The organism is Thermonema sp., from assembly GCF_026003375.1.
Lineage (GTDB): Bacteria > Bacteroidota > Bacteroidia > Cytophagales > Thermonemataceae > Thermonema > Thermonema rossianum.
In genome coordinates this window covers 57672-288357 of record NZ_BPHD01000001.1, presented here as the reverse complement: position 1 = coordinate 288357, position 230686 = coordinate 57672, and the positions used below count along the sequence as shown (strand labels likewise).

The 230686-nt window shown below is 48.9% G+C and carries 197 protein-coding genes, 3 tRNA genes, 1 pseudogene and 1 CRISPR repeat array (2 of these 202 only partly in view); of the genes and pseudogenes, 84 read left to right on the top strand and 117 right to left on the bottom strand.

Features of this window, described 5'->3' with window-relative positions:
* The 5 genes in view from scpA to QVE43_RS01260 are tightly spaced (at most 44 nt apart) and all read right to left on the bottom strand, a layout consistent with a single transcriptional unit that may run on beyond the window.
* Positions 1–1037, bottom strand: partial view of a methylmalonyl-CoA mutase gene (gene scpA / locus QVE43_RS01280; RefSeq protein ID WP_288003935.1) — the 5' end (the start) only. Its footprint begins 1120 nt before the window's first position; the window shows 1037 of its 2157 coding nt (coding positions 1–1037); it begins with the start codon at positions 1035–1037; its stop codon lies off the left edge, out of view.
* 44 nt (positions 1038–1081) lie between these two features.
* Positions 1082–1768: a nitroreductase family protein gene (locus tag QVE43_RS01275; RefSeq protein WP_288003933.1), complete on the bottom strand. Its 687-nt coding sequence runs from the start codon at positions 1766–1768 to the stop codon at positions 1082–1084.
* A gap of 27 nt (positions 1769–1795) precedes the next feature.
* Complete coding sequence (locus QVE43_RS01270) at positions 1796–2833, bottom strand: response regulator (protein WP_288003931.1); 1038 nt, start codon at positions 2831–2833, stop codon at positions 1796–1798.
* On the bottom strand, positions 2830–4020 hold the full coding sequence (locus tag QVE43_RS01265; RefSeq protein ID WP_288003929.1) for an ATP-binding protein: 1191 nt from the start codon (positions 4018–4020) through the stop codon (positions 2830–2832). The genes QVE43_RS01270 and QVE43_RS01265 overlap by 4 nt, the downstream gene beginning before the upstream one ends.
* Before the next feature lie 22 nt (positions 4021–4042).
* Positions 4043–5179 carry a PAS domain S-box protein gene (locus QVE43_RS01260; protein WP_288003928.1) on the bottom strand — a complete coding sequence of 379 codons (1137 nt, stop codon included), beginning with the start codon at positions 5177–5179 and terminating at the stop codon, positions 4043–4045.
* Between the two features lie 245 nt (positions 5180–5424).
* Between QVE43_RS01260 and QVE43_RS01255 the strand changes: the two genes are divergently transcribed.
* The gene (locus tag QVE43_RS01255) at positions 5425–6135 is read left to right on the top strand and encodes a YceI family protein (RefSeq protein WP_288003926.1); all 711 of its coding nucleotides are present in this window, start codon (positions 5425–5427) and stop codon (positions 6133–6135) included.
* Positions 6136–6251: 116 nt separating this feature from the next.
* Here QVE43_RS01255 and QVE43_RS01250 read toward each other — a convergent pair whose 3' ends face one another.
* The 6 genes from QVE43_RS01250 to hisB all read right to left on the bottom strand — a co-directional run bounded on the left by QVE43_RS01250 (position 6252) and on the right by hisB (position 10325).
* Positions 6252–6461: a hypothetical protein gene (locus QVE43_RS01250; RefSeq protein WP_038029624.1), complete on the bottom strand. Its 210-nt coding sequence runs from the start codon at positions 6459–6461 to the stop codon at positions 6252–6254.
* Between the two features lie 48 nt (positions 6462–6509).
* A complete protein-coding gene (locus QVE43_RS01245; RefSeq protein ID WP_288003924.1) occupies positions 6510–6971 on the bottom strand; it encodes a hypothetical protein in 462 nt (153 codons plus the stop codon).
* A gap of 24 nt (positions 6972–6995) precedes the next feature.
* Positions 6996–7445: a hypothetical protein gene (locus QVE43_RS01240; protein WP_288003923.1), complete on the bottom strand. Its 450-nt coding sequence runs from the start codon at positions 7443–7445 to the stop codon at positions 6996–6998.
* A gap of 65 nt (positions 7446–7510) precedes the next feature.
* Entirely contained in the window at positions 7511–8050 is a 540-nt protein-coding gene (locus QVE43_RS01235) for an RNA polymerase sigma factor (RefSeq protein ID WP_288003922.1), read from the bottom strand.
* A 107-nt stretch (positions 8051–8157) separates the two neighbouring features.
* Positions 8158–9114 carry a transketolase family protein gene (locus QVE43_RS01230; RefSeq protein ID WP_288003921.1) on the bottom strand — a complete coding sequence of 319 codons (957 nt, stop codon included), beginning with the start codon at positions 9112–9114 and terminating at the stop codon, positions 8158–8160.
* A 56-nt stretch (positions 9115–9170) separates the two neighbouring features.
* Positions 9171–10325, bottom strand: coding sequence for a bifunctional histidinol-phosphatase/imidazoleglycerol-phosphate dehydratase HisB (gene hisB, locus QVE43_RS01225; protein WP_288003920.1), 1155 nt, complete (start codon positions 10323–10325; stop codon positions 9171–9173).
* A gap of 217 nt (positions 10326–10542) precedes the next feature.
* Here hisB and QVE43_RS01220 point away from each other — a divergent pair, with 217 nt between their 5' ends.
* Both QVE43_RS01220 and QVE43_RS01215 read left to right on the top strand, forming a co-directional pair.
* Positions 10543–12222, top strand: a complete 1680-nt coding sequence (locus QVE43_RS01220; RefSeq protein ID WP_288003919.1) for a DEAD/DEAH box helicase — start codon at positions 10543–10545, stop codon at positions 12220–12222.
* Between the two features lie 205 nt (positions 12223–12427).
* Positions 12428–14863, top strand: coding sequence for a TonB-dependent receptor domain-containing protein (locus QVE43_RS01215; protein WP_288003918.1), 2436 nt, complete (start codon positions 12428–12430; stop codon positions 14861–14863).
* A 118-nt stretch (positions 14864–14981) separates the two neighbouring features.
* On the opposite strand, the gene QVE43_RS01210 is transcribed toward QVE43_RS01215, so the two are convergent.
* Both QVE43_RS01210 and QVE43_RS01205 read right to left on the bottom strand, forming a co-directional pair.
* Positions 14982–15218, bottom strand: a complete 237-nt coding sequence (locus QVE43_RS01210; RefSeq protein ID WP_288003917.1) for a hypothetical protein — start codon at positions 15216–15218, stop codon at positions 14982–14984.
* Positions 15219–15265: 47 nt separating this feature from the next.
* Positions 15266–15499 (bottom strand): hypothetical protein, encoded by a 234-nt coding sequence (locus tag QVE43_RS01205; protein ID WP_288003916.1) that lies wholly within the window; start codon positions 15497–15499, stop codon positions 15266–15268.
* Positions 15500–15693: 194 nt separating this feature from the next.
* Here QVE43_RS01205 and tyrS point away from each other — a divergent pair, with 194 nt between their 5' ends.
* Genes tyrS through QVE43_RS01190 form a run of 3 tightly spaced genes read left to right on the top strand, consistent with a single transcriptional unit; the run spans position 15694 to position 18945 of the window.
* Positions 15694–16986: a tyrosine--tRNA ligase gene (tyrS, locus tag QVE43_RS01200; protein WP_288003915.1), complete on the top strand. Its 1293-nt coding sequence runs from the start codon at positions 15694–15696 to the stop codon at positions 16984–16986.
* 46 nt (positions 16987–17032) lie between these two features.
* Complete coding sequence (locus tag QVE43_RS01195) at positions 17033–18043, top strand: NAD(P)H-dependent glycerol-3-phosphate dehydrogenase (RefSeq protein ID WP_288003914.1); 1011 nt, start codon at positions 17033–17035, stop codon at positions 18041–18043.
* Between the two features lie 2 nt (positions 18044–18045).
* On the top strand, positions 18046–18945 hold the full coding sequence (locus QVE43_RS01190) for a DUF72 domain-containing protein (RefSeq protein WP_288003913.1): 900 nt from the start codon (positions 18046–18048) through the stop codon (positions 18943–18945).
* Here the strand turns inward: QVE43_RS01190 and QVE43_RS01185 are convergent.
* Positions 18937–19338, bottom strand: a complete 402-nt coding sequence (locus QVE43_RS01185) for a hypothetical protein (protein ID WP_157630041.1) — start codon at positions 19336–19338, stop codon at positions 18937–18939. The two genes, QVE43_RS01190 and QVE43_RS01185, sit on opposite strands and share 9 nt — an antisense overlap.
* 112 nt (positions 19339–19450) lie before the next feature.
* Between QVE43_RS01185 and QVE43_RS01180 the strand changes: the two genes are divergently transcribed.
* The 3 genes from QVE43_RS01180 to QVE43_RS01170 are packed head-to-tail and all read left to right on the top strand — an operon-like array spanning position 19451 to position 27938.
* Positions 19451–23644 (top strand): CHAT domain-containing protein, encoded by a 4194-nt coding sequence (locus QVE43_RS01180; protein ID WP_288003912.1) that lies wholly within the window; start codon positions 19451–19453, stop codon positions 23642–23644.
* A 40-nt stretch (positions 23645–23684) separates the two neighbouring features.
* Positions 23685–25712, top strand: coding sequence for an OmpA family protein (locus QVE43_RS01175; protein ID WP_288003911.1), 2028 nt, complete (start codon positions 23685–23687; stop codon positions 25710–25712).
* 21 nt (positions 25713–25733) lie between these two features.
* A complete protein-coding gene (locus QVE43_RS01170) occupies positions 25734–27938 on the top strand; it encodes a hypothetical protein (RefSeq protein ID WP_288003910.1) in 2205 nt (734 codons plus the stop codon).
* 295 nt (positions 27939–28233) lie between these two features.
* Here the strand turns inward: QVE43_RS01170 and QVE43_RS01165 are convergent, their stop codons facing one another.
* The 3 genes from QVE43_RS01165 to QVE43_RS01155 all read right to left on the bottom strand — a co-directional run bounded on the left by QVE43_RS01165 (position 28234) and on the right by QVE43_RS01155 (position 31102).
* Entirely contained in the window at positions 28234–28710 is a 477-nt protein-coding gene (locus tag QVE43_RS01165) for a nucleoside deaminase (RefSeq protein ID WP_288003909.1), read from the bottom strand.
* An 87-nt stretch (positions 28711–28797) separates the two neighbouring features.
* On the bottom strand, positions 28798–30483 hold the full coding sequence (locus QVE43_RS01160) for an AMP-binding protein (protein WP_288003908.1): 1686 nt from the start codon (positions 30481–30483) through the stop codon (positions 28798–28800).
* A 202-nt stretch (positions 30484–30685) separates the two neighbouring features.
* Complete coding sequence (locus QVE43_RS01155; protein WP_157630040.1) at positions 30686–31102, bottom strand: hypothetical protein; 417 nt, start codon at positions 31100–31102, stop codon at positions 30686–30688.
* Positions 31103–31147: 45 nt separating this feature from the next.
* Between QVE43_RS01155 and pgeF the strand changes: the two genes are divergently transcribed.
* The 3 genes from pgeF to QVE43_RS01140 all read left to right on the top strand — a co-directional run bounded on the left by pgeF (position 31148) and on the right by QVE43_RS01140 (position 35902).
* Positions 31148–31930, top strand: coding sequence for a peptidoglycan editing factor PgeF (gene pgeF / locus QVE43_RS01150; protein WP_288003907.1), 783 nt, complete (start codon positions 31148–31150; stop codon positions 31928–31930).
* Positions 31931–31947: 17 nt separating this feature from the next.
* Positions 31948–32937: an isoaspartyl peptidase/L-asparaginase family protein gene (locus QVE43_RS01145; RefSeq protein ID WP_288003906.1), complete on the top strand. Its 990-nt coding sequence runs from the start codon at positions 31948–31950 to the stop codon at positions 32935–32937.
* A gap of 454 nt (positions 32938–33391) precedes the next feature.
* Complete coding sequence (locus QVE43_RS01140) at positions 33392–35902, top strand: hypothetical protein (RefSeq protein ID WP_288003905.1); 2511 nt, start codon at positions 33392–33394, stop codon at positions 35900–35902.
* A gap of 408 nt (positions 35903–36310) precedes the next feature.
* On the opposite strand, the gene QVE43_RS01135 is transcribed toward QVE43_RS01140, so the two are convergent.
* From QVE43_RS01135 to QVE43_RS01120, 4 genes are all read right to left on the bottom strand, one after another.
* The gene (locus QVE43_RS01135) at positions 36311–36922 is read right to left on the bottom strand and encodes a hypothetical protein (protein ID WP_288003904.1); all 612 of its coding nucleotides are present in this window, start codon (positions 36920–36922) and stop codon (positions 36311–36313) included.
* The gene (locus QVE43_RS01130; RefSeq protein ID WP_288003903.1) at positions 36915–39023 is read right to left on the bottom strand and encodes a carboxypeptidase regulatory-like domain-containing protein; all 2109 of its coding nucleotides are present in this window, start codon (positions 39021–39023) and stop codon (positions 36915–36917) included. The genes QVE43_RS01135 and QVE43_RS01130 overlap by 8 nt, the downstream gene beginning before the upstream one ends.
* A gap of 70 nt (positions 39024–39093) precedes the next feature.
* Entirely contained in the window at positions 39094–39843 is a 750-nt protein-coding gene (locus QVE43_RS01125) for a GLPGLI family protein (protein WP_288003902.1), read from the bottom strand.
* A 95-nt stretch (positions 39844–39938) separates the two neighbouring features.
* A complete protein-coding gene (locus QVE43_RS01120; RefSeq protein WP_288003901.1) occupies positions 39939–40187 on the bottom strand; it encodes a hypothetical protein in 249 nt (82 codons plus the stop codon).
* A gap of 502 nt (positions 40188–40689) precedes the next feature.
* On the opposite strand from QVE43_RS01120, the gene QVE43_RS01115 reads away from it, so the two are divergent.
* From QVE43_RS01115 to QVE43_RS01095, 5 genes are all read left to right on the top strand, one after another.
* On the top strand, positions 40690–41664 hold the full coding sequence (locus QVE43_RS01115; protein WP_288003900.1) for a glycosyltransferase family 2 protein: 975 nt from the start codon (positions 40690–40692) through the stop codon (positions 41662–41664).
* A complete protein-coding gene (locus QVE43_RS01110; RefSeq protein WP_288003899.1) occupies positions 41621–42355 on the top strand; it encodes an N-acetyltransferase in 735 nt (244 codons plus the stop codon). Before QVE43_RS01115 ends, QVE43_RS01110 begins: the two co-directional genes overlap by 44 nt.
* Positions 42356–42438: 83 nt before the next feature.
* Positions 42439–45855 (top strand): type IX secretion system sortase PorU, encoded by a 3417-nt coding sequence (porU, locus tag QVE43_RS01105; protein ID WP_288003898.1) that lies wholly within the window; start codon positions 42439–42441, stop codon positions 45853–45855.
* Positions 45856–45918: 63 nt separating this feature from the next.
* Positions 45919–47103, top strand: a complete 1185-nt coding sequence (porV, locus tag QVE43_RS01100) for a type IX secretion system outer membrane channel protein PorV (RefSeq protein WP_288003897.1) — start codon at positions 45919–45921, stop codon at positions 47101–47103.
* Positions 47104–47346: 243 nt separating this feature from the next.
* The gene (locus QVE43_RS01095; protein ID WP_288003896.1) at positions 47347–47577 is read left to right on the top strand and encodes a hypothetical protein; all 231 of its coding nucleotides are present in this window, start codon (positions 47347–47349) and stop codon (positions 47575–47577) included.
* A gap of 183 nt (positions 47578–47760) precedes the next feature.
* On the opposite strand, the gene QVE43_RS01090 is transcribed toward QVE43_RS01095, so the two are convergent.
* On the bottom strand, positions 47761–49452 hold the full coding sequence (locus QVE43_RS01090; protein WP_288003895.1) for a S8 family peptidase: 1692 nt from the start codon (positions 49450–49452) through the stop codon (positions 47761–47763).
* A gap of 217 nt (positions 49453–49669) precedes the next feature.
* On the opposite strand from QVE43_RS01090, the gene QVE43_RS01085 reads away from it, so the two are divergent.
* The 7 genes from QVE43_RS01085 (at position 49670) to QVE43_RS01055 (ending at position 58732) form a co-directional block, all read left to right on the top strand.
* A complete protein-coding gene (locus QVE43_RS01085) occupies positions 49670–50029 on the top strand; it encodes a CZB domain-containing protein (protein ID WP_288003894.1) in 360 nt (119 codons plus the stop codon).
* Positions 50030–50051: 22 nt separating this feature from the next.
* Entirely contained in the window at positions 50052–51443 is a 1392-nt protein-coding gene (locus tag QVE43_RS01080; protein WP_288003893.1) for a sensor histidine kinase, read from the top strand.
* A gap of 32 nt (positions 51444–51475) precedes the next feature.
* Entirely contained in the window at positions 51476–52009 is a 534-nt protein-coding gene (locus QVE43_RS01075; RefSeq protein ID WP_288003891.1) for a heme NO-binding domain-containing protein, read from the top strand.
* A gap of 18 nt (positions 52010–52027) precedes the next feature.
* The gene (locus tag QVE43_RS01070; RefSeq protein WP_288003887.1) at positions 52028–53284 is read left to right on the top strand and encodes a response regulator; all 1257 of its coding nucleotides are present in this window, start codon (positions 52028–52030) and stop codon (positions 53282–53284) included.
* 310 nt (positions 53285–53594) lie between these two features.
* On the top strand, positions 53595–54557 hold the full coding sequence (locus tag QVE43_RS01065) for an L-threonylcarbamoyladenylate synthase (protein ID WP_288003885.1): 963 nt from the start codon (positions 53595–53597) through the stop codon (positions 54555–54557).
* A gap of 202 nt (positions 54558–54759) precedes the next feature.
* Positions 54760–57714, top strand: coding sequence for a hypothetical protein (locus QVE43_RS01060; RefSeq protein ID WP_288003884.1), 2955 nt, complete (start codon positions 54760–54762; stop codon positions 57712–57714).
* Positions 57715–57727: 13 nt separating this feature from the next.
* Positions 57728–58732, top strand: a complete 1005-nt coding sequence (locus QVE43_RS01055; protein ID WP_288003883.1) for a mechanosensitive ion channel family protein — start codon at positions 57728–57730, stop codon at positions 58730–58732.
* 360 nt (positions 58733–59092) lie between these two features.
* Here QVE43_RS01055 and QVE43_RS01050 read toward each other — a convergent pair whose 3' ends face one another.
* From QVE43_RS01050 to QVE43_RS01025, 6 genes are all read right to left on the bottom strand, one after another.
* Positions 59093–61831 carry a hypothetical protein gene (locus tag QVE43_RS01050; protein WP_288003882.1) on the bottom strand — a complete coding sequence of 913 codons (2739 nt, stop codon included), beginning with the start codon at positions 61829–61831 and terminating at the stop codon, positions 59093–59095.
* A gap of 269 nt (positions 61832–62100) precedes the next feature.
* Positions 62101–62949: a GLPGLI family protein gene (locus QVE43_RS01045; protein ID WP_288003881.1), complete on the bottom strand. Its 849-nt coding sequence runs from the start codon at positions 62947–62949 to the stop codon at positions 62101–62103.
* Between the two features lie 162 nt (positions 62950–63111).
* Complete coding sequence (locus QVE43_RS01040) at positions 63112–63432, bottom strand: hypothetical protein (protein ID WP_038029551.1); 321 nt, start codon at positions 63430–63432, stop codon at positions 63112–63114.
* Positions 63433–63919: 487 nt separating this feature from the next.
* The gene (locus QVE43_RS01035) at positions 63920–64816 is read right to left on the bottom strand and encodes a GLPGLI family protein (RefSeq protein ID WP_288003880.1); all 897 of its coding nucleotides are present in this window, start codon (positions 64814–64816) and stop codon (positions 63920–63922) included.
* 21 nt (positions 64817–64837) lie between these two features.
* Positions 64838–65053, bottom strand: a complete 216-nt coding sequence (locus QVE43_RS01030; RefSeq protein ID WP_038032586.1) for a hypothetical protein — start codon at positions 65051–65053, stop codon at positions 64838–64840.
* A gap of 415 nt (positions 65054–65468) precedes the next feature.
* Entirely contained in the window at positions 65469–66377 is a 909-nt protein-coding gene (locus QVE43_RS01025) for a cation diffusion facilitator family transporter (RefSeq protein WP_288003879.1), read from the bottom strand.
* A gap of 70 nt (positions 66378–66447) precedes the next feature.
* Between QVE43_RS01025 and trmB the strand changes: the two genes are divergently transcribed.
* Positions 66448–67122: a tRNA (guanosine(46)-N7)-methyltransferase TrmB gene (gene trmB / locus QVE43_RS01020; protein ID WP_038032596.1), complete on the top strand. Its 675-nt coding sequence runs from the start codon at positions 66448–66450 to the stop codon at positions 67120–67122.
* A 40-nt stretch (positions 67123–67162) separates the two neighbouring features.
* On the opposite strand, the gene QVE43_RS01015 is transcribed toward trmB, so the two are convergent.
* The 15 genes from QVE43_RS01015 to QVE43_RS00945 all read right to left on the bottom strand — a co-directional run bounded on the left by QVE43_RS01015 (position 67163) and on the right by QVE43_RS00945 (position 81554).
* A complete protein-coding gene (locus QVE43_RS01015; RefSeq protein ID WP_288003878.1) occupies positions 67163–69199 on the bottom strand; it encodes a TonB-dependent siderophore receptor in 2037 nt (678 codons plus the stop codon).
* Positions 69200–69292: 93 nt separating this feature from the next.
* Positions 69293–70918: a GAF domain-containing protein gene (locus QVE43_RS01010; RefSeq protein ID WP_288003877.1), complete on the bottom strand. Its 1626-nt coding sequence runs from the start codon at positions 70916–70918 to the stop codon at positions 69293–69295.
* 85 nt (positions 70919–71003) lie between these two features.
* Complete coding sequence (locus tag QVE43_RS01005; protein ID WP_288003876.1) at positions 71004–72317, bottom strand: deoxyribodipyrimidine photo-lyase; 1314 nt, start codon at positions 72315–72317, stop codon at positions 71004–71006.
* 122 nt (positions 72318–72439) lie between these two features.
* On the bottom strand, positions 72440–72658 hold the full coding sequence (locus tag QVE43_RS01000; protein WP_038032574.1) for a hypothetical protein: 219 nt from the start codon (positions 72656–72658) through the stop codon (positions 72440–72442).
* A 63-nt stretch (positions 72659–72721) separates the two neighbouring features.
* Entirely contained in the window at positions 72722–72955 is a 234-nt protein-coding gene (locus tag QVE43_RS00995) for a hypothetical protein (RefSeq protein ID WP_288003875.1), read from the bottom strand.
* Positions 72956–73156: 201 nt separating this feature from the next.
* Positions 73157–73798, bottom strand: a complete 642-nt coding sequence (locus tag QVE43_RS00990) for a hypothetical protein (protein ID WP_288003874.1) — start codon at positions 73796–73798, stop codon at positions 73157–73159.
* Entirely contained in the window at positions 73788–74201 is a 414-nt protein-coding gene (locus QVE43_RS00985; RefSeq protein ID WP_038032570.1) for a hypothetical protein, read from the bottom strand. Before QVE43_RS00985 ends, QVE43_RS00990 begins: the two co-directional genes overlap by 11 nt.
* Before the next feature lie 103 nt (positions 74202–74304).
* Positions 74305–74547 (bottom strand): OST-HTH/LOTUS domain-containing protein, encoded by a 243-nt coding sequence (locus tag QVE43_RS00980; RefSeq protein ID WP_157630153.1) that lies wholly within the window; start codon positions 74545–74547, stop codon positions 74305–74307.
* 85 nt (positions 74548–74632) lie between these two features.
* Positions 74633–75904, bottom strand: coding sequence for a Fe-S cluster assembly protein SufD (gene sufD, locus QVE43_RS00975; protein ID WP_288003873.1), 1272 nt, complete (start codon positions 75902–75904; stop codon positions 74633–74635).
* 17 nt (positions 75905–75921) lie between these two features.
* The gene (gene sufC / locus QVE43_RS00970) at positions 75922–76686 is read right to left on the bottom strand and encodes a Fe-S cluster assembly ATPase SufC (protein ID WP_038032566.1); all 765 of its coding nucleotides are present in this window, start codon (positions 76684–76686) and stop codon (positions 75922–75924) included.
* Positions 76687–76757: 71 nt separating this feature from the next.
* Complete coding sequence (gene sufB, locus QVE43_RS00965) at positions 76758–78215, bottom strand: Fe-S cluster assembly protein SufB (protein WP_288003872.1); 1458 nt, start codon at positions 78213–78215, stop codon at positions 76758–76760.
* A gap of 86 nt (positions 78216–78301) precedes the next feature.
* Positions 78302–78769, bottom strand: coding sequence for an Lrp/AsnC ligand binding domain-containing protein (locus tag QVE43_RS00960; protein ID WP_038032563.1), 468 nt, complete (start codon positions 78767–78769; stop codon positions 78302–78304).
* Positions 78770–79119: 350 nt separating this feature from the next.
* A complete protein-coding gene (locus tag QVE43_RS00955) occupies positions 79120–79362 on the bottom strand; it encodes a NifU family protein (RefSeq protein ID WP_038032560.1) in 243 nt (80 codons plus the stop codon).
* 57 nt (positions 79363–79419) lie between these two features.
* On the bottom strand, positions 79420–80496 hold the full coding sequence (locus tag QVE43_RS00950; protein ID WP_288003871.1) for an Mrp/NBP35 family ATP-binding protein: 1077 nt from the start codon (positions 80494–80496) through the stop codon (positions 79420–79422).
* Positions 80497–80570: 74 nt separating this feature from the next.
* Entirely contained in the window at positions 80571–81554 is a 984-nt protein-coding gene (locus QVE43_RS00945; protein WP_038032556.1) for a PhoH family protein, read from the bottom strand.
* A gap of 109 nt (positions 81555–81663) precedes the next feature.
* On the opposite strand from QVE43_RS00945, the gene QVE43_RS00940 reads away from it, so the two are divergent.
* Together QVE43_RS00940 and QVE43_RS00935 are read left to right on the top strand one after the other, a co-directional pair.
* Positions 81664–81960, top strand: coding sequence for a putative quinol monooxygenase (locus tag QVE43_RS00940; protein WP_288003870.1), 297 nt, complete (start codon positions 81664–81666; stop codon positions 81958–81960).
* A 167-nt stretch (positions 81961–82127) separates the two neighbouring features.
* Positions 82128–82211 (top strand) — tRNA-Leu (locus QVE43_RS00935).
* 471 nt (positions 82212–82682) lie between these two features.
* Here the strand turns inward: QVE43_RS00935 and QVE43_RS00930 are convergent.
* The 3 genes from QVE43_RS00930 to QVE43_RS00920 are packed head-to-tail and all read right to left on the bottom strand — an operon-like array spanning position 82683 to position 86110.
* The gene (locus tag QVE43_RS00930; RefSeq protein WP_288003869.1) at positions 82683–83999 is read right to left on the bottom strand and encodes a DUF1015 domain-containing protein; all 1317 of its coding nucleotides are present in this window, start codon (positions 83997–83999) and stop codon (positions 82683–82685) included.
* 51 nt (positions 84000–84050) lie between these two features.
* Positions 84051–85358 carry an anthranilate synthase component I family protein gene (locus QVE43_RS00925; protein ID WP_288003867.1) on the bottom strand — a complete coding sequence of 436 codons (1308 nt, stop codon included), beginning with the start codon at positions 85356–85358 and terminating at the stop codon, positions 84051–84053.
* On the bottom strand, positions 85355–86110 hold the full coding sequence (locus tag QVE43_RS00920) for a hypothetical protein (RefSeq protein WP_288003866.1): 756 nt from the start codon (positions 86108–86110) through the stop codon (positions 85355–85357). The genes QVE43_RS00925 and QVE43_RS00920 overlap by 4 nt, the downstream gene beginning before the upstream one ends.
* 117 nt (positions 86111–86227) lie before the next feature.
* Here QVE43_RS00920 and pyrE point away from each other — a divergent pair, with 117 nt between their 5' ends.
* Complete coding sequence (gene pyrE / locus QVE43_RS00915; protein WP_288003864.1) at positions 86228–86866, top strand: orotate phosphoribosyltransferase; 639 nt, start codon at positions 86228–86230, stop codon at positions 86864–86866.
* Here the strand turns inward: pyrE and QVE43_RS00910 are convergent.
* The 14 genes and pseudogenes from QVE43_RS00910 to QVE43_RS00845 form a co-directional block, all read right to left on the bottom strand.
* A complete protein-coding gene (locus QVE43_RS00910; RefSeq protein WP_288003862.1) occupies positions 86811–87953 on the bottom strand; it encodes a glycosyltransferase family protein in 1143 nt (380 codons plus the stop codon). The two genes, pyrE and QVE43_RS00910, sit on opposite strands and share 56 nt — an antisense overlap.
* Positions 87954–87958: 5 nt before the next feature.
* Positions 87959–88825 carry a UDP-2,3-diacylglucosamine diphosphatase gene (locus tag QVE43_RS00905; protein WP_288003860.1) on the bottom strand — a complete coding sequence of 289 codons (867 nt, stop codon included), beginning with the start codon at positions 88823–88825 and terminating at the stop codon, positions 87959–87961.
* 159 nt (positions 88826–88984) lie between these two features.
* Entirely contained in the window at positions 88985–90130 is a 1146-nt protein-coding gene (locus QVE43_RS00900) for a hypothetical protein (RefSeq protein ID WP_288003858.1), read from the bottom strand.
* 116 nt (positions 90131–90246) lie between these two features.
* Positions 90247–90486 carry a hypothetical protein gene (locus QVE43_RS00895; RefSeq protein ID WP_288003857.1) on the bottom strand — a complete coding sequence of 80 codons (240 nt, stop codon included), beginning with the start codon at positions 90484–90486 and terminating at the stop codon, positions 90247–90249.
* Positions 90487–90652: 166 nt separating this feature from the next.
* The gene (locus tag QVE43_RS00890) at positions 90653–91081 is read right to left on the bottom strand and encodes an OmpA family protein (RefSeq protein ID WP_288004798.1); all 429 of its coding nucleotides are present in this window, start codon (positions 91079–91081) and stop codon (positions 90653–90655) included.
* 544 nt (positions 91082–91625) lie between these two features.
* Positions 91626–92369, bottom strand: coding sequence for a hypothetical protein (locus QVE43_RS00885; RefSeq protein WP_288003855.1), 744 nt, complete (start codon positions 92367–92369; stop codon positions 91626–91628).
* 304 nt (positions 92370–92673) lie between these two features.
* Positions 92674–93117, bottom strand: coding sequence for a hypothetical protein (locus QVE43_RS00880; RefSeq protein ID WP_288003853.1), 444 nt, complete (start codon positions 93115–93117; stop codon positions 92674–92676).
* 8 nt (positions 93118–93125) lie between these two features.
* Complete coding sequence (locus QVE43_RS00875; RefSeq protein WP_288003851.1) at positions 93126–93431, bottom strand: hypothetical protein; 306 nt, start codon at positions 93429–93431, stop codon at positions 93126–93128.
* 40 nt (positions 93432–93471) lie between these two features.
* Positions 93472–94398 (bottom strand): hydrogen peroxide-inducible genes activator, encoded by a 927-nt coding sequence (locus QVE43_RS00870; protein ID WP_288003850.1) that lies wholly within the window; start codon positions 94396–94398, stop codon positions 93472–93474.
* Between the two features lie 114 nt (positions 94399–94512).
* Positions 94513–94929, bottom strand: coding sequence for a cytochrome c (locus tag QVE43_RS00865; RefSeq protein WP_288003848.1), 417 nt, complete (start codon positions 94927–94929; stop codon positions 94513–94515).
* Positions 94916–95572 carry an SCO family protein gene (locus tag QVE43_RS00860; RefSeq protein WP_038032327.1) on the bottom strand — a complete coding sequence of 219 codons (657 nt, stop codon included), beginning with the start codon at positions 95570–95572 and terminating at the stop codon, positions 94916–94918. Before QVE43_RS00860 ends, QVE43_RS00865 begins: the two co-directional genes overlap by 14 nt.
* Before the next feature lie 4 nt (positions 95573–95576).
* Positions 95577–96017 (bottom strand): hypothetical protein, encoded by a 441-nt coding sequence (locus QVE43_RS00855; RefSeq protein ID WP_288003845.1) that lies wholly within the window; start codon positions 96015–96017, stop codon positions 95577–95579.
* A gap of 139 nt (positions 96018–96156) precedes the next feature.
* A pseudogene (gene nhaC / locus QVE43_RS00850) lies at positions 96157–97645 on the bottom strand (Na+/H+ antiporter NhaC).
* Between the two features lie 79 nt (positions 97646–97724).
* Complete coding sequence (locus tag QVE43_RS00845) at positions 97725–98585, bottom strand: DUF58 domain-containing protein (RefSeq protein WP_288003844.1); 861 nt, start codon at positions 98583–98585, stop codon at positions 97725–97727.
* A gap of 43 nt (positions 98586–98628) precedes the next feature.
* Between QVE43_RS00845 and QVE43_RS00840 the strand changes: the two genes are divergently transcribed.
* From QVE43_RS00840 to QVE43_RS00815, 6 genes are all read left to right on the top strand, one after another.
* Positions 98629–99147 (top strand): DUF4296 domain-containing protein, encoded by a 519-nt coding sequence (locus QVE43_RS00840; RefSeq protein WP_288003842.1) that lies wholly within the window; start codon positions 98629–98631, stop codon positions 99145–99147.
* A gap of 58 nt (positions 99148–99205) precedes the next feature.
* Positions 99206–99940 carry a LytTR family DNA-binding domain-containing protein gene (locus QVE43_RS00835; RefSeq protein WP_288003840.1) on the top strand — a complete coding sequence of 245 codons (735 nt, stop codon included), beginning with the start codon at positions 99206–99208 and terminating at the stop codon, positions 99938–99940.
* 106 nt (positions 99941–100046) lie between these two features.
* The gene (locus QVE43_RS00830; RefSeq protein ID WP_288003838.1) at positions 100047–100697 is read left to right on the top strand and encodes a peptidoglycan-binding protein; all 651 of its coding nucleotides are present in this window, start codon (positions 100047–100049) and stop codon (positions 100695–100697) included.
* Positions 100690–101592 carry a hypothetical protein gene (locus QVE43_RS00825; protein ID WP_288003837.1) on the top strand — a complete coding sequence of 301 codons (903 nt, stop codon included), beginning with the start codon at positions 100690–100692 and terminating at the stop codon, positions 101590–101592. Before QVE43_RS00830 ends, QVE43_RS00825 begins: the two co-directional genes overlap by 8 nt.
* Entirely contained in the window at positions 101567–102028 is a 462-nt protein-coding gene (locus QVE43_RS00820) for a Rab family GTPase (protein ID WP_288003835.1), read from the top strand. The genes QVE43_RS00825 and QVE43_RS00820 overlap by 26 nt, the downstream gene beginning before the upstream one ends.
* Entirely contained in the window at positions 102006–103280 is a 1275-nt protein-coding gene (locus QVE43_RS00815) for a PP2C family protein-serine/threonine phosphatase (RefSeq protein ID WP_288003834.1), read from the top strand. The genes QVE43_RS00820 and QVE43_RS00815 overlap by 23 nt, the downstream gene beginning before the upstream one ends.
* Here the strand turns inward: QVE43_RS00815 and QVE43_RS00810 are convergent.
* The 3 genes from QVE43_RS00810 to QVE43_RS00800 form a co-directional block, all read right to left on the bottom strand.
* Positions 103260–104039, bottom strand: coding sequence for an alpha/beta fold hydrolase (locus QVE43_RS00810; RefSeq protein ID WP_288003832.1), 780 nt, complete (start codon positions 104037–104039; stop codon positions 103260–103262). The genes QVE43_RS00815 and QVE43_RS00810 overlap by 21 nt on opposite strands.
* A gap of 3 nt (positions 104040–104042) precedes the next feature.
* Complete coding sequence (thrS, locus tag QVE43_RS00805; protein ID WP_288003831.1) at positions 104043–106001, bottom strand: threonine--tRNA ligase; 1959 nt, start codon at positions 105999–106001, stop codon at positions 104043–104045.
* A 111-nt stretch (positions 106002–106112) separates the two neighbouring features.
* Complete coding sequence (locus tag QVE43_RS00800) at positions 106113–107297, bottom strand: lipopolysaccharide assembly protein LapB (protein ID WP_288003829.1); 1185 nt, start codon at positions 107295–107297, stop codon at positions 106113–106115.
* Between the two features lie 47 nt (positions 107298–107344).
* Between QVE43_RS00800 and QVE43_RS00795 the strand changes: the two genes are divergently transcribed.
* From QVE43_RS00795 to QVE43_RS00785, 3 genes are all read left to right on the top strand, one after another.
* Positions 107345–108556 (top strand): CaiB/BaiF CoA-transferase family protein, encoded by a 1212-nt coding sequence (locus QVE43_RS00795; protein WP_288003827.1) that lies wholly within the window; start codon positions 107345–107347, stop codon positions 108554–108556.
* Positions 108549–109040, top strand: coding sequence for an NUDIX domain-containing protein (locus tag QVE43_RS00790; RefSeq protein ID WP_288003826.1), 492 nt, complete (start codon positions 108549–108551; stop codon positions 109038–109040). The genes QVE43_RS00795 and QVE43_RS00790 overlap by 8 nt, the downstream gene beginning before the upstream one ends.
* A gap of 99 nt (positions 109041–109139) precedes the next feature.
* Positions 109140–109613, top strand: a complete 474-nt coding sequence (locus QVE43_RS00785; RefSeq protein ID WP_288003824.1) for a MerC domain-containing protein — start codon at positions 109140–109142, stop codon at positions 109611–109613.
* 731 nt (positions 109614–110344) lie between these two features.
* Here QVE43_RS00785 and QVE43_RS00780 read toward each other — a convergent pair.
* The 3 genes from QVE43_RS00780 to QVE43_RS00770 all read right to left on the bottom strand — a co-directional run bounded on the left by QVE43_RS00780 (position 110345) and on the right by QVE43_RS00770 (position 112428).
* Entirely contained in the window at positions 110345–111313 is a 969-nt protein-coding gene (locus tag QVE43_RS00780) for a D-2-hydroxyacid dehydrogenase (protein WP_288003822.1), read from the bottom strand.
* Between the two features lie 17 nt (positions 111314–111330).
* Positions 111331–111840, bottom strand: coding sequence for a 5-(carboxyamino)imidazole ribonucleotide mutase (gene purE, locus QVE43_RS00775; protein ID WP_288003820.1), 510 nt, complete (start codon positions 111838–111840; stop codon positions 111331–111333).
* Positions 111841–111945: 105 nt separating this feature from the next.
* Complete coding sequence (locus QVE43_RS00770) at positions 111946–112428, bottom strand: GNAT family N-acetyltransferase (RefSeq protein ID WP_288003819.1); 483 nt, start codon at positions 112426–112428, stop codon at positions 111946–111948.
* 167 nt (positions 112429–112595) lie between these two features.
* Here QVE43_RS00770 and rsmI point away from each other — a divergent pair, with 167 nt between their 5' ends.
* The 5 genes from rsmI to QVE43_RS00745 all read left to right on the top strand — a co-directional run bounded on the left by rsmI (position 112596) and on the right by QVE43_RS00745 (position 115771).
* Positions 112596–113321: a 16S rRNA (cytidine(1402)-2'-O)-methyltransferase gene (gene rsmI, locus QVE43_RS00765; RefSeq protein ID WP_288003817.1), complete on the top strand. Its 726-nt coding sequence runs from the start codon at positions 112596–112598 to the stop codon at positions 113319–113321.
* Between the two features lie 72 nt (positions 113322–113393).
* Positions 113394–114023: a CorA family divalent cation transporter gene (locus QVE43_RS00760; RefSeq protein WP_288003815.1), complete on the top strand. Its 630-nt coding sequence runs from the start codon at positions 113394–113396 to the stop codon at positions 114021–114023.
* Complete coding sequence (locus tag QVE43_RS00755; protein WP_308445300.1) at positions 113921–114352, top strand: CorA family divalent cation transporter; 432 nt, start codon at positions 113921–113923, stop codon at positions 114350–114352. Before QVE43_RS00760 ends, QVE43_RS00755 begins: the two co-directional genes overlap by 103 nt.
* Positions 114353–114593: 241 nt before the next feature.
* The gene (locus QVE43_RS00750; protein ID WP_288003813.1) at positions 114594–114908 is read left to right on the top strand and encodes a hypothetical protein; all 315 of its coding nucleotides are present in this window, start codon (positions 114594–114596) and stop codon (positions 114906–114908) included.
* Positions 114909–114946: 38 nt separating this feature from the next.
* Positions 114947–115771 (top strand): hypothetical protein, encoded by an 825-nt coding sequence (locus tag QVE43_RS00745; protein WP_288003811.1) that lies wholly within the window; start codon positions 114947–114949, stop codon positions 115769–115771.
* Positions 115772–115930: 159 nt separating this feature from the next.
* Here the strand turns inward: QVE43_RS00745 and QVE43_RS00740 are convergent, their stop codons facing one another.
* From QVE43_RS00740 to dut, 3 genes are all read right to left on the bottom strand, one after another.
* Positions 115931–117739 (bottom strand): acyl-CoA dehydrogenase, encoded by a 1809-nt coding sequence (locus QVE43_RS00740; protein WP_288003809.1) that lies wholly within the window; start codon positions 117737–117739, stop codon positions 115931–115933.
* 39 nt (positions 117740–117778) lie between these two features.
* Complete coding sequence (locus QVE43_RS00735; protein WP_288003807.1) at positions 117779–118432, bottom strand: oxidoreductase; 654 nt, start codon at positions 118430–118432, stop codon at positions 117779–117781.
* Positions 118433–118533: 101 nt separating this feature from the next.
* Complete coding sequence (gene dut / locus QVE43_RS00730) at positions 118534–118971, bottom strand: dUTP diphosphatase (protein ID WP_288003805.1); 438 nt, start codon at positions 118969–118971, stop codon at positions 118534–118536.
* Positions 118972–119120: 149 nt separating this feature from the next.
* Here dut and QVE43_RS00725 point away from each other — a divergent pair, with 149 nt between their 5' ends.
* Positions 119121–123056, top strand: a complete 3936-nt coding sequence (locus QVE43_RS00725) for a CHAT domain-containing protein (protein WP_288003804.1) — start codon at positions 119121–119123, stop codon at positions 123054–123056.
* Between the two features lie 18 nt (positions 123057–123074).
* Complete coding sequence (locus QVE43_RS00720) at positions 123075–124496, top strand: hypothetical protein (protein WP_288003802.1); 1422 nt, start codon at positions 123075–123077, stop codon at positions 124494–124496.
* 245 nt (positions 124497–124741) lie between these two features.
* Positions 124742–130594: direct repeats of the CRISPR family, unit length 30 nt; unit sequence CTTTTAATCGCACCAATGTGGAATTGAAAT.
* Positions 130595–130708: 114 nt separating this feature from the next.
* Here the strand turns inward: QVE43_RS00720 and QVE43_RS00715 are convergent.
* Positions 130709–132148 (bottom strand): POTRA domain-containing protein, encoded by a 1440-nt coding sequence (locus QVE43_RS00715; protein ID WP_288003800.1) that lies wholly within the window; start codon positions 132146–132148, stop codon positions 130709–130711.
* Between the two features lie 170 nt (positions 132149–132318).
* Here QVE43_RS00715 and QVE43_RS00710 point away from each other — a divergent pair, with 170 nt between their 5' ends.
* The gene (locus QVE43_RS00710) at positions 132319–133962 is read left to right on the top strand and encodes a PAS domain-containing protein (RefSeq protein WP_288003798.1); all 1644 of its coding nucleotides are present in this window, start codon (positions 132319–132321) and stop codon (positions 133960–133962) included.
* Positions 133963–133968: 6 nt separating this feature from the next.
* Here the strand turns inward: QVE43_RS00710 and QVE43_RS00705 are convergent, their stop codons facing one another.
* The gene (locus tag QVE43_RS00705; protein WP_038030826.1) at positions 133969–134607 is read right to left on the bottom strand and encodes a hypothetical protein; all 639 of its coding nucleotides are present in this window, start codon (positions 134605–134607) and stop codon (positions 133969–133971) included.
* Between the two features lie 187 nt (positions 134608–134794).
* Here QVE43_RS00705 and QVE43_RS00700 point away from each other — a divergent pair, with 187 nt between their 5' ends.
* From QVE43_RS00700 to lpxB, 4 genes are all read left to right on the top strand, one after another.
* Entirely contained in the window at positions 134795–135118 is a 324-nt protein-coding gene (locus QVE43_RS00700; protein WP_038030825.1) for a thioredoxin family protein, read from the top strand.
* Positions 135119–135120: 2 nt separating this feature from the next.
* Positions 135121–135363: a DUF6952 family protein gene (locus tag QVE43_RS00695; protein ID WP_038030824.1), complete on the top strand. Its 243-nt coding sequence runs from the start codon at positions 135121–135123 to the stop codon at positions 135361–135363.
* 97 nt (positions 135364–135460) lie between these two features.
* Positions 135461–136519 carry a YafY family protein gene (locus QVE43_RS00690; RefSeq protein WP_288003794.1) on the top strand — a complete coding sequence of 353 codons (1059 nt, stop codon included), beginning with the start codon at positions 135461–135463 and terminating at the stop codon, positions 136517–136519.
* Between the two features lie 61 nt (positions 136520–136580).
* Positions 136581–137690, top strand: a complete 1110-nt coding sequence (lpxB, locus tag QVE43_RS00685) for a lipid-A-disaccharide synthase (protein WP_288003792.1) — start codon at positions 136581–136583, stop codon at positions 137688–137690.
* A 473-nt stretch (positions 137691–138163) separates the two neighbouring features.
* Here lpxB and QVE43_RS00680 read toward each other — a convergent pair whose 3' ends face one another.
* The 4 genes from QVE43_RS00680 to QVE43_RS00665 form a co-directional block, all read right to left on the bottom strand.
* Entirely contained in the window at positions 138164–138580 is a 417-nt protein-coding gene (locus tag QVE43_RS00680; RefSeq protein WP_038030822.1) for a YbjN domain-containing protein, read from the bottom strand.
* Between the two features lie 126 nt (positions 138581–138706).
* The gene (locus QVE43_RS00675; protein WP_288003790.1) at positions 138707–141016 is read right to left on the bottom strand and encodes a patatin-like phospholipase family protein; all 2310 of its coding nucleotides are present in this window, start codon (positions 141014–141016) and stop codon (positions 138707–138709) included.
* A 51-nt stretch (positions 141017–141067) separates the two neighbouring features.
* Positions 141068–141511, bottom strand: a complete 444-nt coding sequence (locus QVE43_RS00670; protein ID WP_288003788.1) for a hypothetical protein — start codon at positions 141509–141511, stop codon at positions 141068–141070.
* A gap of 4 nt (positions 141512–141515) precedes the next feature.
* Positions 141516–142607, bottom strand: coding sequence for a TerC family protein (locus QVE43_RS00665; protein ID WP_288003786.1), 1092 nt, complete (start codon positions 142605–142607; stop codon positions 141516–141518).
* Between the two features lie 138 nt (positions 142608–142745).
* Between QVE43_RS00665 and QVE43_RS00660 the strand changes: the two genes are divergently transcribed.
* Positions 142746–143108, top strand: coding sequence for a Rieske 2Fe-2S domain-containing protein (locus QVE43_RS00660; RefSeq protein WP_288003784.1), 363 nt, complete (start codon positions 142746–142748; stop codon positions 143106–143108).
* A gap of 81 nt (positions 143109–143189) precedes the next feature.
* Here the strand turns inward: QVE43_RS00660 and QVE43_RS00655 are convergent.
* Together QVE43_RS00655 and QVE43_RS00650 are read right to left on the bottom strand one after the other, a co-directional pair.
* Positions 143190–143263 (bottom strand) — tRNA-Thr (locus QVE43_RS00655).
* Positions 143264–143369: 106 nt separating this feature from the next.
* Positions 143370–143702: a hypothetical protein gene (locus QVE43_RS00650; protein ID WP_288003782.1), complete on the bottom strand. Its 333-nt coding sequence runs from the start codon at positions 143700–143702 to the stop codon at positions 143370–143372.
* A 132-nt stretch (positions 143703–143834) separates the two neighbouring features.
* On the opposite strand from QVE43_RS00650, the gene QVE43_RS00645 reads away from it, so the two are divergent.
* The 4 genes from QVE43_RS00645 (at position 143835) to QVE43_RS00630 (ending at position 146218) form a co-directional block, all read left to right on the top strand.
* Positions 143835–144071, top strand: a complete 237-nt coding sequence (locus tag QVE43_RS00645) for a hypothetical protein (RefSeq protein WP_038030818.1) — start codon at positions 143835–143837, stop codon at positions 144069–144071.
* Complete coding sequence (locus QVE43_RS00640; protein ID WP_288003780.1) at positions 144052–144459, top strand: DUF983 domain-containing protein; 408 nt, start codon at positions 144052–144054, stop codon at positions 144457–144459. Before QVE43_RS00645 ends, QVE43_RS00640 begins: the two co-directional genes overlap by 20 nt.
* 42 nt (positions 144460–144501) lie before the next feature.
* A complete protein-coding gene (locus tag QVE43_RS00635; RefSeq protein ID WP_288003778.1) occupies positions 144502–145755 on the top strand; it encodes a 3-deoxy-D-manno-octulosonic acid transferase in 1254 nt (417 codons plus the stop codon).
* A gap of 127 nt (positions 145756–145882) precedes the next feature.
* Complete coding sequence (locus QVE43_RS00630; RefSeq protein WP_288003776.1) at positions 145883–146218, top strand: tRNA-binding protein; 336 nt, start codon at positions 145883–145885, stop codon at positions 146216–146218.
* A 106-nt stretch (positions 146219–146324) separates the two neighbouring features.
* On the opposite strand, the gene QVE43_RS00625 is transcribed toward QVE43_RS00630, so the two are convergent.
* Together QVE43_RS00625 and bamE are read right to left on the bottom strand one after the other, a co-directional pair.
* Positions 146325–146906 carry a tRNA-(ms[2]io[6]A)-hydroxylase gene (locus tag QVE43_RS00625; RefSeq protein WP_038030809.1) on the bottom strand — a complete coding sequence of 194 codons (582 nt, stop codon included), beginning with the start codon at positions 146904–146906 and terminating at the stop codon, positions 146325–146327.
* A 74-nt stretch (positions 146907–146980) separates the two neighbouring features.
* On the bottom strand, positions 146981–147379 hold the full coding sequence (bamE, locus tag QVE43_RS00620; protein ID WP_288003773.1) for an outer membrane protein assembly factor BamE: 399 nt from the start codon (positions 147377–147379) through the stop codon (positions 146981–146983).
* 149 nt (positions 147380–147528) lie between these two features.
* Here bamE and QVE43_RS00615 point away from each other — a divergent pair, with 149 nt between their 5' ends.
* The 7 genes from QVE43_RS00615 (at position 147529) to QVE43_RS00585 (ending at position 155328) form a co-directional block, all read left to right on the top strand.
* A complete protein-coding gene (locus QVE43_RS00615; protein WP_038030806.1) occupies positions 147529–148905 on the top strand; it encodes a Na(+)-translocating NADH-quinone reductase subunit A in 1377 nt (458 codons plus the stop codon).
* 6 nt (positions 148906–148911) lie between these two features.
* Positions 148912–150132 (top strand): NADH:ubiquinone reductase (Na(+)-transporting) subunit B, encoded by a 1221-nt coding sequence (locus QVE43_RS00610; protein ID WP_288003771.1) that lies wholly within the window; start codon positions 148912–148914, stop codon positions 150130–150132.
* The gene (gene nqrC / locus QVE43_RS00605; protein WP_038030801.1) at positions 150119–150847 is read left to right on the top strand and encodes an NADH:ubiquinone reductase (Na(+)-transporting) subunit C; all 729 of its coding nucleotides are present in this window, start codon (positions 150119–150121) and stop codon (positions 150845–150847) included. Before QVE43_RS00610 ends, nqrC begins: the two co-directional genes overlap by 14 nt.
* A gap of 4 nt (positions 150848–150851) precedes the next feature.
* On the top strand, positions 150852–151520 hold the full coding sequence (locus tag QVE43_RS00600; protein ID WP_051633212.1) for an NADH:ubiquinone reductase (Na(+)-transporting) subunit D: 669 nt from the start codon (positions 150852–150854) through the stop codon (positions 151518–151520).
* A gap of 16 nt (positions 151521–151536) precedes the next feature.
* Positions 151537–152145, top strand: coding sequence for an NADH:ubiquinone reductase (Na(+)-transporting) subunit E (nqrE, locus tag QVE43_RS00595; RefSeq protein ID WP_038030799.1), 609 nt, complete (start codon positions 151537–151539; stop codon positions 152143–152145).
* A 167-nt stretch (positions 152146–152312) separates the two neighbouring features.
* The gene (yidC, locus tag QVE43_RS00590) at positions 152313–154088 is read left to right on the top strand and encodes a membrane protein insertase YidC (protein ID WP_288003767.1); all 1776 of its coding nucleotides are present in this window, start codon (positions 152313–152315) and stop codon (positions 154086–154088) included.
* A gap of 85 nt (positions 154089–154173) precedes the next feature.
* Complete coding sequence (locus tag QVE43_RS00585; RefSeq protein WP_288003765.1) at positions 154174–155328, top strand: ABC transporter substrate-binding protein; 1155 nt, start codon at positions 154174–154176, stop codon at positions 155326–155328.
* Positions 155329–155392: 64 nt separating this feature from the next.
* On the opposite strand, the gene QVE43_RS00580 is transcribed toward QVE43_RS00585, so the two are convergent.
* Positions 155393–156202, bottom strand: a complete 810-nt coding sequence (locus tag QVE43_RS00580) for a hypothetical protein (RefSeq protein ID WP_288003763.1) — start codon at positions 156200–156202, stop codon at positions 155393–155395.
* A gap of 233 nt (positions 156203–156435) precedes the next feature.
* Entirely contained in the window at positions 156436–157656 is a 1221-nt protein-coding gene (locus tag QVE43_RS00575; protein ID WP_288003761.1) for an ABC transporter permease, read from the bottom strand.
* A gap of 160 nt (positions 157657–157816) precedes the next feature.
* Here QVE43_RS00575 and QVE43_RS00570 point away from each other — a divergent pair, with 160 nt between their 5' ends.
* On the top strand, positions 157817–159076 hold the full coding sequence (locus QVE43_RS00570) for an asparagine synthetase B (protein ID WP_288004794.1): 1260 nt from the start codon (positions 157817–157819) through the stop codon (positions 159074–159076).
* A gap of 5 nt (positions 159077–159081) precedes the next feature.
* On the opposite strand, the gene alr is transcribed toward QVE43_RS00570, so the two are convergent.
* The 4 genes from alr to QVE43_RS00550 form a co-directional block, all read right to left on the bottom strand.
* Complete coding sequence (alr, locus tag QVE43_RS00565; RefSeq protein WP_308445285.1) at positions 159082–160248, bottom strand: alanine racemase; 1167 nt, start codon at positions 160246–160248, stop codon at positions 159082–159084.
* Positions 160245–161387 (bottom strand): amidohydrolase, encoded by a 1143-nt coding sequence (locus QVE43_RS00560; RefSeq protein WP_288003759.1) that lies wholly within the window; start codon positions 161385–161387, stop codon positions 160245–160247. Before QVE43_RS00560 ends, alr begins: the two co-directional genes overlap by 4 nt.
* Complete coding sequence (locus QVE43_RS00555; RefSeq protein WP_288003757.1) at positions 161365–162834, bottom strand: sodium:solute symporter; 1470 nt, start codon at positions 162832–162834, stop codon at positions 161365–161367. Before QVE43_RS00555 ends, QVE43_RS00560 begins: the two co-directional genes overlap by 23 nt.
* Positions 162835–162926: 92 nt before the next feature.
* Positions 162927–163796 (bottom strand): universal stress protein, encoded by an 870-nt coding sequence (locus QVE43_RS00550; protein WP_288003755.1) that lies wholly within the window; start codon positions 163794–163796, stop codon positions 162927–162929.
* Positions 163797–163992: 196 nt separating this feature from the next.
* Between QVE43_RS00550 and QVE43_RS00545 the strand changes: the two genes are divergently transcribed.
* Positions 163993–164400 (top strand): hypothetical protein, encoded by a 408-nt coding sequence (locus QVE43_RS00545; protein ID WP_038030788.1) that lies wholly within the window; start codon positions 163993–163995, stop codon positions 164398–164400.
* A 51-nt stretch (positions 164401–164451) separates the two neighbouring features.
* Here QVE43_RS00545 and mscL read toward each other — a convergent pair whose 3' ends face one another.
* The 3 genes from mscL to QVE43_RS00530 all read right to left on the bottom strand — a co-directional run bounded on the left by mscL (position 164452) and on the right by QVE43_RS00530 (position 167214).
* Positions 164452–164847 (bottom strand): large-conductance mechanosensitive channel protein MscL, encoded by a 396-nt coding sequence (gene mscL, locus QVE43_RS00540; RefSeq protein WP_038030785.1) that lies wholly within the window; start codon positions 164845–164847, stop codon positions 164452–164454.
* 109 nt (positions 164848–164956) lie between these two features.
* The gene (locus QVE43_RS00535; RefSeq protein WP_288003752.1) at positions 164957–166288 is read right to left on the bottom strand and encodes an ABC transporter permease; all 1332 of its coding nucleotides are present in this window, start codon (positions 166286–166288) and stop codon (positions 164957–164959) included.
* Between the two features lie 26 nt (positions 166289–166314).
* Positions 166315–167214: an ABC transporter ATP-binding protein gene (locus QVE43_RS00530; RefSeq protein ID WP_288003750.1), complete on the bottom strand. Its 900-nt coding sequence runs from the start codon at positions 167212–167214 to the stop codon at positions 166315–166317.
* Positions 167215–167314: 100 nt separating this feature from the next.
* On the opposite strand from QVE43_RS00530, the gene QVE43_RS00525 reads away from it, so the two are divergent.
* From QVE43_RS00525 to QVE43_RS00515, 3 genes are read left to right on the top strand one after another with little or no spacing between them, the layout of a single operon-like run.
* Complete coding sequence (locus QVE43_RS00525) at positions 167315–168145, top strand: universal stress protein (RefSeq protein ID WP_288003748.1); 831 nt, start codon at positions 167315–167317, stop codon at positions 168143–168145.
* A gap of 44 nt (positions 168146–168189) precedes the next feature.
* Positions 168190–168921 (top strand): hypothetical protein, encoded by a 732-nt coding sequence (locus QVE43_RS00520; protein ID WP_288003746.1) that lies wholly within the window; start codon positions 168190–168192, stop codon positions 168919–168921.
* Positions 168875–170623, top strand: a complete 1749-nt coding sequence (locus QVE43_RS00515; RefSeq protein ID WP_288003744.1) for a S8 family serine peptidase — start codon at positions 168875–168877, stop codon at positions 170621–170623. Before QVE43_RS00520 ends, QVE43_RS00515 begins: the two co-directional genes overlap by 47 nt.
* 525 nt (positions 170624–171148) lie before the next feature.
* On the opposite strand, the gene QVE43_RS00510 is transcribed toward QVE43_RS00515, so the two are convergent.
* The 7 genes from QVE43_RS00510 to QVE43_RS00480 form a co-directional block, all read right to left on the bottom strand.
* Positions 171149–172585 (bottom strand): MBL fold metallo-hydrolase RNA specificity domain-containing protein, encoded by a 1437-nt coding sequence (locus QVE43_RS00510; protein ID WP_288003742.1) that lies wholly within the window; start codon positions 172583–172585, stop codon positions 171149–171151.
* A 272-nt stretch (positions 172586–172857) separates the two neighbouring features.
* Positions 172858–174777, bottom strand: coding sequence for an acetate--CoA ligase (acs, locus tag QVE43_RS00505; RefSeq protein ID WP_288003740.1), 1920 nt, complete (start codon positions 174775–174777; stop codon positions 172858–172860).
* Between the two features lie 107 nt (positions 174778–174884).
* Positions 174885–177518: a hypothetical protein gene (locus QVE43_RS00500; protein WP_288003738.1), complete on the bottom strand. Its 2634-nt coding sequence runs from the start codon at positions 177516–177518 to the stop codon at positions 174885–174887.
* A gap of 39 nt (positions 177519–177557) precedes the next feature.
* Complete coding sequence (locus QVE43_RS00495; RefSeq protein ID WP_288003737.1) at positions 177558–178091, bottom strand: GLPGLI family protein; 534 nt, start codon at positions 178089–178091, stop codon at positions 177558–177560.
* Positions 178072–178431, bottom strand: coding sequence for a hypothetical protein (locus tag QVE43_RS00490; RefSeq protein WP_288003735.1), 360 nt, complete (start codon positions 178429–178431; stop codon positions 178072–178074). The genes QVE43_RS00495 and QVE43_RS00490 overlap by 20 nt, the downstream gene beginning before the upstream one ends.
* Before the next feature lie 57 nt (positions 178432–178488).
* Positions 178489–179370: a GLPGLI family protein gene (locus QVE43_RS00485; protein WP_288003733.1), complete on the bottom strand. Its 882-nt coding sequence runs from the start codon at positions 179368–179370 to the stop codon at positions 178489–178491.
* Between the two features lie 404 nt (positions 179371–179774).
* A complete protein-coding gene (locus QVE43_RS00480) occupies positions 179775–180641 on the bottom strand; it encodes a hypothetical protein (RefSeq protein ID WP_288003731.1) in 867 nt (288 codons plus the stop codon).
* Positions 180642–180879: 238 nt separating this feature from the next.
* On the opposite strand from QVE43_RS00480, the gene QVE43_RS00475 reads away from it, so the two are divergent.
* The 5 genes from QVE43_RS00475 to QVE43_RS00455 all read left to right on the top strand — a co-directional run bounded on the left by QVE43_RS00475 (position 180880) and on the right by QVE43_RS00455 (position 187977).
* Positions 180880–182253, top strand: coding sequence for a cystathionine beta-synthase (locus tag QVE43_RS00475; RefSeq protein ID WP_288003730.1), 1374 nt, complete (start codon positions 180880–180882; stop codon positions 182251–182253).
* A gap of 373 nt (positions 182254–182626) precedes the next feature.
* Positions 182627–183166 (top strand): TRAP transporter small permease subunit, encoded by a 540-nt coding sequence (locus QVE43_RS00470; RefSeq protein ID WP_038030765.1) that lies wholly within the window; start codon positions 182627–182629, stop codon positions 183164–183166.
* 3 nt (positions 183167–183169) lie between these two features.
* On the top strand, positions 183170–184492 hold the full coding sequence (locus tag QVE43_RS00465; protein ID WP_038030763.1) for a TRAP transporter large permease subunit: 1323 nt from the start codon (positions 183170–183172) through the stop codon (positions 184490–184492).
* A gap of 12 nt (positions 184493–184504) precedes the next feature.
* Positions 184505–185656, top strand: a complete 1152-nt coding sequence (locus QVE43_RS00460; protein WP_288003727.1) for a TRAP transporter substrate-binding protein — start codon at positions 184505–184507, stop codon at positions 185654–185656.
* Between the two features lie 461 nt (positions 185657–186117).
* Positions 186118–187977: a T9SS type A sorting domain-containing protein gene (locus QVE43_RS00455; RefSeq protein WP_288003726.1), complete on the top strand. Its 1860-nt coding sequence runs from the start codon at positions 186118–186120 to the stop codon at positions 187975–187977.
* Between the two features lie 63 nt (positions 187978–188040).
* On the opposite strand, the gene QVE43_RS00450 is transcribed toward QVE43_RS00455, so the two are convergent.
* From QVE43_RS00450 to QVE43_RS00440, 3 genes are all read right to left on the bottom strand, one after another.
* On the bottom strand, positions 188041–189063 hold the full coding sequence (locus QVE43_RS00450) for a DUF1207 domain-containing protein (RefSeq protein ID WP_288003724.1): 1023 nt from the start codon (positions 189061–189063) through the stop codon (positions 188041–188043).
* A 467-nt stretch (positions 189064–189530) separates the two neighbouring features.
* On the bottom strand, positions 189531–191585 hold the full coding sequence (locus tag QVE43_RS00445; RefSeq protein WP_288003722.1) for a M13 family metallopeptidase: 2055 nt from the start codon (positions 191583–191585) through the stop codon (positions 189531–189533).
* Between the two features lie 121 nt (positions 191586–191706).
* Positions 191707–192198, bottom strand: a complete 492-nt coding sequence (locus QVE43_RS00440) for a TerD family protein (RefSeq protein WP_288003721.1) — start codon at positions 192196–192198, stop codon at positions 191707–191709.
* A gap of 177 nt (positions 192199–192375) precedes the next feature.
* Between QVE43_RS00440 and QVE43_RS00435 the strand changes: the two genes are divergently transcribed.
* Positions 192376–193767, top strand: a complete 1392-nt coding sequence (locus QVE43_RS00435) for a sodium:solute symporter family protein (RefSeq protein ID WP_288003719.1) — start codon at positions 192376–192378, stop codon at positions 193765–193767.
* A gap of 48 nt (positions 193768–193815) precedes the next feature.
* On the top strand, positions 193816–194367 hold the full coding sequence (locus tag QVE43_RS00430; protein ID WP_288003717.1) for a DinB family protein: 552 nt from the start codon (positions 193816–193818) through the stop codon (positions 194365–194367).
* Positions 194368–194396: 29 nt separating this feature from the next.
* On the opposite strand, the gene lptC is transcribed toward QVE43_RS00430, so the two are convergent.
* The 8 genes from lptC to QVE43_RS00390 are packed head-to-tail and all read right to left on the bottom strand — an operon-like array spanning position 194397 to position 202267.
* Complete coding sequence (lptC, locus tag QVE43_RS00425; protein WP_288003715.1) at positions 194397–194975, bottom strand: LPS export ABC transporter periplasmic protein LptC; 579 nt, start codon at positions 194973–194975, stop codon at positions 194397–194399.
* Between the two features lie 14 nt (positions 194976–194989).
* Entirely contained in the window at positions 194990–196309 is a 1320-nt protein-coding gene (locus QVE43_RS00420; RefSeq protein WP_288003713.1) for a hypothetical protein, read from the bottom strand.
* A 57-nt stretch (positions 196310–196366) separates the two neighbouring features.
* A complete protein-coding gene (locus QVE43_RS00415) occupies positions 196367–197629 on the bottom strand; it encodes a hypothetical protein (protein WP_288003711.1) in 1263 nt (420 codons plus the stop codon).
* On the bottom strand, positions 197610–198347 hold the full coding sequence (locus tag QVE43_RS00410) for a type III pantothenate kinase (RefSeq protein ID WP_288003709.1): 738 nt from the start codon (positions 198345–198347) through the stop codon (positions 197610–197612). Before QVE43_RS00410 ends, QVE43_RS00415 begins: the two co-directional genes overlap by 20 nt.
* The gene (locus tag QVE43_RS00405) at positions 198344–199495 is read right to left on the bottom strand and encodes a protein kinase (RefSeq protein ID WP_288003707.1); all 1152 of its coding nucleotides are present in this window, start codon (positions 199493–199495) and stop codon (positions 198344–198346) included. Before QVE43_RS00405 ends, QVE43_RS00410 begins: the two co-directional genes overlap by 4 nt.
* A 4-nt stretch (positions 199496–199499) precedes the next feature.
* Positions 199500–200537: a protein phosphatase 2C domain-containing protein gene (locus QVE43_RS00400; RefSeq protein ID WP_288003705.1), complete on the bottom strand. Its 1038-nt coding sequence runs from the start codon at positions 200535–200537 to the stop codon at positions 199500–199502.
* Positions 200534–201205: a vWA domain-containing protein gene (locus QVE43_RS00395; protein ID WP_038030728.1), complete on the bottom strand. Its 672-nt coding sequence runs from the start codon at positions 201203–201205 to the stop codon at positions 200534–200536. Before QVE43_RS00395 ends, QVE43_RS00400 begins: the two co-directional genes overlap by 4 nt.
* A 3-nt stretch (positions 201206–201208) precedes the next feature.
* On the bottom strand, positions 201209–202267 hold the full coding sequence (locus QVE43_RS00390) for a hypothetical protein (RefSeq protein WP_288003703.1): 1059 nt from the start codon (positions 202265–202267) through the stop codon (positions 201209–201211).
* 48 nt (positions 202268–202315) lie between these two features.
* Here QVE43_RS00390 and QVE43_RS00385 point away from each other — a divergent pair, with 48 nt between their 5' ends.
* Together QVE43_RS00385 and QVE43_RS00380 are read left to right on the top strand one after the other, a co-directional pair.
* Complete coding sequence (locus tag QVE43_RS00385) at positions 202316–203470, top strand: hypothetical protein (protein WP_288003701.1); 1155 nt, start codon at positions 202316–202318, stop codon at positions 203468–203470.
* Positions 203471–203641: 171 nt separating this feature from the next.
* Positions 203642–203715: transfer RNA gene (locus tag QVE43_RS00380), tRNA-Arg, on the top strand.
* 42 nt (positions 203716–203757) lie between these two features.
* Here the strand turns inward: QVE43_RS00380 and QVE43_RS00375 are convergent.
* Together QVE43_RS00375 and QVE43_RS00370 are read right to left on the bottom strand one after the other, a co-directional pair.
* Complete coding sequence (locus tag QVE43_RS00375; protein ID WP_288003699.1) at positions 203758–205338, bottom strand: GAF domain-containing SpoIIE family protein phosphatase; 1581 nt, start codon at positions 205336–205338, stop codon at positions 203758–203760.
* A 113-nt stretch (positions 205339–205451) separates the two neighbouring features.
* The gene (locus QVE43_RS00370; RefSeq protein ID WP_288003698.1) at positions 205452–205733 is read right to left on the bottom strand and encodes a hypothetical protein; all 282 of its coding nucleotides are present in this window, start codon (positions 205731–205733) and stop codon (positions 205452–205454) included.
* Between the two features lie 202 nt (positions 205734–205935).
* Here QVE43_RS00370 and greA point away from each other — a divergent pair, with 202 nt between their 5' ends.
* From greA to QVE43_RS00345, 5 genes are all read left to right on the top strand, one after another.
* Complete coding sequence (gene greA, locus QVE43_RS00365; protein WP_288003696.1) at positions 205936–206418, top strand: transcription elongation factor GreA; 483 nt, start codon at positions 205936–205938, stop codon at positions 206416–206418.
* A gap of 103 nt (positions 206419–206521) precedes the next feature.
* Positions 206522–206926 (top strand): HIT family protein, encoded by a 405-nt coding sequence (locus tag QVE43_RS00360; RefSeq protein WP_038030717.1) that lies wholly within the window; start codon positions 206522–206524, stop codon positions 206924–206926.
* Positions 206927–206928: 2 nt separating this feature from the next.
* The gene (locus QVE43_RS00355; RefSeq protein WP_288003693.1) at positions 206929–207903 is read left to right on the top strand and encodes an acetyl-CoA carboxylase carboxyltransferase subunit alpha; all 975 of its coding nucleotides are present in this window, start codon (positions 206929–206931) and stop codon (positions 207901–207903) included.
* 16 nt (positions 207904–207919) lie between these two features.
* Positions 207920–208759 (top strand): MBL fold metallo-hydrolase, encoded by an 840-nt coding sequence (locus QVE43_RS00350; protein ID WP_288003691.1) that lies wholly within the window; start codon positions 207920–207922, stop codon positions 208757–208759.
* Between the two features lie 59 nt (positions 208760–208818).
* On the top strand, positions 208819–209052 hold the full coding sequence (locus tag QVE43_RS00345; protein WP_038030713.1) for a hypothetical protein: 234 nt from the start codon (positions 208819–208821) through the stop codon (positions 209050–209052).
* On the opposite strand, the gene aroC is transcribed toward QVE43_RS00345, so the two are convergent.
* From aroC to QVE43_RS00330, 3 genes are all read right to left on the bottom strand, one after another.
* Complete coding sequence (aroC, locus tag QVE43_RS00340; RefSeq protein WP_288003689.1) at positions 209049–210128, bottom strand: chorismate synthase; 1080 nt, start codon at positions 210126–210128, stop codon at positions 209049–209051. The two genes, QVE43_RS00345 and aroC, sit on opposite strands and share 4 nt — an antisense overlap.
* 128 nt (positions 210129–210256) lie before the next feature.
* Positions 210257–212668, bottom strand: a complete 2412-nt coding sequence (locus QVE43_RS00335; protein WP_288003687.1) for a GEVED domain-containing protein — start codon at positions 212666–212668, stop codon at positions 210257–210259.
* 171 nt (positions 212669–212839) lie between these two features.
* Complete coding sequence (locus QVE43_RS00330) at positions 212840–214336, bottom strand: Do family serine endopeptidase (protein ID WP_288003685.1); 1497 nt, start codon at positions 214334–214336, stop codon at positions 212840–212842.
* A gap of 286 nt (positions 214337–214622) precedes the next feature.
* Here QVE43_RS00330 and hutH point away from each other — a divergent pair, with 286 nt between their 5' ends.
* The 4 genes from hutH (at position 214623) to QVE43_RS00310 (ending at position 221675) form a co-directional block, all read left to right on the top strand.
* Entirely contained in the window at positions 214623–216374 is a 1752-nt protein-coding gene (hutH, locus tag QVE43_RS00325) for a histidine ammonia-lyase (RefSeq protein WP_288003683.1), read from the top strand.
* A gap of 12 nt (positions 216375–216386) precedes the next feature.
* Entirely contained in the window at positions 216387–216959 is a 573-nt protein-coding gene (locus QVE43_RS00320) for a hypothetical protein (protein WP_288003681.1), read from the top strand.
* Between the two features lie 135 nt (positions 216960–217094).
* The gene (locus QVE43_RS00315; RefSeq protein WP_288003679.1) at positions 217095–221066 is read left to right on the top strand and encodes a hypothetical protein; all 3972 of its coding nucleotides are present in this window, start codon (positions 217095–217097) and stop codon (positions 221064–221066) included.
* A gap of 51 nt (positions 221067–221117) precedes the next feature.
* Complete coding sequence (locus QVE43_RS00310; RefSeq protein ID WP_288003678.1) at positions 221118–221675, top strand: hypothetical protein; 558 nt, start codon at positions 221118–221120, stop codon at positions 221673–221675.
* A gap of 38 nt (positions 221676–221713) precedes the next feature.
* On the opposite strand, the gene QVE43_RS00305 is transcribed toward QVE43_RS00310, so the two are convergent.
* The 6 genes from QVE43_RS00305 to QVE43_RS00280 form a co-directional block, all read right to left on the bottom strand.
* Positions 221714–222637 carry a DMT family transporter gene (locus tag QVE43_RS00305; RefSeq protein WP_288003676.1) on the bottom strand — a complete coding sequence of 308 codons (924 nt, stop codon included), beginning with the start codon at positions 222635–222637 and terminating at the stop codon, positions 221714–221716.
* A gap of 41 nt (positions 222638–222678) precedes the next feature.
* A complete protein-coding gene (locus tag QVE43_RS00300) occupies positions 222679–225990 on the bottom strand; it encodes a sensor histidine kinase (protein WP_288003674.1) in 3312 nt (1103 codons plus the stop codon).
* Positions 225991–226237: 247 nt separating this feature from the next.
* Entirely contained in the window at positions 226238–228163 is a 1926-nt protein-coding gene (locus tag QVE43_RS00295) for a M1 family metallopeptidase (RefSeq protein ID WP_288003673.1), read from the bottom strand.
* 238 nt (positions 228164–228401) lie between these two features.
* Positions 228402–229427 (bottom strand): phenylalanine--tRNA ligase subunit alpha, encoded by a 1026-nt coding sequence (pheS, locus tag QVE43_RS00290; RefSeq protein ID WP_038030857.1) that lies wholly within the window; start codon positions 229425–229427, stop codon positions 228402–228404.
* 102 nt (positions 229428–229529) lie between these two features.
* Positions 229530–230447, bottom strand: coding sequence for a TraB/GumN family protein (locus QVE43_RS00285; RefSeq protein WP_288003670.1), 918 nt, complete (start codon positions 230445–230447; stop codon positions 229530–229532).
* 10 nt (positions 230448–230457) lie between these two features.
* Positions 230458–230686, bottom strand: the 3' portion of a protein-coding gene (locus tag QVE43_RS00280) for a zinc-binding dehydrogenase (protein WP_288003668.1). The gene runs 767 nt beyond the window's last position; only the last 229 of its 996 coding nucleotides appear in the window; the start codon falls outside the window, past its right edge; its stop codon occupies positions 230458–230460.

Sequence of the window (230686 nt, the reverse complement as noted above, 5' to 3'; positions counted from 1 at the left end):
GCAGCCGCCAATGCTTCGATGCAGGTGCGCGCCACGTTGTTGAAAGGGTCTTGGGCGGTCAGGCTCCATCCCGACGTCTGGCAGTGTGTGCGCAAAGCCATTGATTTGGGGTTCTTGGGATTGAACTGCTTGACGATGGTTGCCCACAGCAAGCGCGCCGCGCGCATTTTGGCTATCTCCATGAAATGGTTCATGCCAATAGCCCAGAAGAAAGACAGACGCGGCGCGAAGTCGTCGATGTCCAGGCCTGCTTTCAAACCGGTGCGTATATATTCCAAGCCGTCGGCCAGGGTATAAGCCAGCTCGAGGTCGGCAGTGGCACCGGCTTCTTGCATATGGTAGCCACTGATACTGATGGAATTGAATTTGGGCATATACTTTGCCGTATAGGCAAAAATGTCGCCTATGATGCGCATGCTTTCAGCCGGCGGGTAGATGTAGGTATTGCGCACCATGAATTCTTTCAAGATGTCGTTTTGTATGGTGCCAGACAGTTTCTCTTGACTTACGCCCTGTTCCTCAGCCGCCACTATATAAAAAGCCATGACAGGCAACACCGCCCCATTCATGGTCATCGATACCGACATTTGGTCCAGGGGGATGCCGTCGAAAAGTATTTTCATGTCTTCGACGGTATCTATGGCCACGCCGGCTTTGCCCACATCGCCTACCACACGGGGGTGGTCTGAGTCATAACCCCGGTGGGTGGCCAGATCAAAAGCCACCGATAATCCTTTTTGCCCGGCAGCCAGGTTGCGCCGGTAAAAAGCATTCGACTCCTCGGCAGTAGAGAAGCCCGCATATTGACGGATGGTCCATGGACGTTGCACATACATGCTTGGATAAGGACCGCGCAAATAGGGCGGCGCCCCTGCAATGAAGTGCCGCGTGGGCAGCCCTTCTATGTCGGCAAGTGCATAAACCGATTTTATATGGATGCCTTCGGCTGTTTTCCATGCTTCGGCTGAAGGTGAAGAAACAGTTTCTTCATTCAAGAAATCCCAGTTCCAGGCTTCATCAGATAAAATACGCTCCATAACGGTCGGCTATTCGTTTTCGGACAAAGATACAATTTATCCTTCTAAGAGTACCAAACACAAATTTGGTCTAAGGGTTTGCGCTTGATGTCGGGCACATAGGTTTCATCGGCAGGGTAGCCCACGGGAATCAGCAAGAAAGGGCGCTCATTGTCGGGGCGTTCCAATAGCTTGCTCAAAAAGTTCATGGGGCTTGGTGTGTGGGTCAGTGCCACCAAACCGGCATGATGCAATGCCATGAGCAGCATGCCACAGGCCAATCCTACCGACTCGGTTACATAATAGTTTTGCCGTTTTACGCCTTCTTCATCCGGCTCATAAATGCGCTTAAAGACGACAATCAAATAAGGAGCCGTTTCCAGAAAAGGTTTTTGCCAGTCGGTGCCCAAGTGAGCCAGGTCTTGAAGCCAGGTTTCACTCATGCGCCCATGGTAGTTTTCATACTCTTCGCGCTCGGCGGCTTCGCGGATGGCTTTCTTGAGCATGGGGTTTTCCACCACACAGAAAGTCCAAGGCTGTTTGTTGGCTCCGGAAGGCGCCGTAGAAGCCGTACGGATGGCATATTCAATCACTTCGCGGGGTACAGGCCTGTCGGAAAAGTCGCGCACCGTACGGCGCCGGTTGGCCCATTCAAAAAATGCTTTTGCGCGCGCTTTCATTTCCTCGGGCGGATAGGTTTCTTTTTCATAGCGCACGAACCAGTAATCCCCTATTTTTTTTCGTTCGTTCATGTTCAAGCGATGGTTTCTTGTTGAATGCTATATGCGTAACAATTGCCCGGCTTGCAGCACACGAATGGTGTTGCCCTTCACTTCTATAAGGTTTTCCGATTTCAAGTCGGATAGCGTGCGGATAAGTGTTTCCTTGGCAATGCCTACAATGTTTGCCAGCTCTTCGCGGGAAAGATGCACTTCGGCATTGAAGTCGTCTTCTGCCAGCTTCACCAAGGCTTTGGCTACACGCCGGCGCACCGAATCGTATGCCATCTGAAGCAGGTTTTCTTCCTTTTCTTTCACTGCGCCGGCCAACATTTTTACCATGCGCACTGCCACGGCCGGGTTGCCGGATATGAGGTGCACGAAATCTTCTTTGGGGATGAGCAGCAGTTCCGTATCTTGCAGGGCTTCGGCCGTGTCGTTGTGTTTGTCGCCGGCCATCACGTCCAGGTATCCGAAGAAATCGCCGGGCTTGTAAACGGCCGTAATCAATTCTTTGCCTTCCGGATTGACGCGGAAGGTCTTCACCTCCCCTTCTTCTACCAAATACACAAAATGAGCGACTTCACCTTCCCAATAAATGCTCTCCTTTTTCTTATAGGTTTTGGTTTTATATTCTTCGGGACGCAGCAGGTCTATCCATTGTTTGGCATCTTGCGCAAAATTTTTCATGCCTTCGGCTGTATTGGCATAGTGCTTCTGCAGGATTTCTTGCTTGCGGAAGCGGGCTTCCACGGCTTCGAGCAGCTCACTTTCTTCGAAAGGTTTGGTCAAGTAGTCGTCTGCGCCCAGGCTCATGCCCTTGCGTATGTCGCTGCGCTCGGTTTTGGCTGTAAGAAAAATGAAAGGAATGGAAGCGGTCTCCGGTTTTTGTGCCAGTATTTTCAGGACACTGTAACCATCGAGCTCCGGCATCATGATGTCGCAAATAATCAAGTCGGGCAACAGACTTTGGGCTTTTTCCAAGCCTTCTTTTCCGTTGCGTGCTCCTTCGGCTTCATAGCCCGAGAGCGAAAGGATTTCTATGATATTCTCGCGAATATCTTCGTGGTCTTCTATTACGAGTATTTTTTTGCTCATAGACGTGGAATGGTTAAATAAAATACGGTTCCTTCGTTTTCGCGGCTTTGAAAGGCTATATCGCCGCCAATCAAATCTACATATTTTTTTACGATGTGTAAACCTAAACCGGTGCCCGATACGTTGGATGCATTGCCTGCCCGGAAAAAGCGGCTAAACACATATTTCTGCTCTTCCTGTGGAATGCCAATGCCGTAATCCCTTACTTCGATGCGCAGCTTTTCGCCTGCCGCGTCCACTTGCACTTGCAGCTCAACGTCTTTTTCGGAATACTTCAAGGCGTTGCTTAGCAAGTTGGTTAAGATGTTTTTCAATATGCGCTCGTCTTGTGTCCAAGCCAAAGTATCGCCGGGCATTTTGCAGACGATATGCTGGTTTTCTTTACATAAAGGGGTCAGCTCTTCGCGCAAGTCAGCAACCAAGGCTACGATGTCTATCGATTTGGGCTGTACGCTCTCTTTGCCTTCTTCTATTTTACTTAAAGAGAGAAACTCATTGAGAATGGCATTGAGGCTTTGCACCGACTTTTGGATACGTTGCACATGTTTAAGACGCTGCGGCTGCTGCTCGGTTTTGTCGTAGCGGGCAATCAATGAAGCCGAAGACAAGATGGCACTCAAAGGGGTGCGGAACTCGTGCGAAGCCATGGCCACAAAACGGGATTTCAGCTCGTTCAGTTCTTTTTCTTTTTCCAATGCCTGTTTTACCTGTTGGTAAGCTTCCCGCAGCTGCCGGGTGCGCTCCTCTACCCGCTTTTCGAGGTATTCGTTCAGTAGTTTGATTTCATACAGGTTTTTGGCATGCTGCATTGAATAACGCACGGCGCGCTCGAGTTGGTCGGCATCGAAGCGCCCTTTCACCAAGTAGTCAGCTGCACCGGCCAACATGGCTTGCTCGTCTATGGACGGGTCATTCTGCCCGGTAAGCAATATCAGGGGCTGAGTACAGCCTTCTTCCACGGCTTTGCGAATGAAGGTAAGGCCGTCGTGTACGCCCAAAAGGTAATCGACCAAATACACGTCATAGCTGCCACTTTTTACGGCTTCCCATGCCTGCTTGATGTCGGGCGTCCATTCCACGGTGTAGCGCGTGCCGCGAAAAGGGATATCTTCCACCACATCCCGCAGAATCAAATAATCTTCTTCGTCATCATCAATCAATAATATGCTTATTTGTTGCTCTATCATATCAAATGTGGTTGTTTTCGACTTATGCAGAAGGTTGTTTCCGTGGCAGGTGTATGACAAAAGTAGCCCCTTCGCCTTCCCGGGCACGTGCTTCGATGCGCCCCCCATGCTGCTCTACAATTTTTTTACAAATAGCCAAACCAATGCCTGTTCCCTCATGGTCATGGTGCAAGCGGCGAAAGATGACAAAGATTTTATCGGCAAACTGTTCATCGAAGCCTATGCCATTGTCGCTTACTTCTATTTTTATCCACTCTTTTCCTTCCTGCTCGCAGTAAGCAGCCCGGACACGTACATGTGGCGGCACGCCTTCTTTTTGAAATTTCAATGCGTTGCTCAATAAGTTCAAAAGCAGCTGATGCATCTGGCGCCTGCTTGCCTCAAAAGAAAGCTGCCCACCTTCTATTTCGACTGCCGCCCGGCGCTGTTCTATTTGCCATTCCAGGTCTGTAAGCACTTCTGCCATCACTTCGTCAAGAGAGAGTGTTTCATAAGGCTGGCGGCGTGTGGTAATTCTCGAAAACAGCAGCAGGTCTTCAATTAAACGCTGCATGCGCTCACCGGCATTCAACATGCGTTCCAGGTAATTGCGCCCTTGTTCTGAGAGCCTGTCCGCTTCTTTCTTCAATATGCGTTCACCAAAAGCCTGTATTTTGCGCAGAGGTTCTTGCAAATCATGTGATACGATGTAGGCAAAGCTTTCCAACTCCTGATTGCTTCGCTCCAAAGCTTTGGCATATTCCCGCACCTTTTGCTCGGCTGCCTTCTGTTCGCTCATGTCACGTACAATGCCGGTAAAGATACGGCGCCCATTCACCATGCCTTCTCCCACACTCAGAAAAAAGGGGAAAATGCTGCCATCTTTGCGCTGCCCCAACACTTCGCGCCCAATACCGATGATGCGTTTTTCGCCCGTGCGCAAATAACGCGCAATATACTCGTCATGTGCCGAACGATAAGGTTCCGGCATCAAAATGCTGATGTTCTTGCCTATGACTTCGCCGGGTTCGTAACCAAAGATGCGACTCGCCGAGTGGTTAAACGTTTCGATAATACCATGTTCGTCAATAGTAACAATACCATCTACCGCACTTTCTATAATCATCTGTAAGCGGGTCAATAATTCTTCCTGGCTTTGGTCGTCGTAGTAAGAAGACATGCGCAAAAGTGTTTTTTTATTTTCCGGGTCGCAGTAAAAAATTACATAAAAGTAGCATTCTTTTTACAAGCAGGCAGGGAATATAACGTTTTTCTTTTGGTAAATTAAAGCAGGCATAAGCCGGAGAAGAAAAAGACAGCAAAATAAACACAAAGCCAAACAACAATTCAATGTTGATACATTGATTTTGTTTTTTCATTTAAGCACTATATATTTGCATTGTAAACCTAAAAATAAAATAAGCGATGAAAAAGTTATTTTATGCACTTAGCATTGTAGCCATAAGCGGCTTGTTGTTCAGCTGCGAAAGCACTCCTGAAAGTGACAAAGCCGAAACCGGCGAAGCACAAGCCAAGACCGAAGAACAAGCCCAAGAAGAGGCACAGGCTGTTACCTATGCCGTAGATTTGGAAAACAGCCGGATCGATTGGATTGGCAGCAAAAAAATAGGAAGCCGCCACGAAGGTTTTCTCAAACTCAAAAGTGGTGAGCTGTACGTAAAAGGCAACGAAGTAGTAGGCGGCAAGTTCGTGGTAGACATGAACAGCCTGACAGTAACCGACCTGCCCGAAGGCAGCGAAGAAAACCAAAAGCTGACCGGCCATCTGAAAAGTGCCGATTTTTTTGAGGTAGAGACCTACCCGGAAGCCTCCTTTGAAATCACCGAAATCAAAGCATGGGACAACACCAAAGAGCGTGGCGAGGTAGATCCCAACTTTAGCATTGCCGACCCCACCCACGAAGTAAGCGGCAACTTGACCATCAAAGGGGTAACCAAAGGCGTGAGCTTCCCCGCCAAAATTACTGTTACCGACAATGGCGTGGAAGCCGTAGCTAAATTCAACATCAACCGCTACGATTGGAACATAAACTACGGCAAAGACCAAACCGTAGAAGATAAAATTATCAATCCCGAAATCAACTTAAGTATTACACTTAAAGCCAACAAGCAATAAGCGTCAGTTGTTTGGCATTGGGCATTGCCCCACGCACACAAAGTACCTTCTGCAGAAAGCTAAAAAGTCTCTGCAGAAGGTTTGTTTTTTCGGACGGAAGTTCTCACGGCTATTTCCTACTGCATTTGCTGCTGTTTTGAAAGCGCCCGTGCTGCCTTTACCAAGCCTTCCCGCTCTCTTTTATCTTTCTCCATAAAACTTTCCGGCATGGACAGCGCCCATTCGTACACTTGTTGATAGTACAGACTGCCTTTATAAGTCGAATTTCTCAACAATAAGCCAAAGGCAACTACTGTGGCAGCCCAACAAAAAAGCAGCTGCCACATATGACAACTGCTCCATTACAAAAGAAAAGGTGAGAGGTATTTTTGGACTCACCGCCGGCGCTCGCGCAACTCTTCCAACAACCAGCGGACAAACTCTTGCTCGGTCTTGTGCAGCTCAAACAGCTGCTCGGCTGTCAAATAAGACTTGAAGCGGCGATAATATTGCTCTTCCAGCTCTATTTCCCTTTTCTTGAGTGCCATATGCTGCTCTATGAAGGCATATAACTCGGCATCGGATGCCGTACGGCTCACACTTTCCGGCTTCAGGCGCCGGCGCTCCACGAGGAGCTGTTGACGAGCCCGCATGTATTCCTCATAGTCTTTCCAAAAACGCTCTTCTTGTTCGGGGCGCAAGCGTATGCGTGATTTGACAAACTCCTTGCGTGCTTCCACAATTTGCTGCCAACGGCCTCCGCCGGGTCCTTGGGCATGCGCGGGGGTGTTTATGCCTGCCAACAGCCAGTAAAAGACAGATATGATAAGGATACAAGCATTCAAAAGTCGATACATAGCCTACTGATTTTACTAATTTTTTTACAACTGCCGGGTCGATGACTCTATAGAATCATAGGTCGTTGGTTTGTGCTCTTCGGCCGGTAGCTGCCCGTCGTATTTCCATGTTTCTTGTTCTATTTCCAGCTCACCCATAATTTTCTCCCATTCATCTTCGGGCACTTCTTCAATCAAGCGCGACGAAGGCACCTCATGAGACAAATATTCTATCAATATTTGGTCATCTATGTTCTGAATCATGCGCTCATGCTTGGTGCTGTTGGGCGAGAACCAAAAGACCAAAGCGGCCAGCACCGCCACCGATACCGACACTGCCCAACGTGGCTGCATCAATACCCCTTGCAGCCTTGCATACCATGGGCGTCCTCTCTTTTTTGCCTCTATTCTGCGTTGTATGCGCTGCGGCAGCTCATCGAAGTAACCTTCCGGCACTTCAAAGAGGTTTTTTTTGCCTTCTTCATACCAACTCATCCTCTTTCTGTTTTTAAAGTACTTTTCTTTTTCAGTTTATTAGACACCTTTTGCATACGTAAGGTTTAATCTTCCTTTAAATATGCCTCTATTTTTTTGACTGCCCAGTGATAAGCCGCCTTCAAATTGCCCACCGTAGTACCCAACACTTCGGCTATTTCGTCATATTTCATGTCGTCGAAATATTTCATTTGAAACACAAGCCGTTGCTTTTCAGGCAGTCGAAGCATGGCTTTCTGGAGTTTGCGACTGATTTCATCGCCGCTGATGTAAGGGACGTTGTCCACCAGTTTCTCGAGCTGCTCTCCCACATTGATTAGGGGCAAGCCCCAACGGCGCTTTTTTTTGTCCAGAAAGCGCAGCGTTTCATTGGTGGCAATGCGGTAAATCCAGGTGTAAAGTTTGGCGTCTTCCCTGAACTTATCTATGTTTTGCCATACCTTCACGAAGGTTTCTTGCGTCAGGTCGTCGGCATCTTCGTGGCTGATGACCATCCGCCTGATATGATGATATACTTGCTTTTGATATTTGCGCACCAACAGCTGAAACCCATATTGCCGGCTCTCTTCTTTTTTTATCAGTGCTAAAAGCTCCTTATCTTCCATATAAGCACGGTTACTTCAAGGCAAAAAAAGACCTGTGACTACAGGTCTTTTTCATCTTGCTTATTAGACCCTGCCGGGCGGCAAAGGTTTAAGAGGCATGAACAAATTTATTTTTTTCTTTCAAGTACGCGCTTGGCTGCTTCCACCACATGGCGGGTCGAAAGACCATATTTTTCCATGAGCTCTTCGGGCTTGCCGCTTTCACCGAATGAGTCGTTGACAGCTACCATCTCCATAGGTGCCGGCAGCCTGCGTGCCAGCAGCTGCGCAATGCTGTCACCCAATCCGCCATTGCGTTGGTGCTCTTCGGCAGTGACCACCGCCCGTGTCTTGCTGACGGCATCCAGCACCGCCTCTTCATCCAGGGGCTTAATGGTGTGTATATTGATAACTTCTGCGGATATGCCCTCTTTTGCCAGATGCTCTGCGGCTTCTATTGATTTCCAGACCATGTGGCCGGTAGCAAAAATGGTCAGGTCGGTACCGGGCAGCAAATGCAGCGCTTTTCCTATAACAAAAGGCATGTCTTCGGGGATAAACACCGGCACTTTGGGGCGCCCAAAACGCAAATATACCGGACCGTAATGCTCGGCGATGGCAATGGTAGCCGCCTTGGTCTGATTGTAATCGCAAGGATTGATAACCACCATGCCGGGCAGCATCTTCATCATACCGATGTCTTCCAAGATTTGGTGGGTGGCCCCGTCTTCGCCCAAGGTGATGCCCGCATGCGAAGCACATATTTTCACATTTTTATGCGAGTAGGCAATAGACTGCCGGATTTGGTCGTAAACACGCCCGGTCGAGAAGTTGGCAAAGGTACCGGTATAAGGGATTTTGCCGGCGATGCTCAAGCCGGCAGCAATGCCCATCATGTTGGCTTCGGCAATGCCCACTTCAAAAAAGCGCCCGGGAAATGCTTTTTGGAAAGCGGTCATCTTAAGCGAGCCGGTGAGGTCTGCACATAAAGCAACTACCTCGGGGTTTTGCTTGCCTACTTCAAGCAAGCCGTCGCCAAAGCCCGAACGGGTGTCTTTGTGCCCAAGTATTTGAAAAGATGTCATAATGAGAGCTTATTTTTTATGGTTGTGTTGGTTTCACCCGGGCAAATATAAAGCTTTTAAAGAGTTCCCTTGGTAGAAGGCAAGCGGTCATCTATGATTTCTACCGCCATACGCATGGCACGTGCCCAAGCCTTGAACAAAGCCTCTATTTGATGATGGTCGTTTTCGCCTTCCACCCTCATATATAAGTTGCACTGCGCCGCATGGCAAAAAGAGGCAAAGAAGTGTTTGACCATTTCGGTAGGCATGCCCCCCACACGCTCCCGGTGCCATTGGGCATGAAAATTCAAATAAGGGCGCCCGGAAAAGTCAACAGCCACCTGCGCTATGGTCTCGTCCATAGGCAGCAAAAAATGCCCGTAGCGCCGGATGCCCCACTTCTTTCCGAGTGCCTGCACAAAAGCCTGCCCCAGCGCCAAGGCGGTGTCTTCTATGGTATGGTGCTCGTCTATTTCCAGGTCGCCTTTCACTTCCAGCTGCAAGCCAAAGGCTGCATGGCGCGCCACCTGGTGCAACATATGGTCAAAAAAAGGAATGCCCGTTTGAATAACAGCTTCCGTGGGGGTATCCAAATCCAGAGCAACCACTATATCCGTTTCATTGGTTTGGCGGTGTATCTGTGCCCGGCGGCTCTTGTGCATCAACACATAGTCCGCCAGCCGGTACCAGTCATTACAAATCAGACGCAAGCAAGGGTATTGCTTTTTCAGCGCCTCCTCTTCGGCTTTCCATTTGCGGTATTTTTCTTCCTCTGCCGTGTATAAGATAGCTTGGCACCCCAAATTGGCCGCCAGCTGCACATCGCTCAGGCGGTCGCCCACCACAAACGAAGCGGCGAGGTCATACTCCTCGCTTTCCATGTAATGGGTCAACAGACCTGTGCGGGGCTTGCGTGTGGGTGCGTTTTCGTGCTCGAAGGTGCGGTCAATATGCACATCGAAAAAACGAATACCTTCCTGCTCAAAGGTTTGCATCATTTTTTGATGGGCAGGCCAAAAAGTATCTTCCGGAAAGGATTGGGTGCCCAGCCCGTCTTGGTTGGTCACCATGACCAAGAGGTAATCGCTTTGTGTAACCACACGATGCAGGGCAGTGATGACTTTTGGCACAAACTGAAGCTTTTCGAGGCTGTCCACCTGAAAGTCTTCCGGGGGCTCCACAATCAAGGTGCCGTCGCGGTCAAGGAAAAGAATTTTTTTCTTGCTATTCATGCTCATAGCCGGTTTATTGTTTTTTTGCCAAAGCTAAAAAATATTTTTTTAGCCCGGAAAGCCATTTTTATTTGCAAATGCCGTTACGAATCCCTACCTTTGTGTTTTAAAACATTTTTTATAAATCTTGAATCATTCCAAGCCGTTGCATTCCTTATTTGTCGCTTGCTGTTGTCATAGGGGAAGACACCGGCAAGGAAGATAAGGAAAACAAAGTATGCAACAATCTCAAAACTTTCAAGCGCTTGGGCTATCCGAAGCGATATGCTCAGCGGTACGCGACATGGGGTATGAAACCCCTTCTGACATTCAATCGCAAACCATCCCCTTTTTATTATCAGGCAGAGATGTCATTGGACAAGCCCAAACGGGCACCGGTAAAACAGCTGCCTTTGCGATTCCATTACTCGAAAGCATCGACCCCGAATTGGTAGCGCCGCAAGCCGTAGTGCTTTGCCCTACGCGCGAATTGGCAGTGCAGGTAGAACAAGAAATATACAAGCTCAGCAAATACCAAAAAGGCATTTACAGCCTGGCAATTTACGGCGGCGAGTCTATCGACAAGCAAATAAGAGCCCTCAAAAAAGGGGTGCACGTCATTGTTGGCACGCCCGGCCGTATGATTGACCACTTGCACCGTGGCACCCTCAAACTGGACCACGTGCGCATGATAGTGTTGGACGAAGCCGACGAAATGCTCAATATGGGCTTCCGTGAGGATATAGAACATATCTTGCAGCGCATGCCCGAAGAGAAACAAACGGTCTTTTTCTCGGCAACCATGCCCCGCCCCATTATGGAGCTCACCAAACGCTATCAGCAAAACCCCGAAATCATCAAGATTGCCCGCAAAGAGCTCACCGTAGAGCGTATCGAGCAATATTATTGTGAGGTAAAAGAGCCGCTGAAACCGCAACTGATTGCCCGCTTTATTCAAGCCTATGGTTATGAACTAAGTGTCATCTTTTGCAACATGAAGCGTACCGCCGACGAGGTGGCCGACTCTCTTAACCGCTTAGGCATACGCGCCGAAGTCATCCATGGCGACCTCTCACAAGCACAGCGCGACAAGGTGATGCGCCAATTCCGCAATAGCAATTGCCAAGTGCTGGTTGCTACCGACGTGGCGGCGCGCGGTATCGATGTAGAGAACGTGGAGGCGGTCTTTAACTATGACCTGCCCTTGGATGAGGAGTACTATGTGCATCGCATCGGGCGAACCGGTAGAGCCGGAAGGCATGGCGTGGCCATCAACCTCGTGTCTTCACGCAAAGACCAATATCGCCTGCGCGACATTGAGCGCTACACCAAAGGCAAAATCAACAAAATAGACCCGCCCACCAGGCAGGATATCCTTGCATTTCACTTAAAGAAATTACAAGCTGAAATAGAAAACCTTCAAGCAGCGCAGCCTCATGATGAAATCAAAACGGCACTGCATGCGCTATACGAAGCAGGCATAAGTGCCGAAGAGGTAGCCATGGTGTTGTTGCAAAAACAATTGGGGCACCTGCTAAAAGAAGAACAAGAAGTAAGCTTCCGGCCGGAAAAGACGTCGTTTTCGTCCAATGGCTACAACCAAGACCTCACCCGCAAGAAGCGTAAAAGCCGCAACCGGGACAACGGTCCCATGACACGCCTCTTTTTAAGTGTAGGTAAAAAAGACAGAGTGCGCCCCAACGACATCGTAGGTGCCATTGCCGGCGAAACAGGTATTCCGGGCAAAAGCATCGGTGAGATTGAACTGCTCGATAACTTCTCGTTTGTGGAAGTGCCACAAGATGTTGCTCAGATGGTTGTGCGGGAGATGCAAAACCGCCAAATCAAAGGCAAACGGGTAAATATTGAAGTGTCAGAAGGCAGCAAGAAAAAACGACGCCCGCGCATCAAACAATAGCCCGGCTCTTTTAAAACATAAAAAACAAGACAAAGCCCTCCGGGGCTTTTCTTGCTTTAGAAAGTAAAAAATCACTTCCGGACATCCATAAATTTTGAGAAGGCATATATAAAAACAGCCTGCCGGCTCGTTATTACCATACAAAGCAAAAAAGTAAGAAAAAACTTTACTTCAGATTTATTGTCAAATACTAAAAAAGAACAAAGTGAAAAAGAGTATGTATGCACGGCTATTACTCATGATGGGCTTGATGCTGAGTGCATCGAGCCTGTGGGCACAAGGCAAGGTAAGCGGCAGAGTGGTAGACAGCGAAGGCAAGCCCCTCCCCTATGCTACCATTGTTGGTACCATTCCACAAGAAGCACAAGCTTTTACAGGCGCAACCAGTGATGAAGAAGGTTACTTCACGCTGGCTTTCCCCCGTAATGGGAAATATCAAATCACCATTGAATTCATTGGTTATCAAAGCTACAAGAAAACAATAGAAATTGCAGGCAAAGACATTCAGTTAGGCACCATCACTCTGCGGCAAGATGCGCAAGCACTCGAAGAGGTAGAAGTGGTTGCCGAAAAAGAAATGATGCAAACGGGGATTGGTACCCTTACCTATGAAGTCAGCAAAGATTTGGTCAATGCCGGCGGTTCGGCAACAGACGTGCTGCGCAATATCCCCTCGGTACAAGTCGATGAAAACGGGGCACTCAGTTTGCGCGGCAGCCAAAATGTTACCATTTTAATCAACGGCAAGCAGTCAGCCCTCACAGGCACCAGCCGCCAGGCGGTGCTCGAGCGCATTCCTGCCTCTTCCATCGAGCGCATCGAAGTCATTACCAACCCCTCGGCCCGTTATGATGCCGATGGTGGGGCGGGTATCATCAATATTATTTTGAAAAGACCCAAAGACAGAGGGCTCAATGGAACGGCACAGCTGAGCATTGGCAACTATGACCGCTACAATGCAGGTGTGGACCTCAACTACCAAACACCCAAGTGGAATATTTACGGCAGCCTCAATGGGAGCCAAGACACCCGCATTGGCAATATCACCGTGCGCCGCGAGAACTTCCTGCCGGGCACCACGCCCTTCCTGAATCAGGATTGGGATTTCTACCGTATACGCCGCTCGGGCACTGCCACCGCCGGTATAGAGCATTTTATCAATGACAAGCACTCTTTGCGCTTGGAAGGAGTATATGGGCTGGAAGACTCCTACCAAAACCGCACAGTCTATAACGCAAGCCTGGATGCCGACCGTCAGCTGACGGACTACTTCTACCGTTATTCATGGGAAGATGAAAACGAAAACAACTATGGCGTGTCGCTGAATTATGACTGGCGCATCAAGGGTAGCGACCACAGCCTTAGCGCCTATGCCTCGTATAACCAAAACTGGGAAACCGAAGGAAGTGATTTTGAAGAAAACTATTTCCTTGCCGATGGCAGCTCCAACGGCGAAGATTTTTTCCAACGCTCAAGCAACAACAACAACAACGGCATGTGGGTATTCCAAGTGGACTATAAGCGCCCCATTCAAAAAAATATGAAGTTAGAAGCCGGTGCCAAAAGTATTATCCGGGAAATCAACCGTGATTTTCTCTTGCAAGACCGCCTGAGCAATGAGTGGGTCACCAATACCGGCTTTAGTAATGAATTCCGTTATCAAGAGCAAGTGCATGCAGCCTATGGGTTGTGGGCTGCCAGGATGGGCAAATGGGAAATGGAAGCCGGCCTGCGTGTAGAGCAAACCTACACCGAGTCTAAATTATTGAACACAGGTGAAACCTTCCGCTTAGATTATTTCAACCTGTTCCCCAGTGCTGCGGTCGTTTATAACATAGACGACGCCAAGAAGGTAAAAGTTACCTACAGCCGTCGTATCAACCGCCCTTCATTTCGGGACTTGAACCCCTTCCGTAGCTTCAGCAACCCCTTGGTGCAAAGAAGCGGGAACCCCTTCTTACGTCCTGAACTTACCCATTCGGCAGAAATAGGCTACCAACAAGACTGGGATAAATTCAACATTACCGTCAATACGTTCTACAAATACACGCAAGATGTCATCCAAGGCGTGTTGGGTCAGCAAAAAGGCGATACGGTCGTTTACTTCCCTCAAAACATTGCTTCTTCGCAAAACTATGGCGGTGAGCTCATCTTGAACTTTCAACCCTCAAGCAAGCTGAACTGGAACATAAGCGGTTCGTATTACCGCCTCATCATCGACGGCAGCAACCTCGACGAATCGGTGCTCAATGATGCCTATGCCTGGGATGTGCGCACGATGCTTACCCTTTCGCTGCCCGGCGACTGGCGCCTGCAAGGCAACTTGTTTTACCGTTCCCCCTCGGCTACGGCACAGGGCACCCGCTTTGCTTTCTTTATGAATGGCATAGGCGTAAGCAAAAAAGTACTGCAGCAAAACGGCACCCTCAGCCTGAATGTGCGCGATATAGCTCAAAGCATGCGCTTCGGCAGTGAGCGCCGCACCGATGCTCTTTATAACTACTTCGAATTTAGAGGGAATACACGTACCATCATGTTCAGCTTCCAATACACCTTCGGCAAACAACTCAAACGCCGGCAGAACCGCAACCGGAATGGCGACTTCGACGGCGGTGATTTCGATGGCGGCGAGGGCATGTAATCGCATGGTTTAAAAAACAGAAAAGCTACCCCGCGAGGTAGCTTTTTTCATGGTGTCAAGCTTCAAAATGAGCCTTACATAAAGCCAAAGTTACTGCTTGAATACGCCACAGCCGGGGCTATGCCAACACTTCTTCTTCCGAAAACGTGCATTCATATAGTTTCTGCACGACTGTTTGTATATGCTGCCAGTCTTCCTCATCACACAGCAGCCCCTCAGAAGGCATGAAGAGTTCTTTTAAGCCTAAGGCATATTTTCTCATAAAATGGGGCGCCAGGTGCGTGGCTATGCGTTGCCATGCTACCGGTGACAGCTTTTGTTCACAAACTTCCTTGATTTTCACGATCTGTATCATCTTTCTTTCCCTTAGGTAAATCCTTTATTTTTCTATTTTCTTTTGCTTCAAGCCAAGTCATTGAGCGGTGCATCTGTTTTGTACAACTCCCGGATGGCGTCGCATATGGCAGCCAAGTCTTCTCCTTCCAAGTTCATGTCTGACGGTGGGTTTTGTAGTTCTTTAATGCTATAGCCTTTATCTCTAAGGCGGGCATAGGCCTGCAGAGCTATCCGCTGCCACGCCATCGGTGAAAGGTCGCGTTCGCACCACTGTTTTAGAAGAAGAAGATTGGCTTTCATGAATTTAATTTTGTTTAATTTCTAACATAAAGATACAAACAGCATTTTCTCAAAGACGCTGCTTTCTACAAAAGCACGCTTTGTAGCGATAAAAGACAACCGGCGCTCGACCAACGCTTTGCCTTTGCTTATTCGCTTTTTTAGGCACAATTCATTAGTTTTGGCACCCAAAGCATCCAAAAAACAAAGCAGCAATGAAAAAATCTTTTATTGAAGAGCTCAAGTGGCGCGGCATGTTGCACGATATGATGCCGGGCACCGAAGAGCAGCTGAATAAGGAGGTAACCACCGCCTACATAGGATTTGACCCCACCGCCCCCTCTTTGCATATAGGCAACCTGGCTACCATTATGCTCCTGAAGCATTTTCAGCTGGCAGGGCATAAGCCCATTGCTTTGGTGGGGGGTGCCACAGCCATGATAGGCGACCCCAGTGGAAAAAACGCCGAGCGTGCTTTCCTTTCCGAAGAAACCATCCGCTACAACGAACAGTGCATACAACAGCAGTTGGCTAAGTTTTTGGACTTTGACGCGGGCGAATGCTCGGCAGAGTTGTTGAACAACTACGACTGGTTCAAAGCAATCGGTTTCCTGCAGTTCCTGCGCGACGTGGGCAAGCACATCACCGTAAACTACATGATGGCTAAAGATTCGGTAAAAAACCGTATGGAAACAGGCATTTCTTATACGGAGTTTACTTACCAACTCATGCAAGGCTACGATTTCCTTTACCTGTATCAAAACAAAAACTGCAAATTGCAAATGGGCGGCTCCGACCAATGGGGCAACATCACTACCGGCACCGAGCTGATTCGACGCATTGCCGGCAGCGAAGCATATGCCCTCACCACCCCGCTCATCACCAAAGCCGATGGCACCAAGTTTGGGAAGTCCGAAGGGGGCGAAAACATATGGCTCGACCCCAAAATGACTTCGCCTTACAAGTTCTATCAGTTCTGGATCAACGTAAGCGACGAAGACGCCGAACGCTTAATCAAAGTGTTCAGCTTAAAAGAGCGTGAAGAAATCGAAGCTCTGATAGAGCAACATAGACAAGTGCCCCACTTGCGTGTGTTGCAAAACACCTTGGCCGAAGAGCTCACCGAGCGTATCCACTCACGCCAAGAGCTGGAAAAGGCACAAGCAGCCACTGAAATATTCTTTAAAAAAGATGCAGTGGAAGCCCTCAAAAAAATAGACGAGCAGACGCTGCTCGAGATATTCGAAGGGGTGCCGCAAGTAAGCATCAGCCGGGGCGAATACCAAGCTTGTGAAAGCATCACTGACCTGCTGTCCACGGTCACGCAGGGCAGCATTTTCAAGTCGAAATCCGAAGCCCGCAAAGCAATTCAAGCCAATAGCGTCAGCATAAACAAAGAAAAGGTAAGCGACCCACAGGCCAAGCCTCAGTTTGAACTGCTTCAAGGGCACTACCTGCTGGTGCAGCATGGTAAAAAGAAATACTACCTCGTTCGTGTCAACGACTAACACTTATGCCCCTGATTAGGGGCATTCACCCTATTTGAAAAGGCTTATGAGCACTACACAGAAGCAAGAAATCGCCGTTTTAGGTAGTGGGAGCTGGGCTACCGCCCTTGTGAAAATACTATCGGAAAACGAGCAGGCAGCCATTCACTGGTGGGTGCGCAACCCGGAAACAGCCGAACACATACGCACTTACCGGCACAACCCCGGCTATTTGAGCGATGTGGAAATCCGGCCGGAGCGAGTCGTACAAGTCAGCAGCTCGATACGGGAGGTGCTGGCACCGGCCCGCTGGGTGGTGGTGGCCATCCCCGCTGCCTTTGTTAAGGAAGCGCTTTCTTCTACCACCGCCGACGATTGGTCCTCAAAAAAAGTAGTGTCGGGGGTTAAGGGGGTCATTCCCGAAGACTACCTGCTGGTGACCCAATGGATAAGCCGGCAGTTTGAGCTTGCCGAAGAGAACATGGCTGTCATTGCCGGTCCCTGCCATGCCGAAGAGATAGCCTTGGAACGGCAGTCCTATCTGACGATTGCTTCGCTTAACTTCGCCATCAGCGAAGCCTTTGCCCGGTTGATGAACTGCCGTTATGTGAAAGCCACCCCCTTCGATGACCTCTACGGTGTGGAATATTGCGCCATCATGAAAAATATCATTGCCATTGGTTGTGGCATTGCCCATGGACTTGGATTTGGCGACAATTTTCAAGCCGTATTGGTAGTCAATGCCCTGCGTGAAATGAAGGCGCTCATCGATGCGGTTTACCCGCTACACCGTGAACTGACTCATACCGCCTATTTGGGCGATTTGCTGGTTACGGCTTATTCTCAATTTAGTCGCAACCGCACCTTTGGCAACATGATAGGCAGGGGGTATAGTGTAAAATCGGCACAGATGGAAATGAAAATGGTAGCCGAAGGTTATTATGCTGCCAAGGGTATTTATCAAATCAGCCGTAAGCACGGCGTGGTTTGCCCTATCATGAACGGGGTGTACAGAATACTGTATGAAGAAGTGCCGGCAAAGAAAGTGTTTGAAAAAATACGTGCAGAGCTGCAATAGGTATGGAGTTCGGTAAAGTAAGCGACATCAGTGGTATCGATTTTTCACTCCCCCCCGACCCTGCCTTTAACCGTTATTACCTGTCGAAGGCAGCCACAACCAAGCAAGCTACTCGTTGGTTTGTCGGCTGCCCCATCTGGGTACAAAAAGAGTGGGCAGGCAAATGGTATCCGCCCCAAACCCCTTCTCAGAAGTACTTATGGCATTATAGCCGCCAATTCAATACCATAGAGCTCAACAGCACCCACTATGCCTTGCCGGGCGGCACCACCGTTCAAAAATGGGTAGAACAAACACCCGGCAGCTTTCGTTTTTGCCCTAAGTTGCCCCAAAGCATCAGTCATCAGCTGGATGGTCCTTTTCTGAAAAAAGAAATAGAAGCTTTTGTTGCCTTTTGCGATGCTTTGGGCGAACGCTTAGGCACGCCCTTTATGCAGCTTCCCCCTGCTTTCACAACGCGGCAATCTACGTTTTTGCTTCGTTTTTTAGATAGTTACCCCTTCGATAAGCTACCCCTTTCCATAGAGTTCCGGCATGCTTCCTGGTTTAAGTACCTCTCACGAACAGCCGATAAGCTGCACAGTTATGGTGCCGGACTGGTGATTACAGACGTTGCCGGGCGGCGTGATGTGCTGCACATGGGCTTATGCAATGCCACAGCCATGATTCGCTTCGTAGGCAACGGGCTGCACCCCACCGATTACAGCCGCATAGACGAGTGGGTCGAGCGGTTGGCACATTGGCAAGCACAAGGGATAGAGCAAGTGTTTTTCTTCGTTCATGAACCGGACAATGTGCAGGCTCCCGACCTGGCAGCCTACCTCATCTGTCAGTTGAATCAAAAGCTTGGTTTGGATTTAAAAGTACCTCAACGCTTCGACATACAACAATCTCTATTTTAGCGCCCGGTACACATAACTTTCTTTGTCGATGCCTTCGCCTATGTGCAGAATCAGTGTTTTGCGGTTGGGCTTCTCTACTTCAAAACGCTGCTTCACGACTTTACCCATCGGGTCACGGGCTTCTATGATAAGGGCGGGCTTTTCCGGATGACGGTCCCAATACCAACGACTGGTCAGCACTTTGGCCTTCGGATTGTCCGGATATACCTGACATATGCCGCCTTCTGCAAACACCATCACATTCCCCAAACGCTTTGCCGCCATTTCTGCCTCTGTAATTACAATTTGGTGCATACGGATTTCTACCAAACGCCACTTGCCTATGACCGAAGGCTGTGAAAATGAAAACGCCGACACACAAACAGACAACAACAATACATACAATCCACGCATACGCTTTTCAATAATTTTGGTTTTTGGTTTATCCTGACGCAAAGAGTGTGCTAAAATGGTGCAATTTTTGTAAACTTACATGATATATGAAAAAACTTACACAAGAAAGCTTATGAAACGATTGGGGGTTGCCATCTTGTTTATATTGCTTCTCAGCCTGCCTTCCGAGGCGCAAGTATTGAGGCAATACTTAAAGCTAACGCAAAATATTGAAAAAAGCTACCGCATGGGCGACTATAAGCGTGCCCATGCATTGGCAGAAAAGAAACTAAGCCGTGCCAAAAGTGATATTCAAAGAGCTTGGTTCCAAGCCCTTCAAGCCCGCAACCTGGAAGCCTTGGCACGTTTCGAAGACATGCAAAAGGCCGTTGAAGAAAGCGGTAAAATATGGGAAAAAGCAAAAGACCAAGGCGACAGCTTTGCCTTGGGGCAACTATTGTTAACCCATACTTATCTTGAATATGGCAACTTCAGGCGTGCGCATCAGCTGTTGACAGCCATCGACAGCAGCCGCATTCAAGACCCTTTGGTGAAGACTTTTTACAAAGAAATGCAAGCATGGCTTCTGCTGGAAAGCCAAGAAGCTGCGCAAGCCTATGCATTGGCACAGGAAGCAGCCAAGGAGCGCCGCCAACAGGCAGAAGGCAGTGCCCGCAAGCTGTCAGGTCCGGAAAAGCGCTTTGTAAAACGGCAACTGGCACGCGACCTCACCCTGCAAGCACGCGCCCAAACCGTGTATGGCGATTACGAAAAAGCTGACTCGCTGCTGAAGACTTACAACCTCACAGTACGCCGCCTGGTGGGCGTTACCGACCCGGATTATGCCGCACACCTGATTGCCTTCGGCGAGAATTATGATGCACAGGAGAATTACGCCAAAGCCACCTCGTATTATAAGATGGCACAGCGTGCCCAGCTCTATTATGCTTTTGCTTTTAAGGAGTCAAGTAAAACCTATTTGCACCTGCTCGAAGGCATTGCACGCAACAGTGTAAAGCGGCGGCAACTGCGGTTCGTGCAAAATGCCAACATACGCGAGATGAAGCGCGTCGCAGAACAATATTACGGCAAGCAGTCCCCCTATTATTTCAGAGCACAAATCATTGAGATGGAGCGCGCCATCCGTGACCGACGCTTCAAACAAGCCGAAGCCATCCTGCTTAGCATCACCCAAAACGAAAAGCTTCCCAAAGATCATCCTATCTACGCCGACTTGCTGCGCGTATGGACGGAACTCTACGTGCAAAACGACGTGTCCATACAAAAAGCAGAGGAGCTGAACCAACGCTATTTGGAAGCCCAGCAGCAGCGCCTCATCCCCGGAACCTTTGCCTACCGCCTTGCCCAAGTTGATTGGGCCGGCTTCCACGTCAATTATGGCGAAGATTTTCTAAAAGCCAAAAATATATTTGAAAAAGAAGTGCCGGTAGAACTTTTCGAAGAGAAAATGTATTTTGGTCACTACCTCTCGCCTGCCTACCACCGCTTATATGCCGAATTCTTTTTACTCAACGACCGTTACGCACGTGCCAAAGCCCTCATGCAGCAGACCGTAGAGCAACTCAACCGGCGCTATGGCGAACGGCATATCAAAGTGGCACGCGCCAAACTGCTTTTTGCTGAAATACTGCAAGAAAACGGGGAGTTCAAACAAGCCGGTGAAGAAGCACAGGATGCCCTGCAAATCATAGAAAAGAATGGCGACCCCGAAAGCATCGACTATGCCCTGGCATTGATGCAAGTAGCCAAAGTATATGCCGCCATCAGCGACTACGGCAGAGCTACCCAGCTACTCAGCCAAGCCAATGCCACCATTACTGCCGTAGAGCGCCAAGCAGCCAAAAAGCAAAAAAAACAAGGCATTCCTACCGACTATACGGCACTCAAAGCCGGTTCTGTAGAAGAGCTTGCCGAGGTGTATGCCCGCATGGGCGAGTTTGAAAGCACCTTGCGGCTGCTTACAGACGTTCTGGACAAAAAAGAAAAAAAATACGGGGCAAACAGCCGCCGTCTCATCCGCCCCCATCAAGCCATGGCAAGCGTGCTCATCCTGCAAGGCAACTATACCGACGCACAAAAACATATTTACACAGCGCTCGATATTGCAGAAAAAAGCTACGGCAAGCAGTCACTCAAGTATGCCGATGTCCTTACACAACAAGCCAAGATACATATAGAATTGGGTGACATTGAAAAAGCCGAAGCCGAAGCCGAGCTGATTCGGCGCATACAAATAGACAAACTGGGCAAGCTGCATATTAAAATGGCCGATATATTGAGCGAAGCAGCCCTCATAGAGTATAGCCTGCACCCTGAACGCTATGCCGAAACCGAAGCCGTTTTAAAGGAAGCCATCGACTTGGCAGCAAGCACTTTCGACAAACAACACCCCACCTATGCCCAACTGATAAGCTCGCTTGCCGTTCTTTATAAAAACGAGCGCCGCTACGGCGATGCTGTCCGGCTCTTAAAGCAAGCCGAAGAAATTTACGGCAATAAGTTTGGTAAAAAACACCACCAAGTGGCTTATGTCAAAAGCCTATTGGGCGAAGTAAGCCTAAGCGAAGGGGCTTATGATGACGCCCGCGCCTATTTTCAAGAAGCAAGAGACATTTATGCCAGTGCCTTTGGCGAACAACACCCTGCCTATGTCCGTCAAATCAGTTATTTGGCGCGCCTGGCTTATATCAAAGGGCAAGTGGACTCGGCAGCCGCACTTTACCAACAGAGCCTGGACGGCTACCTCTTATTTATCGAGCGCTATTTCCCCAGCCTGAGCGAGCGCGAAAAAGCCAAATATTGGGCAAGCATACAGCCCCACTTCCAACTGTTCAAATCATTGGCTACAGGACGTCCTGCGGGCAGCCCCCTGCACGAAACCCTGCTCAACTATACTCTGACTACCAAAGCCATTCTGCTCAATGCCGGACAAAAAACCCGGCAACAGCTGACCCAAAGCCAAGACAGCACCTTGACAGCCCTTTACAACCAATGGGTAAGAAGAAAAGAACAGCTGGCAGCCCTGCTCAACTTGAGCAAAGAAGACCAACTACGCAGTGGAGTGAATGTACTGGTCCTGGAGTCGGAAATCAACCGGCTGGAGAAGCAGCTGTCCGAGCGCGCCGCCCTTTTCAATAAATTGAAAGTAGAAAAAGTCAATTGGCAACAAGTACAAAAACAACTACAGCCCGACGAGGCAGCCATTGAGCTCATCCGGGTGCAACACTTCGACCCACAGCAAAATGCATTTACCGATTCGGTTTATTATGTAGCCTACATCCTGCTGCCTGCAGGCAAGCGCCCTGTGCCGGTAATCTTTAAGGAAGGCAAGACACTCGAAAACCGCTACTACAACTATTACCGCAACGCCACCCGCTTCAAGCTGCGCGACCGCTTCTCTTATGAGCAATTCTGGCAGAATATCGAAGAGCGCCTGCCCGCCACGGTCAAACGTGTGTTTGTTTCGCCCGATGGCGTATATAATCAAATCAACATAGCTGCTTTTTACCGCCCGTTGAAGGACAACTATGTCTTCGATACCTACGACATACGCTATATCAGCAACAGTAAAGAGCTGCTGAAACGCAGTCCGGCGCCCATAGAGCAAAAAACCACTGCCGGGCAGGTGCTTATTGTGGGCAATCCGGATTTTGGCGGAGAAGTACCCCCATTACCCGGCGCCGAGCTGGAAGCCCGCCTCATTGCCCAACTGCTAAAGTCATTCAACTGGCCAATTCTCACGCTCTTGGGCGCCAATGCCACCGAGCAAAGCATTAAACAACTCAAGCAGCCACCACGCATCCTTCACTTTGCAACCCACGGTTTTTTTGCCCCCGGTAGTGACAACTATTCGGAAAATACCTCTTTTGAAAACCTGTTGGCCAATGACCCTATGCTGCGCTCCGGCCTGCTGCTCAAAGACGGGGGGCGCTTGCTTAACGAAGGCGCGGCCGCCATCAACACAGCCGACGGTGTGCTTACTGCTTATGAAGCACAAAACCTGCCCTTGGACAATACCCGTCTGGTAGTGCTTTCGGCCTGTGAAACGGGACTCGGTGACGTACAAATAGGCGAAGGCGTCTATGGACTGCAGCGCGCTTTCTTGGTGGCCGGTGCACGCAGCGTTGTCATGAGCCTTTTCAAGGTCAACGATGAAGCCACCCAAAAGCTTATGAGCTACTTTTATGAATCATATCTGAAAAATGGCAATACGCATCTTGCCTTCCGTCAGGCACAAGAGCGCTTGCGCAAAGAGTACCCACACCCTTACTATTGGGGAAGCTTCGTCATTACAGGTATTGAATAATATTCCGGTCTTGTATAAACACTAAAAACCATCTTGAAACATGAACAAGAACATTTATCTTTTTCTACTGTGTCTGCTGTGTCTGCCCGCATGGCTGCGAGCGCAAAAGCAACCGCTACCCCCACCCATCAATACAGCAGCCATAGAGTACGCCCCCACCGTAAGCGCCGATGGGCGGACCATGATTTTCGAAACCAACCGGAACAACGGCAAGTGGGAGCTGTATGTAAGCTATCTGCGTGACGGGCGCTGGACCAACCCCGAACCCATCGATTCGGTCAATATGTATGGAGGCGATACCGACCTCATCGGCGGACCTTCCATCAGTTACGATGGCAACACGCTCTACTTCTTTGCTTCTTTCAAAGACGGATACGGGCGTGAAGACATTTACTACAGCCGGCGCATTGGCGACCGGTGGAGTAAGCCTCAAAATATTGGTCCGGTCATCAACACGCCTGCTTACGAAGGCTTCCCTTGTATTTCTGCCGATGGCAAAACGCTCTACTTCATCCGGGAAAGCACCGGCGAAGATGGCGACATCCTCACCCGTGGCGATGCTATCTGCTACCGTATTTTCGCTGCCGAAAAGGGCAAAGACGGACAATGGCAAAAGCCTTACCCGCTGCCCATGCCTATCAACTTAGGCTGCGAAAAAGCCCCACGTATCATGTCCGACAATGTAACCCTCATATTTTCCTCTATAAGGGAGGGCGGCATCGGTGAGTTTGACCTCTACCTTTCACGACGTAACGAAGAAGGCGACTGGAGCAATCCTGTCTTAATGGACTTTGCCAGCACCCCCGAACGAGACCAGTTTGCCAGCGTATCGGCTTCGGGCGACTTGCTTTACTTCGTAACCAACAACGACATTTACACAGTACCCATTCCGCCAAAGTTCCGGCAGAACCGGAACATCACCATCCAAGGCTACATCCGCGATGGCGAAAGCAAGCAAGGCATCGGCGCCCATGTCAATGTATATGATGCGGAAACAACCGAACAGCTTATGCAGCTGGAAAACAACCCCTCTGATGGGCGTTATACCGTTGTGCTATCGGAAGGGAAACGCTACATCATAGAAGTGGAAAAGCAAGGATATACGGTCTATTTTTTTGAATTCGATCTGCGAAAGCTGGACAAATACCAAGAGTTTGAACGCGATATAGAGCTGTTCCGCACGGCAGACGTACATGTCAACGCCATTGACCGCCTCATCTACGAACCACTGAACGCCCAAATATTGGTAACCAAACAAGAGGGCGGACAACAAATAGCCCGGCAACAAACCGAAAATGGCAGAACCACCCTCAAGCTACCCATTGGCGCAAGCTACCGGCTCAAAGTAGAAGCCGGCAACTACATAGACACCAGCTTTGTCATTGATCTTAGCGGCAAAGTGCGCTACAATGTAGTGGAAAAGGATGCTGTTTTACGCCCGGAAACCAAAGAATATGAAATCATAGTCAAAGACCTCGAAACCGGCGAAGGCTTACCCTTTACGGTGGTGCTGGTCAACCGCAGCCGGAATGAAGTAATTACCTTGGACGAGAGCAGCAGCAACACCCCCGGTTATTACAAGGTACATATCCGCGAATCGGACGAGTACGAGCTGGAAGTACGCAACCCCGCGGGCTATGCCTTCTATTCAGATAAAAACCCGGTCATCAGTGCCAAAGATGCAGAAAGAAAGAAAGTCATTGAGCTGGCACCGCTGAAAATAGGCACCCGCTTGACACTCAACAATATTTATTTTGAGACCGGTTCGGCAGAGCTTTCCGATGCTTCGGAACGTGAACTGAAAAAGGTGATAGAACTGATGCAAAGAAACCCCACACTCAAAATAGAGCTGGCTGCCCATACCGACGACAAGGGTTCAGAAGCCTTCAACCAACGCCTGTCGCAAGCACGCGCACAAAGTGTGTTCAATTACCTTAAAAAATTTGGTATTCCCGAAGAGCGCATGGTACCTAAGGGCTACGGCGAATCACAGCCCGTAGTGCCCAATGACTCGGATGAAAACCGGGCAAAAAACAGACGGTGTGAGCTAATTGTCATCGGTATTTAAAAACTTTAAAACTGCGAAACTATGAAAGTAACATATAAACACTTATTATTTCTGTTCCTTTGGTGCATGGGCATGGCCCCCCTCTATGGGCAAAAAATCAAATACAGCCGCGACATTTACCCCTTAATACAGGAAGGAAATTACTTGCAAGCCTACCGCATGCTGCACATTTACCTTCAAAAAGAGCCCGATGCCATCAATGCCTACTATCAGTTGGCACGCATCAGCGAACAGCGCGCCAACCGCTTCGACCCGCTGCTTCAAGGGCATATCGTCATGCGCTATGCCGATAGTTGCATTTACTATTTCTCGGAGTTCGATAAGCGCCTTACCGAAAAAGAACTGCGCAAAAATGCAGAGTATTATGAGGATTTTTTCGATGAAGAGGACAAAGCCAGCGGAAAGCCCAAAATAGAAATAAACGAGGTAAAGCCTGTCATTGAGCAAAAAATAGCTCATTATCGCCGGCTCAAAGAAAACCTAAGCACCATCCTACGGCATTTTGGAAAAGCCGTAGAACACTACGACGCAAGCCTGCGTCTTTATAACGGCCTCACCGAACAGTATTATACCTACAAAGAGCTGCTTATACTGGCCGATGAAAACGTGATCGAGACACTCAACCGGCTGGCTTTGCACTATGACTCCACTGTTTATTACCTCGATCGCTACCGCCGGGCACTCGACCAATATCCGCTTGAAGGATACAACCAAAGATATACGGTGCGCCCTATTGTGGATTTCCGCATAGATGGCGTGGAGCCTTTCGTAGACTTTCTGCGCCCCGACATTCAACTGTGGAATTATGCACAGTGGGCAAGGCAAACCGTGGAAAATATTCAAAAAGAAATAAAACCACTCAAACAGTCGCTGGCGGCCGCCTTTAAAGAGGCCATACAAGCTGCCGACAACAAGCAAAGTTATGAAATAGATCGCCCACTGTTGCTGAAACTGAACCGCTATGATTACAACTCACTCATATCCAACTTGATAGAATATTATGCACACAAATCTGCCTATGCACAAGCAGAGCAAATTGCCAAGCTCGAAACCAATTTAGATGCACGCGAAGAAGCACAGCGATTCAGCGAACTGCTTTTCTATGGTGGAAAAGCCAAAGAAGCGCTATCTGCTTCATTGGCTGCAGCCAATGAAAAAAACTTTAAAAAGTATGAAACCATATTGAATAGCCGCTATACTTCACTCAACACCTTGCGCCAGGCCCTGTCACAAGAAGATGCCTGGATAAATCAAGAGGTACGCCGGCTGGAGACAGAGGTAAAAGACCAAATCAACCGTCTGCTGGAAAGCATGCCGGTCACTTCTTACGAAAATGTACCTTTGCCTACCACCCCCAACTGGCGCCCACTTGACGAGGTAAAAGAAGGCGAATGGGTCGTGGCTGAAAGCGTAAAAGACGGTGCAGGCAATTATTATCTCTGCGGCTTCCGTCGCGCAGCCAATGACCAACTGACCGGTTTCGTGGTAAAAATATCGGAAGGCAAGGTTGTATGGATGCACCAAGAAAAAGAAAGTGAAGCACAAACCTCCACTGCTTACACCTCACTGACCCTCACCGAAGACGGCTGCCTGGTAACCGCCGTTGCCTGCGCCACGGGTCCTTATAGCATACAAAAAGCTGCCATAGAACGATTTAGCAATGCAGGCAAGCGCATTGAAAAGGTCCCCCTTCCTTTTACTGACTGCCCGCGCTTTATTCGCTACAATGATGTTTTTGGCTATTGGACATTACTTGCCAAAGGGCAAGCCCTCTTCGACCCGGCTACCGCTAATGAAAAAGTTCTGCTCATAGAAGCCAAAGCAAGCAACGGGCAGCTTAACTGGCAACAGGAGTTTCGTCTTTTAGGCAATGTGGTGAACCTCGTACCGGTAGAACGTGGCTATGTGGTCATCGGCAATTTCAGCGAAATCAGCTTCCCCGATGGGGAAAAAGCAGTAAGCCGGGTCAATAATTTGGCACACCACACCAATGTGTTTGCCGTAAAGTACAGCTCCAAATTAGGCAATATCACCCGCCGTAACTACTACCCTTCCAAGCAACCATTGGCTGTTTATCAAGTTTATAAAGCCTCCGATAAGGCCATCCACTTATTGGGGAGCATGGGTACATGGAAATTTCAGACATTCCGCTTCAACCCCTCCGAAAGCCTGCACCTTATTATAGACAGCGAGCTTGATTTTTACTATCCCTTTCAAAAACCATAAAGCATAAAGCCATACACTCCCAAAAAAGACACCTTGCAAGGTGTCTTTTTTTATTTGCCGGGCTCTCTTGAAATGGAGAAAAAATAGATAGTTACTTTATTCTGATTTTACGTCTGTTACTCACCCGAACAGCCGACCCTTCGGCTAAAAACACCGAACAAGGCGCTTGACTGTTTAAAAAAGCAAATTCTTTTCCGTACACCTCTTTAAAATCAACATTTATCCGGTCCGGCACCTCATAGTTTGCCACGATCAACCGGCGCCATTCTGCCTTCAGAAGATCCATTTTTTAAACCTAATAAAGAGTTTTATCACCTTTCTTCTGCCATAGCTCGAATACCGGCAAACACAAATCCCGCCCTATTTGAAGCGTTTGCATCCGCTTTTTCGTGGCTTTTCCTTCCAATACGTCGTAAATAAAAGCATCATCAAAGCCGGCCTGTGCCGCGTCGTGCCGTGTGCAGGCATATATCAACACTTTTATTTTAGCCCAATAAGCCGCCGACAAGCACATGGGACAAGGCTCGCACGTGGCATATAAAATGCAGTCGGACAGATCAAAGCGTTTTAGTTTGGCAGCTGCCCGTCTTATAGCCACCACTTCGGCATGAGCCGTAGGGTCGTTGGTCTTCAGCACTTCATTATGAGCGAGGGCTATCAGTTCGCCCCCACATACAATGGCAGCGCCAAAAGGTCCTCCCTCATTTTGAAGCACCCCTTTTTGTGCTTCTTCTGCTGCCAATTGTAAGTAGTGCAAGTGTTTATCTTCCATGCTTATTTTTTTAAACCGTAAAAATAAAAAGAGGAAAAGGCAGCCTTAGCGAGCAGGCAACCTCTTCCCCATGCTTTCATACGTTCGTTAAGCAGAGCTGCCCGCTCTCTGCATTTCTTCCTCCTTGAGCTTGCGGCGCAAGATTTTACCTACGTTCGATTTGGGCAACTCATCGCGGAATTCAATGTATTTGGGCACCTTGTAGCCCGCCAGATTTTCTTTGCAGTAAGCCATCAACTCTTCTTCGGTAAGCGAAGGGTCTTTTTTCACCACAAATATTTTAACCCGCTCCGTAGATTGTGGGTCAGGCACCCCAATGGCAGCCACTTCCAGCACCTTGGGGTGCCCGGCTACCACCTCCTCCACTTCATTGGGATATACATTAAAGCCCGAAACCAAAATCATGTCTTTCTTGCGGTCTACAATGCGGAAGAAGCCGTCGGCATCCATGGCTCCTATGTCGCCGGTTTTAAACCAGCCGTCTTCGGTCATGACCTTGGCGGTCTCATCGGGGCGGTTCCAATAGCCTTTCATCACCTGCGGACCCTTCGCCCAGATTTCACCGGGCTCATCTATGCCGGCTTCCGTGCCGTCTTCTTTTACTATTTTCAACTCGGTGCTGGGCACGGGCAAGCCTATGGTGCCAATGCGGGCAGTGCCATCCAAGGGATTACAGGTAAGCACCGGCGACGTTTCGCTCAAACCATACCCTTCGGCTATGATGGTTCCGGTTACTTCTTTCCAGCGTTCGGCTACCGGCCGTTGCATGGCCATGCCACCGGCCACAATATATTTTGCACGGGAAAAGTCAACTTCCTTAAAGTCAGGATGGTTGAGCAGGGCATTGAAAAGCGTATTCAAGCCCGTCATTGTAGTAAACTTATGCTTTTTCAGCTCCTTGATAAAACCGGGGATATCCCGGGGATTGGCAATCAACACATTCTTTGCGCCTACACTGAACATCAGGAAACAGTTGACCGTCAGCGCAAAAACGTGATACAGAGGCAAAGGCGTAATGGCTATCTCCTTTCCTTCTTCAAGCCCCAGCATCCAAGCTTTGATCATCAGCAGGTTAGCTACCAGGTTGCGGTGGGTCAGCATGGCGCCTTTCGATACGCCTGTGGTGCCCCCAGTATATTGCAGCAATGCCAGCTCCTCATTGTTGATTTCAGGACGCACATACTGCACCTTTGCTCCCTTCGATAGCGCGTCCGGGAAAGAAACAGCCCCCGGAATGTGGAATTTGGGCACCATCTTCTTGATGTACTTCACCACGAAGTTGACCAAGAAGCGCTTGAAGCCCAGCATATCTCCTATTTCGGTGACTATCACATGCTTGATTTGTGTCTTGGGCAATATGTGCGCCAACTTGTCGGCAAAATTTGCCAAGATAATCACGGCTTTGACTTCGGCGTCATTGTATTGGTGCTCCATTTCCCGCTCGGTATAAAGCGGGTTCACATTGACGACCGTTAAGCCTGCGCGCAAAGCCCCAAACAAAGCCACCGGATATTGCATAACATTGGGCATCTGAATGCCGAACTTATCGCCCTTTTTCAGCCCCAAACTTTGCAAATAAGCTGCAAAGTGCTTCGACTTTTCTTCCAGCTCTTTGTAACTCATCACGCATCCCATGAACTCATAAGCCGGCAAGTCGGCAAACTTGCGGAAGCTTTCTTCAAGCATATCTACCAAAGAGCTGTATTGATCGGGATTGATTTCGTGGGGCACCCCCGCAGGGTAACTTTTAAACCATGGATAGTCGCTTTTCATAACCGTGTGTGTTTGGTTGTCTTATTCTTAAAAATAAGAGAAATTTGTTTTTTCAACAAAAAAATAAAACTTTTCAGGCAAGATAATGAAAATGCCGTAGATTGTTCTGCATTCAGAGCTTTTTTTTTATTATCCCTCTGAAAATCAGAGATAGAAACGAACACAGCAGCAACATAAAAGTCAATAACTTCTTATGATTGTGCTACTCTTTAGCATGTAATATTCGAAGCACATTCAAACAACGACGCCCCGGGGTTGCCTTCCACTCATATTGTATTTTATATTCAAATCCCTGCCCGTCGCCCCATTTCCCTTTTAGATACAACAGCAAGGAGTTGCCTTCCAACCACCATGCTCCGGAGTCCAACTGTACGGCCGGTGATTCACAAATGGCTACATGTCCGGGCACAGACAGATGCAAGCGGTGCCCCTCATCAAACACAAGCAAGAGATAGGCGCCTTCTTTTTTCGGCAGGGAATCTAAGCAAAAAGCCTCTTGTGTAAACCACGCCGACTCATGAAGCAGCCACTGCCCTTTCCAAAGAGTGCTCTGCGCCGCCGCTATGTGCCCATAACAACAAAGGCATATAACCCAATACCAACTTGCATTCCTTGTCACAATTGTTGAATTTAAAGGCTAATATAAGGAAAAGAAACACAGCTTATGCAGCGACATCCTGTCTTCATTGCGCCCTTTCAGTTTGACGAAAAGGTAAAGCACTTGATTAGCACGCGCACAGGCGGATACAGCCTGCCGCCTTATGCTTCTTTGAACTTGGGCATGCACGTCGGCGACCGGGCGGAGCATGTGCAAAAGAACCGGCAGATAGTAGCACAGCATTTGGATATTCCACCGGCTCACCTTTGTTTCATGCAGCAGGTGCACGGCCATACGGTAGCAGTCATTGACAAAGCAGGCGCGCCCCCACCCATAGCCGATGCCATGATAACCAACCGCCAAGGGATTGCCTTGTGTGTGCTTACGGCTGACTGTGTACCCCTGTTGCTGTATGCGCCCCAAGCAGCTGCCATAGGCGTCGTTCATGCCGGATGGCGTGGCTTGGCAGCGGGCATTATTCCCGAAAGCATCCGTCAGATGAAAAAGGCCTACGGTGTCTTGCCCAAGCAGCTGGTGGTTGGCATTGGTCCACATATTTCAGTACAATATTATGAAGTGGGTGAAGAAGTGGCGACGGCTCTTCAAGATGCCGTACCTGTTGCCTTTCGCTCTCAGGTATGTATACGAAAAAAAGAAAGCGGACGTTATCATGCTGACCTGCCGGCAGTAGCCAAAGCCCAACTCATGGCGGAAGGTATTCCGCCGGAAAACATTCAATCATATGCAGTATGCACCTATGAAGCCAAAGAACAGTTTTTCTCTGCCCGTCGCGAAGGCACAAAAAGCGGGCGTTTTGCCTCTGTCATCATGCTTGAACCTCATCGTTAATTAAAAACACAAAGCTTATGCGTACCTTTCTAACTCTTTTTCTGCAACTGTTTATCTTTTCTTTGTGCTATGGTCAATCGCCCATTGCCATCGTAGTGCACGGTGGTGCAGGCACCATCTCGCGTGACCGCATGACACCGGAGCTGGAGAAAGCTTACCGGCAAAAGCTCGAAGAAGCCCTCCGCAAAGGATACGGCATCTTGCAAAGTGGTGGCAGCAGCCTGGATGCGGTAGAAGCCACCATTCAAATACTGGAAGAATCGCCGCTGTTTAATGCCGGCCGCGGTGCTGTCTTCACCGATGCGGGCACCAACGAACTGGATGCCTCCATTATGGATGGCAAGACACTCAATGCCGGTGCCGTGGCAGGCGTGCGGCGCATCAAAAGCCCCATTCAAGCGGCCCGTGCCGTCATGGAACGCTCCCCCCATGTGATGCTGACGGGCGAAGGTGCAGAAGCTTTTGCCCGCTCTGTGGGCTTGGAAATGGTGGAACCGGACTATTTCAAAGATGAAAAACGCTACCAGCAGTACCTACGGGCAAAACAAAAAAGCGGCAAACAAAGCCTCGACTATGAAGAAATAGAAAAACATGGCACCGTGGGCTGCGTGGCACTGGACCAAGCCGGTAACTTGGCTGCGGGCACCTCTACCGGCGGCATGATGATGAAACGTTTCGGACGTGTGGGCGACTCGCCCATTATCGGTGCCGGCACTTATGCCGACAATGCAGCTTGTGGCGTTTCGGCTACCGGCTGGGGCGAGTACTTCATCCGTCTTGCCGTGGCCCACGATATTGTAGCCCTCATGAAATACAAAGGCATGAGTGTGCAGGAAGCAGCACAAACGGTCATAGACAAAGTAGGCAAGCTGGGCGGCGATGGCGGTGTCATTGCACTGGATCGCCAAGGCAACATAGCCATGCCCTTCAACACCAAAGGTATGTACCGGGGCTATGTGGACACCCAAGGTAACATAAAAGTCATGATTTACGACGATGAGCAATAAAAAACTTAATTAAGGCTGCCCACGGGCAGTCTTTTTTTGTGTTTTTATGCGTTTTTTTATTCTTTTTCAATTAGCGGAAAAGCAAAAAAGCATAGCTCCGAACACAAGTCTATTTTGCCGAAACAGACAAAAGTTTCAAAAATCAGGGGAATGTAATTTTGGCAAGACTAAAATGGAGTTTTTAAAAGAAACTATTACACCGGCAATTGACAGCCACTGCAAAGCTTATTTTCTTTTAAATAAGTCAAAAGTGTTTTTTTCTTTGAAAGAAAAAGACTCAAATACATTAAAATAAGCACAAACAAACAAACCAAAGCTTACATATTGTCGTAGGTGCTTATTTGACAATACATTTCCTTTTTTTCAAATTGTAGATTGAAACTATTCTTGCTCACGCTTTAATGTCATGGATATGCACTTCTCTTTACGGCAAAGAATATTAAGTCCTAAGATTATGAAACCACACTTTCTAACTGTTTGCTTGATTGTAGCACTTGGCCTTGTTCAGACTGTATGGGCACAAAGTGTTCCTCTCCATCACCGGCAGCAGTTTACCATTCGCTCCTTTCAGCTCAACAGCGAAGATGTGCATGAAGGAAAGCGTTTTATTAAAGCAACTTTTAATTGCTATTTCAAGTTTCCGGTAAAAGATTTAAGCAATTCGCGTTATAAGTTTTATGCCGTCATCAAGGAGGCTGCTTCCGGCAAGGAGCTGTACAATAACCCCAGAAATTACGTAGCGGCGCTTGCCACCGAGAGCTTTTCGAACCCGGGCAAAGCTTATGCCGAAGGGCTCATCTTGCGTGTCCCGCAAAGTGAGCTGAACCTGCCGGCCGGCAAGCACAATCTCATCTTTGAACTGCACGCCCGCACCGGTGAGTTCGACAACCCCAAAGACTTTGGAAGCATTCACCAAAGTCCGCTAAGCATAGAGATACAAGGCAATCGCTCGCTGGACTACACGGCTCAATCGTTTAGTTTCGATCACCTGCTGCTGCAGGCCGACGCCAAGAGTGGCACCAAAGGCTTCAATGTGCGCTTCAATCTCAAAGCCGCCCACCCACACGATGCCTTTGCGGCTCCCGACCGCCCGGCTGAAGCAGGTACTTTTTTTGTAGGGCTTATCATTAGCGACAGCAGCGGCAACACCGTATTTCAAACAACAGACGGCGAACGCTGGTACGAACGATGGGCTAAAATACAACCCATAGAAAATCCAAAGTTTGACCGGCAGCTTATAGAAGAAGTGGAGCTATTCGTGCCCTATGAGCACCTCAAGCTTACGCCCGGCAATCATCAAGTCAATATTCAGGTAGTTGTTTACAATTTCGACAGAAGCCACCGCTATGAAGCAGGCAGCCAATCGTTGATGGTGTTCAAGCCCAAGATGTATTCCTACCGCTCGCAGAAAATCAATTTTTCGCAGTTGTCCGTTATCGAAAAGCAAAAAAAACAAGGTTTAAACGGGCTGCTTGTGTCGGCACAAGGCACCTTCAACTACGGACATGAGGTCATAGAAGGCGCCGGCAACAAGCCTGCGTTGTCTTACTACTGTCTGTATGCCACCTTGGAAACAGAAGACGGACAAATTCTTTATGAACCCCGGCAAGCACCGGAATACTATTTCAACCAAGCGGCAAGCTATCATTACCTCATCACCAAGCCAAGCGAAGCCATGCTACACTTCTCCGGCGACTGGCTGATTCCTTACAAAGACATAGACCTGCCAAGCGGCAAACAAGAGGCATGGCTGGTGTTACACTTTACCGACCTGGAAGGAAAACTGCATAAGAAAAGTATTCACCGGCAAAAAATATCATTTGAACAGGCAGCACGCTACCGTGTACACATGCAACAAAGCCGGCTGGCACTGCGCCCCTACTCTGCATGGAGCAGCGAACGCCACAACATACCTGCTTACCCACAGTACATCAGAAAAAAAGCCCCCAATGTATTTGTGCAGGCATTGGTGGGAAAAGAAGTATTCGGACAAAGCGAGGTTTACCCCGAAGCAAGCGAAGTGCCCGCTCAAACCTTCACCACCTATGCAGCCGAAGGCGACTTGCTGCAATGGCAGCTATGGCATGCCGACCCCTCGCGGCAACATATGCTGCTCACTACCCACGAATGGACTGCCCAAAACAACCACAACGAGGTTAGTTTAAGCAAAGGCGTAGTGGAAAGCGGCAGTCTGCAAATAAAGAGCAGCCCCGCATTGGCTGTCATGGCGCGCAACATTGCCCTTACGCCAAGCCTTTATCAAGGCGTACAAGGCTATGAAGTAAGCGTAGTATTGCGCACCCGCAACTTCGATGAGTCGCAAACCCTTCTTTTTGTAGAATATTACGACAGCACCTTTGCCGCCAAAAAAGGTATCCCATACATTCACCTCATCAAAGGCAACGCCAACATTCATCCGGAAGGCTATCAATTAGAGGCGGGCACGGGCGAATGGAAGTTTTTCCTGCCGCTTTATGCAGTAGAAGAAGGCAAGCACATCAGAGTAGCCCTAAAAGACAAGGAGGCAGACTTCCTGCACGCCATGCTCAGCGTACCCTTGCCCCAAGAGCTGCCTGCCACCCAGCTGGTGCGTGTTCAGTTGGTTGACAGCCGCAAACAAAAGATAGAAAGCGTAGAGCATACCGTCTTGCGCTTTCACTACGAAATGCCCGACTTGGTGCTGGCAGATTGGGGCACCCGCCTGCGCTTCTATTTCCGCCTGCTCCATGAAGGCAAAGAAATAAACCATCTTATCACCCAAACCCAACCGGTGAGCGAAGCAGGCGAGTTTCGTCCTACCCTTGCCGACGGTTATTTTGAAATTTATATCCCGGCCGCACAGCTGTGCGAACTGAAACCGGCCACTTTGAGCATTGAATGGAAGAGCAACCTTCCCCACGAAAGCACCCAACTGCTGGAGATAGACAACGAAACAGTTTGCATGGAGCGCTTGGCGCAGTATTGAAAACAGCCAAGAAACACAACTAAGAAAAAGACCGGAATAGGTAATCCGGTCTTTTTTTATGAGTAAAGTTCCTTTTACCATCCCGGAAAGCATAAATAGCCTCATCCCCTTTCGAAGCTCATTCAGCATGAGATTTCTCGCTTACGCTCGAAATGACAAAGAAAGAACAAGAAGACCAAAAGGTGCTTCTGAAAAAGCAAAAAAACTCAAAGAGAACCCCATCCCTTCAAGCCAAATTTCCTTCTACTTTTTGTCATGTCGAACGAAGTGAGACATCCCGTCAAGCCAAGCCCGTTTGTGGCAAGAGACTTCCCGCAGCGCTCGAAAGGACAGAAAGTGAAGAGCCGGAAATAAAGCAAAAAGGAAGTGCCCATAGCGACATAAGGGGGCACCTCCCAAAACAAAGCCTTAAAACGTCCGTCTTATCCCTATTTTCACATAGCGCGGCAACACACGCCGGTAATTCGTGCTGATAAGCAAGGGGCTTATGTCCTGCATGACAAACTCACGGTTGTTTAAAAGGTTGCCTGCCGACAACTCCACCTGCCACTGCGGAGTGATATACTTCAATGCGGCGTTCAGCTCCCAAAAAGTGGCAGATTGGGCATCGTAGAAATAAACATAACGGCTGCTTACGGATGCCAACAGACGTTCCAATATCAGCTCATAGTCTGCACCCAAAGTAGAAGAAAACATACGCTGCACCGGCACACCTTCTATCAATTCATTGCGAAAAGCATAGTTCGACAGCTTGTTGTACCAAGTGAGCTTCCAGCGGCTGCGCATACCGCCATAGTGGGCATTCAGCTCCGTCATCCAGCGCACGGCATCGGAACGGTAGGTGCTGCTGTCGGCTCCGTTTATGTTTTCCTGCCCGTTTTGCAGAAAAGACTGCACGAATTCCAACTTTAATGCCGGGTCGAGGAAGTTTTTTGTCAGCTGTATCTCGCCCATCCAGTAGTCGGCAAGTTGTTGGGCATAGAGCTGCTCAATAAAAGGTACATTTTGCACTCTAAACAAAGGTGCGTTGCGTGTTTTGCCTCTTGCTACTGCCAGACAAAAAGTCCCAGCTACCTATCCACGACCTCGAGGCAGTGAAAGAAAACACCTGCCCTACCTGTGGCTCAAGCGGCAACTGACGGGTGCGAACAATGCTGCGGAAGTCTTCCAGTTCGTCACCGGGGGTCAAGGCTACAAGCGGGAAATCAAGCAGGCGGCGCGAAACAGAAGCGTTAAGCTCCATGAAGCGAGGTTGGCAGATAAGCAGCACTTCATACTCCAAGCGGCTTTTTACACGCATATGGTTACCGGGTAGCGAGGGATACCATTGGTGCGCCCATGCCCAAGTGTGACTCAACAGAAGACCGCCTGCCTGAAAATTATGTGTGAAAAATGGCTTTATCAGATACGATTGCAGACCTTCTATGCTTCCATCAAAAGCAGAAGGCGAGAGAGGGCTCCAGTTTTCGCCGGCATAGTAGCTTGCTTTTTTGTCTGCTGCCATATGGTTGAAATCCCAAGCGCCCCCCAGTCTGAAATCCCCCAAGGAAGCAGTAGTGTATTGCAGCAAAGCGGCGCTTTTCAAAGCATGCTGAAGGTAGCGGCGGCTCTGGCGAAAATGATTAATAAAATTGCCGTTGTCATCCTGCCAGTAAGTGGCATATGAAGAATCGTTGTGGAGGAGGCGGTTATCGATATCTTGCAGGCGGTACACATAACCTCCTTTGAGCTGTATAGCCCAGCGTTCGTTCAGCAAACGCTCATAAAAGACCGTAGGTAATAACGCCATACGTTGTTGCCGGCTGCGAAAGTCGTAATACAGACCGGAAGTGCTTTCTTCGTTTAAAGTATTGGGACGCACATCCCTATAGTCCACATTCAGCGCTACCCGGCTTTTGCTTTTTTCAGTATCCCGCTCCCAAAGCAGCTTACTCTTGTTTTGAAAGTCAAGTTGAAAGACTTTATTGCGCCACTCGTTGAAAGAGTTATTCCCTGCAAAATCCCAACGGGTATTGCTCTGTGTGGTCAGCTCATTGTGTTGATTAAAAGAAGCCACCGTCAGCTCTGAATGAGGCGAAAGCTGCCATTTGGTGCTGATGCCGGCAATGGTATTCGGGTTGCGCAGATAATCACGAAAGCCATAAAGGACAGCCGCATACCCTTCCCGGCGCTTCAATTCTTCAAAGTCTGCCGGCAAACTAAACAGCTCAGCCAAAGCATCGGTACCGATGCTACGCAAATCATAGATGGAGATTTCTGTGATTCCCACCGGCTCTTGCTCGGCAATCAGTTGGGCTGCAGCCTGCTTGCCTACATGCATCAGGTTGGCATAGCCACCCGCGGCAAGCTCCTCTGCCTGAAAGCTGCCCTCCGCGCCCAACCTGCCGAAAAAAGACTGCTTCACGTCTTCTTTCAGCTTCACATCCAAAACAAGCAACTCATTGCGGTCGAGCAAACTGTTTTTCAGCTTTTGATTTTTTTCATTGGTGCGCACTTCCACGCTTTCCACCTTCGATGGGTCAATGGAGCGCGTAACGGCTGCCGTCCCTACGTTCGATACCTCCTTGCCGTCCACCAATACTTTTTGAATCACCTTGCCATTATACTGAATGTCGCCGTTGGGCAGCACCACAAAACCGGGCATCTTGCGCAACACATCCTCCAGTGTTTGGTCGCCGGCTTGTTGCCAATGCTCTACGTTGTAGATGACGGTGTCTTGCTTGACAATAATGGGCGGCGCCTCCTGCACCACCACCTCGCCCAGCTCGAACTCCTGGGGCTCCAAGGCTGCCCGTATCACTACCGGTGCCGTATTCTCTTCTGCCAGCACCAATAATTGAGCATATTCCCGGTAGCTCAAATGACGTATCACCAAACGCAGCACCCGCACTTCGCCCCCATAAGAAAAAGCAAAGCGCCCCGCTTGGTCCGTGAGCGTGTAAGCAAGGGTTTGCTCGCCCTGCTGAGGCAACAACGACACCATAGCAACCGGCACAGGCTCGCCCGTTTGGGCATCCGTCACTCGCCCTTCTATGTGGTATTGTGCCCAAAGTGTAACAGGAAAGCCGCAAATGCCCGCCAATAAAAACCCCAAAAGCCGGTTAAGTATCTTCAACTCCATCTCTTTCCAAAGCTTTAAGGACCAACATAGAAACAAAGAAGCCCTGATAGCGGGCTTCCCGGCTTCGTTGTTATTTCTTCTTCTTTTTGGACTTTCCAATATACTTTTGGTAGAAGTTCCAGTAGTAAGCCTCTTGGATGGATGCCACACGCAAACCCTCCGTCAGGCTTTGACAAACAGCAGCAGGGAATGGTTGTTTTTCCACTTTTTTGGCTTCCAGCATGCGGTGAAGTTCACCGGAGGAGGGGTCCGGATATTCTATTTGCAGCACAGCACCGGGCAAGCCGGTAAAAAACAAATAACCGTCTTTAGCGGGAATGGCAGTAGTGTACCAAAAATGATACTCCGGAATGTCATCATAAGCCAGTAGCGGGTGGCGCTTTACTTCTGCTTTGGTAAGCACCGCCTCTTGGCAAGGGTATCCCAAGACTTCTTTTTTCCTGCCGGTAAACTCCCAGCGTAAGTCCATAAAGGGTTCTTTAGTATAAATCTTGGAAGAGTCTTTAAAAGCGCGCTCATAGGTTATCTCTTTTTTAAGATAATCGATACATACCTTCTGAAAGCTTTCCTTTTCGGTAACACGTGCCCTACCACCCTCTGCGCCTTCGGGGGTATAGACCCGTAGCGGTTTATATTCTTGAAATAAGTTCATTGCACCGGAAAAATAAGCATGCACTTCCGAAGGCTTACTAAAAAAATGGGGGGCGTAGCTGTACACGATATGCAAGCCTTCGGTGCTTCCCTTGTTAGTCTGCGCGGCAGCGTGGTAAGAGCTCAAGCAAACAAAACACAAAAGCAAGTAGTAGATACATTTTTTCATGATACCAAACATTTTGATTTTGTACTTTTATCTTTACAGAAGTTTCCGGATACCCTTACGGTGGGTATCCGGAGGGGGTTACTCACAATTTATGCTTACTCCAAAGATCCAGGACAGTTGCACAACCAGCACTCATAGACAGTGCCATCTTTTTTGGTTATTTTGCAATACACAGCCGGCCACTCCTCATTGGCAGCTTCCCCTTCTTTTAGCACTGCCTGTTCTTCTACGGTTACTTGCTGTTTTTCTTGCTTTTTCTCTTTCTCGTCACCTCCACCACCGTTATTGGCAATAATGGGTGAGGTAGCCACAAGAATCAGTAATGAAACCAGTACTTTTTTCATGACTCTCTAAGTTTTTAATGTTCAACATGATTTAGAAATGATTACCGGTACCGGGTCAATATCCAAACACCTCCCAACATACTAAGCCGGCATCGTATATCGAAAGATGCTCGAACATTGACAGCGCAAGTCTAAAAAAAAAAAAAAAAACACCACGCAAGTAATTTTGTAAAAAAAATCACACAAAATCAGGTACACACCGGGCAAGAACTTCAAACAACAAAAACAGCTTTTTTATCATCTCGAACAGAGCACAAACAACACCTGCCATTTCTCACAGAACGCAAGCGTAGTATGTCATTTCGAACCGAACGCAGTGAGGTGAGAAATCTCAATCTCATCGCAAGAAGCCACAAGAAGCAAAAAGAGACTTCCCGCTTGCGCTCGAAAGGACAGAAAATGATGCTCAAAATGACAAAGAGGAACACCTTTTTGCTCCGGTTGGTATATAAACTTTGCTTTTTTGTATCTTCGTTGCCCGACGAAAGCAGTTTATAACCCCATGGCATCCACTCCCACCTTGTCCATCGTAAGCCCGGTATTCGAAGCGGAAGGTGTGTTGCCGGCACTGCTGGAGCAGCTCCATGTGGTCATGGCGCGCATAGGCTGCCCGTTTGAAATCATCTTGATAGATGACGGCAGCAGCGACGGCTCATGGCCATACATGCAGGCACAAGCAAGCAAACACGCACACATCAAAGCCGTGCGCTTGAGTCGCAATTTCGGACAGCACCACGCCATCACAGCAGGCTTGGACATAGCCCGGGGCGAATGGGTGGTAGTCATGGACTGCGACCTGGAAGACCCACCCGAAGCCATTGCCTCGCTCTGGGAAGCAGCCATGGAAGGCAACTGCGACATGGTGCTTGCCCGGCGTGTACAACGGCGGCACGCTTTTTATAAGCAAGCCGGCGGGCGCTTGTTTTACCGCCTGCTCCATTGGCTCAGCGGGCGCCGCTACGACCCAAGCATTGCCAACTTTGGCATTTATCACCGCAAAGTGGTGGATACACTGCGCCGCATGCGCGAGCCCGTGCGTTTCTTTCCTGCCATGGTACAATGGACCGGCTTCAAAGCCAAAACCCTAGACATCAAACACCGGCAACGCCCCGACGGCCGCCACAGCACCTACGACCTGCGCAAGCTGCTGCGCCTGGCTGTGGATGTCATGCTGGCGCAGTCGGCGCGCCCTATGTGGCTGGTCATACAGCTGGGGTTGGGGCTGGCTGCCCTTGCTTTCTTGTTCAGCATCATCACCTTGGTTCGTTATTTTTTAGGATACATCACCGTGTTGGGTTATGCCAGCCTGATTATATCCATATGGTTTTTGGCGGGGGTGCTGCTCATGTGCATGGGCTTGCTGGGGCTTTACATAGGTAAAATATTCGAGGGCATTCAGGGGCGCCCTCTTTACGTCATTTCGGAAACTGTCAATGTACAAACCCACGAGCATAGAAATACTACACTGGGACAGTGATTTCTTCGGTTATCCGGTTGGAAAATATGTTTTCGAGCAAGCGGATGCCCTTACCTCCCATATTCCTGCGCTCATGGATGAAGCACGGCAAAAGCAAATCCGCTTGTTGTATGTATATACCCCCGTGCAAAGCGGTATTATTGAGCCCATGCAGGCGTCCGGTGGCTTGTGGACCGACCACAAAGTGCACCTCGTCTGTCCCTTGCAAGGACAAGCAAGCCCGGCAACTACCGGTGCAGCCTGTAGTATAAGTCAATATACACTGCCCCACGCTACAACCCGCCTGGAGGCACTCGCTTTGTTAAGCGGTGCACACTCCCGCTTTCGCCTGGACCCTCACTTCCGGAATCAGGAGTTTGAGCGGCTGTACCGCCACTGGATTGCACGCTGCCTGAAGTCTTCCGACACGAGCGTATGGATAGCCGGCACTCCTCAACACCCCACCGCCCTGCTGGCATTGCGCAGCACCCCCCCAACCGCTTACATAGAACTGATTGCGGTGGATTTGCCGGAGCGGGGCAAGGGCGTAGGGCGCTGCCTCATGCAACACGCCGCCCACAGAGCACGGCAGGCCGGCTGCCGCTTCCTGCGCCTCAACACCCAATATCACAACCGCCAAGCAATACAATTCTATGAAAAAGCAGGATTTCAAATAGAAAAGCAGAACTATGTATTTCATTTCTGGTTTTAAAACATGACGTCTTCTTTTGTTAAATTGACTTACTTCGCATATTATTTGTTGTATTCACACACGAAATGAAGCAAAACTAAAAGATGCTAAACAAGTTTAAATACCTTCTGTTGGTGCTGTTTTTAGGGACACTGCACCTTACCCATGCACAATTTGCTCCCTCTTCTGTACTGGCACAAGGCGAGTGGTGGAAGATAGGCATCATGCAACGGGGGCTTTACAAAATCACTTACAACGAACTGAAAGAAGCCGGCTTGCCGGTAGATGCCCTTGACCCGCGCAGCCTGCGTCTGTATGCACATGGCAGCGGCATGCTTCCGCAAGCCAACAGCGCTCCCCGCCCCGGTGATTTACAAGAAGTAGCCATACGTGTAGCAGGCGAAGAAGACGGCAAATTCGACCCCGGCGACTATATTCTTTTTTATGGCGAAGCCCCCTCCCGCCTCTATTACGACGACCAAGCCGGTGAACTGCGCTACGAGCAGCATCTTTATGACAAGTACAACTATTATTTCCTCACCCACTCGCAAGGCAACGGAAAGCGCATAACCGAAACCGCCGGTTCGAGTAGTAACGCCCAAACCCTGACCACCTATGATTATTTTTTGCACTATGAAAAAGACGCTCAGAACATACTGAAAAACGAATTTTCGGCAGGCTCGGGCAGGGAATGGTATGGCGAAATGTTTTTTGTCACCCGTACCTACAGTTGGGACTTCGAACTGCCCGACCTAAGCAGCGACCTGCAATTGCGCATAGTGGCTGCCGGCACCGCCACCACTGCCTCGGCACTCGATATTACCGCCAACGGACAAGCCATCGGCAAGCTTGCATTGCCTCCTGTCTCGGGCAGCAAATATGACTTCAAAGCCAAACAAGACACGGGCAACTATGTGGTGCCGCGCTCGCTTATCACCAACGACAAACTACAACTTTCGCTGTCGTACCCCAACAATGCCTTCAAGGCTTATTTAAATTATATTGAGCTGCGCGGCAAAAGATTAGCCCGCTTGTATGCTGCCGACGATACCCTTTTCTTTACCAACTTGCAAACCCTAAACAGCGGCAACTACCGTTTTGTGATAGAAGGTGCACAAAGCGATGCCAAAGTGTGGGACATCAGCAACCCCTTTGAAGTAAAGCAAATGGCTGCCGTCCGGCAAAACGCACAGCTGTCTTTTTTCTTTTCCGGGGGCGCCCCCCGTTTCTTCGTAGCATGGCAAGGCAGTCCATTTCTTACGGCGGCAAACATAGAAGCCATTGAAAAACAAAACCTTCATGCCCTGCCCACCCCTCAACTGTTGATTGTGGCATATCCCGACTTTCTGCCCGCTGCCGAAAAACTGGCCGAGCATCACCGCCAACACGACGGCATGAGCGTAGCTGTGGTAAGCATCCGGCAAGTATATCATGAGTTTTCGGGCGGCAAGCAGGACCCTACCGCGCTGCGCGACTTCGTGCGTATGCTCTATGAGCGAAGCCCCAACACCCTGCACTACCTGCTGTTGATGGGCGATGCCTCCTATGACTACCGCCACTTATTGGAAAACACACGTTCTCAAAGCCTGGTGCCTACTTACGAGTCGCGCCAATCCCTTCACCCGGTATATAGCTTTTCTTCGGATGACTACTTCGGCTTTTTGGAAAGCAATGAAGGCGAATGGAAAGAGAATTTTCTTTTTACCCCTGCCGATGAACATACGCTTGACATAGGCATAGGGCGCATTCCGTGCAACAGTCTGCAGGAAGCGCAAAACGTGGTGGACAAAATCATTGCCTACGCTACCGAAAACCGCTTCCTGGGCGACTGGCGGCAGCAGTTTGTGTTGGTAGGCGACGACGGCGACAACAACCAGCATCAGCGCGATGCCGACCAACTGGCTGCTTATTTGGAAAGCAACCACCCCGCCTATATTGCACACCGCCTGTTGCTCGATGCTTTCGAGCAGCAAAGCACGCCCTCAGGCGAAATATCGCCGGCCGCACGGCAAGAGCTGTACAGTCTCCTACAGCGGGGCAGTTTGTTGCTCAATTACAGCGGGCACGGCAGCGAGTTTGGCTGGACGCAAGAAGGCATACTCACCTACAACGACATACGGGACCGGTGGAACTGGCAAAACCACTACCCTTTCATGGTTACTGCCACTTGTGAATTTGGGCGCTACGATGACCCTTCGTTGCAGTCGGCTGCCGAAGAAGCCATCCTGCGTGCCGGGGGCGGTGCCATAGGCTTGCTGACCACCACAAGGCCCGTCTATGCCAGTACCAACTTCTTACTGAACCAGAAACTGTATGAAGCCCTCTTTACACCGGTAGATGGGGAGCTGCCCCGTTTGGGCGACCTGATGCGCATCACCAAAAACAACAGTCTGGCCGGCGTGGTGAACCGCAACTTCAGCCTGCTGGGCGACCCTGCCCTGCGACTTGCCTACCCGCGTTATCAAATCAACCTTACACGAATCAACGGCATGGATTATGCCACTGCCACACAGAACGAAGTATTATCGGCATTGGAAGAAGTGCATATGGAAGGCAGCATCACCGACGACAACGGGCAACCCCTCGCATTTGACGGCGAATTGAGCATACGTTTTTTCGATAAAGCCACTTCCCTGCAAACCAAAGGCTCGCAGGGCAACCCGCCCATGACTTATTACAGCTACGACAACCTGCTCTTTCAGGGCAAAGCAAGCGTTGTCAACGGGCAGTTCAGCTTTCGGTTTGTCTTACCCAAAGGCATACAATACTACGAAGGCTATGGCAAGCTGAGTTTGTATGCAGCCGACACACTTCGCAACATAGATGCCGGTGGTGGCACTGCCGGGCTGCGCGTGGGTGGCACGGCTTCCACTTATCCCGAAGACAACATGCCCCCCCGCATTGACTTATACATGAACGACTCTACCTTCCGCAATGGCGACATGGTACCCGCTTCTTCCGTGGTGTATGCCCGCTTCTACGACGAACACGGCATCAACCTGACAGGCAGCAGCCGCGGACAAGGCATTGTGCTCATACTCGATGACTCTCTCACCTTCCGGGCGGGCAACTACTATTTTGCCGACCGCGATGACTACACACGCGGCACTTTGCGCTACCCCCTCTCCGACTTGCCGCCGGGCGAACACAGCCTGCGCCTGCTGGCTTGGGATACATACATGAATCCCGCCGAAGCCAATATCCGTTTCGTTATCAGCGACAGCCAAAGTGTGCATATCCACACGGTGGAAACCTATCCTAACCCTTTCGGCAGCTCGCTCAGCTGGATGGTAGCCCACGATGTAGCCGGCGAAGCAGTGAATGCACAAATTGAGCTTATCAACAATATGGGGCAGAAAGCCGCCACCCTCACCGCTTATCATCCTCACGCCCCCCAAAGGTGGCGAATAGAAAGCGGCAATCTGTCGAATTTGCCAAATGGTTTGTATATTTACCGTCTTATATTACGTGCCCCGAAAGGAGAAGCCGTCTATTCAGGAAAAATCATAAAAAATGAATAAAGCCGCCTTTCTTTGCTTATGAAACACCTCTTTACTCAAGTGAAATCAAACAGGAAGAACTCGATGAAAAAACTGTGGATTAGCATTTTACTGACAGGCAGCAGCCTGTATGCCGGCTATGGGCAGGGCAGTCCGGCACCTGTCATCAGCGGACAGGACACCACCAAGCGCCCCATCACTACGGCCGTTCCCTTCGTGAACATAGCCCCCGATGCCCGCTCTGCCGGCATGGGCGATGCCGGCGTGGCGCTCATGGATGCCGATGCCAATGCGGCTTATTGGAACCCTGCCCGCATCGCTTTTGCCGAAAAACAAGCAGAAGTGTCACTCTCGTACTCTCCTTGGCTGCGCAAGCTGGTCAACGACATGTCGCTTACCTTCCTCTCGGGCTATTATAAGTGGGATGAACGCCAAGCCGTTGACCTTTCGTTGACCTATTTCGACCTGGGCGACATACAATTCACCGACCAGAACAACCAATCGCTGGGCGATTACCGCCCGCGTGAATTTGCCGTGCGGGCACACTATTCGGTACTGTTGTCCGAGTATTTCTCCATGGCAGTGGGCGGTTTCTTCATCCACTCGAATATTGCCGGCAACGTGAGTACTTCCCAAACAGGCCAAGCCAAGCCGGGCAATAGTGCCGGTGCCGATGTGGCTGCTTTCTACCGCCGCCAAGGGCTGAATGTAGGCAACCGGGAAGTGGACCTGGCCTTTGGTGTGAATATCAGCAACATAGGCGCCAAGATGTCTTATTCAGACGACAATGTGAAAGATTTCATTCCTACCAACTTGCGCATAGGCACGGCCATAGGCTTGCATTTGGACCCTTACAACAAGGTAACCTTCCTTATCGATGCCAACAAACTGCTGGTGCCTACGCCGCCTCAGGTGGACAGCCAAGGCAACATAGTAAAGGGGCAAGACCCGAGGGACTTAACACTCCTGCAAGGCATTTTCCGCTCTTTTGGCGACGCCCCGGGCGGCTTCAAGGAAGAGTTGCAAGAGTTTGTAGGCAATTTTGGCGTGGAATACAGCTATCAAGACCTCTTTTTTGCACGTGCCGGCTATGCTACCGAGCATAAAAACAAAGGCGACCGCAAGTATTTCTCCGTTGGCTTGGGGGCGCGCTATCAAGTATTTGGTATCGATGCAGCCTATTTGATTCCTACCCAGCGCAACCACCCCTTGGCAGAAACCTTGCGTTTTACTTTGCGCGTATCGTTCGACAAAAAAGAAGCTGATTAACACCTTAAAAAAAATTCATGCTGAAAGGGAGCTGCTTTGCCAGCTCCTTTTTTGCTTGAGCCTGCATGTATCTAAATTTCCCTCCCCGTTTTGAATGAAGCGAAGCGCTGCTTGTCATCTCGAACGAGCGAAGGAACGCACGAACCCACGTAGGAGGGAGAAATCTCATCACAGCCAAGCCAAACAAGAAAGCAAAAGAGATTTCTCGCTAGCGCTCGAAATGACAAAAGAGGAGAGTCCGAAATGACAAAGAAAGAGCACGAAAAAGTAAAAGGAGCCTTGAAAAAGCAACAAAAAGACGGCTTAAAGAAAGAGAGCCGACAATATGACAAAGAAAGGATGGCCCCACACATAGCGCTTAGCTTGTCATCTCGAACGAGCGAAGCGAGTGAGAGATCTCATCAAGCCAAGCCACAAGAAGCAAAAGAGATTTCTCGCTGCGCTCGAAATGACAAAAGGGAATGCCCGAAATGACAAAGAAAGAGCCCGAAAGCCCAAAGGGAAGACTCGAAAGCGTGAAGAGGAAGGTTTGAAAACATGAAAGAGAGAGCACCCGGAAGGACAAAGAGAACATAAAATGCCTGTTTCGCTTTAGCCTATCAAAGCAGGAAAGCCGGGCACCAACGCACCCGGCTTCCTGCTTTTTTTACCTAAGGTTTATTTACGTTTCTTGTTTTTTCTTTTCTTTTTATTCTTTTTCTTTTTACCCTTCCCTTGTGTCATCTCTTCTGCCAACTGCACCGCCTTGTAAGCATTCACGATACCGTCTGATATACACAATTCATCAAAAGATATCATGTCATTACGGCTGCCGGGTTTGTTCACCTCCATACCTTCATATTTCACCACCGACTGCATGATGATGTCTTTTACCTGCCGGGCTGTCAGCTCCGGATAGTAAGACATAATCAGCGCAGCCACCCCGGCAGTAGCGGGCGATGCCATGCTGGTGCCTTGCAGGTCTTCGTATTGGTTGTTGGGTACAGTAGAGTAAATGGCCACACCCGGCGCAAAAACATCTACAGTTTTGTCTCCGTAATTAGAAAATGACGCCACAAACTCTTTGGGGTCGTTTGCCCAAGAAGAAGCCCCTACTTCCAACCAGGCTTGCGCCTGTTGGTCATTGTTGCGTTCGTTACCAAAAAACTTGGTAGGGAAATTGGGCTCTACATCGGTATTTTTACCATCGTTGCCGGCTGCATGCACCAATAAAACACCTTTCGATTCGGCATAGCGAATGGCTTCATCTACCCACTCTTTGTGCGGCGAGTAAGCTTTGCCGAAGCTCATGTTGATAAGATGTGCCCCATTATCTACCGCATAGCGGATGCCCAAAGCCACGTCTTTGTCGCGCTCGTCGCCATCGGGTACCACACGCACCGGCATAATCAATACATTGTCAGCCACGCCGTCCATACCAATGCCGTTGCCGCGCACGGCAGCAATGATGCCGGCTACATGCGTACCATGAGTGGCGTCCGGTCCTTCCACATCGGCATTGCCATAAAAGCGGTCGTTGATGTCTTCGGGATTATCGCCTACAATGGTGCGCGGGTTGAAATCGGGGTTATAACCATACTTCATGAGCCCCTCGAAGTAGCTTTTATACTCCTCCAGGTCAGCTTCCGACAAACCACGCATTTGTGTGAGATATAAGTAAGTGGCTTTTTCTTCTTGCAGCTCGTCTTCTTCGAGTTCGTTGAGTACTTCGGGGGTCAGCTCCTCTACTTTCAGACGCTCTTTCAGCTTCTTACAAGCATCAGCAAAAGGCTCATAGATGCTCATAAATTGTTGATAGCGCTGTTTTGCCTCTGCATAAGCCTGCTCGTATGCTTTTTTTATCTCTAAATAATGGTCATAATCTTCTTTGTCTTTTCCGCTCAAGGTGGCAGGGTCAACCTCCTTAAAACGCTTGTTGTAAGCAGCATACAAGCGGGTAAGCTCATAAGTATCATGATACACGTTCTTTCCGTCCTTACCGCCTATGAAATTCCATCCGTGCACATCGTCGATATAGCCGTTTTTGTCATCGTCGATGCCATTGCCGGGGATTTCATCCTCATTGGTCCATATATGTCCCTGCAGGTCTTCATGTTCTATATCCACGCCCGAATCGATGACCGCCACAATGACCGTACGTCCTTTTTTGCCTTTCAGCAGTTCGGCATAGGCACGCTCCACGCTCATCCCCTTCACGCCGTCTTGCTCGTTGTCCAGGTTGAACCAGTTTTTTGGCGGCTCTTCTTGTTTTATTTGTGCTGCCGCCTTCATGGGCGGGTATGCCGACTGTGCTTGGGCAGCTGCTGCCAACAACAGGCTGATGCCCAATGTAGTTATGCCTTTTTTCATTGTTTTAAGTTTTTATTTGATTTTTTCTATCTTCTTGCAAAGATAGCTATTTTCATAACAAAACGACTCCACCGGTTTTTTAGTACACTCCTTTATTGACGTTGACACTTTTATCGTTTCACAATGGTTATTGGTCTTACATAGCATTTCTTTCGTCGAAAGAAACAAACTGTGAGAAGAAATATACATATTTTTAAACCGTAAAATATTTCAAACTATGCGCAACATAGACTTTTTAACAGCCAAAGCCAATCATATCAACTGGCGTATCAGGCTGCTCAACTACCTGGAAGGCAAAGAGAGCCTTAGCCATGAAGAAGTGCTCTCTCACACAGACTGCCGCCTCGGGAAATGGATTTACGCGCAAGGAATGGAAAAATACGGACAGCTGAAGGACATGCAGCAGCTGGAAGAAATACACAAGCAGCTGCACGAAGCCACTGCCAAGGTGGTGCTGCTCAAAGAGCAAGGCAAGAATGCCGAAGCCGGGGCAGAGTATGAAAAAATGAAGCAATTATCTGAAAAACTAATCCAAACACTCGAAGCACTTGACAAACAAGTAGAAGCATCGCTGTAAAAATAAACCCAAGACAAACAATATGAACAGATACACCAACCTGAGAAACACCTACAAAACAGCCCTGTATGTTATTGCCGGTCTGGTTCTTTTGGCGGAAGTCATTACCCAAGTCACTGTAAACGACCTGGAGGCCACCCTGCTGGCGCAAGGCATCGAGCCAAGCGATCAGCTTTACACTTTGCGCGTTGCCACCTACGGCGTAGGGCTCATGATACTGGCAGTGCTGCCCTTCTTGGCCTATGGCTTCTTTCGCCCGGTAGTTGACACCATCGAAAGACAAGTGGCGGAGATAGAGTCGCAAAACCGGCGTCTGAAAGAAAGCGAAGAGCAGATGCGCGAGCTGCTGGAGCAAACGCTTGCCCAAAGTGAAGAGTTACTCAAAACGCGGGAAGAACTGGAGTCTTTGTTGAAAAAAGAGCAAGAAAGCAAAAAGCTACTGGAGGAAAACGAGGAGCAGATGCGCGAGCTACTCATGCAAACACTCGAGCAAAGTGAGCAGCTGCTCAAAACCCGGGAAGAGCTGGAGCGGGCCCTGAAGGAAGAGCAAGAAACCAAGCAAAAGCTGGAAGTGCTGGTCAAACAGCTGCAAGAGGCGCAAACCAAACTTATTCAATCGGAAAAGATGGCATCTTTGGGTGTACTCACGGCCGGCATCGCCCATGAAATCAACAATCCCATCAACTTCGTGTACAATGGTATCGACACACTGCGTATGCTGCTGCAGGATATGTTTGAAGTAGTTGATGCTTACGAAGCCCTGCATCCGCTCAAAGCCGATTATCAACAACTGCTGGCTCAGCTTGAAAAGGTAGAAGCCCTGAAAGAAGAAATAGACTTCGAAGAAGTGAAAAAAGATATTCATGCGCTGGTGGGCGACATAGCCAAAGGCGCCAGCCGCACCATGGAAATAGTGAAAGGGCTGCGCACCTTCTCCCGCCTCGACGAAGAGGAGCGCAAAGTAGCCGACATCCACGAGGGCATCGACTCTACCCTCATTTTGCTGCAAAACAAATACAAAAACCGCATTGAAATCAAAAAGTATTACGACCCTGAGTTAAAACCATTTGCCCATTATCCCGGGCAGCTCAACCAGGTATTCATGAACCTGATAAGCAATGCCATTCAGGCAATTCCCGAAGAGCGCACCGACGGCAAAATAGAAATTTACACCGAAGACAAACAAGAAAACGTCGTCATTCGCATCAAAGACAACGGTGTGGGCATCCCCGAGGACAAGCTGCAGCGCATCTTCGAGCCCTTCTTTACTACCAAGCCCGTAGGTGTGGGCACCGGCTTGGGGCTGGCCATCGTGCATTCCATTATAGACAAACACGGCGGACAAATAGAAGTACACAGCGAAGTAGGCAAAGGAACCGAGTTTATCATTGTTCTGCCCAAGCATGAAGTGTGAAACAATCCAAGAAACCATAAAATTCTACTACGATGAAAGGAACTATTTTAACCTGCTTAGAAGAAACTATAGCAAAGAAATACGGACAAGCAAACTGGCAAGAGGTGCTTCGCCGCTGCGACCTGCCGGCAACCCACCACTTTGCATTGGAAATCGATAAAGACATAGACGAGCAACTCAGTGTACAGCTCTTTGTCAAAAGCGCTGAGGTATGTGGCGTATCACTCCAGCAAATCTTCGATGACTTTGGCGAATATTGGTGCCTGCATTACGCCCCCAAAGTGTATAAAGCGCTGTATATGGGCACTAAAAGCACCAAAGAGTTTATTACCAAGCTGGACTTCATTCACGACATCGTAACCAAGCGCATTCCCAATGCGCATCCACCCCGCTTTCAATACCGGTGGAAATCCGATAATGTCCTGCTGCTTCATTATCAATCAAGCCGTGGGCTGATAGACCTGCTTATCTCTTTAATCAAAGGCTTGGATAAGTATTTCAACAACCATACAAGCGTCGAAAAAATCGACAACGAACACCTTCGACTCACTTTTCACGAACAATAAAGAAGTTTTTAAAGAGCTATGCAAGAAGACAGAAACAAGCATAAAGACATCCATATTTTATACGTGGACGACGAAGAGAGCAACCTGCGTATTTTCAAAACTGCTTTCAAGCGTAAGTACACGGTGCATACGGCCACCTCAGCCCAGGAAGCCATCGACATTCTCAAAGAGCATCCGGTTCATATATTGATTACCGACTACAAGATGCCGCAAATGTCCGGCGTGGAGCTGCTCGAATACACCGTAGAGCGCTACCCCAACCTCATTCGCATGATATTAACCGGCTTTGCCGACATAGAAGCCATCGTGCGGGCAGTCAATAAAAGTGGCATTTATCAATACATCACCAAGCCATGGGACCGCGGCGAGCTGGAAATGATCATTGAAAAAGCCATTGAAACCTTGCGCCTGCGCGACGAACGCGAGCGCCTTATTGAGGAACTGCGCCAACTGAACGCCTCGCTCGAAGAGAAAGTGCGTGAGCGCACCGCCGAAGTAGAGCAGTTGCTTGAAAAGGTGCAAAGCAGCATACGCTATGCCCAACGCATACAGGAAGCTATGCTTCCTTCCAAGCAGGAATTGCAGGAAATCATTGGCGAGCATGTGCTTTTTTACCGCCCACGCGACATCGTATCGGGCGACTTCTACTGGGTAGCCCATAAAACAGAAAATGGGGAAGACAAAACCATTGTTGTGGTAGCCGACTGCACGGGACACGGTGTGCCCGGCGCCATGATGAGTATGGTGGGGATCAACCTAATTGCCCAGGCGGTGTACGACCGTGAAATTCATGCGCCCGGTCAAATTCTTTCTTTCATCAACCAAGGTATTATAGAAAGGCTGCGACAAGAAGAAACCGTTTCACGCGACGGCATGGACGCCGTAGCGCTATGCATCGATCGTAATAAACGTAAGATAAGCTTAGCCGGGGCGAAGCTGGGTGCCCTCATCATTCGAAGGGACGAGGTGGAAGTGTTAAAAGGCAGCCAACAAGCCATCGGTGGATATGAGCAGGAAGAAGCCTCTTTCGAAGAAATAAACCTGCCATATGAGCCCATGCATATTTACCTCTACACCGACGGCTTTCAAGACCAGTTTGGCGGTGAGTCGGGCAAGCGTTTCTACAGCAAAAACCTTGTTAACCTCATCGAAGAGATTTATCAGCAACCCTTTGCCATACAAGCGGAGCGCCTTGCCCACACTTTTGACGAATGGAAAGGCAGTCTTTCACAGGTAGATGATGTGACGGTGCTCGGCTTCCGCTTTGAGCCATAAAACGGACATGTAAACGAAAACAGGCTTTGCCTTTCAGTCTTTACGGCTTTGTCATTTTGGGCATCCTTGTTGTCATTTCGAGCGCAAGCGAGAAATCTCTTTTGCTTCTTGTGGCATGGTGTTACGAGATTGAGATTTCTCGCCTCACTACGTGAGATTCGAAATGACAAGTTACGTGAAACAAGAAGCCTATCTTTAAGCAGCATTCCCATAAAAACAAAGTATCCAACAATCCAAAGGCGCCTTATGCATAAGGCGCTCTTTTTTCATGCAAAATCCTGTATCTTTGCAGCGAACAAGAACTACATGCATGGCAGAGATAGGAACAGACATAGAGAAGGCACGTGCTTATTTGGAAGCCGGACAACTGGTAGCCATTCCTACCGAAACCGTCTATGGCTTGGCTGCCAATGCTCTCAATCCCGAAGCAGTGGCGCAAATATTTGCGGTAAAACAACGCCCTCATTTCGATCCGCTGATTGTGCACACCGACCGGCTCGAAAAAGCCATGCAATGGATAGCCGCCATTCCTGCCCCCTTGCAGCAGCTGGCCGAGGCTTTCATGCCCGGACCTTTGACTTTGGTTGTCCCCAAAAAAGACATAATACCCGACATTGTTACGGCCGGCTTGCCCACGGTAGGGCTGCGCATTCCTTCACACCCCCTCACGCGCCGCCTGCTGGCTTCGCTCAACTTTCCGGTAGCAGCGCCCAGTGCCAACCCTTTCGGCTATGTGAGTCCGACCAATGCCCGGCATGTAGAGGCACAATTAGGCGAACACATCCCCTATATTTTAGACGGTGGCAGCAGTCAAATTGGTTTGGAGTCAACCATCGTGGCGTGGAACGAAGAAGCGCAAAAACCCATTGTACTTCGTTTGGGCGGCATTCCTTTGGAAGAAATAGAAAAAGTAGCCGGCAAGGTGATGCTGCAAACCCACTCTTCGTCCAACCCCAAAGCCCCGGGCATGCTGTCGGCTCATTATGCCCCAAGAAAAAAGGTATTTCTTTCGCTGGAAGCCGCACTCAGGATATATAGTCCACAGGAGCTGGGCGCCATCGTATTCAAAGAACCGCTTGCCGTGCTGCCTGTAGAAAACCAACTTCTTCTATCGCCACAAGGCAATTACGCGGAGGCGGCTCAACGCCTGTTTGCTGCCTTGCGTGAAATAGAAGAGCTGCCTGTCAAGGCAGTGGTGGCACCCCTGCTGCCCGAAGAACACCTGGGGCGCGCTATCAATGACCGCTTACGCCGGGCAGCCGCTTCGGCATGAGTATCGAGTACAGCTTTATTAAATGAAAAGACCAAACAAGCAGTGTAAGAGACTATAATCCTTGCTGACTTCCATTCTATGTATTTTCATTTTTTATGTGGTGACTTTGTGTTCAACACACCGTCTTCACTCAAAAAACTTTTATTTTTTAAGAGTTTATTTCTCTTTTTGCCGAAGCCACCTTAACTAAAAGCAACAGCCTATGGATCAAGGCAATAAACATACCTCACAACTCAAACAAGCCGTCTCTGCTGCTCATGAGTATGCCTTCAAGACGTTGCACGACGAAATCGAAGCTCATGAACAATTTTTGAAACAAGTGCAACACTTGCTCCGGACTCCGGCACCCACCTACAAAGAGCTGCAAACGCAGAAAGAAGCCTTTGCCCGTTTGATACAACAAACAGAACGGCGGCTGAAGCGGCAACAGTTGTTTTTTTCCCGGGATCGGCAAGCTTATGTACAACGCGTGGAAAGTGTTCTTTTGACACTGCCCGAAATGGTAGAGCACACCCAAGCACGGGAGCGCTATTATGTGCAAGCAGGCGACCCCGCAATAGCTTACCTCATAAAACCACTCAAGCGCACCGGATGGCAGCTAAGCCGCTTGCCGCGACGCATTGCCAATTTGTTCCGCAAACAAAAACAAAGCATCGGCTATGGCCGTCAACGCACTGCCCTTCGTGGCATTGCTGCTCATGTGTGCCTCTACCAACTACCGCAGGCGCTCTTGCCCGTTTATGTGGAGTGGTTTCAGCTGATGAATCAACAGTTTGCCGCTGTCAAGCAATTGAGCATAGACAAAAGCAAGGCACTGTTTCCGCTCACCGGCGGCAATTCATCCGAAGACGTAGCGGCCCTCTTGGAAGCACTAAATGCCTTTGCCAAACGGCAAAGCGAATATATCACTCAAGAGCTGCTCCGGCAACACAGCACCCTCGCCGAAGATTTGTATGCCAAAGCAGGCACTTGGGAGCTGTCGAACCGGCGCTTCCGGACAGCAGCCCTCCGGCGAAAGCAACGCCGGCTGGATAAACGTTACCGCAAAGCACTCTTGCCCCACAACAGACTTGCCACTGCCCTGCTTTCCGACTGGCGCACACATGAGTCGCTCATTAAAATAAGCTGCGAAATAAAGCTTCAGGAAGCCCATTTGCTTGACCATTGGCAGGCGCTCCGGCAAGCCCTTGCCCAAACAAGCATAGAAGGCAGTTGCACGTTCATGCATGCGCTGGAGCAAGAAATCAGCACGCAGCAAACAACAAGCCCACAAGCTATCAACGAATGGCTTGTGCGCCTGCAAGCGGAAAGGCAACACATGGAATCGCGCCTCCGCCAATTGCTCGACACACACAAGCCCGGCGAACAACTCACTGCCTACGAACTGTATCTGGATGATTTCTTTAAAAAACAGACACTCTTTCGCCCCCTCATACCACAAATCAACTTCCGGCGGGGTATTGCCAAGAAAGTTAGTTTTGTGAATCTCAACCAACTGATACAACATGAAAGCCTGCCGGCCTACCGTAAAGCACTCAAAGAAGTCAAAACAGAGCTGGCACGCGCGCTTACCAAAGTAGAAAGCCGCCTGCTTCAAAACTGGGAGGCCGTGCTGTTCAACTTTCATACCGTTACCGAACGGCTACAAAACGAAAAAGAAGAAGTATCGGCAAAGGATGTACTGACGGGCGCTTTGCAGCGTGCCGCCGAGCAAATACGCCAAGCCGGCATGGATTTTCAACAGATAGTAGGGGCGGCACAAAACAAGCTGCAAGAAGCAGACAGGCGCTTCGTGGAACGCCTGCTGGAGATGGAGCAAATAGATCGCCTGCTGGGCTTGCAGTTGCGTATCCGCAAAGCCCAAGCCCGCGAGCGTCTGCGCCACTACCGCCAACAAGCATGGGATTTTCTTGTGCACCTGCCTGCCCATCTGCTGGCCGCTTGGCGAACCGGCAAAACCAAAGTCATCGAGTATTACCACAAAATAGCCATTCGCCTGGGGCTTTTAGACAACCCCCTCTTGCTGGAGATCCCCATTGCCGATTTTTTGGCAACCGCTTCGGCACGCGTACAGTCCCTGCCTTTCATCTATCGCAAATTGTTTGAGCCTCAGCCATTGGACAACTGGCGCTTTTACATACCACGCCCCGAGGCTGAACAGCAGGTGAAAAAAGCGTTTGAAAACTGGCAAAAAGGGGGCTTTGCTCCCATTGTGGTTACCGCCGAGGCAGGCAATGGTAAAACTACCTTTTTGAATTATGTAAAAGTGCATCTGCTGCCCGCAACATTACCGGTACATATCATTGACATTCAGCAGCGTATTGAGCACGAAATAGAGCTGGTTCATCTCTACAAGCAACATTTGGGCTTGTCGTTTGCCGAAGACACGCCCGAAGCCCTCTGCCAAGCTTTGCTGCAGCTTCCCCGCTGCTGTATCATTGTTGAAAATATGGAGTACTTGTTCACACGGCAAGTCGATGGTTTCTCGGTTATATTGCAACAGCTCAAAATCATGTCTCAAACCAACAGCAATGTTTTTTGGATTGGCTCTTGTCATCACTACAGTTGGCAATATTTACAAAAAACCAAGCAGGTCGATGATTTTCTGGCCTACCCGCCCATTCATCTGCATGCTTTCAAAAAAGAAGAAATCGAAAAGTTGATTCTCCAAAAACATCAAATTAGCGGCTATGAACTGCGTTACCAAAGTTCAGCAGTAGAAAAACAGAGTCGCAAGTTCCAAAATCTTGACTACGAAGCGCAACAAGCGCTGCTCAAAGATGAATTTTTTAAAGATCTTCAAAACATTATACAAGGGAATCTGCGCATAGCACAGCTGCTGTGGGTTAATGCCATCGAGCAGTTCGACGACCAAGCCATTTATATCACCTCGCTCAAAGGCATTCATTTTTCGTTTTTGAAAGAGCAGAGCATGCAAAAGCTTCTGGTCATGCGCGCTTTGTTGTTGCATGGGGCTGCCCATCGCGATACGCTTGCCCGCTGTTTGCGCCTGCCTGCCGGCGAAATCAACACTTTGCTGCTGCTACTGATGGATGACGGCATCGTATTGCAACGCCCCGACGGATACTATCACCTGCATCCCATCCTTTATCAAGCTATTGTTCAAGTTTTGAAAAGCCGCAATATCATTCATTAAAATGCGAAAGACCATGAAAATACGCGTATATTATCTTCCCTTCTTGTGGCTGCTGTGCATGCTGGTAGCCACTCCGCAAGCCCGTGCCCAACAAAGTCCTGCCCAAGACAGCTTGGCAGTGATACGTATCGAAGCGCAGCAAGTGCAGCTCCAGTTGCAAACGCCTGCAGTCACTCAAGAGAAAAAAGAAGCCAAGCAAACGGAAGAGGCATCCAAAGGCATTCAGAACCCGCCGCCGTTGCATAAAGTCTTTGCCTGGCATAAGATATTCTGGGCTATAGTTTTTGCGTTGGGCGGTTATTTCATCATCCGTTTTAGTTCTGCTTTGCTGGAACGCTTTGCCGAGCGGAACGCCCAATACCGCATACAAGTCAAAGGCTTGTTGCCCATCATCAAAATTTTCGGCTGGCTCACCGTGCTTTTCATCATCATAGAAGGTGTCTTTGCCCCTCCCATAGAAACCATTCTGACCATCTCGGCTTCGCTGGGCATTGCCGTTGGCTTCGCCTCACAAGATATTTTGCAAAATGTCTTTGGGGGCATTTTAATCCTTTTGGATGCTCCTTTCAAAGTAGGCGACAAAGTGGAAATAGGCGGGCAATACGGCGAAGTGGTAGAAATCGGCTTGCGCTCTACCCGCATTGTCACACCCGACGACTCTCTGGTGAGTGTTCCCAATGGCAAGCTTATGAATGAAGCCATCATCAACTCCAATGCAGGTGAACCCAACTGCCAAGTAGTTGCCGAACTCTTCCTGCCGCCCTACATAGACACCCAACTGGCGCGTAAAATAGCCACCGAAGTAGCGCAAACGTCGCAGTATATTTATCTGAACAAGCCCATTACCGTGCTTTTCTTTCATACGCTGAACCAACAGCGCCCTTATTTAAAGATGCGTTTGAAAGCTTATGTAATGGACATACGCTTTGAGTTCAACTTCAAAAGCGAAATGACGGAGCTCTTTTTGCAGGAAGCCCGCCGCCAAGGTCTCTTTTCCGATGCTGACCTGAAAGGGTAAAAAATGGGGGCAGAGACAGTAAGCAAAGCAATACGTCTCCGGCTGCTTCTGTTCTCTTGCCCCTCTTTTCTTTTCGTTTTATTTATTTTTCAACCTTCCCTCCTTCCCTCCTTTGTCATTTCGAGCGCAAGCGGGAAATCTCTTTTGCTTCTTGTGGATTGGTACGATAAGATTTAGATTTCTCACCTCACTGCGTTCGGTTCGAAATGACAAGCTATGCTTCGCTCGTTTGAGACAGCAGGCTGCGTGAGGTGAGAAATGACAGCTTATACTATTACTATGCTTTGTGCTTGCGCCCTGCTCTTTGAGGTCTTCTTTTATCACCCTGTGTCCCTTCTTGTCTTTTCGAGGTAGCGGGATTTAAAAGTTCCACTGTGTGCCTATGGTCACGTAAACGGGCATCACCCAATAAAGGGCGGAGCTGCTGCCTGTATCGCTCACACTACGAATTTCTATCCCGGAAAGGTTGGTCAGGTTGCGCCCCTCTATCCATACAGGAAACTTGCGTTTCGGGTGCCAGTAGCAGGTAGCTTCAAGGTCGATATAGTAGCTTCCGGGCGAGTCGTTAAACTGAAGCCAGTGTTGCTGCAATTCTACACGCAACCGCTTATCGAAAAAGTCGAAGTAAGTATCCAGCTGTAGATGGTGAATGAGGTTTTCGTTCCGGAAAGCACCGGTGCTTGCACTTCTTACCAGCGTGCGCGTTTGCCGACGGTCGGCAGATAAGCGATAATTGAAAAAGCCAAAGAAGGCAGAACGCAAAGCTGCCGACACACTCCATTGCTCACTCTGCCACCAGCGGTCATCTTCCGCAAGGCGGTTTCTGCCGGTCGTCTGGAAGTAATTCGCCTTAACAGCCAACCCCGCCAGCAAGAAATCCATATACCAAGCCGGTAAGTCTATACTTGTCTTCCATTGATAGCTGTCATCGAGCAACACGTGGTTGTATAGTGAAAGAACCGGTGAAGGCAGGAACTGTTGTGCATAGGTATGGTCTTGGTATTGTCCTCCCAAGGCTATTTTTAAGTGATAATGAGTTTCCAATTGCACATCACCGCCATAGCGGTTTACTACCCGGAAGGGGGCGCCTCCGGTGCGTACCGAACGAAACTCACGCATCCATAAAGGTGATGCCACGGTCGCTAAGTCCGGTGTAAAGCGTTCCCATTTTTGCGTGAGCATCAAGGTGGTTTTGCCCTTATTTTTGTTTTGTTTGCGACTCCGAAGGTCAATGTTATGGCTCATCGTCAGGCGTCCTGTGATGTTGGTATAGCGGGTACGAAAGGTATCGACCTGTGTTGCCTGCTCAAAGCCTGCCTGCAGTTGCCAAAATGTTTTCAGGCGCTTGCCTCCTGCCATCCATTCGGTCTGTGCCATCCATTGCTGTTTCTGCAAGCTGTACGGGGGGCTATAGCTCAAACTGTCGCCGGTTTGACGGTCGTCGTTCAAGAAATAGAGCCGGGGCACCAAACGCTGCGTGTGGCGGTTGTACCATATACCCAATTGGCGGCGGCTGTCTCTCCGTGCTGCTTTGAAGTGCCATAATATATTGCCTTCCATACGTTCTTCTTCGAGACGCAACTGCTGCCGCGCCCGGGACAAGGCTTCCGCTGTCTCCCGCCAAGCCCCATAGCGGTCGAAGATGCCGTCCACCCGCATTTCATCTACCATTTGCCCGCTTTGGTAGTAGAGGTTCATCTCCAAGCCATGGCGCTTGTGCAGACGCTTTGCCCATTTGAGGCTGTGTTCCTGCCCTTGGTGCTGCAAGAGCGAACGACGCGACAACGAGTCATTGGCTTGCCCGTCTATGAAGTACAGGTTGGAAAAGCGGTTGTCAAACTGGTGGCGGTTGAGCAGCGAGCGCCATTTGATGCTTGTGGTCGGTGAAAGCGTGTTTTCATACAAAAATCGCCCGGCTATGCTTCCCCTGTATTGGCGTATGTCGTCGCGGCTTTCGGTAGAAAAGCGGATGTCATTTGCCCGGAAATCGCTGCTGTAGGTGAACGGATACCCCAAATCGTTGTAATAACCAAAACCGGACAGAATCACCTTCGAGGAATCGTTGAGGTATTTCACCAAGCCTATGTTGTCGGATACCACGCTGCCGCCGGTTGTATTAGGGAAAATATAAGGGATGCTCATGCCGTAGAATTCGGTGGCACTTTGTGTAAAGGGTTGTTGCACATACAAGAAGTTGTCGCGGTAGTCGTAGCCCCCAAATTGGCTGCTTGCCGTCTCGCCCAAGCTATTGTGATGCAAGAGGTTAAAGTATTTGTCGTATTTTTTGCCGGCGCCTTCCTGAACGCCCCCCCGCCGTTGGCGTATATAAAACATTGAAGCGTTGATTTTGCGTCGCCAGTCGTTGCCTGCATGCGCTTGCACACTGCCCGTCCATGTATGAAGAAAGCGCTCGCTTATTTTCAGGTTTAGAATCAGTTTGTTTGAAGTAGTGATGCCCCGCAGTACCTCTTCCTCTTCGAAGCGGTCCACAAAATGAAATTCCTCAACCAAATCTGCCGATATGCTGTTGATAAGCTGTTCGTAATAGCTACCGGTGAGGTTGTCACCTTCCAGATACACGTTCTCCACCAGCTTACCGCGGTAATATATCTTGCCGGCTTCGACCTTCACATCAGGCAATTTGTTCAATACATCGGCAACGGTCAGCTCGGTGCTGTCGCGGTAGTCTTCGCTGCGAAAGATGGCACTGTCGCCCACGATTTTTACAGGATATTTTTCACCTTCCACAACCACTTCCTCCAGTTCATAGTTTTTAGGTTGCAGCCGGAGCTGCACAAAAAACTTGCCGTCCCAGCGAGCACGGTATTCTTCATAGCCCAGGCTCATCACCCAAAACCAGTAGCCGCCCTCTGCTTGTTGCTCAGCGGACATCTCAAAGTAGCCGTTTTCGTCCGATACGGTATAGGCATATTGCCTGGCACCGCTGCTGTCGCTCAAAAGCACATAAGCCCCTACTACCGGTTCGCGGGTAAGCGTGTCTATTACTTGCCCCTGTATCCTCACCTGCTGTGCATATGTGGGCATTGCCCCCCAAAAAAAGCATAGCAAGAGTAAAAAGACAGCGATATATTTTTTCATGTTAGTTTACTCTCTTTATATTTTGGCGCTCCTATCTACTAATGAGAGCGCCTTGGCTTCGACTTCTGTCTTACCAGCTTGCCGAATATAGCAAAAGAAAACATCGAAAGAGGTAGAGATGTAGAAATTATTTTCGCCTTACTTTCTTCTAAGCATAAGGAAAAAAGGCTTCCCCCTCTATTCTATATAAATTTATTGATTCTGCGGGTTAAGCTGCGACATACTTGCCGGCAGCCTTCCCAAAATACGTTCTCCACCTTTCAGTTTTTTTATTTGGGTATATAGTCAGCATAATCCTTCTCTCTATACATTTCTTTTACTTCTTCATCCGTTCTTACTGAGACATCTGCGCTCGAAGCCCCTATTGTCGCGATTAGTTTTCGTCGCCATTGCTTGATGCCCTCACCAAAAGCTTTCAAGTACGTTTCACGGTCTATGCAGTCATCTTTTGGTAAGCGGGGTACTTTGCCACTAAGCTGCTCATATTGCTTTTGTACTTCTTTGGTAGAACTGTAGGACTGGAACAGAAAGTTGACTTTTCTTTTGCTGTCATAAGCTTCGAGAATCAAACCGGGCAAGCCACGCAGCTTCCATGGACCATAAGGATAGGGCAATTCCGGGCAATACCAGGCCACATAGCGCCGCCCGCGAAAATCGCCCTCGGCTCTGTAGCATGTAAAGTTGGCTATCTTCTTTTTCTGATTTGGAAAAAGTTTCCAAGCTATTTTTAAAGCACTCTCTGGTTCACAATATGCGGGATAAGAAACAAACATAGTCCTTTCTTGCGAGACAGTGTCGAAATCAACCACATATTCACCTTCAAAAACCAACCATGTTTCTCTTTTCAGTTTCCCTTCCTCAATGTTGATATTGATATTAACATGCACATTATTATTGCCCGCTTCAATTTCCTTCCCCATTTTTTCTTGTACTTCTTCTAAGCCTTTATCCAACTCCTCTTCAATTAACTCATCGACGGTTTTGCCCTCTTTCACCTCATGATAAACCTGCCCCGAAGAATGTATCCACAAATCTGCATGCAGGGTGTTTAAATCAGTAGGCTCGGGGAAGGTATCGGCATTGTTCCACTTCATGTCTTCTACTACCAGATACTCCACATGTACAGTTTGTTGGGCAAAGAGATCACACGCCGGAATTAACAAAAATAGCATTACTAAACATCTCATCACCAAATTATATTTTTTATTATTACACGAATATTAATATTACTAATTTAGTAAAAAGCCCCCCTCTCAAAAGAGAGGGAGAAGGCAAGATACTTAGAATACATCAGCAAGTGACTTTTTAGCAGCTTTCAACCCGAGTAATGCACCGGCTGATGCACAGTCTCCTGCTTCTTCGCAGGTATCAGCAGTGCAACTAGCTGAAGAGGTAACTGTTACGGACTGTCCCAAAAGGGAAAACGTAGCTGAAAGCGTAACTGTCACTGTACAGCTTTCTTCTTCAGAGTACTTTTCTACAAAGCCGTACTCAACACTTGGAAGTGCTTTTATTTCCTCTTTCTCAGACAATACACTTGATGCCATACTGCCGGCGTTGACTGCCAACATCAAAATCAAAGAAAATAAAATCTTTTTCATGACTCTGCTTTTTTTAAGGTTACACATTTTTCAAACATATTCGTTTATTTGTAGGAGCTCCCGTAAACGAACATTGCAATAATAGTAATAATAATAGCACACAAGTAATTTTTTATTTTTTTTAAAAAATTGCATAATTTACTTTCCCTTCTTGCTTATGTTTATTGCCCTCTTCAAGCTTCTATTTAGCATTCCGGGGCTCCCCCTTGTCATTTAGCCCCCTCCTTTGCCATTTCGAGCGCATGCGGGAAATCTCTTTTGCTTCTTATGGCATCTAAAAGAAGCTGCCCTTGTTATTTCGTATCAAACACAGCTTGTTATCCCGAACGAGCGAAGCGAGCAAGAGACCTCAATTGAGCCATGCTACGGGCTTGTAAGCACGACAGGGCTTCTTTTTTGCTTAAATACTCCTCTCAAGAAGAAGTGCTTCGAAGCCACTATATAGCACAAAAGAGACAACAGCTGTCGTCTCTTTTGTGTACGCCTCTTACTTTGCTTTCAACACCTCCTTTACTATCTCATAGAATTGCTGTTCCCGATAGGGGTTGTAATCAAGCTCCCACTCCGCACCTCGCGAAAGGTCGCTGCGTGCCTCCCGTTGGGTCTGTTTCTTAAACCAATTTAGAAACTCCTCTTGGCTTACAAGCTCGACGGAAGGGCTTCCCATCCAAGCTTTAAAAGAAGCTATTTTTTGCTGTACTTCAGCCTGTGTCTTTTCGGAAGTATCTATTTTTTTAACTATAAAATTCACCTGATTCAGCTTATCGTGGGCCTCCAGAATCAAACCGGGTAAGCCGTGCAATTTCCATGGTCCGTAGGGATAGGGCAAGTCGGGACAATACCATACGATATAGTGCCGCCCGCGAAAGTCGCCCTCTGCTTTGTAGCACTTAAACCCCAAGATTTCTTTGGTTTCATTGGGATAAGGTTGCCAATTTATTTGAATCACCTCTTCGTATGCATATTGCCCATATTCATCTATACCCCTTCCTCTAGTAGTATCTACATCTATACATCTGCCTCCTTTTTGGAGGAAAATTCCTCTGCTTTCTGCAAGCTTGGTAAAATCATAGGACACCTCTATCTCTCGCTTTCCTTCCAGAACCTGCCTCTGTATTTCCTCACGCATTCGCTCCTTTTCTTTCTGCCGCCAGCTTTCATAATCCAGTCCGGGACGCACTTCCCAATAGAGACATTCCGAAGGAAGAATCCATGCAACTGCCTCCAAAGAGTTTTTGTTGGTGGCTCCGGGCAATTTCTTTTTATTTTTCCAAGCGGGCTCTTCTATGACCAGATACTCTACTTTTATGGGGGGCTGTGCCCGGAGCATTGCCGGCAGCACAGCTGTCACCCACATAAGAATACCCAAAGCAAGTTTTTTCATACACCTATCTTTTTTTGGTTTTTACTCCAGTATCTGTGAAGCACATGACGCCGCCTCACTGCAAGTAGAAGCTGTACATTTCGCCTTTTTTTTCTTTCCGTTTTCTTTCACTACAATTTTCACCGTACAAGTTCCTGCTGCTAACTCATGGCCTTCATTCGATGAATGCACTGCACTTTTCGAAACAAAAAATAATGCAAAAAAGGCAATGGCAGCAAAAAACAATTTCACCTTCATGACTCTGACTTTTTTAAGGTTACACATTTTTCAAACATGTCCGTTTATTGTAGGAGCTCCCGTAAACGAACAATGCAATAATAATAATAATAATAGCACACAAGTAATTTTTTATTTTTTTTAAAAAACCAAGCTCATCTTTTTTGCTTGCTTATGCTTCTTGTCCTCTTCAAACTTTTCCTTAGCGTTCCGGATTTCCTATTGTCATTCGAGCTTTTTTCCCCTTTGTCATTTCGAGCGTAAGCGGGAAATCTCTTTTACCTTTTGTGGCTTGGTACGGTGAGATTTCTCATCTCACTGCGTGAGATGAGAAATGACAGGCTATGCTTGATGCTTCGTTCAAAGAATGGCGGGCTTGAGTTGTGGAATGAAAAGCTTGGTTGTGCCCATACAAAACTTAGAGAAAGGGACAAGTTTATCCTCTTGGGTTTGCCAAACCGGTTTCACACCCCATGCCACACTCCTCTCCTTCTTGTTCTATTTCAAAAGTGGCATGCGCAATACCCAAATGGTCTAAACGATGCCGTAGCTCTTGTTTGAGAGTGCACAAACGCTCGCGGCTCAGTCCGGGTATCACCACCAAATGAACCGTCAAGATGTGGTATTGCCCGTCTAAAGACCAAATGTGCAGGTCATGCAGATTCAATACCTCATCCGGCGTTTTGAGCAGGTGCACGACTGCTTCGTAGTTTATTTCACGAGGCACGGCCTGCATCACCACCTTAATAGCCTCCAGCAGCTTGCGTACCGCGTTGTAGCATATCACCACCGAAAGCAGAAGCGACATGACGGGATCCACCCACGCCCATGCCTGCCAGTGCATAAGCAAAGCCCCAAGCAAAACCAACGCCCATCCTGCCACGTCTTCTATCAAATGCCATGTTACCACTTTTTCATTCAACGACTGCCCGTGACTTAGGCGGTACGCCGCCCAACCGTTGACCAAAACGCCCAGCACTGCCAAAGGTATCATGGAGGCAGTGTGGGGAAGCACCGGATGCTGCAGGCGCTCCACCGCGTGGATGATGATGGCTATGCTCCCGGAAAGCAATATGCAGGCACTCACTATAGCCCCAAAGACAGAATAACGCCCATAGCCATAGGAATAGCGGCTGTTGCCCTGCTTTCGAGACAAACGCTCAAAGTACCACGCCAACCCCAGCGCAATGGTATCGCCCAAATCATGCAAGGCATCGGACAAGATGGCAATGCTGCCGCTCCAATATCCGCCCCCAATCTCTATAATCGTGAAAACGGCATTCAACCAAAAGGCTGTGCGTATATTGTCATGGCTGCCGTGTGCATGATGGTGATGGTGCCCCATAGTAGCTTTACGCCTCCTGTTGATGGTTCAACAAATATATCTATTTTTGCAGGCAAAAAATCATATTGCTGTGGGAAAAAACAAATTAGCCCGTTTTAAAGAAAACGAAGAAAACCCCTTGGTTGTGCAGGCAGGCAAGCCTTTCTTTGAAAACTGCAAAGGCAAGTGGCGTAGCGACTTTTTCAAGAACGACAACCCCATATGCCTTGAGCTTGCCTGTGGACGTGGTGAGTATTCCGTGGGTTTGGGACGCCTCTTCCCTGACCGCAATTATATTGGCATTGATATCAAAGGGGCACGTTTATGGAAAGGGGCATCCATCGCCCGGCAAGAAGGGCTAAAAAACGTGGGCTTTTTACGCACCTTCATCCATGACCTGGATAAGTTTTTTGCACCGGATGAAGTAGATGAAATATGGCTGATTCACCCCGACCCTCGCCCCCGCAAACGCGACATACGGCGCCGCCTCACCAACCCGCGCTTTTTAGATATTTACCGGCGCATCATGAAAATTGACGGATGGGTAAAGCTAAAAACCGACAGTGCCTTGCTGTATGAATACACCCTCGAAGTGCTGAGCGAGTATCCTGTCCGTGACCTTGAACATACCGACGACCTGTATAACAGCCCCCTTTATGCAGAGCATTACGGCATACGTACCCGCTACGAAGAAGAGTTTACGGCGCAAGGGCACAAAATTCATTACATCAAATTCCGTTTTGCCGAAAAATCCCCTGCTGAATAAAAGTAGAAAGACGGGTGCTTGCCCGTCTTTTTCGTTGTGCCTACTGTTTAATGAAAGCATAGCGTAGCTTCACGACCCACTCGCGCGAAGGCGCGGGCGTAGGTGCCATGCCGCCTGCGTCGTAAGGTACCAGAAAAGCATAATTTGACCCCAAGAGGTCATACACACCGGCTCCCAACTCCAATCCTTTGACTATGTTCTTCACCCGCACATACAGGTTGAGCAACAGCACCGGGTCAAAGCGGCGCATGCGGTAGTCTGTGCCGTCGTAATAGTCGAAAGCATAGCGCTCACCCAGATACAAGTTGTTTACATGCACATTTACTTTTTCGCTCAGGGCATAATCCAACAAGAGCCCCAGGCGGTGTTGCGCAAATGCCTGCATGGCTGCCGGCACTTTTGTTGCGGGATTGGCAAAATACTCCGGCAATACGGGATACAACTTATCATTTTCTTTGCCTTTCGTAGTGTAAAAAGAGTAATTCAGAGACACCTTCAATTGTGATTGCACCCATTTAACTTCAGTTTCCAACCCCCGCGTTCCCAGTTTATCGCCGTTTTCATAGCCATATAAACCGCCGGTATAATACAAAGGCTTGTCAATGGTGATATCATACAGGTTTAAAGTCCAAAACAAAGAGCGCATCGGCTGATAGCCCACTTCTGCCTCCAATACGGTGGCATATTCCGGTTGCACCTCCGGGTTGGTAGAACAAATATTGGGTGCCCGGAAGGCACGTGACGCCAGCAACTTTGAATGAAACTTTGTTCCTACGAAAGTGAGTCCGGCTCTGGGCACGAAAGCATTGCCATAGCCGGTGTGGTAGTCGTCGCGCAAGCCCAAAGTAAAGGTCCAGCGGTTGCGTTGCCAAATGGCTTGCAAATAGCCCGTGTAGTTGTAATAAGTAACTTCTGGCAAACGCGAAGCGTTGTCAGGGCTGGGGATTTCCGTAGAAAGTGAAGGGTCCGGTTCATAATACAAGACCTTGGCATAATCTTGATAAACCTGCCCCCCGAAGGTGACGTCCCAGCCGTTTCTTTCCTCACCGCTTTGGAAATTGCTTTCCAAACCCAGCAGCGTACGGCGGGCGGTGCGGTTGCTCCATTCAAATACGGTGGGGTCGTTCGACACCCAAGGGTGCTGCCAAAGGTATTGGAAAAGCGGGCGCAACTGCCATCTTTCGGCAAGCTTCCAACGATATTGTGCCTGCAAGTGGTGATAGTCGGTCAGGTGGTCTGTATCGTCCGCCAAAGCTACTCCATAACCGTTACGATGCCGCAAATGATAACTGTCGTTCAGATAATTTAATTGAAAATCTCCCTTTTTAATACCTACAAAAATATTACGTGTTTGAATACGGGAATTATCCTCCATTTCGAATGTATTCCCCAATACATCACGATAGGTTTTATCGCTTCGCACCCCCTGCAAATAAGAGGCAGACAGCGACACGTCCCAGTCTCTTCCGAGGGGCTGCCCCCAAGAAAGCGTCAGACGGCTGCGACCGGGTGCTTCCTGCATTTGCCCGTGCATCAGGCTTGCTTCTGCCCCGTTCAAATCATGATCCACCGTTACAATATTGATAACGGCAAGCTCCGAAGTACCGCCGTAGATAGCCGAGCCGGGTCCCCGGATGATTTCTATGCGTTTGATTTGGTCCGGATTGAAGCGATGCCCAAAAAGCACATTGCCAAACAGCAGGTCGTTCATGGGGGTGCCGTTCAGAAATACCGAAGCCTTGCCCTCGAAAGCATAAATCCCCCGGATACCCAAGCCCACGCTTCCCTGCAGATCGCCCCCAAATTCAAAGCCCGGCACCAGACGCAAAATGTCGATCAGGTCACGCGCACCGCTGTTTCTGATTTCTTCCTGCGTGATAACACTCACCACGCCGGGGGTTTCGCGTATGCTCAATTCCTTTTTGGTGGCTACGCTTACGGGTATATCCATCAGCTCTTCAATAGAGAGTTGAAAGAGTTCATCGCCCAGGCGCTTGGGTTCTCCGTCTTGTTGTGCATAAAGGGAAAGACTCAATCCCATACTGCACACTACCGCCAACAGATGTCTTCTTTTCATGTACTTCCTGTTTTAGCCAAATCACTTATACCTAACTTGGCTAAAAGTAAGAATTAAAAAGTAAAAAATCAATATAGTTTCAAAAAAATTACATCACAAATGACGGTAGCGCTCCGGCTTGAGATCGTAACGGTCAAAGAAACCTTTGTCATCCAGGAAATGAGCTATCTTTTGTACGATTTCATCCAGACGGCTGCTGGCTTCTTTTAACAAAGGCAACCAAATGTTCAACTGTTCCGGGGTCTGATTTTCTTCTTGCTCCAGTATCTGAATGATGCCCAATATATTACACAAAGGACCACGCAGCAAATGCGCATTCACAAATGCATATTCTGCCAACTGTTTGTTTTGAACCTCCAGCTGGTGGGTTCGCTCCTGCACCAGCGCCTCCAGATTACGATTCATCGCAAGAATTTCTTCTTGTTGGCGTTTTAGCAGCGCGTTTTGCTCTTCTATTTCCTCTTTTTGTCTTTTGATTTCTTCCTGGAAGGCGCGTCGTTCGGCTGCATGCTGCACCATATCGAAGACGTCCACTACCGAGCGGGCAAACAGTACATCTTCGGCCTCCCACCCGCGGCGCTCATCTTGATTTTCAAAACAAAGCAAGCCATAGAGACGGTCTTCACGCACAATAGGCAGCCACATAAAAGAAACAATGCGGTGGCGCTGTAAATAATCCCGGAAAGCATCGTCGTCTTCTATGTCTATTTCCCGGATGCTTTCCACACACCAATGCTGCTCCACTATTAAACCGGAGAGACGGTCAACAACGCCCCGTAAAAGCACTTCTTCTTTTTCAAAAAGAACGCACCCCTTTTGCTCTTCATAAAAAGCCATAAGATGCAGCTTATGGTTGCGCTCATGCCATTTCCAAAGCGACAAGCGCGTGACACTGATTGTTTCGGCAGCAGTCAGCAGCAAATACTCGATGGACTCCCTCCACAAGCCCTCCCTTACAAACTTGTAGTGCGCCATTGTCCATAACACCTTGCTGTAAAAACGGATACGGCCACTGCGGCGCATTACCTCGTCATACTGTTTCTCAAGCAGCTCTTTTTGTTGCTCTATCTTTTTTTGCTGCATCGAAAAAGTCTGCTCTTGCTGTAAGATACGAGCCTTTAATCCCTCTACCTCATCGGTAAGTGATGCCACCCGCTGCAAAGCATCTGCTTCACTCTTTATAAAGCGCTCTTTCAACGCATCGACCCACGCAATCATGACATGAGAAGCAAAAATCAAAAGGGGCAAATAACTTTCACTCAAAAAAACTAAAATGGCAATCCAAGCTGCTGTTATGACAAGATGAAGCCGGCGCTTCTTCTTTTTATCGTCTATATACGGAAATAAAAAGTATACAAAAAAACAGGCTACCAAAGCATATATAGTGCTAAGTGCAACGCTTTGTTCCATGAAAAAGAAGCTCCCCCGGAGCATTTCTACTGACTGCCCCACCAATAGCAGCAAAATAATTACCGAAGACAACTTTACCCAATCATAGCGCAGCAAAATCAACAGCAGTATCCAGCCGGTTGTAAGGAATAAAAATAAAAAAGGCGGTGCAATGGCCGGCGCATACCAATAACTTACTCCGCGCAGTATAGAAACCACGATACCACAAACAACAACATACCACTGCAGGTCCAACAACTCTTGTTGCTCTTGCTGCAAGCGCACCCGGTGAAAAAATGCAAAAACAGGTTCCTCCTTTGTTTGCTGCATGGTTTTTTGCATTGTCATTTACACATAGGGAATTTTCATAAAGTCAACTCATTGAAATATAAAAATAATTGACACGAATGGCAAATTATGTTTGCCTAATATGCCGTTTATAAAAATCGATGGCACGCTCCCGTGCACTTGCATGCTCTACCACAGGCTTGGGATAGTCTTTGGTTTGCCATTCGGGCACCCAGCGGCTGACAAAGCGGTTGTCAGGGTCGAACTTTTTCTGTTGAGTCCATGGGTTGAAAATACGGAAATAAGGGGCGGCATCGCAACCCGTACCGGCTGCCCATTGCCAGCCTCCATTATTCGAAGAGAGCTCGTAGTCCAATAGCTTGCTTGCAAAATAGGCTTCACCCAGGCGCCAATCGATAAGCAAGTGCTTGCAAAGAAAAGAAGCCGTAAGCATGCGCAGACGGTTGTGCATATAACCGCTTGCATTGAGTTGACGCATACCGGCGTCCACCAGTGGATAGCCGGTAGTGCCTTCACACCAACGCCGGAAGAGTTCCTCATTTTGCTGCCAAGGAATGTGGTCATAAGCTTCTTTGAAGGCATGGGTAACGACCCGCGGATGATGCCATAAAATCATCATAAAAAACTCCCGCCAAATCAACTCATTCAAATAGGTAGCATTCCATGCTTGGGCTTTGCGCGCCAGCTCCCGTATGCTGACAGTACCAAAGCGCAGATGCACACCCAAGCGGCTTGTACCTTCATCGAGTGCGGGCAAATCACGCGTGTTATGATAATTGCGGATAATGTCTTCGCGAATTTCACAAGGGGGAAAAACAAAAGATTTTGCCCGGAACCCCATCGCCTCCAAAGAAGGCATGGGCAATTCTTCGCCCGGTTTCAAAAAAGAAGAAAAGTATTTTTCCGTGGGGTAAGACCTCAAATAAAAATCATTGAGCTGTGCCTTCCACTTGCGGGCATAGGGGGTAAAGACAGAATAAGGGGTGCCGTCGCTTTTCACTACCTCCGACTTCTCAAATATCACCTGGTCTTTGAATGTGTAAAAAGGGATATGGTGTGTTTTCAATAATTCCGCCACTTCATTGTCACGCTTGCGCGCATAGGGCTCATAGTCATGATTGGCATACACAGCTTCCACTTCGTAGGTATTTAAGATATGCTGCCAGGCTTGCCCGGCATAATCGTAAAGCACACATAAATCGCTGCCCAAGGCACGCAGTTGCCCTTTCAACTGCCTGAGCTGCTCATGAATGAATTGCACGCGTAAGTCGAACGGCTTTTGTAGGGCATCCAAAATATTACGGTCAAAAATAAAGACAGGCAATACCGCAGAATGTTTACGCAGTGCATGATACAAGGCTGCATGGTCGTACAGGCGCAAATCGCGGCGCAGCCAGCAAATAGCAAGTCTTTGTTTCATGTGCTTGTCGTTTGGTGAAGTTGTTAAAACAACCGTGTAGTGTAAAAAAAGTTAACGGGAAGCTTCACAAAAATGCTTCCCGTTTTCACACATGAACAAAACCCTAAAGAAAGAATGACTATCTAAACTTCCATGGTTTGCCCATACAATGAAGCAATTACTTCATTGATGCGCATCAAGTCTTCCTCATCAATGCGCATGTCGTCTTGCGGTTTGAAAAGAGCCGCAATACTCCATCCGTACTTTTCTTGGAAGTAGGGGCTCAACTGTGTGGCTACCCGTTGCCAAGCCATAGGACTCAGGTGCCCGGTGCACCACGTAACAATAGATTGAAGTTTCATTACCTGCTTTTTTATTTAAAATTTAAAATTGTCACTTATGCTTTACTTATTAATACCCACAAATCAAGACAACATGTCTGTTGGTATTTGCCTCTGATAAAGCACCCGCAGTGCCTCGTTCAACATGCGCACTTCTTCTCCCTCAAACTCATCGGTGGCATCCGGGCACTGCAAACGTTTCAGATCCCGGCCATGCCCTTTTAGGTCTCCGTACATGTGTACCACTATACGCTGCCACGCTACCGGTGATATATTGGCCCCACACCAAGCTTTTATCGTTTCAAGGCTAATTTTCATAACCCCTCCATATAAGTATAAAGTGTAAAAAATTCAATTTGTGATAGAGTTAGTGATGGCAAGCAATGCTTTGCTTAAAGGGGGAATGATATGCTTGATTTAGTGCGGTTAATGTTACAACGTTAAAGAGCAAGCAAAAGTTTACACAATATGTAATGATAATTTATATTTAGAATGATTCTTTACAAAAAGACTCCTTCCCTATTCTTTGTTTTCCAATATGCGTCGCATGCGCCGTAAGGTGCCATACATACCGGCAATCGCCATTTTTTTCTCTACATAAGCCGGCAAAGCCACCTGTACATCAGCCCCAAATATATATGTAATTTTTGAAATATACTGATTCTTACATTGTATGCTCCACTGCCCATAAGCATTTAATATAGGTACATATGCAGAGTTTTCGGAATAATAAGTTGCTTCCACCTGCTGAGTCACAAAAAAAATAGCAGGACTCTCTCTTTTTACAATATTTTTCATCACCAGCACTCTGTCTTTCCAGGGGAAAGGGAAATGGATAAAAGCACGGCTTATCCAAACGGAATCGCCCCAAGCGGTCAGTGTTTCCATTTGACGCACCTCATTGACCCACAGATGCCCGCGCGGGCTGTCCTGCAAAAAAGCCAACACCTTGTCGGGTGAAGTGCGCACTGTTACCTCCCCTTTTATGAGCAATAGTCCTCGTTGTGTATCATAAGCACTGTAGAGACGGATTGCCTCTTTTTCTTCTTCAAAAGAAAAAACCAACGGTGGTTCGATGGACTGCGCCGGAAGTAACCGGCCAAGCAAGCAGAGCCCAAGACAAAGCATCCATTTCCTTGCCATGCGCTCATTATAAAACATCTATTCCCTTGTTATGGCGCATGTATTGCTCCACATCGCGCAGGAAAGCATTCCGGTCAGCGGGTGCCATCATACGCAAAGGCACACGCACCCACAAACCTTGCGCTTTATCTACCACAAAAGTAACAGTATGTGCCGTAATGTCCACTTCCGTTACACGGTTCAAATCCAAGTCGTTCTTGGTAAGCAAGCCGGGGTTCACCCACATGCGGTCACCTTCCCACACGACCAAAGGGGCTGCATACAACCAAAAAGCATATACCAAAAACAAAACGGCCGTCATCCAAAAAACATCTGCTTGTGGGTGTTGTTGCGGATTCCAAACTCCCCATATCAATAAAGGAATGGCTATCAAAGTAATCAGGATAGAGCGTACGGGATTGCGTGCATATTTCTTGTTCATGAGGCTCATTCATTTTTAAAGGCTATATGAAAACAGACCCCACGGGAAAATACCCGTGGGGCAAAATTATGCTTTTACGAGAGAAAGAAATGCCCAAGGCATCTTATTTTTTCTTTAAGCGGGCATATACAGCAGGGGGCGAAATAGAAGTATCCAGTTTCAACTCTACCAGGTGCGGGTAATTGCTCACAAAACGCGACAGCTTGCCATATTGCACGCCCTTGCTTCGCAATACGCCTCCTACCTCTGCAAGATTTGCCCAGCCGTCGGCACGGGTGCACTGCATCACCGCCTCTTTGAGGATGCGTTCAATCTCAAGCGCTTTTTTTTCCGTTAGTTTTTCCATAGCTTTCATTGGTTTAAATTTTCATACGAGGTTGAAAAATAGCCCTTCAATTTAAGAAACTAACGTGAAAAGAGGCGTTCGAGTTTCAAGAAAAGCGCTCTTGAAGACGTGCAAGCAAATATTCTTTCAATGAATCGTTGCCTACATAGTCGAGCACTTCACCTGCAAATGCCTGTAGCAAAAGGGCTTTAGCCTGTGCTTTGGGGATACCACGCGCGCGCAAATAAAAGAGTGCATCTTCGTCGAGTTGCCCGATGGTAGCCCCATGCGAACACTTCACGTCATCTGCCCATATTTCCAGCTGCGGCTTGGTATTGATGCTTGCCTCCGGTGTGAGCAGAATGGTGCGGTTCGACTGAAAAGCATTGGTTTGCTGCGCATCGGGGCGCACATAGATTTTGCCGTTGAACACGCCCGCCGACTGCCCGTCATACACTCCTTTGTACAATTCGTTGCTTTGTGTTTTGGGGGCGATGTGGTCCACTACAGTATGGTGGTCGGCGTGGGCATTGCCACGCAGGTAGGTCAAGCCGTAAAAATGCGCTTCGGCATGGGTTCCTTTCAGGGCAGCACACAAGTCATGGCGCGCAACATGGCCGCCCAACACAAAAGTCACATTATAGTAGTTGGCATTTTGCTCTACATCTGCAAAGGTGCGCAGCACACGGCTGTGGTGGAAAGCTTCGGCTTCGGCAATATAGTGCTTCATGGAAGCATCTTTTGCCAGATAAGCTTCCGTGATGCAGTTGTGCAAACTGTGTATTGGACTGTCGCCGGTAAAAAAGTATGCACATTCAAGCTGCGCTCCTTCTTCCAAAAGAAAAAGGTGGCGTGTATTCTCCAGTGTGCTTTGTCCTTCTTCAAAGAAGACAGCCAAGGTTTGGGGCAGGGTTTGCCCACGCTTTACCCACACAAACAAACCGTCAGACCACAGGGCATTGTTCAGAAGCACGAAGTAATCGTCTTGCAGGTGGGTGTGCTTGGCAAAATAAGCCTGCAGCTTGTCTTGATGCTTTTCGAAGGCTTTTTTCAGGCTGCATACTATATAATTGGCGGTCTCGACTTCGGCCGGCTCTACCACTTGTCCGCCTGCCAGACGCACCTTCAAGGCGTCGCCCTGCCAATGGGGCGAGGGAGCGGCGGTCGTTTCACCGGCAGATTCGCCCAGCTTCTTCCAAACACTGCGAATATTGGTGTACTTCCACTCTTCATGACGGGTAGAAGGGACCTCTTGCTGCAACAGCTTTTGAAAAGCGGCTTCGCGGAACCCGGCAGTAGCGGGCATGCCGGCCGCCAGCTGTTGGTAGCGTTCGCTAAGTTGTCGAGAGATGAGTTCAGGTGTTATTTGCGTTGTCATAGTTTACTCAGGGTCAATTAAAATGAAGCGTTGGCATCTACTTCTTCTTTAATCCAGTCATATCCGCGCTCTTCGAGTTCAAGCGCCAACTCTTTGGTGCCGGATTTTACGATACGGCCCTTGTAAAGCACATGCACGTAATCGGGCTCTATATAGTTGAGCAAGCGTTGGTAGTGGGTTACCACAATAAAGGCGTTGTCTTTCGAACGCAACTTATTTACGCCTTCTGCCACAATGCGCAGGGCGTCGATATCCAAGCCGGAATCGGTTTCGTCAAGGATGGCCAGCTTGGGTTCGAGCATAGCCATTTGCAATATTTCGTTGCGCTTCTTCTCGCCACCGGAAAAGCCTTCGTTGAGCGATCGGTTCACCAAACTGCTGTCCATTTCAACGAGCTTCATCTTTTCTTTGAGCAGCTTCAGGAACTGCACGGCATCCAGTGGGTCGAGTCCCCGGTACTGGCGCACGGCGTTCACAGCCGTTTTCAAGAAGTTGGCAGTAGTAACGCCGGGAATCTCTACCGGGTATTGAAACGCCAAAAACACACCTTCACCGGCTCTTTCTTCGGGCTCTAATTCCAGCAGGTTCTTTCCCATGAAGAGCACCTCGCCTTCAGTTACTTCATAGTCTTCACGCCCGGCCAATACATTGGCCAATGTACTTTTGCCTGAGCCGTTGGGTCCCATGATGGCATGCACTTCCCCCGGCTTCACTTCCAAGTTCAATCCTTTCAGGATTTCCTTTTCTTCTACGCGCGCTTTCAGGTTTTTTATAGATAACATAGAGTATTCGATATTTTAAAATATTGGTTTGCTTCAATTATGAAAAAAGTAAACGTTTCGTAAAGACGGCATCAACCTACGCTGCCTTCCAAAGAGATAGCCAATAGTTTTTGTGCTTCTACGGCAAACTCCATAGGCAACTGTTTCAGCACTTCTTTTGCATAGCCGTTGACAATCAAAGCCACGGCCGTTTCGGGGTCTATGCCCCGCTGTTGACAATAAAACAGCTGGTCTTCGCCTATCTTCGAAGTGGTTGCCTCGTGTTCTACTATGGCAGTGTTGTTTTTCACCTCGATATAAGGGAAGGTATGCGCACCGCACTTGTCGCCAATGAGCAAAGAATCGCATTGAGAGAAGTTGCGGGCATTTTCCGCACGACGGTGCACCTGCACCAATCCACGATATGAGTTCTGGCTCTTACCTGCCGAAATACCTTTCGAAACGATGCGGCTGCGGGTGTTCTTGCCAATATGAATCATCTTGGTACCGGTGTCTGCCTGTTGGTAGTTGTTGGTTACGGCCACCGAATAGAACTCACCAACCGAGTTATCCCCTTTCAGAATCACCGAAGGGTATTTCCAAGTGATGGCAGAGCCGGTTTCTACTTGTGTCCAAGATATTTTCGAGTTCTTACCGGCACAGATGCCGCGCTTGGTTACGAAGTTGTAAATACCGCCTTTGCCGTCTTTATCGCCCGGGTACCAGTTCTGCACCGTAGAGTATTTTATTTCGGCATTGTCCAGGGCAATCAGCTCCACCACGGCGGCATGCAGCTGATTTTCATCGCGCATGGGGGCAGTGCACCCTTCCAGGTAGCTCACATAAGCCCCTTCTTCGGCGATGATGAGTGTACGCTCAAACTGCCCTGTGTTTTGCGCATTGATGCGGAAATAGGTAGAGAGCTCCATGGGACAGCGCACACCCTTGGGGATATATACAAAAGAGCCATCGCTGAATACTGCCGAGTTCAAAGCTGCGAAGAAATTATCGGAAACAGGCACTACGCTGCCCAAATACTTGCGCACCAGTTCGGGGTATTCTTGAATGGCTTCGCTAATAGGACAAAAGATAATGCCCAGCTCGGCCAGCTTTTCGCGGAAGGTGGTAATCACCGACACACTGTCCATGACAGCGTCCACTGCCACACCGGTCAGGCGCTTTTGCTCTTCGAGCGATATACCCAGCTTTTCAAAGGTGCGGCGCAGTTCGGGGTCCACCTCGTCAAGGCTTTTGGGGCGCTTTTTCTGCTTCGGCGCCGCATAATAAATAAGCTCCTGGTAATTGATGGGGGGATATTGAATATTAGCCCAATGATGAGGTTCTTCCATTTTCTGCCACTGCCGGAAGGCATTCAGTCGCCACTCCAGCATCCAATCGGGTTCATTCTTCTTTTTCGAAATAAAACGAATGATATCTTCATTTAAGCCCTTGGGGGCTGTGTCTATCTCTATATTGGTGGTAAAACCATACTTATAATCCGAATTGATGTGCTGCTGCAGAATGTCGTCGGTTGAATGAGGCTTACTCATAGCTTATCTTCTTATTTAGACTAATTTCAATCACTGCAAAATTAACAAAAATTCTCTGATAATGTTTCTTCTACGTTGAAAAAATCTTACTTATCGGGCAATAGATGCGGTCTATTAAAACGCTCTTCGAGCGATATGAGCGTTTCGGTACGCTGCACTCCCGGCAGTTTCTGTAAGCGGTCATGCAGGAAGGTACGCAGGTGCGCCGTGTCGCGGCAAATGGCTTTTAAAAAGATGCTGTAAGCCCCGGTAGTATAGTGCACCTCTACCACCTCGGGCATGGCTTGCAGGGCATCGGCCACGGTTTCGTAATAAGTGCTTTTTTCCAAAAAGATGCCTATGAAGCAGGTGATGTCGAAGCCCAACAGATGCTCGGCAACCTGCAGGCGGCTGCCCAAAATAATGCCTGCCTGCTTCATTTTCTTGATGCGCAGGTGCACCGTACCCGGCGAAACAAATACCTTCTCGGCTATTTCTTGATACGACAGGTCTGCATTCTGCAACAGCAAGTTCAAAATGGCACGGTCGGTGTCGTCTATTGAATATTCTCCCATTTTGGCAACTGTTTTTTACACAAAATTAAAAAACAATCATTAAATCAAGCTAAAAATTGAATAAAATCTATTCTTTTGAAATTTTAAACAAAAAACTTTCAACAAAAACAAAGTTTGTTATATATTTGCAACAAGCAAAAGAACAAAAATTGTAGGGTGATGAAACAGGCAGCCATGCCCGCCGGTCTCGCGGGTGGGGATAAGGGAAAAAGTCGGCTGTCCGGTACTTTCGGGCAGTCTGTGCCGTGACAGCCGCACCTAACCGCCCCGTGGAGGTTCGAATCCTCCCCCTACAGCAAAAAAGCGCCCCGTACAGGGCGCTTTTCGTTTTTGTTTCTGTTCAAAAGCACTCAATCGATGGGCACATTCACCGCTTCAATGGCTTTGATTTCGGGCACTGCTTTGCGAATAGCTTCCTCTACCCCGGCTTTAAAAGTCATGGAAGACATAGGGCAAGAGCTACAAGCGCCCAGTAACTCCAGCTTTACCACCAGGTCATCGGTTACTTCCACTACCCGTATGTTGCCCCCGTCCGTTTCCAGGTATGGGCGAATGTTGTCGAGTGCAGCTTCTATGCGTTCAAGAATAGACATAGGTTTGTCCGGATAAGTCGGTTACAAAGATAACAGTATTTTGCATGGTGCTGTTCCTTATGAAGTGGCGGCTTCTGCTTGCGCATTACGCACTGCCAACTGCTGTGCCAAAGTAGAGGCAATTTCGGCAAAAGCCTTGCCTACGGGGTGCTCTTCTTCAATGGCAATGGGTGTGCCGGCATCGCCCCCTTCGCGTAAGGCTTGCACCAAAGGCACCTCGCCCAGGAAAGGTATATCGAAGCGCTCTGCCAGCATTTTCCCTCCGTCTTTTCCAAATATATAATACTTGTTTTCAGGAAGCTCGGCAGGTGTAAAATAAGCCATGTTTTCAATCAAACCTAAAATAGGCACTTGTATTTGCGGCTGACGAAACATGGCTATTGCTTTGATGGCATCGGCAAGGGCTACCTTTTGGGGGGTGGTTACCACTACTGCCCCACTGAGCGGGATAGCCTGCACCAAAGTCAGATGAATATCACTGGTGCCGGGAGGCAAATCAACCAGCAGGTAGTCGAGCTCGTCCCAATACACATCGCCAAAGAACTGAATCAGGGCTTTGCTTGCCATGGGACCCCGCCATACGATGGCGCTTTCTTCGGGTGCCAAAAATCCCATGGAAATCACCTTTACGCCATGCGCCTGCACAGGAATGATATATTGCTTACCGTCGATATCTTGCACGGGCGGGTGCTCGCCTTCCACGCCAAACATGGTGGGAATAGAAGGTCCGAAGATGTCGGCATCTACAATCCCCACGCGCGCGCCGGCTTTAGCCAAGGCTACTGCCAAGTTGGCCGTAACGGTAGATTTTCCTACCCCTCCTTTGCCGGAAGCAATGGCAATCACGTTTTTCACGCCCTGAATCAAAGGGGCTTTAGCAGAGGGCGCCACCTCGGCAGTCATATGAATATCTATGCTGATGTCGTCGCCCAAGTCACGGCGCAGAGCCGCTTCACAATCACTTTTTATTTTTTCTTTCAAAGGACACGCCGGCGTTGTCAGCACCACGGTAAAGCGCACTTGCTTGCCCTCTATCTCGATGTCCCGAATCATATTGAGCGACACCAAATCCCCCTTTAAGTCAGGCTCGGGCACCGTGCTCAATGCTTGCAACACTTTTTCTTTTGTAATCATGGCTTCGGTCGAATATTTAAGGTGTTTTGTGTATTTTATTTTAAGAGGGCGCAATTTACAACAAAAACAACGTATTAGTTGTTTTCGCCGTCTTTGTGCTGTTTGCCCTCGTATTTTTCATAAGCTTTGATAATGGACTTGACCAGTTTATGCCGCACCACGTCTTGGGTGGTCAGCTCTACAAAGCCGATGCCTTTCACGCCCCGCAGGGCTTGCATCGCTTCCACCAAGCCGGAGCGTTGTTTCGACGGCAGGTCTATTTGCGAATGGTCGCCGGTTACAATCACTTTTGAATTGGGTCCCATACGGGTCAAAAACATTTTCATCTGCATGGGGGTGGTGTTTTGCGCCTCGTCCAGCAACACAAAAGCATCGTGCAGGGTGCGCCCCCGCATATATGCCAGCGGGGCAATTTCGATGACCCGGTTTTCCTCGTAAAATTTAAACTTCTCGGCGGGTATCATGTCGTCCAAGGCGTCGTAAATAGGGCGCAGATAAGGGTCCACCTTGTCTTTGAGGTCGCCGGGCAGGAAACCCAAATGTTCACCGGCTTCTACTGCCGGACGGGTAATGATAATCTTTTTGACCAATTTGTTTTTCAAAGCACGCACTGCCAATGCCACCGATATGTAGGTTTTACCGGTACCGGCCGGTCCCAAGGCAAACACCAAGTCATTTTCAAAAGACGCTTTCACCAGTTGCATTTGATTCAGCGTGCGCGGCTTGATGGGGGCTCCCTGCACACCATACAACAAGATTTCGTCGCGGTACTCCTCAAGCTCTTGCAGGCTGCGCTCATGGGCGCTGTCTTCCTGCAGCAGAGTTTGCACCTTGTCAACAGTCAGATGCCCATAGCGGTGGTAGTGCTCCAGAAGAGCCTGTATGATAGCATTGATTTTGATGATTTCAGGCGGGCGCCCCTGAATACGGATTTCATTGCCCCTTGAAATGATGCGGCTGGCAGGAAAAGCCGCTGCAATTTCTTTGATATTGGCGTTGCCTACGCCCAAAAAGTCAACCAAGGATACGTTTTCCAAAATAATTACTTTCTCTATCAAGCGCTCTCCTATTTTAGGTTTTGGAAATAAAAATATGAGTACACAAGCAAATTTATTCTTTATTTTTGATTCCCGGGAAATGGTTTAATCAGAAAACACGAAAAAAAGCATGATTGTTCGTATTGTCCGCATGAGCTTCGACGAAGCGTATATCGACACTTTTTTACAACTCTTCGAAACCTACAAAGCACATATCCGCACCTTTGACGGCTGTTTACACCTGGAGTTGCTACAGCAAAAAGATGCACCTTCTGTTTTTTTCACTTATAGCCACTGGCGCGACGAAGCGGCCCTGGAAGCCTATCGCCAATCGGAACTCTTTCGTAAAGTATGGGGCGAAACAAAGAAATACTTTAATGAACGCCCTCAGGCATGGAGCTTGGAACAGCGCCACTGTTTGCCATAGTGCCATGGAAGGGTTGTAAAAGCAGCAAAAAAATGTGTTTTTATCGCTCTGAAAACAAAACACTTGTCTTTTTTTGCAAAAAAATTTTTCAAAAAAGTTTTGCAGTTTTCAAAAGGCTGCCTAAATTTGCAACACCAATTCACGGAAAACCCAAGAACAAAACACAAACCCGGGTGGCGGAATTGGTAGACGCGCCAGACTCAAAATCTGGTGGTGGCAACACCGTGCGGGTTCGAGTCCCGCCTCGGGTACACAAAACCGGTGCAGGAAACACCGGTTTTTTTGTTTTTTCCCCTTTTGGCCTTCTTCCCATTTCAAACCTCCCCCCTTTTGTCATTTCGAGCGCAAGCGAGAAATTTCTTTTACTTCTTGTGGCTTGGTGTGATTAGGTTTGAGATTTCTCACTCGCTTCGCTCGTTCGAAATGACAAGAAGCTGAAAATGCGGCTTGGTTAGATAAGAATAAAGCTTCTCACTTCACTTATGCTTCGTTTAAGGTGACAAACTACGCACTGCCGAGCCTTCCCTTTTACCATTTCGAGCACACCCTTTTGTCATTTCGAGCGCAAGCGAGAAATCTATTTTACGTTTTGTGGCGTAGTTTCTTGATGAGATTTCTCACCTCACTACGTTCGGTTCGAAATGACACTCTACGCTGCGCTTCGTTCGAGATGACAACGCCCGGCTTACCTCCCCTTGAGGCAAGCAATGCCGGGGCTTTTTTTATGAAAACAAACGGTCGGCAAGGGCATTGAATTCGTCGTCGTGCACGCTGCCGAACAAAAAGCCACACACCACCTTCGGATAGAAGTAAGTGGATTTCTGCGGCAAAGTATAGCCGCTGTAGCACACCTCTTTGACGGTTTCTATGCTGATTTCGCGGTTGATGAGCGCCAGTTGTGCCTCCCCGCCGCGCACTTTATCGACGCACTCGCCCAAGCTGCGGGTATATTGTATGTTTTCGCTCTTCGCTTGTTCTTTGCCGGGAATACCCAAGGCGTTTTCTATGACCAAAGCATGCAGGACGGTCAAGTCCAGGCGTTTGATGAGGGCAGGAAAATCCCAAGGCACCAGCTCTTCCACCTTGGCGGTGAGTTCGGGCTTCAGACGGATTTTCAAATAGCGTCCGGGCAATATCACTCCAAAAGCCCAAGGTTTGCCCGTAATGACCTCCTGCAGGGTGTAAGGGTCAGCTACGGGTTTTATGGTGAAATAAGGTTCAAGCGCCACACAAAAACTTTGCAAGTCAAAGTTTTTTAAACCTGAAATAAGTCGATGTGTGGGCAGAATGCGGATATCATCGGCTTCGGTATTGGTGAAATACATCAGGTGGTAGTTGTAGGGCTCATGCCCGCTGTGGTGCGGGTTTTGGCGCATACGCTCTTTTCTGTATGCCAGAGAAGCCGAATAGCGGTGATGTCCATCGGCTAAAATAACCTGTTTGTCGCGCATGAGATCGATAAAACAACGGATGGCTTCGGCGTCATGAATGACCGCCAGCTTGTCCACTACACCTTGGTAGTCTTCGGTTTCATAAAGGGGCGCCTGCATGGCTTCATCCATGAGGGGCTCGAGGCGGTGCGACGGGTCGGTATAGAGCCCGTGGGTGGGTGCCACATTGAGGCGGGTGTGCCGCAGCATTTCCAAGCGGTCTTCTACCGACTGCGGTATGGTGTTTTCATGACGCAACACCACCCTTTCGTCCCAGTCATAAGCTTTGATATTGGCAATGAAGCCTTTGCGGCAGAAGGTCTTGTCGATGCCGGGCAACGAAAAGTATTGATAATACACGTAGATGGCAGGCACCATGTCGTGCACCAAAATGCCCTCTTGTTTCCATGATTCCAGCCGGCGGGCTACGTTTTCATAAGGGGGCACATCGCGGGGCACCGACAAATGGATGCTGTTGTAAGGGTTTTCGTACAGCATGCGGCGGTGCTCTTCGGTAATGACATCAAACAGCGGCGAGGTGTATTCTTCTATTTGCTTGCTAAAACGGGGGTGATAGCGCCATGCACGCAAGGGTTTTATTTCTGCCATAAACAACAAGACTTCTGATTTCAAAAATTAAGGCAGGCAATTTAAAAAATACTATACATATGCTTGCAACACTTCATGCATAGCACGGGCTTTGAGCAGGCACTCTGCCCACTCTTGTGCCGGCGAGGCATCGTAAGTAATGGCACTTCCTACCTGAAACGACAAGCGCTGCAGGCGGGCATTGTAAAAGATGGTACGAATCAATACGTTCCAGTCGAAATCGCCTTGGGGGGTCATGTAGCCCAAAGCGCCGGAATACCAGCCTCTTTTTTGTGTTTCGTACTGCTCTATAAGCTCCATTGCCCTGATTTTGGGGGCGCCGGTCATGCTGCCCATGGGAAAGGTGGCAGTTAAGCAATCGAGGAAAGAAGCTTCGGGGGGGAGTTCCACGCCTATGGTCGATACCATCTGATGCAGGCGCCGGAAGGTATAAATGCCGAAGAGCTCTTCTACCTCTACCGTGCCCAGTATGCCTACCCGTGCCAGGTCGTTGCGCACCAGGTCCACAATCATCATATTTTCGGCACGTTCTTTTTCGCTCTGCAAGAGGCGGCAGCGCGCTTGTTCGTCTTCCTGCGGTGTGTTTCCTCTTGGTGCGGTTCCTTTAATGGGCTGCGAAATCAAACGGCTGCCTTGGCGCTTCATGTAACGCTCGGGCGAGGCAGAAAGCACATAGTAATCGCCCAAGCGGGCAAAAGCCGCAAAGGGCATGGGCGAACGTTGATTCAGTGTTTCAAACAGTTTGAAAGGTGCATGCAAGCGGGCATCCTCTGCACGAAACTCAATGCAATAGTTCATTTCATAAATCTCGCCATTGCGTATTTCTTCGCGAATGGCTTCTACTGTCCGTCCATAATCTTGGCGGCTCACCGTGCTGTATATCCTGCCCACTTTGGCGGGGGGCATGTCGCCGGCAGGCAAAGAATGCTGCCGGGCACTTTGGCTCCAAAATGCTTCCGGGTCGCCACTTAAACAATACACTTTGTCGCCCCGCCGCTCGAAAACCCATTGCGGGCGGAAAAGGCAGAGGTCCGGCAATGACAAGAAGTCTTCGTTGTGGCTATGCAGGCGCTCGAAGGCATTTTTTACATCATAGGCAACAACACCAAACCACCATGCCCCGGCCAAGCGGCTTTTCAAGTCATGCAGTTGCCCGGCAGAAACACGCTCTATCAATATGGTTTCTACCGCGCCCACTGCCAACAGTGCCCGGAAACGACCATGAGGATAAGCCGGTGTTTCTGTTTCATTGGGGAAAGTGCAGAGGCTATATCCAAAACCATGGGCTGCCTGAAGCAAGTCCTGCCAAGCGTAATTGCAAAGCAATGGTTCTATTGAGGCGTCTCTTATATTGCTCATTGCTCCAGAGTTACAAACGGATACGATTCCCCATAGTGAACCACCCCAAGCGGACCAATCCAGTAGAAACGCAAGAAATAGAGCGCTCCGGGCTGCAGCCCATCAAAAACCACCTGATTGACTATGGGCGTAGCGTTTGCACAGGCGGTCAGGACATTACTACCCATTTGAAATTCTTGCCTGTCAAGGGCGTTTTGCAGGGTCACTTCACGCCGGCTGCCCAACAGTACTCCGTAGCGCACCCCTACCAAATCAGTGACATAATTGGTACAGGAATCGCCAAAGAAAAGCACCATATCAAAGCTTAGCGAGGTGGCTGTCAAATTGACATTATTCACAAAGCCAAAAGAAAGCACATAGGCTTCGGGCTCGCCCAATAAAAGCTCGCCCGAAGATTTCACTGCATAGGCACGGGCAACCATGGCTTTTTCTTCGGCATCGATGAGCGCAGCCACAGGAAAGTTTTTACTAAATAGCGCAGGCTCAACAAAGCTTCCTTGTGCCAAGCGCAGAACTGTATCGGGCGTAACGGCTGCCGGGTCGTTGTCGATACTCAGCAGGAAACCATACTCTACGATGGTATCGCCGGGGCTGACATCTACCAAAGCGCCCCGCAAACTGATATCCCGCGGGTTGGCACGCAATACCCGCAAAGTAGCCACCTTGGTAACCCGGTCAAAAGATACTTCACAGGCAAACAAACAAACAAGTAAGAGCGCAAAAATGCACAGTGTAACAGCTTTTTTTATCATAAGCGGTTTTGCAGAATTATTTTCCGAAGGCATACAAAGATACACCGTAAGGCAAAATAACACCGAAGCAAGTGCTTTTTTTAGTACTTTTGTCGCCAACGAGCAAAACACAAAAGCATGGATTCACAAACACTCTCGTCCCGCATTGCGGAGGAATTGTTGCGTATAGGTGCCGTTAAGATACGTCCGCATGAGCCCTTCCGGTGGAGTTCCGGTTGGCTGTCGCCCATTTATTGCGACAACCGCCTGACCCTCTCCTACCCTTCTTTGCGCAGCGAAATAAAAGAAGGACTGGTCAAGCTTATTCGCGAACACTTTGCTCAAGCAGAAGGCATTGCCGGCGTGGCTACTGCCGGCATTCCGCAAGGTGCCTTGGTAGCCGACGCGCTGAATTTGCCTTTTTGTTATGTGCGCTCCAAACCCAAGGAGCATGGCATGGGCAACCAAATTGAGGGACGTTTTGATGAAGGGCAAGCCATCGTGGTAGTTGAAGACCTCATTTCAACGGGGGGCAGCAGTCTGCAAGCAGTAGAAGCCTTGCGTGCTGCCGGCGCACATGTGTTGGGGGTTGTGGCCGTGGTAACCTACGGCTTTGAACATGCCCGTGAAGCCTTCGAGCAGGCCAAGGTACCCTACTATACACTGACCGATTACCGGCATATCATTGAGGCATACGGGCGCCATCAAGGCATGGATGAGGCTACCCGTGAGCTGCTGAACCGTTGGCGCCTGACACCGGACCGTTGGCAACCATAGAAGGCTGCCCGGCCACCTGTTCTAACAGGTGCAATAACTTTTGCCGCCCCCGTGCATGCCATGCACGGGTTTCTTCTATCCGTGCTTGATGTCTGGGCAAATAATCCAGAAGGCGCCCCAAGTCAAAGCTATTTGCCCAAATACCGGCGCCGGCACGCAAGGCATCGTGGGCATTGCATTGCTGCTCATATTGCCCGCGGATAGGCACCATCAGCACAGGCTTGCCCAGCACCATGGCTTCGCATACCGACTCAAAGCCGGCCGTGGTAGCCAAGGCACGGCATGAAGCCATCATTTTCAAGAAAAGAGCGCCGTCGAGTTGGTGCAGCGTAAGGTTGGGTTGGGGCGTGTAAGTTTTGGGCTCCCCCTTCCGGTCCCAGAAGCAGTGCACTTTTATATGAGGGTGTGCCCGCTGCCATTCGATGATTTCTTTTCCATAACCGGCATTGTTCACATAAGCCAAAATAAAGTCGCCGCCGCTTACCTGCAGCTCATAAAGCTCGGAGCGAAGCAAAGGAGCCACCACCTTTATCTTCCGGGTATCGGCATAGGCGTCGTCGAAAGAAAGGGCCAGCTGAAGCGAGGCCCCACGGGCAGTCATGCGCGTATTGAGGGTAAGCCCCAGGCGGTCGAGTCCCCAGTGCGGATGGCGAAAGTCCGGGTGCTCGAGCAAGTATTGATGCCCTATGCAAACCATAGGAACGCCCAAAGAACGGCGTCCATGCGCTATGCCGGCCAACAAATCATAAAAATTCACAATCAGGTCGGGACGGTAGTGCTTCACCCATTGCCGTATTTGACGGGCGCTGTGCAAAAAGCGGCCTGCTTGCCACAGGTTATGCGAAAAAGTAGCCCCCCAGGCAATACCTTTGTTTTCTTTGTCTTTTACGAAGTTGGGGCTGTCGAACTGATGCAGAGGTTCCGACAAGGCTTCGGTAAAAAAGGCAGGCAAGGTGCGCCCTTCTACCCTGCCCACTAAGACTGCCACCACTGAGTGACCGGCTTTCAGTAGCAGGCTGCGCAGGGCTAAGGCTTGTGTCATATGCCCCCTGCCTTCGCCTTGCACAACAAATAAGAAACGCGCCATGGTGGTTAAAACTTGGAGTTGGCAGTCATTTTATCCAGCCAGGTGGCCACATAAAAAGAGTCTATTTCGTCCAAGTCGTCGAGCTCATCCACACTTTCCTGCATTACCTCTTTTGCCATGCTTTTCTCATCGGCAAAGCGGTAAATTTGCCAATGCCCTTGCTCGTCTTCGGTAAGTGCAGTAAGCGACTCCACCCAATCGCCGGAGTTCATGTAGAGTATGCCGTCTATGGTGCGAATGGCTGCCTGGTGAATATGCCCGCAAATCACGCCGTCGCATCCCCTGCTTTTTGCCAAAGCAGCCAGCTGCTCTTCAAAGTCAGATATGTAGTTGACCGCGGTTTTTACTTTGCTTTTTATTTTTTGAGAAAGGGAATAATAGGGCAATCCCTGCTTGGCGCGGTAGTGGTTGTATTTTTTGTTGAGCCATAGTAAAAAAGAGTAGCCTATATCGCCCAACTTGGCAAGCCAGCGCAGGTTGGAGGTGATGGTGTCGAACACGTCGCCATGGGTGACATAGAAGCGGCGCCCGTGGCTTTCATACACATATTCGCGCAAAATAGACAGGTTTCCAATATGCAGGGGCAGGATTTGATCCAAGAAGTCATCGTGGTTGCCACGCAGGTAAATGACCTTGGTTTTATGCTTTTCAATCATGCGCAGCACAGCCTTGAAAAAGCGCGTATGTCGTTTATGCCAGCGTCCGTAGCGTTTCAACTGCCAGCCATCGATGATGTCACCGTTTAAAATCAGTGTTTCGCAACTACACTGTTTCAGAAAGCGCACCAAAGCTTTTGACTTAGAGCCCGAAGCCCCCAGGTGCACGTCTGAAATCACGATGGTTTTAAAGTGTTGCTTGGCAGGCTTTCCCATAACGAAGAACTCATTTGTTCAAAAGCAAAAGTAAAGTTGTCGTATCATCCCATCGTGAGAAAGCCTTTAGCATTTTGTTAAAAATAAAGACTTGATTGTTAAGAAATAAAAAAGACAGCTCCGGAGAGCTGCCTTTTTGTTTGTTCAAACGGCTTCGTATTATTCCAATGTGTACATCTTCAAAACACTGCGGTTTTTCTGTTCAGACTCTTCTGTAGGGGGCAGCAGGACCAATAAGCCGCCGGTGTGCAGCAGTGACACCGGCTTATCTATTTCCGAAGGCAAGTCCACATCCATGAGTAGCTGCTTGTCAGACAGACGGTAATATGCCAAACGGTAAGTCAAAGGCGGCAAGTCTGTTTTGGGGAAGCCCGGATGCTCTTGTATAAATTGTTGCAGCCTGTCCTTAGTGTACGCTTTACGGTAAATAAGCGCCAATGTATCTTTCCCTAACAGCTGCACATGCACGAAGCGGCTTGTCAGGTAAGGGTCAGCATCATCATTTATAACAAATTCAGGATTCCCTGTCTTATAAGTCTGCACAAAGAAGGCATCGAGCGGTAGTTGTTCTACTGCCACCTTTTGTTTGCTTTGCAAATCAAATATCACCAATAAAGGCTCGCCTACCGGCACAACATACAGATAGCGGTCGTTTCCGTCGAACAAATGCAAGCCGGCATTCCGGTAGTAGAGCTTTCCGCCTTTAAGCAAACTGCCCTCTTCAGGAAACGTCCCCAACCAATGGGTCTGCGCTGTGGACAGGTCATAAGCCCATATGTAAGGGCTGCTTTGCTGATACAGCTGCGGGTCACTCCACTTGCCCTGTGGCGGGTCGATGGCTATTATTTGCTGCCCTACGGTACGTGGCAACAGAAGCGGCGCGAAAGTTTGCCGCTTGCGCTCTATGGGTATGGAAGTTACAAAATCGCCTTTCCGGTAGTCATAGAGCAAGAGTTCTGAAATATTAGACACTGCCACTAAGGTGTCATTAAAGAAACCAATGTTTTGAAAAAGGAATTGATAGGCACCGGGTCCGTTGCCTTGCTTTTTAAAAGCATAGGTTTTCCGTTTCTCCAAATCAAACACGACGATGCTTTGAGCCCGGGGGTTTCTAAACAAAAGAAAACGCCCTGCCCGTTGATCTTCGGGCAACAAGTTAGATTCCTCAATCACATAAGTAGCAGCTGAACGCCATTTTAGCGTTTGTGCATGCTTCTGTTCCTTGCCTGCCGGTGCACTGCAAGAAAGAAAAAAGAGGCATAAAAAGAGATGGCTTACCACAGGAAAAGTAAAATGCTTCAGCATGACTTTATAATTTAGGTTATAGTAGTATTTTTAACGGTAGAGCTTATAGGTCAACTAAATGAAAAAACGAGAGCAAGACACCATATTCTTGCTCTCAGAGTACATGAATTAAGCAATTAAAACCCAAGTACAGGTGGCTCCTTGCCACCGCCATCATCAGAGCAGGGCACCACACAGGTGCTGGAGCCCAGACCAATACAGTAAACTATGCCGGTGCCTTCTTCTTTAATCCCGGCAATATCACAAAGTTGAATTTGTGAGTTGAGAGGTTGGGTGGTAGGCGAAAGCACTAACAACAAAATAAATGCTCCTGTGAGCATAAAAAAGCTGCGAGTAAGACTTTTAACATTTTTCATATGTGTTGTGGTTTTGGTTTGCCTTGCTATTGTAGCAAAAAAAAAAAAAAATCCAAATTTTTCTTCTACTTTTTTGTCCATCCCTGCAGCAATCATCAAACAAAACCTGAAAAGGCAGCTCCGGAGCTGCCTTTTCAGGTTTTTTGGTGCTTTTTATTTTTCTTTATTATTCCATAACGGGAATGTTTTCAGGTTGCTGCGAGCGAATTTCCGTATTATACCCTTTCAGCAGGTATTCGGCACGACGGTTCAATTGATGCGATTTCTTGTCGCACGCCTCACAATCGGCAACCGGCTTACGCTCCCCTGCCGGAACGGTGAGAATACGTTCTGCGGGCACACCCGCCTTTACCAAGAACTGTTTTGCTGCCTGGGCACGCTTTTCCGATAACCAATCGTTGTACTTGTCTGAAGCGCGCTTGTCTGTGTGGGTTTCTATTTGCACTTGAAACTCCGGATATTTTTTCATCAAAGCGGCCAGTTCTTCGAGGCGCCGGGCTGCTTCGGGCGTGATATCCCAACGGTTATAGGGATAGTAGGTGTTGTATATGATCACCTTGGGACGTAGCGCCACCGTCCGGTCATAAGCTTGCATGCCGGGCTCCTTCGCTATTTCAATGGTTTGCTCATACCTTTCATAATTGGGTGCCCCGGCTTTCAGCACATACGTGCCCGGATACAAACGCAAGGTATCGCCTGCATGCAAGGGGGTTTCTTTGGCGGTATTTTGCTCAATATAAGACAGTTGAGCCTGCGCAATAGGCTCGCCACTCCATGCGTCTATGACCTGCGGATGCATGACCACCAACACGGGTTTGTCGGTCAGTGAATGTTGCCCGTCTTTAACACGGAAGTAGTAAATATCGTCTCTTCCGGCGCCATAGGGGCGATTGCGCGAGCTGAAATAACCGGTCTTTTGCGAAGGGCGGTAAATGAAGCCAAAGTCATCCTGGCTGGTGTTGATGGGATATCCTAAGTTTACCGGCTCTTTAAAGCCACCGTTTCCGTCAGGTTCGCACACAAAGATATCCAGTCCGCCCAAACCGCCGTGCCCCGTAGAGGCGAAGTACAGGCGTCCTTCATCGTCAACAAAGGGGAAAGACTCACGCCCGGGGGTATTGATCACAGCCCCTAAGTTTTCAGGCTTTGACCAGCTGTTGCCTTCTTTCCGGCAGCGGTAAATGTCGGAAGCCCCATGCCCCCGGCATATCTGATGAGAAATACAGAGTATTTCCATCCGGCGATAGAGCGGGATGTGCCACAGAATACTCATCGCTGTTATAAGCAAACTCGCGCAAGTTGCTAAAGTTTCCGTTGGCGTCCACATCGGCAATAAATATTTTCAGTTTATTGATGCCATCATGGCTTTGCTTATACTTGCCATCGAAGTAGTTGTTAGGGGTAAAATACACCGTTTTTTCATCGCGGGTAAAGACCAACGGACCTTCATGGAAAGGAGAGTTTAGTTCGGCATGTAAAGGACGCACTTTGCCATTTTCAAAGAAATACAAGTCAAGAAAGGCCGTTCCATCCCATTTGAACTGCTTGCCGGAGCCGGTCACCTGCATAACACGATTAGAGCAAAACACAATGCCTTGCTTAAAGAATGCCGGTGAAAACTCGTCATACTCGGTATTAAAGTCCGCTGCTTTCAGCTCATATTTAGAGGAGTCTGCAAAGAAATAAGGCAGATGCTCATAAGCTTCTATGTAGCGTTGAGCGGAAGGGTCCTCAGAAGCTTCATAGTAGCGCCTGTACCACTCTTTGGCTGCCTCATATTGCTCTAAGGCAGAGAACGCTTCGGCATAAGCCAGCATATCTTCGGGCTCTCCCTCATATTTTTCGAAAAGACGGGCATACCACGCCGCTGCTTCCTGTGGCATATGCTGTTGTTTATAGCAATAGGCTATGCGACGGATCACCTCTTCGGATTGATTGCCGCTTTCATAAATCTGCAAGTAATCCTCAAGAGCTTCTTTATAATGGAAACTCTCGAACTTTTTGCTGCTTTTTTCTCTTTTCTGCTTTGGGCAAAAAGGGTCTGTCCGAATAGTAGCAGAAATAACAGCCCTATGACACTCATATATTTCTTCATGGTCATGGTCGGTGTGATTTAGGTTTTTTTAAAAGAAGCGAGGCGAAATAATCTTGTCTTTCTTGGTAGAGAACTGATAACGTAGCATCAATTCATGCGAACCGGTATTGTAGCGCCCCAGGTTGGAAAGTGTGTAGCCATAGGCAGCAGCAACTCCAAGTCTCCATCATTATTGAAATCGCCAATATTGATGCGCCCCCGAAAACGGTGGCTGCCAACGTCAACGAGCCACTGTCTTCGTTGGTGCCGTTTCCCAAATCCACCAAATACACCTCATTACCCACGATTAATTCCAGTCCGTCTGCTTCAGGACCAAAAGTACCCCCACCGGGCTTGGGGTCCCCGTTTTTAAAGATATCGAAAGCCAAAGGATAGGCATCTGCATTGTTTCCTGAAAGTCCTTCATGCTTACCGCTGTTTTTGGCGGCATCGAATGCAACCCAACGCTTACCGGTCAAAGCGTCGAAAATGGCATTGCCCACATATACCTCCGGAATGCCATCTTGGTTGAATTCTGCCAGCTGGGGACGCATCACTTGCGGTTCTACTGAAAAGGTCGAGTGCCGTACTCAAAGCGATGAATTTTACTGTCTGTACCGGCTACAAAAACATCGCCAAAGCCGTTTTTGTCCACACCGCCCAACGCTACCTGTGTGAAAGGGTGTGTTTTAGGACCGGTAAAGGCAAGCTTCAGTGTGCCATCCCTTCCGTTAAAGACATATACCTTACCATTGGCAGGATTCTTAACAAGCAATTCAGCTATCCTGTCGCCGTCCATATCCATCACAAAGCCCCCGAGGGCTGATTCAGGACTGCGCTTTTCGCTTAAGGACACACCATCCGAAGACAAACGAACACTTTTAAGCGACGAACGAACGCCGCCCGGTCACTCATCGCCACTCTACCTTACGGTATGCTTTGGCTTCCTTCAGGCTATCGGGCACCAAGCTGCGCAGCAAGGCATGAATAGAAGCCAACAACTGCTCTTTGATAAACGAACGGTGAACGATGAGGCTTACTTCCCGCACGGCATCGACCCCTTGAATAGGGCGCACAGGCGCGCCGGCTTCGTGCAACACACTCAGATAAGGTACCAAAGTATATCCCAAGCCTTCTTTGACCATATTTTTCAACGTTTCTATGCTTCCGGCCGACAACTCAAAAACAGCCGGCCTTTCACGATGCGCTTGCCCGCACAAACGCAAGGCTTGCTCCCTAAAACAGTGCCCTTCCTGCAACAAGAGCAGTCTTTGTTCTGCCAGGTCATCTAAAGTTATTTCTTTTTTTGCCAACAACAAACTATTGGCCGGCAAATAGAGCAAAAAAGGTTCATAGAACACAGGCACTTCCCGCAAGTCTGCTTCATTGAGGGGCGTTACTGCCAGTGCCCAATCCAGCTCGCCACTGCGCAGCCCTTCTATGATGCGTCCCGTGGTCATTTCCTGTATTTCGAAGAAGGCTTCCGGATAGCGGCTGCTCCACTCTTTCAAAAAACGAGGCAACAGGTAAGGCGCCAAGGTAGGAATGACCCCCACTCTGTAGTAGCCTTCCAGGCGATTACGCTCTTCGGACACCCATGCCCGCAGTTGACTCAACTCGTTCCAAATACGCTTGGCTTTTTCTACCACAATACGCCCGTGTTCGGTGGGTTCTATGGGACGTTTGCTGCGGTCAAATATCTGAAAACCGATTTCTTCTTCCAGCTTTTTCAGTTGCATGGTCAGAGTAGGCTGTGTAACGCAGCAAGCTTCGGCTGCCTTGGCAAAGTGGCGGTGCTCATCTAAGGCTACCAAATAGTGAATTTGTTGCAAATTCATAGCAATAAAATAATTTTTATTTATAGCAACAAACAAAATATAAACAAAAAAAATATCAAAAGCAGCCCATTGCGGACTGCTTTTGATTAACAAGGCTGGGGTTCACTTACGGCTTTATTCCTTACACTGCTGCAGGTCTTTTTTTATTTGCGCCGGGGAGCGGTCGGGCAAGTCGTTGTCCCAAGCTGTCAGCACATAATTTACGATGTTGGCTATTTCCACCTCCGACAGTTGCGGATTTGCCGGCATGGGTTGGTTGAATGTTTTGCCATTTACCACCACTTCGCCCTGCATGCCATAGCGGATAATGCAAGCTATGCGGCCGGGATGCTTCTGTACAAAATCGGAGGCATTCAGTGGTGGAATCAATTGGCGTAGGCCCTCGCCTTGGTCGCCGTGACAGCTTGCGCAATACCGGGTATAAAGCGCCTTGCCTTTATGCTCTCCGCTGAACACATACAAATTCAGTAAAAATAAAGCAACGAAGAGCAAAGGAATCAAGCTCCACCACCATATTTCATTTTTCATCATGGACAGAGGCGTTTTCTTTCAGCAACAGTTCAATGTCTTCTATCAGTTTTTTTGTGTCTTCCGGGTCAGTGCCATTGTACACGCCACGAATATGGCGTTGCCCATCTACCAGAATCAAAGCGCCACTGTGTATGTAACCACCGGGCGCCGCCGGGTCCTCGCCGGCAGTAACCATATAATATTCTGCAATATCATAAATATCTTCGCGCTTGCCCGTGACAAAATGCCACTTAGGTGCCGACACCCCCAGTTTTTCGGCATAGGCTTTTAAAACAGGCACCGAATCGTATTTGGTATCGATGCTGTGTGAGAGCAAAAGCACGCGCTCGTCGTCTTGAAAGTGCTCATATACTTTCAGCATTTCTGCCGACATTTTCGGGCAAATGGTTGGGCAGGTGGTAAAAAAGAAGTCAGCCACATATACTTTGCCTGCAAAATCTTTGTCCGTGATGGTTTGCCCTTCCTGATTGACAAACCGGAAAGGGGGAATTTGATGGTAAACGGTATCTACACCGCTGCCGTCTTCTTTGGCTACCACCTTCTTTTCACCCAGATAAGGCAAGCGGCGCTCTTCTTGTTTGCATGCCACGCATGCCAGCAAAAGTCCGGCTACCCAAAATGTTTTTTTCAAGCTGTATTTCATGCTTTTATTCCGGTTTGGTTTGTTTCAAAGAGTCCAAAAAAGCTTTGCTCTGTTCGATAGCTTCTTCCATTTGCAGCCCTACGCTCTTGATTTTTTCTTTTTCCTGCTCAAAAAACCGAAGCAGCTCCTCCTCAGAGGCGCCTTCCGGCTTGCGGTATTCGCGCATCCAGCGCATCATGGCTTCTTCGGCTTCATCAAGCGAGCGAGCATATACAGCCACCCGGCTACTGTCCACCCCCAAAGAATCGCGGCTGTGCAGCAGTTGTTTATGAAGCCGGTGAATTTCGCCCATGCGCACCATAATGCTGTCATGTAATTGCTCTACTTCCTGCCGGGCCACGTCTGCCCGGCTTTGTGTCTTTTCTGCTTCCTGTTGCTCATTGTTTGTTCCACAGGCAAAGAAAGCAGCTGCCAAGAATACGAATGCAATTTTTTTAAAAAACATAATCTTCCGGTTTGTTAACAAGACAAAACTATGAAAAGTTACAAGCCCGGCCAATGATGGTACTCTATTTTACAGGGCAAGGCTCTAAAAAAACAAAGACCGGCAACCTTACGGCTGCCGGTCCTTCGCAGCTTTTCCACTACCAGGTAATTTCTATGTCTTTGGCCACCGGTGATTCATCCTTTGCTTCTTCCAAACGACGTATTTTTATATTCAGAAAACCAAACAACATGGTCATCAGAGGGCTTAAAATACAGAAGAAAGCAAAAGGCGCATAGGTAAACGTGGCTACGCCCAGCACCGACGATTGTGTGGCCCCGCAAGTGTTCCAGGGTACCAGTACCGAAGTAACCGTGCCCGAGTCTTCCAAGGTGCGGCTCAGGTTTTCGGGTGCCAGGCCGCGCTTCCGGTAAGTGTCGGCAAACATACGCCCCGGCACAACTATAGACAAGTATTGGTCAGAGGCCGTAATGTTGAAAAAGATACAAGTGCCGGCCGTAGAGGCAATAAGCGCCCCGGTAGAATGCGCCAAACGTACAATACGCCGGGTGATGGACTCAAGCATACGGCTCGACTCCATGATTCCCCCAAATACCATAGCCGATAATATCAGCCAAATGGTGGGCAACATGCCGGCCATCCCTTTTGTGCTCAGCAGCTCTGTTACCACGGGCTCGGGTGTTTCTATTTGCATGCTTGTATAAATAGACTTCATCAGTACTTCATAATAGACTTTCCAAGAGTTGACGTCGCCCCCCAATTCCACTATCAATTGAGGTTGTGCCAACAGCGCCGCCAGTGCGCCCAATAAAGTACCCGCCAGCAGGGAAGGCAAAGCCGGTACCCCCCTTCACTATCATGAAAATAACAATCAGGGGCACCACCAGCAGGCTCCAGTGAATCCAAAACTTTGTTTCTATTGCTTGCAGAATATGGCTTACATCGACTGCTTGGTCTGCCACTTCCAGGTTGAAGCCCCAAATCAAAAAGATAATGAGTGTGATTGTGATGGAAGGAATGGTGGTGTAGGTCATGTAGCGAATGTGCGTAAACAAGTCGGTGCCGGCCACCGCCGGTGCCAGGTTGGTAGTGTCGGAAAGAGGCGACATCTTATCGCCAAAGTAAGCCCCGGAAATGATAGCCCCGGCAATAACGCCTTCTTCCAAGCCCAAGGCTTTGCCTATACCCAACAGGGCAATACCCACCGTGGCAATGGTGGACCAGGAGCTGCCGGTAGCCAGCGAAACCACTGCGCTGATAACACAAGCGGCAAATAAGAATATGGTCGGATTCAGGATTTTCAAGCCGTAATAAATCATGGTAGGCACCACCCCGCTAATCATCCAAGTGCCGGACAAGGAGCCAATGAGCAGCAGTATAAGGATAGCCCCCATCGAAGAGTCGATGCTTTTCAGGATGCCGGCCCGCATGACTTTCCACGACACCCCTTGTGTGCCGGCGAGCAAAGCAGCCACTGCCCCGGACAATATCAAAACAATTTGATTGGAACCGCTCAAACCATCATCACCAAAAATACTGATATTAACGCTCAGCAAGCCTATTAAAAAAAGGATGGGAAGCAAGGCGATGCTCAAAGGGGGAACAGGTGTAGGGTTTTGTTCATTCATCATTGGCATTTGATTTTGAAAAGCACATTTTTTAAGTAAAAATATTTGCAAAGGTAAAAATTTAGTCTGTAAAGTACTATCAAAGCTGAATAAACAACTGCGAGAGGGCGCGCTCATAAGGCCGTCCGGTATGCACATGAGCTATGCGGGCAGGTCCCCGCTTCACCAGGGCATCCAAGTGGCGGCAGCGCTGTTCAAAAAAGCGGCGGTATGCCTCCCGCTCCTGCTTTTTGTTGAAATACAAATATTGCCGGACGGGCGCTTCCAAGGCTTTGGCCGGTGCCACACCCACCGGGGGCAAGCTGTAGTGGCTCTCATCGAACAAGTGCACCAAATACAGTTCATGAAAGGAAAGCAAGGCACCCAAGTCGCGAAATTGCCGCAACGGATGAATAAAATCCGAAACAACAATAACAACCGAATGGCGGCGCAGGCGCCGGCAAGCCTGTTGCCAAGAGAAATAAGCATCCTCCTGTGCAGGGGCATAGCCCCACAACCTTTCGAGTGCAGCCATCAAGGCATGGTGCTTACGCAGCGCCGGGAAAACAGCCGGTGCGGTCGTCTGTGCCCCCAGCAAGGTAACCTCACAGCGCTCGCGCAGGCTCAGCCACATCAAGACAGCCGCAATCTCACGGGCTGTCTGCCACTTCTGCATTGACGGATAAGCCATGGAGGCGCTCATGTCCAAAAGGATATACACACTCAGCTCGCGCTCTTCCTTGTATTCCTTCAAAAACACCCCGTGCCCTTTGGCCGATGCCATCCAGTCTATATAACGCACATCGTCGCCATACTGATATTCGCGCAGGGCAGTAAACTCCAAGCCGCTGCCTTTAAAAAAAGACCGGTAGTTCCCTTTCAGCTCATTGAACACATTACGCCGGATGGATAACTCTATTTTTTTTATTTTCGCAACTATATGGTGAAGGTGCTCCTGCATCGTCTGCTTTTATTCAATTTTCAACAGATTTATCTTGTGCAAGATGCATAAAATCAAGCTTTTTTTTATATTGCAAGTTGGGATAATCGCCTTATCGGGCTGCAACACCCCCAAACAGTCTCAACAAAAAGCTTTTGAAGCTTTAGATGACACAAGCATGATACGTCTGCTCATAGACCTGCATACGCTCGATGCCACTGTGCCTTACCTGTTTTCGCGCCCCAACAACGACACCGCCAAAGCAGTTTTCAAGGCCTTGCGGGAAGAATTATTTGCCAAATATCACACCGACTCTGCTCATTTCTATCAAACCTATTACTACTATCTTGAACATGACATCAGCCATATCAATCAAATTTACAGTGCTGTCGTCGATTCTTTAAACCTGCGTGCCAACACCAAGCAATTTGATTTGTGGCAAATAGAAAAAGAAATTACACCCCAACAAAACACCTCTTCTGCTACCAAAGAACGCGAACCATCTGATAGTTTGTTGAGAAAGAAATTAGAAAAGATCAAAAAAAAGGCAATATCTATTCCTAAAGAAACCACTACCCGGTAGGGGCAGTATAACCACAATAATATCAAGCGTACATACACAAACTACACATACTTGAATTATGAAAAAGCTCAGTTGTATCATCGTAGACGACAATCCCGTAATGACTACCATACTGCGGGGATTTGCGGAAAAATCCGGTATAGTGGAATGTAAACAAGTTTTTAACAATCCACAAGAAGCCTACAGTTTCCTCAATGAGGAGGAGGTAGATATCATGTTTTTAGACATAGAAATGCCCCAGCTTTCAGGCATCGAGCTGCTCAAATCGCTCAAAAACCCACCGGCTACCATATTGGTAACAGCCAATCCCAACTTTGCCGTGGAAGCTTTTGAGCTGGATGCCGTCGATTACATTGTAAAACCCCCGGAGTTCCACCGCTTTTTGAAAGCACTCAACAAAGCACAGTCTTTTTTGAAAGGCATGCATGGCCACAAACCCAACGGGCAAAGCCAAGAGGAAGCGGCAGGCAATCAAGAGATTTTCGTAAAAATAGACCAGAAGTTAGTCAAAGTACGCCTAAACGACATCATGTACATAGAAGCCATGGCCGACTATGTGGTGATTCATACCACTACGGGACGGCAATTGGTGGTTTACTCCAGCATGAAAAATTTTGAAGCAGAGCTGGAAAAGCATGCCCCCGGCCGTTTTCGTCGCATCCATCGCTCCTACATTATAGACCGGGAAAAGGTAGAAGCCATAGAAGACAACAGTGTTGTCATCGGGAAGAAATACATTCCCATAGGGAAAACCTATCGTGAAGAGTTTCTCAACCAGCTCAACAAGCTATAAAAGCCTTATTCATTCAAAGAGCCGGACAATTCGTTTATCGAGTCGATGAGTCAATTCATCGACTTTTGTTATTATTGAGTAATCAATCACCTAATATTAAAGAAATATGAAGAAGGTTTTATTCCTATTAATTCTTATCATGTTGGGCACCATCGGATACAATCAATATCGACAACTTCGCAAATTCTCGCCTCCTAACCACTATGACTACGAGGCAAAGACCAAATCCATCGATGTCAATTATTATGACATGCAGGCTGTAGAGCGTTACTTTGAATTATGCTATGAAATAGGGCGATTTGCACGCCAAGCTTGGTATAACCACGGCATCGATGTGCGTTTTCCCGATGAAAGCAAGCCGCAGAGTGTACAAGCATCGCTCCACTACCGGCAACTGCTCAAAGAAGTCAAGCTACTGGAAGCACGCTTGATTCAATCCAAAGAACTAAAATCAAAAGGATTCGATAACCGCGCCATCCGTTATATAGAAGAAAACGGAATTGCCCCGCAACTTTACCATGCACATCGTTTGTTAAATGGAAAAACACTGCACCGTGGCGATGAAGGTGAGGCAGTTTGGTATATACAAAAACTGATTGCGAAACAATATAAGCCCATTCGCATCGATGGCATCTTCAGCCAAGAAACCGAGGACGCGGTCAAGGCACTACAAACCAAGTGGAATATGTACCCCTCGGGCATTGTGGATATGGACTTTGTGAATAAACTGCTACAAAACCACGACCGCAATGAATGAAGAACGCAAAGTAGATGTTTTCTTTAGCCTCTTTGAAGAAGTGATTGAGCGACAAAATGAGGCAGTCAAGCAAATGGTGTTTCAGGAACTCCGTTTGCTTAAAGAGAAGGAGCTGCCCAAGGTGTTGGAGCCCGTTGTTGACCAAAAAATAAAAAATATAGAACAGCGCTTGGCTGAGATGTCCGGCGCCAATGTGGCACAAGCCATCCGCCGGCAAATCAAAAACTCACAACACGAGATGGTGGACGCCCTCTACCCCATCATTGGCAAGCTGGTGCGCAAATACATACAAGTAGAGCTGGCGAAACTGTCCGAACAAATAGACAAACAGCTCAACGATACCTTCTCCTGGAGCAGCATCAAACGGGAGTTTTTATCTCTGTTTGGCATCAAGGAAAAAGATATATTATTGGCCAATGCCCAACGCCCGGTCATAGAAGAAGGCTTTATCATAGAACAAGATTCAGGCATACTGCTGGCACATTATACCCGCAACGACACCATCAATGAAGACATGATCGCCGGCATGCTCACAGCCATCAAAAGCTTTGTAAAAGATGCCTTTCATAAAGACAAAGGCGGCTTGAACGCCATTGAATATGGCGACACAACCATCATCATCAAAGATTCGGGCAGCTACTATTTGGCTGTGGTGGTATCGGGCACGGTAACCACGCAATACAAAGAACAAATGCTCGATTATCTGCTGGATTTCGAGCGAAGGCAGCTGAACCGCCCAAAAGAGGAAATCGATGACTTGCAGCTCAAAGAAGCCTTTATAGAACACTGCGAAAAATCGGACGACTACTTTTACAAGCTAAAAAACAAGTACCATGACATCGAAAAAAAACTACAGCAAAAAGGTCATTTTGATTGGAAATTTTGGCGTTGGTAAAACATCACTCGTACAACGCTACGTGCACTCGCGCTTTTCTGAACAATACCACACGACCCTGGGCGTAAAAGTGGACAGAAAAGTGGTAGAGTTCGATGACTGCATCTTGAATATGATGATATGGGACGTGGCCGGCGAAGTGCGCCAAGACAAGGTGCCTCCCTCCTATTACTTAGGCTCAAAGGGCGTCTTTTATGTTTTCGACATGACCCGCCCCTCTACCTATGAACACATAGAAGAAGACATTGCCTATGTAAAAAATATGCTTCCCGATGCGGTGTACATGCTGATTGGTAACAAAAAGGATCTGGTGGAGCAATCGCCTGTCCCGTGTGACTTTATGACCAGTGCCAAAACCGGGGAAAATGTAGAGGCTATGTTTCGCAGCATGGCACAAAAGTTATTAGAGCAAGATGGAAAGAAAATCAACATATAGTCTGTTGGAGCGCTTATTGAACCATAAAGACGGTAGCTATTACAGCAGTGGCATCTTGTTCAAGGCAGATGGCAGCATAGTAGAAGCCACCCCCGATCTGCAAGCAGCCTTGCGGGACAAGCACTCTATTTACGAGGCTGACCCGTTTATAGGCAGCCTGCAAAGTATTTTCGAACACATGGTACCCGAGGACGCCCCCGTCTTTTTCCCCCGTGTAGAGACCGCTCATTTCGGTAAGGAAAAAGGCGTCTATGATTACAGCTTCTACGCCAAACTAATTGACGGTCAACCCTATATACTCTGCACAATCAACGACACCTCTGACCAGAATTATTATTTGTTTAAAGTACAAAGCGAGAGAAATAAAGCCCTCATAGAAAAAGAGCTGCAGGAGCTGCAAAAAACGCGAAATCAACAGAAAGAGAATATCCGCAAAAAGATTGAAGAGATACAGCAGCAGAAAAATCTTGCAGAGGCAGAGAAGCGCAAAATCATAGAGAGCCTCAGTTATGCGCAGCGAATACAAGAAGCGCTCTTGCCTTCACAGGATGCCCTGCAGCAAATGCCTTTTCCTTTTTTTGTTTTCTGGCAGCCTTGCGACCTTATCAGCGGTGATTTTTACTACCTGCATTACAGCGAAGACTTCATTTACGTGATTTTGGGCGACTGCACCGGCCATGGTGTGCCCGGCGGCATTCTCACCAGCATAGGCATTATGGCACTGCGCCAAGCCCTGATTTTGCATCCCGACATTCCGCCGCATGAGCTTATCCGGCTCATTGATGAGAACATACATTCACTTTTCGACCACACCCAAAACAGCTCGCCCGACAAAGTGGTGCGCGACGGCATGGAGCTGGCAGTCTTGCGCATCCACCGCACCGAACAATATATTGAATATGCCGGTGCCGGCATCCCACTTTATTTGTTGCACGAAGGCAAGGTATCCGGTCATACCCCCCAACAAGCCGGCATCAACAACATCTTTAACAACGGAAAGGGATACAAAAGCGAGGTCATTCCCTATCAAAAAGGCGACGAAATCATTTTAAGCACCGACGGATATATAGACCAAATAGGCTTTGTATCCAACCGCAGGTTTAAACGAAGCCGCTTCATCAAGCTCGTTGAAAGGCTTGCCGGGAAGCCCTTCAACGAACACAAAGAGCATGTCAAAGAAGCCTTCTATCAATGGAAAGGCAACCAGGCACAAATCGATGATGTGCTGGTTTTAGGCATCCAACTCTTGTAAAAAACTTTTCAAGTGCTGCAGAAACTGCTCCGGCTGCTCGGCATGCAGCCAATGCCCTGCACCGGCTATATCGGCAATGCGTGCACGTGGAAAGTGCTGCTTAATCACAGGGATGTCCTCATCACGCACATAATCGGAGTTTAAGCCTCTGATGAAAAGCGCCGGCAAATCAGCCCTATAATTACCGGGCAAGCCCTCTACCACATTGGACAGCTGATTGGCTATAACTTTAAGGTTCATGCGCCAAGCATACCCTCCCTCTTCCGTACGATACAGGTTCTTCAAAAGGAACTGACGCACGCCCGTTTCCGGCACGTAGCGGCTCAGTATTTGGTCAGCTTCCCTGCGGCTTTTGATTGTCTCCACAGAAATAGCCAATAAGCCCTCTATGATGGTATCGTGATGAACCGGATAAGCGCGCGGCGCAATGTCGGCTACTACTATGGCACGTAGCAACTCCGGATAACGGCAAGCCAGCCACATGGTCACCTTGCCCCCCATGGAATGCCCCAGCACAATGGGGCGCTGCAGAGCGTGCTCTTCTATAAACGCCCGCACATCTTCGCTCATGGCTTCGTAGGTCCACTCTTCGCTGTGGGGTGAACGCCCGTGGTTGCGCAAGTCCGGCAGATAAATATGATAGTTACCTTCCTCTGCCAGGCGGCGTGCAATAGTCATCCAATTATCGCCGGAGCCAAACAGACCATGCAGAATCAAAAGGGGCGTGCCCGCCCCTACTTCTTGAAAATAAAGCTTCATGAGTTAGTCTGCGATTTTGGTTTCTTCCTTAAAGTGCTTGATAAAGTCTTCCAAGCTAAAGGTCCCCTTGTCGCCTTCACCGTGGCGGCGCACCGCTACATTCCCCTCCTCTGCTTCTTTTTCACCCACAATCAGCATGTAAGGGATTTTCTTCACTTCGGCATCGCGGATTTTGCGCCCTATTTTTTCGGCACGGTGGTCCACAAAGCCCCGGATATCTTCTTCCATCAGGCGGCTCATCACCTGATCGGCGTAGTCTGCATATTTGTCTGAAATAGGCAGCACAGCTACTTGCTCAGGTGCCAGCCAAAGCGGTAAGTTGCCGGCACAGTGCTCAAGCAATACAGCCACGAAGCGCTCCAGCGAGCCAAAGGGTGCCCGGTGAATCATCACGGGGCGGTAGCGTTGGTTATCGGCACCGATATACTCGAGCTCGAAGCGGGCAGGCAGCTGATAGTCCACCTGAATGGTTCCCAATTGCCACTTACGCCCCAGTGCATCGCTCACCATGAAATCGAGCTTGGGTCCATAGAAAGCAGCTTCGCCTTCCACAGTCACCGTATTGAGCCCTTTTTCTTGTGCCACCTCAATGATTTCGCGTTCGGCACGCTCCCAATCCTCGTCTTTGCCAAAGTATTTTTCTTTGTTGTTGGGGTCACGCAACGAAATTTGCGCGGTATATTCATCGAAGCCCAAGGCTTTGAACACATACAGCACGAGGTCAATCACTTTGGCGAATTCTTCTTTTACCTGATCGGGACGGCAAAATATGTGGGCGTCGTCTTGTGTGAAGCCACGCACGCGTGTCAAGCCGTGCAACTCGCCACTTTGCTCATAGCGATAGACTGTGCCAAACTCTGCCAAGCGCAAAGGCAGGTCACGATAAGAGCGCGGACGCGACTTGTAAATCTCGCAGTGGTGCGGGCAGTTCATGGGTTTGAGCAAATACTCCTCGTCTTCGGGGGTGCGAATTGGCTGGAAAGAGTCTTTGCCGTATTTCTCCCAGTGTCCCGAGGTTACATACAAGTCTTTCTTTCCGATGTGCGGGGTCACCACCTGTTGGTAGCCTGCTTTTACTTGTGCCCGCCGCAGGAAGTTCTCCAAGCGTTCGCGCAGCACCGCCCCCTTGGGCAGCCACAAGGGCAAGCCTGCCCCCACCTTGTCAGAGAAGGTAAAGAGCTCCAGCTCTTTGCCCAGCTTACGGTGGTCACGCTTTTTGGCTTCTTCGAGCTTATGCAAGTAATCTTTCAGTTCCGCCTCTTTCGGGAAAGTAATGCCATAGATGCGGGTAAGCTGCGGACGTTTTTCATCGCCACGCCAATAGGCACCGGCCACGTTGAGCAGCTTCACCGCTTTTATGAAGCCGGTATGTGGGATGTGCGGTCCCCGGCACAGGTCTATGAAGTTGCCCTGTTGATAGAAGGTAATTTCGCCATCGTTGAGTTCTTCAAGCAACTCCAGCTTATAAGGGTCGCCTTTTTTCTTGAAAAACTCAATGGCTTCCTGTTTGGACACTTCCTTGCGCACATAAGGATTTTTCTGACGTGCCAACTCCTTCATTTTAGCCTCAATCTTGGGCAGATCGTCTTCGGAAAGGCCACGTCCTTTCAGCGATTCCACTTCCGAGAGGTCCACGTCATAGTAAAAGCCTCCACGCTCGGAAGGAGGTCCTATGCCAAACTTCACGCCCGGATAAAGCGCTTCGAGCGCCTCAGCCAACAGGTGCGCCGAGGAATGCCAGAAAGCATATTTCCCTTCTTCGTCGTTCCAGGTAAGCAACCGTACTTGGGCATCTTTTTCGATGGGGCGTGTGGCATCCCATATCTCGCCATCGACCAAGGCAGCCAACACATTGCGGGCCAGCCCTTCGCTAATCGACCGGGCGATTTCCAAGCCGGTTACGCCTTTGGGGTATTCCCGCACACTCCCATCGGGCAGGGTGATTTTTATTTTTTCTTCCATTGCAGGATTTCCGTTTTCGTTTGTCTTTGGTTTGCAAAGCTAAAAATTTTATAAAAGAAGTCAGCAACAAAAGGAATACTACCCCTATCTGGGGAAATGGTAGCTTGTAGTTTAAGGAAGCGAATCTTTTTTCATGAGCGGCGTTCGAATGACCGGCTGCGGCACCTCCAAAGACGGCGGGGGCGGCACTGCCGGCATGGGCAACCCCTCGCTGCTTTCCGCTTCGCCGGCAGCAGAGTCTTGTGCAGGTGGCACCCAAGTACCGTCGCGCAGGCTGCGTGCATAGTATAAGTAGCTTTTCGCTTGCGTATCCGACGGATTCAATTCCGTTGCTTTTTCCAACCACTCCACCGCCTCCTCATACTTTTTCTCCTTGATGGCACAACGCCCCAGGTAAAAAGCTGTGCGTACAGGCAATTGGCCGTGGTCTGCCAGATAACGAAAATGCGCGCAAGCGTCTTCCCACGCATAGCGTAGAGCCAACTGCTCTGCTAACTGATAGCGTGCTGCCACGTGCAAGGGATTCAACTGCAAAGTTTTTTTATAGCACACCAAAGCACTATCTATCATGCCCTTACTAACCAAGCGTTGTGCATGATAGTACCAAATGGTATCGGAGCGGGGCACCCGGCGCAAAGCCACCTCCAGCAGGCTATCGGCCTGCGCTTTTTTATCCTGCATTTCCAATGCTTTTAACAAGGAATAATAAGGCGTTGCCTTGCGACTGTCATGTGCCAAGGCAGTACGCAATGCTTGCTCTGCTTCGGCAGGTGCTCCAAAGTGCACATACGCCTTTCCCAGAGCCAAGAAAACGGAAGCACTATAGGGCATGCGGCGACGTGCCTCCAAGAGCGCCTGCATGCAAGCGGCCGAATCACCTGCCACACGATAAGCCTCTCCCATATCCAGCCACAAAGCAGCATCGGCGTAGCCATGGCGGTGGGCATTTTCCAGCGCAAGGAGTGCTTCCCCTGCTTTTTTTTGTTGCAAGAGCAAATGACCACGCCAATACCATGCCCAAGCATAGGTAGAATCCAGGAGCAGTGCTTCTTCTACATAAGCAGCTGCTACAGGCACACGCCGGTTGTGCCATGCCCACTGTGCCAGCTTGGTATATACATAGGCAGAAGGCGCCTCTTCGGCTGCCTCTTCAAGTACTTCCTTCGCTTTTTCTCCTGTAACGGCTGCCTGTTCGGGCATCGGATAAATACGGTCATCACTTGCTTCATACCCACTGCAAGCCCCCAGGCTAAGGCAAGCAAACGATAAGACCGGCAAAAGGTAGCGCCACTTCATGAGTTTTTGTATTTTCAAGCAATGTTAAAGAAAAAATCCCATACGCCATGCCTCAAGCCCCTTTACAAGGAATACGCGTCATTGACTTAAGCCGTTTGTTGCCGGGCCCGTTGGCAACGCTCTTTTTGGCAGACCTGGGCGCCGAGGTCATCAAGGTAGAGCTGCCCCAACAACCCGACTACGTGCGCCATTACCCTCCTTTCTATACCACCGCCCAAGGCGACACTTTCTCTGCCAACTACCTCACACTCAACCACTCCAAAAAAAACATAGCCATCGACTACACGCGCCCCGAAGGACGTGAGCTGCTCGTAGAACTCATACGGACGGCCGACGTAGTGGTAGAACAGTTTCGTCCCGGCTATCTCGCACAATACGGTTTGGACTACAATACCCTCGCCGCCATGCATCCGGGATTGGTGTATGTCTCCATCTCCGGATTCGGGCAGCATGGTCCCTATGCCTCACGCGCGGGACACGACCTCAATTACATTGCTTATGCCGGCATTCTGGGCTTGCATACGCATCAAGGCAAGCCCCTGTTGCCCCCCATACAGATAGCCGACATAGCCGGGGGCAGCTATATGGCTGTCATGGGCACCCTGGCCGCTCTTTTGGCGCGGCATCGCAGCGGCAAAGGCGAGCACGTGGACGTATCTATGACCCAAGGCGCCCTTCCTATGCTGCACCTGCTGATGGCAGAGTATTGGGCAAATGGACAAGTACCCGAGCCCGAAAACATGCCGCTTTCGGGCGGTCTCATCAATTACGAGGTGTATCGTTGCAAAGACAGAAAATGGATTGCTTTTGCAGCTCTTGAACCCAAGTTCTGGATGCGCTTTTGCGAAGCCGTCGGCAAACCCGAATTGATGGGCTTAGGTCTGGAGCAAAACACTTCGCCCGAAAAGAAGGCAGCATGCAAAGCCCGGCTGGCTGCCCTGTTCGAAAGCAAAGAGCGGGACGAATGGTTGCGGCTCGATGCCGAACACGAGCTGCTCATCAGCCCGGTGTACCAACTCGATGAGCTGGAAAAAGACCCGCACCTGCAAGCCCGGCAAGCATTCGTGGAAATCCCTCACCCGGTATTGGGCAGCTACCGCAGCATTGCCCTGCCCATTGGCTTCAAAAATCATGTGCCGGCAGCCCCCACACCGGCACCCGCACTGGGCGCACACACCCGTGAGCTGCTGCACGCTTTGGGCATAGATGCCGCTAAAATAGAAGTATTACAAGAAAAAAAGGTGATTCGCTGTGTCTGAACTATCACAAGAAGTAGTAGATACTTTCGGCAACCGTCTGCGCGTGCGCTGTTGCGGATTGCTGTTTCATGATAACCGGCTGTTGCTCATACGCCATCGCATGGGCGAAGGGCGCTATTTATGGACACCGCCCGGCGGTGGCATGCTTTTCGGCGAAGCGGCAGGCGACTGCCTCAAACGGGAATTTGAAGAGGAATGTGGCTTGGCTGTCACCCCGCGGCGTTTCCTTTTTGTGCACGAGCTGCTGCTTCCGCCTTTGCATGGCATCGAGTTGTTTTTTGAAGTAACACCCGCACAAGCGCTTCCCCAAACCTTACAGCCGGGGCACGACCCGGAAGTAAGCACGCCCATCATAGATCAACTGGCTTTTTTCGATGACATGCAGCTCAGCCGGCTGCCTCATGAGCAGAGGCACCCCCTGCTGCGGCGCTTTTCCCTTCAACAAATCCCTGATCTACAAGGATATTTCATCACTTCCAACTGAAAGACTTGGGGCATTCTGCTTATTTTTGCAACTTTGTTGCAAAAATAATGGTTATTTAACCGTCGCGAACGGCATACTCAATACTTAACTGTCATCTTCATGCCTGTCTCTTCTTCTTCTACCTCCGGCACTCGTTGGGCTGACCGCTTGGGCATGCTCAATGCCCTGATTTGCCTGGTACACTGCCTGGCATTACCCCTGCTGGCCACCATAGGCAGCTTCAGCCATTTGCTGCTTGAAAGCATATGGCTGGACCTGGTTTTTATTGCCATCAGTTATTTTGCCGTGTGGCGTGTAGCCCGGAAGTCGCCGGCTTACACCCCTACCATACGCCGGCTCTGGTTATGGGCAAGTATTTTTGCCATAAGCCTGCTCATAGGGCACTCCGGATATCCTTTCTTCGAATACTTTTCTTATTTCGCCTCGGTGATGCTGGCATGGACGCACTTCAAGCGTTATCGTGAAACGGGCTGTTCAAACGATGGCGCCCCCATCGCCAAAATTGATTATCGTACTTCCGGGCAAAAGGCAGCACATGATGCTTTTCGCGAAAAGGAACAAGTTCTTTCATAGTATTGAAGCCTGCTGCCGATACCAAACAACTGGCATTTTCCAACAACAAACGCAAAGGGCGACTCCCCGCATAGTGCCAAGCACTCCCCAATGCAGGACAGGGACGGGGCGCCACGTAATACCAGCGCAGATGGGGCGCCCGTTGCCCGGCATAGGCAGCCAGACACTGCCACTCGTGATGGTTCCCTGTATGCAATACCACCCCATAAGGCTGCTCCGGCAAAGAGCAATCGCCTTCCGGCAAAGGGAAGTTTAAAGCCAGGGGTTGCCTTTCTACCTTCCAAGCGTCAAAGGTGGCTTTTTGTAACGGATGGCATTCCTCCAATAAATAAACCCCCTCCAAAGCAGGGGGCTTGCACGCGCAATGCCCCACGTAGCGCTCCCATTGCACATAACGGCTCACCAGCACCTTCGGCAGGTGCTCTATAAAAGGAAGCACCCGTAAAAGTTCGCCTTGTACCCCCCAAGGGAATACATCTATCCACAAGGTGCGGCAGGCAGTCAGCTGCAGCAGCTCCCGGAAATAACGGGCATAAGCATCTGCATCGTATGCCAAAGAAGGCGGCATATACACCACCTCTACATTAGCGGGGGGCACATACCCAAAGCGGTGATGGTTCGTTACCAAATAGACTCTGGCAACAGAGAATAAATGCTGTTCGATAATACGCAATGAACGATGCACATGCCCCCAGCCACCGCCTACCGCATAGTAAAGAATGCTATCATTTTCAGGCGTTGACCACATTTTTCGGCTTCCCTTCTATGAACGAACGCAGGTTGTCTGCCACTATAGCCAGCAAACGGCTGCGCGACTCGTGGCTACTCCATGCGTTGTGTGGTGTCACAATACAGTTGGGCAGCGTAAGCAGGGGATGACCGGGCGGCGGGGGCTCTTGTGCCAATACGTCCAATGCAGCTGCTTTGATACGGTTGTTGCTTAAGGCTTCGAACAAAGCCGCCTCATCAATAAGAGCTCCCCGGGCTGTATTGACCAGCACGGCCGTGGGCTTCATCAAAGACAAACGATGAGCATTGACCAGCTTTGTCGTTTCAGGTGTCAGGGGGCAATGCAGGCTCACTACATCACTGGTGGCAAAGAGCTCGTCCAAGGATACCCACCGTGCCCCTTTGCGTTGCACCTCCGCCTTGTCGGGATGGTATGCCACCACCCACATACCCAAAGCCCGTGCCATGCGCGCCACCTGATAACCAATATTGCCCAACCCTACAACCCCCAACTGTTTGCCTGCCAACTCCACGATGGGACGTTTCCAATAGCACCAACTGCTGCTCCACTCACCGTAATGTGTGCTTTCATGATGCAAAGGGATCTCGTTGCAAGCGGCCAGCATCAAAGCCAGTGTATGCTGCGCTACCGACATGGTGCCATAACCCGAAGCATTGGTTACTATGATGCCACGCTCGCGTGCGCACGCTATGTCCACATTGTTATAGCCACTGGCCAATAAACCTATGTATTTCAATTTGGGCAGCTGTTCAATGATTGAGCGGTCCAGCACCACCTTGTTGACCAGCAACACATCGGCAGCCGATGCCCGGGCAAGCACCTCTTCGGGGGCAGTATGCTCATACAAAGTCAAGTGCCCCAAAGCATGCAGTTCGGACCAGTCCAAATCGCCCACATCCAGCGGGCGGCTGTCCAACACCACAATTTCAAGTGTTTCTTCCTTTTTCATATTCACACACTCAAACCCTATACATCTCTTTCTTCATCCAAGTCCTGTTGCTGCCGGTATATCTTCTCCTTCAGCGCTTCTTTGAACTGTTCCAGCCGGCCGGCAAGTGTGTCATCGGAAGTAGCCAATATTTGAGCTGCCAAAATGCCGGCATTGCGCGCGCCGTCGAGTGCCACTGTAGCTACCGGCACACCTGCGGGCATCTGCAGGATAGACAAGACCGAATCCCAACCGTCTATGGAATTGCGCGATTTCACGGGCACGCCTATAACCGGCAAGGTGGTAAGCGAAGCCACCATACCGGGCAAGTGTGCGGCACCGCCTGCCCCGGCTATAATCACCCGTATGCCACGTGCCCGTGCCTGACGGGCATAATCAAACATGCGCTCGGGCGTGCGGTGTGCCGATACAATTTGCACTTCGTATGGCACTTGCATATCGTCCAAAAAGGCGGCTGCTTCTTTCATCACAGGCCAATCGGACTTGCTGCCCATGATAATCCCTACTTTTGGTGAAATATCTTTCATAAAATGAAACGGTTAACGATTGTAAAACTTTTGTTTTTGTCAATGGCACACTAAATCTGTTTGGTACTTCAAACCCTTTCAAACAAAGCAAGTGAGCCCCTTACTTTAAAGTCCTTTCAGATATTCCTCCACTTGCCCGGGTGTCATGCGGCAATTGATCCATTCGGCATCAAAAGTTACCGGCATGCGTTTGTAAAAGCGAATGGCCGGCTCGTTCCATTCCAGCACTTGCCAGGCTATCCGCCCCACACCTGCGGCCTGAGCCAAGCGCAAAGCCTCATCGAACAAACGTTTGCCAATTCCCTGTCCGCGTGCCGACTCTTTCACCACAATATCTTCTACATAGAACACGCGCCCTTTCCAGGTAGAATAAGGGAAACAGTACAACAAAATACCCACTACTTCTCCTTCTTGTTCTGCCACCAGGCAGCCGAAATAACCATTTGCGAAATCGTGTTTGAGCTGTTCCGGTGAATTGGTATGTTCATGCGCCGCCTTTTCATAGGCTGCCAGCTCGGCAATGAGTGCGTGCACGGCCGGCATGTCGTCGAGCACCGCTGCCCGTATTGTACAAGCATTTGATTCCATAAGCAAAAAGTTTTGGTTTCAAATCTACATATTTCAACAGGCTAACAAAAACCCCTTCCCTGCCTTTTTGCCTGAAAGAAGGGAAGTGCCCCTTTTCTTTACGCTGCTTTTCATCTAAGAAAGTCCTACCTTTGCAAAAATGATTGAAGACTTTAAGTAAACATAGTATGAGCAAGCATGAACCTACCGTCGCTCACCTCACCTTGGTACCCACCCCCATTGGCAACCTGCAGGATATGACCTTCCGGGCTGTCGATGTGCTCAGAAGTGTAGATACCATCCTTGCCGAAGACACACGCAATGCCCAAAAGCTACTCCGGCACTTCGACATACAACGCCCTCTGCAGAGCTACCATGCCCACAACGAGCACACCCAAGTCAATAAGTTGATTGCCCGCATGCAGCAGGGCGAACGCATGGCGCTTATATCCGACGCCGGCACACCGGCTATTTCAGACCCCGGCTTTTTGTTGGTGCGTGCTTGTGTGCAAGCGGGGCTGCAAGTAGAATGCCTGCCCGGCCCTACGGCCTTCGTCCCTGCCTTGGTGCAGTCAGGTCTTCCTTGCGACCGCTTCGTTTTCGAAGGCTTCCTGCCTCATAAGAAAGGGCGCCAAAGCCGCTTGCAAGAGTTGGCCGGCGAAACGCGCACCATCGTGCTCTACGAGTCGCCCCACCGCCTGCTCAAAACCCTGCAGCAGCTCAAAGAGCATTTCGGGGGTGAACGCCCCATAGCGGTCGTGCGCGAAATAAGCAAGCTGTTTGCAGAAACCATACGCGGCACCATCGATTCCGTCCTTGCTCATTATGCAAAAGGCGGCACCATCAAGGGCGAGTTTGTTTTGGTTATAGGGGGGCTTGAAAAAGAAAAGAACAAACAGGCCGCCATGTTATGATTACAATAAATTTCGTATTAACTTGCCGATGCCTTTGTTGCGCATGGTAGAACCTCTAAAACAAGCGGGGGTATGATTCGCGTTTTTTACCTCAATGAAGTACAAGAAATCAAATGGGTGAAACTGAACAATCCGGAAAATGAAATACAGGATTTTCAAAACGTCATTTGGATTGACCTGCAATCACCCAGCGAGCAGGAAAAGCGCATCGTAGAAGAGCTCTACGGCATAGAGTTTTTCACCCCACAAGAAGCCGCCGAAATCGAGAGCAGCTCGCGTTACTACGAAGACCAGCGTGTGATTGAAGCCAACAATACCTTTGTTGTGTATGAAAACAAATTCTATGTGGCGCGACAGGTGTCTTTTATCTTGAAAAGCGGCATTCTGTTTACTCTGCGCAACAACGATCTCAAAGCCTTTGCCGACGTGGTGCGCCGGCTCAAGGGGCTGCCGGCCGGATACATCACCCGCGGCACCCAAATATGGATGATGATTCTTGAAACACGTATCGACCTGGATGCCGACTTCATCGAATATCTCAGCCGGGTAACCAACATATCAGTAAGAAAATCATTCGTGACAAGGAATATCAGGAAGAAATTCTGCTCAAGCTCACCGAACTGCAAGAAAACACTATCCTCATCCGCGAAAGTATCATTGACAAGCAGCGGGTCGTGTCTTCTTTGCTCAAAAGTCTTATGATTCCCGACGAAGAAAAAGAGCGCTTGCGTATCGTGATTAAAGACATCAACTCACTGCTCCAGCATGCCGATTTTAGCTTTCAGCGTCTCGAATATCTGCAGAACACCTTCCTCGGTTTGGTCAACATAGAGCAGAACCATGTGATTAAGATATTCACTGTGGTAACGGTTGTCTTCCTGCCACCCACCTTGATTGCCAGTATTTACGGCATGAACTTTGACTACATGCCCGAGCTCAAATGGACCTACGGCTACCCCTTCTCTTTAGCACTCATGATTTTTTCTTCTGTTCTGTTCCTGTGGTATTTCAAGCGAAAGAAATGGCTATAAGCAAAGAATAAGCTAAAAACAAAGAAAAAAACAGTTTACAATTGGATGGGGCACCGATTTTGCTTATCTTATTTAAAACATAAGCAAAACGGTTTCTTGCCATGAAAACTCTTTTTCTTTCCCTTATCTTGTCGTTGGGCTTTTCTTTGGTACAAGCCCAAAACAACAATGCGGGCAGCAGCCGAGCCGAAACGCTGGCACAAAAGCTGTGTGACTGCATTACCCCAATTACTTCCAAGACATGCACCCTGCCATCCAGGCTTACTTGGATGACCTTACCGAACTGGGCGAAGCAGAAGCCGTGCGCCGTTTCAGTGAAAAAATACAAAAGCTGTCTGCCGAAGAGCAAGAAAGAGTGCAACAAGATGCGCAGCGTATGCAAGATGTAGGCAACGACCCGGCTTTCACCCGCTGTGCACAGTTGGTACAAAACGCCATTATGAATGATGAAGAAGCACTTGCATTTCAAAATTACATTATGAAAGCTCCGGCCTGTGCCCTCATGCGCACCTTCATGCTACTGGGACAAACTGCCGAAGAAGCCCAAGACGAATAATCTTTTAATCTTTTATAACCCTAACTTTTTCAAAAGGCATGAAAACGATTCCTTATTCCGTATCCATAGCAATTCTGCTTATGGCGTGGTTGTGGCAACCGCTGCAAGCCCAAAATATTGTTGCCCTGACCGATGAAGCCTGCGACTGTGTGGACAGCCAAGTAAAGCAATACCACCGTCTCATTGTTCAGTATATGTATGACTATGTGGATTTGGGGGAAGAGACTGCCACACGCAATCTAAAATCCCGCTATGCCGGCCTAAGTGCCGAAGAGCAGGAAAAAGTGCAAGCCGACATCAATACCTTGGATGGTAAAATAGGCAACATAGTCAGTGGCTGTTTAAGTAAAATCAAAAGCTTGGACCTCACCGAAGAGCAAACGGATGAATTGAAAGAGGAGCTGGCTGCCAATAAGCATTGCTACCCCTTGCTTTATTATATCGCTACCAATTCTGCCAATAAAGAAGAAGACACGCCGCCTGCCATCGATCCCAACCAAGAAGCCGGTGCCCTTGCCGAAGATATTTGCGACTGCGCCTATCAAAAAATAAATGCCCTGCATCCCATCGTGCAAGAGTTCCTTATCGAACTGATTGACTTGGAAGATAGCGACCATATTGTGGCCAATTACAACCGTCGCTACGAAGAACTCAGCCAAAAAGAACAACAGCAGGCATCCAATGACCTTGCCTACATAAAAAGTGCCGCGTTTAAAGACTATATTTATGGCTGTTTAAGCGTGGTAAGCCAGTTGGATGAAACCGCATACGATGCTCTTCTAAATGCCGTAAAAACAGAGCCTTACTGCAAGAAGATGCGCGGTGCCATCACAGTCATCAATATTGCACAAAACGACGATTAAGCCTTCCGGCAATCCTCACAAAAGCCGTGATGCAACTTTTGTGAGATGCCAAAAACAGGTATATCAGGCCGCACTCTACAAGCAGGCAAGAAACAGCAAGCGCCCTTGTCCAAACGACAAGGGCGCTTGTCATACATTACAAGAGGCGTAAACGGCCGCTTATATGATTACCTCTTTTTCTTCGGGAAGTGTCAGGAAGACTTCATCGGTAAGGCGCGTAGCCAGCCATTTGGTTTTGGGCAGTTCATAGTGGAAGAAGAAACGCATGGTATGCACCTTGCTTTCATAGAAGCGCTGCTCCTCTTCACCCAAGCCACCACTTACCAATTTTTGCTTGGCCACTACGGCCATCTTCAACCACAGCCAAGCCACCACAACCAAGCTTGCCATTTCCATAAACAACACGGCATCGGCCATGTAGCGCTCCACATCCCCGCTCATGGCGTAGCCCATCAGCTTTTGCAGCACTTGCTGCAGGCGTCCCATCTCTTTTTGCAAAAGCTCGGCATAGTGCTTCAAATCATCAAAGGTCATTGCCTGCTGCAAGGTTTGCGTGATTTCTTCGGTCAGCAGCATGGCAGCCTTTCCGTTTTTAGCCACGATTTTACGCCCCAGCAGGTCCAAAGACTGAATGCCGGTCGTGCCCTCATAAATGGTCGTAATACGTATGTCACGGTACATCTGCTCGAGCGGGAAGTCAGTAGTGTATCCGTACCCGCCCAATACCTGCACACCGGCACTTACCGACTGAATGCCATACTCCGAAGGATAGGTCTTCACGATGGGCGTCAGCAGGTCAAGCAGCAGCTGGTAACGCTCGCGCTCTTCGCCTTCGGTCACCTCTATCATATCGGCATAAAATGCCGCCTGCGCCGCCAGCATCAACGCGCCTTCACTTACAGCCTTTTGGAAGAGCAGCATGCGGCGCACGTCGGGATGGTTGATGATCAAGGTTTGGGGCGAAGTCTTTTGATTCTTTTCACTTAAGCGCCGTCCTTGCGGCCGCTCGTTGGCATACTTCAGCGATGCATGATAAGCCATAGACGCAATAGCCGCCGACATAATGCCCACCCCGATACGCGCTTCATTCATCATCTGGAACATGTATTTCAGGCCGTGGTGGGGCTCACCTACCAACCAGCCGTAGCAGTTGTCTTTATCGCCGGCCACGAAATGCACCGCCGGTGTACACTTCTGCCCCATCTTATGGTAAATGCCTGCAGTCACCACATCGTTATCGACCAACTGACCATTTTCAAGACGATACTTGGGCACAATAAACAAAGAGATACCTTTGGTGCCGGCCGGTGCCCCATCGATGCGTGCCAACATCAAATGCACCACATTTTCTGCCCCTTCGTAGTCTCCTGCCGAGATAAAAATTTTCTGCCCCTTGATTTTATACACACCTTCTTGGCCGGTAGACGTTGCCGAGCTTGTAATATCAGACAAAGAGCTGCCGGCCTGCGGCTCGGTCAAAGCCATGGTGCCCTGCCACTCGCCCGAAAGCATCTTGGGCAAATAAATGTCTTTCAGCTCCTGTTTGGCAAAATTCTTAATCAAACGGGCGGCACCGGTGGTCAATCCCACAAACATGGTAGCCCCGTTGTTGGCTGCCCCCTGCACATAATTCATGGCCATTTGCAAGAGTTGCGGCAGCTGCTGCCCGCCGTCTTCATAGGAAAAGGTGGCTCCAATCATGCCGGCTTCCCCCATGGCTTTCACATATTCCAATATGGCCGGATGCACCGTCACTTTGCCATCCACAAAATCCGACTCCTGCTTGTCCATCTCGCGGTAATTCGGATACAACAGGCGATCGGCTATCTGCTTGGCTGCCTCTATGACCATGTCAAACGAAGTGCGGTCGTGGTCTTTGTAATGCTCGTATTGCGTGAGTTGCTCTGCATTCAGAACATCGTATAAAACGAATTGCAGGCTTTTGAGATCTACATATTTTTCTTCCATGTCATTGAAATGTTTAATGATTGGTCGAAAGTTAGTACATCAGGAAGATAATTTCAATATTTGGTCGTTTTCAATAATAAATTTTCCCTTTTGGGCATTTTGCGCACAATGATACATAGCCCACGCTACCCGTTCGGCTTCTACGGGGCGGTACCGAAGCGGAATCAAAGGGCGAAAAAAAGACGACAGACGCGCGCTCAGCTGTTCTGCCGGGCGCGACTCATGGCGCTCGCCCAGCAGCAAAGAAGGGCGAAATATATAGAGACTGTCAAAGCCGATTTGTGCAAGCGCTTCTTCTACTTCCCCTTTCACCCGGTTGTAAAAGAAAACAGACTGTTTGTCTGCCCCCATGGCCGTCACCACAAAGAAACGCCGGCACCCCCGTTCATAAGCCCAGCGGGCAAAAGCAAGCACGTAGTCATAATCTACTTTACGAAAAGCGGTCTTTGAGCCGGCTTTTTTTATGGTGGTGCCCAGGCAACAAAAAGCTTCGTCCAAGGGGGCTTCGAGCGGTAGCGATTCGATTTGCTCCCAATCTACAATCAAAGGCGTGACGCCCCCGGGCAAAGTCACTTCGCGCCGCACCACCCCCCACACTTTGTCATAAGCATCGCTTTTGCCCAAGCGGTGGCAAAGATAAGTACCTATTAAGCCGGTAGCGCCGGCCACGGCTGCCTGTTTCTGCTTTGTCATGTGAAAATGATTTTGCGTTTTTCAATAAATAAAAAACCATGAAAACAGGCAAAAGATTGCCGGCAAGCTCTTTTTTTACGGAAACATTGCCAAGGCGGCGCTTACTTGATGCCGGTACTTCCGAAGCCACCTTCCCCCCTTTCGGTAAGCTCCAGCGCCTCCACCGGCTGCCATTCTACTTGTTCGTAGCGGGCAACCACCAACTGCGCCAAGCGCTCACCGTCTTCTATGGTATAAGGCTCATTGGACAGGTTCACGATGCCCAATTTGATTTCGCCGGTATAGTCCGAATCGAGCGTACCCACACAGTTGATAAGCGTAATGCCTTTTTTAATGGACAGCCCGCTGCGGGGACGTATCTGTCCTTCATAGCCGGCGGGCAACTGAATATACAAGCCGGTGGGAATGAGGGCACGCTCCAGTGGTTGCAAGGTAACGGGGGCGTCCAGGTTGGCGCGCAAGTCCATGCCGGCCGAACCTGCCGTAGCGTACGACGGCAATGCGTGTTTCGATTTGTTGACAATCTTTACTTTCAACATTCCTTTTTTTCGACAAAGCTAACGAAAACAAAGCAGCTTCACTAACTAAAGGAGAAAGGCATAAAAAGAGAAAGGTTTTTTCTTGTCAGCAGCTAAAGTAGCCTTCTCTTTTTGTATCTTCAGAAAAGAATGTAATTACACTCCCTATAATGAAACCTGCTCTCTTCTTTTTTATCCTGTGGCTGTGTGGCGCCACGCTCCCCTTCACAGCCCAAGCTCAAACATGGCAGGAAGCCTTCCAACAAGGATGGACACTTTACCAAGCGGAACGCTACCAAGAAGCAGTCCCTTTCTTGGAAAAAAGTTTACAATTGCTCGAAAAGGAAGCATCGCCCGATGCCACTGACTTGGCAGTTCTTACTTACCTCTTAGCCTCCGGTTATGAAAAAACGCAGCAAACCGGAAAGGCATTGCTCACTTACCAAAAAGCAAAAGAGCGGCTTTATCCCTTGCGGCATATGAGTGAAGACCTGCGCGGCATTTACCTGAACTGTTGCAGCAATATGGCTCTGCTGCTTATAGAAAAAGAGCCGGCAAGCTGTATTGCTCTCTGGCAAGAAGCTATTGACTTACTCAAAGAGACAAGCCCTCAAAGTCCTCAAGTTGCCGATTGGATGCACGCTCAAGGCATTGTTTATTACAATACCTTGAACAAGATTGCCGAAGCACGGCGCTGCTGGCAAGGGGCACTCGATGTTTATGGGCAACAGCTGCCGGCATACGCCTCCCCTTATGCCGACATCTTGTTGCTAATGGGGCAATCGTACGTGCAAACGGCAGAAGTTAAGCAAGCCCAAAGGTACTACGAACAGCTATACAAGACACTCCGGCTGCACATGACCCAGCAGGCCAATTACACGGAATACCTGAAAGAGATTTACACATTCTATAGAGACTATCTCTCTGATTATGCAGGTGCTCACAGTATAGCAGCCGAAGGGCTGCAGGCAGCTCAAAAGCTGCAAGGCAGCACTTCGGCCATGTATGCCGACTGGCTCACTCGCCGTGGTGTTTTGTTTTATCTGCAAGGGCAATACAAGCGTGCCGAAGCTGACTTGCGGCAATCCGTGAGCATATTGCAAGAGACGGAAGATGCCCTCCATCTTTACAGCGAAGCCATAGAAATGCTGGCACTGGTATTTGATGAACAAGGGCGCTTTGAAGAAGCCGAAGCGCTTTATCTAAAAAGTCTGGAAGCCGTAAGCCGCAGTCAAGGCAAGATGTCTTACTCTTACGCCCTTTCGTTGGGCAATACCGGCAAACATTATTTGCAACGGTATAAGTTGGTTCAATCCGAACGGTATTTAAAAGAATCAGCCCGTTTGTTTTCTCAGTTGGTCAACCTGTCTGACAGTAAATACAGAAGTGTTAAAAGTAATTTGGCAATTTTATACACTTGGAAAGGGGATTACCCGGCAGCCATCACGCTTTTGCAGGAAGTCATTGCGCACACCGACACTTCACAAGTAGAATATGCCTTTTACTTAAACCGCCTCACGGAAGCCGAATACGCACAAGGTAATCTGCAGGCGGCACTTGCACATGTTCAAGAAGCCCTACAACGGTTCCAAGTACATGATTTACCCTTATCGCATAGCGAATACTTTGCTGCCCGGTTGCTGCTGGCAGCCTGCTTGGGCAGCTTAGGGCATATACGACAAGCCGAAGCCATTTATCTCGAGCTGTTGCAACAAACAGAGCATAATACGGGCAAGCAGACACGCACATACTGGATGCTGCTCAATTACGTGGGCTTATTGTATTTCCACGAAGCGCAATTGAGCCGGGCAGAACACTACTTCATACAAGCTGTGCAAGCCGCAGAGGCCATATTTGGCAAGGAAAGCCTTGCCTATGCCCAAAGTGTGAATAATGTAGGCATGGTGCATGCGCAAAGAGGGAATTTGGCTGTAGCCGTTGAAAAGATTCGAAAAGCCCTCGCCATCTATCAAAGACAGGCAGGGATGCAACACCCCGAATACCTCACCCTGCTCAATAACTTAGGCTTGATTTACTCGAATGCGGATTTGCTTGAAGATGCCCAACAAGTGTTCATGCAAGCCCTGCGGCTGTCGGAAGAAGGCTTGGGCAAACAACATGCACTGACAAACCTGATTGCCGGCAACCTGGCACTCACCTATATGCGCCGGGGCATGTACGGCCCTGCCGAAGCGGTGTATAAAAGCTACCCTTTTGAGCAGCAGCAAGACCCCACACGCCTTAGTAAATACTACAATAACCTTTCGATGTTGTACGAGCAAAAGCAACAGCCCGATAGCGCCGTGGTTTTTGTTCGCCGGGCTGCCGGTGTCATCTCGGAGCGTTTAAGCAAATACACACAAGATTATGTATTATATCGAAACAATGAAGGGGCTTACTTATTTAAATTGCAGCAGTACGAAGCTGCTTTCCACGTATGGGCAGAAGCCGACCACATTCAACAACAAATTATAACCCATAATTTCATTGGGCTTTCTCAAAAAGAGAAAGAATATTATGTGCAAGCCCCCCGGATACAAGTAGAGCTCACTTATTCGCTTTTACTGCACCGGCCGCAACCACAAGTCATCGCCCGGCTCTTTGAGCAAAACACTTTTTGGAAATCATTACTCTTCTTTTCCAACACCCGCCTGCGTACGCTCGTTCAGCAAAGCCAAAACGCACAACTACGCCAAGCCTATGAGCGTCATCGCGAGCTGAGCCGTGCCCTCAACCAAGCCTATCAGATGAGTGAGCAACAAAGGAAAGCGGATAATACCGATTTAAAAACCTTGCAAAAGCAAACCGAAGAAAGCGAAAAAGCATTGAGCTCACTGGCGAAGCAGGCAGGCATACACACAGACCTCACCCCGCAAGCCGTCAGCTGGCAGCAAATTCAACAATCTTTAAAACCGGGCGAGGCCTACATCGACTTGGTGCGCTTCCGCTACTCTTTGTTGGAGGACAGCCTGTATTATGCGGCATTCATCATTACCCCCACTACCCGGCGTGCCCCTCAATTGATACTACTGCCCGGCAAAGAAGTAGAACGGCGCTACCTACCCTACTATCGCAACAGCATACGCCTCAAGCAAAAAGACAGACGGTCTTACCGGGGCATGATGCAAGCTTTCTTCGAGGCACTGCCCGAGGGTACCCACACCGTTTATTTTTCTGCCGACGGCGTGTATCATCTGGTCAACCCGGCCACTTTTTACCTGCCCGGTGAAGAGCGTTATCTTTCCGATAAATACAGACTTTACCCCGTAAGCAATGCGCAAAGCTTTATCAAACGAAACAAGCGCACCGACATGCAGGGCAAGGGCATCTATCTGTTTGGATACCCGGCTTATCAGCTTTCCGAAGACCCATCAAAACAAAACCCGGCGGCTACGCCCCTCACAGACAGCCTGTGGCACTCACAACGCTTTTTCAACACCGAAACCATGAGCGTCAGTCCGCTGCCCGGTACCCTCGAAGAAGTAAATTTTATTCATCAGTTACTTAACACACAAAATATTTTCTCCCGGCGATACACAGGAAGCGCAGCTTCGGAAAAGCAGCTCAAGCAAATCAAACAGCCTTTTATTCTACACATAGCCACACACGGTTTTTTCCTGCCCGTAGAGCAAATGCAGGCATTCCGCTTTATGCAGTGGGGCGATGCACCCGGGCAATCAATCACACAAAACCCGCTCTACCGTACAGGTTTGTTACTGGCAGGCGCCGAAAACACTTTGCGTGGCGACACCGGCGGCGAAGCAGAGAACGGTATCTTGTTTGCTGCCGAGGTGCAAGAGTTGCCCCTGCTCGGTTGCCAGCTGGTGGTCCTTTCTGCCTGCGAAACCGGCTTGGGCGAACTGCAAAACGGCGAAGGCGTCTATGGTCTGCAGCGGGCTTTTATGGAAGCCGGTGCCGAAGCCGTCATCATGAGTCTGTGGCGCGTCGATGACCAAGCCACCCAAAAGCTGATGCAATTGTTTTATTCTTTCTATATTCGGGAAAAGCAAGACAAAGCCGGTGCATTCCGGCGTGCCATACAGACGCTAAAAAAAGACTACCCCCACCCTTATTATTGGGGCGCCTTTGTGCTGATAGAAAACTAAAAAATGAGTCGTTGAACAATGGAAGCATTAAAAGACAAAGTAAAGACCTTGGAGAAGGTCATTGAAAAAAACAAACACCTGAGCCTCACCGATGCGGCCGCACAAAGCGGGCTGCCCCTCGACGATGCGCGCGAAGCCATGCAGGTACTCATGGAGCGTTATCATTGCCGCCTGCGCGTTACCCAAGGGGGCGACCTGATTTATGACTTCGGCAACAGCTTGCGCCGCCGCGATGAAAAAACATGGCAGGAGCGCCGGGACGAAATCAAAGCCGCCCTTTGGAAAGGATTTCAAGTGTTTTTCAAGGCTTGGATTGCCATTACCCTGGTGGTTTATTTTGTTTTTTTTGTGGTTCTGTTAATTACCGGCTTGCTGGCACTCTCATCTGCCAACCGCGATGACAAAGACCGCGGTCCGGACCTGTCCGGCGTCTTTTATATGATTGCCCGCCTCTTTCAAGAAATATGGATATGGAACACCCTGACCAGTACCACGGTCTATCGCCAGGACCCCTACGGCTTTCCATACAAAGAATACCAACCACGCACAGCCAAGATTGGCAAAACCAAAAAGAAGAGTTTCATTGCTTCGGTCTATGATTTTGTGTTTGGTCCGCCGCGCCCCAAAGAAGACCCACTCAACAACCCCAAAGAATTGGCTGCCTTTGCACGTCAAAATAAGGGAATAGTGGTGATACCCGAGGTAAAGGCACTGGCCGGCTGGAATGAAGACCAAGCCAATGATTTCTTGACTGAATGCCTGGTGCGCTACGACGGTCAAGCCCGCATTTCTGAAAATGGTGTGCTCTATGGCGACTTTGAAGAACTCACGCGCAGCGTATCGAAAGAAGGCGACCACCCCATCGTATGGTATTGGAACGAATACGAAGCCCCCTATTTGATGACCGGCAACAGCACCTGGCGCAATGTGGGCATCACTGCCATGAATTCGTTCAATCTGCTCTTTGCCGCCTTCTTTGCCTTTGCTTACAAGCCCGCCCCGGCAAGCAGTGGCTTTTGGGCACACGCCGACATCATTCTGGGCTGGGTGCCTTTTCTGTTCTCGGTGATATTCTTTGCCGTCCCCATCTTCCGTTCGTTCTGGGTAAGGCGCAAAGAAAAAGAGCGCCTGCGCAACAACGTGCGCAAGCTGGTCATGAAAAACATATTCACCAATATCAGCAGCGGCAACGACACTTTACCCGAAACACAGTTGCTCCATGACCCCAAAAACAGCATCAAGGTGCCACAGGCTACAGCCCGCGAGGTAATGAAAGAGCTGGTCATCGACTGGCATGGAGAAGCTGTGCCACAAAACGACGGCAGCCTGCTTTACCGTTTTGAACAGCCGGCTTTTGAGCTGAAAGAAGCCGCACGCCTGCGTGCCCTGCGCGGCGACAGCTTCGATGGCGGGGATACCTACATAGAACTAAATAATTGATTACCAATATATTCAACAAAAAAAGATCGTCAACCACCACCTTCCGGCAAGAAAAAGGTACAAATTCGCGACTACTTTTCTGAAAAAACAAAACACAAACAACTGATTATCAATAAACTAACAAAAGTCGTCGAAACCCGGGCAAAACTACACTACTCCCGATCGACGACTTTTTTCTTTTTCTTATCGAAAAAAAAGCCCCTTCCACTTGCCAATTTCCCCAATTTATTTTAGATTTCCCACGGCTTTTAATCGCACCAATGTGGAATTGAAATTGATACAGTTATGCGTAATGTAGAACAGTCTTTTAATCGCACCAATGTGGAATTGAAATTATCAAGCGTGCTAATGCAAGCTCGTCTTTTAATCGCACCAATGTGGAATTGAAATCTTAAATGACCTGTACAATCTTCAGGTACTTTTAATCGCACCAATGTGGAATTGAAATATTGTAGCAGCAAGTTGACGTAATTATAATGACTTTTAATCGCACCAATGTGGAATTGAAATATTGTCAAGCCGATTATGACTGCACCAAGTCTTTTAATCGCACCAATGTGGAATTGAAATTGAATAGCCGTACTCCTTGTCTGCAAGTGCTTTTAATCGCACCAATGTGGAATTGAAATGATTCATTGCTGCGTAATATGCAGCGTACCTTTTAATCGCACCAATGTGGAATTGAAATACTGTTCAAGCAAACTGCAAATCGTAATTCGACTTTTAATCGCACCAATGTGGAATTGAAATATTGACAAGCCGCTTGTAAACGTCTAACTTTTAATCGCACCAATGTGGAATTGAAATAAGTGCGGTGATTCTTAAGTAGATGCTTTTAATCGCACCAATGTGGAATTGAAATGTCAGACCGTCTAAATAACCGTAGCTCTTTTAATCGCACCAATGTGGAATTGAAATAATTGCGCAAGTCGTTGATGCGTACGACAGCTTTTAATCGCACCAATGTGGAATTGAAATACGACTCTTGTCATGAAACGTGCAACTTTTAATCGCACCAATGTGGAATTGAAATAGAGTACAAGCGTGCATCACATTGACTTTTAATCGCACCAATGTGGAATTGAAATAAGCTTTGAGCAGGCTCTTGGTCAAGTACTTTTAATCGCACCAATGTGGAATTGAAATTGCAACACGTGTCCTAGTACCAGTCGCTTTTAATCGCACCAATGTGGAATTGAAATGCTAAGTGCTTCTGTTTAGCGTACGCTCTTTTAATCGCACCAATGTGGAATTGAAATGCAAGTGCGCTTAGGCTCAATGCAACTTTTAATCGCACCAATGTGGAATTGAAATGATATGCCGGTCAAATACGTACGCTGATCTTTTAATCGCACCAATGTGGAATTGAAATGTGCTTGCGTTAGCAAGCTTACGAAACGACTTTTAATCGCACCAATGTGGAATTGAAATTAAACTGCTGAATGATTAACAGATCAACTTTTAATCGCACCAATGTGGAATTGAAATCTATCGAAACGTCTGCAAACCTAATTCGACAACTTTTAATCGCACCAATGTGGAATTGAAATACATGCGTTACTGTTATTAAAGCTATACACTTTTAATCGCACCAATGTGGAATTGAAATCGTTTAAACATAAGATTGACGCATAGCTTTTAATCGCACCAATGTGGAATTGAAATTACTAACTATGCATAAGTTCTAAACGTACTTTTAATCGCACCAATGTGGAATTGAAATGCTTCATGTGTCTTACATGCTTACGTCCTTTTAATCGCACCAATGTGGAATTGAAATCTAAGCGTCTTCAAGCGTTGATGCGTACTTTTAATCGCACCAATGTGGAATTGAAATCGTGCGAAGCTCATTATCGTCAAACCTACTTTTAATCGCACCAATGTGGAATTGAAATTACGCTTGTCGTAAGCATAACTGCTTTACTCTTTTAATCGCACCAATGTGGAATTGAAATTCGTACTATGTTGCGCCTGTTGCGAATGTCTTTTAATCGCACCAATGTGGAATTGAAATACTAGCCTTAAACGTGCTCAGAGAGCTGCTCCTTTTAATCGCACCAATGTGGAATTGAAATTTGATCAGAAGTCTTGATGAACCGTCATAGCTTTTAATCGCACCAATGTGGAATTGAAATCAAGAGTCTGGACAGTACAAGCTGCTCCACTTTTAATCGCACCAATGTGGAATTGAAATGAATGTACTTATTATTGAAGCGCTCATATTACGACTTTTAATCGCACCAATGTGGAATTGAAATGTTTGAGGCAACGTTCAAGATGTTACATAGCTTTTAATCGCACCAATGTGGAATTGAAATCGTCTAGTGCAACGATAAGCTGCTTCCGTAGCTTTTAATCGCACCAATGTGGAATTGAAATTGCACAGCATTGCTCGAAGCTCACCGACTGTCTTTTAATCGCACCAATGTGGAATTGAAATGTCTTAAAGTCTTCGAAGCTATGTAACTGAGCTTTTAATCGCACCAATGTGGAATTGAAATCTCGGAGCTGTCGATAATAGCTGCTTGTAACCTTTTAATCGCACCAATGTGGAATTGAAATATATGTATTCAAGGACGTCTTCACGATAGTCCTTTTAATCGCACCAATGTGGAATTGAAATCGTGGTTGCGAATCGAAGAGGACTTCAATCAGCTTTTAATCGCACCAATGTGGAATTGAAATAGTCCTAGAAGCGCTTGCCGATTGCTTATCGAAGCTTAGCCTTTTAATCGCACCAATGTGGAATTGAAATATTGCGTCTGCAACGAATACCCGAATTTCGTGAAGCCGCTTTTAATCGCACCAATGTGGAATTGAAATGGTAAGATACGCTGCTGGTCGTAGATATCGACGCTTTTAATCGCACCAATGTGGAATTGAAATTGTGTATAGGATTACAGATCGTCTTCATTACAGTTTCTTTTAATCGCACCAATGTGGAATTGAAATTGCAAATGCTCCGAGTTATTGTCGTAGCTTCTTTTAATCGCACCAATGTGGAATTGAAATGTTGCGGAGGTCTATTGCAATGAGGCAACTTTTAATCGCACCAATGTGGAATTGAAATGTGACTATTTAAAGCTATTCAGACTAAGTCTTTTAATCGCACCAATGTGGAATTGAAATGCAAGACACGTATGCAGCTTAAAGGCACTGCTTTTAATCGCACCAATGTGGAATTGAAATGTGTGAGTATTCTTCATACGTTGCAAAAGTCACTTTTAATCGCACCAATGTGGAATTGAAATCTCGAAATTAACCTGAAGCAAGTAGAAGATGCAGCTTTTAATCGCACCAATGTGGAATTGAAATGCTTATACATGACCGTACGTATTTTAGCGACAGCTTTTAATCGCACCAATGTGGAATTGAAATTGCATATGCCGGCTCAACGTATTAAACTATCGACTTTTAATCGCACCAATGTGGAATTGAAATTCATCGAAGTAATTGTTGTAATGTCTATTAGTTGCTTTTAATCGCACCAATGTGGAATTGAAATTGCAAGTGACCTGTGGTAATGCAGAACGTCTTTTAATCGCACCAATGTGGAATTGAAATTCGCAAGATGGTTGAAAATGAAGGTTGGATGTGCTTTTAATCGCACCAATGTGGAATTGAAATTGGCTGTATGCTGTTGCAAAAAAATTGCACAAAACTTTTAATCGCACCAATGTGGAATTGAAATGTAGTTTTTCGTCAAGATATCGAATCAGTGCCAGCCTTTTAATCGCACCAATGTGGAATTGAAATTTTAGTACTTTTACCTTTAACTTCATTCCATAAGCACTTTTAATCGCACCAATGTGGAATTGAAATACGTCTGTAAACTGCTTACGTCTGTCTGTAAAGATGCCTTTTAATCGCACCAATGTGGAATTGAAATTCCGAAACGATAAGTTATTACTGCCTGATGGCTGCGCTTTTAATCGCACCAATGTGGAATTGAAATAATATACTATGAACGACACACAAAAACAAGCCATTCCTTTTAATCGCACCAATGTGGAATTGAAATGCATTCGGAGCTCTTCGGCATGCCCTTTCTTGCTCTTCTTTTAATCGCACCAATGTGGAATTGAAATATTGTAAATGATTTGGTCTCCTACTACTTCGCGTAACTTTTAATCGCACCAATGTGGAATTGAAATAAAGGCGTTTGAGAAACAGGTGAAAAAGCTTGGTTCTTTTAATCGCACCAATGTGGAATTGAAATTCAAGGATATCGCCGTTGTAATACACGTTTGCCTTGCTTTTAATCGCACCAATGTGGAATTGAAATTTCTGATATCACATTAGTTGCATAGACAACCATTCTTTTAATCGCACCAATGTGGAATTGAAATGGAATCAGGCTGTAAAGGCTTGAATAACACATTACCCTTTTAATCGCACCAATGTGGAATTGAAATAAATAGAGAAGGTTTCAAATTTTGTTTACTCGCTTTCCCTTTTAATCGCACCAATGTGGAATTGAAATTTGGCTTGTACTAAGATGCGTCCGTCGTTCGTGTTTGTCTTTTAATCGCACCAATGTGGAATTGAAATACCGAGCTTGTTCGGATGCGTAAAACTCCTGCAAGCTTTTAATCGCACCAATGTGGAATTGAAATAAAACAATAGTGCTATGAAACCGAAAGCATACATGCTTTTAATCGCACCAATGTGGAATTGAAATCTTACGGTTTGGCAATACGCTAGCATCTGCTTTTAATCGCACCAATGTGGAATTGAAATTGATGTTGACATTGCTGCGTGCTTTGACATCTTTTAATCGCACCAATGTGGAATTGAAATGCTAACACCTACGCCAATCCTGACTTTTAATCGCACCAATGTGGAATTGAAATGCGCAGCTCTTGTTCAGCCGCCTTGTACAGCTTAGCTTTTAATCGCACCAATGTGGAATTGAAATTCCTGCACCGTAACCGCTATTAAAAAGGTTGAAACTTTTAATCGCACCAATGTGGAATTGAAATATTAACCGCTGCATCGCCTCGTCAAGCAGCGTGTCGCCTTTTAATCGCACCAATGTGGAATTGAAATAACTTTGCTTTTAAAGGTATAGGTGCTACGCGCCGCTTTTAATCGCACCAATGTGGAATTGAAATGCCAACTGGTTTACACGTGTAGCTCATAAGTTCGGCTTTTAATCGCACCAATGTGGAATTGAAATTAGGTCATCTCTATTTATTGACGCAATTTAGGTGTCTTTTAATCGCACCAATGTGGAATTGAAATATCGTCTCGTCGTAATACTTTTGCTCGCTCAAAACACTTTTAATCGCACCAATGTGGAATTGAAATGGACTGGATATGCATTGCCACGTGGTTGCAGAATGCTTTTAATCGCACCAATGTGGAATTGAAATGTTGGTGCCAGCAAAAAGGACAAAAACCGCGTTCTTTGGCTTTTAATCGCACCAATGTGGAATTGAAATATAACGAAAGAAAGTATTGAGTCCTTTTTGGCACCTTTTAATCGCACCAATGTGGAATTGAAATAAGGCAGGCTGCAAACTCAAAGACGTTCAAGCAGCTTTTAATCGCACCAATGTGGAATTGAAATACGAGTACGGCGAGGACGGATATGAGCTGTTTGAAACTTTTAATCGCACCAATGTGGAATTGAAATTTTATCAAAGGCGTAAAATACCTGCCGATCGACAACTTTTAATCGCACCAATGTGGAATTGAAATAATTAAGTATCTTTGTGAGCTCTCTAAAGCTTTTCTGCTTTTAATCGCACCAATGTGGAATTGAAATCTCAAGGTCTATGCTCTCTATACTGCTTATTTTTTCTTTTAATCGCACCAATGTGGAATTGAAATGTTTGGGGGGGTGGAGCTTTAGCCTAAATTTTCAATACTTTTAATCGCACCAATGTGGAATTGAAATTCGTAGAGGGTTTTGAAGACGTCGAACACGCCGCGCCTTTTAATCGCACCAATGTGGAATTGAAATCTTGGACGTGTCGAACTGTAAAGTTTTGCTAATTCTTTTAATCGCACCAATGTGGAATTGAAATGTGATATGACTTCTTCTTGTGTTTGCTTTTTCAAACCTTTTAATCGCACCAATGTGGAATTGAAATGGCTGTGTACTCTGTGCCCTCTGTGGTAAATCCTCTTAACCACCCCCAAAATTCTCTTAACACCCCCCATGCATGAATGCTCTCTGCGGTGAGTTCACTTGACCGTAGCAAGTTTCAGAAGGTACCACGGATATTAAAGAAGAAGCCGGTTTCGCCCAGGTTGTTACGTGCTATTTCGGCTTGCAGCACCACATTGTAGAAGGTAACGAAGTCGAAGCCTGCCCCATAGGCATAAAGCCAGCGGTTGGCCAGGCGGTTGTCTATGTAGAACAAGAGTTTGTCCGACACATAACTCTGGTCGAAAAACAGGCGCCCGTAAAGTGCCAGCGGGAAAGTGCGAAACTCTTCGAGGGGCATGAAACGCAAATAGGTCTTCCAATCGAAGAAACGGTACTTCAGTGTGCTTTTCAGCAAAAAGAAATGTTGTCCGTCCATCACGTAGCGCTGGAAGCCCCGTGGCAGCTCTTCGCCATAGCCCAAGCCGCGCGCCAGAGAATAAGGCTGGTCTTTGGTCCAAAAGAAACGCACGCTTCCCGACAGGTCCGCAAACCAGTTGCCTTTCAACTGCCAGTAGCGCTCATAAATGCCCTTTACGCTGAAGGCATCCACATCGCTGAAATTGCCGATGCCGTGTTTGGTGAGGCGAACGCCCCAACGCTCGCCCTGCAAAGGATACACGGCAATATCACGGCGGTCTTTCACCAAATCATATTGCAGCTCCCAATATTGCTGCAGGTTTTTGGTCGAGTCGGTAAAGTAGTCGGGATTGAGCAGCAGCACCGAATCGGCTACCCATTCCCTTTTGTAGCGCACGGTCAGGTAATGAAACAAATAAAAACCTTCGCGGCGGCGCAAGCGCACTTCCGAGTTCCAGCGCTCACGGTTGGTGCTCGTCGAGCGCCAATATACCAACTTGTTTTCCTGCGAAGTATAAGGTATGTCGCGGTTTTGCATCAACTGTGTGCGCAGCTCCATGCCATAACGCTTATGGCGGTCTATATAGGGAAACACATAGTAGAATTCATACTTACGCGTAAAGCCCTGTTGAAAGAGCAGCTCCAAACGCTCGTTGCGCCCCCGCAAGTTCTTTTGCACATACCGCATGCCGTAGTTGGTGCGGCTGAAATCGGCCTTGCGGTCATATAACCACTCATTGAAATTGCGGTCGGCCAGTTCAAAAATAAAGACCGGAAAGATATACCAGCGTTCTTTGAAACGATAATGTATATCCACAGCCTGAGCAGGCGCCGCCGAATCGGGCTCTATCCATGCTTCTACGGTCACAAACAAATCTGTATTGAACAGTTTATTCCGCTCACGCGTAAGCAGCTCCTGCCAGTGTGCCACGGGCAAAGTGTCGCCGGGCAGGAGTGCCAGTTCGCGCCGCAAAATCTCGTCTTTGGTTTTCTTGTTGCCTTCAAACACCACCCGGCGCACTATCCAAAAAGCCGAGTCACGGGCGGCGGCCGGCTCTGCCATCTGGCGGGAAAAGGCAGGACACAACACCATCAAACACAGCAGTCCCCAAATCCCTGAGATTATTTTTCGCTTCATTGTCATATCCGGTAAAGATAAAGATGGCTTTTGTTCCCGGTAGCCTGTTCAATCTTTTCACTTTCAACAAAATTCATACACATTGTTTGAAAAATACGCATTTATGGTATATATTTTGAATCTGTAAGAAGAGTAAACTCAAAAAACGGTTTCATGCCGGTATCATCACCATGCGGTGGCATTTTCATAGTATTTTACTAAAAATTATCGTATTGCTTTGCCTTCTGGGCGGCATTGCTTGGGCTGTCTATGACAACGAAACCTATATTGCCCTGCTGATAGCCTTGGCGCTCTTTGCCTTTGGGGGGGCTGCCATGCTCGACCACGCCATTTTGCGTCGCACCTACCGGAAAATATTACTGAGTCCTACTCCGCTGGTGCCGGCACTCCTGCGGCTTTTCGACACCCCCGCCCTGCTGCTCGACCGGAACCAAAAGGTAGTAGCCGCCAACGAAGGATTCCGGGCATGGGCAGCCCTGAGCAAACAAACCGAGCTCGAGGGGCAGCCGGTATGGTGTTTCCTGCCTGACCATGCACTTGCTCTATGGAAGAAAGGCTTACAGCAAGCCGGTGCCGGGCATGTGTTCGAAACAGGTGAAAACGAAGACAAGGAAGAGCTCAATCAGCTGATATGGTATTTTAAGCCCTTGACAATTGCAGCGGGGAAGCAATACATAGCCGTGTACAGCCGGCGGCCGGCCGTAAGTGCCCTGCTGCGGGAAATGAAAGAGCAGAATAAAGCTCTTCAAGCCAAAATAAAGGACCTGGAGTCAGCGCAGAATGAACTGCTCTTGGCCAAAGAAGACATTCAGGAACAGCAAGCCAACATACAGGCTTTGATTGACAACGCGCAGGATTTCATCTTTTCAGTCGATTTTCGTTACAAACTCATCAGTTACAACAAAGCTTTTTACGAATACATACGCAAAGAGTATGGCGTGGAACTCTCTGCGCATAGCACCTTGCTGAAACAGCTGCCGCGCGAATTTGTTGACTTTTGGCGTCCCTATATCGACAAAGTACTAAACGCCAGTTGTCATTTGAACATAGAACACGAGTTGCCGGGCGTCAAAAAAGAAAAGCGCTTTTACGAAGTGGCCTTCAACCCCATCATCAACAAGGAACAGGTAACCATTGGCGTGGCCGTCTTTGCCCGCGACATCAGCGAACGCAAGAAGCAGGAAATACAGCAAGCCCAGATGCTGCAAGAGCTGGAGGAGCAGGCGCAAAAGTTACGGGAAAAAGAAGAAGAGCTGCAAGCCCATATCAAAGAGTTGCAGCAAACCCATCACGAGCTCATCGAAGCCAACCGGCAACTGAGCGAAGAGGAAGCGTATGTGCGTGCAGTCATAGACAACGTGCAAGAAGGCATCGTGGTCATTGACCATGAGTTCAATATCACCTTGTTCAACCGCATAGCCCGGCAGTTTTTCCTGAGTGCCGGCCTGGCTATACACGAAGGCGTCTATTTCCTTTCTTTGGTGCCCCAAGAACAGCTTGGTCACTGGCGCAGGCTATGCCAAAAGGTATTGGCCGGGCAAAGCACCAAAACGCTGGAGCAATTCCAAGAGGGCATGCATGAGGTGCTCTTTTCGCCTATTCACTATCAAAACCAAATCATAGGGGCTTGTTTGCTTATCAAAGGCATCAGCACACAGTTGAGCGCACTGCTGCCCGATGAAGCAGAAATGCTGGCACGCATCCAAAAACAGAGCAGCGAGCTTGAGCTGCCCGATTCGCCCTTGAACAAAGAGCTGAAAAACTACAAGAAAAAAATAGAAGCCCTGAAGAAGCAAGTAAAGAGCGACGAATAAATGGTGTTAGTCCACTTCAATGGCTTCCAGTATGTCTGCCAGCTCATCAAAATCTTTCAAGCCGGGACGCAACTCATCGCTGCCGTGCAGGGCTATGCCTTTGAGCGGCACTTCCGATAACAACAATTGAATGTTGTCCGGCGTAATGCCATACCCCAACAAAATAGGATATTTCTCTGCCAGCTTTTTCAACTGCTGCATCTCTGCCACCGTCAGGCGGTCAACCTCCGACTCCAGCACAAACATCTTTACCAGCTTGTGGTACTTTTCCAACAAAGGCTCTATGGTAAACAAATTCATGTGGGCGTGCAGGTACAGGCGAAACAAGACAGGCAAGCCATGCACGTCGGTATTGATGGATATTTGACGCAGTTCTTCCAGCACGTCCTCCCGGTCTATTTGCAGACCATGCACCGGATAATCAGCCAACACTTTATTGATTTGCTTCAAGTCGTAATTGTGAAATTCACCGACAAACTCCACCCCTGCCAACCATCCGATAATTTCAAAATACTTCTCAGGCGATACGAAGTTGGGATTTTCGGCTTCCATACAAAAGCCCAACATATCTACCCCCATACCGGCACAATAGCGGGCATCACTCAGGTTGTTTACACTGACCTTCACAAAGGTTTTTAGTCCCATAAGAACAATTCTTTTTTGATATTTGTTAACTGCTCTGAACGTGCAAAAGCAAAGTTACATATTTTTATGGTATGATTGGCAAAAAGTAGTCACTTTATCAATTGTTTATTACACATTAAAAAAACACCGTTTTTTCCCGTAAATAGCTTTTAAACAAAAAAACAACCATACAAAAACAGATAAACCAATGGCAGTTATTACAAGCAATGATCAAAACTTTCAAGAGTTATTGTCGCAGCACCCCAAAGCGATTGCCAAGTTTTATGCCGGCTGGTGCGGCACCTGCCGCTTAATTGCCCCCAAATATCGCCGGCTTTCCGATGACGAACGTTTTGCAGGCATCGCATTTTTGGATATCAATGCCGAAGAGAGCCCCGAAGCACGCAAAGCGGCTCAAGTAAACAACCTTCCTACTTTTGCCATCTTCCATAATGGCGAGCTGGTAGAAAGCGTGGCTACCGGCAAAGAAGAAGGTATTGTGGCATTGTTGGAAAAACTAAAAAGTCTTTAAACATGAAAATACCTGCAATTAAAAAACTGGTACAGCAATACGACGAAGCCACTTTGGCAGCTGCCGAACAGGCTCTTGAGAATGGCGAAGCACTCAATATTGAAGTAGAAGGCGAAGACGAAGGCGAGCAGCTCACACACATCATTGCTGCCCGCTGGATTCTCGACAAAATGAACAAAGAAGGCATGGACTTCACCTCTGCCATGCGCGCCTATGCCCAAATGGTGCGCAACAGCATTTCCTAACCCCGGACCCGGTACATACGCCTTGTTTGACATCGGGCATACACATGCTCGATGTTTTTTTATTATCTTATGCCAAATCTTGGTGTCTTCATCGCCTATGGCAAACAAAAATCAACTGCTCCGTTATTTAATCATCGATGAGATGCTGCGCAACAGGCAGCGCCCTTATCCTTCGCGCGAGGAAATCATGCAAACCATAGAAGAGCGCACCGACCGCCCCTATTCGCTCTCTTCTTTTGAAAAGGACCTGCGCGTCATGCGTGAGCAATTCGGCGCCCCCATCGAGTATCACCACGAACGCAGGGGCTACTTCTATGGCGAAAAGCTAAAGAAGAGCGGCAAAGTGCTGTATGAAGAAGACCGCACGTACCGCCTGGCTGCCCTTTCGCTTTCCAAACAAGACCTGCAGTCCATCACCCTGATAGAAGGCCTCTTGGAAGGCTTCCGGCATCAACCCTTCTTTCATGCCTTTTCGCAAGCCATAGACAAGGTGCTCGATGCCGTGCAAATCAGCAAGCAAATCCCCACACGGCTCGACAACCGCCGCCTGAGCTTCATACAAACCGACGAGCCCGAGTTCGTGAAAGGGCGTGAGCTACTGGGCGAGCTGGCAGCCGCCATACAAAATCACCGGCAAGTGCAATTCGAGTACATGAAATTCAAGAGTGAAGAAAGCAGCCGTCGCACCCTGCATCCTCTTTTGCTCAAGTCGTTCAAAAACAGGTGGTACCTCGTAGGCTATGAAGAACGCAAGGGGCGCATCGCCACTTTTGGACTGGACAGAGTGCTGCCCGGCAGCCTGCGGCTGCTCGATGCCGAAGCCCTCGATGCCGAAAAACTGCAGTTCGACCCGGAAGAATATTACCGTTATTGTTATGGCGTAACCCGTAATCCGGAAGACAAGCCCAAGCGCGTATTGCTGGCTTGCACGCCCCTGCTGGGGAAGTACCTCGAAACACGCCCCCTACACCACACCCAACGCATCACGGAAAAAAACGAAGTCTTCTGGGAAATAGAATACCGCCTGATTATCAATCAAGAGCTTCTATACGAACTGCTGAGCATGTCGCCCGACGTGCAGGTACTTAAACCCAAAAAACTCAAAAGGGCGGTTGTCGAAACGCTGGAAAAAACCTTGTCACTTTACCGCCTGTAAGCCCATGCGTTTGGCACAGGCGCCCCTGCGTCTTATCTTTGCATGTCACAATGTGTTTGTTATGAAGTATTTTATCATTGCAGGCGAAAAATCGGGCGACCTGCATGCCTCGAACCTGATAAAAGAACTGCGCCTGATAGACCCGCAGGCTCACATACGGGCATGGGGGGGCGAATTGATGCAGGCTGCCGGCGCCGAACTGCTCCGGCACTACAACGACATGGCTTTCATGGGCTTCTGGGAAGTGGTCAAAAACCTGGCGACCATTCGCCGCTTCTTGAAGGAATGCAAACAGCAAATTCAAGACTTCCGGCCCGATGCCGTCATTTTGGTGGACTATGGCGGTTTCAATATGAAGGTGGCCGAGTTTTGCCGGCATGCCGGCTTTCGCACCTTCTATTACATCTCGCCCAAAGTATGGGCATGGAATACCCGGCGGGCGTATAAGATTAAACGTCTGATTGACCACATGTTTGTAATTTTCCCCTTTGAAAAGGATTTCTTTGCCCGCTTCGGCTATGAAGTAGATTATGTGGGCAATCCTATCATGGATGCCATCGCCGCTTATCAAAAAGATGAGCACTTTTTGGAAAGGCACCAATTAGACGCCACACGTCCCATCATTGCCCTTCTGCCCGGCAGCCGGCGCCAGGAACTCAAACTGCTGCTGCCCGAAATGATGGCGGTGAGCCGCCGGTTCCCTGCTTATCAGTTCGTGGTGGCCGGCATCAGCCATTTGCCCAAAGAGTGGTATGCCGCCTGCGAAAACACCCCCCAAGTGCGCATTGTGTATGATGCCACTTATGACTTGCTGTCGCATGCTCATGCAGCCATCGTCACTTCCGGCACGGCTACTTTGGAAACAGCCCTGTTCGGTGTGCCCGAAGTGGTGGTTTACAAAGCCGGTTGGCTCAATTACCGCATCGCCAAGGCAGTGGCCAAAGTCAATCATATTTCACTGGTCAACATAGTGATGGGGCGCGAGGTGGTGCCCGAACTCATACAGAAAGCATGCAAGCCCGACACCATCAGCCGGCACCTGCAACAAATTGTGGAAGGGCCAAGGCGTCAACAGATGCTCGACGATTACGCCGCCCTGCGCCGGCTGTTGGGCGAACCCGGCGCATCGAAGCGAACCGCCGCTCTTATTTGGCAATACTTGCACGAATAAAAGTAAATAGAAAGGCAATGCCGCTTCTTTGCAAGCCTTCACTTTGCGTTTCCTTTTGAGCACTTCGGATGTCTCCGTTTGTCATTTCGAGTGCAAACGGGGCTCTCTTTTTGCTGCTTGTGGTTTGATTGAGATCGCTCACTCGCTTCGCTCGTGCAAGATGACAAATGGGAAGGTTTTTGCTTTGTTGTCTCTTTTATGCCTTTCTTCTTCTTATCCTTTCGAGCCTTCTTCCTGTCCTTTCGAGCGTATACGAGAAATCTCTTCGCTTCTTGTGACTTGGTTTGATGAGACTTCTCACCTCACTGCGTGAGGTTCGAAATAACAAGCTGCACTTCGCTCCGCTCAACATGACAAAATGCGTGAGGTGGGACATGACCGGCCGGAATGAAGTGACCAAGAAGAAAAAGAAAAAAACGCCCCTCACCGCAAACTACGGCAAGGGGCATGCTCAAAAGCAGTGGCACTGTCGCTTATCTGCCGAAATACTTTTCGCGCAGCTTGTCATCGTAGAGGTCCGCGTAATACCCGATGCGCTCTATCATCGCCAATGCTTCGCTTTTATCCAAGCCTTCCGCCTCACGAATCATCTTGATGTAGGCGTAGTTGTCTTTTACAGAAAAGGCAACCCCATAAAGAGAATGGTTGATTTGCAACAACTCATGAAAGAACTGTTCGCGATTGGTGGGCGGCACCCCTACCACCGGTGCCAACAATTGAAAATAAATTTGTTTCGAACTTTCAGAGCGCCACAGGTCCACATATACCGAGGCGGAGCCACGCTTCAGGTTCCACTGCCCTTCCAGTTCGCCGCGCAACTGCACAGGGTCGAGCCCCAAATCACGGATGCAATCTTCGATGATCTTTGCGTAATAGTTGATATCTTCCATACAAAAGGTATTGTTTCTGTTTGCTTATTGTTTGCCTTCTTGCCATAAAAAAGCTTCTTCTAAAAAAAGACATTCTCAACAAATATGCAAGTGTGGCGGGAGGAAATGAGAAATTTTGTTTCAATCTTAGGGCATCAAACGTTGCTCGAGCCAACGCAAGGCAGCCTGGTTGCGCGTTTCATAGATGGTGCGCCAAATGCTTTCTTTCTCTTTGGCAGTCAGATGCCAGCTAAGCGCTGCCCGTTCTATCTTGATAATCTTTTCCGGATTCACCACCTGGCCACTTAAACGCCGCTCTATCTCTGCCATGTCTTTGGATATGGGCACATACTGAAACTCTACCTTATCGAAGGGGATATACTGCTCATACCACGCTTTGGCATATTCCAGCAGGTCGTCGTTCGATATGTCTTGAGTAAACATGTTGTCGGCATAAATGCTGCGTATGGGTGTAAATAAGCGCTCAAAAAGTGAAGGATTGATGGGCTTGGGCAAGGGCGAGTCTTTTTGGCTGTCCCGGATTGCCACAATCAGCACGCCCCCGGTGTTTTTCACTATCCAGTCACGAAACACATACAAAAAGCGCACGGCCGTGCTGATGCCATAATTGTCAATCAAACCGGCATCCATGATTTCTATGACCGGGTCGGTAGGGAGCTTCACATTGGGCGCAATGTAAGGGAAGGTGGCATTCATGCGCAGGGCACTTAAAAACCGCAAAGACTCACCGTCTTGCTTGTCGAGCAGACGCCGCAGTTCCACCCCCTTGATTTTGTTGTTACGGAAACGCTTTTCGAAAGGGCTCTGCACACACAAATAAGACATGGGCAAGGGCGAAATGTAGAGGCGCCGCCCGTCGTTGGCAATCATCGGCGAGAGCACAAACATAGGCACCAAAGCCAGCAACTCAGGCTCACGGTAGTCACACAGCGGCTTGTCCAGAATTCCCCCCGTGTTTTGGTTGAACTTCTCTTCCCAGGCATAGCCACGGTCTTTAAAATAGCGCTTGCCATGATACTCAAAAGGTTGAAAGCGCAAAAACATATCATTCACAAACCAGTTGAAAATAATAGGATTCAGATAATCACGTGCCAGGTTGTTGAAATAAGCCGTGGAGTAAATATTGACAGGCTCGCCCAAGAGACGGCGCAAGTAAAGCTCACGGAAATAGGCGCCTCCCACCATGCCCCCCGAAGCACCGGTCATCAAAACAGTATGGTCCATCAATGAGCCGTTCAAGGTGCTGTCTATATATTGCAGGCAGCGAAAAGACCACAGTGCTGCCCGCAGGCCGCCCCCGCTCATGCATACCACCACCAACTTAGGCTTGCTTCCCTTTGGGAATTTCTTGCGCCAGTTTTCCAAAGCAATCAAGGTATAGCGGTAATCATCCACATAAGCCGAATCGCTGTTGATTTCGCGCAGGCGCCCCAAATTATACGGTGCCGCCACTGTGTTGTAATTCAGCCCATAAGCCTGAAAAGGCAGGCTGAACACGCCCTGACGCACCAGCATTTCGGCTCCCACCAGCAGCAAAACAAAAGCCACGGTAGCCCAGCGGCGTATCCAAAAAGTAAAAGCCCCCAAAAACATGGTAAGGATGGTGAGCAGCAAAAAAAGGCTGGCGCCCGCCGGAATTTGAAAATAAGCGCTGTCGCTATAATTGCCCAGCAAAAGAATGAAAAGAAAAACCGTCGATTGAATGACAATGGAATTGAAGTGGTTTTGATCAAAGACCATCAACACCTCCCGGCGCGACACCGGCGCCCCCTCGGGCACGGGCTGCCAGCGCCGGCCGTCCCAGTAATAATCTACCCTGATTTTTTGCTTGCGAATCTCTTTGTAGCGCCCCATCAAGTTCATACGCACCAGCTGAAAGCGCCGCAGGCGCTCCCCCAAGCGTTCCGATATCTTAAAAATATCCTTGTTGGTAAGGAAGAAATAAAGGAAGAAGAGTGCACACATCAGCCCCACACCCAACAATAAACCGGCCAGCCGCAAGCCGATAAACTCTTGCGAAGCAAAAGCGCTGCTCTGCTGAAAGCGTACGAAAGAGAAAGTGTAAACCATCAGAAAAGCCAGAGGCAGCAGGCTGTTGTTGAGCGTAAACTTGAAAAAGGGGCGCCGGCTGTGGGCTATGAAAGAGAACTTCAGGCCATCGAGAATGTAGCAGGCAATATGATAGGACATGATAAAGCCGCCCAAGGCGATGCCCACAATAAACATGCTAAAGAAATCGACTCTGTTGAGGTATTCGGGCTCCAGAAGCAAATAAGGCAAGCCTATGTCCATACCGATGCTGCGGGTGACAATAGCTGTTAAAAAGCCCCAAATGGCCACCAGTGCTATCCTGCTGCGCAGCTGCAACAAAAACAACTGCACCGGCATGGAGTAAAACAAACGCGAAACCACCCACCGCTGCCACCATCGCCTCATTATACTTGCCAAACTATTTTGCATAAAAGCAGGGGGATTGGAGTTTCCTCATTATTGCCGGGATAGCACCTGCCGTTGTTTCTCGAGTGCTTCGCGCTCTTCTTTTTTCATAAAAATACGTTCGGTGCGCGGCTTATCGCCTACTTTCTCTACCTTATAAACCATGTACTTCGTATCGCCACGCCAAGGCAAACGAAAATATTTTTCCCGGTAATAGAGCTTCACCGGATAACCCTGCAGTGCCTGCAGGTCTTTCACCAAGCGCTTGTCATGCGGGCTTACCGAAAAACGCCATATGCCGGATACGTAGTTCGACACGCTGCCGTCGGTATTGTACCCGCCCAGGTTCAGCTCGCCTTCGTAGGTTTTAAACACATAGCCCTTGTGGCTGATTTTTACCAAAATGCCGGAGCGTGTGCCTACGCTGTAATTACCAAACAGCAGGTAAGCCCCAATCAAAGCCACGATGCCAAAAATAACTGCCACAATACGCATAGCCTTATTCTTTTTCCTTTACTTTTTCCGGAACGGTGCCGGCCGCTTCTTCTTTCTTAGGCGGGAAGAGCAAAGAAGCCGCAATGGATGTTCCCAAGATAATCAAAATGGCATAAAAAGAGTAGATGCGCTCAAAGCCGATGGCATCGAGCCAGGGTTCTGCCAGCAATTTGGCACCAATAAACGAGAGCAGAACAGCCAAACCGTATTTCAGATAGTGAAACAGGTTCATGATGTTGGCTAAAAAGAAAAACATGGAACGCAAGCCCAAAATGGCAAATATGTTCGAAAAGAAAACCACATAAGGGTCGCGGGTCACCCCAAAGATGGCAGGAATGGAGTCCACGGCAAATATCAGGTCGGTGAACTCTATAATCAACACCACCAAAAACAAAGGCGTGATAAAAAACTTGCCCTCTTTCTTCACAAAGAACCTGTCGCGCTCATAGCGCGGATATACCGAAAAGTATTTAGAAGCGAAGCGCACGACCGGGTGCTTCTGCGGGTCTATTTCTTCCTTTTCTTCCTTATTAAAGAACATTTTGATGCCCGTAAACAACAGGAAAGCCCCAAACAAATAGAGCACCCAATGCGCTTTGGCTATGAGCGCCGCCCCTACGAAGATGAAAATGAAACGCATGACCAACGCCCCCAAGATGCCCCAGAAAAGCACCTTTTTATAATAACGCTCTTTCACACGGAAGGATTTAAATATCAAGATTATCACAAAAATATTGTCTGCCGACAGGGAATATTCCAACAAATAGCCGGTAATGTATTCGAGCGCCATGTTTTTGCGGTAAGACGCCACCGTTTTTTCAAAATCTCCTTCATAAACAGTCACCGTATTGGAAGCATACTGCTCAATCACCCGCTTGATGTCTTCCATGCTTTGTATGCCGTGAATCATGTCGCCGTGGTAAAGCAGAAAGAAATAAAAGCCCACGGCAAAAGACACCCACACCGCACTCCAGATGGCAGCTTCCTTGAAGCTCACTTCATGCGATTTACGCGAAAAGACACCCAAGTCCAACAAGAGCATCAATAAAATAAAAACCGTGAAAGCACCGAAAAAGAGAGACTCGTTTCCAAACATAAATCTTTGTTATTTTGTGGCAAAACCCGGCACAAGCATTATCCTGCTTCCGGAAGAGTGCTAAGTAAAAAAAGTTTTTGCAAATTAACTAAAAATACAACACTTTTGGTTTTGTTGTTTTAGTACTACTGCCACTCTATGGATAGCAGCATACAATGGGTAGCCCTGCCTTTTGAAAGCGGGCAACTGCACGAGCAACTGCCCCCGGGCAAGCTGTGCCGTCTGCGCATCGGGCGTTTCTTCCTTTGCCTGGCACACACCCCCCAAGGCAAATTGTATGCCATTCAGGATGCCTGCCCCCACCGGGGAGCGCCCTTGCACCAAGGCAGGCTGAACGACTATGACGAAATTATTTGCCCCTTGCACGATTACCGCTTCGACCTGCGCAGCGGCAAACCGGCTGCCCATTATTTTGGCTGTTCCGATGCCCGGGTGTTCCCACTGCAATGGCAAGAGGGGCAATTGTATGTAGGATTGCCCGCCCGGCTTCTCGAGCAATAAAAAAGCGGAAGGCTATGGTCTTCCGCTTCTGTACTTTCTTCTGTTTTGTGGGCAAGCACCGCACAAGGGCATATCCTAATGAGCCACTTGGCGGATTCGAACCGCCGACCTACTGATTACGAATCAGTCGCTCTGACCACCTGAGCTAAAGTGGCTTGTTTGCAGGGCAAATTTATAATGCCTTTGTCTTTTTGTCAAGCCCTTTCGAAAAAGTCTGTGGAGCAAGCCAAGGTGCCCCCTCCACAGACTGTCCGGGCGCGCTTACTTACGCTTGCGCTTGAACAGGTACAACTTGCGCTCGTGGTCATATTGGCGCTTCACTACCTTTTTGAATTCATCCAACAAATGGATGACAGCTTTCAAAGGATCTTTGTCTTCTTTTGCCAGCAATACCTTTTTGCTTTTCATATCAAGCGAAGCGCTCACTTTGTAAGTGGAAGCCGAGTGGTCGAAGATAACTTCCAAAACCAAGTCTTTGTCGTAGCGCTTGAACAGGCGTTCAAAAAAGGTAACTTTCTTTTTACACACCCGCTCAATGCGGTCATGGTGTTGCTCTTCTACCTCTTTCAAGTTTTTGATAACCAATTCTACCATTGCTTTGTTGTTTAATTGTTCCGGATTGCAAAACTAATACAATTTGGCAAAAGTAAAGTGTATAAATTCGTAACTTGCCTCCTGAACCGCAACAAAAAACAAAGTGTTTAAATATAAAAATACTTTCATATCATGAAGCGCTTACTTATATTTGTAACAGCAAGCCTTTTTTCACCGGCTTTGGTGCAGGCACAATGTGCCATGTGCAAGGCTACGGTTGAAAGCAACGGCTCGCTCACGTCGGGCATCAATGCCGGCATTCTTTACATGATGGTGATTCCTTATTTGATGCTGGGCGTGCTGGGATTTATTTGGTACAAAAACTACAAGAAGTTTAAAGAAAAGCACCATGGACAATCAAAAGCATAGAAGTTACTGGCAGGGCATTGCGCAGCAGCGCTGCCCCCGCTGCCGCGAAGGGAAGTTGTTCAAATACCCGCCCTACTCTTTGAAGTTCACCGAAATGTATAAAGAATGCCCTCACTGCGGCATCCCTTATGAGCGTGAACCCGGCTTTTTCTATGGCGCCATGTATGTGTCCTATGCTTTTCAAGTAGCACTGTTCGTGACGGTACTGGTGGCGCTCAACATATTGATGGACGAGCCGCCCGTATGGGCTTACTTTGCCGGGGTGCTGGTGCCGCTGTTTGTGCTCTTCCCCCACTTCTTCCGCTATGCGCGCACGCTGTATCTTTATTTCTTTTCGGGCATTCAATACGATCCCGAAGCAGGCAAAAAAACCCAAGCATCGCAGTAAAATATGTATTTTTGGCGCTTGTGAACCCACAACAAGCGTTGCATGAAACATATTTACATCCTATTGTATAATGCGGTCTGGCGCCTTGCCGGGCTGCTTTTGCCCTTGCTTGCGCTTTTTCATGAAAAAATACGGCGTTTTGTAGAAGGGCGACGGGGAAAATGGGCAAAGCATTGGCGCGACTACAGCCGCCCCCTCGCCTGGTTTCATGTGTCTTCGCTGGGCGAGTTCGAACAAGCCCGCCCCCTGATGGAAGCCCTGCGCGCACACTACCCACATTATCAAATACTCCTCACTTTCTTTTCGCCTTCAGGATACGAGGTAAGGAAAGACTACGAAGGGGCAGACCATGTGGCTTACCTGCCCTACGATACCCCCAAAAACAGCCGCCTGTGGTATGATACCTACCGCCCCTCTATCGTGTTTTGGGCTAAATATGATTATTGGTATCACTTCATCACCGAAGCAAGCCGCCGCAAGTTACCTCTTATTTTATTTTCTGCACTTTTCCGCCCCGGACAAATCTTCTTCAAACCTTGGGGCGCACTTCACAAAGCAATGCTGCACGCCTTTACCCATATTTTTGTACAAGACAGCCGGTCAAAACAACTGCTGAAACAGCATTTGGGAATAGAAGCACAAGTGGCAGGCGACACCCGCTTCGACCGCGTATGTGCCATTGCCCGCCAACGCCGCCGCTTCCCCGAGATAGAGCGCTTCATCGACGGGCAACCCTGCTGGGTGGCAGGCAGCGCATGGAAAGAAGATATACAGGTTATGTTGCCTTGGCTGCGCTGCCAAGCCGGCAAACAAAAGGTCATCATTGCGCCCCATGACACCGGCGAAACCATGCTCAAAGAAATAGAGCAGTTGTTGCCCGTACCTTCAATACGCTACAGCCAATGGAAGGCACAGCCACAGGCAGCGCCGCAGGCGACCGTGCTGCTCATCGACTGTATAGGCATGCTGGCTTCTTTGTATGCTTATGGTAAGGTGGCTTTTGTAGGTGGGGCTTTCAAGCAAGGGCTCCACAACATACTGGAGTCCGCCGTGTATGGTATTCCCGTGCTGTTTGGCGCACCCCATTACCGCAAGTTCCGCGAAGCGCAAGAGCTCATAGCAGCAGGCGGTGCTTTTGCCGTGCCCGATGCCCGCGCCTTTGAAGCCTGCATGGAACGCTTGTTTGGCGACGAAGCTGCCTACCGCCAAGCCGCACAAGCTGCCCATGCCTACGTGCACCGACACCAAGGGGCTACCGCCCGCATTCTGCACTGCCTGAAGCCCCTGCTTGCCTGAAAAAGCAGTGCCCGCCTTGTTTTATTTTTTTGAGTTGTGTAGCTTTTGCCTGCTTCACACCCAAACCATGCACACTGTTCCTTTCGACGTAGGCTTTTCAAAACGTAGCACCCAAACCTTCGCAACAATGGATACAATTTCTTTCGAAGACTTTGCCAAGCTGGACTTGCGCGTAGGCACCATCACACGTGCCGAAGTGAACGCAGAAGCCCGCAAGCCTGCCTATAAATTATGGATAGATTTCGGGGAGCTGGGCGAGCGCCGCTCTTCTGCGCAAATCACGCGACGCTACCGCCCGGAAGAACTGATAGGGCGACAGGTCATTGCAGTGGTCAATTTTCCGCCTAAGCAAATTGCCCGTTTCATGAGCGAGTGCTTGGTTTTGGGTGTCATGGGCGAAGAAGGTGACGTAGTGCTTTTGCGTCCCGACTTCCCGGTAAAAAACGGCTTACGCATAGGATAGTCTTTTTTCAAGAGATGCAAAGCAGTACTTTTCGAGTAAAAAAAGAAAAAGGCAGCCGGAATACTGCCTTTTAAAAAAAAATATGGTATTGCCCTTGTGCGAGGCATCAATGCACACGGTCGCCACGCAGTTCCAGGCTTTTCATTATTTCGGCTTCGGCTTCCAGCATCTCCTGCAGGCGCTGCTTCACCTCTGCTTCCGGGTTGTATTCCTTTGCCAGATTCACAAAATTCACATAGTGGTTGGCTTCCGACACCATCAGTTCATAGTAGAACTTACGCAGCCCGGGGTCAGAGAGCTTTTCCGAAAGCAAACGGAAGCGCTCGCAGCTGCGTGCTTCAATGAGGGCATTCACCAGAAGCTGGTCCATCAGACGGCGTTCACGCCCCCCGCCCTTGCGGATAAGCTCATGCAGGCGCACCACGTACTCGTCGCGGCGCTGGGGTCCCAGCTTGATGCCACGCTTGCGCATCTCTTCCAACACACGCTCGAAATGTGCCCACTCTTCGGCCACCACGGGCGTGAGCACCTCCACTATCTTCTCCTTGTCCGGGTAGTTCACAATCAAGCTGATGCAAGAAGAAGCTGCCTTTTGCTCGCAATAGGCGTGGTCAATCAGAATTTCTTCTATGCTTTTTTCGGCGATGTTCACCCAACGGGGGTCGGTCGGTAGTTTCAATCCCAACATAAAGCCTTGTTTTTGATGCAAAGATAAGAAAAAAGGGCTTGCCGGGCAGCACTTCGAAAACGGCGGCGCCCGCCTCAATGCAAGATGACCGCTTCGTTGACTTTGTCGAGCGAAGAGAAGCGCAGCTCGAGACGTCTGCCCTGCTTGGTGGTCGTTTCGTCACACTGCCCGCCTTTTTCAAGGTAATAAATGTAAAAATACTGCCCCCGCCGGTAGAGGCGCACGCCGTCGGGCTTGCCCAACAAACGCTTGACCTGTTCGGGGCGCAAGCCCTCGAGCTTATCGACTTGTTTGGCGAGGGCTGTCTCGAAAGCGAGGCGCCGGTTTTGGCAGCCTTTGGGGTCCTGCACCCAGGCGGTGCGGTCGAAGCCCTCAAGGTGGGGCAGCTCCATGCGGCAGGCTACACTTCCTGCCCAAACAAAAAGCATGCACAGTATTTTTATGACAGAGAGCAAGCGAAGGTTTCCATGCATATTTTCGCAATTTTTATTTTAAAAGCACAAAATAAAGCAAAGTGTTGGATATGGGGCTGAATAAAATGCCGTATGGGTTTTATTTAATAAAAAAAGGCTTAATTTTGCGATGCTTTGAATTCAAACTGTAACCTTGATAAATAGCGACTATGTCCAAGACAATTAAGCTCAAACAAGGGTTTGATATACGGCTGAAAGGGAAGGCGGGCGATAAGCTCGTGCAAGACATTTCGGCCGATGTGTATGCTCTGAAGCCCACCGACTTCCATCACATCACCAGACCCAAAGTGCTGGTAAAAGAAGGCGAGCGTGTAAAAGCGGGCACACCCATTTTCTTCGATAAGAAGAACCCCACGGTGATGCTGGCAGCCCCCGTAAGCGGTGAGGTCATTGAAGTGAAGCGCGGTGAACGCCGTTTCCCGCTCGAAATCAAGATTCTTGCCGATAAGACGCTCGAGTACGAGCAGTATCCCACCTACAAGCTCGATGAAATAGGCAAGCTCAACCGCCGGGAGGTGATTGACCTCATGGCCAAGAGCGGGGTGTGGGCCAATATCATAGAGCGCCCCTTCGGCTTGATTGCCCATCCCGAGCATACGCCCAAAGCCATCTTTATTTCCGGCTTCGACACGGCACCGCTGGCGCCTGATTACGACATGCTGCTGCAAGGCGAAGAGGCTGCCTTGCAAGCCGGCATCGAAGCCCTGCGCAAACTCACCGACGGCAAGGTATATCTGAGCCTGCCGGCAAAGAATCCTTCGAAAGTATTGAGCGGCTTGCAAGGGGTGGAAATCAACTACTTCGAAGGCAAACACCCGGCCGGCAATGTAGGAGTGCATATCCATCATTTGGCGCCCATAGCCAAAGGCGAATATGTATGGACGGTGCATCCGCACGGGGTAGCGCAAATCGGAAAGCTTTTCTTAAAAGGTATTTACGACGCTACTACCATCTTTGCTTTGACGGGCTCGGAAGTAGCCGCCCCCCAATATTATAAGACGTATCGCGGCGCGCAACTGCGTCCTTTCCTGCAAGGCAATCTCACCCGTGACGAGCACGAAGTGCGTATCATTTCGGGCAATGTGCTCACCGGTGAGAAGGTAAGCCTCGACGGTTTCTTGGGCTTTTATCATCATCAAGTGACCGTCATTCCCGAAGGCAACTACTATGATTTCATGGGCTGGATACTGCCCACCTCCAAAACCTCCCGCTCGTTGAGCTTCCACCGCGGCTTGGGCATGTTGTCTGCCCTCTTCCCCAAAAAAGAGTATGTGCTGGACACCAACTATCACGGCGAGGAGCGCCCCTTTGTACAAACGGGCATCTATGAGCAGGTGTTGCCCATGGATATTTACGTGGAATTCCTGCTGAAAGCTTGCCTCGCCAATGACCTGGACAACATGGAAGCACTGGGGATTTATGAAGTCATAGAGGAAGACATTGCCTTGTGTGAGTTCATCGACCCCTCGAAACAAAAAATGCAGAAGACTTTACGTGACGGAATTGAAACCTTATTAAATAGCTAATAAACTATGATGTGGCTAAGAAAAAAGCTTGATCAAATCAAGCCTCTCTTTGAGAAAGACGGTAAGTTTGCCTCTTTGCATCCCGTCTTTGACGCCTTCGAGACCTTCCTGTTTGTGCCTAACCACACGACCGACCCGCGCCATGAGGTGCATGTGCGCGATGCCATGGACCTCAAACGCATGATGGTCACGGTCATCGTAGCCTTGATACCCTGCTTGCTCTTCGGCATGTGGAACGTAGGGCATCAGCAAGCACTGGCTACCGGCATAGCCATGAGCGGATGGGAGAAGTTCCTCTTCGGTTTGGAAAAAACTCTTCCCATCATCATCGTATCGTATGTGGTAGGGCTTGGTATAGAGTTCACTTTTGCCGGCCTCCGCAAGCACTCGGTAAACGAGGGCTTCCTGGTAACCGGCATGTTGATTCCTTTGGTGGTGCCCCCCACCATTCCTCTGTGGCAAGTGGCAGTAGCTACCGCCTTTGCCGTGGTGTTGGGTAAGGAAGTATTTGGCGGTACCGGCATGAACGTGCTGAACGTAGCCCTGACGGCACGCGCCTATCTTTACTTTGCCCACCCCTCCGACATCGCCGGTTCGGGCATTTGGGTAGCCACCGGCAACCAAGCCACCGTTGACGGCTACACCGGCGAAACGGCTTTGGCTGTTGCCGCCAATACCGCCAACAAACTGCAAGAGGCAGGACAAGGCTTTTCTGCCGAAAGCGTGGTGAATGCCCTGAATGACTACATGGGTGGCATGTTCACTTTCAAAAACATGTTTTTGGGCACCATTCCCGGTTCCATAGGTGAAACCTCTACGCTGATGTGCTTGATTGGTGCCCTCATCTTGATAGCTACCGGCGTAGGAAGCTGGAAAATCATAGTGAGTGCTTTTGGCGGTGCCTACCTGACCGGTCTTTTCTTCAATGCCATTGCTTCGAATGCCTACATGGCCATGCCTGCGCACTATCACCTGGTGATGGGTGGGCTGGCTTTCGGTATCGTTTACATGGCTACCGATCCCGTGTCGGCAGCCCACACCGAAACAGGCAAGTGGATTTATGGCTTTCTGATTGGGGTCATCACCATCCTCATCCGGGTATTGAACCCCGCCTATCCCGAAGGCATCATGTTGGCCATTCTGTTTATGAACGTAATGGCTCCGCTGATTGATTTTTATGTAGTAGAAGCAAACAAAAAAAGAAGATTAAGCCGTGCGACAGTCTAACTTATACCTCGTCATTTATGCCGCTGCTCTGACAGCCATTTGCGGCGCCCTGCTGGCTTTCACCTCCGAGAGCTTGAAGCCCAAGCAAAAAGCCAATCAGGAGATAGAACGCAAGACCATCATACTGAAGACCGCCGGGCTTGACCTTGCCCAATGGTCTGACGTGCAGAAACTCTACGAAGAGAGAGTAAAAAGCTACGTAGTCAACCATAACGGCGAAGTGGTGGACGGCGTCGATGCCGAAGCCGTAGAGATAGCCAAGGAGTTCAAAAAGCCCGTGGAAGAGCGCTTGTTGCCCGTTTATGAGGTAAGCAACGAGCAGGGTGAAGTGGTGGCTTATGTGCTGCCCATGTATGGCAACGGACTGTGGGATGCCATCTGGGGCTATATAGCCTTGGCACCCGACATGAACACCATTGTAGGGGTGAACTTCGACCACAAAAGCGAAACACCCGGTTTGGGTGCCCGCATCACCACCGAAGAAGTGCAAAAGCGTTTCGTAGGAAAGAAAATCTTCAATGAAAAAGACGAAATCGTAGGGGTAGAAATGCAAAAAGGCGAAGTAGGCAACGAAGCCTACGCCAACGACCCCCACAAGGTGGACGGCATGTCGGGGGCTACGCTCACCGGCAAGGGCGTCAATCAAATGATTTACGATTACATGAAAGCCTACGAGCGCTTCTTGCGTAGCAAACGTACAACCCAAAACGCTTAAAACTATGAGCACCGACGTAAAAGAAAAAGAAGTAGCAATACAAGAGAAAGAGCCGCTGTTTTCTGCCAAAAACCGCAAGCTCATCACCGACCCCTTGGATGCCAAAAACCCTATTACGGTGCAAGTATTGGGGATTTGCTCGGCACTGGCGGTGACCGTGCAGCTAAAACCGGCTCTGGTAATGGCCATCTCGGTGATTGCCGTTATGGCTTTTTCAAGCTTGTTTATCTCTTTGCTTCGCAATACCATTCCGGCACGTATCCGCATCATCGTGCAGTTGGCTGTGGTGGCTACGGCCGTAACCCTGGTAAACGAAGTGCTGAAAGCCTACGCTTACGATGTATCGAAGCAGCTTTCGGTATTCGTGGGGCTCATCATCACCAACTGTATTGTGATGGGACGCCTGGAAGCCTTCGCCCTGGCTAACAAACCTTGGCCCTCTGTGCTCGATGCCATCGGCAACGGCTTGGGCTACGGGGTCATTTTGGTGATAGTGGCTTTCTTCCGCGAACTGCTGGGCTCCGGCTCCTTGTTCGGCTACAAGGTATTCGAAGCCATCGGCTTGTCTTATCCTGGCAACGGCTTGATGATGATACCTGCCGGGGCTGCCATTACCTTGGGCATCGTGATTTGGGTGCAAAGATGGCGCAATGGTTATGTAGAAGAAGCTTAAAAAACACGCAACAACTATGGATTTATTCGGATTAGCAATACGCTCTGTTTTTGTAGAGAACATGATATTTGCCTACTTCCTGGGCATGTGTTCCTACTTGGCTGTATCGAAGAAGGTGAAAACCGCCGTGGGCTTGGGCTTGGCCGTTACCTTCGTGTTGGGCATCACGGCTCCGCTCAACTGGCTTATTTATGAGTTTATTTTGAAAGAAGGGGCACTTAAATGGACCGGTATCGAAGCGCTGGCTTCTGTTGACCTTTCGTTCCTTACCTTCATTGTTTTCATTGCGGTGATTGCCGCCTTTGTGCAGCTGCTCGAAATGATTATTGAAAAGGTGTCGCCTTCATTGTATGCGGCTCTGGGTATTTTCTTGCCTTTGATTGCCGTAAACTGCTCTATTTTGGGCGGTGGCCTGTTCATGATTAGCAAAGAGTTCAACTTTGCCGAAGCCAGCGTGTACGGCATCAGCTCCGGCTTTGGCTGGTTCTTGGCAGTAGTAGCCTTGGCTGCCATCCGCGAGCGCCTGAAATACTCTAATGTGCCTGCCCCCTTGCGTGGCTTGGGTATCACCTTCATCTTGGTGGGCTTGATGGCACTCGGCTTCTTGAGCTTTGCCGGCTTCTAAAAAATCGCTTGACTTAGTCATTACAGTAATATCAAGCAAAGGCAGGGATAAATGCTTCCCTGCCTTTCTCTTTTGCCCGCACACGCATACACTGCCTTCATTTCATAGCTTATTACAGCGAATTCCCTATCTTTGCAGCGAGTTTTTAGTAACAAGAAAAAATCATTATGGATAGAAACCAGTTTATCGGCTTGGTACTGATTTTTGTACTCACCTTTGTGTATTTTCAGTACATAGCCCCTCCACCGGAGGAAATGCCCCCGGCTGATACCATCCGGGTAGAAAACAACGAACAATTGCCTGCCGCCGACTCCATTGCTCCCACCGGACAGGCATCAACCCTCGTTCCCGAAGCCTTCCGCAGTGCACAAACCACCGATGCGGAGCCGCAAGAAATCGTATTTGAAAACGAGGTGCTGCGTATTCAAATGAGCACGCAGGGCGGTTATCCGCAGCTTGTGGAGCTGAAGAGATTCAAAACTTATGCCGGCGAACCGCTTTATTTGCTGCGCCCCGAGCATCAAAAACGCCACTTGATTGTAAATACACGTCATGGCGCACTCGACTTGGCACAGCTCACCTATACCGTGAAAAAACAAGACGCTCAAGAGCTTGTATTAGAAGCAGCTTTGGGCGAAGGCAAGCGTATCATACAGACCTACCGCTTCCGCCAAGATGTGCCTTATCTCATAGATTACACCTTACGAGCCGAAGGGCTTGAAAACGAGCTGTTGGCAGGTATGACCTTCGATTGGCAAGCCAGCATGCTCAATACGGAAAAAGACGTAACACTCAGCCGCAACAAAGCAACTGTCAACTACTATACGACCGAAGACGGCTTCGACGGCCTGAATGAAATCAGTTCAGAGCCGGAAGAAGAGACCGTGGAAGCGCCTGTTGTGTGGACCAGCTTCAAACAGCAGTTCTTCAGTGCGGCGGTCATTCATCCTGCTGCAAGCTTTCAAAAAGCAGCGCTGTTTGTGGCGCCACCCGCCGACGAAAATAGCCCCATCGTCAAGCATTACGGCATGCGCTGGGAAAGCCCCCACAAGCTAAGCACACTTGATTTTCAACTGTTCTTTGGTCCCAACAAGGTGCCTATTCTGTCCAAAGTGGGCTATGACTTCGAAAAGAACGTTTATTTGGGCTGGGCGCTGTTCCGCTGGATCAACCGTTACGTGATTATCCCTATTTTCAACTTCTTCGAACAGTTCATAGATAACTACGGCCTCATCATCATCTTGTTGGTGCTGATCATCAAAACGGCACTCTTCCCGCTCACCTATCGCTCATACATAGGGATGGGCAAGATGAAAGTATTGCAGCCCGAAATACAGGCACTCAAAGAAAAATACAGCGACCCGCAAGAGCTGCAAATGGCGCAGATGGAACTGTTCCGGCAAGTGGGCGTGAATCCGCTGAGTGGCTGCCTGCCCATGCTGCTTCAGATGCCTATATTGTTTGCCATGTTCATGTTCTTCCCCAATGCCATAGAACTGCGCCAAGAAGCATTTTTATGGGCAGACGACCTTTCTACTTATGACTCTGTGCTTGATTTGCCTTTCAGCATACCTTTCTATGGCGACCATGTCAGCTTGTTCACCCTGCTGATGACCCTTTCAAGCATCGCTTATGCCTATTATAGCAGCCAAAACACAGCCGGCAGCCAAGCCGGTCCCATGAAGTACATGGGTTATTTCATGCCCATCGTGTTTATGTTTGTGCTGAACTCCTACCCCGCCGGCCTGAGCTTCTACTACTTCTGCTCCAACGTCATCACCATTGGGCAGCAGCTGGTTATTCGCCGCTTTGTGGATGATGAAAAAATTCGTGCCATCTTGGAAGAAAACAAGAAAAAGCAAAAGGGCAACGGCAAGCAGTCTTCTTTCCAGAAGCGCCTGGAAGAAGCCATGCGTAAAGCCCAGCAAAGCAAGAAAAAATAAGGCTGTTTGGTCTTTATCAAGCGCCACCCTTGTCTTTTCAAGGGTGGCTTTTTATTATACGCCCTGCACCAAAACCCGTAAAAACATGAAACATCACCTTTATCATTTTGCACTTTGCTTCCTGAGCTTATTGGGACTGTGGCAGTGCACGCCCGCAGAGAAGCCCACAGAGCAGCAGGCCGGCGGGGATTCTCTTCCGTCCGTGGACATACGCTACGCACACTTTCAAATCGAAAGCGTGGATTCTCAAACCTACTTGCTTAGCATTGGCGACAGCAGTGCCGGGCAAGAACGCCTGCGTTACGTGCTCTCTTACCGCACCCAAGTGCCGGCGGCATACCGCGAGCTGCCATTCATACAATTGCCCCTGCAGCACATAGGGGTGCGCTCTACCACTCATATAGGTTTTTTACGTGCCTTGGGTGTAGCTCAGCCCCCGTTTTTAAGCGCCATTCCGGACACTGCCTATGTGTTTGATGCCTCCTTGCGCCAAATGGCAGCAGAAGGCAAGTTGTTCATCTTGCAGGACGAAGCCCTTCCGCTCGAAGCCGTCGCCCAACATTGTCAACTGTTGCTGGTGTCCGCACCGCTTAAAGCAGCCGAAAAAGAAAAACTTGCCCGCTTGGGGGTGCACTCAATCCCAATTCTCGAATGGATGGAAACCCATCCGCTGGCACAAGCCGAATGGATCAAGCTATTCGGGGTGCTTAGCGGTAAGCTATCCAAAGCGCAACAATACTTTGAACAAACCGCCCAAGCCTATCAGCATTTACGCGATTCGGTAGCGCGGCACCTCGCCCCCAACGAGCGCCCTTTGGTCATTACCGGCTTGCCTTTCCGTGGGCAATGGTATGTAGCCGGCGGGCAAAGTTTCATGGCTCAATTCATACAGGATGCCGGCGGCAAGTATTACTGGCAGTCGACTCCCCAAGCAGGTAGCCTGCCGGTAGCCTTTGAAGAAGCATACCGCGCCGGCATGGAAGCCGATGTGTGGTTGCATCCCGGACAAGCACGCAGCCGCGAAGAAATAGCTGCTGCCGACCCACGCTTGCAAGATTTCAAAGCATGGCAAACAGGGCGTGTATATAACCGGACACGTCGCCTTTCGCCTGCCGGCGGCAATGATTACTGGGAACAGGGCGTGGTAGAGCCTCATATCATTCTTGCCGACATGGTCAAGGCACTGCACCCCTACCTCTTACCTGCCCACCGGTGGAAATACTACGAGCAATTGCCCTAAAACAAAAAAGGAAGGGGCAAAAGCCTTGTTCTCTTGCCCCTTCTTTCATATACACTTGATAAGTTTATTTCTTTAAAAAACGGTCGGTTTTATTACCGAAATGTACCACATATACCCCGCGTGGCAGCTTGCTTATATCCACAAATTTGCCATTCCCCTGCAGTAGCACATTTCCTTTTACGTCGGTGATTTTATAAGGAACCGACTGGGTAAAGTATATTTTGGTGCTGGCATTTTTCGGGTAAAAACGCACCTCTTCGGCACTTTTGCGATAGATCAACTCCGGTGAGTAATATACGCGCCCGTCGCGCTCCTGATGGCGGATGCGGTAACGGTTCACGCCTGTATGGTGTTGCACCGGCACGGTATAACTACCTTCACCATTGCTACCGCGCGCCGTAATGATGCGCACCGTCAGCCAGTTGTTGTTTACAAGCTTTTGAATATAATAGGTACTGTTTTCTGTCTCGCCGGCGGTAGTCCAATGCAAAGTGTTTTCATCGACCGAGTAGCTTACAAACTGGAAGTCGGCATCGCCCCGGATGGCATCGGGATTGATGATTTTGGGCTTGCAGCCCTGTGTGTGCACTATCTTGATGATAACGGGGCTGTTCATAGGCACCGAAGACAAGTCCACTTCAAAAGAAGAAGCGCGCGGCTCTACCAACACTTGTTGGTCGTTTACATAAACCGCCCGGGTACAATAGCGGCTGCGGTCGGGGGTGAAAGGGTTCTGCACATATATGTTGCGCCCTTTGTAAGTTCCACTTACGGTAAATGATACATTTTCCTGTGCATGGGCAAAGGGAAATGTGGCTATCCAAAGTAGCAATCCCCCTATTAAAAACCGGCAGTGTAACACGATATCAGCCATTCATCCTATAGAATCAAAATATAAAGCTTTACTTTTTAAGCATTTATTGCATTTGTACAAATAAGAAAAAAAAATTATTCTCAAGCAAGTATCTTACACTTCTTCATTGTACAAATTTAGCAATGCCCTCCGGGAATGGCTACAAAAACTGTACCTACATTAAATTATTCTTTATTGTTTTTCTTATGCTTTGGGGAAGTATTGAAATACAAGGCTATATACTTACATCCAACTTATTCGTAACGTAGGGCTTCTATGGGGTCCAGGCGCGAAGCCTTATAGGAAGGATAAAAGCCGGCCGCGACTCCCACAATCACACAAACGGTTACCCCCAACAACATAGCCCCCCAAGGCACTACAAAGGTGTCGATTTCCAGCAGGCGTGCTACACCATTGCCTATCAGCAAGCCCATCACGATGCCGGCAAGTCCACCCAGCTGGCAAATGGCAATGGCCTCCAGCAAGAATTGCCATTGTATTTGGCGCGGGGTAGCCCCAATGGCTTTGCGTGTTCCTATTTCGCGCGTGCGCTCGGTCACAGATACCAGCATAATGTTCATCAAGCCCACTGCCGCGCCCAAAAGGGTGATGAAGCTAATCACGCCCCCGCCAATGCTTAAATAGCCCGTAATTTCAGAAAGCTCTTCTGCCAGGGTTTCGTTACGCTCTATTTGGAAGGAAGAAGGCGCACCCACGCGGTCGTTACGAATACGCCGCATCAGCATTTCGGCTTCCGCCATCACCGACTCGAAGCGTTCGGGGTGATAGACCTGCACGGTTACGGTAAAAGTAGGCTCGGAGGTAAAAAGAATGCGTGCGTTGGTAAGCGGAATGACGATGCCGCGGTCGAGCGACCCGCCCCCCATATCGCTGCCTCTTGATTCGAGCACCCCCACTACCTTGTAGCTGCGCCCCAATACGCGTATATTTTTATTGACGGGGTCTTCCTTGCCAAAAAGGGTTTTGGCTATTTCGCTGCCAATCAAAGCCACATAGCGCCCACTTTCCATTTCTTGCCCGGTAAACAAGCGCCCTTTGCTTGTGCGCAGGTCCTGCTGTTTCAGATAAGCGGCATTGGCGCCTATCACCTGTATGTTCGGATTGGTCTTTTGAGAGCGGTACTTTGCCTCGGCTGAAAAAGACACCACCGTGGAAATAGCCACCGTGCCTTCATCTTTCATCATTTCCTCGAACTGCACCACTTCATGATAACGCAGGGGTTCAGCTACTTTTCTGACACGCCCCCGCCGGTTGTTCTCTGTATTGATGGTGAAAGAGTTGGCGCCCAAAGAAGCCAAATTGCTGTTTACCGAGTTGTCGATGGCGCTGATGGCCGTCAGTATTCCGACCAGGGCAGTAATGCCAATGGCTATAATCAATGCCGTAAGCACAGCCCGCAGGCGGTTGCTCAACACAGAACGAATGGCTTCCCGGATGTATTCAATCTTTTCCATAAAATCATGTATGCTTTACAATGACCGCTTTAAAAATAAACTTTCGAACCGTATGCCTTGTTTTTACAAACAGAACGCTCTAATTTAAAGGAATGATATATTCTTTTGTAAAAAATAAAAAGCAATGATAATACGCTTGTCTTCTTTATACAATCATCGTATGGTGCGCCGGCTTTTGTGGGTATGTCTGCTGTTGCTTCAAACCACTGCTTACGCCAACCGCATTTTTGTGCCCATGGACGAAACACAGAAGAACCACCTGAAAGCCTACGGCGTTGCGTACTGGGTGCTGGCACAAGGGTTTGAAATCGAGTGGTTGCTCAACTACAAAGGCGGCAGTTTCGTATTGCCGGCTGCCACCGCCGTGGAGAACCGCCTGCTGTCGCGCAATGTAAGCTACCGCATCATATCGGAAGCCGAATACAACGAAATCGTTGCGTTGATTAGCCGGCCCGATGTCAATATGGATGTGATGAAGCTGGAAAAAGCCCCTAAAATTGCCGTCTATTCACCCAAAAGCAAACAACCATGGGACGATGCCGTCACCTTGGTTTTGACGTATGCCGAAATTCCGTATGACGTCATCTTCGACGACGAAGTCATGCAAGACAAGCTGGTGGAATACGATTGGCTGCACCTGCATCATGAAGACTTCACCGGGCAATACGGCAAATTCTACGCGGCTTACCGTAACCAACCGTGGTACATTCAGCAACAGAAAGAATTTGAAGCTACTGCCCGCCGCTATGGCTTTAAGAAGGTGTCGCAGCTCAAGTTGGCAGTGGTCAAGCGCATTCGAGAGTATGTGGCCGGCGGTGGCTTTCTGTTTGCCATGTGCTCGGCTACCGATACTTACGACATTGCACTGGCAGCCGAAGGGGTCGATATCTGCGAGTCGATGTATGACGGGGACCCGGCCGACCCGAATGCCCAATCGAAGCTCCATTTCGAAAACTGCTTTGCGTTCCACAACTTTACCCTGGTGATGAACCCTTATCAGTATGAGTATTCGAACATAGACAATCAAAGCTACGAGCGTGGCGTAACCGAAGAAAACGATTACTTTACGCTCTTTCAATTCTCTGCCAAATGGGACCCTGTGCCTACCATGCTTACACAAAATCACGTGCATGTCATCAAAGGTTTTATGGGACAAACCACCGCTTACAAAAAGCAGCTCATTAAACCGGATGTAGTCATCATGGGCGAAAACAAAGCCATTGGCGAAGCCCGTTACATTCACGGCGTATATGGCAAAGGCTTCTGGACCTTTTACGGTGGGCATGACCCCGAAGATTATCAACACTTTGTGTATGAAGAGCCTACCGACCTGAGCCTGTATCCCAATTCACCCGGTTACCGTCTCATCTTGAACAATGTGCTCTTTCCTGCTGCCAAGAAAAAGAAGAAAAAGACTTAAGGCTTTTAGTCCACAACCCGGCGGGGAATGCTGTGGGGCAAGCGTACCAATAGTTCATAATTAAGCAGGCGGCTATAATCGCCTAAGGAAGCAACGGTAATTTCTTGCGTGCCCTGCTTGCCTATGAGCACGACCTCCTGCCCTTTTTGCACCTTATCCAAAGGAGTTACATCCACGGCTATCATGTTCATGTTCACGGTACCCACCACATTCAAGCGGGTTTGCCCAATCAACACCTTTCCCCGGTTGCTGAGCGAGCGGCTGTAGCCATAGCCGTAGCCTACCGGCACAATGGCTATGCGTGTGGGTTTATTGGTAAAGAAAGAATTGCCGTATCCGATAAACTCGCCGGTCTTCACATCTTTGATGTCCATCACGCGGCTTTTCCAGCTGATGACCCGCTGCAAAGGGTTTTCGTAGCTCTTTTGTTTGCTCAAATAGTGCACCCATATTTCCTCCGTGGGAAAAAAGCCATATTGCATGATGCCCACGCGCACCATATCGAGCCTCGTCCGGGGATAACGGATAGTAGCCGCCGAGCTTGCCATATGAAATGCAGGAGAAGGCGAAAAACCCAAAGACTCTACCCAGGCTTTTATTTTTTTGAACCGCTTTTGTTGGTCGGTTATGCGCTTATAGTTGGCAATACTCTCGGCGCCTGCCAGGTGCGTGCATACGCCCCGCAGGTGTAAATACACGGCATGCGCCTTGATAAAACGAAAAACGCGCTTGAGCTCCTCTTGTTCGAATCCTGTCCTGTGCATGCCCGTTTCTACCTCTACGTGTATTTTGGCAGCCCGTCCCGTCTTTTTAGCTGCGGCAAGGGCTGCTTCCAGCCGTCCCCATTCAAAAACAAAGAACTCTATACCTTCTTCTACGGCCCAAGGCAGGTCGTGGTGCTCTATCATCCCCATAATCATAATGACAGCCTGATGCCCTGCCGGCAAAGACTGTTGCACCTGCCAAGCCTCCCGGGCGTCGAAGGTACTAAAATGTCTGGCGCCCGCCTCGTAAGCCAAGGGGCAATAGGTTTCAATGCCGTGCCCATAGGCATTGCCCTTCACCACCAAAGAAAGCTGTACCTGCTCGCCTATCATGTTCCGTATAAATGCCATGTTGTTGGCTATGGCAGAGCGCGAAATCTCTATATAAGAAGTGGCTTCCGGCATCATAAGCCCACTGTTTGACGGACGATCTGCTCAAAAACAGCCACGCCGGCAGGTATCAACTCATCGGGAAAGTCATAATCCGGATTGTGCAAAGCCGGCGTTTCCTTGCCGGCGCCCAAGCCAAACATAGCACCTTTGTAGCAACGGGTAAACAAACCGAAGTCTTCGCCCCATTTGAAGGGCACCGCCGCTTGCATGAGCTGAAGCCCGGCTGTTTGCGCTGCCTGCCGCACCTTTGCCACTGCGCCGGGATGGTTATGGTTGGCATGAAACACCTGTGTCCAGGACAGCTCATATTTCAAACCATAGGCAGCAGCCAGTTGCTTTACAAAAGCATGCAAAGCATCGCTTTTTTCCTTCATGAGCTCCGAAGACCAGCTTCTTAAAGTCAAATGCACTTCACCATAACCTGCCGAAATACCGTAGGCTTTTTCCCCCAAGGTGGCATAGACGGGGGTAAGTAAAAAAAAGTCATCGGCGGCGGGTTCGTTATGGGTGTGCTGCTGTGCATACTGTAACAGGGCAGCTATGGCGGGGGCAGGATTGATGCCATGCTCCGGTTCTGCCGCATGCGAAGTTTTTCCCTTCAAACAAATGATGGCACTTTGCACATGGGCAGTAAAAGCCCCTTCTTTGACAACTACCATTTGCTTTTCGAAGCCGGGCAGGTTGTGTAATGCAAAGACGTAATCTATTTCACCGGCAGGAAAAGCCGGGTCACGCAATACTGCCTCTGCCCCCATTCCGTTCTCTTCTGCCGGCTGAAAGAGCAGCAGTGCCTTTCCCTTAGGCAAGGGCCGGGCGCTCAACTGCATAGCCAAGCCCAACAAGATGGTTGTGTGCCCGTCGTGTCCACACTTATGCGATACGCCCTCATAGACAGAGCGGTGCTCAAAGTCATTGATTTCCTCGATAGGCAAGGCATCTATATCGCCGCGAATAAGCACGACAGGCCCTTCTTTGCCGCTATCAAAAACAGCCAACAGGCCGGTACCGGCTACGTCTATGCATTGTGCGTGTGTCTCTGTATTTAAAAACTGCTTGATGCGTCCTTGTGTTTCCCGCTCATGCCCCGACAGTTCGGGGTGTGCATGCAGCATGCGCCGCATACGGATGAGCTTAGTGGTGTCGATACTGTTCATGTGGTGTTTTGTGCTTTGAAAGGTGAATGAAATGTAAAAGAGTAAAGGCAAGTGCTGCCACGCCAATTCCCCAAAAGTTGGCATCCAACCCCCAAGGTAGTAATAACATGCCGGCTTCAGAAAAATAGGACAGCAGCAGCGTGGTTGAACCGCCCAGAATCATAGACACCATGGCCGCCAAAGAAGACGGACGCTTCAAGAACAAGGCGCCCAAAACAGGCACCAGCAAGCCCGAAACCATGAAACTGTAGGAATGCAGCATCAAGCTGAGCACATTTTGCATTTGGGTGGCTAAAAAAACAGCCAACGCCCCTATCAGCAAGGTAGCCAACTGCGAATAACGGATGCTGTGTTTATGCTCTTTGGCTTGGGTGCTCCCCATCACATCGGTGACGAAGTTGCCCGAAGCAGCCATCAGGCAGCTGTCAGCCGTGGACATAATGGCAGAAAAATAAGAAGCCATCAGCAAGCCCATAAAGCCCACCGGGAAAACGTGTACAAGCAACAAGGGCAACCCTATTTCTTCGTCGATAGGCATGCCGGCAGCAAATCCATAATCAGCAAACCAATTTTGCTCATAGGCTGCCCGTGCCAACAATCCCAGCATCACGCCCATGAAAGCCATCAAGGGCCATTCAAACAAACCGGCAATAAACCATGCCTTTTGAGCTGACTGCCTGCTGCGAGCCGCATAAATACGTTGATAGAGTGTCATGCCCACAAACCAAATGGGCACGATGGTAATCAGCCAGTTAAAAAAATCGATAAACTGCAGATTCGACAAATCCATAAAGTGTGGGGGCAGTGTTTTGACTACCTGCTGCCAGCCGCCCAGATGATAGATGCCCAAAGGAATACCGAACAGCAGCAGGCCGGCCATCAAAATAATCCACTGCACCGTGTCGGTATAAATGACTGCTTTCAGCCCACCCAAGACGGTATAAACCACCACAACACTGCCCATGAGCCATACGGCCTGTTGCATGTCTATAGAAGGGAAAGTAGCTGCGGCCAGCTTGGCGCCCGCCAATATCTGCGAGCTGGTGAACCCTATATAGCCTATCAAAGAAATGGCTGCCGCCACCAATGCCACCGCAGGGGTGTAGTAGTGCTTTAACACCTCGGGAAAGCTCAAAAAACGGTGTTTTTTAGCTACCGGATACACTTTGGGAATCAAAAAAACGGCGCTGAGCCATGCGCCCAACAAGCCGGTAAAAAGCATCCAGCTGCCGGCCAAGCCCATGAGAAAACCCAGCCCGCCCAGTCCTATGGAAAAGCCACCGCCCACATCGGTAGCCACCACCGACAGACCGATATGCCAGGAAGCAATCTTTCGCCCGCCCACATAATAATCTTCTTGTGAGTGGTTGCGCATGGAAAAGTAAATGCCCACGCCCAACATAGCCAAAAGATACAAGCAAAAAATAGTGATATCAATCCAATGCATGCCAAGGTTGTTTTTGGTTTCTCTTTATTGGGTAACAAAAAAAGCCGAGCTATGCAAATCAACCTTGGCAGCGACAACGCTTTGCTGTATGACTAATGGTGCCCCTTCCGTTTTTTCAAGTTAAAGGTAAGCACCGAGCGGTGGGCATGCTCTACCACATCTTCGGCAATACTTCCCAGGAAAAGATGCGAGATACCACGGCGTTGATGTGTAGGCACCACTATCAAATCTGCCTGCACATCATCTGCAAAGTTCACAATGCCTTCGTCCTGACTCACATCACAATACACGTGAAGGCCGGCGTGCAAGCCATAGTGCTCTACAAAGCGGCGGTAGGCTTGCTCTATCTCCCGGCTGGTCATGAAGTCGGTAGGCGTATTCACGCGCAACAACAGCAGTTCTGCCTTCAACACTTCCTGCCAGTACTTCAACTCTTTCACGGCCACCTCCGATTCCTCATCGAAGCCGGTAGCAAAAACCATTTTACGCACGCGCTGCGGGTCAAAGTCGCTCTTAATCACAAACACAGGACAAGAAGCATGGCGCACTACCTTGTCGGTGGTAGAGCCAATCAAAGTGCCTTCCAAAGCATCGGCGCCTCGCCCGCCTATCATGATACAGTCGGGCTGTTCTTCTTTCTCATACTCCATAATGATGGGGTAGGCACGCCCCACCTCCACTACTATCCGGTGGGCTACTTTTTGTTTCTCCTCGCCCATCTTTGCCAAGATACGCGTGAGTTCATCATGCGCCCGCTCTACCATGTGCTGATGCAGCTCCTGCTCAATCAAATTGTTCTCGGTGGTAAAAACGGAGGGGGCGTAAAAAGTAGTAGGCACTACCTCCAGCACATGCAAAATAATGACCTCGGCACCGGTGTTTTCTGCCAAGCGAAATGCCCCCCTCAGGGCATGTGTGGCATAATCTGAAAAGTCGGTCGGAACCAGTATTTTTTTCAACATAAGCATTTACCTTTTGGCTTTCTTTGGAATTTAATAAAAAGAAGAGAAACTCTTCTTAACCGGATAAGAAAAAGAAATAAATTTTCAGTCAATTATCCATTTGCACAATTCCTTAATTTTTATTACATTAGAATACGTAGAAAAATTAAAAAAAGAGATTCGCTCATTCTCCCTAAACCTAAAATTTTAAAGAACTATGGACAAGGCAACATTAGAAAGAACCATACGCAGCATCACCGAAGAGTTGAACGGAAACACGCTCGATTATTCAGACAACAACATTATTGCGACCATTCCCTTAGACGAAGGGCGTTATCAAAACATTACGACCTACCTGCTCGACAATGGGAATGGAAGTAAAACCATTGAATTTGCTTCCCGCGTGTGTGATGCAGATGCGCCCGGCATAGACTACCGGCATTGCTTGGAAGTAAACCGTGAACTGGTTTATTCCAAGGTCATTATTCAAGACGGTTACATTCAGTTGGCAGCCTCTCTGCTTGTAGAGCATGCTACACGCGACATCATTAAGGATATCATCATTGAAATAGCCCAGAAAGCAGATGCACTTGAAAAAGAGCTTACGGGCGCAGATGTGCATTAAGTCATGCAACTGCTTTTCATAAAAAAAGGGGATGGTTAACCATCCCCTTTTTTATGCCTTATTTTTCAAAGCATCCCGTATTTCACGCAACAGCAACACCTCTTCGGAAGGTTTGGGCGGTGGGGCTGCCTTCTCTTCTTTTTTCTGAAAGCGATTGTAAACCTTTACTATCACAAACACCGAAAAACCAATGATAAGAAAGTCCACAACGGTTTGTATAAAAGCCCCATAGTTAAGCGTAACGGCAGCCTGCTCACCGGCAGCCTCCTTGAGCGTCCACTTCAAATCGGCAAAATTGGTATTGCCCAGCAACAAGCCAATGGGCGGCATCAACAGGTCATTGACCAGTGAGCTCACTATTTTATTGAAAGCAGACCCAATAATGACGGCAACAGCCAGGTCAAGCACGTTGCCGCGCATGATGAATTTTTTGAATTCTTTAAGCATAGCGTATTGTTTTTATTGCAAATGATACTCTTCTGTTTTCGACTACATACGTAGCATTCACGGCAAGGGTTCCCGGCAAAAGGCGACAAAAGAAAGCCGCGGGCTTTGCCTACCCTCTTATCATCCACTTCCACAAGTCTTTATAAGACGGCTTTTTACCATAAGAAAGAATCCCGATGCGATAGATGCGGGCTGCCAGCCACGTAACCAGCAAAAAGCCTACGACCATGCAAGCCATGGACGTAATCAGCTCCCAGCCCGGCACTCCATAGGGCAAGCGCACCACCATAATAATGGGCGAAGTAAGCGGAATCATGGACAACCAAAAAGCCAACTGCCCGTCGGGATGGTTCAACACGATTTGAGCCATGATAAAAGCCAAAATCAAAGGTATGGTAACCGGCAAAGTAAACTGCTGCGCGTCAGATTCGCTATCTACGGCAGCCCCCACTGCGGCAAACAGAGAGCTGTACAAAAAGTAGCCGCCCAGAAAGTAAAACAAGAAGCCGAATACCACCTGTGCTATGTTCAAATCCATGATGGTTTGGAATACAGCCCCCATGCTCCCGGCAGCTACTTGCGAAGCTTCGGGCATGGCTGCGCCCCCACCCTGTGCATTGTTCTGCATGGCGGTTGTCCATTCGGCAGGCATCAGGAACGTGGCCACCTGCACCAGCACAATGGTGAGCACTATCCACAAAGCAAACTGAAGCAAGCCTACCAAGCCAATGCCCAATACTTTGCCCATCATCAGCTCTATGGGGCGCAAAGTGGAAATAATCACTTCTACAATGCGGTTGGTCTTTTCTTCGATAACCCCCCGCATCACCTGAGCGCCATAGATGAAAATAGAAAGGTAAATCACAAATGAAAGAAACATACCTATGCCAAAAAGCACACCGGAATTGGCTGCCTTTTCCTCCCCTTCTTTGGAAAGCACCAGCGTATGAGCCCGCAATTTCACCTTGCTTTGCGCAAGCACCTCTTCGCGAATACCCGCCTCCAACAGTCTGATTTCTTCTATACGCTGCTGAATGGCTTTCACAATGCTGCTTTCTTCGGCTAACGAAAGTGCTTTTTTAGAAATGATTTTCACCTCCGGCTGTGCCGGTTCTGCGGGCCGGACAGACAGATACACAAACACGTCGGCTTTATCGTATTCCTTGAATTGCGCGACACGTTCTTTATAATCACCTTCTATGATATTGAAAACAAGGCTTTTGGAGGTATCGATTTGCCCTTGCAGCAAGTTGCTTTCATCGAGCACCATCACGCGCAATGCTTCCCCCTCCGAGTCGGCATACATCATGGACAACACCGGCGGCAGAACCATCAAAGCCACAATGAGCAAAGGGGTCAAAAAGGTGGATATCCAAAAAGCTTTGGTGCGCACACGTGTGCTAAATTCGCGATGAATAACTATGCCTGTTTTTCCTAACATATCTTTGTATTTGTTTGAGTCGTAAACTAAGAAACCAACTTAATGAAGATGTCCTTCATGGAAGGCAGCACTTCTTCGAAGTGAACCACTTGCCCCTTATCGATAAGAAAGCGCAAAAGGTCATTGGGGGGCAAATGCTCCGCTCCCTGAATGCGGTACGCCCACAAGCCATCTTCTACCGTTTTTTTATCCAACAGGCTAAAGCCTTCCGGCAAGGCTTCTATGTCGGCAGCCATGTGTACTTCGAACACGTGTTCCTTAAAACGCCGGCGAATTTCGCGCGTCGAACCATCCAACACTTTTCGCGAAGCATGCAGCATCACCACATGCTTACAGAGCTCTTCAACTGACTCCATGCGGTGTGTGGAAAGCATAATGGTTGTGCCCTGCCGGTTCAGCTCTAAGATTTCATCTTTGACTATTTCGGCGTTCACGGGGTCGAAGCCCGAAAAGGGCTCATCTAAAATCACCAAGCGCGGGCGGTGCAGCACCGTAGCAATAAATTGCACCTTTTGCTGCATTCCCTTCGACAGCTCTTCCACTTTCTTATTGCGCCACTTCATCAGTTCGAAGCGCTCCAGCCAATGCCTGATTCTTTGCTTTGCCTCTTTGGCCGGCAGCCCTTTTAAACGAGCCAAATACAACAAATGCTCTTCCACCTGCATTTTTTTATACAGCCCCCGCTCTTCGGGCAAATACCCCATTTGTTCCAAATGCTGCCTTTCCATAGGCTGCCCATCAAAAAGCACCCGGCCGGCATCGGGCAGAATAATTTGATTGATGATGCGAATCAAAGAAGTTTTGCCGGCGCCATTCGGTCCCAACAAGCCTACAATAGAAGCATGGGGCACCGTTAGCGACACGTCGTCAAGGGCTACATGCCCCTCATATGCTTTTTTGATGTGTTCTGCTTGCAATAAAGTCATAGATGCACTTTTTGTTTAAAAAACGTTTTTTGAGCTTGGTCATTGCTTACATACCGATCAATTCATTATCTTTAAAGAAAAACTAAATATAGTACAAACCATGAAAAAAATATTGGTACCCACCGATTTTTCAGAGCACGCACAAAAAGCATTGGACTTTGCCGTTTTCATAGCTCAACGCTCCGGTGCTTCCCTTATCTTGCTTCATGCCTACCACATTCCCTACCGCACCAGTGAGTCTATGATGGCATCGAATAAAATCTATGAAGTACTGAAAGAAGATTCAGAAAAGAACTTGGCGGACTTGCAAGCTAAAATCAAGCAAGCCCACCCTCAATTGACCGTAGAAACCGTGTCGCACCGGGGCGATGTAAAAAACTACATTACTCATCAATCCCGGGATTTCGATTTGATTGTCATGGGCACCAAAGGCACTTCGGATTTTGAAAATGTAGTCTTTGGAAGCACCACCGCGGCCGTGCTTAACCATGCTGCCTGCCCTGTGCTGGCTGTGCCCGCGCAAGCACGCATCTCGCAGATTCAACGCCTGGCTTATGCCAGCAATTACGAATCTCACGACATAGAAATCATTGACCGCCTGCGCGAGTTTGCACTCATATTTGGCGCCGAGATTCACGTTGTGCATTTTGTAGAGCCCGAATTCGATGATTTTGAAGAGCTCATTCGTTATCGTGGATTTGAGATAATTCTAAAAGAACGCATTGCTTACCCGCATCTTTATGTACATAAAGTAACAACCGAAGACTTTGACAAAGGGCTTAATGAATTTACCGAAAAAGAAAACATTGACCTCTTGTCCATGCTGACACACAAACGCAGCTTCCTGGAAAAACTGTTTTTACCCAGTTTGACCAAAGAAGTCGTGATGCACTCGCCCATTCCTGTCTTGGCATTTCGCAGCAATCGGTAAAATTTTGTATATTATGGCTTAACACGGTTCAATATTTTCATTGAATGAGACAAAAGCGTTTTTTTCTTTTGACAGCCATTGTTTTGCTTTGGTGCTCAGCATGCGAGCGGACGGTGGAACCCGTCCCCGCTTTGCTGGGCTATGATTATTACCCCCTGGAAACGGGCTTCTATCGCATTTATTTGGTAGAACGCACAGACTATGCCTCCAATGGCGGTACAACCCAAAGCACTTACTATTTGAAAGAGTTGATTGCCCGCACCTATCTTTCAGAACAACAAGATACCATCTTTGAAATAGAGCGTTATTTATCGAACCAATACCCCAACGGCAGCTGGCAAATAGACTCCGTATGGGCGGCCTACCGTCTTCCGCAGCATGTGGTATCGGTTGAAAACAACCGCCCTTTTGTGCGTCTTGCTTTCCCTTTGGAACAAGGCAGAAGTTGGAATATGAATGTGTATAACAGCTTGCCCGAACGCCTTGCCCGTATTGACTCTTTCAATGTCAGCCGGTTGGTAGAAGGCGTCCAATACAGTCCTGCCTTGCGTGTGCTGGAAGCAGCCGACTCCAACCTCGTCACTAAAGAATACAGCTACCGCTACTATGGCAAGGATATTGGTATGATAGAAAGTTATGAAGAAAATCTGCGTTATAAAACAGACCCGCCTTATACCGGGCAAGGCGTGATAGATTTCGGCTTTATCGTTCATTTTAAATTAGTGGATTATGGAAAGCAAGCGATGGATAATCAAACGAGGGCTGCCGTTCCTTAGCCTCTTTTGGGGACTTTGCTGGCTGCTTGCCGGCAGCAGTGCCGCTTATGCCCAAAGCAACTCGAACATCAATTATTACTTCATTCCCTTTACCGACAAAAGCAATACCCCTTACAGCGTAACACAACCGGAAGCCTTCCTTTCGGAAAGAGCCATCAACCGGCGAAAAAAACTGGGCATTCCCATCACCGAGCGTGACTTGCCCGTTTCACCTGCTTACATAGAGCAAGTAGCCGGTACCGGCGCCCAAGTGCGCTATGCAAGCAAATGGTTCAATGGTGTAGTAGTAGGCTGCACCAGCGATCAACTCACCGAAATAGAAAAGCTTACCTTTGTCGATATCGAAGGTATCGACTATTTGCGCCCCGGCGAAATCGTTGACCCACCGGGACTATCCAAAGTGCGCAAGAAAAAACAGCATAGCGCCTCTGCCTCCGTCGAAGCGGTCGTGCCACCGCAAGACCTTGCCGAGTATGGCAAAGCCCTCACGCAAAACCAAATGCTTGGTGTGCCTTTCTTGCATATGCAGGGCAAAATGGGCAGCGGCATATTGATTGCCATCTTCGATACCGGCTTCCATAATGTCGATGAGATTGACTTCTTCGAGCATCTTTTTCAGGAAGGGCGCATCGTGGCCACCTATGACTTCGTGGTGGGCGAAACCATGGTATATGAAGATGACTCTCACGGGCGCATGGTGCTGTCCTGTATGGCAGCCTACAAGCCCGGATGGATGATAGGCTCTGCCCCTAAAGCGTCCTTTGCCTTGCTGCGCACAGAAGACGTATCCGGCGAATACCGCATCGAAGAATACAACTGGCTGCGAGCAGCCGAATATGCCGACAGCCTGGGCGCCGACCTCATCAACTCTTCCTTGGGCTACAGCCTCTTCGATGACCCCAACATGAGCTACTCGCAAGAGGACCTCAACGGCAAGACGACCGTCATCACGCGTGCCGCCAACATAGCTGCCGAAGTAGGCATGCTGGTTGTCAACAGTGCGGGCAATGAAGGCAGTGACCCATGGAAGTACATCACAGCCCCTGCCGACAGCCCCACCACATTGGCTATAGGTGCCATCGACGACAAAGGGCATATCGCCTACTTCAGCTCGAGAGGACCGGAATTTTATCCCGGCATTAAACCCGACGTGGTGGGCGTAGGCTATAACACCACCGTCGTAAAAAATGGCTTTGTGGGCAGTTCCAACGGCACCTCCTTCTCCTCACCTACTGTTTGCGGCATGATAGCTTGCCTTTATGAAGCCTATCCGCAACTTACGCCCGAACAATTGCGCACGGCCGTGCGCTTGTCGGGCGACCGCAGCTCCTCGCCTGACCTCACCTACGGCTATGGTCTCCCACATGCACAGCGTGCTGCCGAAGTCATAGAAAAAGATATTCTACGCTCCAAAGAATACGATATTGCCGAGAGCGAATTTCGTATCTATCCCAACCCTTATGACCAACGCCAAGATGTGCTTTTCATTGAATGGGGCAAGGAACTGCGCGGTAAAAATGCCCGGCTGCAGATTATCAGCAGCGATGGCAAGCTGATGCTGGAGCGAAGCTTCAGCCGGATAGCTCATTTCGGAAGCATAACATTTGAAAGGAAAGAGCGCCCCCTGCCGGCGGGTACTTACTTGGTAAAAGTAAGCATAACGGGACACCCGGTACTAACCCAACGCTTGGTAATAGAGTAGTGCAAACAAGAACTTCCATACCATTCGGGCAGGAGTTGCTGGCGCCCATTGCTATACAGCACGAAGCGCAACCTGTCATCTCGAATGAGTGCAGCGAGTGAGAGTTCTCATTGCACCAAGCCACAAGCAGCAAAATGGATTTCTCACATGCGTTCGAAATGACAAAAAGAAGCACTCGATAACAAAGCAGAGAAAGCAGTTACACAACTGTAATCTGTCATTTCGAACCTCACGCAGTGAGGTGAGAAATCTTAATCTCGTCAAACCAAGTTGCAAGAAGCAAAGAGATTTCTCGCTAACGCTCGAAATGACAAGAGGGGTACTTGAAATGGCAAAGAGAAGTGCTCGATATGGCTAAGAAGAAAAAGTACAAAGAAAAGAGAACAGAAAATACCGGAAAGGATGCCCTAACAACAAAAGAGCCTTTGCTCAAAAATTGGTAAAAGGACAAAAGCAGGTATGGCCAAGACAACAGCAAAATAAGAAAGGGCAGCTACTGTAGCTGCCCTTTGTCTATTGATATCGTTACAATTCAAAAGTTTGCCCCCGCATAGGAATTTCCACATCGCGGAAGCGGCGTTCGTGCAGTAGTTGTTTGAAGGTCTGCATGGAAGACAACTCGCCATGCACCAGAAATATTTTTTTCAAACGCTCCGGGTCTTGGTGCGACACAAAGCGCAAAAGGTCGGCTTGGTCGCCATGCCCGCTGAATACATCAATGCTTTCGATATTGGCAAGCACCTCCACCTCTTCTTTTTCTTTGTGTGCCGTGATGGTCTTGGCGCCACTCAGCAGTTCATGCCCCAGAGTGCCCTCTGCGGCATATCCTACCATCAAAATCGTAGATTGTGGGTTTTGAATATTGGCACGCACGTGGTGCTCGATGCGCCCCCCTTGCACCATGCCCGAAGAAGAGATGATAATGCAAGGCTCGTTCAAATAAGCCAAAGCTTTGCTCTGCTTCAGTTTTTCTACGTACACCAAGTTTTCGAAGTCAAACAGCACGCGGTGCTCTTCATAAAAAGCTTGCGCCTCATCGTTCAACATGTTCACATATTTCATATAGGCGCGGGTGCTGCTGTGCGCCAAGGGGCTGTCGGAAAAGACTTTAATGGGCGGTAGTTTCTTCTTCAAATACAACTTATTGAGTGTAAACAACAGCGCCTGGGTACGCCCTACGCTAAACGCCGGAATAATCAGCTTGCCGGCTTTCGACACACAGGCTTCCTTCACAATATCGAGCAGCACTTCTTCGGGCTCGCCTACGGTGCTGCGTTGTTTGTCGCCATAAGTGCTTTCGCAAATCAGATAATCGACCTGCGGCGGAATAGCCGGGTCGGGCAAGAGCGGATAGTTGTAGCGTCCCAAATCACCGGAAAACAGGATTGTTTTCTTTTCGCCCCGTTCTACCACTTCCAGCAGCACATGCGCAGCCCCCAATAAATGACCGGCCGGCAGCAGGGTAACATGCACGCCCTCGGCAAGTTGAAAACGGCGGTTGAATTGAATAGGGAAAAACTGCTCTTTTGCCCAGTTTACATGCTTCTTCACAAACCATTCTTTGGGCAGTGTGATACCATTTTTAGAGAAAGGCTGACGGTCCTTTTGGCGGCGATACTTCTTCCACTTACGCTCGTGGATAGAAGCCGAGTCTTCGAGCAGCAGCTCCGTGAGTGTCATAGTGGGCGAAGTGCAAACAATTTGCCCTTCAAAACCTTCGCGAATCAGGTTGGGAATGTTGCCCGAGTGGTCAATGTGTGCATGGGTCAGAATGACAGTATTGACCATCGAGGCTTCGAAAGGAAACAAGCGGGACGGATGGGCATCGATGGGGTCTTCGGGTGAACGCTCCCGCTCCATATCAAAACCGCAATCGACCAAAATACGATAGTCGTCGTCGGTCTCAAGTAAAAACATGCTGCCCGTCACTTGACCGGCAGCGCCCCAGAATGTAAGTTTCATTTGCTTTTAGTTTTAAAGTAATCTATTGATTATCAAGTGTTTTCTTAAAAAAAGAAAGAGACACAACACTCCCGTAATGCACCTGCTCTTCTTGGCGGTTGCCGTCTCCGGAAAAGATAATTGTAACCACAAAGTTACGCTATTTGGGGCGCTTGTGCAATTGATTGTAAGCTTGCCGGTGTTTTCATACAAGCGCACAGAAAAAACAGCAAGCCGGCAAAGGCGCTTCCGGGCAACACCTCTGCCGGCAGGGGCGTTTATAGCAAGGGGTACTAACAAATTTCGCTTACATTGCGTGCGCCCTCTATGATTTCATCGACTACTTTCGGATCTAAGAGCGTGGTAGTATCGCCCAGGTTGGAAGTATCGCCTTCGGCTATTTTGCGCAAGATGCGCCGCATGATTTTACCGGATCGGGTTTTGGGTAAACCACTGACAATCTGAATCTTATCGGGGCGTGCTATTTTGCCTATGGCACTCACTACCTGCTCTATCACGTCGGCTTTTAAGGCTTCGGGGTCGCTCACCGGTCCTGCCGGAATTACATAGGCATAAATGCCCTGCCCTTTGACCGGATGCGGATACCCTACCACTGCTGATTCTACGACCATTTTGGACTGGTTGATGGCATTTTCTATTTCGGCAGTACCCAAGCGGTGCCCCGACACATTAATAACATCATCAACACGCCCAATGATACGGTAAAGTCCCTTTTCGTCGCGGCGTGCACCATCGCCGGTGAAGTAATAGCCTTTAAAAGCAGAAAAATAGGTCTGGCGGCAACGCTCGTGGTCGCCATAGGTGGTGCGCAGCATAGAAGGCCAAGGGAATTTAATACAGAGCAGCCCCTCTTTGTTGTTTTCTTCAATTTCTTTCCCATCGGCATCTAACAACACAGGCTGCACGCCGGGCAAAGGCAAGCCTGCATGGGCGGGCTTCGAGTCGTAGATGCCGGCTAATGAAGAAATCATAATACCGCCGGTTTCGGTTTGCCACCATGTATCCACAATGGGGCAGCGTCCCTTACCTATATGGGTGTGGTACCAGTGCCATGCCTCTTCGTTGATGGGCTCCCCTACGGTGCCCAGCACACGCAATGAGTCAAGCGAATAGGGTCTTACATAATCCAAGCCGGCCCCCATAAGCGCCCGTATGGCGGTGGGTGCAGTATAGAAGATATTCACTTGGTGCTTGTCTACTACCTGCCAGAAACGCCCCGCGTCCGGATAAGTAGGCACCCCTTCAAACATGAGGGTAGTGGCACCGTTCAACAAAGGACCATACACCAGGTAAGTATGCCCGGTAATCCAGCCTATGTCGGCAGTACACCAATACACCTCCCCTTCTTTGTACTGAAACACATTCAAGAAAGTGTAGCCTGCATAAACCATATAACCACCCACTGTGTGCACCACACCTTTGGGCTTGCCTGTAGAGCCGGAAGTGTAAAGAATAAACAGCATGTCCTCGCTGTCCATGGGCACTGCGGGGCATTCGTCAGATACCTGTTTTAGTTCTTCGTGCAACCACACATCGCGCCCTTCCTGCATGTTCACCTCCTGCCCCAGTCGATTTGCTACAATTACCCGCTTCACCGAGTCGCACCCCATGGCAATGGCTTCATCAACCACCGTTTTCACAGGCATTTCTTTGGCACCCCGCTTCATGCCGTCGGCGGTAATAACTGCCACTGCGCGGGCATCTTTGATGCGGTCGGCCAGCGCCGAAGCCGAAAAGCCGGCAAAAACGACCGAATGCACCGCCCCGATGCGGGCACATGCCAACACAGCGATGGCCAGCTCGGGAATCATGGGCATATAGATGGCCACGCGGTCGCCTTTTTGAATGCCATTGCGCTTGAGTACGTTGGCAAAGCGGCACACCTGCTCATAAAGCTCCCGGTAGGTCAGGCGAAGGGGCGCTTCGTCCGGGTCATTGGGTTCCCAAATGATGGCTGTTTTGCCGGCATGGCTTTCCAAGTGGCGGTCCAGACAGTTGTAAGTGATGTTGGTCTTTCCGCCCAAAAACCACTTCACAGACGGGGTGTCAAACTCCCATTCAAGTGTTTTCTGCCAGGGGGCAAACCAATGATATTCGCCAGCAATCTCATTCCAGAAGCCCTCCGGGTCTTCTACGCTGCGGCGGTAAGTGCTTTGATACTCTTCGAAGGATTTGATACGAAAATTCATCATGGTCAATTTTATTTTTAGCTCAGCATCTTTCGTATCAATATCCTCAAAAAAGCGGATTAAGTCAATATTTTCTCGCAATTATTCAAAAACCACAGAATCAACGCCACTCACCACACCCAGCGGGCAGAAAGAAGCACGGACAAGGGACGCATTGGATAATAAAGCTCTGACAAGGTATTTTCGGACAAACGGAAAGCACGGTAAGCCTCCACATTCCACAGGTTGGTTGCCTTGATGCCCATTTCCATACGTTTCACACGCCAGGAAGCACTCAAATCGCCCAGCAACAAAGTGGCTGCACTGCCATCACTTTCATTATGTTGCCACCTTACAGAGAAAGCGCCTTTGAAGCTGCCGGCTACATAGTGCAACTTTGAATACCACTCCCATTGATACACGCCGGGTTGTGCCTCTTCATTTAAACGCAACAGGCTGTATGTGTACTGAAATTGCCCCTCATAACGCCATGCGGTAGTTAGGGGGAAGTCAAGCTTTACGCCCCAATCGTGCACTTGGTTGCTGAGCCGCGTTTCAATGCCATTGAAGCGACGCAAGATTGCCTGCCACGACCGTCGGTAGTGCAAACCTACGGAAGCATTAAAGCGGCTCAGGTATTTCCCGCCTTGCATTTCTACTTGCCCCTGCTGCACCGGCACGCGCTCCGGCAACATTTCTGTAATAGCCAGCCGCTCGATGTAACGGCTTTGGGCTTGATAGTTTTGAAAAGCGCCTTGCCCGCTCGCCATCAGGCGCCAGTGAATGCCTTTCAGCAGGTCCGAATAAGCATAGGTAACATAAACAGAAGCCAAGTCGGAAACAAAAGGGCGGTTGCCTTGCACATAAACAGTCCGGTAGTCGTGCAACAAAGGGCGGGGGCTGTAAAAGGTTTCGGCATCGACTTCACGCGCCAAACGAAAGGTGGCATACAATTCGTTGCGAAGGTCTATTTTTTTATGCCACTGGCTCCGGGTTTCGCCGGCAAACAACCATCGTGCTTCTTCTGTGGGCAGGTGCAACCAATAGGGCTTTGCCTGAAAAGCCTGCACCAGCTCGTTGCGTTTACCCCAACGGAAAGTGCGCTTTAGACTCACGCCCGGCTGTATGTATGCCTGTGCCGCCTGCCAGCTCATGGAATCCACCGGGCTTGCTTCGGGCACAAGGCGCTCAAAAGCCGGGTTCAAAGCGGCATAGCCTGCCTGCAGACTACCTTCCATATCCCAAGCCTCTATGCGAAGTGCATACAGCCCTGCGCCCATCCACCGCAAGGGCTGCAGGCGGGCATCCAATCCCTCGTAGGCTTCTCCTCCGTTCCACACCTGCGGGAACAGCCCCGGCCGCAGTGCCAATTGCTCCTGCCCTATCTGCAAACGGCTTTGCCATTGCTGAAAGACAGCCCCGCCGGCAGCAGTAGGGCGCATACGGCTAAAAGCATAGGCAAGCTGAAGGTTGAGTTGTTCCAGCTGTTGCTCTATGGCTTGAGCAGGAAAAGCCACCTGTGCCATGTTCGCATGCCCCTTCACTTCAATATAATGCCGCACAAAAGCGGTAGCGAGGTTCTTTTCCGCCTGTATTTCTGCACGCCACTGATGCCGCTGCTCTTGCCAGCGCTGTGGTTCTACAAAATCGATGGTGTCGGCAGGTAGAAAAAAGCGCTGCCGCGCTTCGGGCTGCCAGTCGTTTTGGTCGAAGCTGTAATGCAGCTTGCTCTTCCATTCCACATCCCGCTCGTTTTTGAGCATGCCGTTGAGTGCCACACTCGCCGATTGGTTGTATAAAAAAAGTTGCGGTCTGAAAGGGGGGCTGTCTTTCACCACACCGTAAACAGAGCGCTCTTGCAAGAGAGAGAAGACATTATCCCAGGTGGCACTGCCCCCTATCACCACTCTTTGCAGCTCACCGGCAAGCTGCTCGCCTGTGTTGTTGGCTTTCAGCAAGTGCAGGCTTTGCCTGCTGCTTCCGAAGCGCATCCACTGCCCGTGGTAGGCACCCAGAATGCGTTGACGGTGGTCGATGCCTGCGGCAACGGTATTGACCACATCGGCTTTGCCCTTGAACTCCTCTTTGAGAATCACATTCATCGCCGGCGCGTCGCTCCTGACGCCCATGCTGTCGAGCATTTTCACCGGTTGATGATTCTCGTACACCTCGATGCGCTCCACAGTCTGTGGGCGCATGTTGCGGCTTGCCAGTGTATAGTTGGCATCCAATAAGTTCAAGCCTTCCACATAGAAACGGTTGATGGCTTTGCCTTTGTAGCGAATGGTACCGTTGTCAAGCACTTCTATGCCGGGCATGCGTCGCAGCACCTCCTCCAGACTGATGTCCTGCTTTTCAAGGAATTGGTTCAGGTCATACACTACCGTATCGGAACGGATTTCCACGGGGCGGTCTTCTATCTTCACCTCTCGAATTTGCAGGGGGGCTTCGCTGAGCCGGACCGTGCGGGGTGGCGGCAACTGCTCAAAAGCAGCGAGCGACAGGCGGCGGGTAGCATAGCCGTAAAAAGAGAATTCCAGCCATGCGTGCTTCAGGCTGTCGGCTATGGAAAGCATGAAGCGCCCTGCTTCGTCGGTGATTGAGTGGGCATAGATTCGCTGCCCGGTAGAATCGGTCAGCAACACATTGGCATAGGGCAAGAGGCTGCGCCGCCGTGTCTTGCACCACGCCCTCCAAGAGACCGTTGGGCATGCAATGCTCCCGGCAAACAGCTTGTCAAAATCAAAGCAAAAAAGTAGGGGCAAAACCGCTTCATTCCATGCAAATGATATGTGCGTGCTACATTATTGCTTCTTCCCGTTCCTCTCCGGCAAGAACTCCATGGGGTTGAAGTGCTCGATGGCTTCATAACTACCTGCGAAGGAAACGTTCCTCATGCCGATAGATATTAAAACCATCTTATAGAACTTCTCCGGTTCCATGTACTTCTGATATACAAGTTCTGTGTATTCTTCAAAGGTGCTTGGCATATAGCGTTCCAATGAAGCATCGCTATAAAATATTTTTGCCGGTACGTCTATTTTTTCAATGCCGACCAGCTCGAAACGATAAGGGGCGGTACCGCTGCTTTCTGCCTTCACAATCAAACCGGGCAAACCGCGCAACTTCCACGGTCCAAAAGGCAAAGGCACTTCTCTTGTAAACCAAGCCACCCAGCGACGCCTCCGCCATGTGGTAGTTGCTCTTTGACATCGAAAACCGGCCACGTTCTCTTCTTCTTGCTCAATGGACCATTGGGGTAGTTGCGCCTCGGTATAATACACATTATTCACACCCCATGAAGTATATACTATGCTTTTATTGCCGCAGCTGAACACATACGTCGTTATTCAAGTAATTTTTCTTGTACACACTCCCCCCCTTGAATACCCCGCCATACACCCGGCTGTATTCTTCAATGGTCATGTTTTCCATTGCATAGTTCAGCGAGTCTTGCCGGTAAAATAGAGGGTGATGATAGTACGCTTTTCCCTCACAAACAGTCAGCCAAAGCGTATCGACCAGTACAGTTTCCTTATTTAGGGAATCCAACTGCCCTGTTACACGGTAGGCTGCCCTAAGCAAGGCGCGCTCTTCTGCTGTTTGTGCATGAATCGAAGCTGTTAAGCACATCAGTGTCAATAGCTCAACAAACAAGAAACTCACTTTTGACTTCATAAAACAATATACTTGGATTGACAAAAACTCACATGCCGGCACTTGCCTGTTGCACCACTACTTTTTTGCCTGCCGCTTCTCCGCTAAGAATTCCATGGGGTTAAAGTGTTCAAAGCCTTTCATTTTTGCTATACTCCGTTCTATGCCGGGCAACGTCAAACCGCCTTTCTGCATACCTATGAGGGTTGCCTGCGCCGGATTGGTATAATAAAAGTGCAAATATTCTATTGCCTCTTCATGGCTTGCTTCCACATACTCTTTTTCCAAAGAGGGGGCGTAAAACAACTTCATGGGCATTTGTACCTTCTCTATACCCACCATCAAGAAGTAGTACGGCGATGTGCCGCTACTTTTGGCTTTCACAATCAAGCCGGGCAAACCACGAAGCTTCCATGGTCCGTAAGGCAAAGGAATATCTTTGGCAAACCAAGCTGTCCACTCCCGTCCACCATAGGTCGTTTTTGCCTTTTGCAACACCAAGCCATTGACTTCTTCCGTTTCTTCAAAAATCTGCCAATCAAGTATCCCTTGTTCAACATATTTCATCTTGCCGTACTTCAACTCCGTATAAACTACCAACCAATTGGGGCGTTGCCATATGCGCTCCCAATTCAAGGGCGTAGCTGTATAATCCGGCGGCTGGGTCACATCTATTACAATGATATCGCCCCGCTGCCTTTGCAAATCCATATTATGAATGATAGAGTCTTCCTTAAAAATCGCAGGATCAAAATAAAAACCGCCTTGGTCACCAATCAGTAAATGCAGGGTATCTATCAGCATCGTCCTCTTTTTTACGGAATCTACTTCGCCCCAAGCACGGTATGCTACGCGCAAGAAAGCTGTCCCTTCCTCTGGCACATTGACCTGCGCCCAGGAAATCTGGGGGACGCTTGTTGTCATAAGTAGTAAGAAAGCTACAAATATGTAATGTCGCATAATAATTTTATTTTTAGTTACTAAAATATAACAAATCAGCTAAATAAAAAGGAAGCTTGTCCCTTTGTCAAGCTTCCTTAAAGTATCAATCGACAGTCAGGTTGGCGGTATTTCACCTTTCCTGCCAGCTATCACTATCAACTATATTATTTTTGCAGAAGCCCCCCTCTACTGTACTTCTAACAGGGTGCATGTAGGCTTCTACTTTTCACTTACTGAGTCTTTGAAAACCAAGCGAAAACAAAAGTATAAAACAATACCAAGGAATAACGATTTATAGAATTCGACCTCTCTTATATCCCATGCCCCCAACAGCATCATATGAAGTAGTGATGCACCTATACTTGAAATAAGCAAGACTACTCTCAGCTTTTTTTTATTCTTATTCATAATTCATACCTTGATTATCGCCCACAAGATGTGATTAGCTCTGTAATTATCCCAGTTACAGCTCCTGTTGCAAAACCAATAGCTCCGCCAACCATACCTGCACTTACACATCCTGTCACAGTTCCAACAATGGGGAAGGTTACTGTACCACCTGCCGCCCCTGCATAACATCCGCCGATTGCTCCCTGCATAAATCCAACGACAGCTCCTGCCAATACACTCCGAGTATTTACCGAGCATCCCATATTTCTTCCATTAGAGAAAGGCTTTGCCTCCATTTCTTCCGCTAAAATCTCCTGAACTTTCTCAATACCACCACCCTCAATAAACTCTACAAAAGATATGATGCAGGTAGTTAATGATAATATTTGCACTTTTTCATTATTAGACAATGTTGAATTTATAACTGACAGTTGAAAAGCGATAGCTTCTGATTTAACTTTATTCATATCGCTTTCATTCATAATATTGTCTATAAACGGTTGTAGCAAGACCAGCTGCCTTTCATTATAGACATCAAACGTTGAAAGATCAATAAAGTATTCATCCTTATATTTTTTATTAAAAGAACCAGGCAGTATCAGTTCGCCGTAATTATTTAAGAAATTTACTATAGTTTTTTCATCTGCATTAAAATATCTACCATTAAGCCCTAAAGCCGTTTCTTTTATTAGACGTCTTTGACTTAAATTAACTTTATCTTTATCAATACGACTTATAGCATCTCCTAAGCTTGAAACAACCAAATTTAAACTACTTATATTCATTTCTTTTAGAAATTCTATTTCCTTTTCAAAATTAGCAGTAGGACTCACGCCCTGCTCTTTCTTACAAGAAGTAAGCAAAACCAATGGCATTAAGAATACAACTAACTTCTTCATAACAAATACAATTTTAAGAGTTCAACCATTTTGTTTTGCAGCCAATGCCTGTGGTAGCGGGCAGGCAAAGGGATACGCTTTTTAGTGATTGCACCGGTGCTATGTCGACACTACACAATGCTAAAAAAAAAGCATGTCAAGTTTTTTGTGTAATTTTTTTTGATTCCAATAAAAAAACACACCTCCCCCATGTCTGCCTATTTTTTGTAACTTTGCGGGCAAATCAGAAGAGATACTTATGCAATACTATCAGCATCTTATAAAAGCCATTGGCAACACGCCACTGGTGAAGCTCAACAAAGTGAGCCAAGGCATTCCCGGCACCATCCTGGCAAAGGTGGAATACTTCAACCCGGGCAACTCCATCAAAGACCGCATAGCCCTGAAGATGATAGAAGACGCCGAAAAAGCCGGCATTTTGAAACCGGGCGGCACCATCATCGAAGGTACTTCGGGCAACACCGGCATGGGCTTGGCATTGGTGGCCATTGCCAAAGGATATAAATGTATTTTCACCGTAGCCGACAAGCAGTCGCAGGAAAAAATCAATGTGCTGCGGGCACTGGGCGCCGAAGTGGTGGTGTGCCCCACCAACGTGCCGCCCGATGATCCGCGCTCTTACTACTCGGTAGCCAAGAAGCTGAACCGCGAGATTCCGAACTCTTTCTACCCGAACCAATACGACAACCTGTCGAACAAGCAGGCACACTACGAGACCACCGGTCCCGAGATATGGCAACAAACCGAAGGCAAAATCACACACTTTGCTGCCGGCGTGGGCACAGGCGGCACCATCTCGGGCACGGCGCAGTACCTCAAAGAGCAAAACCCCAATGTGTTTGTGCTGGGTATTGACACCTATGGTTCGGTGTTTAAAAAATACCATGAAACGGGCATCTTCGACGAAAACGAAATTTATCCCTACCTCACCGAAGGCATAGGCGAAGACATTCTGCCCAAAAACGTCGATTTTTCGCTGATAGACCGCTTCGTGAAAGTAACCGACAAAGATGCGGCACTGATGACCCGCCGCTTGGCACGCGAAGAAGGCTTGTTTGTGGGCTGGTCGTGCGGGGCTGCCGTGCATGGTGCTTTGGAATATGCCCGCGACCATATGAAAGAAGACGATGTGATGGTGATTATACTGCCCGACCACGGCACCCGCTACCTCAATAAGATATACAATGATGATTGGATGCGTGACCACGGTTTCCTCGAACGCCGCGACTTTGCCACCGCACGCGACATTATCCGCAGCAAAGGGAACAGCCGCTTGATAACCATAAACGAAAAACAAACCGTAGGCGAAGCCGTAGCCCTCATGTTGAAAGAAGGCATTTCGCAATTGCCTGTGGTCGATGAAGCAGGGCACTTTACCGGCAGCCTCAGCGAGTCGAAACTGCTGCATAAGCTCATAGAAAACCCCGACCTGCGGCAAACTGCCATCCGTGAAGTGATGGACCCGCCGTTTAAGTTCGTGGGCATGGACAACACCCTCGACGTGCTCTCTTCTTTGCTCGACAAAGAAAACAAGGCTCTGCTGGTGCGCGATGAAAACAACCAAGTGCACATCATCACCCAAGCCGATTTGTTGATGGCATTGGCTAAATAAGCGCCCCGGGGCTTTAGCATACGAAGGGCTTTCAGCTGAAAGCCCTTTTTTGTTTGCCTTTCTTTTTGGTTGTCGTTTCGAGCACATCCTTCCCCCTTTCGAGTATCCCCTCTTGTCATTTCGAGCGTTAGCGAGAAATCTATTTTACGTTTTGTGGCGTGGTTTCTTGATGAGATTTCTCACCTCACTACGTTCGGTTCGAAATGACACTCTACGCTTCGCTCCGTTCGAGATGACATGCTGTGTGAGCCTCAAAAGTAAAAGCAATGATGTGCTCGTTTGAAGGCAGGCTTCGAATGCTTTTTTCGAAAGAAGAAGTTGTTTTTTGACTTTTCAAAGCATTCGTTGTATTTTTTGCCGAAAAAAGCACTTTATGTCAAAGGACTACTTCCGGATATGGGTTGACCACCTCGACCGGTTCAATGAGTACATAGGCAGGGGCATCCGATGGACTGCCCTGCTCATGGTGCTGGTCGTCTGTGTCGATGTTACTTTCCGTTATTTGCTCAAGGAAGGCAGTGCCCTTTTCCCCGAGCTTGAATGGCATCTTTTTTCTCTTATGTTTTTACTGGGCAGCGGCTACGCCCTGCGCCACGACAAGCACGTGCGGGTGGACGTGATTTATGCCCGCCTGTCCGGCAAACAAAAAGCATGGCTCAACCTGTTGGGGCATCTGCTTTTGCTGCTTCCTTTCTGCTTTGTGCTCTTCTATGCCTCCGAGCCTTTTGTGTACCGTGCTTTCGTCATGCAAGAGCAGTCGCCCGATCCGGGCGGGTTGCCCTACCGCTTCATTATCAAATCGGCAATTCCGGCAGCCGCTGTTTTGCTGGGGCTGCAAGGGATTGTAGAAATAGCCAAGTGCGTATATGTGATTCGCTATGGTAGTTATTCTGCCAAGCATTCAAACGATTAAACTATGAGTTTGGAAATATTTGCGCTGATTTTATTTGTTGCCATACTGGTGGTTTTGTTTCTGGGCTATCCGGTGGCTTTTGCCTTAGGGGGCGTGTCCATCTGGGTGGGCAGCATGGTGATGGGCATTAAGTTTTTCGATTTGTTGCCTCTGCGCATCTATGGCAACATGCAAAATATCGTTCTACTGGCAGTGCCCCTTTTCATCTTTATGGGTTTGATGCTCGAGAAGTCGGGCATTGCCGAACGCATGCTGCAAACGCTTACGCTGTTGATGGGCCGCCTGCGGGGTGGTCTTGCCCTGGCGGTCATTATTGTGGGTATTCTTCTGGCGGCTTCCACAGGTATTGTGGGGGCTACGGTAGTAACCATGGGCTTGCTGAGCCTTCCCACCATGCTCAAACGCCAATACTCCAAGCGTTTGGCTACGGGCGTGATTGTATCGGCAGGTACCTTGGGACAAATTATCCCGCCCAGCATTGTATTGATTCTTTTAGGTAGTGTCATGAATGTGCCCGTAGGCGACATGTTCATGGGGGCAGTCATACCGGGTTTGCTGCTCTCACTTGGTTATGTGGTGTATGTGTTGGTGTATGCCCGGCTTCATCCTCAGCAGGCGCCTGCCGCAAGCAAAGAAGAACTGGCTGCCTTTCGCAGTGGCTCTATGACGAAAGATATATTGCTTAGTTTCTTACTCCCTTTCCTGCTTATATTGGCGGTATTGGGCTCCATCTTTGCCGGCATAGCCACCCCCACCGAAGCCGCCGGCATTGGTGCCTTGGCTGCCTCATTGATGACTGCGGCGCAAGGTAAGCTCTCTATGAAGGTATTGAAAGAAGTGATGAGTGAGACCACCTTCCTGACCTCAATGGTCTTCATGATACTGGTAGGTGCTGCAGCTTTCAGCCTTACCTTCCGGGCATTGCAGGGCGAACGCCTCATCATAGAAGCCATCACGCAAAGCGAGCTTTCGCCTGCCGCCTTCTTCTGGTTGACCATGCTGGGCATATTCATAGCAGGCTTTTTCATCGACTTTATCGAAATCACTTTTATTTTTGTGCCCATTCTTACGCCCCTTTTTCAAAAGTTTGGTTTCGACTTGCTGTGGGTGGGTATTCTCATAGCCATGAACCTGCAGAGTTCGTTTCTCACGCCGCCCTTTGGTTTTTCGCTTTTTTACCTGAAAGGCGTGGCCCCCAAAGAGGTGCGCACAAGCGATATTTACCGGGGTGTTGTTCCTTTCCTTCTGGTGCAAGTAGTGGTGCTATTGCTAATTTACCTCTTCCCCGGATTGGTCTTGTGGTTGCCTGATGTGTTGAATAAATAAACCAAAAAAATAATGCAGCAAGATACAAACAAGCATATACCGCCCCGTAGAGACTTTCTTAAAAAGAGCCTGCAAACCTTGGCTGCCGGCAGCCTGCTGGGGCTTTCGGCTTGCCGCGACGACCTTAAGCAAGCCGCCGGGCTCGCACAAGCAACGGAAACATACAACGGTGAAAGCATCGAATGGATGGCAGCTACCACTTGGCCCCCCAATTTCCCTATTCTGGGCGAAGGCGTGCAGTTGTTTGCCAAGCAAGTGGAAATCATGTCGGCAGGGCGCCTGAAAATAAAAGTGTATGGCGGCGGTGAGCTGATTCCCCCACTCGAAGTGTTCGATGCCGTAAGCAACGGCAGCATTCAAATAGGGCATGGCGCTGCCTATTACTGGAGCGGCAAAATACCGGCTGCCAACTTCTTCGCGGCTGTCCCCTTTGGCTTCAACGCACAACAAATGAATGCATGGCTCATCAGCGGGGGCGGCTGGCAACTCTGGCAAGAGATTTATGCCCCTTACAATGTGATTCCCTTCCCTGCCGGTAACACGGGCGTGCAGATGGGCGGCTGGTTCAACCGTGAAATCAACACACCGGCCGACCTGAAAGGCTTAAAGATGCGCATTCCGGGCTTGGGGGGCAAAGTGCTGGACCGTATGGGAGGCGCTGCCGTGCAAATAGCGGGCAGTGAAATATACACCAGCCTCGAGCGCGGGGTGATCGATGCCGCCGAGTGGATCGGTCCCTACCATGACTATACCTTGGGCTTTCACAAAATAGCACGCTATTATTACTATCCCGGCTGGCACGAACCGGGGGCTACGCTGGAGCTGCTGGTCAACAAACAAGCTTTTGAATCGCTGCCGCCCAGCTTACAGGAAATCATACGCACTGCTGCTCTGCGTGCCAACCTGTGGATGCTGTCAGAGTTTGAAGCCAAAAATGCCGAGTATTTAGAAAAAATCATTTCGGAAGGCAAGGTGGAAGTGCGTCCCTATCCTGCCGAAGTTTTGCGCGCCTTGCAAAACACCACCGCGCAGCTGTTGGAAGAGCTGGCCGCTCAGGATGCCCCTACCAAAAAAGTATGGGAACATGTACAGGCGTTCAAGCAAAAGATGAACCGGTGGAATCAAATTTCTGAATCGGCTATTTTACCTTACCTGCAGGCTTAAAGCCGGGAATGCTTGCGGACCGGCTTCATAAGATAAAAGCGCTTTGCCTTTTTATCGTGTGCTTTTGTTGCCACCCGGGGCTTTTTCACTCTTTTGAGCCCCGCCCTGTCTTTCCTGTTTCCCTTCTTTGTCATTTCGAGCAGAGCGGGGAGTCTCTTTTACGTTTTGTAGCGTAGCTTGATGAGTTTGAGATTTCTCACCTCACTGCGTGAGATGAGAGATAACAAGGCACTCTTCATTCTGAAGTGCAAGAAAAAAGAACAGCTTCCGGGATTGGTGTTTCCTACATGCTTTGCCCTGCACTCCTGTTTTTCATTCCTCTAAAAAGCAATCTTTTTTCTAACAAAAGTGGAAATAAAAATTACTTATAAAATTTTATAGTCATACTTTTTGTGAAAACAAAAAATATTAGTATGATTACATACAATATGCTTATTGTACAATTTTAAACCTTAAAAACTATGAAAAGAACAGTACACTTGTTGGCAGGCATCTTATTGATGATTGCCTTTTCCATTTCAGCTTACGCGCAAAAAATACGCGAAGTACAGCTTGTTGAACCCGACAGATTTCAAACTGCCGGCGGGCTTATCGGCGGTGCCGGCGACGTGGGTGCCATCTATTACGGTGCCGTGCCCCCCAACAGCAGCAGCAAACCCGTGCTGGTTTTCATTCACGGATACACCAGCAATGCGCGCGTTTGGTGGGAAGACAACGACATGTACAGCAAAGCCTACAACGACGGCTACCGTACAGCCTTTGTTTCGGTGCACCCCGACAAATCGATGTGGGCTAACGGGCAGATGTTTGCCGGCATGCTCAATACCATTGCCAATCATTACGGGGTAAACCGTGTGGTAGTGATTGCACATAGCAAAGGAGGCGTAGATAGCGACGCGGCACTGGTGCATTATGGGGCTTACAACCGTGTGGAGCGGGTCATCACCTTAGGCACCCCGCACTTCGGCACGCCTTTGGCGAACCTTGCCCAAAGCGGTTGGGTATCGTGGTTGTCTTACGTATTTGGGCAAAAAAACGAAGCAACCTATGTGCTGCAAACCGGTTACATGGACTATTTCCGCAGTGTTACCGATCCCCATGTAAATCGTCCGAAAACCAATTTCCGCACTTTTGGTGCATGGGGATATAGCGGCATATTGACCGTATCGGGTTGGTATTTGAACCTGAACGGTGGCAGCAAAAGCAACGGTGGCAACGACGGCGTGGTAAACTACAACAGCACCAAACGTCCCAATTCGGCGGTTATCTTCGGCAAGCTGGACAGCCGTGGCAATGTCAACCACTTTGAAATAGCCGAAGGCAGCAAAATGTGGAACCATATCAAAGGGCAGCTGCCGGGCACACTCAGCCGTGAACAAGCGGCCGAAATGATAGCCGGTGCCTATAACCCCAATGCCGTAGTAGAGAGCCAAGCTCAAATCATAGCCAGTGAAAACGGACAATCCACCGTTTTGGTGGAGCCCGGTGCACGTGCTCTTAAAATAGAAGTATTCACCGAATCACCGGATGAGGTATGGTTGCTTAACCCGCAAACACAGGAGCGTATCTTACTGCAAACCGAAGCCAATTTGCGCAATGACTTCTTGGGTGATTTTGTACATACTGCCGAAGTCGAGCGTGTCGGAGCTACCGAGTATATTATTCTCAATGCAAGTAAAAGCCGCATGGTGGTGATTGCTGCCACCGAGGGAGGCAGCATCCTGCGTTTCTCTTCCGACCTCAATGCGCAAAAACTCACTTATGAGCGCGGTGAGCCCATGCATTTGCAAGTGCAGGTGAATGGTTATCTGCCAAACAATGCAGAAGTAAGCGGCACCCTGCTGTATGTAGGCGACTTGGAAGGCAAGCCCGCTGAAGGTGGTGCCGCCTACCGTTTAAGCTTCAAACATGCCGGGAACGGACAGTTCAACACTACCTTCACAGAAGACCTGAAGCCGGGCATCTATGCCATCAATCTGGAAGCGCGCGGCAATCAAATGCAGAAAAATATTGTACACACCATTGCCGTTGTAGAACGCCAAGCCAATGGTTACAACCAAGACACCCAAGATGAGCAGACAGGCTTTGCAGTGTATCCGAACCCCAGCACCACCGGTTACTTTAATATCGTGCTGGACAAAGCCGAAGCCCCTGCCAACATACGTGTTTATGATATTGCCGGACGCCGCATTGCCGCATGGAGCACCACCACACTACAAACCCAATGGCAAGCGCCTGCCCATCTGCAAAACGGCATTTATTTAATCGAGGTTGAACAAGACGGGCAAAGCCGTACTCAACGCCTTGTACTCAACAGATAAGAACACTTCTCATGGATGTGCCAAAAAGCAGTTCTCCGCCGGAGGACTGCTTTTTTTCATACTCTATGGGCGATAAATAACACCTACACCCAGAACGGGGAAATTACCAAGATTGCGAAATTGCCCGTGATAGTTGATTCCCCAATACAACCGCATGTAGGTAAAAGTATTGCTCAAAGAGCCGTCGTTGCTGCGCCAACGGTAGCCGGCCAACAGATTCATGCAAGGCTCATAAGCTTCTTGCCGGGCGTGCTCTATCCAAAGACTGCCGCGCTTTTCATACCACGGGTAACCATAACGCACACGTAAACTCATGTCCACAGACAACACCCACAAGCCACCATAGCCCCAAAAAGACGATGGCTTCTGCCACTGATATTGGAAGTAAGGTTCGGCACTGCGCCGTGAAGGGGGCACCTTCGAAGTGTCGCTTTCGAGCGGGTCGGCACGATACCACCCTTTGCGTGCATCCCACAGAATGCGCGCCCCCAGCACAAACATATGGTTTTGCTCATCTGCCCGCGGCTGATTAAGCAGAAAAGCCAAATCCATCACCTCATAACTCACATTGATGCGGGTAATGGGCAGCGCATTGCGCAGGCGTTCTATGGTCAATTCGTCGCCCAAATGGGTGCTTTCGTGGAACAAAGGCACCCAGCGAATGCCTATGTTCCGGAAAGGCACGCCGGAAAGCTCAAAAAAGGCATTCCACTCCAACACGCCCACCCGGTAATCGGTATTTAGAATGGGCGACGTGCGCGCTTCCAAGAAGTCGAACCAAACAGAGAAAGAAATAGGGATAGACAAAGCCCACTGCCAGCGTGGGCTCCGGTGCACCGCAAGGGGTAATGCCACGCCCAAAACAGGCTCATTGTAAAGTACAAAGCGACTTTTTTCAGTACGTATATCGTAATCGTCTTTGGCAGGCATAAGGCTAAACCCTATGCGCGTCAGGGGGGCATAGTGGTCGGCATAGAGCGGCGCATTGAAGGTTCTCTTTTTAAAGAAAACGGTTTGGGCAAACACATTACACGAGCACAAAAACACTACACAAAATGCAACAAGAGTTACCGGCAGCCTTTTCATTGTTGAACGGTATATTTTTCTTTTACTTGCATACAAAGGCACAAAAATAAAGAAGCCTGTCATTTCGAACCGAACGAGTGAGGTAAGAAATATCAAACTCCTCAAGTAACAAGCAGTAAAGGGATTTCTCGCTTGCGCTCGAGATGACAAAAGGAGAAGCATGCGAAAAGATAAGGAAAGTCAAGCTATCAGAAGAGAGAAGTCGTACTACAATAAAAGTTAAGAATATTCTTACCCTTTCCCAAAGGCGATAACAGTATAGTTTGTCATTTCGAACGAAGCGTAGCGTAGTGAGAAATCTCAATCTCATCGCACCAAGCCACAAGAAGCAAAATAGATTTCTCGCTAACGCTCGAAATGACAAAAGGGGGCAATACAACATAACTTACACACCCACGCGAAGCTCAAATGCAAAAGGGGCGCCCCCTACCGGGACGCCCCCTTTAAAAACTACCGGAACGACATACTTACCAGATTTTCACCCTTTCTTCCGGCTTACGATACATCTTGTCGCCTTCTTTGCACCCGAAAGCCTCGTGGAATTCAGGCAGATTCGACAACGGACCATTTACACGGAAACGGGCCGGTGAGTGGGGATCAACCAACACCTGTTGCTTGAGGTATTCTTCACGGGCATTGGTGCGCCATACTTGTGCCCAAGAAATAAAGAAACGTTGCTCGGGCGTGAAGCCGTCAATAAGGGGGCGTTCCTTGCCTTCAAGGGCTTTCTGCAGCGCTGTATAGGCAATAGCCAAACCACCCAAATCGGCAATATTTTCGCCAAGAGTCAGGTCGCCGTTGACTTTCACACCGGGCAGCACTTCATAAGAAGAGAACTGTGCCGACAAGGCTTGTGCACGCTCTTTGAAGCGCTCGGCATCTTCGGGCATCCACCAGTCACGCAGGTTGCCCTCCGCATCGTATTGACGCCCCTGGTCGTCGAAGCCGTGGCTCAACTCATGCCCGATCACGGCGCCCATGCCTCCATAGTTCACCGCGTCATCGGCATTGGGGTCAAAGAAAGGTGGTTGTAAAATACCTGCGGGGAACACAATTTCGTTCATGGGCGGATTGTAATAGGCATTGACGGTGGGCGGCGTCATGAACCATTCGGTTTTATCGACGGGCTGCCCCAAGCGCTTCACTTGGCGCTCAAATTCAAAACGGTGTGCATTCTTCACATTTTGCCAATAATTGTTACGCACGATTTCCAAGCCGCTGTAGTCCTTCCACTTATCCGGATAGCCGATCTTGCGCTTGAAGGCTGCCAGTTTTTTCAGTGCTTCTTCTTTGGTTTTTTCGCTCATCCAGTCCAGATCCTTGATGTGCTGCTCATAGGCATACTGCAGGTTGTCTATCATTTCCATCACCTTGGCTTTGGCTTCGGGCGGAAAAGCCTTTTGTACGTAAAGCTGCCCTAAGGCTTCGCCCACGCCGTCATCTACGGTTGCCAGCACACGCTTCCAACGCTCTTTGTTTTGTTTTTGTCCACGCAGTGTTTTGTTGTAGAACTCGAAATGCGCCTGCACAAACTCATGATGCCAATAAGGGGCGCCGTTGTTGAGTGCATGGGCTTTTAAGTAGAGCTTCAAGTCTTCAACGGGGGTCTGCTGCCAAAGGCGGGCAACGGCTTTCAGGAAGTTGGGCTGCCCCACAATCACCTCCTTGGCTTGTGCTGCTCCTGCCAAAGTCAGTGCATTTTTAATAGAGAACGGTTTAGCAAGTGCTTCGGCTTCTTCTACACTCATTTTGTTGTAGTTTGCAATAGGGTCACGCAGCTCAACACGCGACTTGGATGCTTCCGCCAAAGCTTTTTCTATGCCAAATACGGTCTCGGCTGCTTGCTTGGCAGCTGTCTCATCGCTGCCCGACAGCCGAAAGAGCTTGGTCAAATAGGCTTTGTAAGCTTCGCGTATCTTTTGTTTGTCTTCATCTTCTTTTAAGTAGTAATCGCGGTCGGGCATACCCAGCCCGCCTTGGTAAATGTAGATGGCATATTGCTCACTATTTTTCTCATCGGGCATTACGAAGAGAGAAAGCACGGCGCGGCTGCCATTTTTTTTCTGCTCTATCCACTGCTGCAGCAGTTCTTCTTTACCGGTAGCTGCCTCAATGGCTTGCAGCTCGGCTTGCACCCACTCGGGCGCCGCCTTTTCTATGGTCAGGGAATCCATGCCCGAAGCATAGAAGTCGCCTACGAGCTGTTCGTTGCTACCTTTGGGGGCATTGGCTTCGGCGGCTTTTTCGGCTATCTCTTTCAAAATCTTCTGATTGCGCTCATACACTTCATTGAAGCTGCCCCAGCGGCTTTCGGTTTCGGGAATGGGGTTTTTCTTTATCCAGCCGCCGTTTACATACTGAAAGAAGTCCTCGCAAGGCGACACGGTGGTGTCGAAATTGGACAGGTCAATAGGCGGCGCTACTGCTACGGCCGTAGAGTCTGTTTGCTGTTTGTCTTCGTTTTTTTGCTGACAAGCGCCCAGGGCGGCGGTCAGTGCCAGCGCATAATACCATTGTTTCATAGTACTGAAAGATTGTTTTGGTTTAAGCATACAACGTTTTAAAATTCGGATTATTTTACAAAAAAAATCCGGACTGTCCACAGGCAGCCCGGTATTCAAGGCTTCTTGTTCCGGCTATGTTTTAAATAAAGTTGCGCAGACTAAGCACAATTTCGCTGTTTTTCTGGTCTTTTAAAGGCTCCCCTATGGCTTCAAACTCCCAAGCACCATCTACGCTCCGGAACAGCTTAGCCATCACCATAGTGGTAAAACCTGCAAAGCGTTCTTCCTTTTCCAGAAAGAAAGAAGCCAAAGGCTTGGAACCATCGGGCGTCTTTTCGAGAATACGTATTCTCGAAAAAGAAAGCTTTTCGAATGTATCGCCACGATAAGAGTTGATATAAAATACCAGCGTCTGCACTTCCGGGGACAGTTTATCAAGAGCGATGTCTATCACTTCGTTGTCTCTGTCAGAAGTGAAAGTATGCCCTTTCAAGTCATCGCCACTGTGGCGGATAGCCCCGTCATCGGAACGCAATTTGCCAAAATATATCAAATCCAGCAGGCGTTTGTCGGCAGCATATAATGCCACACTGCCGTCCAAATCAATCCCTTTGCCGAACAGGCGCCCCAAAACATAATCACACGCGCTTTTCTTCTGATTGAAAGAAGTCAGGCAAACCGGCTGCCTTGTCAAATATAAAAAACCATGTCAAATATAACATTCCCTTCAAGCATAAAAGGAAAATTGTATGTGCTCATTTATTTTTGCCTGCACGCATGAAATAAACAGATAAATTATTTTTCAAGTATGCAATACGACGCTACCGGCTTGTATATCATAGCGTTCGTGCTTATCAACACGCTCATAGGTCTTGTTTATGCCCGCCGGGTTCGTAATAGTCGCGATTTTTTTCAGGCAGGGCGCCGCTTGTCGTTGCCGGTCAATGCGGCTGCCCTCTTTGCCACCTGGTTTGGTGCCGAAACCATTTTGGGCGCATCGGCTGTGTTTGTTGAATCGGGCCTGCCGGGCGTCATTGAAGACCCTTTTGGGGCAGTCCTTTGTTTTTTCTTGGTCGGCCGTTTTTTTGCGGGTGCTTTTTATCGTTCCAACTGCCTTACTATCAATGACTATATGGGCAAGCGCTTCAACGAAAGCGTCGCGGTGGGCTCTGCACTGCTTATGATTCCGTCTTATTTGGGGTGGATTGCCGCACAATTGCTTGCCGTAGGCTTGATTTTGCAGCATGTATTGGGCATAGACAGCACCACCGGGCTGTGGATTGCACTCTTGGTTAGTTTGTCTTACACAGGCAGTGGCGGCATGTGGTCGGTAAGCATTACTGACTTTATGCAAAGTTTTTTCATTATTGCGGGCTTATTGCTGATGCTTTTTTATGTGTTTCCTGACTGGCACAGCATTATGACGGCGCTGCAGCGACTGCCTGCCGGGCACTGGCGCCTGCTGCCGGACGGCAATGCCGTTGCCATCTCGCATTATTTTGCCGCATGGTTCACCATAGGGCTGGGCTCCATTCCTTCACAAGATATCTTTCAGCGCATTATGGCTGCCCGCGATGAAGCCACAGCCCGCCGCTCTGCTTATGTGAGCGCTCTTCTATATCTTACGGTGGGCTTGCTGCCTTTGCTTTTGGCAGCAGGCATCCGTATGCAGTCCGATGTCAGTGGCGAAGATTTTATTTTACAGTGGTTGATGCAACAAAAAGAACAGACCTTCTTGCAGGTGCTTTTTGTGGGTGCTTTGCTGTCTGCCATTTTGAGTACCACCAGCGGCGCAATTTTGGCACCGGCAAGTGTGCTGAGTGAAAACATTTTGCGCCCGCTGTTTAAGCGTCATGCCAAAAAGGAAGGTTTCTTTTTGCTGATGAGCCGTTTGTCGGTTGTTCTTATGGGGCTGTTGGCTGCATGGTTGGGCTTTTCGGGACAAAGCATTTACGAGCTGGTGGGAATGTCATCGGCATTCAGCTTGGTTTCTTTGTTTGTGCCCCTGTGTTTTGCATTGGGCAAAAAGCAGCTGCGTTCGAGCCGGGGCGCCCATCTCTCTATGTGGACGGGGCTGCTGGCGTGGGCGGTGGCTTCTTATTTGGAAAGCAGCATTGCACCACTTATGATAGGCTTGGGCAGCAGCCTTTTGGCTTATTTTTCTGCTGTTATTGCTGAAAGGTGGGTTTCAAAAAAATGACAGATGTTTATTTCTTGCCTGCAATTGCGTATCTTGAAAACAAAAAACATGAGCAAGCAAAAGGAACGTTGGCTTCAGCGCCTGCAGCACATGAATACCGAGCTGAATGCACTGCTAAGCAGAATAGAGGCATACAACGAGCAGGAACTGCATTTTAAACCGGCCGCCGATGCCTGGTCTATTGCGCAGGTTTTACACCATCTGTTCATAGGCGAAGCCGGCACCATGCATTATATTCGCAAAAAGCTGTCCTACGGTCCACCGCCTGCCCTCACCCGGTGGCATCGTCTGCGCGGGCGCTTGTTAAAATTGATGCTTTCACTGCCTTTGAAGTTCAAAGCACCTGCTGTAGTGAGTCAAGTGCCGGAGCGCCCCGACGTACCTGCCATCATAGAGCAGTGGCGCGCCACAAGAAAAGAAATGGAAGATTTTATCCGGAATATGCCCGCAGAATATGAGCACAAGGCACTCTTCAAGCATCCTGTTGCCGGACGCATGGGCATAGAAGGAATCCTTGATTTTTGGGAAGAGCATTTGCGCCACCATATACGGCAAATAGACCGGATAGAACAGCGCATGCAGGCATCGTTTGTAAAATAACGGAAGCAGGACGTCCTGCTTCCGGGGCATTAGTCCATACCTTCTTCAAGTGTGATGATGCCCGTGGGCTTTTGTATTTCGTAATAAGAGAAATCCTCGTTTGCCACCAAGCCTTCGCCTTTGATAATTTCCGTAGGCGTGGTAATAATCACAAACTTATCGGTATATATTTTCTTGTCCTTGGGTGCCCAAAACAGCTCTTCGGTTTGCAGGGTTTTCTTCTCTTTCAGGTCTTCCACCAGCACCTCTCCTACTACTCGATACAACTGTTTTTCTTTGTAATAGAATCCCTGCCTTGCCGACAGCACGGCTTTAGGTTTCATGAAATCATCGAAGAAAGTAACCTTTACGCCCTCGGGGTACTCGATGTTGCCGTTTTCGTACTGTGCTTGCTTTTTGCCCTCGAGCTTTATTTTTACTTTGGCAGAGTCGCTGTATAAAGACACAATGTTTTCACTTTCTACCAGTGGTCCACTATACACCTGCATCTCTTTTATGCCTTTTTTGCGCTCTTCGTCGCAGGCAGTGCTCACAAGCAAGCAACAAGCTAAAAAGAAGCATCGGATAAGGGCTTGCCCCCATCCGATGCCGGAAAATGTGTGCTTCATATCAAAAACAGGCATTATAAATCGCTCAATTGCGGAATGGTCACGGTTTCACCTATCCAGCAGTTGACGGTTACGGTCTTGCCCGCCATGCCCTCGGTAAATACTTCCTCTTTAGTGGGGAAGTACTTGCGCGCCAACGCCATTTTTTGGCTGTTTCCGGCACGCTTATACATGTTATATGCTGCAATGGCATAGGCTTTTTGTTCTACGGGATTTTCGCCGTTGCTGCACTCCGACCCGCTTTTCAGATACAAATCGCCAATGGTGGTATAAGCCAAAGCAGCTTCGTTGGGGTCAAGCTCTGCCAGCTTGAGCGCATAGTTGCGGCAAGCCTGCTTGGCACCTGTGCGCAGGGTCAAGCCCATCAGCTCTTTATATACTTTTGCTTTTTCTTCGTTGGTAGAAGCCAAGTTTAAGGCTTTTTGGTACATATCCATGGCTTTCGATACCTGATTTTTCGATTCGTAAAGTGTAGCCACCACAAGCGCATTGTTGTAAGTAGGCTCTTCACGGAAGAGGTAGTCCATGGTTTCAACAAACAAGTCGCTGTTGTAGCACTGTGCCGACTTCATGATGTCGCGAATCTGTGCGGCCATTTCTTTGTTGGGCGACTGACGGAATTTATCCCCAAAAATGCTTTCTATTTGTGCGCAGTCCAGTTTCACGTACTGCATGAAGTAGGCATCCACATTCTTTTCGGTGTCTTGCCACTGCTTTTTGGTTGTTTCGTCTTTGGCGGCTGCCAAAGCCTTGGCTATAATGTCCTTACAGGTAAGGTATATTTTTACTACTTCTGCGTTGTCGATTTTTTTCTGATTGAGCAAGTTAATACCTACCAGCAAGTAGTATTGCACATTGGCAAAGTAGGTGTTCGGGCCGTTCAGTTCGATAATGCGCTCATAGAGTTTGCGCAGCTCTTCCATTTTTTCGGGCTTCTGATAGTAGAAGTTGTAAGCATAGTAGCCCTTATAGTTCAAAGTAGTAGCTTCGTTGTCGAAGTACTTGATAGATTGGTCGAAGATGCTCATCAAAGTATCTTGATAAGCTTCTTTTATAGCCGGCTCTTCGGTCTTTTGAATTTTTGCATAATAGGCACGAACAGCATCCGTATAAAGGAAAGCGCCCAAGTCGGGGGTGTTTTTCAACAGCCAGCTGATGGCATCCACTGCCCCTTCCGGTCTTTTGAACACATTCATTTCATCGCGGTAAAAGACAACCTTCTCCATGGCTATCTTACGCAGCACCGTATCTTCGGGCCAATTGGGCTGCTGAGCCTGTGCCATCCCCAGCACATAGGTAAATACCAAGACGAGAGTAACGAACCACTTTTTCATAACACACATAGTTTTGACTTTTAAAATTTTAATCGATATAGCAATTTCCGCTTTTACTTAATCGTATTTAGGACGCTTAAACCACATCAAATCGTTCATGGAAACACCTATTCCAAGCTGCACGAAGCGTTCCTGCAAGCCGTTCTTCTCTACGGTGCCACGCTGCCCCAGGCCAATGTTCCAATGCAGGTAGGTAAAGCGCACCGGGTTTACTCCTACAGGCATAGACATGCCAAAATTGATGCCAAACTCTTCTACAGCATTTCCGCCCAACTGATAGGGAAGCTGCCGGTAATTCAAACCTACACGATAAGAAACACGCTCAAAGAAGCTATCTACCGAACGGAAGTTGGGGGTATAAACGCCCCCTACGGTCAGTTGCATGGTGTTGTTAAAGTTGCTGTTTTCGTCCAAAAAGCGGTAGTCGCTCCACTGTTCCATGCTTAGTTCGACACCTATCATCCATTTGTTGGGTTCTTCTATACTCATTCCCAGCGCCCATTGGTTGGGAAGTGTGATGGTGCCCACCTGCCCTTCATACAGGGTATCCACGGTGATGGTAGCCCCTACTTCCGAGCGCTTTTCAATAGATTCAAAGCGTTTGGTTTTTAGCTCATTTCTATACGTATAAGTAGCGCCAATGTTCAATCTTTTTTTTGCCCCCAGATCCTTCTTCCAAAAGACGCCGGGCGTCACAGCCCATCCCTTGGTATTCAGACGGTTATAATAAACCACCTGATAATCGCGGTCTGCCGTGTAGAGCATACTCTGAGTCTCGCTTTCAAGAGCACCAAACATGTAGTTGGCACGTACGCCCACAGACAGCGACTTGGTCAGCTGCACTCCATGTGCCCAGAAGAGCGTATTGATGCCACCGGTCGATTGGTATTTATACTCCACTTCAAAGGGAGTGCCTTCCACGAATTCCACACTGCGGGTGCGAAAATTGCTTTGCGTGTAAGGCATCAAACCGAAAGCAGTGGACCAGCGCTTGGAAATAGATAAAGTCAGTGAGAAGTAATCTACGTTTGCTCCGAAGTCCTCTTGCGCTTGGCTGTTGTCCTGCATCCACACATAGCGGGCATGTGCTGCTGCGTCGAAAATCGTGTTTTTGTTTTTAGCCAAAAGCGCCGGGTTTTTGATATTGCCGGTGAGAAACTCACCATAAGCTACGCCCAAGCCTCCCATGGCTTGCTGAGGCGCAAAGGTTTCAGGCGCAAAATTGCCTATACCAATCAGTGAGTAAGGGGAGCTTTGTGCCCAAAGGCAAGTCAGTGGTAACAAAGCAAATAAGAGGGTGCTAAGTATGTTTTTCCGCATTATAATCTAAAATTCGGTTTAGCCCAATTAAGACCAATTTTGGCTCTGCAAAGGTATGAAATTTTAGTTGTTTTTTAAAGAATAGAGCGTCGCCCCCGCATAAAATTATTTGTAAGTTTGGATATTCCTTTGCAAAAGATTCTGCAAAGAAAGAGATTTCACCAAGCACGCCTTGTACTGCCCCTGTTTTCATGGCTTCGGTTGTGCTGCGTCCTATCAGAGCCGGAAGTTCTTCTGCCGGGCTCCATTCAAGGCGCGGCAAACGTGCCGTAAAAGTATGCATTGCCTGCAAGCGCATGCGCACGCCCGGCGAAATGATGCCACCGGGGTATTCGCCCGTTGGCTTTACCAAGTCGTAGGTAATGCAGGTGCCAATGTCAACGACCAACACAGGACGAGCGGGGAAAAGTGTATGTGCCGCTGCCGCTGCCGCAATGCGATCGACGCCCAGCGTGTGGGGGGTACGATAAGTAATATGAATGGGCAAATCGCTTTCATGGGAAAGCTGCATTTTTAAACCTTCTACATGGGCGGTATAAAGGTTTTCCAAGCCGTACTTCCCCACCGAGGCCACTATGAGATGCTGTATATGCGCTTGCGCCTTCAGCCAATCTTGCAGCTGCCAAAGTGCATCGAAATCAAAGTACCGCCACAAGCGCTTTTTTTCGAAAACGCCCACTTTTATACGCGTATTACCGATGTCTATGGCTACGTTCATGGTATATCTTTTTCATCTTTGCCGCCTAAGCCGAGCCGAAGTCCTTTTCCCCGCAATGTAGGCTTTTCAGGCGATTCAGGCAGCTTTTTTTCATCTGTGCTTTCTGCGGGGTCCGGCTCTGCTGCCCCGGCAGATAAGGCAGGGACTTTACGAAGCAAAGTTCCTTTTAGCGGGGAAGCGGGCGGTGTCTCCTCTGCCGGGTGTTTGTCTTCTGCTGTTTCGTGCTCCGGTAAAGGCGCACGCTCGTAGGGCTCATCCGACTTAATACTTTTGAGGGTGTCAAAAACGGTGGCTATGTCGGGGCGTTCGTGCGGGTGCAAGCGCAGCATATCATTTACCAGGCGCTTGAGCTTATAAGGCAAGTCTGCCACCGGCAAACGCAGCGTATGCCCTGCCCAGGCAGCCAAGGCCGGATAACCGTACTTTGCCGGGTATTTGGGCAGCTCACCGGTCAGGTACAGGCAAAAAACGAGTCCCAAAGAAAAAATATCGGCTTTGTCGGTCAACATTTCCGGCGTTACTGCTTCGCTGCCTTGCACATAGGCGGCCACTTCGGGCGAATAAAACACCATATCGCCCACCAGGTCTTCGGAAAACTCGGGTGGTTGCCCTATCAGATAGCTGTTGTCGAAATCAATGAGCTTGGTTGTGTACAGGTTGGTTTTGGTCTGTTTGATGAGGATGTTTCCGGGCTTGAGGTCGCCATGCACAATGCCTGCACGGTGCAAAATCTGCAAGGAGTGGGCAATGGTTTTGAGAATCAACAGGCGGTTGCTCAAAGGCAAGCGGCTAATGTCTTCGGGGCTCAGCGAAGCGGTGTCTATTTTTTCCGTTACTTTGTAGTAGGTGGTTCCTACACGGAAAAAGTCAATAGTAAAAACCAAATTGCCCCCTTTGCCACAGCGCTCGTTGATGCGGTCCATCAAGGCGCGGTGGTGGTTTTCGAAGCGCTCACATGCCCGGCGCTTTCGTTCCTTGGACTTGGCACTTCCCGGGGCGTCTTCGGTGGGGTATTTTGGCGAAAGAAACTCCTTGATGAAGTATTCTTTTCCGCCTTTTTCAGCAAAAGACCATTTGCTTAGCCCCCCACCGGCGGTAGAGAAGTCGCGTAAGATGCGATAACCATTGATGATGTCGCCTTTTTGCATAGCCCTACGGTTGTCTTATCCTTCCCGATGTTACATAATCGTGCCACAGCTGTTTGCGCAGGCGCTGTTTTTCCTGCTCCAAAGCGTCCAGCGCCTCTTCTATTTGCTGCTTGTGTTCTCTTAGTTTTTCTATTTGAACCACCAGCTCATTCAATGGAGCAATGAAGCGACGATAGAACTGCGGATTGTCTCGTGTGAAAACCCACTGCAGCAAAGCGGTGTCGGTAGCAGCCTCGCCCAAAGCCACCAATGCCATGCTCACATCATCGGCAGCCATGCGGTGCAGCTCCTGCTGCAGCAGCTCTGCCCATAAAGACATGCCCCCGCCCCTGCTTAGCTCAAGAGTATGGCGCAACAAATACTCAAAATGGGGTGGCGAAGGCAAATAGGCAAAGCAACCATCGGTAGCCACCAGCAAACACAAAGGGGCTTCTATGTTGTAAACGGCCTGATTGATGACGAAGTCACCGCCGGCATGGATACAATTGTTCAAAGGGGCATCATTGATGAGCTGTTCGAGCAAGTCGTCATGGTCTTGCCGCACATCATCTTTGGTCAAGAGTACCATTTGCATGGGCAACAAAGCATAGGCGCGTGAGTCGCCGGCCCAAAGCACACACAAGCGGAAGCGGTCCACCTGTCCGGGCAGGGGCTCCCATAGCAAAGCACACATGGTGGTAGGCAATTGGCGCACCAAGCGGCTACGCAGCTTCGATTGCCCCGAAGGATACAGCCGGGCGGCTTCCTGTGCAAAAACAGTTTTCAGCTGTTGTTCCAAGCCTTCGGCAAAACCTTCTATACTTCCTTCGTAGGTCTCGAAATAGTCGCGCAGCACTTGGGCTGCCAGGCGGGCTGCCACATAAGCCCCCGGGCGCTCTTCGCCCTGCCATAAGCAAGGAGCCGAGCCTGCCCCGCCCATGCCATCGAATACAGCAATTAAGCCTCGCCGGTTACGTGCATTCCACAAACGCAAAGGCGGTGCATCCTCGCCCAAGCCCGGGATTTTATCCAACACAAAATCGAAACCGGGTATTTCTGTCATACGCTATTGGCAATCGCATCCAAAATAGTCTGATAATCCACCTCGCTCAGCCCCTCACCTGCCTTCGACGGATATTGTATGGTGTTTTCCCAATGATTGGCAATATCGGTCCATGCATAAGCATCGGGTGAGTAAATAATCAAGCGTTTGGCGGTGTGGCTCATGTACTGCCCTTCCCACCAGTCGGTCAGTTCATCGAAGTCGGCCGGCATATCGGCCGGATACCACTGTGGCTTGGCGCCGGCATGCAGTTCCAAGGGGTGTGTGCTGGCGTCGGTCCAAACGATGATGATTTGACGGCGCTTGTCGCCCTCTTTGTTCCATTCCGAGCGGATGGCCAGTGCCAATGCTTCCAGTCCATTTTCCGGCTCATCGCCTCCGCCATCTGCCACAATACCATCTACAAAACTTTTGAAACGGCTTTGCTCATCGGGCAACACAAAGAAAGGCGACATTTCAAGTGCTTTGTCTTTGTCGAAATAGAAGTCACGGAAAGCAATCACCTTTACACGCAGCGTGTCTATGGTTTTGGCTTTTTGCTGCATGACTTCCATAAGGTCGTCATAAAAGCGCAGCGCGTTTTCTTTGACACGGTCAATGATAGGCGACATGCTGCCTGTGGCATCAATGCACATGACTATATCCACGTTGTAGTGCAATCCTTGCATAGCTCACTGTTTTAAGTAGAAATCTATTTCGCTAAGTTCTTCTTTTTGTATTTCTTTTTCAAAAGCTTCATACAGGCTTTGATAAGTAGCAATTCCCGATTCATTGATAAACATGAAATACTGCCCGCCCATGTTTTCTTCCGACACGTCTATGCTCAACTTGGCGAGCAAATCCATCACCCGTGGTTTGTAGTCTATAAACTGCGCAATCACCTGCCTGTAAGCCTCGTCTATCATTTTATATGCCTTTCGAAAAGCTTCGTCTTCAAAAATGATATAATCATACACTTCGGGCCGGTGCTGCTTACAATAAGCCAGGTACTGCAGGATGTAATACTTAAACTCAATATAGGGCAGGTACATTTCGTAGAAGTTCGTAAAAAAGTCTTTCCACGGCTTATCATCATGCAAGGGGCGCTCGTTATAATCGGTGGTCAGGGCGCCATAAAATGCTTCACGTTCATAAAAACGATGAAGGGCAAAAGCCACCCGGGCGCTATGCAAATAAGCATGCCACTCGTCCAACAGCCCATAGATGCCTTCCTGCTGTGGCATCATGCTTTCGTCATCGGTCTCTATAAACTCATAAAATTTATTTTCACGCAGTGCTTCGGGTACCGAAGCTGCCATCAAGCGTGCCGGCGGGGTAGGTTTCAGCTTCACAAGCACCTCACGCGTGGTGTCCAGAGAGAAACACAAGTATTCATTCCCCGGCGAAAAGGGCATCCCCCGTTTTTGAATGAGCGCATAAGCACGACGGTGAGCATAAAGGTGTGTCATTTCGTGCACCATCACCGGCACCGAGTTTACTGCCAGGTCTTTGCGTGTCGTGTCAATGATATAGTGCAAAAAATCTATATGGCGCCCTACTTTAAAAGTGGCATTGGAAAGGGTAAACTCGGAAGGTGTGCGATAGTAGGTCTCCAGCATGGCATACTCTTCCGGCGCATAAATCATCAACACCTGCCGTATGAATTTACGGGCATTGATGTGTGAAATATCTTGCTGGGCAACCCCTTGAAAGACAAGCAAGCATAAGACGGTTGTCAGTAGCTTCCGCATTCGCTGAAAAAATTTGTATGTTGCGAAAATATAATAAAAAACTGCACAATGAGCAGGCTTCCGGCTTCAGCAGGCAAGAAACCCAACGGTATTGTGATTTTAGTTGCTTCGGTGTTGAAGCCCATTCGAGATATACGACATTACCACAAACTAAGTTGGGCATTGGGGCGCCATTTGCCCGAAGCACGTTTTTATTTTGCAGGATACGGACTGCCACAAGCTGCCAATGAGTTTTCTTTATTCAGAGGGCGGCGCCTGTCCTTTGCACGCTTGGGGGCAGTCATGCGCTTTTTGCGCTTGCTTTGGCGCCTGCGCCCCCGGGTAGTGATGGTTTGCGCACTTGAGTTGCTCCCTTTCGCCTTGCTTTACCGTTTGCTTTCAGGGGCTTATTTGATATTGGACCTGCAAGAAAATTATGAAGCCAACGTAAAAGCACACGAAGGTTACCGGTTTCGCTTCCTTTGGGCATGGATGGTTCGTGCATGTTACCGCCTTCTTTTGCCCCGCGTGCAATGCATACTTTATGCCGAAGCCTGCTATGCCGAGGAAATCCCCTCTTTGCGCAAACATCCTCATGCCTTATACATAGCCAACAAGGTGCGGCGGCATGCGCAACCTGCTCCGGTGCACAACCCTTTCCGCCTGGTACTAACCGGCACACTTAGCAGCCTTTTTGGTTTGCTCGAAGCGGTGGCGCTTTGTCGCCGGTTACACGCCCTCGATAGCCGCTATCATTTGGTATTGGCAGGACAGCTTTCGCCTGCTCTTACAAGCGAAGCGCTTCGTTTGTTGGAAGCCCCTTTCATTGACAGCCGCCATGTTTCCTTCCAGCCTGTGGCGTACGATATCATAGAAGGAACTTTGCGGGCAGGCGGTGTGGGCCTCATGCTGTATCATCCTAAAAAAAGCATTGCCCGTCGCGTACCCACCAAATTGTATGAATATTTATCGTGGCACATGCCCATAGTAGGCACAGCGCATCCGTTTTGGCAAAGTGTTGCCAGTCAATATGCCGATGGGCTCTACTACGGCTTGGTGCTTGAAGAAATCAACGAAGCCGGTAAACCGGAAGCGTTGCACCGGTGGCTCATGCAACCGAAGCCTACACAAGCAAGTCCGTATATTTTTTTTGAAGTCAGCGAAGCGCCTAAATTAAAACCGCTGGCACGGCACCTCCGGGCGCGCTATCTTCCGAAACCTTGAAATCAAAAGAAACACAACAACCACCGGCATTTTTTTACAAAAAAACCTGCTGATAAACAAGTACGTACATTTTTTTCAAAAAAAATTTTCAAAAAATGCTTGCACAGTTTTTTCGAAGCTACTACCTTTGCATTGCAATTCGACGGAAAAACGAAGTCGAAAAAAGCAAAAGGCCTCGTAGCTCAATTGGATAGAGCATCTGACTACGGATCAGAAGGTTGGGGGTTCGAATCCTCCCGAGGTCACGAAAAGCGGGCAAAAGCCCGCTTTTTTTGTTTGTTGCCTTGCTATAATAAATGCAGTTTCACCCCCAATAGCAAAATATCATCCACCTGTTTGTGGAAGTAATTCTCCCCATAGCGCCAACTGTTCAGTGTTTCAATAAGGATTTCTTTTTGCTGCTCCATGGACAGGCGGTGGATGTCCATTAGCAAACGCCGCAGGCGCTTACGCATGAACTTGCGCCCTTCGGGTCCACCAAATTGATCGGGGTAGCCATCTGAAAAGAGATAGAAGGTGGTGGGGATAGTCAAATTCACAAAGCGGCGATGGAACGCCTTGGGGTCCTCGCCCACGGTCCATATGCCCCCTACCGGCTTCTTTCCTCCTTTGATTTCGTGCATTTGTCCTTGTTGAATATAAATTAAAGGCATCTTAGCCCCGGCAAACTTCATAATTTTCGTACGACGGTCGATGGTGCAAATACCGGCATCCATGCCGTCTTGCATTTTGGTTTCGTCTTGCTTGAGCAGGCGCTGAATGCCTTTGTGCAATTCTGCCAAGATGCTGTCCGGATCCACAATGCCCCGCCCCAATACAATCTCATTGAGCAGGTTAGCGCCAATCAGGCTCATGAAAGCCCCCGGCACACCATGCCCCGTGCAATCAACGGCGGCCAGTATTTGTTTGCTACCTACCTCTTGAAACCAATAGAAGTCGCCACTCACCACATCTTTGGGCTCATAAATCACAAACGATTCCGGAAAAGCGCGCCGTATGTCTTCCATCTTGGGCAAGATGGACTGTTGGATATGACTGGCATAGTTGATGCTGTCGGTAATGCGTTTGTTTTTGAGTTTGATTTGCTCGGTTTGCTTTTCCACACGGGCATACACTTGTGCATTCTCCATGGCAATAGCCAAATAAACGGCAATACTTTCAAGGAAGTCTACCTCTTCGGCTGTGTACACACCGGCTTGACAAGAAGCCACATACAAGCAGCCCAGCTTAATAGACGAACTGATGAGCGGCACGCAAACGAGTGAGCGGATAGGCGTTTCAACCGCCGATTCGATGTACTCGCCCCCTTCCTCCTGAAAGTCGCGGGTATGTACAGTACGCCTGCGGCGAAGACTGTAAGCACAAACATCCTCTATAATCCATGCAGAAAGCGGCAGTTCCTTGTCTGTGCGCAGCAAGTGGCATGCCGTGTCGAAGGTAGTACGAAACATATCATACTGCACAATGGCCAACACCTCATAAGGCAAGCGCCCGTCCAAATAGCCGGCAATGACATGCAGGGTTTTTTCCAAGGAAAGGCTTGCCGTAATTTTTTTACCTATTTCACTGACCACCTGAATGTCTTGTAATGCCTTTTCGAGCTCTGCCTGGTGCCTCTCAAGCAACTGCTGGGCTACCTGCTGCCCGGCTGTCTGTGTTTCCAGCTCGTGATGCAGGTCTTGCAAGCAGCGAAAAAGCGCCCACACAATGGCAGCCTGGAACAGCCAAAGGAAAAGAAAAAGCAGACTTCGCCCCAAAGGCAAAGGGGGGACAAGCTGAATAAACAAAAGCAACTGCAGCAACAAAAGTGCGATAAAGGAAGCAAAAAAGAGCTTCCGCCAAAAAGAACGTTGCAATAAAGAGCGCATAAGGTAGTGTAAAGTTATCGGCTTTGTGGTTAAAATTTAACGATAACTTTATGATAAAAGAAAAAAGCGGACTTCTTTTGCCCGCTTTCTTTTTTGCTTAAACTTCCGGTGTGTTAGTCGTCATGTTCTTCCGATTCTTCTTTGCGCTTGTCGCAAGCGTCTTTTTTGCCTTTCTTGCAGCAGCTTTTTTCTTCTGCTTTAGCATGTGCTTTGGCTTTAGCTTTGCACTTTTCACACTTCTTGCCTTCTTTACACTTGTCACACTTTTTCTTTTCTACCTTCTCCACCTGCTTCACTTGATGCGCTGCCGGCGATACGGCCTGCACTTGTGCAGAAGCGTTCTGTGCAAAAACCATCAATGCCAAAGTAAACACCAATACCACGAACTGTTTCATAACCTTATCGTTTTTTAGATGAACAAACAAGTAACGCTCAAATATACGTTTTTTTCAGGATGAAAGTTGAGAAAGTGGCAACACTTGCTTTTTTTAGAATGATTTTTTACCTTTGTAATCAAGAACAAAACAAGAGCGGTCTATGGTAAAACATATGACCGTTCTCTTTTTTATTTATGGGTAATTCAAAAGAAAGATTTCTATGGCAAAGATAAATTATTATACCAAAGAAGGATTGGAGCGATTGAAAGCCGAATTGCAGGAGCTGAAAACCAAAGGACGCGCCGAAATAGCCCGCCAAATAGCCGAAGCCCGCGATAAAGGTGACCTCAGCGAAAACGCAGAATATGATGCGGCAAAAGATGCACAGGGCTTGCTGGAGCTGAAGATATCGCAGCTGGAAGAGCTTATCAGCAATGCGCGCATCATTGATGAGAGCAATATAGACTTGTCGAAGGTGTCTATTTTAACCACCGTTAAAATACGCAACACCAAAAACGGCATGGAGATGACCTACACACTCGTGCCCGAAGAAGAAGCCAATTTAAAAGAAAACAAGATATCGGTGCAGTCGCCCATAGGCAAAGGCTTACTGGGCAAAAAAGTAGGCGAAAAGGTAGATATTTCCGTGCCGGCAGGCACCATCACTTTCGAGATACTCGAAATCTCGTTGGCGCAACTGTAAGCTTTCGAAAGATGAAAGTATTCCAACATACCCACGCCGGTAAAGCTTGTGCTTACCGGCTTTTTTCATGATATTTACCCTAACACCAAATCCGCAAAACGCTATGGCTTCTATATTTACCAAAATCGTGCGTGGCGAAATACCCTGCCATAAAATTGCTGAAGATGAGCGTTATCTGGCTTTCCTCGACATCATGCCCGTAGCCAAAGGGCACACGCTGGTCATTCCCAAAGAAGAAATAGACTATATCTTTGACCTGCCCGACGACCTGCTGGCCGGCTTGCACGTCTTTTCAAAAAAAGTAGCCAAAGCCATCGAGGCGGTGGTACCCTGCCAACGTATTGGCGTGGCGGTAGTCGGTTTGGAAGTGCCTCATGCCCATGTCCACTTGATACCGCTCAATTCAATTCATGATATTAACTTTGCACACCGGATGAAAGCCACCCCCGAAGAATTGGCTGCCGTGGCTGCATCCATCAGAAGTGCATTTGAAAAACAAAACACTTAATTATGGCAAACAACAAAGTGTATCTCGACTTTGAAAAACCCATCGCCGAACTGGAGGCGAGGCTTGAAGAAATGATTCAGATGGCAAAAGAAAAAAATACACATAGCTTTGATGAAGCTATCAACAGTCTGAAAGAAAGCATTCAGAAATTGAAAAAGGAAACCTACAGCAACCTGACCCCCTGGCAACGTGTGCAGCTGTCGCGCCATCCCGAACGTCCCTACACCATGGACTATATCCGCGCGCTCTGTGAAGAGTTCATTGAGCTGCACGGCGACCGCCAAGTGCGCGACGACAAAGCCATCGTGGGCGGCTTCGGGCGCATCGGCGAGCAAACCATCATGTTCATAGGGCATCAGAAAGGGCGCAACACCAAAGAGCGCCAATACCGCAACTTTGGCATGGCCAACCCCGAAGGCTACCGCAAAGCCTTGCGCCTGATGCGACTGGCTGAAAAATTTGGCAAGCCGATTGTCACGCTCATAGATACGCCCGGTGCCTTTCCCGGCATGGAAGCCGAAGAGCGCGGTCAAGGGGAAGCCATCGCCCGCAACCTGCGCGAAATGTTTCGTATTAAAGTGCCCATCATCTGCATTGTCATTGGTGAAGGGGCTTCAGGTGGTGCCTTGGGCATAGCCATCGGCGACCGCGTATATATGCTTGAAAACACCTGGTATTCGGTCATATCGCCCGAGTCCTGCTCTTCTATTCTGTGGCGCAGCTGGGATTACAAAGAGCAGGCTGCCGAAGCGCTCAAGCTCACAGCCGAAGACATGCTCAACAATAAACTGATTGACGGCATTATTCCCGAACCGTTGGGCGGCGCCCATCAAGACCCGGAAACGACCTTCCAAACAGTAAAGGAGTTCATTTTGCGTGATATCGAAACGTTGAAAAAAGAAGATACGACGCAGTTGCTGGCTGCCCGTATCGACAAATTTTCACGCATGGGCGTATTCATTGAAAACCCGGCTTAAAAACAGAAGAGAACCAATGCAATTACACGTTATAGAAACCGGCTTTTTTAAATTAGACGGTGGGGCGATGTTTGGCATCGTCCCTAAGTCTATATGGCAACGCTATGTGCCTGCCGACGAAAACAACATGTGCACCTGGGCCATGCGCTGTTTGCTCATCGAAGACGGCGACCGTCTCATACTCGTAGACACGGGCATTGGCAACAAGCAGCCTGAAAGCTTCTTTAAGCACTACTACCTGCATGGCGACGCCAGCCTGCTCGGCTCTATTCAAAAAGCGGGCTTCTCGCCTACCGAAGTAACGGATGTCATCCTCACCCACTTGCACTTTGACCACGTGGGCGGTGCCGTGCAGAAACAAGGAGAGCGGTATAGCCTGACTTTTCCCAATGCACGCTACTGGTCTAACACGCGCCATTGGGAATGGGCTACGCACCCCAACGCCCGGGAAGTACACTCTTTCTTGCAGGAAAACTTCATGCCCATTAAGGAAAGCGGGCATTTGCACTTTATAGAAGAAGGGCAGCCTTCGCCTTTCGAGCACATCGATTTCTTTTTTGCCGACGGTCACACGGAAAAACAGCTGATTCCCATCATCCATTATGGTAAACAGCGGATTGTGTACGCTGCCGACCTCATTCCTTCTCATGCCCATATACCGGTGCATTATGTCATGGGCTACGACGTGCGCCCCTTGCTTACCTTCGAAGAGAAAGCCCGCATGCTCGAAGAAGCCGTACAAAACGATTATGTGTTTTTCTTCGAACATGATGCCCGCCATCAATGCGCACGCGTGCATCGCACCGAAAAAGGCATCCGCCTGAAAGAAACCTTCCCGTTGGAAGCTGTTTTATAAAAACGCAATCTTTTGCAGCGCTTTGTTGTTATCGTAACAAAACAACTCTTCATCACGCCATGACAACTTTTCTTTTTACCATAGGCATTTTCGCTATCTTTTTTGTTTTCTTGGGCTTACGTCTGCTGCTGGGCAAAGACGAAAGTGTGCGCGGCACCTGTGCTTCTCAAAGTCCCTTCCTGCGTGAAGAAGGCGCCGTTTGTGGTTTCTGTGGAAAGCCCGTAGATGACTGCCCCAATGATAAAAAAGACAGTGACGCGGCAGAGCCGGCACCGCTGCCTAAAATCGGCTAAAAAGCGGCATAGGCTTTGCGCCGAAGCAGGAAGTCCATTATCACCATGGCTGCCATGGCTTCTACAATGGGCACGGCACGCGGTACCACGCAGGGGTCGTGCCTTCCTTTTCCTTCTATGATTGTTTTCCCCCCCTGCTCATTTATGCTTTCTTGGGGACGCATAAGGGTAGCTACCGGCTTGAAGGCAACCCGGAAGTAAATGGTTTCGCCATTGCTGATGCCACCTTGTATGCCACCGGAATAGTTGGTGCAGGTGCGCACGCGCCCGTGTTCGTCTGTGTAAAACAGGTCGTTGTGCTGCGAGCCCCGCATCTTCACCCCCTCGAAACCGCTGCCATATTCAAACCCTTTGGCAGCATTGATGCTCATCATGGCTTTAGCCAGTTCGGCATGCAGCTTGTCGAAAACGGGCTCTCCCAAGCCGGGCGGTACGCCCTCGATGACTCCACTGACCACACCACCTATTGTATCGCCCTCTTTGCGTACCTGCCGGATCAGCGAAATCATGGCATCGGCTGTGTGAGCATCCGGGCAGCGCACCTCATTGCTTTCCACGGCTTCGGAATTTAGCTCATGCCAAGCCTTTTGCAAGGCTATTTCGCCTACCTGCGACACATAAGCCCATATTTTAATGCCCTCACGACGCAATACCTGCTTGGCAATGGCACCGGCTACCACGCGGGCAGCGGTCTCCCGGGCAGAGCTTCGCCCCCCGCCCCGGTAGTCACGAATGCCATATTTGACAGCATAAGTATAGTCGGCATGTGAAGGGCGAAAAGCGTGTGCCAGATGTCCATAATCCTTGCTTTTGGCATCGTGATTACGAATAAAAAAAGCAATGGGCGTGCCGGTGGTTTTTCCTTCGAAGATGCCGGAAAGGAACTCTACCCGGTCGCTTTCCTTGCGCTGCGTCACTATTTTGGACTGCCCGGGACGCCGCCGCTCCAGTTCCCTTTGAATCTCCTCTTGGTCCAGTTCAATATTGGGCGGACAGCCGTCTATCACGCCGCCAATGCCCGGTCCATGGGATTCGCCGAAGGTGGTCAGACGGAATAAAGTACCGTATGTATTCATAGCTGATTCTTTTTTACAAATATAAACAACAGAATTTCTTTGCTGCACGAAGGCAGCTTGCAAACAAAAAACGCCCTGCCAGGCGGCAGGACGCTTTCGCTTAATTTGTCTTGTCCTATGCAACGTCATCAGTTTTGCACTGACAAACGCTTAATGGTTTGATTGCCTTGGTTATCAATTACCTGTAACAGGTAAATACCTGCTTTTGTTTTCGATAAGTCGAAAGTAGTTTCGGCAGTAGTTACGGTGCGCTCCTCAATCACTTTGCCTTGCATGTCCATCAGGCGCACAGTGTAAGCTTCGCCGCTGATGCCACCCGCAATAGACAGTGTTGCAAAATGCATGGCAGGATTCGGATAGATGTTTACTTCCATACCGGATACAGTATGTGCTGCCACAGCCTCACGTGCTGCCACTATATTCACCGTATAATCTTCCACTTCGCCATAAGTAAAGGTTTCGCAAGGCGACGGATAGGCGTTGTACTTCATAGACACACGCATGCGGGTAGCACCGGTCAGTGCAGAAGAAGGCACTGTAAAGCTGCCCGATATGCTCGTAGAGGTAGTACGGGCGCGGGAATATACCAATTCGCCTGCGTCGTCGAAGTCACCATCTTGGTTGAAGTCAATCCACACGCGGTAAGCCTCACGGTACTTGGTACCGGACCATGCCGGAGTAATATAGATGGTGTAGCTGCTTCCTTTGGCTAAGTTGGTAGAAAGCGAAGTGAAGTCGGCATAACCGCCGTTGTTGCCGGAATTGTTGTCGATAGAACCTAAACGCACGCGCTGAATCCACTCATCAGAGGTGTTTTGTCCTGCCGAGCTGCAGTAAGTAACGGTACCCGCAGAGGTGGTGACTGTTTGGGTTGCAGACCAAGCACTGCTGCCGCCACTGCAGTTGGTACGCACTTGCCACTCATAGGTGGTAGAAGCTGCAGCACCGGTTACATTCAGGCTGGTGGATGATTGTCCATTGAAGTTGGTCCAAGAGGTAGTACCTTGTGCACGCACGCGCACATCGTAAGAAACGGCACCGCTGACAGCTCCCCAGTTCAGGGTGAAAGAAGAAGCCGTCACATTGCTTGCGCTCAAGCCGGCAGGTGTATTGCAGGTAGTTGTGCCCCCTGTGCTTATATTGATGGTGTAGTCTTCCACTTCGCCATAAGAGAAGGTTTCGCAAGCGGTAGGCGCTGCGTTGTATTTCATAGACACACGCATGCGCTTGGCGCCGGTAGCTGCCGAAGAAGGTATGTTCAAAGTGCCGCTTACGGCAGAGGTAGAAGGTCCGGCGCTAAATACGAGCTCACCGGCATCGTCAAAATCTTTGTCATCGTTGAAGTCAATCCATATTCTCCAATATTCGTTGTAGGTAGAGCCGGAGAAGCCGGGTGTTAAGGTAACGGCATAGCTGCCCCCTTGTGCTACATTCACCGTTTGAGTGGTGAAGTCGGCATAACCTCCATTTTGTCCGGAATTATAGGAGAAAGAGCCTACTTTCACAGTTTGAATCCACTCGTAAGAAGCATCATTGCCTTTGGAAGCACAGTAAGAAGCGGGGGGCGGTGTAGAGCCACCTCCGTTTGCGAAGCTCTCGCGAGCACCACCGGGTGCAAACAAAGCACGCATACGGGCTTTCTGTCCGGCAGAGAACATGTTCATACAGGCATCATCTACATAGTCCATGTAGTTCATGAACTGGTCGCTGGTCCATCCGCCATTGTTTTGGCAAGATTTGGAGGGGTACGAAGGGCAGCCATAGTTAGGACCACCGGCAGTGGGCGTGTCCGATACGAAGTCGTCCACACTACAATTGCCATCACCCCAAATATGACGCAGGTTCAACCAGTGTCCTACTTCATGGGTGGTTGTACGTCCTTTATTAAAAGGCGCTTGAACATAACCGGTACGTCCGAAATACTGCGGGCTAATAACCACCCCATCGGTAGCAGCAGGACCGCCCGGGAACTGCGCGTATCCCAAAATGCCCCCACCGATATTACATACCCAAATGTTCAGATATTTGTCGGTAGGCCAAGCATCCACCCCACCTTTTGAGGAATACTTCATATCGTCGTTGGTGCCCCATTGCGTACGGCTTGAAGCCTTGCGGGTAATGCCGTTGGTAGGGTTGCCATTGGGGTCGGTCGAGGCCAGCACGAATTGAATTTCCACATCGGCGGCATAAGGCGCAAACTCGGCCGGCGTATTCACCTTGTCGGCATTCAAGCGGCGAAAGTCTTCATTCAGCACATCGATTTGTGACTGAATTTGCGCATCGCTGATGTTTTCATTTGAATTGCTGTAAATGACATGCACCACTACGGGAATGGTGATTACCGTGGTGGCTGCTTCGGCTTGGTTGAAAGAAGCCACATAGCGCTGTGTCTGGCGCTCGATTTCAGCCATGCGCTGTGCCATTTCGGGATGCTCTTTGAGCAAACGCTCATGCACCTGGTCGGTATAGCACACGCGGTGTTGTGCCCACCCCCAAGTGGTTAAAAGCATCAATAAAGAAAGAGTAAAGAACTTTTTCATAAGACATCGATTTTAATAAGACATGTAACATTTTGTTAAAAACAGCTTCAAATATATGGCCCGCACTCAAATTATCCAAATTTTTTATTAACAATTTATTAAAACAAACAAAAAAAGCGGGCCATACAGCCCGCTTTACCTAATAAAAGCTTGAATAGTCAACACATTGAATTACAAGCCAAAGGCGTAATAGAATTTAGCACGGGGCATATCTTCATAAAAACCTTCAATCATCACCCCACCTTCTTTCTTGGCTAATTTTTCGGTCAACTCCTTCACCGAATGCACCTCTTCTTTATCAATGTGTGTGATAATGAAGCCTTCTTTTACACCGGCCGTACGCAGCTTACCCGGATACACCTTTTGCACCTTCACACCGCCTTTTATCTTGAACTTCTTGGCTTCTTCCTTGCTCAGGTCTGCCAGTTCAGCCCCTAAACGAGCCACCACTTCGGGATTTTCGCTTATCTTGGCGATACGGGTTTCACCTTCCCGGCTTTTCAATACCACTTGTAGCTCCTTCTCTTTGCTGCCACGCAATACTTTAATGCTCACCTTATCGCCCGGGCGGTGGCGTGCAATCAACTCCTGCAATTCGGCGCTGTTGTTCACACTTTTGCCATCTACGGCTACAATCACGTCGCCTGCTTTGATACCGGCTGCTTTGGCTGCGCCATTTTCTACCAAGCTATCTACATACACCCCGGTTGTAGTGCTCAATCCTTTTTCTTCTGCCAAAACTCCATCCACATCGCGAATCAGCACGCCCAGATAAGCACGCTGCACAGAGCCATATTTCAGAATATCTTCCACCACCTTCTGAACGATTTTAGACGGCACGGCAAAGCCATAGCCGGCATAAGCGCCGGTGGGACTGGCAATGGCAGTATTGATGCCTATCAGGTCGCCTTGCAGGTTTACCAAAGCACCACCACTGTTACCGGGGTTGATGGCTGCATCGGTTTGAATAAAAGACTCTACCGCATATTGATCGCGCAAGATGCGTATGTTGCGCGCCTTGGCACTTACAATACCGGCTGTTACCGTTGAGTTCAGGTTGAAGGGGTTGCCTACTGCCAATACCCATTCACCTACTTTTACGGCATCGGAATTTCCAAAGGGGATGGTCTTCAAGCCTTTGGCATCGATTTTCAAGACAGCCAAGTCGGTCGAAGGGTCAGTGCCCACCACTGTTGCTTTAAAGGTGCGGTTGTCGTGCAGCGTTACCTCTATTTCCTGTGCGTCGCGGATGACGTGGTAGTTGGTTACTATGTAGCCATCTTCTGAAATAATCACGCCTGAGCCGGACCCCATTTGTAACTGCGGCCGTCCGTCGTCGAAGCGCTCTATACGAAAATCAGGTCCAAAAAACTCACGGAACAAATCATCATCGAAGAAGGGCTGTATAGAGCGATTGCTCACCAGCATGGTAGATTTGATATGCACCACGGCATCCATTACTTTTTCGGCAGTAGCCGTGAAATCAATGGGTACAAACTCGCCATTCTCATTTTGGGTAAACAAAGCCCCTTTGACCGGCATGTTGTTTACAGCTTCTACCTTGACCACCTTGGCAGGCAACCAGTAATAAGCAGCCAGAACGGTAAGCACACTCGCCAGCAAAGCAGCGATGCCACTTACTATCCAATTTTTTTGCACTTTCATCATGGTTCCTCCTTTCTGTTTTTTTATTAACGGATGTTTCCGGTTTTGTTTCGTATAAAAAACGGATGTTTCCTTTCCCTTAGTATAAACAAAACACAGACCGCTGCCGCTATTCAAGACACCTTGTCAGGAAAAAGCAATCACAAAAGACAAATTGACAAACAAGCAGGCTTTATAAAAAAGTAGAGCATTGGTGAGCCGGCAAACTACTTTTCAAAAGAAAAGAAAGGGCAAGCATGATAGATTTTTCGAAGAAAAGGTTGAACTTTGCAGGCAAATCAAAAGCATAATGGAAACAATTGTTTTAAACGGTCAATCGCTCGACATAGAATCGGTATATAAAATAGCCCACCGCCAAGCCACTGTGCGTCTGTGCCCCACAGCCATGCAGGCGGTCAAGCGCAGCAGCGACTTCGTGCAAGCTCAAGTCAAAGAAAAACATGTGATTTACGGTGTTACTACGGGTTTTGGTGCCAATGCCGCCAAAGTCATCAACGATTACGAGCAAGCACAAGCCCTTCAGCGTAATTTGTTGCTGTCACATGCCACGGGCATAGGTGCGCCCTTCGACGAAGCCACCAGCCGCGCCATCATGCTTATCCGCCTCAATACGCTCATGGCCGGCCATTCAGGCATCCGCCCTTTGGTACTGGAACGCCTGGCTTTCATGTTGAACGCAGGGGCATACCCTGTCATTCCCTCGCAAGGCTCGGTAGGTGCCAGTGGTGACCTTTGCCCTCTGGCTCACATGGCACTGCCCTTAATTGGCGAAGGCGAAGTGATATGGAAAGAGCAACGCATGCAGGCAAAGGAATGGCTAAGCATGCAAGGGCTCGCCCCTTTGGAACTATGGCATAAAGAAGGCATTGCCCTGCTCAACGGTACCACTGTCATGAATGCCATCGGGGCTTTGACTGTCATGGAAGCCGAACGTCTGTTTTTACTTGCTTGCCTGACAGCCGCTGTTTGTTTCGAAGCATTATGTGCCCGCACCCAAGCCTTTGACCCGCGCATTCATCATCTGCGCCGCCACCAAGGGCAGCAATATACGGCCGCTTTGATACGGGCAGCCACCGAAGGCAGCCGCCTCATGGGCTTGCAACCCGGCGATTTACTGAAGGCACTTCCTGCCGAGTTATGGCAACACATAGAACAAGCACCGGCAGTAGCCGGGCAGCTGAAACGATTGATGGAAGGCAAGATAGAACCCTTTCCGCAGGATGTGTACCGCCTGCTGCCTTTGCGCGAACAACAACCTTCATGGAAACAGTGGCGAAATATCTTTTCTATCATAGAGAAAAAAATATCGCCCCAAGACGCCTATTCGGTGCGCTGCACCCCACAGGTGCTGGGCGCCAGCATAGAAGCCATTCAACATGTGCGTACTGTGGTGGAACAAGAGTTGAATGCAGTGGTGGACAACCCTCTTTTGTTTGTAGATGAAGGCGACGCACTCTCCGGGGGCAACTTCCATGGGCAGCCTTTGGCACTGGCACTTGACTATCTGAAGATAGCGCTTTGTGAAATAGGCAATCTGCTGGAACGGCAAATCAACAAGTTGGTAGATGAGCATACCAACGACGGACTGCCGGCATTCTTGGTGGAAGACACCTCGGGGCTACACTCCGGGCTTATGATTCCGCAATATGCTGCTGCCGCCTTGGTTTCTGAAAACAAAGTACTGGCCCATCCGGCATCGGTGGACTCTATTCCGACCTGTGCCAATCAGGAAGACCACGTAAGCATGGGCACCATAGCTGCCCGGCAAGCAGCCGAAATACTGCAGAATGTGAAAAAGATTGTGTGCATTCACCTGCTGTGCAGCACGCAGGCACTTGATTTGCGCATCCGGCAACTGGGCGACCTGTTGCCTGTGCAGACGGGCAAGGGCAGCGCTTGGCTACATGAAAAGCTGCGCCACCATGTTCCTTTTGTAAGCGAAGACCGCTTTTTGCATCGCGACCTGCAAACCATTGAGCGTTTGTATGAGGAACTTACAGCGCAGGCGCAAGCGTTTTTTGGTGAAATCGGACAAGCTTAAGCTGTAATTTTTATGCATACCATTCTGCCATATGAGGGATGGCTCGTCTTCTATGATGCATCGGAAGACGAGCGCTCCCCTTTTTACGGCAAGCAATATGACTTTTCGCACTATAACCAAGCCATTTACAACTACTATATAGACCCGGCATGGGACTTTTTCGGCTCGGAAACACTTTATATGAAGTTGCTTTACTGCAACTATCACGAGCAGCTTGCCATCATTGAGTTGATGGGCGAATGGAACGATACGCTTTACAACGACATCATGCACTTGAAGCGCAACATCATTGACCGCCTGCTGCGCCAAGGCATCCGTTTCTTTATTCTCATTGGTGAAAATGTGCTTAATTTTCACGGCTCCGACGACGCTTATTATGAAGAATGGTTCGATGACCTGGACGAAGGCTGGATTTGTGCGCTCAATTTCCGCCCACATGTCTATCAAGAGTGGGAAAAATATGGCATTGATTATTACATACATTATGGCGAAAGCCTGAACATGCTGGCATGGCGCACGCTGGAACCCCTGCAGTTGTTTGAAGCGGTAAAAAGCATTTTAAACCGCCGTATTGCCCTTTCATGACACAAAAGAGCAGCTTGTTCCCCTGCCCTGCCACCTAAGTCTTAAAGCAATGACCGGGCAACCAAAGTTGGCAGCATTCGTTTCTGTTGTTTATCTTACTTGGCATTGAAACAACAGAATAAGCGACACGCGTCCATGCAACAAAACAAAGAGGATAGGCAGCCGCTGCACAAGCGCCAACAGAAAGCAGCACGCCGTTTGGTGCGTGTGAGTCAATTCCTCTTTGTGGGACTTCTTGCCATCAATATCCTTTACAGGCTTTTTATTCCCACTTTAAAACGTGCCATTTCCGAATGGATATATTATCAGAGTGAAGGTGTTTACAGCCTGGAAATTGAAAACGTCTTCATTGATTGGCAGGACGGCAGCCTGTTACTCAAAAACATAGTCTTGCAAACTGACAGCAGCCGGTGGCAGGCGGCAGTTCAAACATACCGCACACAGCCTGTTGTTCAAAGTCAATTGGCACTGTTGCGCATAGAAGATATTGACTGGTGGCATTATTGGCACCACGACAGCCTTTTTATCCGGAAAATAAGCATTCGAAACGGACAGCTCCATTGGCAGCAGCAAGGCAGCCGTTCATCCGGTGAACGCAAACTGAACTACTATCGCATCACCCGTGCATTTTTGGAAAGTGTGCAGGCTGTTACGCCCTCGCTACGCATCGGAGAAGTGGAAATAGACAGCTTGTCTTTATGGTTAAAGATAGACTACGAAAACGGCAGCCAAAGCCACCGGCTCGGCAGCCTTTCGAGTAACATCTATGATATTGTTGTTGAAAAGAATACTCTTCACTCGCCCCGGCGTCCATTTTTTGCACGCTATGCCACCTTTTGGCTGCATCGCTACCAAATCCGCTCATCCAAGAGCTATATGCAGCTTGCAGCTTTGCATATAGATACACGCCACCCTGACCTTTACATTCTGTCGCCTTCGCTCCAATGGACCAAAGGCAAGCTGCAGGCAGAGCGTCTTCATGTCAAGGGCATTCAGTGGACGGCGCTTTTCTTCGATCGCCGCCTGCACCTGCATTATATTCTCCTACAAGCCCCCCGCTTGCAACTTAATGGGAAATTGGCAGGAAATACCTCCTTCTTATCTCAAAAAGAAAACTGGAAACGCCGGCTTCCGGCACTCACCGGGCAATGGTTCGACGAAGTGCGTATCGACAGTCTGCACTTGTCGGATGGCAACATACAACTTCCTAAAGGCAGCGTGGAAGGCATCTACCTGCAAGCCAATGCCTTTTCGCCCACTGACAACACAAAGCCTTTTTTCTGCGAAGACATTCAGCTGTTTGTGAAGAAAGTGCAGCTGCAAAACAAACGAACCCAACTCAAAGACATACAGCTACACACCCTGCGGCAACATTTGTCCATCGGGCAAATAGCCCATCGCGGCACCGGGCAAAGCCTTTATTTGCACAATGTGCGACTTACGCCCGACTTTCAAACTTATTGGAACGACAGCCGCTTGCCGATAGGTTACCTCGGTGCCCGGGAAGCAAACATTGAAGCCCAAAGTAATGGCAATACCTCAAAGGCTTTTTCATGGCAGGCGTGGTTTCGTCAGTTAAGCATACAGCGGCTTCATGTGAACAAAGGAGACCTGCTGCTGGGCTTCCCTTCTTCCCACGCACAATTGACAATACAGGACTATAGCCTGCGCCTGCGCACCTTGCAATTCCCGCGAAAAGATAGTCTGCCCGCCTGGCAGGCATTGGGACAATGTGTAGAAGATTTTCATGCCCGCCGCCTGCAGTTCCAAAGCGACAGCTTGCAATGGGGCATGCAAAACCTGCATATACTGTCCGACACCATGGGCATAGAAGCCCGTAAGCTGTACCTTGCCAGCCCTGCCCTGGCGGCCTCTTTGCCTGTGCTCTATGTTCCCGGGCTGCGCTGGTCTGCTTTGTGGAAAGAAAAGCGCTTACACATCGATACCTTACACCTAAGCGGGCTGGAGCTGTATTTGTCTCCGGCGCTTGCAGCAAAAGACAACGACAGCACGCACTTTCTGCCTCCCGGGCAACGCCTCGCTCAATGGATACAAAAAAGCCAATGGCGCTTGTTGATTCATCATTTGCATGTCTCCGTACCTGTGTTGTATTGGCTGCCTTCAGCTTCATTTCCTCTTGAAGGGGAAATAAAAGAGCTGCTGATTCAGGCAGACAGCCTGTCTGCACAGGATTCTTTGGATGTGCTGCACAACAGTTTTTTAAGTAGGCATTTTTACATAAAGACCAAACAGGGACTTTTTTCCTTCCAAAACCAAACGAAGCTGCGCTTCGACTCGCTTACGATAGACAAGCAAAAGGCAGCTGTACAGCTGCACCGCTTCAGCCGGCAAACCCCTTCGCAGCGCTTGCGCATGGTGCAAGGACGCCTTCATGGCATCGCATGGGATTCACTATGGCAGCAGGGGCGCTTGCATGCACATAGTCTTGCTTTCATCAGACCACAAATAGAGCTAAAAGGCAAGCAGCAAGTACAAGCCGCTCCCACCCTTTCGCTCCGGTTACTGCATCTTGATACCGTACTGGTATCGAACGCAGATGTATTGTGGCAAGACGGTCAAATACAGTATCGTATGCAGCATGCCAACCTGCTTGTTGGCGCTATTGACGGGCGCTATCCGCTGCTTGACTCCCTGCATTTTTTGCGTTCTACGGCACGTTCTTTTTTCCGTCTTAGCCCCCACGATACACTAAGCTTTGCCCACATGCAGTGGGACGCGAAGGGGAGTGGCTTGCGGCTGCGCGATTTGCAGTGGCGTGCCCCATATGCACATGTTTATTTCCCCTATTTGTATGTGCAGCGCATCGACTTACCGGCCTTGCTGCATGGCGACAGTCTGTTGGTGAGCCGCATACAAGTGGGCAATGTGTCTGCAAGCATAGAAAAAGACAATTGGGCAGAGCCTGTACAGCCTGCTGACAGCACAAGGGCTTTTCCTTTTGCCTACTTGCAAATCGACTCTCTGCAAGTCAAAAATAGCCGTTTACAACTTGAAATGATGAGCCGGCAAGGCATCACCCGGCATAGTGTCCGGGGCATCGATGCTTATATTCAACGTTTCACGCATACCAAGGGACAAACGGACATAAGCAACGACTTTTCGCTGGCCGTCAAACACTACGAGATAGACTTTCCGGATCCGCTTTACCACCTTGACTTTCGTCATATTCATTTGCAGGCATCGCAACCCGCAGTGCAAGTAGGTGAAATAAGTGTCTTTTCGACTGTCAATGTCGATGATTTATGGAAACAGCGCCTTTATACCAAAACCATTTTACAAGCAAGAATAGAAGCGCTGCGTATTCCCCGGCTGCCGTGGGCTGCCCTGCTCAACGGCAAGGAGGTATATATTCCGCACCTTCAGGTAAAAAAGTGGGAACTGGCCGCTACCGATGACCTGCGTTTGGCTAAGAACCCATTGCGTCGTCCGCCCATGCCACATGAGCTTTTGCAGAGAAGCCCCGGTACATGGCTTATCGATACCGTCGTTTTTGAAACGGGTACCATTACTTACGAGCAAAAGCAGTGGAACAACGTAGGCAGTGGCAAAATTGGTTTTCATGATGCCCGCCTGCAGATGTATCATCTGGGGGACCGGCCGGACTCCTTGCCCCTGCGCCTGGAGATGGCTTCGCTGTTCATGAAGCAAGGCGTGCTGGCTATCAACATGGAAATGGCGCGCCATGGTCCGGTGTTGCAAGCTTCTTATGCAGGCACTTTGGGGCAGATGTCGGCTATTTATCTGAATCGCATGCTGGAACCCACTGCGCAAGTACGTCTTCAAACAGGCATTATCAAAAAAATCACATTCAAAGGCAGCATAGAAGACCGCCACCACCGTGGGCAAATGCTGGCTATCTATCGCAACTTCAAGGTCAGCGTGTTAGATACGCAAGCCAAACGCAAACGCCGTATTGTTTCAAAATTAGCCAATTTATTGATACGCAACACCAACCGCCGGAAAACGGGCACCATACAGTATGAGCGCCTCCCCTCAGACGGCTTCTTGCGTATTTTATGGCAAGGGCTGGCGTCGGGCTTGCGCGATACGCTTCTGCCCGAAATATTGAAAGAGCGGGGAAATTAGTCTTCGCCCACCAGTCAGCCGCTTTGCAAGCTTGCAAAAAGCACTTGCCACATGCCCAAAACACATACTTTTGGCATGTCACCCAAACACAAACGAGCCATGCAAAACGTAGGTAGATTATTGTTTGTTCTGTTGCTGTGTACCCTCAGCCGGGCTACTTTTGCTCAAAACTACTTTTATATAGGCGAACAGCGATACAAAACTACACCTTCCCGGAGTTTCTCTTTTCCGGGAGGGCATGAACTTTCAATGGATTACCAAGGGACCACCCCCTTCATCAATGTAAGCATAGCCAAACGAAGCAACGGTGGCTATCTGGTGCTTTCTCTTTACACTTTTCATTTCAACCAATTTTCAGGCAATGTATTTCTGTACTTAAGTGACGGATCCGTAATTAAGTGCTACGACAGAAACATGGGCGACTATGTAAACAACAAAATCATAGGTGTTTATTTACTCTCTCCTGCCGAAATAGAGCGTTTAAAGCGGCATCGTATTGAAAGCATCCGGTTTTCTGTAAAACATAGATTTGGGGTGCAGTCCGAATCATACATTGCCACCGGTAGTGCAAACACAACCGAAGACGTGCGCATGCTATTTGGCAACTAAAGCAAAAAAGTGCATGTGGGGGCTTCCCCCCTCTTTTTTTAACCCTTTTTCACAAGCGGAGCATTCTTTGTGCTCTTTTGTATGCTTACTAAAAAAACGCCTGTAAATATCAAAAGGGCAGCCATAACGGTATATACCGTAAGCGATGCCTTGCCCTGCCACAAATCGAGTGTGGCGGCTACCAGGGGTTGAAAGTAAATATAGAAGCCTACCACCGAAGCGTGCGTGTATTGCAGCGCCCACGCATTGAGCGAATAGGCCGTTAGCGTCGTTGCCAACACCACATAAGCCACCGAAGCAAAGACAAACCAGGGCAGCTGTTGCCATTCGGCGGCATACAAACCCTTGTAACCAAAAGGAAACACGCCTATGATTCCTATGGTAAAAAGGTAAAACATGACAACCAAGGGATGGTAACGCCGCATCAATGGCTTGACCAGCACCAGATAAGCACTATACGACAGGGCATTGCCCAGCACCATCAAATCGCCCCATACGTTTGCCTGCTGCAATGCCCATTGCCCCTGTGTGATGAGCACATATCCGCCCAATCCACCTAAAAAAATGCCTGTCATGCGGCGAAAAGTAGGCTTTTCCAAGCCCATCAACAAAGAGAAGAGCAGCACAAAAATGGGACTCATGGTCATAATAACCGACGCATTGGTTGCCGTGGTACGCGCCAAGCCTTCGAAAAACAACAGTTGATTGAGCACAACCCCCAGCAGCGCACAAACGACCAAGCGTAGGCGGTGCGCCGGTTCTATGCTTAAGGGCGTGCCACGCCCTATGTGCCACAAACCTAAAAGCAAGGACACGGCTGCTACACGCAGCAAAATCACGGATGAAGGTTCCAAATAATGCGGGATGACAAGCTTGGCAATGCTGTAGTTGAAGCCATAAATAAGGGCAACCAGCAACAAGGCGGCATGCACAACCCATCCGGCAGGCTTTTTCACCGACACAGTTTTACTTTTTAGTTTCGAAGCTGCAAAGATATGAAATTCTACTGCATTGCCTGCTCACCCTGTGTCTGCGAGTAGTTGTCTTGCCGGTTAGGCGTATGGTCTGTCAAAGGCAGCGTAAAGTAGAAGGTTGTCCCCACATCCACTTGGCTTTCTACCCATATTTCACCGCCATTGCGTTCTACAAACTCTTTCACCAGAATCAAACCTAAGCCGGTGCCTGTTTCATTGGCAGTGCCTTTGGTACTCACCCGTTTATCTACTTTAAATAGCCGTTCTTGTATTTCTTTGGGCATACCTACCCCCGTATCACGCACAAATACCACGGCTTTATGTCCGTTGACAGACGCCCCCACAGTTACTTCCCCCCCCTCACCGGTGAATTTAATGGCGTTTGAAAGCAAATTACGGATGATGGTATTCAATGACGGACGATCGGCGTATACAATCAGGTCGGAAGGCACTTCATCCCGCAGCTCTATACCTTTATTGGAAGCACTCATGTGCAGCAGCTGTAAATTCTCTTTTACTATGTTCTTCAATGGCAGCTCCTCGAAGTTGTATTCTATAACGCCCATCTGTGAGCGCGACCAGGAAAGCACATTTTCCAATAACTGATACAGGTTTTTCACAGAGCGGTTCAGGCTGCTGCTCATGAACTGTATGTCTTCTTTACTCATTTCGTCCAAATGATTGGACATAATATCCAGAAAAGCAGTCAAAGAGTTTAAAGGTCCCTTGATATCATGTGCCAAAATAGAGAAGAAACGGTCTTTGGTGGCGTTGAGCTGCTCGAGATAGCGCGCCTGCTCTTCCAGCTCTTTTTTCTTCTCTTCCAGCTCTTTGTTTTTTTCTTCCAAATCTCTTTTTGCCTCTTTTATCATGATTTCCAAGCGCTGTTTTTGCCTTCGTATGCGCTCGGAACGCCACCACATAATGGCGAAAACCACGCCAATAAGTGCCAACGACATCAACACATAAAACCATGTAGAGCTATAAAAAGGCGGCCGGATGGTAAAGGAGTAGCGCAGGGGCTTGTCCAGCAAAAGCTCGCCATCAGAAGTGCGTGCATTCAACCAAAATGTATAAGTACCCGGACTAAGCCCGGCATAGGTGATTTCCCGGCGTTTGCTCCACGGTACCCACTGCTTGTCAAGCCCTTCCATCCACCAGCTGAATTCTATTTTATGGGCATAGGCATAATCCAAGGCTTCAAATACAAAAGTCAAATTGTTTTGGTCATGAGGAAGCCTGAGCCCCACGGGCTGCGCAAAAACACTATCTATGGCGGTGTAGTGCCCTTGCCATTCTTCGGCGGTCCAGCTTACCGGTTGCAAAAAGAGATAAATTTTAGAAATTCCTACCCAAGCGGCCTTAGGCTTTCGAAAAGGCTGTGGATGGTCGAAGCGGTGCACGCCCTGAATGGTACCCATCCAAATGCGGCCACGGCTGTCACGATAAATGGCAGCCGCATTGCTTTCTCTTGCAGAAAATCCCTCCTCTGCTTGAAAAGAGCGGCGCTTCACCACTTCGCCCCGCTCATTGACCTGCCAGCAGTTGGCGCCTTGTTGAGTACCAATCCATAGCTTGTCGTCCACACAAAGAACCGAGTACACAATATGGCTATTGAGCCCCTGCTCCGTGCCGTAGGTCCGGAACTGCTTGCCATCGAAGCGAAGAAGCCCCCCCAGGCAGGCAAACCACACATTGCCCCAAGCATCTTCGGCAGCTTGCAATACATAGTCGTTTGGCAAATGCACTGTTTCACGTGTGTAGTGTGTCCACTCACCACCGGGCGATAAAGCCGAAATGCCATAGGTAGTGCAGACCCATAAAGTGCCTTTACTGTCTTTCAGCGTATAGCGCACGAAGTTGCTGGGCAAGCCAACCGATTGCGCGTCATAATGGCGCAGCGTGTCGGGTGTTTTTTCGTAGAGTCCATTCCCCAAAGTAGCAATCCAGAAAGTAGATGCTTCCGGTTCATACAATATATGTGCTATTTGCTTGGCACCTTCCAATCCGTATTTGCCACCGGCATTTATGAATTGCCCGGTACGCACATTGTATTCCCACAAGCCATAATGCGTGCCCAGCAACAAAGTGTCGTCATTGAGTGGAATAATGGCAGTAACTCTTCCCAAGAAAGGCAGCACTTGCTTGCTTTCTGCCCGTACCATGCGCTCCGCTTCTTCATCGTAGTGGTACAAACCCAAGCTGCCGGAAGTACCAATCCAGATGTTGTTTTGTTTGTCTTCGGCAATGCTCCAGACTTCACCCCGCACCAAGCCTTCCGGCTCGCCGTAATGCAAGAAAGAGTCTTCTTGATAAAAAAGCAGTTGGTTGTTGTTTGTGCCTATCCAAAAGTCGCCCCGCGAGTCTTGATAAATAAAATTGATGCTATTGGCCGGAAGCCCGTGTGCTTCATCCCAGCGGCACTTCACCCGTCCTTCGTGTGTGCATATCAAAGAGCCATCGCGTAGGATCCACCAATAAAACCCTTTTTTATCACGAAATAACTTAACCGCGGTAGATACTTCATCACTTTCGGGCAGCACTTCCATGGTGCCATCGGTATGCGCCCGGTAAACAACAAAAGAGTCAGTGGCCACCTCCATCGAAAGAATGACCGAACCGGCATCACCTGCCCATAATAAACGCTTCACAAGCGGAAAAACTTCTTTACCGTCTTTTGGCTTGGGCGCCAGCCACACGGTATCTGACCGCCCACTCTCCGGAGCACTATAAAATAAACCGTGAACATTGCTTACCCATAGATGTTGCCGGGCATCCATGAGCAAGTCAGGCAAGTAGCCGGAAACAGAGTACAAGCCCAAGGGCAACTTTTTCTCTTGAAAACGTCCGTTTTCATAGTGAATCAATTTCACTTCGCCGTACTCGGTGCGCACCCACGCCCACCAGTCTTTTCCACTTTTGCCCAACCACACTTTGAAGGCAACGCCATGAGGGAACCCTTCCTTTTGCGAAAAGGAAGTAAAGCGTTGCCCATCGAAGCGGGACACGCCCCGCTCTGTAATGCACCAAAGGTAATTGTCGGTGGTGAGCAGCAGCCGGTGCACGCGGTTATTGACCAATCCTTTGCGCTCATCCCACACTTCAAACTGATGGCCGTTCCAACGCACCAAGCCCCCTAAAGTAGCCGCCCACAGACGGCCATAACGGTCTTCCAGCAAATCTTCTATTTGTGACTGTGGCAAGCCCTCTTCCACGCCATAGCTACGAAAGGCATAGTGTTGGGCCTGTCCCCATGCGGGACAAAAAAACGCTACGCACGTAAAGAGTTGAAAAAGGACAGTTGTTAAGCCTTCATCTATAAAACTTCTTTTTATACTCATCCCCTTTACTATTCTTAATAAGCCTAATAAGCCACAAGCTTGCTTGACAAGGTGTTCATTCACATCGAAACCGACGCTTCTTATTACAAGATAGTTTTTTAAAGGTAAAAAAGCAATAAAACAGGCAGTGGTCCTATTGAAAAAACAAATTTCAATGTAATGCAGGCAAATATCCTGCCAAAAAGAAACAGCAAGGGCGCTGAAGCAAACCTTCAACGCCCTTAGTTATCTTTATGCAGCCTTACAATTACGGCGTCCAAGTATTATTGCCATAATTTATATCCATCATCAGTTTGTCCGGATCCAAGGTGATGGCACTAATACGCGAGGTTGTAGGCAAACGCAATTCCTTGGTATTCCCTTTCATCCATATTTCCACAGAGAACTGCAGGCGGTGCACCTTGCCGTTTTCCTCTTTTACTTCCATCACCACCGGCATCAGCAGTTCGCCTTTGTTTTCAAGCGCCACAATAGCCCCTTTGGCAGGGTCGTCGTCCACATATTTTACTTTACTTACTGCCTGGTCCAGTGCCCAAGTTTCATAGAACCAGCCCCGCCAAAACCAATCCAGCTCTTCGCCGGCCACATTTTCTATGGTATTGAAAAAGTCAATGGGCGTAGGATGCTTATAAGCCCAAGCGTTTATGTAGGCACGGAAAGCACGGTCGAAGCGCTCGGGACCCAAAATCACTTCACGCAGCAAAAACAAACCATAGCCGGGTTTGAAGTAAGCTGTAATGCCCAAGTTGCTGTCATCTACCACATCAGGATAGGTGGCTATGGGCTCACGGTTAGGCGAAAGGAAAATGTATCCTGCCAAGCGCGAGGCATATTGCAAGTAGTCCGATTGTTTATATTCCCCGTTGTTGAAAGCTATGGTGCTGTAATGATTGATAAAGGTATTGAAGCCTTCGTCCATCCAAGGATAGAGACGCTCGTTGTTGCCCACAATCATAGGGAACCAGTTGTGCCCAAATTCGTGGTCTGTTACGCCCCATAAATCATCGCCTTCATCCGACCACTTACAGAAGCTCACCCCCGGGTATTCCATGCCGGCAACAATACCGGCCACATTCACCGCCGTAGGGTAAGGGTATTCATACCACATCGTAGAGTAGTGCTCAATGGATGCCTTGGTGTATTCAGTAGAGCGTTGCCAGCCCTTCATGCTTTCGTGCGGATAGCATGAAATAGCCAAGGCTTTGCGCCCACTGGGCAAGTTGATGCGGGCAGCATCCACAATGAACGCCTGCGAAGCGCCAAAAGCCACATCGCGCGCATTTTTCATTACATAATGCCAGGTAACCTTACCACGACGTGCACGCTCCAGCATTTTGATTTTCTTCTCTACATCTTTGGCAGAAATGATGGTTACCGTTTTGTCGCTGTTTTGGGCTTTCTCCCAAGCTTTCAGCTCTTCGGCAGAATATACCTCTTTGGGGTTTTGCAGTTCGCCTGAACCAATCACCACCACGCCGGCAGGTACCGTGATTTTATAATCGAAGTCGCCGTATTCGAGGTAAAACTCGCCGGCACCCAAGTAAGGCTCCACATTCCACCCGCTAATGTCATCATACACACACATACGCGGATACCACTGCGCCATTTCATACACCCATCCGTGTTCAAACTGCTTGCGTCCCATACGGTCGGCACCATACTCGGGTATGTCGAAAGCATACTCTATGGTAATGGTGGTTTTTCCTCCCTTAGGGGCAAGCGGGGCAGCCAAGTCAATACGCATGCGCGTGTCAGACACTATGTATTGTGCCTCTTTGCCATTTACTTTCACTGACTTCAACTCATAGCCATTGGTGATGCTTCCTATATGACGCCCCCCTTCTACGGGCATGGTGGCAGTGCCACGTGAGTCGGCTTTGAATTTATTTTGGTCTAATTGCAGCCACACGAAAGGCAGAGCATCGGGGCTGTTGTTGGTGTAATCGATGGTTACCTTGCCTTCCAGACGGTGCTTGTCGGTAAGCAGCTCAGCTTCAATGCGGTAATCGGCACGGTTCTGCCAGTATTCCGGTCCGGGAAATCCCGACGCCGAGCGATAAGGCGTGGCTCTAAAGTCGAACAGTTTGTCGAACTTAGGCTGTTGGTTTTTGATTTGCGCCCAAGCTGCCAAATGCAAAGCCATAAGCACAAACAATGCGGTGAGTCTTCTCATAAAAGAATTCGTTTTTATTTCTTTTAACTCAAAAATCAAAAAAATATTACTACAATGCAAAGAAAGTGTTGCTTTTTGAAAAGCAGAGATGCTTATTTAAACCATAGTTGGTGTATTATTGAAAGGGTGGCAGAAAAAGCATCGAAGCGATACGGTGGTGTTTGAGCTGTTTTTTTAAAAAACACACAAGAGCGCGCAGCTGCCTGACAACTGCACGCTCCTGCAAAACTGCGGGGTGTTAAGACAAGCCCTCAAACTGCTCGAGAAAACGCCAGTCGTTTTCAGTGAATAAGCGCAAGTCTTTGATTTGATATTTGAGCATGGTAATGCGCTCCAAGCCCATTCCAAAGGCAAAGCCGGTGTATTGCTCCGGATCTATTCCGCAATTCTTCAGCACGTTGGGGTGAATCATGCCTGCCCCGCCGATTTCTACCCAGCCGGTATATTTACATATGTTACATCCTTTGCCTTTGCATATATTGCATGAGATATCCAGCTCGGCACTTGGTTCCGTAAATGGGAAGTAAGAAGGGCGCAGGCGTATTTGGGTGTCTTTACCAAACAACTCTTTGGCAAAATGATAAAGCGTTTGTTTTAAATCAACGAAGCTTACCGCCTTGTCTATAAAGAAGCCTTCAACTTGATGAAAAATACAATGGGCGCGTGCCGAAATGGCTTCATTGCGGTACACCCTGCCAATGGAAAACATACGCATGGGCGGTTGTGTGTTTTCCATCACGCGTATTTGCACCGACGAGGTGTGGGTGCGCAGCAAAATATCGGGGTCACGCTCAATAAAGAAAGTGTCTTGCATCTCCCGTGCCGGGTGGTCAGCCGGGAAGTTCAGTCCGGTGAAGTTATGAAAATCGTCTTCTATTTCGGGTCCGTCCGCCTGGCAAAAGCCCATACGCTCAAGAACCTGCACTATCTGACGCCGCACGATGGTGAGCGGGTGCACGCCGCCCATCGGTTCGGTGAGCGGAGGCAAGGTAAGGTCAATGGGGGGCTCTACCACTTCGGGCACTTGCTCGAGGCGTTCCTTATGGCTGCGCCATTTCTCTTCTGCCAGCTGCTTCAGTGCATTGACGGCTGCCCCATAATTGCGGCGCTCCTCAGGGGCAATGTCTTTAATCTTGCCCATGAGGGCAGGAATCGCTCCTTTTTTGCTAAGATATTGTTGACGAAACTGCTCCAGTGTCGTTTCATTGGTGATTTCGAAGGCTTCTACTTCTTTTTTTAGTGCTTCTATATTTTCGTATGCCATGGTTTGCATGAGGCTTTGAGGTTGTGTTGTTACAGTTTCAATGAAATGCCAAATATAGGTATATCGCAGCGTAAGCAAAAGCAGGGAATGGCTTTTCGTTTTTTATTCCAGCTTCAGTGGCAGTGGTTCCAAACGGTACCCCAAACGCTGCAATTGCACCAAAAGCCCTTCTTCGCCGACCAAATGTCCGGCACCTACCACAAAAAAAGCAGGCGCTTTCTGCATGATGGCTTCCATTTTCGGCAGCCAGCGGCGGTTGCGCTCCACTATCAACAAACGGTATTGTTGTTCATCGAAGTTTTCACGTAAAAGCTTTGCCATGCGTTTAAGATCTTGTTTTTTGTAGGCTTCTACGAGTTGAAGCGCTTTTTGCTTGTCGCTCTTTTGTGCGCTGCCATTCTTCACGTAATCGGCCAGTGTGCGGGCTTGCTCTTGCAACGACATGCTGCCGGTAAGCGCTTGTATCTGCTCTCTGACGGTCTCCAGTGCCCGCACTTCTTTGCCTGCCTCACGGGCTGTCCGTTGCAAGTACACATCCATGAGCCCATCCACATTCATGCTTGAAAAAGAAGAATCGCCTTGTGCTTGCATGCGTTCGGCTTCGTCTATGGTAGTAAACAGGAAATAAAGAAAGATGGGGCGCATGCGTCCAAAAAAGCCCAAGCCAACGCCCATTTTTTCCTGCATGTAGCGGTCAACGCGTTGATACTCTTCCGGCGACAGCAAGTCTTGTAAAGTAGTATCGCCGGGCATGACCATCTCGGCAAACAACTCAAACATGGCAGACGAGTTCATTTCCAGCTCACCTACAAACACGCTACTGTTGTCAAAAGCCTGTTTCACGGCTGCCTGCTCAAGCAGACGGCTGCCGTCATATACATGCATTGAGCCCAATAAGTAAGAAGGCTGCTGCAGTCCTTTGCCCGTAATTTTCCAAAATACTTGTGCCTGTGCTACCTGTGTCCACAGGGTAATCCACACGAAAACACAGCCGAGCCACCAAGAGGTTGTACGTTTCATTATCATAGCTTTAGGGCTTTAACACAACTTTTCCGAATATTTTTCCGTCGCGCATATCATTGAAAGCGGCAATGCCTTCGGCAAGAGGGCGCACCGAGTCAATGATGGGATGAATGCCATGTTGCTCTACGAATTGAAGCATTTCTTTAAACTCTTCATCGTTGCCCATGGTGGTGCCTTTGATGGTATATTGCCCGAAGAAGATACGCGGCATATCCGGCTTGGAAGGGCTGCCCAAG

Bases quoted from the DNA above. Each gene is read 5' to 3' on its own strand.
- QVE43_RS00550 (WP_288003755.1), bottom strand. From the start codon at position 163,796: ATGTTGAAAAAAATACTGGTTCCGACCGACTTTTCAGATTATGCCACA.
- QVE43_RS00910 (WP_288003862.1), bottom strand. From the start codon at position 87,953: ATGGCGCGTTTCTTATTTGTTGTGCAAGGCGAAGGCAGGGGGCATATG.
- QVE43_RS00890 (WP_288004798.1), bottom strand. From the start codon at position 91,081: ATGCAAGCTTATGACCGGACGGTGGCGCTACGTCCCAAGGTGATCATA.
- sufD (WP_288003873.1), bottom strand. From the start codon at position 75,904: ATGACAACGCAAATAACACCTGAACTCATCTCTCGACAACTTAGCGAA.
- QVE43_RS01245 (WP_288003924.1), bottom strand. From the start codon at position 6,971: ATGTATCGACTTTTGAATGCTTGTATCCTTATCATATCTGTCTTTTAC.
- QVE43_RS01250 (WP_038029624.1), bottom strand. From the start codon at position 6,461: ATGTGGCAGCTGCTTTTTTGTTGGGCTGCCACAGTAGTTGCCTTTGGC.
- QVE43_RS00510 (WP_288003742.1), bottom strand. From the start codon at position 172,585: ATGAAACTTACATTCTGGGGCGCTGCCGGTCAAGTGACGGGCAGCATG.
- QVE43_RS01055 (WP_288003883.1), top strand. From the start codon at position 57,728: ATGAAAATACGCGTATATTATCTTCCCTTCTTGTGGCTGCTGTGCATG.
- QVE43_RS00925 (WP_288003867.1), bottom strand. From the start codon at position 85,358: ATGAGCAATATAAGAGACGCCTCAATAGAACCATTGCTTTGCAATTAC.
- QVE43_RS00810 (WP_288003832.1), bottom strand. From the start codon at position 104,039: ATGAAGCTTTATTTTCAAGAAGTAGGGGCGGGCACGCCCCTTTTGATT.
- QVE43_RS01140 (WP_288003905.1), top strand. From the start codon at position 33,392: ATGAAACCACACTTTCTAACTGTTTGCTTGATTGTAGCACTTGGCCTT.
- QVE43_RS00320 (WP_288003681.1), top strand. From the start codon at position 216,387: ATGCATACCATTCTGCCATATGAGGGATGGCTCGTCTTCTATGATGCA.
- QVE43_RS00615 (WP_038030806.1), top strand. From the start codon at position 147,529: ATGTCCAAGACAATTAAGCTCAAACAAGGGTTTGATATACGGCTGAAA.
- QVE43_RS00360 (WP_038030717.1), top strand. From the start codon at position 206,522: ATGGCTTCTATATTTACCAAAATCGTGCGTGGCGAAATACCCTGCCAT.
- QVE43_RS01000 (WP_038032574.1), bottom strand. From the start codon at position 72,658: ATGAAACTTCAATCTATTGTTACGTGGTGCACCGGGCACCTGAGTCCT.
- QVE43_RS00980 (WP_157630153.1), bottom strand. From the start codon at position 74,547: ATGGAAAAACTAACGGAAAAAAAAGCGCTTGAGATTGAACGCATCCTC.
- QVE43_RS01265 (WP_288003929.1), bottom strand. From the start codon at position 4,020: ATGATAGAGCAACAAATAAGCATATTATTGATTGATGATGACGAAGAA.
- QVE43_RS00895 (WP_288003857.1), bottom strand. From the start codon at position 90,486: ATGAAAAATGTTAAAAGTCTTACTCGCAGCTTTTTTATGCTCACAGGA.
- QVE43_RS00585 (WP_288003765.1), top strand. From the start codon at position 154,174: ATGAAACATCACCTTTATCATTTTGCACTTTGCTTCCTGAGCTTATTG.
- QVE43_RS00955 (WP_038032560.1), bottom strand. From the start codon at position 79,362: ATGTCTATTCTTGAACGCATAGAAGCTGCACTCGACAACATTCGCCCA.
- QVE43_RS00835 (WP_288003840.1), top strand. From the start codon at position 99,206: ATGAAAAAGCTCAGTTGTATCATCGTAGACGACAATCCCGTAATGACT.
- rsmI (WP_288003817.1), top strand. From the start codon at position 112,596: ATGAGCAAGCATGAACCTACCGTCGCTCACCTCACCTTGGTACCCACC.
- QVE43_RS01030 (WP_038032586.1), bottom strand. From the start codon at position 65,053: ATGAAGGTGAAATTGTTTTTTGCTGCCATTGCCTTTTTTGCATTATTT.
- QVE43_RS01075 (WP_288003891.1), top strand. From the start codon at position 51,476: ATGAAAGGAACTATTTTAACCTGCTTAGAAGAAACTATAGCAAAGAAA.
- QVE43_RS00660 (WP_288003784.1), top strand. From the start codon at position 142,746: ATGGATAGCAGCATACAATGGGTAGCCCTGCCTTTTGAAAGCGGGCAA.
- QVE43_RS01170 (WP_288003910.1), top strand. From the start codon at position 25,734: ATGAAAGTAACATATAAACACTTATTATTTCTGTTCCTTTGGTGCATG.
- QVE43_RS00525 (WP_288003748.1), top strand. From the start codon at position 167,315: ATGAAAAAAATATTGGTACCCACCGATTTTTCAGAGCACGCACAAAAA.
- QVE43_RS00885 (WP_288003855.1), bottom strand. From the start codon at position 92,369: ATGCCACAGGAAGCAGCGGCGTGGTATGCCCGTCTTTTCGAAAAATAT.
- QVE43_RS00670 (WP_288003788.1), bottom strand. From the start codon at position 141,511: ATGCGTATTGTGGCAGTTATTTTTGGCATCGTGGCTTTGATTGGGGCT.
- QVE43_RS00950 (WP_288003871.1), bottom strand. From the start codon at position 80,496: ATGATTACAAAAGAAAAAGTGTTGCAAGCATTGAGCACGGTGCCCGAG.
- QVE43_RS01230 (WP_288003921.1), bottom strand. From the start codon at position 9,114: ATGACATCTTTTCAAATACTTGGGCACAAAGACACCCGTTCGGGCTTT.
- QVE43_RS00905 (WP_288003860.1), bottom strand. From the start codon at position 88,825: ATGGGAAAGCCTGCCAAGCAACACTTTAAAACCATCGTGATTTCAGAC.
- mscL (WP_038030785.1), bottom strand. From the start codon at position 164,847: ATGCTTAAAGAATTCAAAAAATTCATCATGCGCGGCAACGTGCTTGAC.
- QVE43_RS01095 (WP_288003896.1), top strand. From the start codon at position 47,347: ATGACAAAGAAAGAGCACGAAAAAGTAAAAGGAGCCTTGAAAAAGCAA.
- QVE43_RS01040 (WP_038029551.1), bottom strand. From the start codon at position 63,432: ATGAAAAAGATTTTATTTTCTTTGATTTTGATGTTGGCAGTCAACGCC.
- QVE43_RS00990 (WP_288003874.1), bottom strand. From the start codon at position 73,798: ATGTTTTATAATGAGCGCATGGCAAGGAAATGGATGCTTTGTCTTGGG.
- QVE43_RS00995 (WP_288003875.1), bottom strand. From the start codon at position 72,955: ATGAAAATTAGCCTTGAAACGATAAAAGCTTGGTGTGGGGCCAATATA.
- QVE43_RS00430 (WP_288003717.1), top strand. From the start codon at position 193,816: ATGAGCAAGCAAAAGGAACGTTGGCTTCAGCGCCTGCAGCACATGAAT.
- QVE43_RS01210 (WP_288003917.1), bottom strand. From the start codon at position 15,218: ATGATACAGATCGTGAAAATCAAGGAAGTTTGTGAACAAAAGCTGTCA.
- QVE43_RS00415 (WP_288003711.1), bottom strand. From the start codon at position 197,629: ATGCGGAAAAACATACTTAGCACCCTCTTATTTGCTTTGTTACCACTG.
- QVE43_RS00680 (WP_038030822.1), bottom strand. From the start codon at position 138,580: ATGGAAGATATCAACTATTACGCAAAGATCATCGAAGATTGCATCCGT.
- QVE43_RS01240 (WP_288003923.1), bottom strand. From the start codon at position 7,445: ATGAGTTGGTATGAAGAAGGCAAAAAAAACCTCTTTGAAGTGCCGGAA.
- QVE43_RS00930 (WP_288003869.1), bottom strand. From the start codon at position 83,999: ATGGCAGAAATAAAACCCTTGCGTGCATGGCGCTATCACCCCCGTTTT.
- QVE43_RS01050 (WP_288003882.1), bottom strand. From the start codon at position 61,831: ATGAAAAAATATATCGCTGTCTTTTTACTCTTGCTATGCTTTTTTTGG.
- QVE43_RS00485 (WP_288003733.1), bottom strand. From the start codon at position 179,370: ATGCGACATTACATATTTGTAGCTTTCTTACTACTTATGACAACAAGC.
- QVE43_RS00515 (WP_288003744.1), top strand. From the start codon at position 168,875: ATGGAAAGCAAGCGATGGATAATCAAACGAGGGCTGCCGTTCCTTAGC.
- QVE43_RS00470 (WP_038030765.1), top strand. From the start codon at position 182,627: ATGTCAAAGGACTACTTCCGGATATGGGTTGACCACCTCGACCGGTTC.
- QVE43_RS00960 (WP_038032563.1), bottom strand. From the start codon at position 78,769: ATGGGAGAATATTCAATAGACGACACCGACCGTGCCATTTTGAACTTG.
- QVE43_RS00385 (WP_288003701.1), top strand. From the start codon at position 202,316: ATGAGCAGGCTTCCGGCTTCAGCAGGCAAGAAACCCAACGGTATTGTG.
- QVE43_RS00860 (WP_038032327.1), bottom strand. From the start codon at position 95,572: ATGAAATACAGCTTGAAAAAAACATTTTGGGTAGCCGGACTTTTGCTG.
- QVE43_RS00345 (WP_038030713.1), top strand. From the start codon at position 208,819: ATGACAACTTTTCTTTTTACCATAGGCATTTTCGCTATCTTTTTTGTT.
- QVE43_RS01015 (WP_288003878.1), bottom strand. From the start codon at position 69,199: ATGAAAAGAAGACATCTGTTGGCGGTAGTGTGCAGTATGGGATTGAGT.
- QVE43_RS01275 (WP_288003933.1), bottom strand. From the start codon at position 1,768: ATGAACGAACGAAAAAAAATAGGGGATTACTGGTTCGTGCGCTATGAA.
- QVE43_RS00450 (WP_288003724.1), bottom strand. From the start codon at position 189,063: ATGAAAAGGCTGCCGGTAACTCTTGTTGCATTTTGTGTAGTGTTTTTG.
- QVE43_RS01035 (WP_288003880.1), bottom strand. From the start codon at position 64,816: ATGAAAAAACTTGCTTTGGGTATTCTTATGTGGGTGACAGCTGTGCTG.
- QVE43_RS00445 (WP_288003722.1), bottom strand. From the start codon at position 191,585: ATGAAACAATGGTATTATGCGCTGGCACTGACCGCCGCCCTGGGCGCT.
- QVE43_RS00575 (WP_288003761.1), bottom strand. From the start codon at position 157,656: ATGGAAAAGATTGAATACATCCGGGAAGCCATTCGTTCTGTGTTGAGC.
- QVE43_RS00390 (WP_288003703.1), bottom strand. From the start codon at position 202,267: ATGCGGAAGCTACTGACAACCGTCTTATGCTTGCTTGTCTTTCAAGGG.
- QVE43_RS00330 (WP_288003685.1), bottom strand. From the start codon at position 214,336: ATGATGAAAGTGCAAAAAAATTGGATAGTAAGTGGCATCGCTGCTTTG.
- QVE43_RS00645 (WP_038030818.1), top strand. From the start codon at position 143,835: ATGAAGCGCTTACTTATATTTGTAACAGCAAGCCTTTTTTCACCGGCT.
- bamE (WP_288003773.1), bottom strand. From the start codon at position 147,379: ATGCATGGAAACCTTCGCTTGCTCTCTGTCATAAAAATACTGTGCATG.
- alr (WP_308445285.1), bottom strand. From the start codon at position 160,248: ATGATGCCGGAAGCCACTTCTTATATAGAGATTTCGCGCTCTGCCATA.
- QVE43_RS00740 (WP_288003809.1), bottom strand. From the start codon at position 117,739: ATGGAAGAAAAATATGTAGATCTCAAAAGCCTGCAATTCGTTTTATAC.
- QVE43_RS01070 (WP_288003887.1), top strand. From the start codon at position 52,028: ATGCAAGAAGACAGAAACAAGCATAAAGACATCCATATTTTATACGTG.
- QVE43_RS00455 (WP_288003726.1), top strand. From the start codon at position 186,118: ATGAAAAGAACAGTACACTTGTTGGCAGGCATCTTATTGATGATTGCC.
- QVE43_RS00545 (WP_038030788.1), top strand. From the start codon at position 163,993: ATGGACAAGGCAACATTAGAAAGAACCATACGCAGCATCACCGAAGAG.
- QVE43_RS00780 (WP_288003822.1), bottom strand. From the start codon at position 111,313: ATGAAAAAGGAAGAAACACTTGAAATTGTGGTGTTGGACAGCCGCCCG.
- QVE43_RS01195 (WP_288003914.1), top strand. From the start codon at position 17,033: ATGAGCACTACACAGAAGCAAGAAATCGCCGTTTTAGGTAGTGGGAGC.
- QVE43_RS01220 (WP_288003919.1), top strand. From the start codon at position 10,543: ATGCAACAATCTCAAAACTTTCAAGCGCTTGGGCTATCCGAAGCGATA.
- QVE43_RS00520 (WP_288003746.1), top strand. From the start codon at position 168,190: ATGAGACAAAAGCGTTTTTTTCTTTTGACAGCCATTGTTTTGCTTTGG.
- QVE43_RS00865 (WP_288003848.1), bottom strand. From the start codon at position 94,929: ATGATGAAAAATGAAATATGGTGGTGGAGCTTGATTCCTTTGCTCTTC.
- pyrE (WP_288003864.1), top strand. From the start codon at position 86,228: ATGGATTCACAAACACTCTCGTCCCGCATTGCGGAGGAATTGTTGCGT.
- QVE43_RS00695 (WP_038030824.1), top strand. From the start codon at position 135,121: ATGAAAATACCTGCAATTAAAAAACTGGTACAGCAATACGACGAAGCC.
- QVE43_RS00920 (WP_288003866.1), bottom strand. From the start codon at position 86,110: ATGATAAAAAAAGCTGTTACACTGTGCATTTTTGCGCTCTTACTTGTT.
- sufC (WP_038032566.1), bottom strand. From the start codon at position 76,686: ATGTTATCTATAAAAAACCTGAAAGCGCGCGTAGAAGAAAAGGAAATC.
- QVE43_RS00745 (WP_288003811.1), top strand. From the start codon at position 114,947: ATGAAAACGATTCCTTATTCCGTATCCATAGCAATTCTGCTTATGGCG.
- QVE43_RS00465 (WP_038030763.1), top strand. From the start codon at position 183,170: ATGAGTTTGGAAATATTTGCGCTGATTTTATTTGTTGCCATACTGGTG.
- QVE43_RS00830 (WP_288003838.1), top strand. From the start codon at position 100,047: ATGAAGAAGGTTTTATTCCTATTAATTCTTATCATGTTGGGCACCATC.
- QVE43_RS01190 (WP_288003913.1), top strand. From the start codon at position 18,046: ATGGAGTTCGGTAAAGTAAGCGACATCAGTGGTATCGATTTTTCACTC.
- QVE43_RS00555 (WP_288003757.1), bottom strand. From the start codon at position 162,834: ATGCATTGGATTGATATCACTATTTTTTGCTTGTATCTTTTGGCTATG.
- porV (WP_288003897.1), top strand. From the start codon at position 45,919: ATGAAAAAACTGTGGATTAGCATTTTACTGACAGGCAGCAGCCTGTAT.
- tyrS (WP_288003915.1), top strand. From the start codon at position 15,694: ATGAAAAAATCTTTTATTGAAGAGCTCAAGTGGCGCGGCATGTTGCAC.
- aroC (WP_288003689.1), bottom strand. From the start codon at position 210,128: ATGAATACATACGGTACTTTATTCCGTCTGACCACCTTCGGCGAATCC.
- QVE43_RS00825 (WP_288003837.1), top strand. From the start codon at position 100,690: ATGAATGAAGAACGCAAAGTAGATGTTTTCTTTAGCCTCTTTGAAGAA.
- QVE43_RS00310 (WP_288003678.1), top strand. From the start codon at position 221,118: ATGCCCAAAACACATACTTTTGGCATGTCACCCAAACACAAACGAGCC.
- QVE43_RS00715 (WP_288003800.1), bottom strand. From the start codon at position 132,148: ATGAAGCGAAAAATAATCTCAGGGATTTGGGGACTGCTGTGTTTGATG.
- QVE43_RS00295 (WP_288003673.1), bottom strand. From the start codon at position 228,163: ATGAGAAGACTCACCGCATTGTTTGTGCTTATGGCTTTGCATTTGGCA.
- dut (WP_288003805.1), bottom strand. From the start codon at position 118,971: ATGTTGAAAGTAAAGATTGTCAACAAATCGAAACACGCATTGCCGTCG.
- QVE43_RS00315 (WP_288003679.1), top strand. From the start codon at position 217,095: ATGCAACAAAACAAAGAGGATAGGCAGCCGCTGCACAAGCGCCAACAG.
- QVE43_RS00570 (WP_288004794.1), top strand. From the start codon at position 157,817: ATGGTGCGCCGGCTTTTGTGGGTATGTCTGCTGTTGCTTCAAACCACT.
- QVE43_RS00420 (WP_288003713.1), bottom strand. From the start codon at position 196,309: ATGAAAAAGTGGTTCGTTACTCTCGTCTTGGTATTTACCTATGTGCTG.
- QVE43_RS00770 (WP_288003819.1), bottom strand. From the start codon at position 112,428: ATGGAATCAAATGCTTGTACAATACGGGCAGCGGTGCTCGACGACATG.
- QVE43_RS00690 (WP_288003794.1), top strand. From the start codon at position 135,461: ATGGCAAACAAAAATCAACTGCTCCGTTATTTAATCATCGATGAGATG.
- QVE43_RS01125 (WP_288003902.1), bottom strand. From the start codon at position 39,843: ATGAAAAAATGTATCTACTACTTGCTTTTGTGTTTTGTTTGCTTGAGC.
- QVE43_RS00665 (WP_288003786.1), bottom strand. From the start codon at position 142,607: ATGTTTGGAAACGAGTCTCTCTTTTTCGGTGCTTTCACGGTTTTTATT.
- QVE43_RS00350 (WP_288003691.1), top strand. From the start codon at position 207,920: ATGCAATTACACGTTATAGAAACCGGCTTTTTTAAATTAGACGGTGGG.
- QVE43_RS01175 (WP_288003911.1), top strand. From the start codon at position 23,685: ATGAACAAGAACATTTATCTTTTTCTACTGTGTCTGCTGTGTCTGCCC.
- QVE43_RS00410 (WP_288003709.1), bottom strand. From the start codon at position 198,347: ATGAACGTAGCCATAGACATCGGTAATACGCGTATAAAAGTGGGCGTT.
- QVE43_RS01005 (WP_288003876.1), bottom strand. From the start codon at position 72,317: ATGAAACAAAGACTTGCTATTTGCTGGCTGCGCCGCGATTTGCGCCTG.
- QVE43_RS01130 (WP_288003903.1), bottom strand. From the start codon at position 39,023: ATGGAGTTGAAGATACTTAACCGGCTTTTGGGGTTTTTATTGGCGGGC.
- QVE43_RS00530 (WP_288003750.1), bottom strand. From the start codon at position 167,214: ATGACTTTATTGCAAGCAGAACACATCAAAAAAGCATATGAGGGGCAT.
- QVE43_RS00985 (WP_038032570.1), bottom strand. From the start codon at position 74,201: ATGAACAAGAAATATGCACGCAATCCCGTACGCTCTATCCTGATTACT.
- QVE43_RS00750 (WP_288003813.1), top strand. From the start codon at position 114,594: ATGCACCCTGCCATCCAGGCTTACTTGGATGACCTTACCGAACTGGGC.
- QVE43_RS01145 (WP_288003906.1), top strand. From the start codon at position 31,948: ATGCGTACCTTTCTAACTCTTTTTCTGCAACTGTTTATCTTTTCTTTG.
- QVE43_RS00735 (WP_288003807.1), bottom strand. From the start codon at position 118,432: ATGACAAAGCAGAAACAGGCAGCCGTGGCCGGCGCTACCGGCTTAATA.
- QVE43_RS00760 (WP_288003815.1), top strand. From the start codon at position 113,394: ATGATTCGCGTTTTTTACCTCAATGAAGTACAAGAAATCAAATGGGTG.
- QVE43_RS00800 (WP_288003829.1), bottom strand. From the start codon at position 107,297: ATGAAGTGGCGCTACCTTTTGCCGGTCTTATCGTTTGCTTGCCTTAGC.
- QVE43_RS00725 (WP_288003804.1), top strand. From the start codon at position 119,121: ATGAAACCTGCTCTCTTCTTTTTTATCCTGTGGCTGTGTGGCGCCACG.
- QVE43_RS00400 (WP_288003705.1), bottom strand. From the start codon at position 200,537: ATGACAGAAATACCCGGTTTCGATTTTGTGTTGGATAAAATCCCGGGC.
- QVE43_RS00710 (WP_288003798.1), top strand. From the start codon at position 132,319: ATGCGGTGGCATTTTCATAGTATTTTACTAAAAATTATCGTATTGCTT.
- QVE43_RS00480 (WP_288003731.1), bottom strand. From the start codon at position 180,641: ATGAAGAAGTTAGTTGTATTCTTAATGCCATTGGTTTTGCTTACTTCT.
- QVE43_RS00580 (WP_288003763.1), bottom strand. From the start codon at position 156,202: ATGGCTGATATCGTGTTACACTGCCGGTTTTTAATAGGGGGATTGCTA.
- QVE43_RS00600 (WP_051633212.1), top strand. From the start codon at position 150,852: ATGAGCACCGACGTAAAAGAAAAAGAAGTAGCAATACAAGAGAAAGAG.
- pheS (WP_038030857.1), bottom strand. From the start codon at position 229,427: ATGGCATACGAAAATATAGAAGCACTAAAAAAAGAAGTAGAAGCCTTC.
- yidC (WP_288003767.1), top strand. From the start codon at position 152,313: ATGGATAGAAACCAGTTTATCGGCTTGGTACTGATTTTTGTACTCACC.
- QVE43_RS00355 (WP_288003693.1), top strand. From the start codon at position 206,929: ATGGCAAACAACAAAGTGTATCTCGACTTTGAAAAACCCATCGCCGAA.
- greA (WP_288003696.1), top strand. From the start codon at position 205,936: ATGGCAAAGATAAATTATTATACCAAAGAAGGATTGGAGCGATTGAAA.
- QVE43_RS01260 (WP_288003928.1), bottom strand. From the start codon at position 5,179: ATGTCTTCTTACTACGACGACCAAAGCCAGGAAGAATTATTGACCCGC.
- purE (WP_288003820.1), bottom strand. From the start codon at position 111,840: ATGAAAGATATTTCACCAAAAGTAGGGATTATCATGGGCAGCAAGTCC.
- QVE43_RS00815 (WP_288003834.1), top strand. From the start codon at position 102,006: ATGGAAAGAAAATCAACATATAGTCTGTTGGAGCGCTTATTGAACCAT.
- QVE43_RS00705 (WP_038030826.1), bottom strand. From the start codon at position 134,607: ATGGGACTAAAAACCTTTGTGAAGGTCAGTGTAAACAACCTGAGTGAT.
- QVE43_RS01180 (WP_288003912.1), top strand. From the start codon at position 19,451: ATGAAACGATTGGGGGTTGCCATCTTGTTTATATTGCTTCTCAGCCTG.
- QVE43_RS01110 (WP_288003899.1), top strand. From the start codon at position 41,621: ATGTACAAACCCACGAGCATAGAAATACTACACTGGGACAGTGATTTC.
- QVE43_RS00855 (WP_288003845.1), bottom strand. From the start codon at position 96,017: ATGTTTTTTAAAAAAATTGCATTCGTATTCTTGGCAGCTGCTTTCTTT.
- sufB (WP_288003872.1), bottom strand. From the start codon at position 78,215: ATGAGTAAGCCTCATTCAACCGACGACATTCTGCAGCAGCACATCAAT.
- lptC (WP_288003715.1), bottom strand. From the start codon at position 194,975: ATGAAGCACACATTTTCCGGCATCGGATGGGGGCAAGCCCTTATCCGA.
- QVE43_RS00630 (WP_288003776.1), top strand. From the start codon at position 145,883: ATGGATACAATTTCTTTCGAAGACTTTGCCAAGCTGGACTTGCGCGTA.
- QVE43_RS00940 (WP_288003870.1), top strand. From the start codon at position 81,664: ATGATTGTTCGTATTGTCCGCATGAGCTTCGACGAAGCGTATATCGAC.
- QVE43_RS00370 (WP_288003698.1), bottom strand. From the start codon at position 205,733: ATGAAACAGTTCGTGGTATTGGTGTTTACTTTGGCATTGATGGTTTTT.
- QVE43_RS00610 (WP_288003771.1), top strand. From the start codon at position 148,912: ATGATGTGGCTAAGAAAAAAGCTTGATCAAATCAAGCCTCTCTTTGAG.
- nqrE (WP_038030799.1), top strand. From the start codon at position 151,537: ATGGATTTATTCGGATTAGCAATACGCTCTGTTTTTGTAGAGAACATG.
- QVE43_RS01115 (WP_288003900.1), top strand. From the start codon at position 40,690: ATGGCATCCACTCCCACCTTGTCCATCGTAAGCCCGGTATTCGAAGCG.
- acs (WP_288003740.1), bottom strand. From the start codon at position 174,777: ATGATGAATTTTCGTATCAAATCCTTCGAAGAGTATCAAAGCACTTAC.
- QVE43_RS00405 (WP_288003707.1), bottom strand. From the start codon at position 199,495: ATGCAAAAAGGCGACATCATCAATGGTTATCGCATCTTACGCGACTTC.
- QVE43_RS00625 (WP_038030809.1), bottom strand. From the start codon at position 146,906: ATGTTGGGATTGAAACTACCGACCGACCCCCGTTGGGTGAACATCGCC.
- QVE43_RS01270 (WP_288003931.1), bottom strand. From the start codon at position 2,833: ATGAGCAAAAAAATACTCGTAATAGAAGACCACGAAGATATTCGCGAG.
- pgeF (WP_288003907.1), top strand. From the start codon at position 31,148: ATGCAGCGACATCCTGTCTTCATTGCGCCCTTTCAGTTTGACGAAAAG.
- QVE43_RS00650 (WP_288003782.1), bottom strand. From the start codon at position 143,702: ATGGTAGAATTGGTTATCAAAAACTTGAAAGAGGTAGAAGAGCAACAC.
- QVE43_RS00640 (WP_288003780.1), top strand. From the start codon at position 144,052: ATGGACAATCAAAAGCATAGAAGTTACTGGCAGGGCATTGCGCAGCAG.
- QVE43_RS01160 (WP_288003908.1), bottom strand. From the start codon at position 30,483: ATGAAAAGCGACTATCCATGGTTTAAAAGTTACCCTGCGGGGGTGCCC.
- QVE43_RS01235 (WP_288003922.1), bottom strand. From the start codon at position 8,050: ATGGAAGATAAGGAGCTTTTAGCACTGATAAAAAAAGAAGAGAGCCGG.
- QVE43_RS00460 (WP_288003727.1), top strand. From the start codon at position 184,505: ATGCAGCAAGATACAAACAAGCATATACCGCCCCGTAGAGACTTTCTT.
- QVE43_RS00375 (WP_288003699.1), bottom strand. From the start codon at position 205,338: ATGCGCTCTTTATTGCAACGTTCTTTTTGGCGGAAGCTCTTTTTTGCT.
- QVE43_RS01010 (WP_288003877.1), bottom strand. From the start codon at position 70,918: ATGCAGCAAACAAAGGAGGAACCTGTTTTTGCATTTTTTCACCGGGTG.
- QVE43_RS00700 (WP_038030825.1), top strand. From the start codon at position 134,795: ATGGCAGTTATTACAAGCAATGATCAAAACTTTCAAGAGTTATTGTCG.
- QVE43_RS00840 (WP_288003842.1), top strand. From the start codon at position 98,629: ATGCATAAAATCAAGCTTTTTTTTATATTGCAAGTTGGGATAATCGCC.
- QVE43_RS00285 (WP_288003670.1), bottom strand. From the start codon at position 230,447: ATGAAACGTACAACCTCTTGGTGGCTCGGCTGTGTTTTCGTGTGGATT.
- QVE43_RS01090 (WP_288003895.1), bottom strand. From the start codon at position 49,452: ATGAAAAAAGGCATAACTACATTGGGCATCAGCCTGTTGTTGGCAGCA.
- porU (WP_288003898.1), top strand. From the start codon at position 42,439: ATGCTAAACAAGTTTAAATACCTTCTGTTGGTGCTGTTTTTAGGGACA.
- QVE43_RS00300 (WP_288003674.1), bottom strand. From the start codon at position 225,990: ATGAGTATAAAAAGAAGTTTTATAGATGAAGGCTTAACAACTGTCCTT.
- QVE43_RS01060 (WP_288003884.1), top strand. From the start codon at position 54,760: ATGGATCAAGGCAATAAACATACCTCACAACTCAAACAAGCCGTCTCT.
- QVE43_RS00475 (WP_288003730.1), top strand. From the start codon at position 180,880: ATGCAATACTATCAGCATCTTATAAAAGCCATTGGCAACACGCCACTG.
- lpxB (WP_288003792.1), top strand. From the start codon at position 136,581: ATGAAGTATTTTATCATTGCAGGCGAAAAATCGGGCGACCTGCATGCC.
- QVE43_RS00675 (WP_288003790.1), bottom strand. From the start codon at position 141,016: ATGAGGCGATGGTGGCAGCGGTGGGTGGTTTCGCGTTTGTTTTACTCC.
- QVE43_RS00845 (WP_288003844.1), bottom strand. From the start codon at position 98,585: ATGCAGGAGCACCTTCACCATATAGTTGCGAAAATAAAAAAAATAGAG.
- QVE43_RS00490 (WP_288003735.1), bottom strand. From the start codon at position 178,431: ATGAAGTCAAAAGTGAGTTTCTTGTTTGTTGAGCTATTGACACTGATG.
- QVE43_RS00335 (WP_288003687.1), bottom strand. From the start codon at position 212,668: ATGAAAAAGTTCTTTACTCTTTCTTTATTGATGCTTTTAACCACTTGG.
- QVE43_RS00870 (WP_288003850.1), bottom strand. From the start codon at position 94,398: ATGAATTTGCAACAAATTCACTATTTGGTAGCCTTAGATGAGCACCGC.
- QVE43_RS00395 (WP_038030728.1), bottom strand. From the start codon at position 201,205: ATGCAAGGATTGCACTACAACGTGGATATAGTCATGTGCATTGATGCC.
- QVE43_RS00635 (WP_288003778.1), top strand. From the start codon at position 144,502: ATGAAACATATTTACATCCTATTGTATAATGCGGTCTGGCGCCTTGCC.
- QVE43_RS00720 (WP_288003802.1), top strand. From the start codon at position 123,075: ATGGAAGCATTAAAAGACAAAGTAAAGACCTTGGAGAAGGTCATTGAA.
- QVE43_RS01255 (WP_288003926.1), top strand. From the start codon at position 5,425: ATGAAAAAGTTATTTTATGCACTTAGCATTGTAGCCATAAGCGGCTTG.
- hutH (WP_288003683.1), top strand. From the start codon at position 214,623: ATGGAAACAATTGTTTTAAACGGTCAATCGCTCGACATAGAATCGGTA.
- QVE43_RS01025 (WP_288003879.1), bottom strand. From the start codon at position 66,377: ATGGGGCACCATCACCATCATGCACACGGCAGCCATGACAATATACGC.
- QVE43_RS00560 (WP_288003759.1), bottom strand. From the start codon at position 161,387: ATGAACAGTATCGACACCACTAAGCTCATCCGTATGCGGCGCATGCTG.
- QVE43_RS01185 (WP_157630041.1), bottom strand. From the start codon at position 19,338: ATGCGTGGATTGTATGTATTGTTGTTGTCTGTTTGTGTGTCGGCGTTT.
- QVE43_RS00535 (WP_288003752.1), bottom strand. From the start codon at position 166,288: ATGTTAGGAAAAACAGGCATAGTTATTCATCGCGAATTTAGCACACGT.
- hisB (WP_288003920.1), bottom strand. From the start codon at position 10,325: ATGAATAGCAAGAAAAAAATTCTTTTCCTTGACCGCGACGGCACCTTG.
- QVE43_RS01085 (WP_288003894.1), top strand. From the start codon at position 49,670: ATGCGCAACATAGACTTTTTAACAGCCAAAGCCAATCATATCAACTGG.
- QVE43_RS00795 (WP_288003827.1), top strand. From the start codon at position 107,345: ATGCCTCAAGCCCCTTTACAAGGAATACGCGTCATTGACTTAAGCCGT.
- QVE43_RS01065 (WP_288003885.1), top strand. From the start codon at position 53,595: ATGGCAGAGATAGGAACAGACATAGAGAAGGCACGTGCTTATTTGGAA.
- QVE43_RS00900 (WP_288003858.1), bottom strand. From the start codon at position 90,130: ATGCTGAAGCATTTTACTTTTCCTGTGGTAAGCCATCTCTTTTTATGC.
- QVE43_RS00785 (WP_288003824.1), top strand. From the start codon at position 109,140: ATGCCTGTCTCTTCTTCTTCTACCTCCGGCACTCGTTGGGCTGACCGC.
- QVE43_RS01205 (WP_288003916.1), bottom strand. From the start codon at position 15,499: ATGAAAGCCAATCTTCTTCTTCTAAAACAGTGGTGCGAACGCGACCTT.
- QVE43_RS01080 (WP_288003893.1), top strand. From the start codon at position 50,052: ATGAACAGATACACCAACCTGAGAAACACCTACAAAACAGCCCTGTAT.
- QVE43_RS00435 (WP_288003719.1), top strand. From the start codon at position 192,376: ATGCAATACGACGCTACCGGCTTGTATATCATAGCGTTCGTGCTTATC.
- QVE43_RS01165 (WP_288003909.1), bottom strand. From the start codon at position 28,710: ATGGAAGATAAACACTTGCACTACTTACAATTGGCAGCAGAAGAAGCA.
- QVE43_RS01120 (WP_288003901.1), bottom strand. From the start codon at position 40,187: ATGAAAAAAGTACTGGTTTCATTACTGATTCTTGTGGCTACCTCACCC.
- thrS (WP_288003831.1), bottom strand. From the start codon at position 106,001: ATGGAAGAAAAAATAAAAATCACCCTGCCCGATGGGAGTGTGCGGGAA.